This window comes from Pseudomonas hormoni, assembly GCF_018502625.1.
Taxonomy (GTDB): Bacteria; Pseudomonadota; Gammaproteobacteria; order Pseudomonadales; family Pseudomonadaceae; genus Aquipseudomonas; species Aquipseudomonas hormoni.
Genome location: NZ_CP075566.1, coordinates 1203688 through 1434373, shown reverse-complemented (window position 1 = coordinate 1434373; position 230686 = coordinate 1203688). Strand labels below are relative to the sequence as shown.

Genomic DNA, 230686 nt, shown 5'->3' with positions numbered 1-230686 from the left:
GCACAAAAAAGGGCGCCATTGGCGCCCTTTTCATTGCCCAGCCTTAGTGCTGCAGCGCTGGTTTTTGTGTCCCGTTGATCGGGATACGTTTGGCTTTCGCCTCTTCCGGAACGATGCGCAGCAGGTCGATGTTCAGCAGACCGTTGCGCAGGTCGGCGGCCTTGATCTCGATATGATCGGCCAGGCGGAACGACAGTTTGAACGCGCGCTGGGCGATGCCTTGATGCAGGAAGGTCACGCCTTCAGTCGCGTCACGTTTGCCGCCACTGATGGTCAGCACACCCTTCTCGACTTGCAGGTCCAGGTCTTCTTCCTGGAAACCGGCCGCCGCCACGACGATGCGGTATTGATCATCACCGTGTTTTTCCACGTTGTAAGGTGGGTAGGTGCTGCCTGGCTCGTTGCGCAGGGCGGTTTCGAACAGGTCGTTGAAACGGTCGAAGCCTACCGAGGAACGGAACAGTGGAGCCAGGGAAAATGCAGTAGTCATGATTCAATCTCCTGAAAACAATCAGCAAGTTTTTTGTCTCCGCGACCCGAATTCGGCATCGCGTAATCCCTAAATAGGGACCGCTGATTGCTTTTCAAGAGATTGATTTCAGATTTTTTTTCAGGCCGCTTCAGCTACCTGCAAACCCAGCAAACGCGAAACCTGATCCAGTTCGGTTTCACGACGCAGGACGGTGAACAGCGCCACCGCTTCGGGATAATTGCGCGTCAGCATGGCCAGCCACTGCTTCAGGCGACCGGGCGACTGGCGGGGTGTCATCTGTGCCTTGGCCTGCAACCAGAAGTCCTGAATCAGCGGCAGCAGTTCGGCCCAGCTCATTTCGACCACTTCTTCACCGGCACGGGCGGCAGCGATTTGCCGGGCCAGGTCCGGACGCGACACCAGCCCGCGACCGAGCATGATGTCCTCCACACCGCTGATTTCGCGGCAACGGCGCCAGTCTTCAACGCTCCAGATATCACCATTGGCGAACACCGGCACCTTGACCACGTCCTGCACCCGGGGAATCCACTCCCAATGCGCTGGTGGCTTGTAACCATCCATCTTGGTCCGTGCATGCACCACGATGTGTTCCGCGCCGCCTTCGGCCAGGGCCGTGGCGCAGACCAGCGAACCGTCAGGGCTGTCGAAGCCAAGACGCATTTTCGCGGTGACCGGAATGTGCGCTGGAACGGCGCGACGGACATGCTCGACGATCTGGTTCAGAAGCTCGGGCTCTTTGAGCAACACCGCCCCACCGCGCGACTTGTTGACGGTCTTGGCCGGGCAACCGAAGTTCAGGTCGATGACTTCGGACCCCAGCTCGCAGGCCAGCGCGGCGTTTTCCGCCAGGCACACCGGATCGGAACCCAACAGCTGCACGCGCAACGGCACGCCAGACGCGGTGCGCGCACCCGTCAGCAGTTCAGGACCGAACTTGTGGAAATAGGCAGGCGTGAGCAACTGATCGTTGATCCGGATGAACTCGGTCACGCACCAATCGATACCGCCCACACGGGTCAGCACGTCCCGCAGGATGTTGTCGACCAACCCCTCCATGGGTGCCAAAGCAATTTGCATGAAAAACACACTCGACGAAAAACGTGCGGCAGTTTACTGGATTCCCTGTCGAAAGACTTGTTCATACCTCTGTGGCGAGGGAGCTTGCTCCCGTTAGAGTGCGCAGCACTCTCCATTGCAGGGGACCGCTTCGCGGTCCAACGGGAGCAAGCTCCCTCGCCACAGGACCGTGTCAGCTCGCAACTTGCAACGCCGGGCCATAGCCTTCAATGAACTCTGCAGGCATGCGCTTGGGCCTGCCCGTGGACAATTCGATACAGACAAACGTGGTTTGCGCCCGCAGCAACGTGGTGTTGTCGCTGGGACGTTTCAGCTGGAAGTGCCGGGTCATTTTCAGACGCTGATCCCAATCGACGATCCAGGTCGCCAGCTGCAACTCATCGCCCTCGTAGGCCGCGGCCAGGTAATCGATCTCGTGCCGCACCACCGCCATCGCCCGATCCAGCCGCCGATACTCGACCAGATCCAGACCCAGTCGCTGAGAGTGACGCCAGGCGCAGCGCTCGAGCCAGGTCACGTACACCGCGTTATTCGCGTGACCCAGCCCGTCGATGTCCTCGGCGCCCACTTCCAGATCGATGATAAATGGCGTTGCCCGATCCCAGCCCATGCCCCACTCCCGGTCAGATTATGTCGACCGGGGCAGTGTAACGGATGCTCAGGCCGATTGGCGCGATTGCAGGCTGCGGCCGGCCAGCAGTGATAACACGCCATCAATCACCCGAGGGTCAGCCAATACCCGTTGATGACCACCCTCTTCCAGTCGCAACAGACGGCTGTCGAACCAGGCTTCATTGATCAGTTGGGATTCCTTGACCGGAACGAAGCAGTCGTCTTCGGCGTGAACGATCAGCCCAGGCATGTCGAGTTGATAGTGCGAGACATCCAGTGCAGCGGCGCGCATGCCGACGTCTTTTTCGACCTGGCGAATGAACGCCGAACGAGCTTTTGGCGGCAGTCGCACATAGCGAGCGAAACCACGCAGCACCCCGAGAATCCGCGCCGGCGCAGCAATCGTCACCAGGGTTTCAGTGCGCAACCCCAACTGGACGGCGAGCATGGCGCTGGCACCGCCCATCGAGTGACCGATGACCGCCTGCAGTGGCGGCAACTCGGCGGCGGCCTCGAGCATGGCCCGGGCGAACAGCACGACATTTGCTTCATTGCCCGGTGAGCGACCATGCGCAGGGCCGTCCAGCGCAACGACGGTGTAACCGGCATCCACCAGCGCGGTGATCAGACTGGCAAACTGCGTCGGCCGGCCCTCCCAACCGTGCATCAGCAACACCGCCGGGCCTTGTCCCCAGCGCAACGCCGACAGGCCGAAACGTAAAGTGATGCGCTCGGATTTCGCCAGCAGCGGCAATTCCCAGTCACGCGGCGGCAGATCCCGCGGCGTCATGAATGCCAGTCGCATTTTGCTCGCGACCAGTTTCGGTGCAAACCAGCCCAAGGTGCCATTAACGCCACGAACCCACTTTAACGTGCTCATCGCTCTCACTCCTCAGGCCATTGCCTTCAGGTCATAACACCGCCGACTTGGCGGCACGCAGCAATCGATCGGACAATTCTCCTGGCCCCAGCGCCCGCGCCAGAGCCAGACCACCGACCATCAAGGCCATGTCGGCCAGGGCTTTGTCGGTGTCTTCCGGGCTGGCCGCCAACTGCGCGACCATCATTTCCACATGCTCATTCAACGCCACACGAAACGCGTCCGGCAGACGCCCCAGCTCGCCGACAGACGCCGGGATCGGGCACGCCGACTCAGAGGAATCACGGTGTTTGCGTGACAGGTAAAACGCAGCCACCAACGCGCGACGCTCTTCGCCGGTCAATTCAGTGTCCATGTCAGCGATCAGGCCACGGCGATGACCGAGCAGTTGCTTGAACGCTTCCAGCATCATCGCGTCCTTGCTTTCGAAATGCGCATAGAAGCCGCCAACCGTCAGGCCGGCTGCGCCCATCACTTCACCCACGCTCGGTTCGGCCGGGCCGCGCTGAATCAGCGCTGCGCTGGCGGCCTTGAGGATGCGTTCGCGGGTTTGAGCTTTTTTATCGTTCATCGTTGCCTCCGAATATTACGACTAGAATATTATTCTCATAATAATTTTACGCAAGTCGTGAGTGTGACCGTTGGTCTGATGCGCAGTTTGAAAGAAATGAGGGGATTTGGCCAAACGCCAGACAAACAAAAGGGCCATTCAATAATTGAATGACCCTTATAAAATCCCGCAGAGCGGGTAATCGTGGCGTCCCCTAGGGGACTCGAACCCCTGTTACCGCCGTGAAAGGGCGGTGTCCTAGGCCACTAGACGAAGGGGACGCAAAACCTTCTATACAACTGATCAGTGCTGAGAGCTGATCGATTCAAGGCCGGTGTGGCCAGACCTTGAACTGTAAAATTGGTGGAGCTAGACGGGATCGAACCGTCGACCTCTTGCATGCCATGCAAGCGCTCTCCCAGCTGAGCTATAGCCCCGGATTTTTCGCCTCGCGGCGGAGCGACATCTTGCAACATCGCTTCTGTAAAACTGGCGTCCCCTAGGGGACTCGAACCCCTGTTACCGCCGTGAAAGGGCGGTGTCCTAGGCCACTAGACGAAGGGGACGCAAACCCTTCTATACAACTGATCAACGCTGAGTGTTGATCCCTTCAAGGCCGGTGTGGCCAGACCTTGAAGTGTAAATTGGTGGAGCTAGACGGGATCGAACCGTCGACCTCTTGCATGCCATGCAAGCGCTCTCCCAGCTGAGCTATAGCCCCTCATCGCTGAGGACGGGGCGAATCTTAATGGCGCTTCGGAAACGTGTCAAATTTATTTTTAACAATTTCCAAACTTTTTTGCCGACATAACAATCACTTACCGCCCTGCCCCCGTAAATCCGGTGGTTACTGGATCTGTAGGAGCCAGGCTTGCCGGCGAATTTGACGCCGCGGTGTATCGGTTACACCGCGTCATCGTTCTTCGCGGGCAAGCCACGCTCCCACAAGGCCGTGTCGTCAGGCGATATTCGCCAGCAGTTTTTCCCACTCCTTGTTTTCCTTCTTCGACACGCCACCGAGCAAGTCGATCGCCTGACGCAGACGGAAACGCGTCAGGTCCGGGCCGAGGATTTCCATCGCATCGAGCACCGACACCGAGCTCGCCTGGCCAGTGATTGCAGCGAACATCAGCGGCATGGCGTCACGCAGCTTCAGCTCCAGGGATTCGACCACCGCTTGAATCGTTGCGGTGATGCTGTCTTTTTCCCACTGACGCAGGCTTTCGAGCTTCCACAGGATCAACTGCATCAACTGACGAACCTGATCGCCCGACAGCTTCTTCGATTCAAACAGCTTGGCATCCGGGTTCACGCCACCGGCGAAGAAGAAACCGGCCAGCGGTGCGACCTGGCTGAAGGTTTCAACGCGGCCCTGCACGTGCGGCGCGATCTTCATCATGTATTCAGGGTTGAGTGCCCAGGTTTGCAGGCGCGACGCGAACTCTTCCACCGGCAAATCACGCAGCCACTGGCCGTTGAGCCACGACAGCTTCTCGATGTCGAAAATCGGCCCGCCGAGGGAGACGCGGCTCAGGTCGAAGTTGTCGACCATTTCCTGCAGCGAGAACTTTTCGCGCTCGTCCGGCATCGACCACCCCATGCGCCCGAGGTAGTTGAGCATCGCTTCCGGCATGAAACCCATGCGCTCGTAGAACGTCACCGAGGTCGGATTCTTGCGCTTGGACAGCTTGCTCTTGTCCGGGTTACGCAGCAGCGGCATGTAGCACAGCTCCGGTTGTTCCCAGCCGAAGTATTCGTACAGAAGAATCAGCTTCGGTGCCGAAGGCAGCCACTCTTCGCCGCGCAGAACGTGGGTGATGCCCATCAGGTGGTCATCGACCACGTTGGCCAGGAAGTACGTCGGCAGGCCGTCGGTCTTCATCAGCACTTGCATGTCCATGCGATCCCACGGGATCTCGACGTCGCCACGCAGCATGTCCGGCACCACGCACACGCCTTCGCTCGGCACTTTCATGCGGATCACGTGCGGCTCGCCGGCGGCCAGGCGGCGCGCGACTTCTTCCTTGGAGAGCAACAGTGCACGACCGTCGTAACGCGGGGTTTCGCCGCGGGCCATTTGCTCGGCGCGCATCTGGTCCAGTTCTTCGGCGGTGCAGAAGCACGGGAACGCGTGCCCCATCTCGACCAGTTGCTGGCAGTACTTCTGATAGATGTCACCGCGCTCGCTTTGACGGTACGGACCGTGCGGGCCGCCAACGTCCGGACCTTCGCTCCAGTCGATACCCAGCCAGCGCAGGGCGTCGAAAATCTGCTGTTCGGACTCGCGGGTCGAACGCAATTGATCGGTGTCTTCGATCCGCAGGATGAACTCACCGCCGTGCTGCTTGGCAAAGCAGTAGTTGAACAAAGCGATGTAAGCGGTACCTACGTGGGGGTCCCCGGTAGGCGATGGCGCGATGCGCGTGCGGACGGTGGTCATGGCAAGTCTCGAAATGAAGATAAAACAAAGGGCGAATGGTAACAGGCGTTGCCCGCCCGGCTCCAGTAAGCAGGGCATTTAAGCCAAGTTTGCGTCTACAAAGTGCTTGAGCCGCGATGAATGATGGATTATCAGCCGATGGCATTTACCCACTATCGACTGTATGCCAGATTCACCTGCTGATAACTTTCCTTACAATTTCTCGACTACAGTTTGCCCCATGCCTGCCCAACTCAAGCGTCGCCTGTTTATTTTCCTGTTGATCGTCCTGCTGATTGCCGGGGGCTTTTTTGCCCAGTGGTTCTTCAAGGGACGGTTTTATGAAAGCACCGACAACGCCTATGTCCAGGGCGAGATCACCCGTGTGTCGAGCCAGTTGGGCGCGCGCATCGATCAGGTGCTGGTGCAGGACAACCAGCACGTCGAGAAAGGCCAGTTGCTGATCAAGCTCGAAGGCGATGATTTCCACCTCGCCGTCGACCGCGCCAACGCCGCTCTCGCCACCCGCCAGGCCGAACGCCTGCAAGCCCAGAGCAAACTGACCCAGCAAGCCAGCCTGATTGCCTCCAGCGAAGCGCAAGTTGCGTCCAGCCAGGCCAGCCTCGGTCGCTCGCAAATCGATTTGTCTCGCGCGCAAACCTTGCGCAAACCGGGCTACGTTTCCGAAGAGCGGGTAACCACCCTCTCCGCCGACAACCACATCGCCCGCTCGCAGGTGACCAAAGCCCAGGCGGATGCTCAAAGTCAGCGCCAGCAAGTCAATTCCCTGAGCGCCGAAATCAAGCGCCTCGACGCCATGATCGCCAACGCCAAAACCGATCTGGCCCAGGCGGAACTGAACCTGACCCGCAGCGAAATCCACGCCCCCATCAGCGGCATGATTGGTCAGCGTGCCGCCCGCGAAGGCCAATACGTGCAGGCCGGCGCTTATCTGATGTCGATCGTCCCGGACCAGGACATCTGGATTCAGGCCAACTTCAAGGAAACCCAGATCGGCCGCATGCAGCCCGGCCAGAAAGCCGAACTGACTTTCGACGCCTACAGCGACACGCCGATTGAAGCGCGGGTCGACAGCCTGTTCGCTGCCTCAGGCGCGCAGTTCAGCCTGTTGCCGCCAGACAATGCCACCGGCAACTTCACCAAAGTCGTACAACGGATTCCGGTAAAACTGACCTTCGCCGCGGACAGCCCGCTGCACGGCAAGATTCGTCCGGGCATGTCGGTCACCGCCAAAGTGAACATCAAAGACACCCCTGACGATGGCCGGTGATCAACTGATCCGCCCCGCCGGCGAACCGACCCGGCGGGACTGGATCGCGGTGATGAGCGTGATGCTCGGCGCGTTCATGGCGGTGCTCGACATTCAGATCACCAACTCGTCGCTCAAGGATATTCAGGGCGCGCTGTCGGCGACCCTGGAAGAAGGCTCATGGATTTCCACGTCGTATCTGGTTGCGGAGATCATCATGATTCCGCTGACGGCGTGGCTGGTGCAGCTGCTCTCGGCGCGCCGTTTGGCGGTGTGGGTCTCACTCGGGTTTCTTGCCGCCTCCCTGCTCTGTTCCATGGCGTGGAGCCTGGAAAGCATGATCATTTTCCGCGCGCTGCAAGGCTTCACCGGCGGCGCACTGATCCCTCTGGCGTTCACCCTGACACTGATCAAACTTCCCGAACACCACCGCGCAAAAGGCATGGCGATGTTCGCCATGACCGCCACATTCGCGCCCTCCATTGGCCCGACGCTCGGCGGCTGGCTGACGGAAAACTGGGGCTGGGAATACATCTTCTACATCAACATTCCGCCGGGCCTGATCATGATCGCCGGCCTGATGTATGGCCTGGAGAAAAAAGAAGCGCACTGGGAACTGCTGAAAAGCACTGACTACACCGGGATTGTCACCCTCGGTATAGGCCTCGGTTGTTTGCAGGTGTTTCTGGAGGAAGGCCATCGCAAGGACTGGCTGGAATCGGACCTGATCGTAGCGCTCGGCAGCATCGCGCTGGTCAGCCTGATCACCTTTGTGATCGTGCAGTTTTCCAAGCCCAACCCGCTGATCAACCTCGGCATCCTCGGCAATCGAAACTTCGGCTTATCGAGCATTTCCAGCATCGGGATGGGCGTCGGGTTGTATGGCTCGATCTATCTGTTGCCGCTGTACCTGGCGCAGATCCAGAACTACAACGCCCTGCAGATCGGCGAAGTGATCATGTGGATGGGTGTGCCGCAGCTGTTCCTGATTCCGCTGGTGCCGAAACTGATGAAGGTCATTTCGCCGAAATGGCTGTGCACGCTGGGGTTCGGGCTATTCGGGATGGCGAGCTTTTCCTCGGGCGTGCTGAACCCGGACTTTGCCGGACCGCAGTTCAATCAGATCCAGATCATCCGCGCGCTGGGTCAGCCGTTGATCATGGTGACAATCTCGTTGATCGCCACCGCGTACATCCTGCCGCAGGATGCGGGGTCAGCGTCGAGCCTGTTCAACATCCTGCGCAATCTCGGCGGCGCGATCGGCATCGCCCTCCTCGCCACGTTGCTGGATGCGCGGACCAAGACCTACTTTGATTATTTGCGTGAATCCATCGTGCCGAGCAACCCGCAGGTCGCCGAGCGCATGGCGTCGCTGACGGACCGGTTTGGCAGTGAAACGGCGGCGCTGGGCAAGCTCAGTGAGATCGCCCATCAGCAGGCGTCGATCATGGCTTACAACGATGCGTTTCATTTTGTCGGGATTGCGCTGGGGATCAGCATGCTGGCGGTGTTGCTGACCAGGAAGTTGCCGGTGGGGTTGAAGGCTGGCGAGGCGCACTAGTTGAGTATTGTGGCGTCAAGACTGGCCTCATCGCGAGCAGGCTCGCTCCCATATTGGATCGCGTTCACTGGGTCAACTCGGTCAACTGTGGGAGCGAGCCTGCTCGCGATGGCGGCCTGACAGGCACCGCAAATCTCAAACAGCGATCAACCGCTCCCGCAACTTGGTAATCTCATCGCGCATCTGCGCCGCCGCTTCGAATTCAAGATCGCGAGCCAACGCGTACATCTTCTCTTCCAAGGCTTTGATACGCTTGGCGACTTCGCCCGGCGAACGCAATTCGGCTTCGTACTTGGCGCTTTCCTCGGCGGCCTTGGCCATGCCTTTGCGCTTCTTGCTGCGCGAGCCCGGCACGGTGGCGCCTTCCATGATGTCGGCAACGTCCTTGAACACACCCTTCGGCGTAATGCCGTTGGCCAGGTTGAAAGCAATCTGCTTGTCGCGACGACGCTCGGTTTCGCCGATCGCCCGTTCCATGGAGCCGGTGATCCGGTCTGCGTAGAGAATCGCCCGACCGTTGAGGTTACGCGCCGCGCGACCGATGGTCTGGATCAGCGAGCGCTCGGAACGCAGGAAGCCTTCCTTGTCCGCATCGAGGATCGCCACCAGCGAGACTTCCGGCATGTCCAGGCCTTCACGCAGCAGGTTGATCCCCACCAATACATCGAAGGTGCCGAGACGCAAATCGCGGATGATTTCCACGCGCTCCACGGTGTCGATGTCCGAGTGCAGATAACGCACCCGCACGCCGTGGTCGGCCAGGTAATCGGTCAAGTCTTCGGACATGCGCTTGGTCAGTGTGGTGACCAACACCCGCTCTTCAAGGGCGACGCGCTTGGTGATTTCCGAAAGCAAATCGTCGACTTGGGTCAGCGCCGGACGGATTTCGATTTGCGGGTCCACCAGGCCGGTCGGGCGCACCAGTTGCTCGACCACCCGGCCCGCATGTTCCGCCTCGTAGTTGCCCGGCGTGGCCGAGACAAAAATCGTCTGCGGGCTGATGCCTTCGAACTCGTCGAAGCGCATTGGCCGGTTGTCCAGCGCCGAAGGCAGACGGAAGCCGTATTCCACCAGCGTTTCTTTACGTGAGCGGTCGCCCTTATACATGGCGCCGACCTGCGGCACGCTGACGTGGGATTCGTCGATCACCAGCAAGGCGTCGGCCGGCAAGTAATCGAACAAGGTCGGCGGCGCTTCACCGGAGGCACGGCCCGAGAGGTAGCGCGAGTAGTTTTCGATGCCGTTGCAGTAGCCCAGCTCGAGAATCATCTCCAGGTCGAAACGGGTGCGTTGCTCAAGACGTTGCGCTTCCACCAGTTTGTTGTTGGAACGCAAGTATTCCAGGCGCTCCTGCAACTCGACCTTGATCCCTTCGATGGCACCGAGCAGGGTTTCTCGCGGCGTTACGTAGTGGCTTTTCGGGTAGAAGGTGAAGCGCGGCAGCTTGCGGATCACCTCGCCGGTCAGCGGATCGAAGGCCGACAGGCTCTCGACTTCGTCATCGAACAGCTCGATGCGGATCGCTTCGAAATCGGATTCTGCCGGGTGAATGTCGATCACATCACCGCGCACGCGGAAGGTTGCGCGGGCGAAATCCATGTCGTTGCGGGTGTATTGCAGGTCCGCCAGGCGACGCAGCAAGGCGCGCTGATCGAGCTTGTCGCCCCGATCCACGTGCAGCACCATTTTCAAATAGGTTTCCGGACTGCCCAGACCGTAGATGCACGACACCGTGGTGACAATGATCGCGTCTTTGCGCTCCAGCAACGCTTTGGTCGCCGAGAGTCGCATCTGTTCGATGTGATCGTTGATCGAGGCGTCTTTCTCGATGAAGGTGTCCGAGGACGGCACGTAGGCTTCGGGCTGGTAATAGTCGTAGTAGGAAACGAAGTACTCGACAGCATTGTTCGGAAAAAACGCCTTGAATTCACCGTACAACTGCGCGGCCAGGGTCTTGTTCGGCGCCAGCACCAGCGTCGGGCGCTGAACCTGGGCGATGACGTTGGCGATGCTGAACGTCTTGCCCGAGCCGGTCACACCGAGCAACGTCTGGTGCGCCAGCCCGGCTTCGATGCCCTCGACCATCAGGCGAATGGCTTCCGGCTGATCGCCGGCGGGCTCGAAGCGGGTGACTAGCTGGAATTCAGACATGAAATACCCTCTGGGTCGCGCCCGTCCGGGCAAACCGGACAGCAACGAAAAAGACCACAAACGACCGACGTCGCCCGAGGAAAAAACTGGATTGTGCTCAATGTGGAGTCGATTGCCCTCGCTTTCAAGGCAAACGTCCTACATCCCTTGAAGTCTTTGACGGGATCAATCGACTAACGGTCGAAAAATAATCGGAAAAACTTACGGTAAAAGCCGAATCGACTGTCGCCATCAATCGCAGATGGCCTCTATACTAGCTCCCCGTTTGTGCACCGCTCTAGTGCATTCGGCTGGAGCGCGACACGTCCCTCCACTCTCCATTCAGAGCCGCCGCAAAAATGAGCCTGTTCTCCGCTGTCGAAATGGCACCACGCGATCCAATCCTGGGCCTCAACGAAGCATTCAACGCCGATACCCGTACCAACAAGGTCAACCTGGGGGTCGGTGTTTACTGCAACGAGGAGGGGCGAATTCCACTCCTGCGCGCCGTTGTCGAAGCCGAGACGATTCGCGTCGCTCAACACGCTTCCCGTGGCTACTTGCCAATCGATGGCATCGCTGCCTACGACCAGGCCGTTCAGAAACTGCTTTTTGGCAATGACTCGCCGCTGATCGCTGCTGGCCGCGTCATCACCACTCAGGCCGTTGGCGGTACTGGCGCCCTGAAAATCGGTGCCGACTTCCTCAAGCAACTGCTGCCGAACGCTGTCGTGGCGATCAGCGACCCAAGCTGGGAAAACCACCGCGCGCTGTTCGAAACCGCCGGTTTCCCGGTGCAGAACTATCGTTACTACGACGCCGCGACCCACGACGTTAACCGTGTCGGCCTGCTGGAAGACCTGAACGCCCTGCCGTCCGGTTCCATCGTTGTGCTGCACGCGTGCTGCCACAACCCGACCGGCGTGGACCTCAGCCCTGCGGACTGGAAAAACGTCCTGGAAGTGGTGAAGGCCAAAGGTCACGTGCCGTTCCTCGACATGGCCTACCAGGGCTTTGGCGATGGCATCGACGAAGACGCCGCCGCCGTGCGTCTGTTCGCTGAATCGGGCCTGACCTTCTTCGTCTCCAGCTCGTTCTCCAAATCCTTCTCGCTGTACGGCGAGCGCGTTGGCGCCCTGTCGATCGTCAGCGAATCGAAAGAAGAAAGCGCGCGCGTGCTGTCGCAAGTCAAACGCGTGATCCGCACCAACTACTCCAACCCGCCGACCCACGGTGCAAGCATCGTCGCCGCTGTGTTGAACAGCCCGGTACTGCGCGCCCAGTGGGAAGAAGAACTCGCCGAAATGCGCCTGCGGATTCGCGGCATGCGCACCCAGATGGTTGACCTGCTGGCGAAACAGGCTCCGCAACGTGACTTCAGCTTCGTCGGTCGTCAGCGCGGCATGTTCTCTTACTCCGGCCTCACGGTTGAGCAAGTGACCCGCCTGCGCAACGAGTTCGGCATCTACGCCCTGGACACCGGCCGCATCTGCGTCGCCGCGCTGAACCAGAGCAACATAGATGTCGTGACCAAGGCCATCGTTGCGGTGATCTGAGTCTTCCGGCACTACGAAAAACGGGAAGCCAAATGGCTTCCCGTTTTTTATTGGTCGCAGATAATTCTCGACCTCATGGCCGAGCGCTCTAGACTGCACATCATATTACTGTGGGAGCCGGGCTTGCCCGCGATGGAGCCATCACATTCAATATCAATGTTGGCTGACAGACCGCTATCGCGGGCAAGCCCGGCTCCCACAAGGTTTTGTGTACACCCTGAATTCTGACGAGAGCCCACATGAAAAACGATGACCTGCGCGCTGAGCGCGATGACCTGGATGACCTGAATGACTTCATCCCCCGCGTCCCGGCCAAACGCAGCAATAACCTGGTGCTGCAAGTGGCTGCGGGTGTGTTTCTCGGCGGTCTGGCCTTGTGGCTGGTGCAACTGGGCGCGACGCTGCTTTACGCCAAACTGATGCTCGCCACCGTTACCTTCGGCGGTTAAGCCAGTTCGGTCGCACGCTGGCTGGCCGCGTCGTCATAGGCGACGTACAGCGATTCGGCGACCTGGCTTTTGATGGCCTTGGTGCTTTCCAGGCCCAGGACAAAACCTTCGGCCTTGCCGCCTGCGCGGTTCAATTCGTCAGCGGTGCTGGCCTGAGTGATGGCGTCGAACAGTTTTTCGGCGTGGGGGCCGACCCCTTTGGGCAGGCTGATCTGTGCGATGCTCATGCGAACACCTCGTTGCTTCGGAATGCGAGGGCTGGGTAATTCATGGCGCGTACCTTTTCGGCGAATGGCCGGCAGCGCGTGTAACCACTTCCGGGCGGCCATGGTAGACCTCTGGTGCTGTTCTGGTAACCGCCAATCGCCGATAAACCACCGTCCGTCCCGATGAAACCCTCAAGTTGTTAACAGGTGCTTGACTTCTCTTTTTGAATCAGTAACATACACGCCATTCCGCGATAGCTCAGTTGGTAGAGCAAGTGACTGTTAATCACTGGGTCCCTGGTTCGAGTCCAGGTCGTGGAGCCAGACAGAAATAACGAAAAGCCCCTGAATCGAAAGGTTCAGGGGCTTTTTTGTGGTCGGCAGAAAAGTTGCGTTGTACGTCGATCATGTAAAAAGGCGCCCCGGAAGGCACCTTTTTATTCACACGTGCTCACTGCTTTTCGCAGGCATCGCCCGTGGCTCTCCATGCCCATGGTCCGCCTCCACCACCGGGATCTCTTTCCCGTCGCAGTCATGCAATTTGCCTTCGCTGAAGTAATCCCCTTCGCGCAACGCGGCCAGATCCTGATAACGCAGGACACGTTCAGTGCCCGCCGCAAACACCGACTGTTGATCCGAGTTGCCGGCGGTGAGGTGGTTGAAGGTCAGGTTCAGCACGATGGCCATGATCGCCGAGGAGCTGATGCCCGAGTGGAAGATCGTCGCGAACCAGCTGGGGAAGTGGTCGTAGAAATTCGGCGCGGCGATGGGGATCATGCCGAAACCGATGGAAGTGGCGACGATGATCAGGTTGACGTTGTTGCGGTAGTCGACCTTGGACAATGTACGAATGCCGCTGGCCGCCACGGTGCCGAACAGCACGATACCGGCACCACCCAGCACGGAAGTCGGCACGGCGGCGATGACCCGGCCCATGAAGGGCAATAGACCCAGGATTACCAGGAACAAGCCGCCGGTGGCCACCACGAAACGGCTCTTGATCCCGGTCACCGCCACCAGACCGACGTTCTGGGCGAACGCGCTTTGCGTGAAAGAACCGAAGATCGGCGCGATCATGCTCGACAGCATGTCGGCGCGCAGGCCGTTGCCCAGGCGTTTGGAGTCAACCTTGGTGCCGATGATTTCGCCGACGGCGAGGATGTCCGCCGAGGTTTCCACCAGCGTCACCATGACCACGATGCACATCGACAGGATCGCAGCAAAGTGGAAGGTGGGCATGCCGAAATGGAACGGCGTCGGGAAGCCGAACATCGGGCCTTGGGTGACGGACGAGAAGTCTGCCATGCCGAGAAACACCGCGATGATCGTGCCGATGACCATCGCCAGCAGGATCGACAAACGGGAGATCGTTGCACTGCCGATTTTGCTCAACAACAGCACCAGCACCAGCGTCACCGCCGCCAGACCGATGTTCGCCATGCTGCCGAAATCCGCCGCATGGCTGTTGCCGCCCATGGCCCAACGCGCGGCCACCGGCATCAGCGTCAGGCCAATGGTCGTGATCACGATGCCCGTGACCAGCGGCGGGAAGAATTTGGTGATGCGCGAGAACACGGGGGTGATCAGCAATCCGATCAACGATGCGGCAATCACCGCGCCGAGAATCGACTGAAACCCGCCCTCCCCGCCACTGCTGACGATCGCCACCATGGTCGCGACGCCGGAGAACGACACGCCCTGCACCAGTGGTAACTGGCAGCCGAAAAACGGTAAACCGAGGGTCTGCAGCAATGTCGCCAAGCCCCCCGCAAACAATGAAGCAGCAATCAACAAACCGATGTCCGCCGGCGAGAGCCCGGCCGCCTGGCCGATAATCAACGGCACAGCGACGATACCGCCGTACATGGTCAGAACATGTTGCAGGCCGTAAGCCATATTCGCGCCGACCCCGAGGTTTTCGTCCTCAGGCCGTTGGTGTGAAACATGGGGCGTTTTCATGGTTGGGGGGTTCCCTGGTTTTTGTTATGCGCACACTGTATGCAAGACTCAGGACAAATGTCTATAGAGTTGTATACAACTCATCGGTCAGATTATGGACATGTGTCCATCCCCGCCCAGCACCTCACCCATAGCATCCTTCAATAAACCTTGAAATATATCCGTCCCAGCCCCCCCCCACATCTGCCGCTAGTCTTTTGAGTTCCTGGCGACCACCGGTAGGGTCGCTCTCTTTTTTATACATATAAAGTATGCATAATGAAGTCATTCGAAATTCAGTACCACAAGGCAAAAAACGCGGCGAACAAACTGAAGCATCAAGGCATCAGCCTCGCAGAGACTGAGGCCGTGTTCCATGACGAACGAGCGCTAACTCTCCAGGATGATCTTCATGATGAGCAACGATGGATCACCATGGGGCTGGACGCCAAAGCTCGCTTGCTGGTCGTCGCGTACACCTACCGCGATCCGAATTTCGTTCGAATCATTTCTGCGCGTCTCGCCACGAAAAACGAGCGTCGTCAATATTTGGAGGCTTGAGTGATGAAAGATGAATACGACTTCAGCAATGCCAGGCGTGGGGCGGTTGCCCCCGGCAAAGGCAAAACCCGCATTACCATCATGCTGGATGAAGCGGTCATAGAGGCCGCTCGCGCACTCGCGGAAAAAGAGGGGTATGGGTACCAGACGGTGATCAACAACACACTGCGACACGCGTTACTCAGTGGCAAAAAAGAATCTGCAGAGACCGGGCATCTCAAAAAAGGGATAACGCCCTCCGACCTGAAAAGCCTGGAAAAAAAGTTGCTGGACGCCGTCAGCGAAATCCATCGAATGATGGAGCCTGACGTTCGCCCCTAGGCCGGCTCGATCAACCGCCCAAGCACCTGTTTCAAATGGGCATGCTCAGGCACCCGGATCCCGAACTCGCTCTCCAGCAACTGGACCAGATCATCCAGCTCCGCGATCTGCCGCCGCTCGCTCTCGCTGCCGAGCCGGTGAATCGCAAAGCTGCCGTTGTTCAGCGTGCGCCGCCAACCTTCCCCCGTCCGCGCCACCATCAGCTGTTTGGCAAAAGATGATTCGGGGTGGGTTGAGACATACCAGTTGCCGACGGTGTAATCGATGTCTTCCTGGCGTTGCAGGTCAAAGATGTACATCGGTCGCCATTCACCGGCGACGTTGGCGCGCAGGGTGTAGCCGTCTTCGTGGCGTTCGATCCGATAGGGTTCGTGAGGGGTGAGTTGCTCGTCCGGAGTGTCGAGCAGCAGCGGCGCGGTGGGGACCATACCGCCGAAACCCACATCGGTGATGTAGCGCACGCCCTCCAGTGTGACCAGGCTCAAGCGGTGCGTACGTGCAGTCCATGCGCCCTCGGGCTGGCCCATGACCACGCGCCCGGAGATGCCGCAAGCGTCGAAACCCAACGCCTGAAGCAGGGCCAGGAACAGGTTGTTGAGTTCGTAGCAGTAACCACCGCGGCCATCGTGCAGGACTTTTTGCTCAATGGACGGCAAGTCGATGAGTACCGGCTCGCCAGACAACGTGGTGAGGTTCTCGAACGGGAACACTCCGGTGTGACGAAACTGCAACTGACGCAGGGTTTCCAGGGTTGGCGCCGGTGGCGCGTCGAAACCCAGACGTTGCAGGTACAACGCAGGATTGCTCAGACGTGGCTCGCTCATTGCTCGGTCCTTATGCACGGGGCCGCGGATATCTCCGCCGATGGGCGCCATGTATAAGGGATAAAGCGGTTCGACCGACAATTGATTTCGCCAATCGCCACTCACAAAAAATCAACGGCGCTTGCGCGAACCCAGTTGAATCCACGTCGGTGCATGGTCGCTGGCATGCGGCTCGTTGCGCACCCAGGCATCGACACCGGCCTCTTGCAGATAAGGACTCAGCGCCGGATTGAGCAACAGATGATCGATGCGTAACCCGGAGTTTTTCTGCCAGTGTTGTCGGAAATAGTCCCAGAAGGTGTAGAGCCGATCCTCTGGATACAGATGGCGCAGGGAATCGGTCCACCCCTGATCCAGCAACCGTTGATAACACTCGCGGCTTTCCGGTTGCAGCAACGCATCCTTGAGCCAGGACCGTGGGTTATAGATGTCCAGGTCAGTCGGCACCACGTTGTAGTCGCCGGCCAGCACTACCGGGTGTTCGCTGCTCTGGAGATCCTTGGCGTAGGCGATCAGCCGCTCGAACCAGGCCAGCTTGTAATCGAACTTCGGCCCTGGCTGTGGATTGCCGTTTGGAAGATACAGGCAGCCCACCAGGACACCGTGCACGGCGGCCTCCAGATACCGACTGTGGGTATCTCCGTCGTCACCCGGCAAACCGCGACGACTCTCCAGTGGTTGCGCATCCCGTGCCAGAATCGCCACCCCGTTCCACGATGACTGACCCTGCCAAATCGCGCCGTAGCCGGCAGCCTCAAGTTCTGCGGCAGGAAATGCACTGTCCACCGACTTGAGCTCCTGCAAACAGGCGATGTCCGGTTTTTCCCGCTCCAGCCAGGCCAGCAGGTTCGGCAGCCGGGCGCGCATGCCATTGACGTTGAACGTTGCGATTCGCAGATTCTTCATGGGCCAGCGCTCCGGACATGTGTGTTCAGTGTGTGACATCCAGGCATTCCGGTGGTTGCGTTGGCCATCTCAAGTACGGCGTAATAGACGGCCGACGCCCGCCCGATCTGCCGAGAAAACCGTTGTCATGGAAACCACGCTGAAAGGCCACGGAATCAGCCTGCGCCCGCTGCAATACAGCGATGCCGACGCATTGGTACACGCCGCCGCTGACGGCGAACTGTGGAACCTGACTGTCACCGTCGTGCCCTCCCCGACCACCGTCGACAGTTATCTGAAAAAAGCCCTCGACGGCCGGGATGCCGGCACCGTCCTGCCCTTCGTCATCGTGCTGAACGACACGGGCGAGGTCATCGGCTCGACGCGTTTCTGGAAAATCGACCGGCTCAACCGCAAGCTCGAAATCGGCAGCAGCTGGATCTCGGCCCGCTGGCAAAAAACCTTCGTCAACACCGAAGCCAAATACCTGATGCTGCGCTTTGCCTTCGACGTGCTGGACTGTGTGCGGGTGCAATTCACCACCGACGAAAACAACCAGAAATCACGCAACGCAATCCTCAGGCTAGGGGCGCAGCAGGAAGGTATCGTGCGCCACGAACGAATCATGCCGGACGGTCGCAAGCGCAACTCGGTGCGGTTCAGCATCATTGATGATGAATGGCCGCAAGTGCGGCAGAGCCTTGAACAAAAACTAGCGGTGAATACGTAGGGACGGCCCGTAACATGAAATCAACGGTCACTTCCCGGATCTGAAGCCGCCTCAACGATCCGAGCGCATCAATTCCCCGACGCTCCCGTCCATCGACAGCACCGCCGAACGGTTTCGCCCGGAATGCTTGGCCTGATACAACGCCGCATCCGCGCGCTCGATGAACACTTCGGTGCTGTCCAGGCGCGTCGGAACGAAGGCATAACAACCGAGGCTGACTGTCACGTAACCGCTGGGCGCACCGCTGTGGTTGATGTTGCAGTTCATGACGCTGCGGCGGATCTGCTCGGCAATGACCATCGCACCATGAATATCCGTATTCGGCAGTAACACGGCGAACTCTTCACCGCCGTACCGCACCGCCAGATCAGTGGTTCGATGGCAGCAACTTTTCACCACCCTCGCCACTTCGGCCAGGCAATGGTCACCCGCGACGTGGCCGTAAGCATCGTTGTAGCGTTTGAAGTAATCGATATCCAGCATGATCAGGCTCAGCGAACTCGACTGCCGGATGCCACGGCCAAACTCGAGGTCCAGCGCCTGCTCGAACAGTCGGCGATTGGCCAGGCCGGTGAGACTGTCATGGGTCGCGATCAGCTTCAGCGCCTCCTTGGCCTTGCGCAGATCCTTCTCGACCCGCTCACCAAGGCGCACCTGGCGCACGAACACCCAACCGAACAGCCCCACGCCCAGCACAACCAGCGCCACAATGACGCTGGATTTAAACGCCGTGTCATACCACCCCTTGAGAATCGAATCCCTGGACGAGGCCGCGGACACCACCAGCGGATAGGCGTCGAGTTGCCGGTAGCCATGCAAGCGAACGGTGCCATCGAGTACAGAACCGATCATGGCGTTGCCGGACATTGAGCCCGCCAGGTACTTGCTGAAAATCTCCCCGTTGGCCAGTGACTGGCCAATCTGTGATTCCACAAACGGCCGTCGCGCCAGCAGCGTTCCGTCGGTCAGCGCCAGGAAAATGGAGCCGTCGTCATCGATGCTGAAGCTTTTGAAAAACTGATCGAAGTAGGACATTTTGATGCCGGCCAGCAAAACGCCCTGGAAATGGCCGTCCTTGTCATTCACCCGCTTGGAAACCGGAATGATCCACTCGCCATTCACACGACTGCGAATCGCGGGTCCGATGTGTGCCAGGGACGATACGTTCTGCTGGTGAAACAGGAAATAATCGCGGTCCGCCACGCCGGGGCCACGGGGTAAATCCTCAAATGAGGTGACAACCCATTGCCCCTTTTGATCGAACAGGAAGATCCCGTGCAGCTGACTGAGTGTCTGCACCCGTCGGGCAAACGTTTTCTGTAGACGCGGGACCTGAGCCGGGGCGAACCCATCAACCTGAATCCAGTCCGCCAGACTGGTGAGTACCAGGTCGGCTTTCATAAACGTGTCTTCGGCCTGCTGCGCCATGGCGCGTGTGAGGTTCGATGACGCCGCTTCGGCCACCGCCAGATCGTGCCGGCGCGATTGTTCCAGTTGCAAATAAAGCAAACCACACAGGCACAGACACACCACCACAATAAACAGCACCGCCGCCTTGCGCAGGGGTAGCCGTTTCAAAGTGACGCCACTGGCGTGGCTCGGGTCGTCATGGGAGATAGGCAAAAGCTCGTCCTGCAAGGGTAAGGCATGGGCGAAGGCCCAAAACCCTTAATGTTTGCGAGCTTAATCTACGGGATGGTGCGGGGCAATTATCCTTTGGACAGGCGTCGCATTGCACTGCGCAAATGTGCTTGAGCACTCTCGGCATCTCCCAGGCGCATTTGTTCGTAGGCACGTTGCGCAATGGCGGGGGGCACCGGCTTGAGATCGCGCTGGGTCGCCATCGCCATCAATTGCACCTGAGCGGCGCGTTCCAGGTAATACAGATCGTCCCAGGCTTCGGCGATGGTCGGCCCTGCGACAATCACGCCGTGATTTTTCAAAAACAGGACGTCGGCATTGCCCATGACGCTGGCAATCCGGTCACCTTCGGACTCATCGAGGGCCAGGCCGTTGTAGTCTTCGTCCACCGCCGTACGCCCGTAGAATTTCAACGCTGTTTGCCCCAGCCACAATAACGGCGGGCCTTGCAGCAAGCACAGCGCCGTGGCGTGGGGCATGTGCGTGTGGAACGCCACTTTCACCCTCGGCAGCTGTTTGTGCAGGCGGGCGTGAATGTAGAACGCGGTCGCCTCGGGTTGGCCTTCCCCGGCCACGACGTTGCCGTGGAAGTCGCAGACCAGCAGGTTGTCTGCGGTGACTTCTGCAAACGCGCAGCCGTAGGGGTTCACGAAAAACAGATCATCGCGCCCCGGCACCATGGCGGAAAAGTGGTTGCAGATCCCCTCCTCCAGCCCATGCAGTGCCGCCAGTTGAAAGCACGCCGCCAGTTCTGTGCGCGCCGTGATGACAACCGGCGAATCCAGGTTCAGGTCGATGTAACGCGCGGAACGGGAACCGCCTGCAAGGATGTGTGCCATGGCAATGACTCCGGGGGTTACCAGCCAAGGGATTCGAACAAGGGCACGACTTGGTCCAGCGTGCTCAATATCGCATCGGGTTGATAGTCGGGCAGCAATTGACGACCAGTGCCGCGGTCGATCCACACGCAGCGAAAATGCATATCGCGCGCGGCGGTGTGATCCAGCGTCGGGCTCGCACAGATATGCATCACCTGATCACGAGTGACGCCAAGCTGCTCGTGAGCGTAGTCGAACAGCCGCGGATTCGGCTTGTAGGCGCCGGCCTGTTGGGCGGTGATGACCCGATCGATGTGCCCACCGAGTTGCGCCACGTTGCCGGCGATGATGTCGTCATCGGTGTTGGACACAATGCACAACTTGAAGCCCATCGCCTTGAGTCGGGCGAGCGTGCCGATCACCTCGGGAAACGGCGGCATCTTCGGGATAGCCGCCGCCAGCCGTTGACTGTCTTCGGCCGAGCTCGCCAACCCCAACTCCTCCAGCGCCATTTGCAACCCTAGGGTGCTCAACTGACGGAACGAACGATGCGGCGGTGTCTGCTCCAGCCGGTGTTCGTGCCGGTCGTACACCTCGATCAGGCGATCGACATCGACGGCGTGATCCCCCTTGTCCCGCAGGATCTGCGCGGCCACGGCTTTCAAACCTTCATCCCATTGAATCAGCGTTCCGTAGCAATCGAAGGTCAGCCACTCGGGACGTGGGGTATTTGTGAGTGTCATGTTCATGTCCTCTGAAAGGTGATCTTCAGGTTACGAGCGAACAGTGATAGTGTGAAATTAAATTAATATCGACTCGTCAGTGATAAATCGAATATCAAGGGAGCCACCATGCTCGATCTCGAACTGCTCAAGACCTTCGTCTGCGTGGTGGACGAAGGCAGCTTCACTCGCGCTGCCGAACGCGTACACCGCACCCAGTCCACCGTGAGCCAACAGGTTCGCAAACTGGAAGAACTGGTCGGCCATGCGCTGCTTCTTCGCGACCGCACCGGGCAGAACATCAGCGTCACCGAGCACGGCGAGATGCTGATTCACTACGCCCGGCGCCTGCTGGCCCTGTCTTCGGAGGCGGTGGAAGCCCTCGCCAGTGATCTCGACCTGGAGATCCTGCGCATCGGCGTACCGGAGGATTTTGATGCACGGCGTATGGCCGTGATCCTCGCGGGCTTCAATCGCAGCCGACCTGAAGCGCGACTGGAAACCGTCAGTGGCATGAGCACCGATCTAAAGCAGAAGCTCGCGACGGGCGCCATCGACATTGCACTGGTCAAGCGTGAACCGGACAGCGGCCCCTGCTGGGCGGCGTGGCCGGAAGCGCTGGTGTGGGTCAAAGGTGCGGGGGTCGACTCGGCCCAGGGCGTTTTGCCATTGGCGCTGTTTCCACAGGGCTGCATTTACCGGCAACGGGCGATCCGCTTGCTGGATGTGGCTCAGCGGCCGTGGCGGGTTGCGTTTGGCAGCCACAGCCTGACGGGGATTCAGGCGGCGGTGGCGTCCGGACTGGGTTTGTCGGTGCTGCCCGTTTCGGCGGTGTTGCCAGAACATACTGTGTGCACTGATCTGCCGGACCTGCCGCCGACAGAGTTGGCGTTGATCAGCCGGGAAGGCGCGCTGACTGGATTGCAGCGAGGGCTGGTGGAGTTTTTGCGGGAGGAGCTGGGCCAGGCTTGAATGGGTGAGCCACGAACGCCCATTCATCTGCGGTAATCCGACTCAGGGCGTAGTTTTCAAATGCCCGTGGACCCTCCCGCTTTTCGGATCGACAAACCAGTATTCGTTATTGGCCGTCTTCACCTGACCGCATTCGGTTGGATAACCCTTCGCTTCAATACATAGAACCCCGTCCTTCAGCGTCCATTTTTCCTTCTCCGGCTTGTATGGCGCCATCTCGAACATCTCTACTCCGTTCGGCGCAAAACTCATCGAAAACGGGTGACTGCCTTCTCGGGTGGTCCCGTAAAACTTCCTTCCTACCAAAGCGCTAGTGATTTGCGCATCGTCAAGCGTAACCGCCGATGCAGGCACCGGCGGTGGCTCGTAGTTACTACGGGGAGTGGTTGCGCAGCCTGCCAGGCAGACCAACAGGAGGGACGCGCCGAACTTTAATGAAGTCATGCCACACCTTCCTTGTAAGCACCGGAAGCATTTCCGGTAAATCAAAGAGTAGGCGAAGCTGTTTTGGCGACCCGGGGCAAGCGCCGAACGGTTGACGGCCGTCCCTGACGAAGACGCATTGATCCGTCTGGATTCGCCCCAGTTACTGCCTTGGCCCCACCGAGGCCGTCGCCGCATGTAGATTCAACACCGGCATTTGCGCAGGTCGATTCAACGCCCGCAACACAGGTTCATCGTAGCCGTACACATCCGGTTTGAATGCCACGCGCCCGTCGCTGCCCAGATCGACTGTCCAATAGGCCAACAACACCGGCACTTTCACCGGCAGCCGAATGTTTTCGGTCTTGCCATTGGCCAACTGTTTCTGAATACCGGCGCTGTTCCATTTAACCGGGTCGTTGAACAACAACTCCACCAGTTGCAGCGGGTTCTCTACCCGGATGCAGCCCGAACTGGTTGCGCGGACAGTCTTGGCAAACAACTCGCGATGCGGCGTGTCGTGAAGATAAATCGCGTAATCGTTGGGGAAGCGGATCACCACCTGGCCCAGCGAACTCTCGGGCCCGGCGTCCTGGCGCAAGCTGATGCCACGCGGGTTGGTCCAGTCGACGCCCGCAGGATCCAGCTCGTTGCCTTCGCGGTCAATCACGCGAATACGGTTGGCGGCCAGGTAGCCGGGATTGCTCTGAATCTTCGGCAGCACGTCTTCCTTGAGGATCGTCGGCGGCACCGTCCAGGTCGGATTAAACGTGATGTAGGTAATCTGTGCCTGAAAGATCGGTGTATTGCGCGCCGTTTTACCGACCTGCACCCGGGAGCGCCAGATCGGCTGACCATCGCGGTACATCGCCACTTTGTAGCCGGCAATATCAACAATAACGAACGTACCTTGAAGCTTATAAAGCAGCCAACGCGCCCGCTCCATGTTCACTCGCACCTGGTCAATGCGTGCGTCAACGGGCACATTCAACGCCGCCAGCGTGGTCGCCCCCGCCATGCCATCCGCACCGAGGTATTGCTCGTTCTGATACTTTTTCACCGCTGCGGTGACGGCGCCGTCGTACTTCGTACCGTGGACCAATCGCGGATCGAGAAAACCTGCCGCGACCATCCTCGCGCGCAACTGCGCGACAGCCGGTTCGTCCATGCCGGGCTTGAGCGAATGGTCTACAACCACCTTCGGCCAGCCGCCCCGATCGCGAATACCGCGCAATTGCGCCAGCGCCTGACGCAACCCTCCGTACACCGCTTCTTGCGGCGGAGCCAGGGCAAAGGCCTTCGCTACATCGTGTTGGTCGAGCGCAGCGAAGAACGCATTGACGTCGTCGCGCGGATCGACGCCATTCGCGTCAAAATTCCAATGAATGTCGAGCCGGGAAGGATCGACCTTGCCCCGCCGCAACTGCAGCAGCGCCGTAATAAAGGTATGCGTCGTCGCCAGATCAAAGGCCGCCCGTTGCTCGGGCGTCACCGGCGTGGTCTGCATCGTCGCCTGGGATCGGATCATCTCATCAATATGAAAATCCGTCGGGTTCAAGCCATCGGCGTCAGTCGCGCTCAAGCTGGCGATCAATTGTGTGACGTCGCTGTCATTCGTCCACGCCGCGCGATAAGCGCGGTGCGTATAAAAATCCATGACCAGACGGCTGACATCCACCCGCCGATGAAGAGGCGAGGTCAGCAACGGCGGAAACGCCGTTTTCAGCGGCTCAAGCGAAGCCTGAATCGCCTGACCGACGTTGTCTTCCGCTGCGGCTTCGATAACGGAGCTAGGCGCAATTGTCGACTCAATCGGCGAAGTTTCCGCAAACGCCGTGCCGCTGATCAGAAAGCCCATAAAAAATACGCGGCTTATGACGAATAACCTTGTTAAAAGCACCATGGATAATCCTTAATCTCCCGCATTCAACGCCTGGCTTTCAATGCACTGCTAGACTCGAACTTAACATGATGAGACATCTATATGGCGCCACTACGTATTGGCTATCTGCTGCCGGCCCTGCTATTGACTGCAATGTCCGTACCGTTAGCCTACGCCGATTCACTCGCGGCCGCCCTCATCAAAGCGGCCCCGAAAGCCAACGCCAACGTCATTAACCTCGCCGTTCGCGCCTCGCAATGCAGCATCGCTCAAGGTGCTGCTCCTGTCCAAAGACTTGCGGTGATTGATTATTCCCTGCCTTCGACCGAACAGCGCCTGTGGGTGTTCGATTTAAAGAAACGCAAGTTGCTGTTTCATGAACTGGTCGCCCATGGTCGCAACAGCGGCGAAAACATGGCCGTGAATTTCTCCAATCAGAATGAAAGCTTTGCCACCAGCCTAGGCTTGTATCGCACGCAACAGAGCTATGTCGGGCAGAACGGTTATTCGCTGCGCATGGAAGGCCTGGAGCCGGGCTTCAACGACAATGCGTTCGACCGGGCAATCGTGATTCATGGCGCGCCTTACGTCAGCCCGGTGCTGGCGCGGGCCAATGGCCGAATCGGCAGAAGCCTGGGCTGCCCGGCTGTACGGCCGGCGATTGCGCACAAGCTGATTGATTCGATGAAAGGCGGGCAGTTATTGTTTTCGTACTACCCGGATCAGCGCTGGTTGAAGAAATCTTCGTATATCAATTGTGGTAGCGGGACCGTGGCGACGGCATCGAAATCCACAACCAACCGTTGACGCCCACTTTCCATGTGACAACGCGTGACCTGATGCCCGCGACTATCTAAACTCCCGAACACGCCAAAAACACTTTCGGCACGCTTGGGAAAACGCACATGGACCTCCAACATCGCAACAACGTCAAAGTGATGGGCGAGGGTCCGGTAACGCTGGTCTTCTCCCACGGCTTTGGCTGCGATCAGACCATGTGGCGTTATCTCGTCAATGACTTCACGGGTCGTTTCAAGGTCGTGCTGTATGACCTGGTCGGTGCGGGCCAGTCGGATCTTGGCGCGTACGACCGGGACAAATACAACTCGCTGAACGGTTACGCCCAGGACTTGGGTGAAATCGTCGATCAGTTCGCCAGCGGCCCGGTGATTCTTGTGGGCCACTCCGTCAGTGCCATGATCGGTGCACTTGCGGATCGCCAGTCTCCCGGAAAAATCGCCGCCCACGTGATGATTGGTCCGTCGCCCTGCTACATCGATTCCGACGACTACGTGGGTGGTTTCAAACTCGAAGACATCCATTCGTTGCTCGACACCCTCGACAGCAACTACCTCGGTTGGTCCAGCACGATGGCCCCGGTCATCATGGGCGCGCCCGGTCAACCGGCGCTGGGCGAAGAGCTCACCAACAGTTTCTGCCGCACCGAACCCGAGATCGCCAAGCAATTTGCGCGCGTAACGTTCCTGTCGGACAACCGCCAGGACGTTGCCGGCCTGACCACGCCAACGCTGATCCTGCAATCCACTGACGACCTCATCGCCCCGATGGCCGTGGGTGAATACCTGCACGCCGTACTTCCCAACAGCACGCTGTGCGTGGTCGACAACGTCGGCCACTGTCCGCACATGAGCGCGCCCGGCGCCTGCTCCGACGCCATGGCCAGCTTCCTGTCGCCGTGGGTAGGCGCGCATGTCGACTGATCAGTTAGACCCGCAGACATTGTTCGAAGAAGCACCCTGCGGATTGGTGGTGACGAAAGAGGATGGCACGATCCTGCGCAGCAATCAGACGTTCAGCCACGGGATCGGCTTCACTCAGTCAGAGCTGTGCGGCAAGCGTTTTCAAGACCTGTTGACCATGGGCGGACGGATTTTCCATCAAACCCACTGGGCGCCGCTGATGCGAATGCAAGGCTCGGTCGCCGAAGTAAAACTTGACCTGGTCCATCAAGACAAACGCATCGTCACCATGCTGCTCAACGGCGTCCGGCGCGAACACGCCAGCGGCGCAGTCAATGAACTGGCGCTGTTCGGCACCACCGACCGCGACAAGTACGAACGTGAACTGCTCAACGCACGAAAAATCGCCGAAGGCCTGCTGCACGAAAAAACCGCTGCCGAAAACGCTCTTCAGCGAGCCCAGACCGAACTGAACCTGGCTTACGAAAAGGCCCAGCGTCGTGCGTCCTTCGCCGAGCAAATGGTCGCCATCGTCAGCCACGACCTGAAAAACCCGCTGACCGCGATCAAAATGGCCTCCGACATCCTCGCCCGAGGCGACCGCACCGCCAAGGAAACCAAGTTACTCGGCCACATCGGTCAGTCGGCAGACCGCGCCGAGCGCATGATTGCTGACCTGCTGGACTTTGCGCTGGTCAGGGTCGGGAGTGGCATTGCTATTGCCCCTTCCGCGCAGGACTTGCATGCATTCGTTAGTCGCAGCGTCGACGAACTGCGCGTCGCGTTTCCTGACGCGATTCTGCTGCACGCGTCTTTTGGTTCCGGCCCTGCTGTTTTTGATGCTGATCGCGTGCAGCAAATCATTGGAAACCTGGTGGCCAACAGCGTGGCCTACGGGGATTTGAAACAAGCGATCACGATTACTTCCCGACTGGAAGAAGATAAAGCCGTTGTGTCGGTGCAAAACCACGGACCGGTTATTCCTGAGGCGTTGATGGCAGTGCTGTTTCAACCGATGACCCGAGGTGCCGAGACTGACAGTGATGTGCGGAGCGTGGGGCTTGGGTTGTTTATTGTTCGGGAAATCGCCCAGGCGCATGGCGGCGATGTTTCGGTGAGTTCGAGTCTGGAGAGTGGGACGGTGTTTAGTGTTTATTTTCCGCTGGGCACCGCTTAAGGCGTTTCGCCGAGAAATCAATCAAATCCATCATGGAAGCCGGATAACAATGAAAACTGTAAAACACACATTGATGCTTGGCGGGCTGCTTGCCTTCTCGTTTACCGCTCAGGCAGAGCCTTCGCATCTGGACAACGTCATCCAGCAAGGCCAATTGCGCGTATGCACCACGGGTGATTACAAGCCCTACACATTCAAAGCCGAGGATGGCGAATACTCGGGAATCGACATCGCCATGGCCCGCTCGCTGGCTGACAGCCTGGGCGTCAAGGTCGAGTGGGTGCAGACCACCTGGAAAACCCTGATGCCCGACATGCTGGCGGGCAAATGCGACATCGGCATGGGCGGGATCTCGGTCACGCTTGAGCGGCAGAAAAAGGCCTTCTTCAGCACCACGCTGGATGTCGACGGTAAAGTCCCGTTGGTGCGCTGCGAGGATCAGGCGCTGTACCAGACTGTCGAGCAGATCAACCAGCCTTCGGTTCGGTTGGTCGAACCGGCTGGTGGGACCAATGAAGCCTTTGTTCACGCCTTCCTGCCCAAGGCGCAGTTGAGCCTTCATGACAACGTGACCATCTTTCAGGAGCTGCTGGACAAGAAGGCAGACGTGATGATTACGGATGCGTCGGAAGCGTTGTATCAGCAGAAACTCAAGCCCGGATTGTGCGCGGTGAATCCGGGTCAGTTCATGCAGTATGGGGAGAAGGCGTATTTGCTGCCGCGTGATGATATGACGTGGAAGTTGTATGTGGATCAGTGGTTGCATCTGGCTAAGGTGACGGGGAAATACCAGAAGGTCTTGGGTGAGTGGATAGCTACGCCCGAGACCAAATAGCCCTATTCGCTGACGACGTCTGCGTTCGGCTGCGCAGTAGTCGCCCCCTCGGAGAACACGCAACGGCAGAAATACCGCGCCGTTACGTCACACCCTAGTCGTCGTGCAACAACCCCGAACTGTACTCGCCGAAGCTGCTACCGAGCGCACTGCCGTGGAAATTCAATTGACTGGACTTGTTGGTGGGGCCAGGGCCAAAACCGGCAGACGGTTGGATGTCTTCTGAGTAATTGCTGTGGGTGCTCGCGCCCGAACAGGCGCTCAAGAGCAACGCACCACCGATCAGCAAGACTTTGGCGAGATTTGAGATCATTTTTCGGTTTCCCTGTGGGCTGGAGGCGTGGTGATGCGAGTTTTAGTCTTCATCGTAGGCTGTGAGCACACGGGGGATTATGAAACTTTGCAGGACGACAGCTTTTGTTCAGCTGCTGCGGTTTCTTGATGCGAAAAAAACGCGCCCCCTTGAGAAACCATCAAAAGAGCAAAGTCCTACACGACACTCGGAACGGTCCGTACATCTGGCCATTGCTGCGTTTTTGTCATGAAGCTTATAGTCCAACCAGCGCCGAAATGGCGTTGCGGGTTTGGCGACTCGTTGCAATTGGAGTGATAGATCCCTTGAATTAACGGAGCTTCACTTATGAACGAATATATGGCCTTAACCAGCAACGCCGACGACCTTCCCTCGCTGTATGTAAACACCACCCAACCGCTGCACTCACTGCTTAGCACCGCACGCTACCGAATTGGCGCGGTAACGCAGATCCTGGAAAACCTCGCGATGCGCGGCGATATCACCACGGACTCGGTGATTCTCAGCGACTTCGCAATGCTTTGCTGCATACCCTTGCGCGATGGCTGTGATGTTCTAGATGTCGTTGCGCGACGTATGGATGCTGAACACTCCTGACGTCACAAAGGGGCGCCCTCCACGGACGCCCCTCGAATTCATGGGTCACCCGAGCACGCGCTCAGAAACAAAGCACCGACGATCAGCACGACTTTGATGATATTCAAGATCAACTTGCAGTTCTCTGCGGGTACATGAGGGGAAACGAACGAAGTCTCGGCCAAACATAATGGCTTGTGAAATTTCATACGCTGCCGGAAACTCACCTCGCAACATTGGCCACTGGCCTGCAGCATGCAAAAAACGCGATACCAAGCGCACTGAAAGAAAATCTGGTCGATACCTCGACCGAGCGCCACCGAAAAAAGGACAGAACATGAGCAACACGGATGAATTGCAAACCGACAATGCCAGCCCAAAATGGAAAGAGCGTTTCGCTTTTTTCAATCAGAACGGCAGCCCCAAAAGCCCCAACTTCAGTTCGGCGCTCAAGCAACTACCGACCCGAAAGCGCATGCTGATCAATATAAACTTCATCGCTATTTTCTTCGGGCCGATTTATCTTTTCGTGCTCGGTCTGTGGAAAAAGAACCTGGCACTCATAGCGATCATCGTTGGCATCACCTTCGGCCTGACGTTCACCTTTGCAATCCTCGGCTATGAAATGCCCAAAGCCTTAGGCAGCGGCCTGAACGTCGTCTTTGCGCTTATGTATGGGTTGAGCGCCAACTATGCCTACTACCTGAAACAGGTAAAAGGTTCGCAAGGCTGGAACCCTTTCGAAGGGTTGAAGATCGTCTAAACGAACTCTCGGGATCGAAATGCACCCTGCAGAGTTCAGTTGTTCCCTTACTTTACATCAGCTTTTCAACTGCTCTGGACTAGCACCCCGTTATTGAAATGACGGGGTTTGGTTTCTCTTTACCATGCAATCTCGTCGCCCCATCGTCGAATTCCTCTCATGCCGTTGTTCAGATGCCCTGAACAACGGCAAGAAGACTCGCCTAAGCCCCGCAACCCCAATCCTGATAAACTCCCCACCTCCCAGGCTCACCCATCCCAGAACCGCCAATGCCCCCAATCACCGCCACACCCGCCCCACTCTCCCGCCGCTTCTCCGTCGCCCCGATGATGGACTGGACAGACCGCCACTGCCGTTTCTTCCTGCGCCTGCTCTCCAAGCACGCCCTCCTCTACACCGAAATGGTCACCACCGGCGCACTCCTGAACGGCGATCACGACCGTTTCCTCCGCCACAACGAAGCCGAACACCCACTCGCCCTGCAACTCGGCGGCAGCGTCCCTCTGGACCTGGCCGCTTGCGCACGCATGGCGCAGGAGCACGGTTACGACGAGGTGAATCTGAATGTCGGCTGCCCGAGTGATCGGGTGCAGAACAATATGATCGGCGCGGTGCTGATGGGGCATCCGCAGTTGGTGGCTGATTGTGTGAAGGCGATGCGCGATGCGGTGTCGATTCCGGTGACGGTGAAGCATCGGATCGGGATCAACGGGCGGGACAGTTACGAGGAGTTGTGTGATTTCGTCGGCACGGTTCGCGATGCCGGTTGCACGAGTTTTACCGTGCATGCGCGGATCGCGATTCTGGAGGGGTTGTCGCCGAAGGAGAACCGCGACATTCCACCTTTGCGCTATGACGTGGCGGCGCAGTTGAAGAAGGATTTTCCGGAGCTGGAGATCATTCTCAACGGCGGGATCAAGACGCTGGAGGCCTGTCACGAGCATTTGCAGACGTTCGACGGCGTGATGCTCGGCCGTGAGGCGTATCACAATCCTTATGTAATGGCCGAGGTGGATCAGCAACTGTTCGGCAGCACGGCACCGGTTATTTCTCGAGCCGAGGCGCTGGCGCAATTGCGGCCTTATATAGCGGCACATATTGAAGCGGGTGGTTCCATGCACCACATCACCCGGCATGTGCTGGGGCTGGGCACCGGGTTTCCGGGGGCACGCAAGTTTCGGCAGTTGTTGTCGGTTGATATTCATAAGGCTAAAGAGCCTTTGGTGTTGCTGGATCAGGCGGCAGAGTTGCTTGAAGGACGCTAACGGTCACCCGGGTTGAACCTGCGCCCGGATTTGGCATCGTATTTACGGACACCGTGCCCCGCCATTCAAACAGCCGTTTTCAGGTTGTTGCCGCTGGGGCCTTCGATACGTACATGCGCCCTTGAGTGGCTGTCAGCGCTCGGGTAATGTCATTAGACCCATAGGACAGAGCACGCCCATGACTTCCAAGCTGGAACAACTCAAACAGATGACCACCGTGGTTGCCGACACCGGCGACTTCGAAGCAATCGCTCGCGTAAAACCGGTGGACGCTACCACCAACCCTTCCCTGCTGCTCAAAGCGGCGGCCATTCCCGGTTATGCCGAGCTGCTGAACGCTTGCGTCAGCGACTGCAAGGGTGATGTGGGCCTGGCCAGTGACCGTTTTGGCGTTGCGGTGGGGCAAGAAATTCTGAAGGTGATTCCGGGCCGTATTTCCACTGAAGTGGATGCGCGCCTCTCGTTCGACACTGACGCCGTATTGAAGCGTGCGCACCGTCTGATCGAGCTGTACGACAAGGCGGGCATTGGCCGAGACCGCGTGCTGATCAAGATCGCTTCCACCTGGGAAGGTATCCGCGCTGCCGAGATTCTGGAAAAAGAAGGCATCCAGACCAACCTGACGTTGCTGTTCTCGTTCGCGCAAGCGGCGGCGTGTGCCGATGCGGGTGTATTCCTGATTTCGCCGTTCGTGGGCCGTATCTACGACTGGCACAAGAAGGCCAACGGCAACGACTACACCGGCGCGGATGATCCGGGCGTGCAGTCGGTGACGCGCATTTACAATTACTACAAGGCCAATGACTACAAGACCGTGGTCATGGGCGCGAGCTTCCGTAATCTGAATCAGATCGAGCAGTTGGCCGGTTGCGACCGTTTGACCATCAGCCCTGACTTGATCGATAAGCTGGCGGCGGACACAGGCAAACTTGAGCGTAAACTTGCTCCGGGTCATGCCGGTGAGGCGCGCTTGAGCCTGAACGAAGCGCAGTTCCGTTGGTTGTCGAACGAAGACGCGATGGCGACCGAGAAACTGGCTGAGGGGATTCGTCAGTTTGCTCGGGATCAGGAGAAGCTTGAGGCGCTGTTGCAGGCCAAGCTGTGATCTAGTTTCGACGCAATGCAAAAAGGGCGAACCCATTGGGTTCGCCCTTTTTTGTGCGGCTTTGAGGCAGATGAAGAACTGTGGCGAGGGAGCTTGCTCCCGCTCGGCTGCGCAGCAGTCGTAAAACGACTAACCGGGATCTGACTGACACAACGAGGTGAATGGATTTAGGGCCGCTTCGCAGCCCAGCGGGAGCAAGCTCCCTCGCCACAGGGATCAGTGACGCTCGAGGGCGTTCACCAGATCATGGAACGCTTCACGATTCGAATCGTTCAGCCCCATCAGGATTTTGTGCGCTTCGAGCACCTTGATCCGCACCACTTCCTCGGACTGATCCTGGTCTGGCAGGTCGGTCAGGCATTCAGGGCACGGGATCGGGCGATCAACAATGTTGAACACCTGCTCGAAGCCCATGGACTGCAGCAGACGGGTGATGTCTTCGTGGGTGGTGACGACGGTCGGCAGCAGGCCGACCTTTTGCCGCGACAGGATCGACAGTTTGGCCAGCAGGCCAAGGGTGGTGCTGTCGATGCTGCGGGTTTCGGTCAGGTCGATCACGATCGCGTTGAAGTTCAACGCCGTGAAGATCCGCTCAATAGTCGCATCCAACGCCGAACACAGGGTCAGGCGAACTTCACCGACGAACTTCAGGACGAAGGTGCCGTCCTGCTCGGCGAACTGGATTCTACCGGTACTCATCAAAGATTCCTGCTCAACACCAACAGGGCGATATCATCCGGCATCTCCCCTAGCGTGGCCAATCCAAAAACCTGCCGCAACCCATCCAGGGTGCCGCCCGCTGCCTTGACCCGTTGGGGCAAAGCCGCTTCTTTTTCTTTGAGTGTAGGTTCTGGCAAAAGGTCCAGAATGCCATCAGACATCAGCGTCAGGCTGAACGTCGGCGGCAATTCAAGCACGTGGTCTTCGTAGGTGGCTTCATTGAAGAGGCCCACCGGCAGGCCACGCCCTTCCAGATAACGGACACTGTCTGGCGTGTACAACACAGGCAACGGCAAATGACCGCCGATGCTATAGGTCAACAAACCTGTCTCCTCGTCGATGACTCCACCGACCATTGTGACGTGTTTACCCAGCTTACAACTGATCAGGCCCCGGTTGATATGGCCAAGGACCTCTGAAGGCTTGAATTCCGGCAATGTACCGCTGCGCTTGGACTCGAACAGCAAGCGCGTGGTCATGAATTTCAGCAGTACGGTCACGAACGCTGAAGAGGCGCCATGACCGGAAACGTCCGCCAGGTAAAAGGCTACCCGACGCTCGTCGACCCGAAAGTAGTCAACGAAATCACCCGACAGGTACAGCGACGGGATGATCTGGTGAGCAAACTGGAATTCGTCGATGGTCCAGGGGCTGACCGGCAGCATGTTCATCTGCACCTGGCGACCGGCGTTCTGGTCTTCCTGGAGCAGGTTCAGGCTGGCTTCGAGCTCGCGATTGGCCTTTTCCAGCTTCTCGCGGTAGCGCTGGTTTTCCAGCAGCAGGCGCGCGCGATCCAGGGCCCGGCGCACAGAGTGCTCGAGCACGGCCAGATCTTCGAGAGGCTTGATCAGGTAATCCGCTGCGCCCAGGCGCAAGGCCTCGACCGCGTCGTTCATCACGCCGGCACCCGACACCACAATCACTGGGGTTTGCGGTGACCGCTCGGTGACCTGGCGGATAAGTTCGAGTCCGCCCATCTGCGGCATGCGCAGATCGCAGATGACCAAGTCGGGCTTGTCTTGCTCGAATACCTGAAGACCCTGCTGGCCATTGCTGGCCTGCAAGACGCTGAAACCACTGTCTTCCAAATAGGCGGCGAGGCTCGCGCGCACTACTTCGTCATCATCGATTATCAGCAGCGTGGCACTGGTTTTTGGCATGTGGGCAAACGGCGCCAGAATTAGGTTGGCGTAGCAGGCTGGGCAATTGACCCCGCGCACACTACTGGATTCGCTTTCTAGCCTCTCTGTTGCACCGCTTTCGGGCATTCACCTTACTTGCAGGCACACCAGAGGTGCCCTTCTAAGGCGCAGACGGTACTCCCATCCGCGGGGCGTTTCAAGCTCACGCCGATGGTCGCTTGACGTCTTTACTTGTCAAATCACCGGGAGTTATAAGAACAGGCAAAACCGTAACCCAATGGAAGGACCAAGCCCATGAGTCAAACCGATCGGGACTACAGCGAAAAGCGTGATTTCATCCGCATGCGGGTTGATGCCGATGTTGCGCTGATTCATGAAGGAGACGAGGTTGCAGCCGTCTGTATCGACCTTTCCAGCAGTGGCATGCAGGTTGAGGCGCCTCGTTTGTTCAAGGTCGGTGACCGCCTGAGCGTGCGGATCGATTCCGATCACGCGGCACTCAAAGGCCTGGAGGCCGACACCGAAGTGGTGTGGGTCAAAGAACAGGACGGCGGCAGTCAGAAACTCGGCCTTACAATCTTGAAGATGAAATAACCCGGATCCAAAACCAAAGAAGGCGGCCAACTGGCCGCCTTCTTCGTTTTACCGGTCGAGATCAGAAATCGTCTTCGACCTGACCGTCCTTGACTTTGAATTCGCGGTTCTGCAAGTACGCATTGCGGATAAAGGTGTACTTGTCGCCACTGATGAGCTTCTCGGCCGACAGCAGGCTGGCGCGGGTGTCGACGATGTTCAGGCCGAAGATCGAGTTACGCACCGGCACATCGTGAATGTACGGGTATGGGCCGGTGTAGCCATCGACGTATTTCGCCGGAGCGTCACGCAGAGTGCTTGGGCCCAGCAACGGCAGCATCACGTACGGACCGCTTCCTACACCCCAGTAGCCCAACGTCTGACCGAAGTCTTCGTCGCTACGATTCAGGCCCATTTTGGTGCCCACGTCGAAAAAGCCCAGCACGCCGAAAGTGGTGTTGAAGATCAGGCGCGCGGTATCGACCCCGGCAGCGGCCGGTTTGGCCTGCAAGATGTTGTTGGCAAGGTTGGTGACATCACCGACGTTGCGGAACATGTTGTGGATGCCGTCTTCGAGAAACTGCGGGGTGACGAACTGGTAGCCCTGCGCCAAAGGCTTCAGCGCATAGGTGTCGACCACATCGTTGAATTTGTAGATCGGACGGTTGATGCTTTCCCAAGGGTCGTCTTCCGAGGCTGCCTGGGCAGCGAACGGAGCCAGTAACACACTGGCGCACACACAAAGCTGAGCTAGATGATTGCTCCAGCGCATAGAAAACTCCTTGGTTTGTACTGACGCGGGCGTCTTGGCCCGGGCATTAAGCTGGTTAGTATAAGGTGGAAAAGCCGCTTTAGGCAGTATCGTGCGTGATAGCCTACGGATGATTCGCCCTGACTGTGAGCGATTCACATCAATGTCATCCAACTGTCACCGGCAACGCATAGCCTTGTCGCTATTTCAGGGACGTTGACATGCCGCACGCCGAAGCCTTGCCCCTCGCCGCACCCAGCCTGACAGCCGTCCTGTTCGGTCTCAGCGGTTGCCTGGTGGATTTCGGCGCTCGCACGCGCCAGCACGATGCCCATTCTGCCGAGCACGCCGAGGTTACGCCGGGGGCTCTGGACAGTTTGCACAGTTTGCAACGTCAGCAAATTCCCTGCGCCTGGCTCGACGAATTCGCCCCTGCCATTAGCCACTCCCTGGCCGCCGCTCTGCCGGAATGGATCAAACCTTCGCAACACCCCGCAACAATCAATCCCTGGCCCGCGCCGAATGCATGCTGGCAAGCCTTGATGGCGCTGAATGTCGAGCGCCTGGATGGCTGTGTGCTGGTCAGCGGTGAACCGCGATTGCTGCAGTCGGGCCTGAATGCCGGGCTGTGGACGATTGGCCTGGCCTCCTGCGGCTCGCTCTGCGGGCTGGCGCCCAGTGAATGGCAAGCCTTGAGCCAAAAGGAACGCGAACACCTGCGCGGCAAGGCAACGGTCCAGTTGTTCAGTCTGGGCGTGCATTCGGTGATCGATCACCTCGGTGAGCTCGACACCTGTCTGGCCGACATCAGCCTGCGTCGCCTCAAGGGTGAAAAGCCCTGACCGGGATCATGCAGGTTACGCGCGAGTGGATTAATCTAAAGGTCAGCCATAGACCTTTGGCGCGCTGCCGCGGTCTATGCCAGTGCCTATCGATAAAAGGAAGAACGCCATGCCTGCCCGCGAACTGCAAGAACAGCTCAATACTCTGCGCGAGCAATTGGAACAGAATCCACCGCTGACGGAAGCCGAGCGCGAAGACCTGCACGCGCTGATGCAACAGATCGAACTCGAAATCGAGCTCGAAACCAAAACCCAGGACTCCAGCCTCTCCGACAATGTGAATCTGGCCGTAGAGCGCTTCGAAATTGAGCACCCTACCCTCGCCGGCACACTGCGCAACATCGTGCAGGCCCTGGGCAATATGGGGATCTGAAGATCACCGGATACAAAAAAAAAGCCCCGCTACCGATAGCGGGGCTTTTTCATATCTACAATTTGCAACGCAATCCCTGTGGGAGCGAGCCTGCTCGCGATGGCTGAGTGTCAGTCAACATCAATGTTGAATGTGCTGGACTCATCGCGAGCAGGCTCGCTCCCACATTGGTTCTTTACTGACGAACCAGGCGGTAGTTCGGCAGTTGCACTTCTTCAGTGCTGCGATACGGGTTGATGTCCAACCCACCCCGACGCACATAGCGCGCATACACCGTCAGCTTCTCCGGCTTCAGCAACCGCTGCAGGTCGAGGAAAATCCGCTCCACACACTGTTCATGGAAGTCCGAGTGCTGGCGAAAACTCACGATGTATTCCAGCAAACTCGCATGATCCAGCGCCGCGCCACGGTATTCCACCGCCACGCTGCCCCAGTCCGGCTGGCTGGTGACCGGGCAATTGGACTTGAGCAAATGACTGTGCACGCTCTCCTCGACAATGCGCGACTCGTCGCAACGCAGCAGCTCCGGACGCGGATGCTCGTAGTTGCTGACGCTGATCTCCAGATCATCGATGCACACGCCCGGCAGCGCCACGACGCCTTCGGCTTCAACGTCTTTCAGGCTGCGAATCCGCACGCCAACCGGTTTTCCCGCCGCCGCGGACAGGTCTTTCACCAGCGTCGCTTCAAGGCTCGCGGTGTCGGCAAACGGCGTCTGGTTCAGTGAGTTCAGGTACAGCTTGAACGACTTGGATTCGATGATGTTCGGCGAATCCGCCGGGATGCTGAACTCGCCAATCGCCACCACGGGTTTGCCGGACGGCAACAGCCACGACAGCTCGAAGCAGTTCCAGAAGTCCACGCCTTTGTATGGCAGGGTTTCTGCCGTCAGGCCCAGCTCGGCCCATTTTGCGGTGCGCGGGATCGGGAACAGCAAGGACGGCGTGTAAGTGGCGATGTATTCGCTGGATTTGCCCAGCGGCGAGTGTTCGGCTGCGGGATGCATGGCGGAAACCTGACTGAAGAATCAGCGGATTCTACCAGCCTTTGCGCCCGCCTTTGAGTGCTTACTGACTGACAGTCAACTTGCCGACCATGCCAGCCTGATAGTGGCCAGGGATATTGCAGGCAAATTCCAGGCTGGTGGCCTTGGTGAAGGTCCAGGTCAATTCGGCGGTTTTGCCCGGTTCGACGAGGACGCTATTGGGGTCGTCGTGTTTCATCATTCCGTGATCCATGCCAGCCATCGAACCGTGGTCCATTTCCTTCATGCCTGTAGGCGTCAGCATGCCCCTCTGCTGCATCTTCAACATTTCCTGCTGATGTTTTGCATGCATCGCCGCGTCGCCAAGGTTGAATTCGTGCAGCAACTGACCTTTATTCACCAGCACAAAGCGAATGGTCTCACCGGCCTTGATATCGATGGTCTTGGGGGTGAACGACATGTCGCCCATCACCACTTCGACGCTGCGATCCGCCTTGGCGGCCGGGGCTGGTTGACCGAAATCGAAGGTGTGTGCCGGCGATGCCCAGGCCGGCGAACTCAGCGCCAGCAAACACGCGGCCAGCAGCAGAGGTTTGCGCAAAAACATAGTCGTACTCCAACAAGATAAGGTTCAGCCTGTGGAAAACTTTAAACTGCCGCCACTGCCCACAACCTGACGGCCAGATTACAACTTTGTCAGGTTGGCCTGTACTGACGCTGCCCACGGTATAAAGCGTTCGTTCCATTTGCCTCGAGTCGCCCATGAAACTGCTGATCGTCGAAGACCAACCGAAAACCGGCCACTACCTGCGCCAGGGCTTGGCCGAGGCCGGGTTCAACACCGATCTGGTGGCCGACGGCAGCACCGGTCAACAATTGGCGCTGAGTGGTGAATATGCGTTGCTGATCCTCGATGTGATGCTGCCGGGGCGCGATGGCTGGCAAATCCTGCAAGCCGTGCGCAGCGCCGGCCTCGATACACCGGTACTTTTTCTGACAGCGCGAGATGCGGTGGAGGACAGGGTCCACGGCCTCGAACTCGGCGCCGACGATTACCTGGTCAAGCCGTTCGCCTTCTCCGAACTGCTGGCCCGGGTCCGCAGCCTGTTGCGCCGTGGCAGCGCCTCGCCACAGGAAACCAGCCTGCAACTGGCCGATTTGCGCCTGGATTTGATCCGCCGCCGCGTCGAACGCAGCGGTCAACGCATCGACCTGACCGCCAAGGAATTTGCCCTGCTGGAAATGCTCCTGCGCCGTCAGGGCGAAGTGCTGCCCAAGTCGCTGATCGCCTCTCAGGTCTGGGACATGAATTTCGACAGCGACACCAATGTCATCGAAGTCGCCATCCGCCGTTTGCGCCTGAAAATCGACGACGAGTTCCCGAACAAATTGATCCACACCGTGCGCGGCATGGGGTATGTCCTTGAAGAGCGGCCTGCCTGATGCGCCGACTATCCTTGAGCAGCCGCCTGGCGCTGCTGTTTGCCGCCTGCACCGCCGTGGTTTCGTTGTTTGCCGGGGTGCTGTTCAGCCGCGCCAGCGAGGCGCATTTTGTTGAACTGGACCAACAGTTGCTGGACGGCAAGTTGATTGGTTTGCGTCGGGCGCTTCACGATCTTCAGTCCAGTGAAAGCGAAGTCAGACTGGCGGATGAATTGAATCGTCAGGCTGATTTGTCCCTACGCATTTCTGGCAGCGACGGCAAGCGTTGGTACGACAGCGCCGCGAGCCTGCCCAATAAACTTCCGCACAAACCGGGCTTATCAACCATCAATGACAACGACACCGACTACCGCGTCCTGAATGCGCCATTGTTTGTGGACAAGCCTGACTCACCGCAATTGACCCTGCTGCTGGACATCACCCATCACCAGCATTTTCTGCAACGCATGCAACACTTGATCTGGCTCACTGTGGGGTTGTCCGCCCTGGCCACGGCGCTGCTCGGTGCCTGGGCGGCGCGCAGCGGGTTGCGCCCATTGCGACGCATGAGTGCGGTCGCCCGCGGTGTTTCCGCGCAATCGCTCAACGCTCGCCTGCCCGAAGACGACATGCCGCCAGAACTCGCGGAAATGGCCCACCACTTCAACGCCATGCTCGGACGCCTCGACGACTCTTTTCAGCGGCTCTCGGCGTTTTCCGCCGACATCGCCCATGAACTGCGCACACCGTTGTCGAACCTGCTGACCCACACCCAGGTCACCCTCACCCGCCCGCGGCCCATCGAGGATTATCGCGAAGCGCTGCACAGCAACCTCGAAGAACTGCAATGGATGGCGCAACTGGTCAACGACATGTTGTACCTGGCCAAGGCTGACCATGGTTTGTTGATGCCCAAGAGAGAACCGCTGGAACTGGCGGACGAAGTGGACGTGTTGCTGGAGTTTTTTGCACCACTGGCCGAGGACGCAGAGGTAACGCTGAGCCGAGAAGGCAGCGCTTGCATGGAGGGTGATCGCAGCATGTTGCGCAGGGCGCTCTCGAATCTGCTGGATAACGCAATGCGTTTTACGCCGTCGGGCGGGCAAGTCCGGGTGCGAATCACTGACGCCCCCGATCACTTGAGCCTGAGCATCGAGAACACGGGCGAAGCCATTTCCGAAGCACTGCTTCCACGACTGTTTGATCGCTTCTATCGGGCCGATCCGGCACGCCGGGAAGGCATCAGTGAGCATGCGGGTCTGGGACTTGCCATTACGCGCTCCATTGTTCGCGCCCATGGTGGTGACATTACTTGTCATTCGAACCCGCAGTGGACTTCGTTCACCATTCGATTCGTCAAGTGCGTTAAATAATTACCAAATTGCACTCACACACTCGATTACAAACAACTTTAAAACCCAGCCACTCAACCAATCTTCAGCGATATATAGTTATTTGACCGGCTAACAACAGCCAACTTATAAACTGATTCAAGAAGAACATCATGGAAGATATGACACTCGCCGCACCCACCATTAATAATTCGAGCACTGGTTTTTTCAATTGCACTTTGAATAACCGCGGGGTGTTTTCGGACACCCTTCCCCGCATCGTAACCCTTCCCGGTAGCGGGGTGATGCTGACAGCCTCGCAACGTAATGCCTCGGCGCCGCACTCGCAAATGTTTAATATCAGCCTGGACCCGCAAATTCGCAGTGGAACACATGCGATTCCGGGACCAATGATCCGAAGTCTGGTATTGCAGGAAAGAAACGATGACATCGTCGGAGGAGATCCCTGGAAGGGATTTATGGCGATTAGCGGCACAATGAGGCTGGAGCTCGATCAGTCGCGCAAGTTGTTCAAAGCTACTTGCACGTTCACTCTTAAAAACAAGACCGGCACTTTGATGAATGGTACCGCGGAAATGAATGTAGCTTATCGCGAATGGGCAGTTGCACTCTGACAGGCTGATTATTGCGGCACCAGTACTGACGCCTTCGCGGGCAAGCCCGCGATGGCGGTCTTAAGGCTTACGAATACCTCAACGCGTGAGCCGGCTCAATCTTCGCCGCACGCCACGCCGGGTAAACCGTGGCAAGGAAACTCAACACAAACCCCGCCGAGCAAATCAACAACACATCCCCACCCTGCAATTCCGAAGGCAGGTTGCTGACGAAATACACATCGGAACTGAAGATGTGCTGCCCGCTCACCCGCTCTACCCAGCCCACCAGCTCACTGACGTTCAGCGCGGCAATCACCCCGAGCACGCCGCCGATCAAGGTGCCGACCACCCCTATCACCGTGCCCTGGACCATGAAGATCGCCATGATCTGCCGTGGCGTAGCCCCGATGGTGCGCAGGATCGCGATGTCCGCGCCCTTGTCGTTCACCACCATGATCAGGGTGGCGATGATGTTGAACGCCGCCACCGCAACGATCATCAACAACAACAGGCCGATCATGGTTTTTTCCATTTTCATCGCACTGAACAGGCTGCCCTGAGTGTGGGTCCAGTCGTCAGCCTTGTAAGCCGTGCCCAGGCCGCCAGCAATGTCGCTGGAAACCTTCGGCGCCGCGTACAGATCCTTCACCGCCAGGCGTACGCTCTGCACCTGATTCGGTTCCCAATGCTGCATCTGCGCGGCATCGGCAACGTGGATCAGCGCCATCGAACCATCCAGCTCGGCACCTACCTTGAACACGCCAACCACGTTCAGTCGCTGCATGCGCGGGGTAATCCCGCCCGGTGCATTGCTGACTTCCGGGACGATCAGGGTGATCTTGTCGCCGACATTCAAGCGGAAACGTCGCGCCGTGATCTCGCCGATCACCACGCCGAACTCGCCCGGTTTCAAGGCATCGAGACGACCCTGAACGATGTGCTGGGCAACGATCGAGACCTTGCCTTCCAGTGCCGGATCGACACCGCTGACCTGAATCGGCTGCATCGTGCCTTTATAGGAGAGCATGCCTTCCATCTCGGTGAACGGCACGGCGGCGGTCACTTCGGGATTTTTCATCGCGGCCGCAGCCACCGGTTGCCAATCATCAATCGGATTGACGCCGACGATAGTCGCGTGGGGCACCATGCCGAGGATGCGCGAGCTCATTTCGCGCTGGAAGCCGTTCATGACCGACAACACCACGATCATCGCCAGCACACCAAGGGCGAGGCCGATCATCGAAGTCATCGAGATGAACGAAACAAAGCGATTGCGGCGCTTGGCGCGGGTATAGCGCGTGCCGATAAAGATCGATAACGGTCTGAACATTCGCTGGGGCACCGTATAAAAATAAAAGACCCGATGTCTTTTCAGACATCGGGTTTCGGCCAATCAGATAGGCGTCAGGCAACCTTCCTGCAAATGCAGGACGCGATCCATCTGGCGAGCCAGGTTCATGTCGTGGGTCACCACCAGGAACGCCGTGCGCATCGAGGTGCTGAGTTCCAGCATCAAATCCTGAATGCCCTGAGCGGTGTGGGAGTCGAGGTTGCCGGTCGGCTCGTCGAGCATCACCAGGCCTGGCTTGTTCACCAGGGCGCGGGCGATGGCCACTCGCTGACGTTCGCCTCCGGACAATTCCGCCGGTTTGTGCTCCAGGCGATGGCCCAGCCCTACCCGCTCCAGCAACGCCGTCGCACGCTGACGCGCTTCCGGGATCGCGGTCTTGCCGATCAGCAGCGGCATGCAGACGTTTTCCAGTGCGGTGAATTCCGGCAGCAAATGGTGGAACTGGTACACGAACCCGAGGGAACGGTTACGCAGCAGGCCACGATTCTTCTCGCTCAGTGCCGAAAGCTCTTCGCCGTCGAGCCAGACGCTGCCCTTGGTCGGCGTATCGAGGCCGCCCAGCAGGTTGAGCAAAGTACTTTTGCCCGACCCCGACGTGCCGACAATCGCCACGCGCTCACCCGGATGCAGCTCCAGTTGCAGACCGGCCAGAACTTCTACCGATTCCGGGCCTTCCTCGTAGGATTTGCCCAGGTTGCGGCAGCTCAAGATTGCTTTATCACTCATGCCCGACTCACTCATAACGTAGCGCCTCCGCAGGCTGGGTGCGCGCGGCACGCCAGGCTGGATACAGGGTGGCGAGGAAACTCAGGACCAACGCGGCGGCGCAGACCATCAACACATCCTGGCTCTGCACTTGCGACGGCAGGTAATCGATGAAGTACACGTCGGCGTTGAGGAATTTGTGCCCGATCAGGCCTTCGAGCACCGAGATCGCGGCGCTGACGTTCAGCGCGGCGAAGATCCCGACCACGGCGCCGATCAGTGTGCCAACCACGCCAATGACGGTGCCCTGCACCATGAAGATCGCCATGATCGAACCTGGCGTGGCGCCGAGGGTACGCAGAATCGCGATGTCGCCTTTCTTGTCGTTCACCACCATCACCAGCGTGGAAATGATGTTGAACGCAGCGACGGCAACGATCAGCAGCAACAGCAGACCGATCATGGCTTTTTCCATGCGGATCGCCTGATACAGATTGCCGTGGGTGCGGGTCCAGTCGCGGGCGTAGAAATGGTCTTCGCCGAGCTGCTGGGCGATGTTCCACGCAGTGCGTGGCGCCTGGAACAGGTCGTCGAACTTCAGGCGGATGCCCTGCACCTGATCCGGCTTCCAGCGGTGCAGCTTCGCCAGGTCCTGCAGGTTGGTAACACCCAGGTAACCGTCGATCTCGCCGGCGCCGACATGGAAGATGCCGACCACAGTAAAGCGTTTCATGCGCGGGAACATGCCGGCCGGGGTCACGGTGACTTCCGGCGCGACGAAGGTCAGCTTGTCGCCGATGGCCGCGCCGAGCTTGGCAGCCGCCTTGTCGCCGATGACGATGCCGAAACTGCCCGGCGCGAGGTCATCGAGTTTTCCCTGCAGCATGAACTTGTCAATGATCGACACTTGGCGTTCCAGCGCCGGGTCGATGGCATTGAGCAGCACTTTGGAGACCTTGCCGTTGTTGGTCAGCAAACCCTGCATCTGAGTGAACGGCGCCACGGCCGTCACCTGCGGGTTCTGCTTGACCTTGGCGGCGAGGTCTTGCCAGTCGCTGATCGGTTCGCCGGACTCGATGGTCGCGTGGGGCACCATGCCCAGCACGCGGGTGCGCATCTCATGATCGAAGCCGTTCATGACCGACAGCACCACGATCATCACGATCACGCCGAGGGCAAGACCGATCATCGAAGTCAGGGAAATGAACGACACAAAATGATTGCGACGCTTTGCACGGGTATAACGCGTGCCAATAAATACGAAGAGAGGTCTGAACATGTCGGGGCTTGTTCGGAGGGAAAAGGAACGTCCTTGTGGCGGGGGTCGATAACCAGCTTTACACTCAGACCACCGCCGCTACCATGGGTTCGCCATGTCGACATTAGATGAAGAAGATCGCCGCGAATACTACCGTATCGAGGACACGATCGCACTGGAAATTCGGCCCCTGTCCGCTCCCGAAGCCGCAGGCCAGGAAGTGTTGCAGGATGCTTCCCCACTCTTCAACCTGCTCAGCGAACTGCACCTGAGCGAGTTCGAATCGCAACACCTGTTGCGCCAGATCAGCGAACGCGACCGCAACCTCGCGGCGTTCCTGAAATCCCAGAACAAACGCATGGATCTGCTCAGCCAGGTGGTCGCCATCACCGTGCTTGGACAGATCGGCGAGCCGCAGCCCGTGATCATCTCCGAGGGTGGCGTCGACTTCCAGCACCCCACACCGATTGCCGCGGGTACGCACCTGTCGGTGAAACTGGTGCTGATGCCGCAAGCCCTCGGCCTGCTGCTGCGGGCGCGCGTTACCCATTGCGATCGCAAGGGCGACGGCTACGACGTCGGCACCGAATTCGAACGTCCGACCGATGCCCAGCGCCAACTGCTGGCCCGCTACATTTTGCAGAAGCAGGCCCAGGAACGACGTCTGGCCCGCGAAAACGAATCCGGCATTTAATTTAAGGAAGAACCGTGACCCTCATCTACGGCCATCGCGGCGCCAAGGGCGAAGCACCGGAAAACACCCTGACCAGCTTTCAGGAATGCCTCAAGCACGGCGTACGCCGCTGCGAACTGGACCTGCATCTGTCCATGGACAACGAGTTGATGGTCATTCACGACCCGACGCTCAAGCGCACCACCGACCGGCGCGGCAAGGTCGTCGAGCACTCGGCGGCAGAGCTGGTGACCTACGACGCACGCACGGGCGGCCCGGGCTGGATCAAGCCGTGCCCGATTCCCACGCTGGAAGAATTGTTCGAGAAATGCGACTTCGAGCACTGGCAGCTGGAAGTCAAAAGCGCTTCACGCACCCGCGCCGCAACCACGGTGCTGGCGATTCGCGAAATGGCTCAGCGTTTCGGCATGCTCGACAAGGTCACCATCACCTCGAGTTCACGAGAAGTGTTGAAAGCGGCTTTGGACCTGGTGCCGGATGTGTCCCGCGGACTGGTGGCCGAATACGCCTGGCTCGACCCGTTGAAGGTCGCGCAAAGCTATGGCTGTGAGATTCTGGCGCTGAACTGGACCCTGTGTACGCCGGAACGCCTGCAGAAGGCGCAGCGTCAGGGGCTGCATGTGTCGGTGTGGACAGTCAACGAGCCCGCGCTAATGCGCAGACTCGCCGACTTCGGCGTTGACAGCCTGATTACAGACTTTCCCGGTTTGGCCACTGCCACGCTCGAGAATTGCTGAAATCGGTCTCCCCGGCCGGCTCAGGCCACCGGCCGGAGCCGCTCAAAAAAGCCGGTTGAGACCATCGTACGCCGCTACCCGATAGGCTTCGGCCATGGTCGGGTAGTTGAACGTGGTGTTGACGAAGTACTTCAGCGTGTTCAGTTCGCCCGGCTGGTTCATGATCGCCTGACCGATGTGGACGATCTCCGACGCCTGATAACCGAAGCAGTGAACGCCCAGCACTTCCAGCGTCTCGCGGTGGAACAGAATCTTCAGCATGCCCTGAGGCTCGCCGGCGATCTGCGCACGCGCCATGCTCTTGAAGAATGCCTTGCCGACTTCGTACGGCACCTTGGCCTGCGTCAGCTCCTGCTCGTTCTTGCCGATCGAGCTGATCTCCGGAATGGTGTAGATGCCGGTCGGCACGTCATTCACGAAGCGCCAGCTGCCGTTGTCGACGATGCTGCCAGCGGCAGAACGACCCTGATCGTGCGCGGCACTGGCCAGGCTCGGCCAGCCGATCACGTCACCGGCACCGTAGATGTTGGGTACGCAGGTGCGGTAGGCCTCGTCGACTTCGATCTGGCCACGGCTGTTGACCTTGACGCCGATGTTTTCCAGACCCAGTTGATCGGTGTTACCGGTCCGGCCGTTGCACCAGAGCAAGGCGTCGGCCTTGATCTTCTTGCCGGACTTGAGGTGCAGGATCACGCCGTTGTCCACGCCTTCGACGCGGTCGTAGTCTTCGTTGTGGCGAACCGTGATGTTGTTGTTGCTGAAGTGGTAGCTCAGCGCCTGGGAAATTTCCGAGTCGAGGAAGCTCAGCAACTGACCACGGTTGTCCACCAGCTCAACCAGCACGCCCAGACCGCTGAAGATCGACGCGTATTCGCAACCGATTACGCCAGCGCCGTAAACGATGAGTTTGCGCGGGGTGTGACCGAGGCTGAGGATGGTGTCGCTATCGTAGATACGCGGGTGATGGAAATCGATGTCCGCCGGGCGATAAGGACGCGAGCCGGTGGCGATGATGATGTGCTTGGCCACCAGTTTTTCGACCACGCCGTTGGCGCAGACCACTTCGATGGTTTGCTCGTCGGCGAAGCTGCCGGTGCCGAAGAACACGTCGACGCGGTTACGGGCGTAGTAGCCGGTGCGCGAAGCGACTTGTTTGGAAATGACTTTCTCGGCGCTTTTCAGCACGTCCGGGAACGAGAACCAGCGCGGCTCACCAATGGCCCGGAACATCGGGTTGGTGTTGAACTGCATGATCTGCCGGACGGAGTGACGCAGTGCCTTGGACGGGATGGTGCCCAGGTGGGTGCAGTTGCCGCCGACCTGGCGACGGCTATCAACCATCGCCACCTTGCGCCCTGCTTTGGCGGCGTTCATTGCCGCGCCTTCTCCCGCCGGGCCGGAACCCAGCACCACCACGTCGTAGTTGTAGACAGCCATGCGTACTCCTCAGAACAGGCCGCGGCGCCCTCGGCACCTGCGGCTAAATCACGCCGATCTGCGGCGTGAAGGAACAATTTGGGGCCAGTGCAGAACCCGGACACAGTCTATAGAAGCGTCAACGCCGCGCACATTAACCCTTGGTCGCGTCGTAGGCTACTTTTGCCTGCACTACAACGCCAGTCTTCAATGCGCAAATCGCCGTAATCATTCGGTTTTTCCGCTACTGAGGCGTTCAAAAGCCTGATTGGTTCGTGTGACGAAACCTGTATCGGCACGAATCACAAAGAATGCACCGATGTTGTGAGTTTCGGCATAGTCCCAACCCCGTTCAGGACCGAGAATCAGCAACAGCGTCGATAAGCCATCGGCCATCAACGCTGAAGGATGAATCACCGTGACTGACGCCAGGGCGTGTGAGACTGGCGCACCGGTGCGGGCATCGAAGGTGTGGGAAAAGCGCCGACCGTCCTGTTTGAAATAGTTGCGGTAGTCCCCGGAAGTGGACACGCCGTAGCCGTCCACATTGATGACGCGCTGAGCCACTTGCTGATCGTCGCGGGGTTCCTCCAACGCAATCTTCCAGGGTGAACCGTCGAGTTTCTTTCCCGCCGCCTTGAGTTCGCCGGTGGCTTCGGCGAGGTAGTTGTGGATGCCCATGGCTTCGAGTTTTGCGGCAATCGTGTCGACGGCGTAGCCGGCGGCGATGCTGTTGAAGTCGACTTCGACCGCTGCGTCTTTGCATAACTGGTGGCCGTCGATATGCAGATGCTGGCGGCCGACCCGCTGCCGCACCTCGGTCAGCGCCGCATCACTTGGGACTTTTTCCTCGCGCCCTTGTGGGCCGAATCCCCAGAGATTCATCAGCGGTTCTACGGTCAGGTCGTAGGAGCCTTCGCTTTGTTGCGACAGCTGCTCGCCAACGCGGATCAATTCAAGAATCGACGCGGGCATGGTCTGACAACGATCGGCGGGCAATTCGTTAAAGCGCGAGATATCAGAATCGCTGCGGTAGGTAGACATTTGCTTGTCGACCTCGGCGAGGATCTTCTCCACCTCGCTGCGCACCTGTGCGGGCACGGGCAGATTGGCATGGCGCACGTATTTGATTGAATAAGTGCTGCCCATAGTCCGACCGCCGAAGCTCTCCATGGAATCGCCATTGCCGCATGCAGCCAAAACACCAGCCAGCATCACAACTACCTTCCAACGTCCAGTGAACAAATCTTCATCTCCCAGCAAAAGCACGCCGGCCATTATGGGACACGCGCGAAACGATTTCTTACAAGATTTAAAAGTGAGTATCCAGACATGTCCTCCACGACCGGCAAAGGCAAAGGCAAAGGCAAAGCGATTTTTCGCGTTGTCAGCGGCAATTTTCTCGAGATGTTCGACTTTATGGTCTACGGCTTTTACGCCACGGCCATCGCCAAAACCTTCTTCCCTGCCGACAGCGCATTCGCTTCCTTGATGCTGTCGCTGGCCACCTTCGGTGCCGGCTTCCTCATGCGCCCACTGGGGGCGATTTTCCTCGGCGCCTACATCGACCGCCATGGCCGCCGCAAAGGCCTGATCATTACCCTCGCGATGATGGCTGCGGGCACGGTATTGATTGCCTGCGTACCGGGTTACGCCACGCTGGGCGTAGCCGCGCCGTTGATCGTGCTGTTCGGTCGACTGCTCCAAGGTTTCTCTGCCGGCGTGGAACTGGGCGGCGTGTCGGTGTATCTCGCGGAGATTTCCACACCGGGCCGCAAAGGCTTCTTCGTCAGTTGGCAGTCCGCCAGTCAGCAAGCGGCGGTGGTTTTCGCCGGCCTGTTGGGGGTTGTCTTGAACCACTGGCTCAGCCCGGAAGAAATGGGCGACTGGGGCTGGCGCGTGCCATTCCTGATCGGCTGCATGATTGTGCCGGTGATCTTCGTGATTCGTCGTTCGCTGGAAGAAACCCCTGAGTTCCAGGCACGAAAACACCGCCCTACCCTGCGGGAAATCGTCCACTCGATCGGTCAGAACTTTGGCATTGTCATCGCCGGTATGGCGTTGGTGGTGATGACGACCGTATCGTTTTACCTGATCACCGCCTACACCCCGACCTTTGGCAAAGCCGAACTGCATTTGTCGGATCTGGATGCGTTGCTGGTGACGGTGTGTATCGGTCTGTCGAACTTCTTCTGGTTGCCAGTGATGGGCGCTGTGTCTGACAAGATCGGACGCAAACCCCTGCTGTTGGCGGCGACTATTCTGGCAATCCTCACCGCCTATCCTGCCCTGTCGTGGCTGGTGGCGAACCCGAGCTTCAGCCATTTGCTGATTGTCGAATTGTGGCTGTCGTTCCTGTATGGCTCGTACAACGGCGCCATGGTCGTGGCGCTGACCGAGATCATGCCGGTGGAAGTTCGTACGACGGGTTTCTCTTTAGCCTACAGCCTGGCGACGGCGACCTTTGGCGGGTTTACACCGGCGGCCTGTACGTACCTGATTCATGTGCTGGACAACAAGGCTGCACCGGGGATCTGGCTCAGTGGAGCGGCGGTGCTGGGGTTGATTGCGACACTGGTATTGTTCAAAGGCAATCGGCATGAACTGCGGACCGCGCAAGCCGCTGTGGCAGGCGGCGCCTGATAGATCGCCATCGCTAGCAGGCTAGCTCCCACAGGGAACTTGTGAACGCCACAGATCCAGTGTGGGAGCTAGCCTGCTAGCGATGAGGCCGGTGCTGACAACAAAGATCCAACAGACACACAAACAAAAACGCCCCGACCAAAGTCGGGGCGTTTTCATTTCCAGCTAACGCTTAGCGCGGGAACGCTGGCGGGTTTACACCGGCCATGTCTTCCATCACGCGAACCACCTGGCAGCTGTAACCGAATTCGTTGTCGTACCAAACGTACAGAACAACGCGGTTGTCTTGGGTGATGGTTGCTTCAGCGTCCACAACGCCTGCGTGGCGCGAGCCAACGAAGTCGGTGGAAACCACTTCCTGCGAATTGACGAAGTCGATTTGCTTGTGCAGATCGGAGTGCAGCGCCATGTAGCGCAGGTACTCGTTCATCTCTTCACGGGTGGCGGCTTTCTCAAGGTTCAGGTTGAGAATGGCCATCGACACGTTCGGCGTCGGAACACGGATCGCGTTACCGGTCAGCTTGCCGGCCAGCTCAGGCAGGGCCTTGGCAGCAGCCGTGGCAGCACCGGTCTCGGTGATGACCATGTTCAGCGCGGCGCTACGGCCACGGCGATCGCCCTTGTGGAAGTTGTCGATCAGGTTCTGGTCGTTGGTGTACGAGTGAACGGTTTCGACGTGACCGTTGATGATGCCGAACTTGTCATTCACAGCCTTGAGCACCGGCACGATGGCGTTGGTGGTGCAGGAAGCGGCGGACACGATCTTGTCTTCAGCGGTGATTTCACTGTGGTTGATGCCGTGAACGATGTTCTTCAGCTTGCCTTTGCCAGGCGCGGTCAGAACAACACGGTCGATACCCGGGCACGCCAGGTGCTGACCCAGGCCATCGGCGTCACGCCATACACCGGTGTTGTCCACCAGCAGTGCGTCTTTGATGCCGTACTGGGTGTAATCCACTTCGGTCGGGTTCTTCGCGTAGATCACCTGGATCAGGTTACCGTTGGCGGTGATGGTGTTGTTTTCTTCGTCGATGACGATGGTGCCGTTGAACGGACCGTGTACCGAATCGCGACGCAACAGGCTGGCGCGCTTGACCAGGTCGTTCTCGGCACCTTTACGCACCACGATGGCACGCAGGCGCAGGCCGTCGCCGCCACCGGTTTTTTCGATCAGGATGCGCGCCAGCAGACGGCCGATACGACCGAAGCCGTATAGGACAACGTCGGTGCCTTTGCGAGCGGAGGCGTTTTGCTGGCCAACCACGTCCGCCAGTTCTTCACGGACGAACTGCTCGGCAGTGCGGCCATTGCCTTCGACGCGGAATTTGAACGCCAACTTGCCCAGGTCTACCGACGCCGCGCCGAGCTTGAGCTCGCTCATGGCTTTAAGCAGAGGGAATGTTTCGTGGACGGAGAGTTCGCTATCGTCGGAAGAACGATGGCGAGCAAAGCGGTGAGCTTTGAGAATCGCGATGACAGACTGGTTGATCAGGCTGCGGCCATAGATCGAGCTCACCACGTTGTTGTTGCGGTAGAGCTGACCGATAAGCGGAATCATCGCTTCTGCGAGTGCTTCACGGTCGATCCATTCACCAAGACACTGGTCGGGCTTCTGAGTCACGGGAACCTTCCACATGTAGGGGCAGAAAAAAGGGGCTACATTATGCCGCCGAGTGACTCCCGTAGCAATGCGCGCCTGTCGTGCGATCCGTAACAAATTCCCGTTCAAAAAAATCACGCGCTGCCGGAGCCCTGTAAAACCGCGGCTTTCAGCGAAGTCAATTTTTTGGAGACACCACTGTCTTATCCGTAACTCTCCGTAACACTCGATCGTTTTGCCACTACATAATCGGTAATTTTCAGCAAAAAACCGGCGTTTTTTGTCTTTACCACTACATTTCGCCAAACCTGCGTAATAGACACAGTCAGCAACTGACAGGCGGCACCCGGGGCCGCTACAATTACCGACTTTGTCGCAACGCTTGGAGCTCAACCTTCCGTGCCCGTTCTGCGTCTACCGCTTCTCCCTGCCGCGGCAGGTAAACAGCACTGGGGCAACCTGCCCGGTGCCGCCCTGAGCCTGGCCATCGCCGAGGCTGCCAGCGCTGCCAAGCGCTTTACCCTGCTGCTGACCGCCGACAGCCAAAGTGCCGAACGGCTGGAACAGGAGCTGAGTTTCTTCGCCCCGGATTTGCCGGTGCTGCATTTCCCGGACTGGGAAACCCTGCCCTACGATCTGTTCTCGCCGCACCAGGACATCATTTCCCAGCGCATCGCCGCCCTTTACAGGCTGCCGGAGCTGAGCCATGGCGTGCTGGTGGTGCCGATCACCACGGCCCTGCATCGCCTGGCGCCGACCAAATTCCTGCTCGGCAGCAGCCTTGTGCTGGACGTCGGCCAGAAGCTAGATGTCGAGCAGATGCGCACCCGGCTCGAGGCCAGTGGCTATCGCTACGTCGACACCGTGTACGAGCACGGCGAATTCACCGTCCGCGGCTCGCTGATCGATCTGTTCCCGATGGGCAGCAAACTGCCCTTTCGGATCGACCTGTTCGACGACGAAATCGAGACGCTGCGTACCTTCGATCCGGAAAACCAGCGCTCCATCGACAAGGTGGACACCGTTCGCTTGTTGCCGGCTCGCGAGTTTCCGCTGCAAAAAGACGCGGTCACCCGTTTCAAGGCACGCTTCCGCGAGCGCTTCGATGTCGACTTCCGTCGCTGCCCGATCTTCCAGGATCTGAGCAGCGGGATTACACCGGCGGGTATCGAGTACTACCTGCCGCTGTTCTTCGACGAAACCTCGACGCTGTTCGATTACCTGCCCCAGGACACGCAAGTGTTTTCCCTGCCGGGCATTGAACAGGCGGCGGAAAACTTCTGGAACGATGTGCGCAATCGTTATGAAGAGCGCCGCGTCGACCCCTCTCGTCCTTTATTACCGCCGGCCGAGTTGTTCCTGCCGGTGGAAGATTGCTTTGCCCGCCTGAAGAGCTGGCCGCGTGTGGTGGCCAGTCAACAGGATGTTGAAACCGGTGTCGGCCGCGAGCGCTTCCCGGCGCGGGAGCTGCCGAACCTGGCCATCGAGGCCAAGGCAACGCAGCCACTGGCGGCGCTGGCGGGCTTCCTCGACGAGTTCCCCGGTCGCGTGCTTTTTACCGCCGAATCCGCGGGCCGTCGCGAAGTGCTGCTGGAACTGCTGGAACGCCTGAAACTGCGACCGAAAACCGTCGATAGCTGGCCAGACTTCGTCGCGAGCAAGGAACGCCTGGCGATTACCATTGCGCCGCTCGACGAAGGCCTGGTACTCGACAATCCAGCGCTGGCGCTGGTCGCTGAAAGTCCATTGTTCGGTCAGCGCGTCATGCAGCGCCGTCGCCGCGAAAAACGCGCCGACGCCAACAACGATGCGGTCATCAAAAACCTTACCGAGCTGCGTGAAGGCGCGCCGGTGGTACACATCGATCACGGCGTCGGCCGCTACCTCGGATTGGCGACGCTGGAAATCGACGATCAGGCCGCTGAGTTCCTGACCCTGCAATACGCCGAAGGCGCCAAGCTATACGTGCCGGTCGCCAACCTGCATCTGATCGCCCGGTATACCGGCAGCGACGATGCCCTGGCTCCGCTGCACCGTCTCGGCTCGGAAACCTGGCAGAAAGCCAAACGCAAAGCCGCCGAACAGGTGCGCGACGTGGCGGCCGAATTGCTCGACATCTATGCCCGCCGTGCCGCTCGCGAAGGTTATGCCTTCGAAGACCCGAAAGCCGATTACGCAACCTTCAGCGCCGGTTTCCCCTTCGAAGAAACCCCGGACCAGCAAACCACCATCGATGCGGTGCGCGCCGACATGCTCGCGCCGAAGCCGATGGACCGCCTGGTCTGCGGCGACGTCGGTTTCGGCAAGACCGAAGTGGCGATGCGCGCAGCGTTTATTGCCGTGCACGGCGGTCGCCAGGTGGCGATCCTGGTGCCGACCACCCTGCTCGCCCAGCAGCACTACAACAGTTTCCGCGACCGCTTCGCCGACTGGCCGGTGAGCGTGGAAGTGATGAGCCGCTTCAAGTCGACCAAGGAAGTGAACGCCGCCGTGGCGGACCTCGCCGAAGGCAAGATCGACATCGTCATCGGCACGCACAAACTGCTGCAAGACGACGTGAAGATCAAAAACCTCGGGCTGGTGATCATCGACGAAGAGCACCGTTTCGGTGTCCGTCAGAAAGAACAGCTCAAGGCGCTGCGCAGTGAAGTCGACATCCTCACCCTGACGGCCACGCCGATTCCGCGCACGCTGAACATGGCGGTGTCGGGCATGCGCGACCTGTCGATCATCGCCACGCCGCCGGCCCGTCGCCTGTCGGTGCGGACCTTCGTCATGGAGCAAAACAAGAGCACGGTCAAAGAGGCCCTGCTGCGTGAGTTGCTGCGTGGCGGTCAGGTCTACTACCTGCACAACGATGTGAAGACCATCGAGAAATGCGCCGCCGACCTCGCCGAACTGGTGCCGGAAGCGCGGATCGGTATTGGTCACGGGCAGATGCGCGAGCGCGAACTCGAACAGGTGATGAGCGACTTCTACCACAAGCGCTTCAACGTGCTGATCGCTTCGACCATCATCGAGACCGGTATCGATGTGCCGAGCGCCAACACCATCATCATCGAGCGTGCCGACAAATTCGGCCTGGCGCAGCTGCACCAGTTGCGCGGCCGCGTCGGTCGCAGTCACCACCAGGCTTACGCGTATCTGCTGACACCGCCGCGCCAGCAAATCACTCCGGATGCAGAAAAGCGCCTGGAAGCAATCGCCAATACCCAGGACCTCGGCGCGGGCTTCGTGCTCGCCACCAACGACCTGGAAATCCGTGGCGCCGGCGAACTGCTGGGCGACGGTCAGAGCGGGCAGATCCAGGCCGTCGGTTTCACCCTGTACATGGAGATGCTCGAACGCGCGGTGAAGTCGATCCGCAAGGGCGAACAGCCGAATCTCGATCAGCCGCTGGGCGGTGGTCCGGAAGTCAATTTGCGTGTACCGGCGCTGATTCCCGAAGACTACTTGCCGGACGTGCATGCTCGACTGATCCTGTACAAACGCATTGCCTCGGCCACCGACGAGGAAGGCTTGAAGGACCTGCAAGTCGAGATGATCGATCGTTTCGGCCTGCTGCCGGAGCCGACCAAGAACCTGATGCGCATCACGGCGCTGAAGTTGCAGGCCGAAGTGCTGGGCATCAAGAAAGTCGACGGCGGCCCGCAAGGCGGTCGAATCGAATTCGCGGCACAGACACCGGTCGATCCGCTGACACTGATCAAACTGATTCAGGGCCAGCCTAAACGCTACAAATTCGAAGGCGCCACGATGTTTAAATTCATGGTCCCGATGGAGCGCCCGGAAGAGCGCTTTAATACTGTAGAGGCACTGCTTGAATGCCTCATTCCGAAAACTGCTTGAAGGACGCCGCATGCGCCTGTTTCGCTCACTGACCTTGCTGATGACCCTGGCCGCCCCCACGGCGTTTGCCGATGACCTGTATCAGATTGAAATGATTCTGGTCCGGCAGAACGCTGTGCCTGCCATTGTCAGCAAAGCCGCGCCGGAAGACTGGGCTGCCGGTGCCCAACCCATCAGCAAGGACAGCCTGCGCACGCCGAGCCTGAATGGCGAAGTGGAAAAACTCACCGCCAGCAACGAATACACGGTGTTGCTGCACAAAGCCTGGCAACAGAACCTCGGGGAAGAAGCCAGTAAAATCGCAATCAGCGATGGCAAGGAACAGTTCGGCCAGTTCCCGATCGAGGGCACGCTGGATCTGAAACTGGGCCGTTTCACCGATGTTGACGCCGACTTCTGGGTCAACCAGATCGACGCCAACGGCATGGTCACCGCCAGCGAACGCCTCAAACAGGAAAGCCACACCAAGAACGGCCAGCTGAACTTCCTCGACAACGGCCACCTCGGCCTGCTGATCAAGATCACCTCGCTCACCGCCCCTGCGCCTCGGCCAGTCCCCGATGAAATTCCGGACTGATTGAAGTCCCTATGCCTGCGACCCTGAGCAAACCCCTGGCACCTTCATGGGTCAGCCGATTCAAGGAACAAAGTCTGGAGCGTGGCCGCCGCTACGCGCTGGAAAACCGCGTCAGGATCGTCGAGGTCGGCGACGCGACCATTACCGCCGCGTGCGAAGGTTCTGGCGGTAACGTTTACCGTCAGACCATTCGCCTGCGCGAGTCGGCCAAATCCACCTTGCTGATGGTCGACGCTACGTGCACCTGCCCGGTTCGCAGCAACTGCAAACATTGCGCAGCGGTGCTGTTGAAAGTGCAGGAAACCCTCGCCTACCCCGCTGCCGCGCAAGACGCCGAACTGCTGGAAAAACTTCAGGCGGTACTGGAAAACCGCAGCCCTAAAGCGCCGCCGCAAGTGCTGGTGGACAATGTGCAACCGGTGCCGCGCCTGTGGCTGGCGAGCATCGAGTTCAGCGCCTTCGAACCGCGCAACGGCAAGATGCAGCGCTACATTCAGCATCGTGCAGCGCTGTCCTTCAGCTATCTGGATGAATACGTCAGCGGACAAAAAAACGCCGACATCCTGATTCGCCAGGAGACGCAGACACTACGGATAAAACGTCACCCGGAAGTCGAACAGGCCTACAGGGAACAACTGCGAATCCTCGGCTTCAAAGTCGCCACCCGTCAAAGTAAAGCCCTGCCGGAAAGTGCCGGTGAACTCTACGAGATGGTCAACGACAGCGCCTGGCTGACCTTCACCCTCAATGAGCTGCCGAAGCTGCGCACTCAAGGCTGGGAGTTGCAGATCGACGAGGATTTCGGCTTCGACCTGACCGCCGTGGACGACTGGTACGCCACCGTCGAACAGGCGCCGGAACGTGATTGGTTCGATCTGGAACTGGGGATCATCGTCAACGGCGAGCGGCTGAGCTTGCTGCCCATCCTCCTGAACCTGATGCGCTCCCACACCGAAATCCTCAACCCGGAACGCCTCGCCCGACGTCGCGACGACGAGTTGATCTTGGTGAACATCCCCAATCGCCCGAACTCCGAGTATGGGCCGCTGCAAGTCGCCCTGCCCTTTGGCCGATTGAAACCGGTACTGGCGACCCTCGGCGAGTTCTACCTGCAAGAACCCGGCGAGACCACGCTGCGCCTGAGCAAGGCCGACGCCACGCGCCTGAATCCGCTGGAAGACCTGCCGCTGCTCTGGGAAGGTGGCGAGCAGATCCGCACGTTTGCCCAGCGCCTGCGGGACATCAAGGATTACACCGCGACTGCACCGGAAGGCTTGAACGCAACGCTGCGCCCGTATCAGCTGGAAGGCTTGAGCTGGATGCAATCGCTGCGGCAACTGGAAGTCGGCGGGATTCTCGCGGACGATATGGGACTGGGTAAAACCCTACAGACCCTGGCGCACGTTCTCAGCGAGAAAAACGCTGGTCGCCTCGATCGACCTTGCATGGTGGTGATGCCCACCAGCCTGATCCCGAACTGGCTCGACGAAGCAGCTCACTTCACGCCGCAACTCAAAGTGCTGGCGCTGTACGGCGCCAGTCGCAAGAAGCATTTCGACACGCTGGGCGATTACGACCTGATCCTGACCACCTATGCGCTGCTGCCCAAAGACGTCGAACGCCTCGCCGCTCAGCCGTTGCACGTCCTGGTGCTGGACGAAGCGCAGTACATAAAAAACCCCAACAGCAAGGCTGCCCAGGCTGCGCGCGAGCTGAATGCGCGCCAGCGCCTGTGCCTGAGTGGCACACCGCTGGAAAACCACCTGGGCGAACTGTGGTCGCTGTTTCACTTCCTGCTGCCCGGCTGGCTCGGCGATGTGAAGAGCTTCAACCGTGATTACCGCGTGCCGATTGAAAAGCGCGCCAGTGAAGTCAGACTTCAGCACCTCAATGGTCGGATCAAACCCTTTCTGTTGCGCAGGACCAAAGAGCAGGTGGCGACGGAGTTGCCGCCGAAGACTGAGATCATCCACTGGGTCGAGCTCAACGAAGCCCAACGCGATGTGTACGAAACCATGCGCCTGGCCATGGACAAGAAGGTGCGTGACGAAATCACCCGCAAGGGCGTGGCGCGCAGCCAGATCATCATTCTTGAGGCGCTGTTGAAGCTGCGTCAGGTGTGCTGCGATTTGCGCCTGGTCAACGACGCTGCGCTGCCGGCTCGCGGAAGCACCTCGGGCAAGCTCGATAGCCTCATGGAAATGCTGGAGGAATTGTTCGAGGAAGGTCGACGGATTCTGCTGTTTTCCCAGTTCACTTCGATGCTTGCGCTGATCGAGGTTGAACTGAAAAAACGCGGTGTTGAATATGCGCTGCTGACGGGACAGACCCGTGATCGCCGTGCGCCGGTGAAGGAATTCCAGAGTGGTAAGCGTCAGATCTTTCTGATCAGTTTGAAGGCAGGTGGTGTGGGCCTGAACCTGACCGAGGCGGACACGGTGATTCACTACGACCCGTGGTGGAACCCGGCGACAGAAAACCAGGCAACTGACCGTGCGTACCGCATTGGCCAGGAGAAACCGGTGTTCGTCTACAAGATGATTGCCCGAGGCACGGTGGAAGAGAAGATTCAGCACCTGCAGAAGGAAAAATCCGATCTGGCGGCGGGCGTGCTGGATGGGCGCAAGGCCGGGGACTGGAAGTTGCAGAGTGATGATATTGAGGCGTTGTTTGCGCCGTTGCCGGAGAAACTCGAAAAGCGCTGAGATCTTTGGCGTTTATCAGATTGCCTTCGCGGGCAAGCCTCGCTCCTACAGGTTTTGTGTTGATCGCGGTATTTGCGACCGATACGAAACCTGTAGGAGCGAGGCTTGCCCGCGAAGGGGTCGACTCGGAATACAGCCTGACTCAGCCCTTTAGCACCCGCGCCAACGTTGACTTGACCTTCCCCATCCCGTCATGCAACGCCTGCTCGATCTCGGCCATGGTGATCACCGCCGTCGACTTGCCCGCCGCCGGGTTCACCACCAACGCCAGGCAGGCGTAATCCAGTTCCAGCTCGCGCGCCAATGCTGCTTCCGGCATGCCGGTCATGCCGACGATGTCGCAGCCGTCACGCTCCAGGCGCGCAATCTCCGCCACCGTTTCCAGACGCGGCCCTTGGGTGCAGGCATACACACCATGACTGCTGTAGCCGACGCCTTCAGCCGCTAGTGCCGCGATCAATTGCTGACGCAGCGGCTCGCTGTAGGGATAGCTGAAGTCGATGTGAGTGACCTGCTCCAGGTCATCGGCAAAATAGGTGTGTTCACGGCCGCTGGTGTAGTCGATCAGCTGATGCGGCACGCAGAAGTGTCCGGTGCCCATGGCGGCATGAATCCCGCCTACCGCATTGACCGCCAGGATCGCCTCGGCACCGGCCTGCTTCAATGCCCAGAGGTTGGCGCGGTAGTTCACCTGATGCGGCGGAAAACGGTGCGGGTGCCCGTGACGTGCGAGGAACAACACTTCCTTGCCGGCGTATTCACCGATCTGCACGTCGGCCGAAGGCGCCCCATAAGGAGTGTCCACCGCCAACGACTGACGAATGCTCAGGCCTTCGAGTTGAGTCAGGCCGGTACCACCAATAATCGCGTAAACCGTCATAACGTGAAGTCCTTATTCAATCAGTTGAGCGTCTTTGAGCGCGCCAATGGCCGTCAGCCAGCGCGGATCCTGGCGGTATTCAGTGCTGGCGTACGACTGGCCGCGCATCCGCGCAATGCGCTCGGACGGCTTGACCTTCAGACGCTGGGCGGCGCTCAGCGCCAGTTCTGCGGCGGCGCGATCGTTGCACACCAGGCCCATGTCGCAACCGGCAGACAAGGCGGCTTCGATTCGGCTAGCGGCATCACCCACCACATGGGCGCCGGCCATCGACAGATCGTCACTGAAGATAACGCCATCGAATTGCAATTCGCCGCGCAGGATGTCCTGCAACCAGCGACGGGAGAAGCCGGCGGGCTGGGAATCGACTTGCGGGTAAATGACGTGGGCCGGCATGACGGCGGCCAATTGCTTGCTCAACCGGGCGAACGGCACCAGATCGTTGGCGCGGATCTCGTCGAGGCTGCGTTCGTCATTCGGAATCGCGACGTGGGAGTCCGCCTCGGCCCAGCCGTGGCCGGGGAAATGCTTGCCGGTGGCAGCCATTCCCGCGCTGTTCATCCCACGGATAAATGCGCCCGCCAGCAGCGCCGCGCGTTCCGGATCACCTTCGAACGAACGGGTGCCGACCACGGCGCTGCGCTGGTAATCCAGATCCAGCACCGGGGCAAAGCTCAGGTCGAGGCCGACGGCCAATACTTCGGTGGCCATGATCCAGCCGCACTGTTCGGCAAGGTATTCGGCGTTTGGATTGTCGGCAATGGCGCGCATGGCCGGCAGTCGCACAAAGCCCTGGCGCAGGCGTTGGACGCGACCGCCCTCCTGATCCACTGCCAGCAGCAGATCGGGGCGAATGGCGCGAATCGAGGCGTTCAGTTCACGCACCTGACGCGGGTGCTCGATGTTGCGGGCAAAAATGATCAGGCCGCCCACTTCGGGCTGGCGCAACAATTGGCGATCCTCGGCCGTCAGCCAGGTACCGGCGACGTCCACCATCAACGAGCCTTGCAGGCCAGCAGTCATAGAGATTCCTTGATAACGATGAACCCGGCTCGCACGCATTCGCCGCCTTGGGTTGTGCCCGGCAGGTCGGCGATAAAAATGGGGAGCGGGTTCAGAACGAGAGTCGGCATGGGCGGCTAGCTTAGCGGATGTCAGCTGCCGCGCCCACCCGTGTGCGGTTAAACCTTGGCGGCAACCTGTGTCGATTTGCTGCGCGGACGCAATTGCGCGGTGGCCATGGCCGTGTCGGTCACGCCGGTTTCGGCACGCATGCCGGCCGCCAGGAACGGCACCATCAGGCGCATCACTTGCTCGATGGAGGTGTTGACGCCGAAATCGGTTTCGGCGATCGCGCGCAAGGCCTTGATACCGGACATGCTGAAAGCCGCCGCACCCAGCATGAAGTGCACACGCCAGAACAGTTCGATCGGCGGAATGCGCGGCGCGGCTTCGTTGACCAGCATCATGTAGCGGCGGAATACCTTGCCGTACATGTCTTCGAGATACCGACGCAAGTGACCCTGGCTCTGGCTGAATGCCAGTCCCAGCAATCGCATGAAGATGGAGAGATCGTTGCCGCTGCGTGGCTGCACCACCAGGGCTTGCTCGACGAGGATTTCCAGCAGTTCTTCAAGTGTCGGCTTGTTCTCGGGCTTGGCCTGGCGCCGCTCTAGCTCTTTATCGAGGCTCAGGCAAAACGGTCCGAGAAAACGCGAGAAGACGGCTTGAATCAGCGCCTTCTTCGAGCCGAAGTGGTAGTTCACAGCCGCCAGATTGACCCCGGCCTTGCTGGTAATCAAACGCAACGAGGTTTCAGCAAAACCTTTTTCCGCGAACAACTGTTCCGCAGCATCGAGAATGCGTTCAACGGTTTCCGACTGGGCCATGGCTACTCCGCATGACAAACACTTGTTTGAAACATACGTTTCAGCCCAGGCCTTGTCAAGCCTGGTTGGTTCGTTTCAGGAATGGTCAGTCAGCTATTTAACCATACATCTGCGCCGTGTTAATCAGCACGCTGATTGACCGTCCGGCGGCCGGCAAAAAAAGGGGCATTGCCAAGATGCTTTCACTGTATATAATCCCAGTCACTGTATAAAAAGACAGAGCGATCAATATGCTAAAGCTGACGCCACGCCAAGCCGAGATTCTGGCCTTCATCAAACGCTGCCTGGAAGACAACGGCTACCCGCCGACACGCGCAGAAATCGCTCAGGAACTGGGTTTCAAGTCGCCCAACGCGGCAGAAGAACATCTCAAGGCACTGGCCCGCAAAGGCGCGATCGAGATGACGCCAGGCGCCTCCCGCGGCATCCGCATCCCCGGCTTCGAAGCCAAGGCAGACGAGTCCACCCTGCCAATCATTGGCCGAGTCGCTGCCGGTGCGCCGATCCTTGCCCAGCAGCACATCGAGGAATCCTGCAACATCAATCCTGCGTTCTTCCATCCTCGTGCTGACTATTTACTGCGCGTTCATGGCATGAGCATGAAGGACGTGGGCATCTTCGACGGCGACCTGCTAGCCGTCCATACCACCCGCGAAGCCCGCAACGGCCAGATCGTGGTGGCGCGTATCGGCGACGAAGTGACAGTCAAACGCTTCAAGCGTGACGGCAGCAAAGTCTGGCTGATTGCCGAAAACCCTGAATTCGCCCCTATCGAAGTGAACCTGAAAGATCAGGAACTGGTGATCGAAGGCTTGAGTGTCGGCGTCATTCGCCGCTAAAGGAGGCTTTATGCAGTTCCCACACACATCACAGCAAGCCCAACTGCCGTTGTTCGAGGCTTTCATGGTGCAGCCGATGGCACCGAATCTGAAAGACGTGGTCGAGTCGCCCTGGAGCGCCGAACCTGAAGTTTTCAGTGAGCTGTCACTGCGTGGTGCGGCCGGGAACTGCCTGAGTCTTCTGGCACCGATCCTCAGGGAGTTGAGCGAGGATCAGGATGCGCGCTGGCTGACACTGATCGCCCCGCCCGCCAGCCTGACACAAACCTGGCTGCGAGAAGCCGGCCTGAATCGTGAACGTATTCTGCTGCTGCAACCGCGCGGCACCCAGAGCGCACAACAGCTGACCTGCGAAGCCTTGCGCCTGGGCCGCAGCCACACTGTCGTCAGCTGGCTCAACCCACTGAGCACAACCTCACGGCAACAGTTGATCAGCGCCGCCCGGATCGGGGACGCACAAAGCCTGAATATTCGACTGGGCTGAACGAAGAATGCGCTGAGCAACGCGGGGCTTCTCCAAGGACAGAGAAGCCGATCAATAGCGGTATCAGTTAAATGCGACGAACGGGGATCAATGAAGGACCCGAGCACTCTCATCGGTATTGAAATCGCCTTCAACCAGGCGACCGGCCATCTGAACACCCACGCTCAACATCGCCTTGGCGACTTCCACGTGCTGGCCTTGCAGGAACGCCTTGGCATCCTCGGAGAAATCCAAAGTAACCAGAGAACCCTCGTCCTCAGCCCTGCGCAGCTCGATTCGGCCGTCTGGTAACTCGACAATTTCTAGAAAGGACGTTGGCATAAAGGTCTGTTCTCCACGAAAGGCGGGGATTATATAGGCATCGGCCAGGCTTCGCTCGGGATCTTGACCAGATGCCACTACGAAGAGAAATTTCTGACAGCACGCTCATCCCTGAACAGACAGTCTCTCGAAACCGTCCGTCGAACACTCAATCCTTCAGCACTCGTTCAAGCCTTCGCGAAACCGGATCGCCAGACCTTTGAGGTTCTGACGCCAACTCTCCAGTTCTTCCCGGCTCAACTCTTCGGGCGCGTCTTCTTCATCCAGGTTAACGGCCAGGATCAACGGCTGTGTCACGTCGCCCTTGGGCTTGTGCGGAGCGCGGGGTGGCTGAAACAGTGCCGCATGCGCCGACAGTAGCTTGGCCAGCCAGGTTTCGGGGTTCTGCGCCAGCTCGACCATCTCGGCCATTTCAGGAATGGCGATAGCCTCAAGCACTTCCCGGGTCAGCAGCATTTCCGCACGAGGCGCATTGGCCTGTGGCAAGCGATAGAACCCAGCGATTTCATGGCACAGGCCCAGCAACGCACCGTACAAGTGAAACAATGCCGATTCGCGCCCGGCCTGAATCAGCGCCAGGGAATTCATCGCCCGCCCCTCTTCGGCCTTCGCGAGCGCCTCTAGCGACAGGCCGGCGAAATAAATCTTCTGGTTGGTACGGGTATAGAGTTCGTGGGCCATGACGGCAGCCTCCACAACGAAATAATTGCTTCACGCAGGTCAGACAGTGTCGTGGATCACCCGAGCTCACCGCAAGCCCAAAACAAAAAGGCCGCATGAAAACCCGAGGGTTGTCATGCGGCCTTTTAGTGTCGGAGCCCTTTAAGCTTTGGCTGCCGGACGCTTGTCTTCAACTGTCCACTTGCCGCCGTCGTAGTACGCCTTCCACCCGGTCGGCTTACCGTCGACTTCGGTCTGAACGTACTGCTCTTTGGTTTTGCGGCTGTAACGGATTACCGCCGGGAGGCCGTCCGGGTCTTTCTTCGGCGCTTCACAGAGGAAATGATACTTCGGATCGATCTCATCCTTGTGCGGCACGATTTCCATGACGAGCGGAGCGCGCGTCTCGCGGTTTTTCGGGAACTGGCTGGCTGCCAGGAACAGGCCGGAAGCACCATCGCGCAGGATGTAGGTGTCGTTGACCTTTTCGCATTTCAGCTCAGGCATCTTCACCGGATCCATCTTCGGCGGCGCCGCGTCACCGCTTTTCAGCAGTTTGCGGGTGTTCTTGCACGTTGCGTTGGTGCAACCGAAGAACTTGCCGAAACGGCCGGTCTTGAGTTGCATCTCGCTGCCACACTTGTCGCATTCCAGGCTCGGACCTTCATAGCCCTTGATGCGATAGGTGCCTTCTTCGATTTCGTAGCCGTCGCAATCCGGATTGTTGCCGCAGATGTGCAGCTTGCGCTTCTCGTCGAGCAGGTAAGCGTCCATCGCGGTGCTGCAGATCGGGCAACGATGCTTGCCGCGCAGAACCAGCGACTCCGATTCACCCTCGTCGTCCGCCGCGATTTCATCACCCGGCACCAGGTTGACGGTAGCCTTGCAGCGTTCTTTCGGCGGCAGGCTGTAACCCGAGCAGCCGAGGAATACGCCGGTCGACGCGGTACGGATCTGCATCGGGCGGCCGCACGTGGTGCATGGAATGTCCGTCATGACCGGCTGATTGGCACGCATGCCACTTTCCGGGCTTTCGGCTACTTCGAGCTTCTTCTTGAAGTCGCCGTAGAACTCGTCCAACACGTTTTTCCAGTCGCGTTCGCCTTGGGCCACGTCATCGAGGTTCTCTTCCATGCCGGCGGTGAAGCCATAGTCCATGAGATTGGAGAAGCTCTCGGACAGCCGCTCGGTGACGATGTCACCCATCTTTTCCGAATAGAAGCGACGGTTGTGCAGCGCGACGTAGCCGCGGTCCTGGATGGTCGAAATGATCGCCGCGTAGGTCGAAGGACGACCGATACCGCGTTTTTCCATTTCTTTCACCAGGCTAGCTTCCGAGTAACGCGCCGGTGGCTTGGTGAAGTGCTGGGTCGGATCAAGCTTGATCAGCTTCATCGCGTCGCCCTGGGCCATGTCCGGCAGCACGTCGTCATCGCCAGGCTTGGCGATTTGCGGCATGACGCGGGTGTAACCGTCGAACTTCAGGATGCGGCCCTTGGCGCGCAGCTCGAAATCGCCGGCACCGACGGTGACCGTGGTCGACAGGTATTGGGCCGGCAGCATCTGGCAGGCGAGGAACTGGCGCCAGATCAGCTCGTAGAGCCGCTCTGCATCACGCTCCATGCCCGACAGCTTGCTTGGCTCGGTGTTGGCGTCGGACGGACGAATCGCTTCGTGAGCCTCTTGTGCGCCTTCCTTGCTGCTGTAGACGTTCGGGGTTTCCGGCAGGTACTTCTTGCCGAACTCGCCTTCAATATAAGTACGCGCCATCGTCACGGCATCGGCCGAGAGGTTGGTGGAGTCGGTACGCATATACGTGATGTAGCCGGCTTCGTACAAACGCTGGGCCATCATCATGGTTTTCTTCACACCGAAGCCCAGGCGGTTGCTCGCAGCCTGTTGCAGGGTGGATGTGATGAACGGCGCCGACGGTTTGCTGCTGGTCGGCTTGTCTTCGCGCTTGACGATGCTGTAGCTGGAAGCCTTGAGCTTCTCCAGCGCGGCCATGGCCTGGGCTTCGTTCAGCGGCTTGAAGGCTTCGCCCTTCTCGCGAGCGACGTCGAAGCGCACGGTGGCACCCTTCGCGGTGCCGAGGTCGGCGTGGACTTCCCAGTACTCTTCCGGGTTGAACGCACGGATTTCGCGTTCACGCTCGACCACCAGCTTCACGGCAACCGATTGCACACGACCGGCGGACAGGCCACGGGCGATCTTGGCCCACAGCAGCGGCGAAACCATGTAACCCACCACGCGGTCGAGGAAACGACGCGCCTGCTGGGCGTTGACACGGTCGATGTCCAGCTCGCCCGGCTTGGAGAAGGCTTCCTGAATCGCCTTTTTGGTGATTTCGTTGAACACCACGCGCTTGTAGCGGCTGTCGTCACCACCGATGGCTTCGCGCAGGTGCCAGGCAATGGCTTCCCCCTCGCGATCCAAGTCGGTTGCGAGATAGATGGTGTCAGCATCCTTGGCGAGCCGGCGCAGCTCTTCGATGACCTTTTCCTTGCCCGGGAGGATCTCGTACTTGGCTTTCCAGCCATGATCGGGATCGACACCCATGCGCGAGACCAGCTGCTTGCGCGCTTTCTCTTTCGGCGTGAGCACCGGACCTTCACCCGCGGCGGCCTTGCCGCGCTTGGCGGCTGGCTCTTTGCTGGCGCTAGCCGAACCGCTGGTGGGCAGGTCTCGGATATGGCCGATACTCGACTTCACCACGTATTGGTTACCCAGATACTTGTTGATGGTCTTGGCCTTAGCCGGGGATTCCACAATGACCAGCGATTTGCCCATGGATCAGAAAATTCCTGAATTCTAGAAGTGAAAGGCGGTTGGCGCCTGACGCGGCACCGCTATATATAGTGGCTACAAGGTGAGGTCAAGCGCAGGGTTTTGCGCGCACTCAGCTTATGGCTTCGAAAAAAGGCTCGGTTCGGACTGCACCAAAGCAAAGCGTGGCACCTGTTCGCCGTCAACCTCGACCGACTCCAGGAACATGCTCAAGGGACGCACCCAAAAGCCGTAATCGCCATACAGGGCTTGGTAGAAGACCACTTCTTCTTCGGTTTCCGAATGCCGCGCAATACTGAAAACGCGGTACTGCGGACCTTTGTAATGTTGGTAGAGCCCAGGTTGTATCGGCATGGTTTGGCCCTCACTCAAATCTTTTCAAAATAAAAACAAAAATAAATCCGGAAAAACAAAAACCGGGGCACTTGGCCCCGGCTTCCATCAACGAAACGCTTAGACGCGTTCGAAGACGGTGGAGATGCCTTGGCCGAGACCAATGCACATGGTGGCTACCCCGAAGGTGCCGCCATTTTGCTTCATCACGTTCAGCAGGGTGCCGGAAATACGCGCACCGGAGCAACCAAACGGGTGACCCAGGGCGATCGCGCCGCCGTGCAGGTTAACCTTCTCGTTCATCTTGTCGAGCACTTTCAGATCTTTCAGCACTGGCAAGGCCTGCGCGGCGAAAGCTTCGTTGAGCTCGAAGAAGTCGATATCGTTGATGCCAAGACCCGCGCGCTTCAGTGCTTTTTGTGTCGCCGGTACTGGACCATAGCCCATGATCGCCGGGTCCACACCTGCCACTGCCATCGAGCGAATCACCGCCAGAGGCTGAATACCCAGGTCCTGCGCACGCTGCGCCGACATCACGATCATGCACGAAGCACCATCAGTGATCTGCGACGACGTACCGGCTGTCACGGTGCCGCCCTTCGGGTTGAACGCTGGCTTCAATGCCGCCAGGCTTTCCAGGGTGGTTTCCGGACGAATGGTTTCGTCGTAGTCGAACAGTTTCAGGAAACCGTTCTCGTCGTAGCCCTGCATCGGGATGATTTCGTCCTTGAACTTGCCTTCCACGGTCGCCTTGTGGGCGAGTTGGTGGGAGCGCACGCCAAAGGCGTCCTGTTGTTCGCGAGTGATGCCGTGCATTTTGCCCAGCATTTCAGCGGTCAGGCCCATCATGCCCGAGGCTTTCGCCGCGTACAGGGACATGTGCGGGTTCGGATCGACACCGTGCATCATGCTCACGTGACCCATGTGCTCGACGCCGCCCACCACGAACACGTCACCGTTGCCGGTCATGATTGCTTGCGCGGCAGTGTGCAGTGCGCTCATCGACGAGCCGCACAGACGGCTGACGGTCTGACCGGCAGCGGTGTGCGGGATCTGAGTCATCAGCGACGCCATGCGGGCGATGTTCCAGCCCTGCTCCAGGGTCTGGTTCACACAGCCCCAGATCACGTCTTCGACTTCGTTTGGGTCGACCTTGACGTTGCGTTCCAGCAATTTGCTGATCAAGTGCGCCGACATGTCTTCGGCGCGGGTGTTGCGGTGCATGCCGCCCTTGGAGCGGCCCATCGGAGTACGACCGAAGTCGACAATCACGACGTCTCTAGGATTCAAGCTCATATATTCACTCTCACTCTAGTTGGGGGCGCTTAACCGAAGAAGCTCTGGCCGTTTTTGGCCATTTCGCGCAGCTTCGCGGTCGGGTGGTACAGCGCGCCCAAATCAGCGTACTGGTCAGCCAGGGCAACGAACTCTGCCACACCGATCGAATCGATGTAACGCAGCGCACCGCCACGGAATGGAGGGAAACCAATGCCGTAGACCAGACCCATGTCGGCTTCGGCAGCGGTTTCGACGATGCCGTCTTCCAGGCAACGCACGGTTTCCAGGCACAGCGGGATCATCATCCAGTTGATGATGTCTTCGTCAGTGACTTCGCGCTGTTCGAAAACGATTGGCTTGAGCACTTCCAGCACCGACGGATCGGCGACTTTCTTCTGCTTGCCCTTCTTGTCGGTCTCGTAGGCGTAGAAGCCCTTGCCATTCTTCTGGCCCAGGCGCTTGGCCTCGTAAAGCACGTCGACAGCCGAACGACGGTCGTCTTTCATGCGGTCCGGGAAGCCTTCAGCCATCACGTCACGACCGTGGTGGCCAGTGTCGATGCCGACCACGTCCATCAGGTACGCCGGGCCCATTGGCCAGCCGAATTTTTCCATGACTTTGTCGATACGGACGAAGTCCACACCGGCGCTGACCAGCTTGGCGAAACCGCCGAAGTACGGGAACAGCACGCGGTTGACCAGGAAGCCCGGGCAGTCGTTGACGACGATCGGGTTCTTGCCCATTTTCTTGGCGTAGGCCACGGTGGTGGCAACGGCCAGCTCGCTGGACTTCTCGCCACGAATCACTTCCACCAGCGGCATCATGTGCACCGGGTTGAAGAAGTGCATGCCGACGAAGTTTTCCGGACGCTTGAGGGCCTTGGCCAGCAAGGTGATGGAAATGGTCGAGGTGTTGGACGCGAGGATGGTGTCCTCTTTGACCTTGTCTTCGACTTCGGCCAGAACGGCTTGCTTGACCTTCGGGTTCTCGACGACCGCTTCGACCACCAGATCCACGTGACCGAAGTCGCCGTAGGACAGGGTTGGACGAATGCCGTTGAGCACTTCAGCCATTTTCGCCGCCGTCATGCGACCTTTATCAACGCGGCTCACCAGCAGCTTGGCGGCTTCAGCCAGGCCTTGCTCGATGCCGTGCTCGTTGATGTCCTTCATCAGGATCGGCGTACCTTTGGAAGCCGACTGATAAGCGATACCGCCACCCATGATGCCGGCGCCCAATACGGCAGCCTGCTTCACGTCCTTGGCGATTTCGTCGTAGGCCTTGGCCTTTTTCTTCAGTTCCTGATCGTTCAGGAACAGACCGATCAAGCTCTGCGCGGCAGAGGTCTTGGCCAGTTTGACGAAACCGGCGGCTTCGACTTCCAGCGCTTTGTCGCGACCGAAGTTCGCGGCTTTCTGGATGGTCTTGATCGCTTCGACCGGTGCCGGGTAGTTCGGACCCGCTTGACCAGCCACGAAACCTTTGGCGGTTTCGAACGACATCATCTGTTCGATGGCGTTGAGCTTGAGTTTTTCCAGCTTTGGCTGACGCTTGGCTTTGTAATCGAATTCGCCGGAGATGGCGCCTTTGATCAGGTTCAGTGCCGCTTCTGCCAGCTTCTCGGGAGCAACCACTGCATCGACAGCGCCGACTTTCAGCGCGTCTTCAGCACGGTTTTCCTTACCCGCGGCAATCCACTCGATGGCGTTGTCGGCACCGATGAGGCGCGGCAGGCGCACGGTACCGCCGAAGCCCGGGTAGATGCCCAGTTTGACTTCCGGCAGGCCGATTTTCGCGGTAGCGGACATGACGCGGTAGTCCGCCGCCAGGCACATTTCCAGACCGCCACCCAGAGCGATGCCGTTGATCGCGGCGACAGTCGGGACGTTGAGGTCTTCGAAATCGCTGAAAATCCTGTTGGCTTCGAGGTTGCCTGCAACAAGCTCTGCATCCGGCAGCTTGAAGTTCTCGACGAATTCGGTGATGTCGGCGCCGACGATGAACACGTCCTTGCCGCTGCTGACGATCACACCCTTGATCGAAGCATCTGCCTTGATGGTGTCTACGGCCTGACGCAGTTCGTTCAGGGTTAGACGGTTGAACTTGTTGACGGACTCACCCTTGAGGTCGAATTTCAATTCGACGATGCCACTTTCAAGAGCCTTAACCGTGATGGCTTTACCTTCGTAAATCATCAACTGATCTCCACGATATGGAAGCTGAACAGTACACGTCGGACGCAGGCGAATGGCTCGGCAGGGACGTTTATCGTCGATGCTACGCCAATCCACCCGGCACACCCGCCAACGCGATAGTCGGGATTCTGTAGGAGCGGTCTGCAATGCAAACGCCCGATTCATACGCCCGTTTGATTTGGGTACGCCACCTTCACGGAATTTCCGGCAATTGTCAATCGCCCAAAATACGGGTTGAAACGCGACTTTCCGGTCATTTCCGTACCACGAGTACCTGCAACACACGGATGCATGTGGGGCCATTCATAGAATCAATAGTTAGAAAAGTCGCCCTAATTCGCGGCAGCCTTTGTTTAACGGGCTACGCTGGGCGGAAGAATGAGGAAAAAAATTTGAACGCGTCGGCGAATGCCCGGCGTAAGATCGGCCCACAGCGAATTACCGGCCTGCCTGGCCAACTCCAGCCCGATGATGAATGTCGGGCTTTTTATTGCCTGATGATGTGACACGTGGGATAGGTTTCAGGCCAATGCTTTGAGGGTGGCATCGATTTGTTGCAAAACCGTCGCTTCGCCCTTCTCGCCCCAATACAACGTGATCATCTGCTTGTCCGCTTCGACCTTGTAGACGTTGGCTGGCAATTTTTCGAAATGATTGAGCAGCGTTTGATCCTCGCAGACCTCCTGCCACTGATTCACCCACACACCCGGCGACTTCTGCCAATAACTCCAGCACGCCGGCTGATTGCCGCGACGCGGTCGATGGTACTGCGCGCAGGGGCTCGGTGGCTCCTGGCTGAGCCAGTGCGGCCACTCCTGAGGCGCCAGTTGCATGGCCAGCCCGATGCGCCGTGCCTCCATGCGCAGGGCCATGCGCCCGCTCTGACCACGGGACGGTCGCAGCCATGCCAGCGGGCTCAGCACCACCAACAGGATTGACACCACTATCCAGACCGTCATATCTGTACTCCCGATTCTTGATGAGCGCTTTGAGTCACTTTGAAAACAATGCGCTTGAAACCAGCCATACTTACCAATATTGCATCCTCAGGAGGAGCACCTCATGCCCTACAACCACATTCTGGTCGCTGTAGACCTGACCGAAGAGTGCGACCCTGTCATCCACCGTGCTCGCGAACTGTCAGTGAGCAATGGCGCGAAGTTGTCCCTGGTGCACATTGTCGAGCCCATGGCCATGGCCTTCGGCGGCGACGTGCCGATGGACCTGTCACAACTGCAACAACAGCAGTTCGATCAGGCCAAGGAGCGACTGGAGCGATTGATCGTGAAATATCCGGAACTCTCCAAGGAATACAGCCACCTGACCTACGGCCAGCCGCGCCAGGAGATTCATCACCTGGCCAAGGAACAAACCTGTGACCTGATCGTGGTAGGTAGTCATGGCCGGCACGGTCTGGCGCTATTGCTGGGCTCCACTGCCAACGACGTGCTGCACGGTGCGCCTTGCGATGTGCTTGCAGTGCGCCTTCAAAACAAAAGCTGACAATACCGCCCCAATGTGGGAGCGAGCCTGCTCGCGATGAGGCCTTGTCAGTCGATATCAATGTGACTGTAAGGCCGCCATCGCGAGCAGGCTCGCTCCCACATTGGACTGCAACAACCTTCAGCTCTCCATACGAAAAGCCCGGCGCTCATCACTGAGCGCCGGGCTTTTTTAGTGCAGGATCAATCAGGCATCCAGCTCGGCCCAACGCTCGACCATCACGTCGAGTTCAGCCTGCAACTGCTCCAACTGAGCGATCACCGCAGCCGTCTCGGCAGCAGGACGCTGATAGAAGCCGGCATCGGCCATCTGGGCCTCCACGACTGCGATCTGCTGTTCCATGGCTTCGATCTGCCCCGGCAACATTTCCAGCTCACGCTGCAATTTGTAGCTGAGTTTTTTCTTCGCCACTGGCGCTTCAACTGGCGCCGTAACGGGTGCAGCCTCAGCCGTAACGACGGCAGAGTTCAAGTCGGCCTTGCCGGACTTGCTCTCGGTCACGCCCAGCAGGCGCGGCGAGCCGCCCTGACGCAGCCAGTCCTGGTAACCACCGACGTATTCGCGAACCTTGCCTTCACCTTCGAAGACCAGGGTGCTGGTGACCACGTTGTCGAGGAATGCCCGGTCGTGGCTGACCATCAGCACGGTGCCGTTGAAGGTCAGCAAGACCTCTTCCAGCAGCTCGAGTGTTTCCACGTCGAGGTCGTTGGTTGGTTCGTCGAGGACCAGCAGGTTGGCTGGTTTGCTGAACAGTTTCGCCAGCAACAGACGCGCACGTTCACCACCCGACAGCGCCTTGACCGGCGTGCGGGCTCGCTGCGGGCTGAACAGGAAGTCGCCGAGGTAGCTCAGCACGTGACGGCTCTGACCATCGATGTCGATGAAGTCGCGACCTTCGGCCACGTTGTCGATCACGGTCTTTTCCAGGTCCAGCTGATGGCGCAACTGGTCGAAGTAAGCCACGTCGATGCGCGTGCCCTCTTCCACTTTGCCGCTGGTCGGCTGCAGGCCGCTGAGCATCAGTTTCAGCAGCGTGGTCTTGCCGGTACCGTTGGCGCCGAGCAGACCGATACGGTCGCCGCGCGTCAGGACCATCGAGAAATCCTTGATCAGGAACGGGCCGCCCGGGTGAGCAAAACTCACGTTCTCGAGGACCATCACCTGCTTGCCGGACTTGTCAGCGGTGTCCAGCTGAATGTTGGCCTTGCCGGTGCGCTCACGACGCTCGCTGCGCTCGACGCGCAACGCTTTCAGTGCACGGACGCGGCCTTCGTTACGGGTGCGACGGGCCTTGATGCCCTGACGAATCCAGACTTCTTCCTGGGCCAGTTTTTTGTCGAACAGCGCGTTGGCGGTTTCTTCAGCGGCCAGCGAGGCTTCTTTGTGCACAAGGAAACTGGCGTAGTCGCCGTTCCAGTCGATCAGGCCGCCGCGATCCAGTTCGAGGATGCGGGTCGCGAGGTTCTGCAGGAAGGAACGGTCGTGCGTGATGAACAGCACGGCGCCCTGGAAGTCCTTCAGCGCTTCTTCGAGCCAGGCAATGGCACCGATGTCCAGGTGGTTGGTCGGTTCGTCGAGCAGCAGCAGATCCGGTTCGGAAACCAGCGCCTGCGCCAGCAGGACGCGGCGACGCCAGCCGCCGGACAATTCGGCGAGGGTCTTGTCGGCCGGCAACTGCAGACGGCTCAACGTGCTGTCGACCAGTTGCTGCAAACGCCAGCCGTCACGGGCTTCGAGGTCGTGCTGGACGTGCATCAGTTTGTCCAGATCGGCGTCGGTGACGATGTTCTGGCTCAGGTGGTGATACTGCGCGAGCAGCTCGCCGACACCGTCCAGGCCTTCAGCCACCACGTCGAACACGGTCCGCTCGTCGGCTACCGGCAATTCTTGCGGCAATTCGCCAATCTTGAGGCCGGGTGCACGCCAAACGGAGCCTTCGTCGGGCTTCTGGTCGCCCTTGACGAGCTTCATCATGCTGGACTTGCCAGTGCCGTTGCGGCCGATGATGCACACCCGCTCACCACGGGCGATCTGCCAGGACACCTTGTCCAACAACGGCATAGCGCCGAAAGCAAGGGACACATCGCTGAATTTGAGCAGGGTCATGAGCTTCTCCAAAAACCGGGCGCGCATTCTACCTGACTTGAGGCTTCAGAAGGCCGGCAATTTCACCTTCACGGCACTCTGCATGACAAATGTTGCGAACTGATGCTGACAGGCCCGCAAAGCTTTCGCCCGCTGCTGGCAAAAGGCTAAGCTACAGATTATTCAGTGCGGCTCAAGCCTGCACTTGTCATGATTTCTCTGCCCGGACGTCTCATGCGCAGTCGCCTTTTCAGTCTTTTATCCTGTTTTCTTCTTTCTGCCACTGCCGTTCAAACCGCCCAGGCGGTGGACTTGTCCACCCAGCGACAATATTACGATGAAGCCAAGCGCGCCTTGGCCAAGGGCGATACCGGTCCTTATTTTCGTTACAGCCAGGCACTCAGCGACTACCCGCTGGAGCCGTACCTGGCCTACGACGAACTGACCGCGCGCCTGAAAACCGCGAGCAACGCCGAGATCGAAAAATTTCTCGCCGAGCACGGTGACCTGCCGCAAGCCAACTGGATGAAATTGCGCTGGTTGCGCTGGCTGGCCGAGCGTGGCGACTGGGCGACCTTCGTCAAGTACTACGACCCCAAGCTGAATTTCACCGAACTGGACTGCCTGAACGCGCAGTACCAGATCGGGCACAACCAGAAATCCGAAGGCTACGCCAACGCGAACAAACTCTGGCTGACCGGTAAATCCCTGCCCGCCGCGTGCGACGGCTTGTTTGGCGCCTGGGCGGCGGAAGGCCAACTGACCGAACAGAAACGCTGGGAGCGCGCGAAGCTCGCCGCCCAGTCGCGCAACTATCCGCTGGCCAACAGCCTGGTCAACGGCCTGACCACCCTCGCCCCGCGCGGTCGCTTGCTGGTGGATGTGGCGCAGAAACCTGAACTGCTCAATCAGCCGTCGCGCTTCACCCCGGCCGATGAGCCGATGTCTGACATCGTCAGCCTCGGTTTGCGCCGCCTGGCCAAGCAAGACCCGGACAAGGCGATGGAGTTGCTCGACGGTTATGCCAGCAGCATGCACTTCTCCCGTGACGAAAAAGTCGCGATCGCCCGGGAAATCGGCCTTACCCTCGCTCGCCGCTTTGATAGCCGGGCGCTCGACGTGATGACCAAGTACGACCCGGAACTGCGCGACAACACTGTGTCGGAGTGGCGCTTGCGCCTGCTGTTGCGCCTGGCCCGCTGGGACGATGCCTATCAGCTGACCCGCCGCCTGCCGCAGGACCTGGCGACCACCAACCGCTGGCGCTACTGGCAGGCCCGCAGCCTGGAACTGGCGCAGCCACAGAACCCGGAAGCACAGACGCTTTACAAAGGCCTCGCCCGTGAGCGTGATTTCTACGGCTTCCTCGCCGCCGACCGCTCGCAGCTGCCCTATTCGCTCAACAACAAACCGCTGGTGCTTAGCCAGGCTTTGATCAACAAGGTGCGCAATACGCCGGGCGTACGTCGCGCCCTGGAATTCCACGCACGCGGGCAGATCGTTGATGGTCGTCGCGAGTGGTATCACGTCAGCCGCCACTTCAACCGCGATGAAATGGTTGCTCAGGCGAAACTCGCCTACGACCTGAAATGGTACTTCCCGGCGATCCGCACGATCAGCCAGGCACAGTACTGGGACGATCTCGACATCCGCTTCCCGATGGCCCACCGCGAAACCCTGGTCCGCGAAGCCAAGGTCCGTGGCCTGCACTCGAGCTGGGTGTTCGCCATCACCCGTCAGGAAAGCGCCTTCATGGACGACGCCCGCTCTGGCGTCGGCGCCAGCGGCCTGATGCAACTGATGCCCGGCACCGCCAAGGAAACCGCGCGCAAGTTCAGCATTCCACTGGCCTCGCCGCAGCAGGTGTTCGATCCGGACAAAAACATCCAGCTCGGTGCCGCTTACCTGAGCCAGGTCCACAGTCAGTTCAATGGCAACCGAGTCCTCGCGTCGGCCGCCTATAACGCCGGACCGGGTCGCGTGCGTCAGTGGCTGCGCGGCGCGGATCATCTGAGCTTCGACGTCTGGGTGGAAAGCATCCCGTTCGACGAAACCCGCCAGTACGTGCAGAACGTATTGTCGTACTCGGTGATCTACGGCCAGAAGCTCAACTCGCCACAGCCGTTGGTGGACTGGCATGAGCGGTATTTTGATGATCAATGAGTGTAAATTGAGGCACTGACAAAAATGCCCGCATTGAGAAATGCGGGCATTTTTTTATGGTGATCTACTGGGTCGGTTACTTGAACGGTACCGGGTCGGTTACGGGGTCTGCCGAAACATCACGCCCATCATTGAACTGCAACGCCGCCAGCCGCGCGTATAGCGCATTGCTCGCAATCAACTCTTGATGCGTTCCCACCGCCACCAGTTTTCCCTGATCCATCACTGCAATCCGGTCGGCGTTTTTCACTGTGGCCAGGCGGTGGGCGATGACCAGGGTGGTGCGGTTTTTCATCAGGCTGGGCAGGGCTTGCTGGATCAGGTGTTCGCTTTGGGCATCGAGGGCGCTGGTGGCTTCGTCGAGCAGCAGGATGGGTGCGTCCACCAGCAGCGCGCGGGCGATGGCCAGGCGTTGGCGCTGGCCGCCGGACAAACCGAGGCCTGCGTCCCCCAGATGAGTCTGATAACCGTGGGGCATCGCCTCGATAAAGTCGTGGGCGTATGCGATTTTCGCCGCTTCCTGAACCTGTTCCAGCGTCGCCGTCGGGTTGCCGTAGCGGATGTTCTCTTCGATGCTGCCGAAGAACAGCGCCGGGGATTGGGACACCAGGGCGAAGCAGCGGCGCAAGTCCAATGGATCGAGCTGAGTCAGCGGCACACCGTCGAGCAGAATGCGGCCTTCGGCCGGGTCGTAAAAACGCAGCAACAAGTCATACACCGTCGACTTGCCCGCCCCGGAAGGTCCGACCAGTGCCAGGGTTTCGCCGGCCTTGATGGTCAGATTCAAGCCATCGATGGCATAGCTTTCAGGACGCGACGGGTAGGAAAAACGCACGTCTTGCAGCACCAGATTCCCCGTCACCCGCTCCGGCAATGTCACCAGCCCCGTCGTCGGTGGCTGAATGATGTTTTCGGAGCGCAGCAACTCGGCAATTCGCTCGGCGGCCCCGGCGGCGCGCTGCAACTCGCCGATCACTTCGCTCAGCGTGCCGAACGCGCTGCCGACGATCAGGCTGTAGAACACAAACGCCGCCAGTTCACCTGCGGAAATCCGCCCGGCCATCACATCCATGCCGCCGACCCACAGCATCACGCCGACCGCGCCCAGCACCAGCACGATCACCAGGGTAATCAGCCAGGCACGCTGGAAAATCCGTTTACGGGCGGTATTGAACGCCTCCTCGACGGTCACGGCAAAACGCTGTTCGTCCTGGACCTGATGGTTGTAGGCCTGCACGGTTTTGATCTGGCCGAGGGTTTCCGACACGTAGCTGCCGATATCGGCAATCCGGTCCTGGCTCAGGCGTGACAGGCTGCGGACCCGTCGGCCGAAAATCAGGATCGGCGCAATCACCAGCGGCAAAGCCACAACGACGATGCTGGTGAGTTTCGGGTTGGTGATAAACAGCAACACAATCCCGCCGATCACCATCAGCAGATTGCGCAGAAACAGCGACAGCGAAGAACCGATCACCGATTGCAGCAACGTGGTGTCGGCGGTCAGCCGCGACTGGATCTCGGAACTGCGGTTGTCTTCGTAAAACCCCGGATGCAGGTAAACCAGGTGGTTGAACACCTGACGGCGGATGTCGGCGACCACCCGCTCGCCGATCCACGACACCAGGTAAAAACGCGCAAAGGTGCCGAGCGCCAGCCCAACCACCAATAGCATGAACAGGCCAATGGTCTGGTTGAGCAAATGCGGTGACTGGGTCATGAAGCCCTGATCCACCAACAGCCGAATTCCCTGCCCCATGGACAAGGTGATGCCCGCCGTGACAATCAGTGCGAGCAACGCACCCAAGGCCTGCCAGCGATAGGGCACTAGGAAACGACTGGCCAGGCGAATCGCGCGGCGGTGACGGGCAGAGAGCATCGGGGGTTTCCAGTTCACAAGTTAAGGGGCCGGCTATACCGCTCAATGGGGGGGAACTCTGTAAATCACAATGAGTCAGGTTAATTATGACCGCAAAGTCCAGCACCTAGTCGCTATTGGTCTAAAGTCCGGGTGGCAACGTTGCGGTATTTCTGGTGGACTGGTATTGCCGCTCCGAGAAGATCGCAGGGAGTTGTCACAGCCCGGTCACCTGGCGGTTCTACAGTAAGCACACAACCTGATGAGGAGACAGGCCATGTCCTTGCAACACAGCAGCGATGACAAGATTCCAGTGATCCGCACACAGCCAGATCAATCTTTGGGTTGCTCAATCATTGACGAAAAAGGCCAGGAAGTACCGATCACTGAAGACATGATCCAGGACGCCTGCCGCGAACTGGAGAAGCGATTGGTCAAGCCTGCCAAACAAGATTGATATAGCCACCGTCTTCTTGACCCGGCCCTGATGGCCGGGTTTTTTGTGGGTGCTGATCCAGAATTGTGGTGCGGCCATTCGCGGGCAAGCCTCGCTCCTACAGATCAGCGCGATGTCGAAAATGGCGCAAACCCCGTAGGAGCGAGGCTTGCCCGCGAAAGCAGCCAACGCGGTCTTCAGACAGCCGACGCCCCCAACGCCGCCACGATCTTCCGCAACTCAGGCGAATTCCCCTCGATCCGCACCTGCAACCCATCAATTTCCCGCCGCGATGGATAGTTCTTACGCAGCACATCAAACGCCGCACGCTGTTCGCTGACACTGCCTACAAGGCTGCGACGAAAATCCGCGTCGTCCCGGCGCGGGTCGTACACGCCCCGGCACAACATCGCCAACGCCCAGGCCGGATCGCTGTCAGCGTGCAAGGTCACTTGCGACAACCAGGGCGCCGGCAGCAAATCACTCAGGCTGACCCGCGCCGGTTGCCCGAGAAAATTGCAATACGCCTGATGGATTTGCTCCGTCCCGCGTTGTCTGCCATCGAGGCTGTAACCGGCAATGTGCGGGGTCGCCAACACGCAGAGTTCGGCCAGTGCCACGTCGACTTCGGGCTCGCCTTCCCAGACGTCCAGCACCGCTTGCAGGTCTTCGCGTTGCAGTAGCACCTCGCACAGGGCGGCGTTGTCCACCACCGGGCCGCGGCTGGCGTTGATCAGCCAAGCGCCGGGTTTGAGCTGGTTCAAACGTTTTTTGTCGAACAGATGCCAGGTCGTGCCGGCGCCGTGTTTCTTCAGCGGTGTGTGCAGACTGATGACGTCGCACTGCTCAACGATCTGCTCGAGGCTGACGAAATCCCCTCCTTCGGCGGCTTGCCGTGGCGGGTCGCAGACCAGCACGTTCCAGCCCAGCCCTTGCAGAACCTTGACCAGTCGACCGCCCACTTCACCCGCCCCCACCACGCCGTAAGTGCGCCGGGTGAGGTCGGCGCCTTCAATTTCGGCGAGGGTCAGCAAACTGCCCAGCACATAATCGACCACGCCACGGGCATTGCAGCCGGGAGCGCTGGACCAGGTAATGCCGGCCTGCTGGAAGTAATCGAGGTCCAGGTGATCGGTGCCGATGGTGCAGGTGCCGACAAATCGCACCTTGCTGCCTTCGAGCAGCGAACGATTGACGTTGGTCACCGAGCGCACCAGCAACACATCGGCCTGCTCGACGGCCGCGCGGTCGATGGAACGTCCCGGCAACCGGCGGATTTCGCCGAAACCTTCGAAGAAGGCATCGAGCAGCGGAATATTTTCGTCGGCAACAATCAGCATGGGCAGGCTCCTTTGGCGGATCGGCAGTGTAGGCGGAGAAGGATGTGATGGGCCAGCGGGCATTAATGATCACCACTACCACTGTGGCGAGAGCTTGCTCCCGCTCGACTGCGGAGCAGTCGTAAATTCTGCCAATGCGATGCGCCTGACAAATTGCCGGGGGCCGCTTCGCGAATCAGCGGGAGCAAGCTCCCTCGCCACAGGGGGTGTCGCATGTCCGAAAGATGATTACAAAACGCTAACACAGGACTTTTCCTGACCGCTGCGTCAACGCGTAGAATGCCCCGCCTCGCGCCTCAAAATCTCTGGACGTTTCGCCCTTGAATTCCGTAACTGACCGCCCCGCTGCCATTTCCCTCAACCGCCCGGCCCGGGTTCGCCTGGAGCTGAAAAACCTGCTCGACCTGGCGCTGCCGATCATGATTGCGCAGCTTGCCACCACCGCGATGGGCTTCGTCGATGCGGTGATGGCCGGACGCGTCGGTCCGCGGGATCTGGCGGCGGTGGCACTGGGTAACTCGATCTGGGTCCCGGTGTTTCTGCTGATGACCGGCACCCTGCTGGCCACCACGCCAAAAGTCGCCCAGCGCTTTGGTGCCGGCACGCACAGTGAGATCGGCCCGATTGTCCGTCAGGCGCTGTGGCTGGCGTTGGTGGTGGGATTGATGGCGACCGGCATGCTGTTCAGCGCCGAGCCGATTTTGCACATCATGAAAGTCGACCCCGAGCTGATCGGCCCGTGCATGCAATACCTGCACGGGATCGCCAGCGGTTTGCCCGCCGTCGCGCTCTACCATGTGCTGCGCTGTTTCAGTGATGGCCTGGGGCGCACACGCCCGGCCATGGTGCTGGGGCTGTGCGGTCTGGCGCTGAACATTCCGCTGAACTACGTCTTCATTTATGGCCACTTCGGTGTGCCGGCCATGGGCGGTGTCGGTTGCGGCTGGGCCACCGCGATTGTGATGTGGGTGATGGCGCTGGGCATGGCCGGCTGGGAACGCTGGGCGCCGGCGTATCAGTCGAGCCAGTTGTTCAGCCGTTTCGACTGGCCGCAATGGTCGGTGATCAAACGCCTGCTGGGCATTGGCCTGCCGATCGGCATCGCGGTGTTCGCCGAGTCGAGCATCTTTGCCGTGATCGCCCTGTTGATCGGCAGCCTCGGCGCCACCGTGGTGGCCGGGCATCAGATCGCGCTGAATTTCAGTTCGCTGGTGTTCATGATCCCCTACTCCCTCGGCATGGCCGTGACGGTGCGCGTCGGCCAGGCGCTCGGCCGTCAGGAACCCCGTGAAGCGCGCTTCGCCGCCGGTGTCGGCATGGGCACGGCGCTGGCTTATGCGTGTATTTCGGCGAGCATGATGCTGTTGCTGCGCGAGCACATCGCCACGATTTACACGGCTGATCCGACGGTGATTCGCGTGGCTGCGATGCTGATCGTGTATTCGGCGCTGTTCCAGTTTTCCGATGCGATCCAGGTCACGGCGGCGGGCGCGTTGCGCGGCTATCAGGACACGCGGGTGACGATGATCCTGACGCTCTTCGCCTATTGGGGCATTGGTTTGCCGGTGGGTTACGCGCTGGGCCTGACCGACTGGTTCGGCGCACCGAGCGGCCCGAGTGGGCTGTGGCAGGGTTTGATCGTCGGCCTGAGCTGCGCCGCGCTGATGCTGTCGATCCGCCTGACGCGTAGTGCGCGCAAGCGGATTCGCAACGGGCTGAGTTGACCCTGTGGGAGCCAGCCTGCTGGCGATTGCGGTGATTCAGTCAACAATGATGTTGAGTTTGAATCAGCCATCGCCAGCAGGCTGGCTCCCACAGTAGTTTTTTGTGGGTCAATCGGACTTCTTGCGGATCCAGTACAGGTAGGTGCCTGCCTCTTCGTGCTGCGCGACCAGTTCGTGGTCAAGGAACACGCAGAACTTGGGAATGTCGCGACGGGTCGACGGATCGGTGGCAATCACCTTGAGCAGGCCGCCGGGCGCCAGGTCACGAATGTGCTGGTGCAGCATCATCACCGGTTCCGGGCAGTTGAGGCCGGTGGCGTCGAGGGTGCCGTCTACCGGCGTATCAAGCATTTCACTCATGATTCACTCCTGAAACTGGCCGGCATTGTCGCGTATTGCCGGGTATGTGGCGAGGGAGCTTGCTCCCGCTGGGCTGCGCAGCAGCCCTAAAATCAGACGCCGAAATCTACTGATAGACCGCATAGCCAGAATTGGGGCCGCTTCGCGACCCAGCGGGAGCAAGCTCCCTCGCCACACAGGCCCTATACATAATTCGCGTATCAGCGGGACTTGGGTTTCTTCACGTCGAGCCGACGCAAGTGGCACGTCACTTCTTCCCGGTCGTGATACAGCTGCTTGCAGCCAATCTCGACCCGGATCCCGCGCTCCTTGAAACCGTCGGCAATCCGCTCCAGCAAGCGTTTCACTTCAGCGTAACGCTGTTTCATCGGCAGTTTGAGGTTGACCACCGCTTCGCGGCAATGGCCCTCGCCGATCCACTCTTCCAGCATCGCGGCGTTGCGTGCCGGTTTCTCGACGATGTCACAAACCATCCAGTCCACTGGCTGTCGGGGCTTATAGGTGAAGCCGTCGGCCATCAAATGTTGCACCAGACCGGTGTCCATCAGGCTTTCCGCCATCGGTCCGTTGTCGATGGCGGTGACCAGCATGCCGCGATTGACCAGTTGCCAGGTCCAGCCACCCGGCGCTGCGCCGAGGTCGACGCCGGTCATGTCACTGTGCAGGCGCTCGTCCCACTGGTCGCGCGGGATGAAGTGGTGCCACGCCTCTTCCAGCTTCAGGGTCGAGCGGCTCGGTGCCTCGCGGGGAAACTTCAGGCGTGGAATGCCCATCGGCCACATCGCCGAGTTGTTCGACTCGGCCAGGCCCATGAACACTTCGCGACCGCTTTTGAACGTCAGCAACAGGCGCGGCTTGTTCGCGTCTTCTACCAGCTTGCCCGCCGCCATCAGCGCCTTGCGCAGGTGCACTTCGAACTTCTTGCAGAAGTTCGACAGTTCCTTGCCATCGTTGGTGTCGACCATTTCCAGCCACAGGCTGCCGCACAGCGGGAAGTCCGCCATGTGCGCGAGGATCACGCTGATGCGGTCGGTTTCCGGCAGGTCGATGAAAATCCCCCGCGCCCACTGGCGCGGAAAGATCAGATCGGTAAAACGCTGGCCGCGCATCAGGCGCTCGGCACCGTCTTCTTCGGTGCAGATGAATTCGGCGCAGGCGCTGGCGGTTTTGGCCTTGGCATAACCGGCCACGTTCAGCCGTGCGGCGTGTTCGGAAATCTCGGAACAGACTTCGCCTTCGAAGCCCGGCCGGCAATGCATAAAGAGGGTGTTCATTCTTACTCCTGGGCAGTTGGCGAAGAATTCAGCCACTGCGCGATGCCCAGACTTGCGTTGAAGCAAAGCCTGTCACGAAAACCGGCGCATGATAGCCGAGTTCGGAACCTCGGACTTGGCCATAGAGTCCAGTTATTAGCTTTAGCGAATGAACAGGGCTAGGTTAAAGGCTCTGTCTGTCCCGTCAGTCCGTAGCCGTGCGGACCCAAAGGAGTCATTTCAATGCCGTCCCTCGATAGCCTGAAAACCCTTAAAACCCTGCAAGTCGACGACAAGACCTACCATTATTTCAGTCTGCCCGACGCCGCCAAAAGCCTCGGTGATCTCGACAAGCTCCCGATGTCGTTGAAAGTGTTGCTGGAAAACCTGCTGCGCTGGGAAGACGAAAAAACCGTCACCGGCGCCGACCTCAGAGCGATTGCCGCCTGGCTCAAGGAACGTCGCTCCGATCGCGAAATCCAGTACCGTCCCGCCCGGGTATTGATGCAAGACTTTACCGGAGTGCCCGCCGTGGTCGACCTGGCAGCCATGCGCGCCGCCATGGCCAAGGCCGGCGGCGATCCGCAGCGCATCAACCCGCTGTCGCCGGTGGATCTGGTGATCGATCACTCGGTGATGGTCGACAAGTTCGGCAGCGCAAGCGCCTTCGGACAGAACGTCGACATCGAAATGCAGCGCAACGGCGAGCGTTATGCCTTTCTGCGCTGGGGCCAGAGCGCCTTCGACAACTTCAGCGTCGTGCCGCCGGGCACCGGGATTTGCCACCAGGTCAACCTCGAATACCTCGGCCGCACTGTCTGGACCAAGGATGAGGACGGTCGCACCTACGCGTTCCCCGACACCCTGGTCGGCACCGATTCCCACACCACCATGATCAACGGCCTCGGCGTGCTCGGCTGGGGCGTCGGCGGGATCGAAGCGGAAGCAGCCATGCTTGGCCAACCGGTGTCGATGCTGATTCCAGAGGTGATCGGCTTCAAACTCACCGGAAAGTTAAAAGAAGGCATCACCGCCACCGACCTGGTGCTGACCGTCACGCAGATGCTGCGCAAGAAAGGCGTGGTCGGCAAGTTCGTCGAGTTCTATGGCGACGGTCTCGCCGACCTGCCGCTGGCCGACCGAGCGACCATCGCCAACATGGCCCCGGAATATGGCGCGACTTGCGGGTTCTTCCCGGTGGATGAAGTGACGCTGGAATACCTGCGCCTGTCCGGTCGGCCGCTTGAAACCGTGAAACTGGTCGAGGCTTACAGCAAGGCCCAGGGGCTGTGGCGTCTGCCGGCTCAGGAACCGGTGTTCACCGACAGCCTGGCGCTGGACATGGGCAGCGTCGAAGCAAGCCTTGCCGGGCCGAAACGCCCCCAGGATCGGGTGTCGCTGCCGAATGTCGCGCAAGCGTTCAGTGACTTCATCGAACTGCAATTCAAACCCACCAGCAAGGAAGTCGGTCGTCTCGAAAGTGAAGGCGGCGGTGGCGTTGCGGTGGGCAATGCCGATCTGGCCGGTGAAGCAGACTACGAATACGACGGCCAGACTTATCGATTGAAAAACGGCGCGGTGGTGATCGCCGCAATCACCTCGTGCACCAACACCTCCAACCCGAGCGTGATGATGGCCGCAGGGCTGGTGGCGAAGAAAGCCGTGGAGAAAGGCCTCAAGCGCAAACCGTGGGTCAAGAGCTCGCTGGCCCCAGGCTCGAAAGTGGTCACCGACTACTACAAGGCCGCCGGCCTGACCCAATACCTTGATGAACTGGGTTTTGCATTGGTCGGTTACGGCTGCACCACCTGCATCGGCAACTCCGGGCCCTTGCCGGAGCCGATCGAAAAAGCCATTCAGGCCGCCGACCTGACCGTCGCCTCTGTGCTCTCGGGCAATCGCAACTTCGAAGGTCGCGTACATCCGCTGGTGAAAACCAACTGGCTGGCCTCCCCACCCCTGGTCGTTGCTTACGCGCTGGCCGGCACGGTACGCATCGACATCAGCAGTGAGCCTTTGGGCACCGACAAGGATGGCAACCTGGTGTATCTGCGGGACATCTGGCCAAGCACCAAAGAAATCGCTGACGCGGTGAATCAGGTCAACACCGCGATGTTCCACAAGGAATACGCCGAAGTGTTTGCCGGCGATGCGCAATGGCAGGCGATTGAAGTGCCGCAAGCGGCGACGTATGTCTGGCAGGACGATTCGACTTACATCCAGCATCCGCCGTTTTTCGACGACATCGGCGGCCCGCCGCCCGTGGTCAAGGACGTCGCAGGCGCCCGGGTCCTCGCGCTGCTCGGCGACTCGGTGACCACCGACCACATCTCCCCGGCCGGCAACATCAAGTCCGACAGCCCGGCGGGCAACTACCTGCGCGAGAAAGGCGTGGAACCTCGGGACTTCAACTCCTACGGTTCCCGTCGCGGCAACCATCAAGTGATGATGCGCGGCACCTTCGCCAACATCCGCATACGCAACGAAATGCTCGGTGGCGAGGAAGGCGGCAATACGATTTACATTCCCACCGGGGAACGAATGGCGATCTACGATGCGGCCATGCGTTACCAAGCCTCGGGCACGCCGCTGGTGGTGATCGCCGGGCAGGAATATGGCACCGGCTCGAGCCGCGACTGGGCCGCCAAGGGCACCAATCTGTTGGGTGTGAAAGCGGTCATCGCCGAAAGCTTCGAGCGGATTCACCGTTCCAATCTGGTGGGCATGGGCGTGTTGCCACTGCAGTTCAAACTGGATCAGAACCGCAAGAGCCTGAATCTCACGGGCAAGGAAACGCTGGATATTCTGGGTTTGACGGGCGTGGAGTTGACGCCGCGGATGAACCTGACGCTCATCATCACCCGCGAGGACGGCAGCCGCGAGAAAGTCGAGGTGTTGTGCCGGATCGATACACTTAATGAAGTGGAGTACTTCAAGTCGGGAGGGATTTTGCATTACGTGTTGCGGCAGTTGATTGCGTCGTGACTGCCTGCTGATAAAAGACACCGCCTTCGGGCGGTGTTTTTGTTTGGGCCCTGCTTATAATCGCGCCCCTCAAACATTGCACAACCTTGTGGCGAGGGAGCTTGCTCCCGCTGGGCTGCGAAGCGGCCCCAAATCCGGTGGCCACATTGTTTCAGGCAGACCGCATCGGCTGGTTCTACGACTGCTTCGCCCGGGCGCGGATCGGCCGACGGGAGCAAGCTCCCTCGCCACAAAAGCTCTTCAGCCCTAAAGGACTCAATATGCTCGCCCTGCCATGGATTCATCTGGCCCTCCTCTCCTTCGGCTACGGCCTGGCCCTGACCTATGGCCACCTCGGCTGGCTCGCCGGAATTTCCGTCGCATTGCTATTGACCGCCGGTTTCGCCGCACGCCAACAGCACCTGCGCATCGGCCGCTACCTCGGCCACGCGCTGTTCATTTTCATGGCCCTCGCACTGGCCATGCACTGGCTCCCCGGTTTCTACAACGGCCTCGGCATCAATCCCCAACGCTTCACCGACGATGCCGTGCCGTTTTCCATGTACCTGAATCTGGACAAACCGCTGATTGGCTTCTGGCTGTTGCTGGTCTGTCCGTGGATTGTCGGCCGGCGTTCGCTGCGGCTTTCCGTTTTTGCTACCGCGATGGGGCTGACACTGAGCACCGTGCTGGCGCTGGGCGGCGCGTTGTTGTTGGGCGTGATCGGTTGGGCACCGAAGTGGCCGGATCACGCGTGGCTGTGGGTGCTGAACAATCTGCTGCTGGTAACGCTGGTGGAGGAAGCGCTGTTTCGCGGCTACATCCAGGGCGGTCTGAGCCGGTACTTCAAACATTTGCCTTATGGCGAAAACCTCGCGCTACTGCTCGCCTCGCTGTTGTTTGGCCTGGTGCATCTGAGTGCCGGCTGGCAATGGGTGTTGCTGGCGAGCCTGGCAGGTGTCGGCTATGGTCTGGCCTACCGTTTCGGCGGGCTGGGGGCAGCCATCGCCACGCATTTCGGCTTGAACCTGCTGCATTTCGGCCTGTTCACCTATCCGATGCTGGCCGGCTGACGCAACGGTCGTTTTGCGACACATCGCTGATTATTGAAAAATAATTTCAATAAATTCCTGACAGCGCCGACAACCTCTCAAAGCCTTGCGGATTGAAAAAGCCATGCGTAACAACCAGCCCATTACACAACGCGAACGGACCTTCCCGGCTCAGCAACGGTTGATTTCTACCACCGATGCCAAGGGCGTGATCACTTACTGCAACGACGCGTTCGTCGAAATCAGTGGGTATTCCCGTGAGGAATTGATCCGTGCACCGCACAACCTGGTCCGTCACCCCGACGTACCGGCCGCGGTGTTCGCGCACATGTGGGGCACACTGAAACAAGGCTTGCCATGGATGGGCATTGTCAAGAATCGCTGCAAGACCGGTGACCACTACTGGGTCAACGCCTACGTCACACCGGTTTTCGAAGGCAATCAGGTCGTCGGTTACGAGTCGGTGCGGGTCAAGCCCACCGCCGAACAGATCCAGCGTGCCGAAGCGCTCTACCAACGCATCAACCAGGGCAAGTCAGCGATTCCTTCCTCCGATAAATGGCTGCCGGTGCTTCAGGACTGGCTGCCGTTCATTCTGGTCAGCCAGCTGAGCTTCATGATCGGTGCCACGCTCAACTCTCAGTGGGGCTTTGCCCTGGCCGCGGGCCTTTCGGTGCCGTTGGGCCTGCTGGGGTTGAGCTGGCAACAGCGCGGTCTCAAGCGCTTGCTGCGCTTGGCCGAGCAAACCACGTCCGACCCGTTGATCGCGCAGATGTACACCGACAGCCGTGGCGCTCAGGCGCGTCTGGAGATGTCGATCCTCAGTCAGGAAGCCCGCCTGAAAACCTGCCTGACCCGTCTGCAGGACACCGCCGAGCATTTGAGCGATCAGGCGAAACAGTCCGACACCCTGGCTCACAGCAGCTCCACCGGCCTGGAACGTCAGCGCGTCGAAACCGAACAAGTGGCAACCGCCGTCAACCAGATGGCCGCCACCACGCAGGAAGTGGCCAGCCACGTGCAGCGCACGGCGGACGCGACTCAGGAAGCCAACCGCCTGACCGGGCGCGGTCGCGACATCGCCGGGGAAACCCGCGAAGCCATTCAGCGCCTGTCGGTGGTGGTCGGTGAAACCGGGCAGACCGTCACGCAACTGGCCAAGGACAGCGACGAAATCGGCGGCGTGGTCGACGTGATCAAAGGCATCGCCGACCAGACCAACCTGCTGGCGTTGAATGCCGCGATCGAAGCGGCACGTGCCGGTGAGATGGGTCGTGGTTTTGCGGTGGTGGCAGACGAAGTCCGTCAACTGGCGCAACGCACCAGCGAATCCACCGGGCAGATTCACGCCCTGATCGCCAAGCTGCAACAGACCGCCAGCACCGCGGTGCAAACCATGGAAGCCGGGCATCGCCAGGCGGAAGAAGGTGTGGCGCGGGTACTGGAAGCGGACCAGGCGCTGGTCGGGATCAGCGAAGCGGTGGCGCACATAACCGACATGACCACCCAGATTGCGGCCGCGACCGAAGAGCAAAGCTCGGTGGCTGAAGAAATCAGCCGCAACATCAGCAACATCTCGCAACTGGCTGACCAGACGTCGGAACAGGCGCAGCACTCGGCGTTGTTGAGTGAAGAGCTGACGAAGACTGCGAATACTCAGTATTCGTTGGTGGAGCGGTTTAACCGCTGAGAATCCCCTATATACATGACAGAGCTTTGAGCTCTGCCATGTATAAATGGGGTTAGTGATTACTACAATTCGACATCACTAACTTACTCACCCCACCTTTTCTTGACATAGCTCGAGAATGACTCCCTCTCTCCACCCTTGCTGATTTGTTCCTTGCAGAACTCATAATAGGTAGCCAAACACCCCATTCTCTGTGCCTTGAATTCTTTATTAGTCTCGTTCGCGACTGGCGCCAACCTCAGATCATGCCCACCTAACAAACACTGACGGTTGACAATATCGAAAAACGGAACACGATCTGCGTTTTTAAACATATCGTACATGGCCATCATAAAGCCTGAACGCCCTCCTCCTCCAGCACAATGAATATGCATCCAGTTCTCTGTAGATTGCGCCTTTATTAGTTCATCAAACTGAGCCATGGCTTGCAGATCAGGAGGAAGATGATCGACCACTGGAAGCCGCATATAAGATATATTTTGCGCACGCAACCACTCCTCTTCCGATTGAGGGGCTGCCTGTAACTCTCCTATCTGCAGAGACGGAGGCAAACCGTTCTTGGCAGACTTTGGTTCGTACAACATAATCTGCCCACCCTCTGACAACCCCGTTATAGACTCGCGCTCTTTAATGGTTAGTTCTTCCACCGTCAAACCAATATTGCCCCAGCCATTTTTTACATACCAAGTAACGGCATGCCCATCTACGAAACAATGGGACTCCCGGCGTAAATCAATAACAGTTAAATCTTCAGGATTGTCGACAGCTGCTTGTATAGCGGCCAACCCTTGCTGAGAAAACTGGCCGCTTGCAGATGCGCGCAACTCAGCCAAACCTTCAATGTTTACAGAAGTATTTTTTAATGAAGTTAAATCGGTAGGACTGCGAAAATATTTGGGTAAGCCGACCTCTTTCTTCGCATGAACCACCAATTTAGGCTCAGCATCTACATTCTGCGGCATAATAAACCCAGTCGATCTCGGATCCTGTGGAATCATGATGGTCTCGGGAGCTTGCAGACATAGCATCCTGATAAATGCTGCGCCTCCATCTTCTACTGGATAGTAAGGATCACCGGCCAGAACCCCATCAATATGGCCCTCTTTGACTCTAATAATCCCTGCAAAATCTGGAGAGTGCCCCTTGGTAACCGAAAGACTATCGATAACAAAAGGGGCACGGGGGACAACATATAATTTATCGGCCATCTTGATCAGCACAGCGAAATCATTGAAGGTCCTTTCGTTTCTGAAAGCACTTTCTACGGGCAGGTTATTTTTTCGATAGAGTAACTGCCCCTTAGCATCCAGATAAACCTCTGCTCGCTGCATCTCATTGGGAGTCAAAAAATACCTTACAGAGTTCGTAATGACTCCTTTTCGTATAAACGCATGATCCGCATCAAGCGCGGGATCCCTCGCATATTCGTTCAACCACGCAAGTGCCGGTTTGCCTGAAGCCTGCCACTCCTCATATAGTTTCTGAGGCACATGGAATGGCAGAACGCTATTTACGTCTATGACTCCCTTTATTTGACTGAGCACGTCTTTTTCGAACGCCTTCTCAATGCGAGGCATTGCAGACTGAACAATTCCAGCCCTGAGGGAACTATTAATCGCATTGGATTCGATCGTGCTCGAATGCTCATAATTCCTGATGATTGGATGAGCAACATTCTGAGTTTCAAGATATGCCGAAAATTTATCAATCAAGCCAAGCCCGGTTTTATAGTGCCCCGTTTTACTGGTCAACCCTACAACTTGCCCTTCTACTAACTTAATTTCGCCAGCATAACGCACGGGCTTGCCACCTGAAATAGTTGTGTGATGAAGCTCACTCCTTCGATGCTCAAATATGAATATCTGACCTTCTGTAGACTGTACAATGGTTGCCCATCCCGGCCCCGCCTCATTCGTATAATACATTTCAGTGCTAGCCGGATTATTGTTCGAATCGTAGAAAACACCGCCTCTGATGCTAACACTAGATGCAGCCAAATCCGCGCCTGTCAAAAACTGTATTTCTCGGGCGCCAATAATATTTCGCTCAAGATTTCGACGCTGATCTTCACTCATATGATTATAAGCCGGATCGGCAGAAGAACGATTATAGCTATCTAACCATACAGTGATACTGGGGTGGACATCCTGAGCAAAAAAGCCCTTTAGATGACTCGGCGCAACGCCCGGCGGTCGTAACTCCAACACACCTGTATTACTCTCCAAGCGTTCAGAAGGACGATATAAAGAGGCTGTATTTTCAGAGTCTCCGCCTCGAACATACCGTATCAAACCAACAGCTTCCCTCCACAACTCGGCACTTGCATGTTTTTTATTTTCTCCTCTTTCCAGACTTCCATCCTGTTCAGCCAATGCCACGGAGAGATTTTGTCTAGCTATTGAAATCCCGTCTTCTTTCGCAAACACCCGCAGAGCCTGACCAAACAACTCACTTATCTTTTCTTCAATCCCTATTCTTTCCATGCCCTCTGCTGCATCTAAACTTTCATAAAGCTTTGTCAACTCTTGATTCCGCGCTTCAACCTCGGAAAAAAAATCTGGATCGTTAGTGCGCTACGCTATAAGATCCTTCCGATCATAAGGAGTAGTTGCACCTCCTTTAGCAGTTAGCTCACCTGAGGTTCCAACCGATTTAACAGCCTCAGACAAAAGGGATTTATCGTCATTACATACAGGTCTTGAAGCCTCCACTGATACTTGCCCAAGAACATTCTCAGAGTTAGCCGTAGCTCCTAGCTGCCATTGAACTTCAAAAAACCCGCCACTCCTTGCTCCGCGATTGCCGTCAAGTCCAGGCTGCGCAGTCGAACAACCACTAGCTAAAACAGTGCCGAGCATATAAACCTCTCTACAAAAAATCCGAGCTTACAAGCTGATTTTTATAGGAGATATCAAATACCGCTCGTCACGTAGCACCCGTTCAAAATTTAAATTTCATTCAACTAAAATCTCATATAGCTAACCGTTTTTCTTGCTGCCGCATCCATATGCTGCTCATGGGTAAACCCCGAAGCCTTCAACGGCTTCAAATCGTGATCCCCCGCCGTTAGCCAAAACACCTCGATACTCGGCGACAACGCATAACTCTCAACCGCCTCGCGATTGCCTAGCGCATCCCGCTCACCCTGAACAATCAACGTCGGCGTTTTGAGAGCAGCCAAATGCTCCACCCGCGGCTTCTCCGGTTTACCCACCGCATAAAACGGATACCCGAGGCACACCAACGCATCCGCCCCCAATTCATCCGCCAGCAAGCTCGCCATCCGCCCACCCATGGACTTGCCGCCAATGGCCAAACGCCCAGTGACATGGCGTCGCACCACCGCATACACCTCACGCCAGCATTCCAGCAGTTTCGGCGCCGGATTCGGTGGACGTTTACCGCCATCGACACGCCGTTGCGCCATGTACGGAAACTCGAAGCGCAACACGTTGACGCCCAGCGCAGCAAGGCGCGCAGCCATGTCGCTCATCCAGGCGCTGTCCATCGGCGCACCGGCGCCATGGGCGAGAATCAGTGTCGCCGATGCTGGTCCTGAGGCGGCATTCCACAACCATCCATGATCCCGCACACACTGCGCCCATTGATCCCCGTCAATACTGGCCTTGTGCTCTTTGTCCATGCTTGCCTCGCTTTTAGTCTGCCTATAACTCCAGGCGAAGGACGCGTTGCTCGCGCTCACTTCGGCTGAACCGTGGATGGGGAACCATGAACACTTCTATCAGTACCGCCTACAACTACAAGGTGGTCCGCCAATTCGCCATTATGACGGTGGTGTGGGGCATCGTCGGCATGGGGCTCGGGGTTTTTCTCGCGGCTCAATTGGTCTGGCCTGAACTCAACTTCGATTTGCCGTGGACCAGTTTCGGGCGGTTGCGCCCACTGCACACCAACGCGGTGATCTTTGCCTTCGGCGGTTGCGCCCTGTTCGCCAGTTCGTTCTATTCGGTGCAACGCACCTGCCAAACACAGCTGTTTGCGCCGAAAATCGCCGCGTTCTGCTTCTGGGGCTGGCAACTGGTGATTCTGCTCGCGGCCATCAGCCTGCCGCTGGGTTACACCAGCTCCAAGGAATATGCCGAACTGGAATGGCCGATCGATATCCTGATCACCATCGTCTGGGTTGCCTACGCCGTGGTGTTCTTCGGCACGATCATGCAACGCAAGACCAAGCACATCTATGTCGGCAACTGGTTCTTCGGTGCGTTCATCATCACCGTGGCGATTCTGCACATCGTCAACAACCTTGAGCTGCCGGTGAGTTTCACCAAGTCCTACTCGGTGTACGCCGGTGCGACCGATGCCATGGTGCAGTGGTGGTATGGACACAACGCCGTAGGCTTTTTCCTCACCGCCGGTTTCCTCGGGATGATGTATTACTTCGTGCCGAAACAGGCCGAGCGTCCGGTGTATTCCTATCGCTTGTCCATCGTGCACTTCTGGGCGCTGATCACCCTGTACATCTGGGCCGGTCCGCACCACTTGCACTACACCGCACTGCCGGACTGGGCGCAGTCGCTGGGCATGGTGATGTCGCTGATCCTGCTGGCGCCAAGCTGGGGCGGGATGATCAACGGGATGATGACGCTCTCGGGCGCCTGGCATAAGTTGCGCAGCGACCCGATCCTGCGCTTCCTCGTGGTGTCGCTGGCCTTCTACGGCATGTCGACCTTCGAAGGGCCGATGATGGCGATCAAGACCGTCAACGCCCTCTCCCACTACACCGACTGGACCATCGGCCACGTACACGCCGGCGCACTCGGCTGGGTGGCGATGATTTCCATCGGCGCGCTGTACCACATGATCCCGAAAGTCTTTGGTCGAGCGCAGATGCACAGCATCGGCCTGATCAACGCGCACTTCTGGCTCGCGACCATCGGCACCGTGTTGTACATCGCGTCGATGTGGGTCAACGGCATCGCACAGGGCCTGATGTGGCGCGCAGTCAACGAAGACGGCACGCTGACCTACTCCTTCGTCGAAACCCTGGTGGCCAGCCACCCAGGCTTCGTCGTGCGACTGGTGGGCGGTGCGATCTTCCTCAGCGGCATGTTCCTGATGGCTTACAACACCTGGCGCACCGTGCGGGCCTCGCAGCCTGCCGAAGTCGCCGCTGCCGCGCAGATCGCCTGAGGAGTCCGCCATGAAACACGAAACAATCGAGAAAAACGTCGGCCTGCTGTTGCTGCTGATGGTCCTGGCCGTGAGCATCGGTGGCCTGACCCAGATCGTCCCGCTGTTCTTCCAGGACGTGACCAACAAACCGGTGGAAGGCATGAAGCCCTACACCGCGCTGCAACTGGAAGGTCGCGACATCTACATCCGCGAAGGCTGCGTCGGCTGCCACTCGCAGATGATCCGGCCGTTCCGCGCCGAGACCGAACGCTACGGTCACTACTCGGTGGCTGGTGAGAGCGTCTGGGATCACCCGTTCCTCTGGGGCTCCAAGCGTACCGGACCGGATCTGGCGCGAGTGGGCGGTCGCTACTCCGAAGACTGGCACCGCGCGCACTTGTACAACCCGCGCAACGTGGTGCCGGAATCGAAGATGCCTGCCTACCCGTGGCTGGTGGCCAATCAACTCGACAGCAGCCACACCGAAACCAAGATCAAGGCCATGCGCACCCTCGGCGTGCCGTACACCGATGACGACATCACCGGCAGCGTCGAATCGCTCAAGGGCAAGACCGAAATGGACGCCTTGGTCGCCTACCTGCAAGTGCTCGGCACTGCCATCAAGAGCAAGAGGTGAGCCATGCCCATGTCTTTTATAGCGAGCGAAATGAGCAGTGGAATGATCCGCGGCCTGGGCACGGTCGTGGTGTTCGTGGCCTTCGTCGGCCTGACGCTGTGGGTGTTCAACAGCAAGCGCAATCCGGAATTCGCCGAAGCGCGCTTGCTGCCGTTCGCCGATGAACCCCTGGCCGACGACGCCACCCAAGAACCTGAAACAAGGAGTACCCGGTCATGACCACCTTCTGGAGTACGTGGATCTGCGTACTGACCATCGGCAGCCTGATCGGCCTGACCTGGCTGCTGATCGGCACCCGCAAGGGCGAAACCAAGGGCAGCGTCGACCAGACCATGGGCCACAGCTTCGACGGCATTGAGGAGTACGACAACCCGCTGCCGCAGTGGTGGTTCATGCTGTTCGCCGGCACGCTGGTGTTTGCCGTGGGTTACCTGATTCTCTATCCGGGCCTGGGCAACTGGAAAGGCATCCTGCCGGGATACGAGGACGGCTGGACCGGCGTGCACGAATGGGAAAGGGAGATGAACAAGGCCGACGCGAAGTTCGGACCGATCTTCGCCAAATTCGCCGCCATGCCATTGGAAGAAGTGGCCAAGGACCCGCAAGCGCTGAAAATGGGCGGCCGCCTGTTCGCGTCGAACTGCTCGGTGTGCCACGGCTCGGATGCCAAGGGCGCTTTCGGCTTCCCGAACCTGGCCGACAGCAACTGGCGCTGGGGCGGCGACGCCGAGATGATCAAGACCACGATCATGGGCGGGCGCATGGCAGCGATGCCGGCCTGGGGTGAAATCCTCGGTGACGCCGGTGTGAAAAACGTTGCGGCGTATGTACGTCATGAACTGGCGGGCTTGCCATTGCCGGCGGACAACACCGCCGACCTGCAGGCCGGACAGCAAGCGTTCAGCACTACTTGCGTAGCCTGTCATGGGGCAAACGGCCAGGGCACTGAAGCCATGGGCGCGCCGAATCTGACGCAACCGGCCGGGTTTATCTACGGTACAAGCCTGGCGCAACTGCAACAAACGATTCGCCATGGCCGCCAGGGCCATATGCCGGCGCAGAACGAACTGCTCGGCAACGATAAGGTGCAACTGCTGGCCGCTTATGTGTACAGCCTGTCCCACAGTGTGAATACAGAGCGTTTGCAGGCTGAAGGCAAAAGCGAATAATTCTTGACCGCTCTACTGCCGCATTCTCCCCGGATGCGGCAGTTCCCTGCCCCTTTGCGACCCATTGTCGCACCCTCCGTTAGTCCTCCTTTCGATTCCCCGGATTCGGGTCTAAGCTTGATCCGATACAGACTGGCATGAGCCGGTTCCAGGTCGACCCAACCCGATGTGTTCGACGAAGCTGATCGATGACAGGCCGCAAAGGCTGGTAGATACCGGCTGTCGTGCCAATTGCCATCGGTCACCCGATCGTTGCGTTTGAACACACCCCGTTACAACTGACCTGACCCCCTCACCATTTTCGTTCGCTGCGACATTTTGTCCGAGGGCGATTTTGTCCTTACGCGGCGCATGGAAAGGCCGCAGAATCAGCTTTTGAAAGCATTGACCCAGGTCATGGCGCGTTGCAATGACCCCCTGCTTTCTCCATACTTGCGGCCGATTTTTACTCCTAATAAAACACCCAAACCGTGGAACCTTAGAATGAGCACAGCAATCAGTCCGACTGCTTATAACTATAAGGTAGTCCGCCAGTTCGCCATCATGACGGTGGTCTGGGGGATCCTTGGCATGGGGCTCGGTGTCTTCATCGCCTCACAGCTCGTATGGCCGGAATTGAACTTCGGTCTGCCGTGGACGACTTTTGGACGCTTACGCCCGTTGCACACAAACCTGGTGATTTTCGCCTTCGGTGGTTGTGCACTGTTTGCCACTTCTTATTACGTCGTGCAGCGAACCTGCCAAACGCGACTGATTTCCGACAGTCTCGCGGCCTTCCACTTCTGGGGTTGGCAAGCGGTGATCATCGGCGCGATCGTTACCTTGCCGCTGGGTTACACCACCACCAAGGAATACGCGGAACTGGAATGGCCCCTGGCTATTCTGCTGGCCATTGTCTGGGTCACCTACGGCCTGGTGTTCTTCGGCACCATCGTCAAGCGCAAGACCAAGCACATCTATGTGGGTAACTGGTTCTACGGCGCGTTTATCGTCGTGACCGCGATGCTGCACATCGTCAACCACATGTCGCTGCCGGTCAGCCTGTTCAAGTCCTACTCCGCCTACTCGGGTGCGACGGACGCGATGATCCAGTGGTGGTACGGCCACAACGCGGTCGGTTTCTTCCTGACCACCGGCTTCCTGGGGATGATGTACTACTTCGTTCCGAAGCAGGCCGAGCGTCCGATCTACTCCTATCGTCTGTCGATCGTGCACTTCTGGGCGCTGATCACCCTGTATATCTGGGCCGGTCCGCACCACTTGCACTACACCGCACTGCCGGACTGGGCTCAGTCCCTGGGCATGGCGATGTCGATCATCCTGCTGGCTCCGAGCTGGGGCGGCATGATCAACGGCATGATGACCCTGTCGGGCGCCTGGCATAAGCTGCGCACCGACCCGATCCTGCGCTTCCTCGTGGTGTCGCTGGCGTTCTACGGCATGTCGACCTTCGAAGGCCCGATGATGGCCATCAAGACCGTCAACTCGCTCTCGCACTACACCGACTGGACTATCGGCCACGTACACGCCGGTGCCCTGGGTTGGGTTGCGATGATCTCGATCGGCGCGATCTACCACATGATCCCGAAACTGTTCGGTCGCGCGCAGATGCACAGCATCGGCCTGATCAACACGCACTTCTGGCTCGCGACCATCGGTACCGTTCTGTACATCGCTTCGATGTGGGTCAACGGCATCACCCAGGGTCTGATGTGGCGTGCAATCAACGACGACGGCACCCTCACCTACTCGTTCGTCGAAGCACTGCAAGCCAGCCACCCTGGTTTCATCGTTCGCGCCCTGGGCGGTGCGTTCTTCGCCAGCGGCATGCTGTTCATGGCCTACAACGTATGGCGTACCGTACGTGCCTCGAACCCGGCTGAAGCCAAAGCTGCTGAACAGATCGCTGTAGTTGGAGCTCACTGATGAAGCATGAAGCAGTCGAGAAGAACATTGGCCTGCTGGCCTTCTTCATGGTTATCGCCGTCAGCGTCGGCGGCCTGACCCAGATCGTTCCGCTGTTTTTCCAGGACGTCACCAACAAGCCGGTCGAAGGCATGAAGCCGCGTACCGCCCTTGAACTGGAAGGCCGCGACATCTACATCGCAAACGGTTGTGTCGGCTGCCACTCGCAGATGATCCGCCCGTTCCGTGCTGAAACCGAACGTTACGGCCACTATTCAGTCGCCGGTGAAAGCGTCTGGGACCACCCGTTCCTGTGGGGTTCCAAGCGTACCGGTCCGGACCTGGCCCGTGTCGGCGGTCGTTACTCCGATGACTGGCAGCGTGCGCATTTGTACAACCCGCGCAACGTAGTGCCCGAGTCGAAAATGCCGGCCTACCCGTTCCTCGTGGAAAACAAGCTCGACGGCAAAGACACCGCCAAGAAAATGGAAGTCTTGCGCACGCTCGGCGTCCCTTACACCGACGAAGACATCGCCGGTGCCAAGGATGCTGTGAAGGGCAAAACCGAAATGGACGCGCTGGTGGCCTATCTGCAAGGCCTGGGCACCATCATCAAAAGCAAACGGTGATTTAGATGGATATCGGGATGATTCGTGGCCTGGGCACCGTTGTCGTGATGGTGGCCTTCATCGGTCTGGCGTTGTGGGTGTTCAGCCCCAAGCGCAAGTCGGAGTTTGAAGACGCGACCTTGCTGCCTTTCGCGGATGATCCCGAAGCCATCAAGCACGTCGAGCAAGCTTCTAGGAGTAACAAAGAATGACTACGTTCTGGAGTCTGTACGTCACAGTCCTCAGTCTCGGCACCATCTTCGCCCTGACCTGGCTGCTGCTGTCCACCCGTAAGGGCCAGCGCAGCGAAGCCACCGAAGAGACGGTTGGCCACTCCTTCGACGGGATCGAGGAGTACGACAACCCGCTGCCGAAATGGTGGTTCATGCTGTTCGTGGGCACCATCATCTTCGCCCTGGGCTACCTGGTTCTGTACCCGGGCCTGGGCAACTGGAAAGGCCTGCTGCCAGGTTACAACTACCTGGATAACGAGAAGCAGACCGCGTTCGCCAACGGCCAGACCGGCTGGACCGGCGTTCACGAATGGGAAAAGGAAATGGCCAAGTCGGACGCGAAGTTCGGTCCGATCTTCGCCAAGTTCGCTTCCATGCCGATTGAAGAAGTCGCCAAGGACCCGCAAGCCCTGAAGATGGGTGGCCGCCTGTTCGCCTCCAACTGCTCGGTCTGCCACGGTTCCGACGCCAAGGGCGCTTACGGCTTCCCTAACCTGACCGACGCCGACTGGCGCTGGGGCGGCGAAGCGGAAACCATCAAGACCACCATCATGGGTGGCCGTCATGCGGTCATGCCGGCGTGGGCCGAAGTGATCGGCGAACAAGGCGTGGCGGACGTTGCTGCATTCGTCCTGACCAACCTCGATGGCCGCAAGCTGCCGGAAGGCACCAAGGCTGACCCGGCTGCCGGTCAGAAACTGTTCGCTGCCAACTGCGTGGCGTGCCACGGTCCGGCCGGCAAAGGTACGCCAGCGATGGGCGCACCTGACCTGACCCACCCGGCGGCGTTCATCTACGGTTCGAGCTTCGCTCAACTGCAGCAGACCATCCGTTACGGCCGTCAGGGCCAGATGCCTGCGCAAGAGCTGCTGCAAGGTAACGACAAGGTTCACCTGCTGGCCGCTTACGTCTACAGCCTGTCTCACGGTGAGAAAGCTCCGGCGGAAGACGCCCAGTAAGGCAATAGCCTGATGCAACAAAAAACGGCCCCGTCATTTGACGGGGCCGTTTTCGTTCAAGCCTGTAGCGCTCGCGCTATCGGACCACGACGACGTCGACTACCTTGCGACTTGGCCAGTTGTTGCCGTTGACCTGATGCACCGTCAACGTCTTGCGGTCCGGTGCGAAACTGGCGATCAGGTAGGTCTGGTGGGATGAACTGCCACTCAAGAAAACCGGGACCTCACCAAAATACTGTCGCGTGTTCCATCGAGTGTATTTTCCTGGCCTGCTATGCATATGTCCGGCAAAAACCGCCGTGACCTCGTAGCGCTCAATCATTTTCTTGAAACGTTCAATCTGTTCGGCGCTGCCCTTCCACTCATCCGGCTTGTGCATGTTGAGCAAGATTATCTTGCCCTGAGCACGTGCTTGCCGTAGATCGCGCTCAAGCCAATCCAGCGCATCATTAATTTCATAATTCTCGGTGTTAAAAAACCCCGACGAAAAATTTACCGAATAAGTTGGCTCATTATTCAACTGAACCAGGTGGACGTCGCCAAACGATCTGGAATAAGCAAGGCTTCCATAATAAATCTTGGCTCCTCCCTCACTTCGCGCAGCGAAATCAAAACTACTTACTTTCCCCCAGTACTTTTCCTTCAGCTCTGTAATACTGCCGGCAGCACAGTTATTCTCGGGCGCCCAGCAATCATCAATATTGTTTTCATAATCATGATTACCCAGGCCGTAGTCATAATCGTCCTTCAGGTACTGGTTCAGAATCGATTTGACGGTAGACCGCTCGCCGCGGTGACCGAAAGCCGTCATATCACCATTGATCATGACCGGGATACGTGAGGCACCGCCGTTCAGCTTTCTGAAGTTAGCAATATCGGAATACTGCGTCTCTATCAATTCTTTCGATCGTTTTTCTTTATCAGGGTCTGAAATGCCACGATCGGTCAAGTCAGTCCATGGATATTGGGGATCGGAGGCAAACACCAAATGTTTTGGCATTTGAACTTCGGATGCTCCATAAGCCACGGGCAAGGACAGTGTCATAGTAAGACAAAGCAACAAATTGATCTTTTTATATAATTCCATCGAAATCCATTTCCGTTCATATTAATTGTTAACAAGCGCCCACTGAACAAAACATAGCGACTCGCTACACAAACTACAAACTCACTCTTGTTACTGGAAATGGACTTCTATGAAAACTTCAAATTACATTAGATTATTGCTACTACTGATACTCACTCATGCCCCTGTAATGCAGTCGGCGGCCAGTGAAATCATTCCACAACACCTTGTGTTTGCTTCCAACCCAAAGTTTCCCTCAAGTGAAAAGAGCGAGAACGGCGAAGTTGAATCGACTTCAGAAAAGGAAAAGCGCTCTCGGTGGTTGATCGACGCGCAGTACACCAGCATCGCTGATTTCCGCGAACAATCAGGTGGCGCATCAGCCATACCCGTGATGATCAACGGCAACATGACGGCTTCGGGACAATCCGGTGAGCGCTCCTACATCAACGCGGTTTTGCAGAACAAGCTGAACAACTTCTATGACTATGGCCTGGGCAATCACGACTACGACATCACAATCACCGGTTGCGCAGATTGCGCCGCCGCAAGCATTGATGACCTCAAGAATCGTTACTGGGGAAAAGCCGCCTACATGGACTTCGCCGCCCGCGCTTCCGGACAGACGAAAACCTGGTATGGAAGCCTGGCCTACTCCCAGGATTACGGTGATGTTCATCTCGTTCAACTGCACAACGACCCGACCTACTCCGCGAATATTTCCACGGGTTCGATTTTCAGAACGACCGCCTATGAAATCACACCATCCCTGGACTGGCTGGAGCGCGACCTGCGCCATGCACGGGCGCAAGGAAAAATCATCTTGCTGAACTTGAGCCAGCCGTTTCACTGGCAGGTCGCTGAAACAGAGATCTTCAGATTTACAAAAATGATAGAGGACTATGGCGTCACGGCTGTATTTTCCGCTAATGCATACAAGCAAAGCGGAAAGTACGAGTCGAGCAATTACATTTACGGCGACATCCCCTTGTTCATGAGTGGTTCGGCGGCTCAACAAACCTGGTTGCACGCCGCCTTCTCTGAGGATAGAAAGCAAATGACCGTAAACGTTATCGCGGACAACGACTGGCGTAATCCGGTTGCGAGCCACACGATCCCCGTGAGGTAACGTAGAAATCGGCGCTAGGGCTCAAGCCGCTGGCGTCGAAACGGGCTGCACATTGCAGAAAAATGCCTGCAACGACGAACGGCACATCGACATTCAACACATCGGTTGTCGGAGACCGGCCAAGGTAGTAACGTTGCTACATCTTTGTTCAAGCGGGTCAATCGTGATGACCATCACCACAATTTCCAGTCGCGAATTCAATCAGGACACAAGTGGTGCCAAAAAAGCCACGGTCCAGGGCCCTGTTTTCATCACGGATCGGGGCAAACCTGCCCATGTGCTGCTAAGCATTGAGGACTACCAGAAATTGACGGGCGTCAGCGCCAACATCGTCGAGTTGCTGGTAATGCCAGAAGCGGCCGACATCGAATTTGAAACCGAGCGCGCCGTCATCGTTCATCGACCTGTGGATCTGTCTTGATGTTCTTGCTTGATACCAACGTAATTTCCGAGCTTCGCAAACCCAAGGCCGACGCGAATGTCGTCGCCTGGGCCAAAAGCGTCGTTGCGCTCCGCATGTTTATTTCGGCCATCACCTTGAAGGAGCTGGAGACCGGGGTCCTGAGGATGGAACGTCGCGATCCCGTGCAGGGGAAGATATTGCGTACCTGGTTGAAGCGGCACGTCATGCCAGCCTTCGATGCCCGAATCCTGCCGGTCGATGCCGCCGTAGCATTGCGCTGCGCCAGTTTGCATGTTCCGGACCAGGCCAACGAAAGCGACGCGCTGATTGCAGCGACCGCACTGGTTCACGGGCTGACCGTGGTCACGCGCAACGTCGGTGACTTTCAATCCAGCGGCGTTGCGCTGATCAATCCATGGGCCGATTGAGCCCCGGCACGCACAAAACCGTCCATAATTTCACCAGTCAATTGATTCAAGTCATTACACCGTCGATTGATTTCCACCAACGTGACCAAAGGTCGCACCCTTGAGTTAGAGCTACAGGCGTATCATTGCGCCACTGCAACACCTATTTTTGACCGCGGTCGGCATGTACTGACCGGGGCATTTTTCCACTGCCGTGGGATGCAACCGATGAGCAACCAGATTCCGGTACACGACGTTACCCCGCCTGCCAAAAACGCGAACAACAGCGTCGACCTCTACGCCTCTCGAGAAAAGATCTACACCCGCGCCTTCACCGGCCTGTTCCGCAACCTGCGGATGATGGGCGGGGCCTTTTTGTTTCTGCTGTATTTCGGCACGGTGTGGCTGAACTGGGGCGGTCATCAAGCCGTCTGGTGGAACCTGCCGGAGCGCAAATTCTTCATCTTTGGCGCCACCTTCTGGCCCCAGGACTTCATCCTGCTCTCGGGCATTCTGATCGTCAGCGCCTTCGGCCTGTTTTTCATTACCGTGTACGCCGGTCGCGTCTGGTGCGGCTATACCTGCCCGCAGAGCGTGTGGACGTGGATTTTCATGTGGTGCGAAAAGGTCACCGAAGGCGACCGCAACCAGCGCATCAAGCTCGACAAGGCGCCGATGAACGCCAACAAATTCCTGCGCAAATTCAGCAAGCACGCGATGTGGCTGTTGATCGGCTTCGTCACCGGCATGACGTTCGTCGGCTACTTCTCACCGATCCGCGAACTGACCCTCGACTTCTTCACCGGCGAGGCCGATGGCTGGTCGTATTTCTGGGTCGGATTCTTCACCCTTGCCACCTACGGCAACGCCGGCTGGTTGCGCGAGCAGGTGTGCATTTACATGTGCCCGTATGCGCGCTTCCAGAGTGTGATGTTCGACAAGGACACATTGATCGTTTCCTACGATCCGCGTCGCGGTGAAAGCCGCGGCCCGCGCAAGAAAGGAATCGACTACAAGGCTCAGGGCCTGGGCGATTGCATCGACTGCACCATGTGCGTCCAGGTCTGCCCCACCGGCATCGACATCCGCGACGGCCTGCAAATCGAGTGCATCGGTTGCGCTGCGTGCATCGACGCCTGCGACAGCATCATGGACAAGATGGATTACCCGCGCGGCCTGATCAGCTACACAACCGAGCACAACCTGTCCGGGCAAAAAACCCATAAACTGCGCCCGCGGCTGATCGGCTACGCGGCGGTGTTGCTGGCAATGATGGCGTTGCTGGCGGGGGCGTTCTTCATGCGTTCGCTGGTCGGTTTCGACGTCAGCAAGGACCGCGTGCTGTACCGCGAGAACGCCGAAGGACGGATCGAAAACGTCTACAGCCTGAAGATCATGAACAAGGATCAGCGCGACCACACCTACGTGCTGGAAGCCGCCGGTTTGCCGGACCTGAAGCTGCAAGGCAAACGCGAGATCAAGGTCGCCGCCGGCGAGATTTTCAGCCAGCCGGTCGAACTGTCCATCGCCCCGGAAAAACTGCCATCGAGCACCAACGAGGTGAAATTCATCCTCAAGGATGCCGATGACGAGAGCATCCACGTTGAAGCCAAGAGCCGGTTCATCGGCCCACAAATTCGTTGAGAGTAGTGATCATGCCCGCAGCAAACGCCGCAAGTCCCTGGTACAAGCACCTTTGGCCGTGGATCATCATCGCCATCCTCGCCTGCTCGGTGACGCTGACCCTGTCCATGGTGACGATCGCGGTGAACAACCCGGACAATCTGGTCAACGACAACTACTACGAGGCCGGCAAAGGCATCAACCGTTCGCTCGACCGCGAGTTGCTGGCGCAGACCCTGCTTTTGCGCGCCAGCGTGCACCTGGATGATGTGACCGGCGAAGTCGACCTGCGCCTGAGCGGCAACAGCCAACCGAAAACCCTGGAGCTGAACCTGATCTCGCCGACGCAGCCCGAGAAGGATCGCAAGATCACCCTCGCCCGCAGTGAAACCGAACAGGGCCGCTACATCGGCCAGTTGAGCGACAAGGTCGATGGCCGTCGCTTTGTCGAATTGCTGGGCACTCAGGACGACCACATCTGGCGCATGTTCGAAGAAGAACTGGTCAGCCATGACAAGGATCTGCTGCTGGGTGACGAACCGCTGCAGGGTGCGGAAGACCTGAAAAAGTAATAACTTGCGAATGCGATCAAATGTGGCGAGGGAGCTTGCTCCCGCTGGGGCGAGAAGCGCCCCCAACACCTGCAAACCGGTCCTTTCAGTCTTGGCGGGTTCGCCGACTTGCGACTGCTACGCAGCCGAGCGGGAGCAAGCTCCCTCGCCACAATGGTTTTCATGGCAACACACATGACCACGCCACTTCCCTGCTACCACTGCGCCCTGCCCGTCCCGGCCGGCAGCCGCTTCACCGCTGCCGTCCTCGGTGAAAACCGTGAGTTCTGCTGCCCGGGATGCCAGGCTGTGGCCGAAGCGATTGTCGCGGGTGGGCTGGAAAGCTATTACCAGCATCGCAGTGAAGCCTCGGCCAACCCCGAAGCGTTGCCGGTGCAGTTGGTGGATGAGCTGGCACTTTACGACCGCGCCGATGTGCAAAAGCCTTTCGTACGCCACGACGGCGAGCTCGCCGAAACCACCCTGTTGATGGAAGGCATCAGCTGCGCGGCGTGCGGCTGGCTGATCGAGAAGCACCTGCGTGGTTTGCCGGCGGTAGCGGAAGCGCGGCTGAACCTGTCCAACCATCGCCTGCATGTGCGCTGGGCCGATGCGCAATTGCCGCTGAGCCAGGTGCTCAGCGAACTGCGGCACATCGGTTACGCCGCTCACCCCTATCAGGCCGACCGCGCCAGCGAACAACTGGCCAGCGAAAACCGCCTGGCCCTGCGCCAACTCGGCGTCGCCGGGCTGCTGTGGTTCCAGGCGATGATGGCGACCATGGCAACCTGGCCGGAATTCAACATTGACCTCAGCCCCGAGCTGCACACCATCCTGCGCTGGGTCGCGCTGTTCCTCACCACACCGATCGTGTTCTACAGCTGCGCGCCGTTCTTCAAAGGCGCGATGCGCGATCTGCGCACCCGTCACCTGACCATGGACGTTTCGGTTTCGCTGGCGATTGGCAGTGCCTACATCGCCGGGATCTGGACTTCGATCACCGGGGTGGGCGAGCTGTATTTCGATGCTGTCGGCATGTTTGCGCTGTTCCTGCTCGCCGGGCGTTATCTGGAACGTCGCGCCCGGGAACGCACCGCCGCCGCCACAGCACAGCTTGTAAACCTATTGCCCGCCTCGTGCCTGCGTCTGAGTACTGACGGCCAGAGCGAGCGCATTCTGCTCAGCGAACTGCGCGTCGGTGATCAAGTGCTGGTGCATCCCGGCGCGATCCTCCCGGCCGACGGCAAGATCCTCGACGGCCAGTCGAGCATCGACGAGTCTCTATTGACCGGCGAGTACCTGCCGCAACCGCGAACGCACGGTGATGCTGTCACCGCTGGCACACTGAACGTCGAAGGCGCGCTGACCGTGGAAATCCTGGCGCTGGGCCAGGACACCCGACTGTCCGCCATCGTCCGCCTGCTGGACCGCGCTCAGGCCGAGAAGCCCCGACTGGCAGAGATCGCCGACCGCGCCGCGCAATGGTTCCTGCTGCTGACGCTCATCGCATCCGCCTGCATTGGCCTGCTTTGGTGGGAGCTGGACTCATCACGCGCCTTCTGGATTGTCCTGGCGATGCTCGTCGCAACCTGCCCGTGCGCCTTGTCCCTCGCCACGCCGACTGCCCTCACTGCCGCCACCGGCACGCTGCACAAGCTGGGTCTTTTGTTGACACGCGGCCATGTGCTGGAAGGCCTGAACCAGATCGACACGGTGATATTCGACAAGACCGGCACCCTCACCGAAGGGCGCCTGGCGCTGCGTTCGATCCGCCCCCTCGGCGCACTCGACAGCGATCAGTGCCTGAGCCTCGCCGCCGCCCTCGAAAACCGTTCCGAGCACCCGATCGCCCGTGCATTTGGCCGCGCGCCGCTGGCCGCCGAGGAAGTCCACAGCACACCGGGGCTGGGGCTTGAAGGTGTGGTCGGCGAGCAGCGCCTGCGCATCGGTCAACCGGGCTTTGTCTGTGAACTCAGTGACGCCGCCATACCGTTGATGCCCGATGAGGCCGGTCAGTGGCTGCTGCTTGGCGACCGTCAGGGGCCGCTGGCGTGGTTCGTCCTCGACGACCGTTTACGTGCCGACGCACCGGCGCTGCTCGCAGCCTGCAAGGCTCGCGGCTGGCGCACGTTGCTGCTGTCGGGTGACACCTCGCCGATGGTCGCCAGCGTCGCCGCCGAATTGGGCATCGACGAGGCCCGCGGCGGTTTGCGTCCGGACGACAAATTGCAGGTCCTGCAACAGCTGCACAAGGAAGGTCGCAAGGTGTTGATGCTCGGTGACGGGGTCAACGATGTACCAGTGCTGGCGGCCGCCGACATCAGCGTCGCCATGGGGTCGGCCACCGATCTGGCGAAAACCAGTGCCGACGCCGTGCTGCTGTCGAACCGCCTCGACGCGCTGGTGCAAGCCTTCAGCCTCGCCCGGCGCACCCGTCGGGTAATCATCGAGAACCTGCTGTGGGCCGGGCTGTACAATGGCCTCATGTTGCCGTTCGCCGCCCTCGGCTGGATCACGCCGGTGTGGGCCGCGGTCGGCATGTCGATCAGTTCGTTGACCGTGGTGCTGAACGCCCTGCGCCTGACTCGCCTGCCGAGCGCGCCGGCTGCCAGCGCCACGCCAGAAACCCGCCCGCTGTCGGCCTGAGCCGCGTGGGCATGGAGCCTTCCCATGCCAGCTCTCTACGTGATGATCCCGGCCGCGCTGCTGATCGTGGCCATCGCGGTCTACATCTTCTTCTGGGCGGTCGACAGCGGTCAGTACGACGACCTCGACGGCCCCGCCCACAGCATCCTGTTCGACGACCAGGACCCGAATCACACCGCGGCGGTCGATGAGGCCAGCGGCCATCCGGCCAAACCGGACGACAAGGCGCCCCCGCATGTTTGAGTTGGCGCCACTGCTGGTGTCTGCGGTGATCCTCGGCCTGCTCGGCGGCGGTCATTGCCTGGGCATGTGCGGCGGCTTGATGGGCGCGTTGACCCTGGCGATTCCCAAAGACCAACGCAGCCGGCGCTTTCGATTGCTGCTGGCCTACAACCTCGGGCGAATTCTCAGCTACGCCACTGCCGGCCTGCTGATCGGCCTGGCGGGTTGGGCGGTGGCGAACAGTCCGGCGGCGATGTTCATGCGCATACTCGCTGGATTGCTGCTGATTGCCATGGGGCTTTATCTCGCCGGTTGGTGGAGCGGCCTCACCCGCATCGAAAGCCTTGGTCGCGGACTGTGGCGGCATATCCAGCCCGTGGCCAACAAGCTGCTGCCAGTGTCGAGCGTTCCCCGCGCATTGTTGCTCGGCGCGCTCTGGGGCTGGCTGCCGTGCGGGCTGGTTTACAGCACGCTGCTGTGGTCAGCGAGCCAGGGTAATGCGCTCGATAGTGCGTTGTTGATGCTCGCGTTCGGCCTTGGAACCTGGCCGGTGTTGCTCGCCACCGGGCTCGCGGCGGAGCGTGTCACGGCGCTGTTGCGCAAACGCAGCGTGCGGATGGCCGGAGGACTGCTGGTCATGCTGTTTGGCATCTGGACCTTGCCGGGGCCGCATCAGCATTGGCTCATGGGGCACTGACCTGTGGCGAGGGAGCTTGCTCCCGCTGGACTGCGCAGCTGTCCCATCTTTAGGGCCGCTTCGCGCCCCAGCGGGAGCGAGCTCCCTCGCCACAAAAACCCGTCACAGCCACCCATTGCCGTTGATGCAAATCAAGATGCCCCAACGCCGCACCCCATAGACTTGCCCACACTGCCAGCCTATCCGGGGGAATGCCCGCATGATGCTCGACGCCATTCGTTGGGACACCGATCTGATCCGCCGTTATGACCTGGCGGGACCGCGCTACACCTCCTACCCGACCGCCGTGCAGTTCGACGGTCATGTCGGCACCTTCGACCTGTTCCATGCGCTGCGCGAAAGCCGCAAGGCCCTGCGCCCGTTGTCGCTGTATGTGCACGTGCCGTTCTGCGCGAACATTTGCTACTACTGCGCCTGCAACAAAGTCATCACCAAGGATCGCGGCCGTGCCCTGCCCTACCTGCAGCGCCTGGAGCAGGAAATCCAGCTGATTGCCTGCCACCTCGACCCGGCGCAAAAGGTCGAGCAACTGCACTTCGGCGGTGGCACGCCAACCTTTCTCAGCCATGACGAATTGCGCCAGCTAATGGCCCAGTTGCGCAAAAGCTTCAACTTGCTGGACGACGACACCGGCGACTACGGCATCGAGATCGACCCGCGCGAGGCCGACTGGTCGACCATGGGCCTGCTCCGTGAACTGGGATTCAATCGGGTCAGCATCGGTTTGCAAGACCTCGACCCGGCCGTACAACGGGCGGTGAATCGCCTGCAAAGCCTGGAAGAAACCCGGGCGGTAATCGACGCCGCAAGGACGCTGCAATTCCGTTCGATCAACATTGACCTGATCTATGGTTTGCCAAGGCAGACACCCGACAACTTCGCCCGCACGGTCGACGAAGTGATCAACCTGCAACCGGACCGGTTGTCGGTGTTCAACTACGCGCACTTGCCGGAGCGCTTCATGCCGCAACGGCGAATCAACAGCGACGAGCTGCCGATGCCGGCGCAGAAACTGGAGATGCTCCAGCGCACCATCGAACAACTGACCGCCGCCGGCTATCGCTACATCGGCATGGACCACTTCGCCCTGCCCGACGATGAACTGGCGATTGCCCAGGAAGAATCGACCCTGCAACGCAATTTCCAGGGCTACACCACCCACGGTCATTGCGATTTGATCGGGCTGGGCGTCTCGGCCATCAGCCAGATCGGCGACCTGTACTGCCAGAACAGCAGCGACCTGAATCAGTACCAGAACGCCCTGGCTTCCACGCAACTGGCGACCAACCGCGGCCTGCTGTGCAACGCCGATGACCGCGTCCGGCGGGCGGTGATTCAGCAACTGATTTGCAGTTTCAACGTGGAATTCGCCGAGATCGAGCAGGCCTTCAACATCGATTTTCGCGGCTACTTCGGCGAGTTGTGGCCACAGTTGCAAGGCATGGCCGAAGACGGGCTGATCGAACTGAACAATGAACGGATCAACGTACTGCCCGCCGGACGATTGCTGGTACGTTCGGTGTGCATGGTGTTCGATGCCTACCTGGAACAACAGAACCGCCAGCGGTTTTCGCGAGTGATCTAACGTTTCATCGCCCCTTCACCGCGATGTGACAAAACGGCACAGCGCTGGCCTGATCGTCTCCCCGTGAGTTACCCTTACGTCTTATGTGTGTTTTCCCACAAGGATTTAAGAAATGTCCGAGCCAGTAAAGCTGCGCGCTCATAGCCAGGCCCATTGCAAGGATTGCAGCCTGGCTCCCCTCTGCCTGCCACTTTCTCTGAATCTGGAAGACATGGATGCGCTGGACGAGATCGTTAAACGTGGCCGCCCGTTGAAAAAGGGCGAATTCCTGTTCCGCCAGGGCGACGTTTTCGATGCCGTTTATGCAGTACGCTCTGGCGCCCTGAAAACGTTCAGCCTCAGCGATGGCGGTGAAGAACAGCTCACCGGTTTCCATTTGCCGAGTGAACTGGTCGGCCTGTCGGGCATGGACACGGAAAAGCACCCGGTCTCGGCGCAGGCACTGGAAACCACCTCGGTCTGTGAAATTCCGTTCGAACGCCTCGACGAACTGGCGCTGCAACTGCCGCAATTGCGCCGTCAGCTGATGCGCGTGATGAGCCGCGAAATCCGCGACGATCAACAGATGATGTTGCTGCTGTCGAAAAAAACCGCCGACGAGCGCATTGCCACGTTCCTGGTCAACCTGTCGGCGCGCTTCCGCGCTCGCGGCTTCTCGGCCAATCAGTTCCGCCTGAGCATGTCGCGCAACGAAATCGGTAACTACCTGGGCCTGGCGGTGGAAACCGTGTCGCGGGTGTTCACACGCTTCCAGCAGAACGAACTGATCGCCGCCGAAGGCAAGGAAATCCATATCCTTGACCCGATCCAGCTCTGCGCCCTGGCCGGTGGCTCGATCGAAGGCTGAATCCGACGTTCGCGGCTGAGCGAAACGGTTCAGCCGCCGGTATACTGCGACGTTTGCAGCCTGCCAGGACAACTCGACGATGGTCTTCGACTCCTTCGACATCAAATCCCTGATCCGCCCTGTGATCGACTTCCCGAAACCGGGCGTCATCTTTCGCGACATCACCCCGCTGTTCCAGTCGCCCACCGCCCTGCGCCTGGTGATGGACAGCTTTGCCCACCGTTACGTCGAGGCTGACTTCACGCACATCGGTGCCATGGATGCCCGTGGTTTCCTGATCGGTTCGGTGCTGGCCTATCAGTTGAACAAGCCGCTGGTGCTGTTCCGCAAGCAAGGCAAACTGCCGGCCGACGTGCTGGCCGAGGGTTATGCGACGGAGTACGGCGAAGCCTTCCTTGAAGTGCACGCCGACAGTCTTTGCGAAGGCGATTCGGTGGTGATGTTCGATGATTTGATCGCCACCGGCGGCACGCTGATTGCGGCGGCGAATCTGATTCGACGCATGGGGGCGCGGGTGCATGAAGCGGCGGCGATTATTGATTTGCCGGAGTTGGGTGGGTCGCAACGGCTGGAGGATATGGGGATTCCTACTTTCTGTCTGACGCAGTTTGCGTTGAGCGATCAGTAAGCGGCGCCTTCACCGACGCCATCGCGGGCAAGCCCGCTCCCACAGGTTCTGTGGCGTTTACAGATTTTGTGAACAAAGCTGAACACTGTGGGAGCGGGCTTGCCCGCGATGAGGCCAGCCGCCACACCACCCACTACAACCCCATCTGCTTGCTGATGATCTCGTTCATCACTTCCCGCGTCCCGCCACCAATCGACAAGATGCGATTGTCGCGGTACAGCCGCTCCACCAGACTTTCACGCATATACCCCAAGCCCCCCAGAATCTGCACCGCATCCGTGGTAATCCGATCCGCCGTGTCCGTCGCAAAATTCTTGGCCATGGAAATCTCCTTGATCACACTCTGCCCGGCAGCCATTTTCGCCGCCTGCCGGTAGGTGAATTCCCGTGACACTTCCAGCGCCGTTGCCATTTCCGCAAGGCGATGCTTGAGCACCTGAAATTTGCCGATGGGTTTGCCGAACGCCTCGCGCTGACGCGCCCACTTCAGGCTTTCCTCCAGCGCCAGTTGCGCGGTCATGTTGGCCATCAGCGCCAAGGCCAGGCGTTCACTCTGGAAGTTGCCCATGATGCAGGCGAAGCCCATGTTTTCGGCGCCGATCAGATTGCCTTCAGGTACTCGGCAATCATCGAAGAACAACTCGGCCGTGTCCGACGCCCACCAGCCCATTTTCTTCAATTGGCGGCCGACGGTGAAACCCGGCGTGCCCTTCTCGATCAGCAACAGGCTGATGCCACCAAATCCGGGCGCGCCGGTACGCACCGCGACGGTGTAGTAATCCGCGCGCACGCCACTGGTGATAAAAGTTTTGCTGCCGCTGACCCGGTAGAAGTCGCCGTCGCGCACGGCGCGGGTTTGCAGGTTGGCCACATCGGAGCCGCCACTGGGCTCGGTCACGGCCAGTGCGCTGATCTTCTCGCCGGCGAGTACGGGCGGCACGACGCGATCCCGGACCTCGGGCCTGGCCCATTTGAGGATCGGCGGCAGGCCGATGTCCAGCGAGCCGAGCCCCGCTACCAACCCGCCGGAGCCGCAGCGCATCAACTCTTCGCTGGCGGCGATCTTGGCGAACAGATCACCTTCGTGGCTGCCGCCCAGGGCTTCGGGGTAACCGATCCCCAGAATCCCTGCCGCACCGGCCTTGAGGTAAAGCTCGCGGGGAAAGCTTTCAGCTTCTTCCCACTGGTCGATGTCCGGAAGAATCTCGCGCTCGACGAAACGTCTGACGCTGTCACGGACCAATTGGTGGCTGGGGTCGAAGTATTCCTGAAAGGCAGGCATCGGCGAACTCCACTGAAGGGTTCAGCGAAGTTAACCGAGCGTTTGCTTGGTTTTCAACAGGATTGTGTGAACGAGGTAAACCGAGGTGTTCCCTTCGCGGGCAAGCCTCGCTCCTACAGGGATCATATATTCCCGTAGGAGCGAGGCTTGCCCGCGAAGGCGTCCGCCCAGCCACTACACATTACAAAGCTATCGGCTTACGCCCCGCAAACGAATGCGCCAACGTCCCGCCATCCACCAATTCCAACTCACCACCCAACGGCACGCCGTGGGCAATGCGCGAGGCGATCAGACCTTTGTTGCTCAGCAACTGCGCGATGTAATGCGCCGTGGCTTCACCTTCAACCGTCGGGTTGGTGGCCAGGATGACTTCAGTAAACGTGCCCGCCTCTTCTATCCGCGCCAGCAACTGCGGAATCCCGATGGCTTCCGGCCCTAGCCCATCAAGCGGAGACAGATGGCCCTTGAGCACGAAATAACGCCCCCGGAAACCGGTCTGCTCCACCGCGTAGACATCCATCGGTCCTTCCACCACACACAGCAAGGTGTCGTCGCGACGGGTATCGGCACATTGCGGGCACAGGTCGTCTTCGGTCAGCGTGCGGCACAACCGGCAGTGGCCCACCCCTTCCATGGCCTGGCTCAACGCCGACGCCAGGCGCGAGCCACCGCTGCGATCACGTTCGAGCAGCTGCAAGGCCATGCGCTGGGCAGTTTTCTGACCCACACCTGGCAAAATTCGCAGGGCATCGATCAGTTGGCGAATCAAAGGGCTGAAGCTCATGGGGAAACGTCCGACAAAACAACGAGACGCGGTTTATACCCGCGCCTCGTATGAGCGTCAATTATTCAGTCCTGAGCGACCCGCACCACCAGTTTGCCGAAGTTGCGTCCTTCCAGCAGACCGATGAACGCCTCGGGTGCGTTCTCCAGACCATCAACAACGTCTTCACGGAATTTCACCTTGCCGTCTCGCACCCACGGCGCCATGGCGCTGACAAACTCCGGCTGGCGATCACCGTAGTCATCAAACACGATGAAACCCTGGATGCGCACACGTTTGGTCAGCAAGGTTCGCTGCAATTGCGGCAGGCGATCCGGGCCGGTCGGGGCTTCGTGGGCGTTGTACGACGCGATCAAACCGCAAAGCGGAATGCGAGCCTTGGGGTTGAGCAACGGCACCACCGCGTCGAATACCTTGCCGCCGACGTTCTCGTAATAGATGTCGACGCCCTTTGGACAGGCCTGCGCCAGTTCATCGGCGAAATTCGAGCTCTTGTGATCGATGCAGGCATCGAAGCCCAACTCATCCACCACATAACGGCACTTGTCCGCGCCGCCCGCAACACCGACCACACGCAGGCCCTTGATCTTCGCCACCTGGCCGACCACCGAACCCACAGCGCCGGACGCCGCAGCGACCACCAGGGTTTCGCCGGATTGGGGTTGGCCGATGTCCATCAACCCCATGTAAGCGGTCATCCCGGGCATGCCGAGCACGCCCAGCGCCATCGACGGGCTCGGCAGCCCGGACGGCACGGGAATGATGTTGCGACCGTCGCTGATGCTGTGGCTCTGCCACCCGGTAGCGCCGACGACCAGATCACCTTCATGAAACTTGGGATTCATCGAACGCTCGACCCGGCTGACAGCCCCGCCGGTCATCACCTCGTCGATTTCTACCGGCGCCGCGTAGGACGGTGCATCACTCATGCGCCCGCGCATGTAAGGGTCCAGTGACAGAAAAAGGGTCTTGAGCAGTACCTGACCATCGGCCAGGTCCGGCAGCGCTTCCCTTTCCAGGCGGAAATTCTCTGGCGTCGGCGCGCCAACCGGGCGGGACGCCAGGACGATACGTTGGTTGAGGGTCAATGCTTCAGGCATGTGAGCGTCTCCTTTGATCGATGAATTCAGAGGTATAGGGGAGCAGACCTTTGTGGCGGTTTCGCGTTCGATGTTTCTGCTTTTCATTGTGGCGAGGGAGCTTGCTCCCGCTAGGTCGCGGGGCGGCCTCAAAAAGGGACTGCTACGCAGCCCAACGGGAGCAAGCTCCCTCGCCACAGGTTTTAACTAGCCACAAACAAAAATGCCAGGCGCGATGCCTGGCATTTTTTTGTAGCTCATCCGACGCGCCTTGGCGAATCAGAATGGCAGTTTCATGCCCGGAGGCAATTGCATGCCAGCGGTCATGCCGGACATTTTGTCCTGGCTGTTGGCTTCGATCTTGCGCACGGCATCGTTGACGGCGGCGGCCAATACCGCTTCCAGCATTTCCCTGTCGTCTTCGCTCAGGCCTTCAAACATGGTTGGGTCGATGGTCACGCGCTTGACGTCGTGACGACCGGTCATCACCACGCTGACCACGCCGCCGCCCGCTACACCGGTGACTTCGGCGTTGGCCAGTTCTTCCTGCATCTTGGCCATTTTTTCCTGCATCTGCTGCGCCTGCTTCATCAGGCCGGCCATGCCACCTTTCATCATGGGAATCACCTCAAAGTACTTGGATAAAAACAGCGCCCGGCCCTTGCGGCCGGACGCCTTCAGTTATTAACCCTGACTGGCCAGGGCTTCGACAGGTTCAATAGTATCGTTACGGACCACCGCACCGAACTGCTGCATCATTTGCTGGATGAACGGATCACCGTGGATCGATTCCTCGGCCTCCCGCTGACGGTTTGCTCGACGCCGGAACGCGGCCTGGGCCGGGGTTTCCTGCTCGGGCTTGATCAGCTCCATGCTCAGGGTCAGCGTGCGCCCGTGAAACTGGTTCAACGCATCGTTGAGACGACGCTGCTGGGTCGCGTTGAACAAGGCGCTGTGGGCCGGGTCCAGGTGCATCAGCCAATGGTCGCCGTCCACCGAGATCAGCGTGCAGTTGGCGGCGATGCTGCCGGTCATGCCGGAAATCGGCAGTTTCGGGAACAGCTCCAGCCATTGCAGGGCCAGACCCGTGGCGGGCATGGCGGCCGGTTCAGGCTCGGGCTCCGGCGCTGGCTCGGCGGTATGTTCGCTGGCCAGTTCGTCGAGGTAGCTGTAAGCCGAATCCATGTCCGGCTCGATGTAATCTTCGTCCAGCGGCGGCTCGTCGTCGGGGTCAATGCCGGGTGTAGCGGCGTCGACGTCGGCGACGGACGGTTCCGGGATTGGCGCAGCGGCCCACTCCGTCGCGTCCGGCACAACGCTGTCAGGCGTCGGCAACGGCATCGGGGGCAATTCGGGTTGTTCGCTGGCTGTTTCCAGCACCGGCTCGACGGCTGGCTGCTGAACGACTTCGGGCTCTACCGGGTCGTTCCATGGCAGATCGACGACGGCTTCAACCGCGACTGGCTCGGGCGCGACAACCGGTTCAGGCACGACAACGGGAGCGACCCGCTCAGGCTCTGGTGCGGGAACTGGAGCAGGAACTGGCGCAACAACCGCAGCGACCGGTGCAACTGCCGCAGCGACTACCGGCGCAACAACCGGCGCGGCAGCCACTGAGTTTGCGGAATCAACTGTGGCCTGGCTGATCCCCACTGGCTTTAGCGGTTGCCTCGGTGCGTCTTCGGTGTCTGCGGGCCGGAACGCCAGCATTCGCAGCAGGACCATTTCAAAACCACCGCGCGGGTCTGGCGCCAGCGGCAAATCGCGGCGGCCGATCAGGCCCATCTGGTAGTAGAACTGCACGTCTTCGGCCGGCAAGGCCTGGGCCAGCGCCAACACCCGATCACGGTCGCCGTGACCATTGTCGACACCTTCAGGCAAGGCCTGGGCGATGGCGACACGGTGCAGCACGTTAAGAATTTCCGAGAGCACGCCGTTCCAGTCCGGGCCTTGTTCGGCCAGATGACGGACGGCTTCGAGCAACGCCTTGGCGTCGCCTTCGATCAGCGCATGCAGAACATCGTAAACCTGACCGTGATCGAGCGTCCCGAGCATTGCCCGCACGTCGGAGGCCATGACTTTGCCCTCACCGAAGGCAATCGCCTGGTCGGTCAGGCTCATGGCGTCGCGCATCGAACCGTCGGCGGCGCGGCCCAATAGCCACAGCGCGTCGTCTTCGAACGGCACGTTCTCGACACTCAGCACGTGGGTCAAATGCTCGACCACGCGTTCCGGGGTCATGTTTTTCAGGGAGAACTGCAGGCACCGCGACAAAATAGTTGCAGGAAGTTTCTGCGGATCAGTCGTCGCCAGAATGAATTTGACGTAGGGCGGTGGCTCTTCGAGGGTTTTCAGCAGCGCATTGAAGGAATGGCTGGAGAGCATGTGCACTTCGTCGATCAGGTAGACCTTGAAGCGCCCGCGGCTCGGGGCGTACTGCACGTTGTCGAGCAGCTCGCGGGTGTCCTCGACCTTGGTCCGGCTCGCGGCGTCGATCTCGATCAGGTCGACGAAGCGACCTTCATCGATCTCGCGGCACACCGAGCACTCGCCACAGGGCGTCGAAGTGATACCTGTTTCACAGTTCAGGCATTTGGCGATGATCCGCGCGATGGTGGTCTTGCCGACCCCGCGCGTCCCGGTAAACAGGTAGGCGTGGTGCAGCCGCTGGCTGTCCAAGGCATTGATCAGAGCCTTGAGCACATGGGTCTGGCCGACCATTTCGCGGAACGAGCGCGGACGCCATTTACGTGCAAGAACCTGATAACTCATCGAAAACCGTCGCAACGAAGGAACAGAAGCGGCTAATGCTAGCGGAGCAAGGCCAAAATTGCATCCGGCGCGCTCGTCTAATCTGGCTAAGATGCTCTTTGGGGGTATTTATCGGAGTGTTTATGCGGCTGGCCTTGGGGGCACTGCTGTTGATCAGCCTGAACAGCGCTGCCACCGAAGCGCCGTTGCGTTTCGTGATGCCCGACAGCTGGGCGATGCCGATGGTGCAACTGGAACGCGGCCGGCCAACACAGGGCATCCTGCATGATGTGATGGTCAGCCTCGCCACCCAGGTCGGCGTTCCGGCCGAATTTCACGTGCTGCCCCGGGCGCGGGTGCAAGGCGCGATGGAACACGGCGAGGTCGATGTTCGCTGCTATGCCGCGCAGTCGTGGCTGCCCAATCCCGGGGACTACCTCTGGAGCATTCCGCTATGGACTCAGCCCGACGTGCTGATCAGCCGGAAACAACCGGAGATCGCGGTGACTCCGGCAAACTTGCCGCGACAAACCATCGGTACGGTGCTCGGTTACAGCTACCCGGCCCTGCAACCACTGTTCGACGCCGGCCGCCTGATTCGCGAAGACGCGCGCAACCAGGATCAAGTGCTGGAAAAGCTTCTGGCCGGACGTTATCGCTATGCCGTGAGCAACCAGTGGACGCTGGACTGGTTCAATCAACGCTTGCTGCCTGACGGGCAACTGCAAGGCGTGGCGGTGTTGCAGGAGCAGAGTGTCGGTTGCTACGTGCGCAATGATCCGAAAGTGCCAGCGCAACGAATTCTGCGCACCCTGCTGAGGATGAAAATGTCCGGGGAGATCGATGACATTATCCGGCTTTATGTCGGCAAACCGTAAACCTGTGGGAGCGGGCTTGCTCGCGAAGGCGTCAGTACAGTCAACATTGATGTTGAATGTTAAGACGCCTTCGCGAGCAAGCCCGCTCCACACATTTGATCTTCATATGCCCGACAAACGAGGTCAGGCTGTTTGATCGAGCCCCCGCCATTGCAGCGGCGCCACAAACCCTTCGACCCAGCCCGGCACCTCCGCCGCCGGCATCGGTCGAGCGATGAAATAGCCCTGGGCAACGTCGCACCCCAGCTGCAACAACAGCTCACCGTGCTCGATGCTTTCCAGCCCCTCGGCGATCACCTGTCGGCCAAACGCCCGGGCCAGGCCAATGACCGCCGTGGTCAGGGCCAGGTCATCGTGATCATGCAGAATGTCGCGGATAAACGACTTGTCGATCTTGATGGTCTGGGTGCGCAAGCGCTTGAGGTAGCTCAGCGATGAATACCCTGTGCCAAAGTCGCCCAATGAAAACTGCACCCCAAGTGCCTGGCAGGCCTGCAGACAGGCGCTGACATGCTGGATATTTTCGATGGCCACGGACTCGACGATTTCCAGGTCGAGCATCTGCGGCGCGACCCGAGCATGCCGGGCGAGCACCTGCCTGAGGCGGTCAACGAAATCCACCCGCTGAAAATGCCGGGCGGCAATGTTGACGCTGATCGGCCAGCCCTGCCCCGCTTGCTGCCAACGGTCCAACTGTAACAACACCTGATCCATCACCCATTCACCGATATCGATGATCAGATCCGTTTCTTCCACCAACGGCAGAAACTCTCGGGCCGACACCGTGCCGTCTCGCGGGTGCTCCCAGCGCAACAGCGCCTCGAAGCCGACGACAACACCATGACGCATATTGACCTTGGGCTGGAAATACAGGCGCAACTCACCGGCGGCCAGCGCCTGGCGTACCCGTTCGACGGTCTGGTGAGTGGCCTTGACCTCTTGATCCCGGAACACATCGAACAAATGAAAACGATTGCGCCCGCTCTGTTTGGCCACGTACATGGCCTGATCGGCGTGACGCAACAAGGTTTCGGCATCTTCGTTGTCGTGGGGAAACAGGGTGACGCCGATGCTGGCATACACATTCAGGACTTTGCCCTGCAGCGCGTACGGGGCGGAAATCGCCCCCAGCACACGGTTCAGTGCTGCACGCAACTCCGGCACATCATGCACATAACGCAACACCAGCACGAACTCGTCACCGGCCAGCCGCGCCACCACATCCTCACCACGTACGATGTCGCGCAAACGCCTGGCCACTTCCACCAGCAGCAAATCGCCACTGGCATGCCCGTAGCCGTCGTTGACCGCTTTAAAGCCGTCGAGGTCGAGCATGCACACTGCCAGCGGAATGTTTTCCTGACGGGAGAAAGCTAGCGCCTGATCCAGCAAATCCGAGAGAAACGCGCGGTTGGGCAACCCGGTCAACACGTCATGGCCGACCCGCCATTGCAAGGAATGCAGCAGTTGGCGCTTTTCGCTGATGTCGAAACGAATTGCCAGGTAACGGTGGATCCGCCCGGTGGCGTCATCCAGCACTGGCACCAGGGTGCTTTCGACCCAATACAGACGGCCATCCTTGGCGCGATTGCAGATTTCGCCCTTCCAGACATTGCCCAACGCAATGGTGCGCCACATCCCGGCAAAGAAATCAGCGGAGTGCAGGCCGGAGTTGAGCAGGCGATGGTTCTGTCCGAGCAGTTCATCGCGGCTATAGCCGGACACAGCGCAAAACTGATCGTTGACGTAGGTAATCCGGCCGGTCAGATCGGTCTCGGAAAAAATGGCGGCGGCATCAACGGCCCTGCGGTATTTCTCATCCATGAGTAAAGCTCAATGTCGCTAGCGGTGGTACCGCTCGACCAGCGCACAATGCCCGGAAGAGATGTTTTGAATCGTACTGCGCAGAGCCACGTGATCACTCCATTTACAGCGATTGATGGCCCATTGGCAGCCGAAGATCAACTAGGCTCAAAGACCCTGATAAAGGGCAGCAACAACGATTTCGGTAACATTTTGCACGGCCTCAGGATCGCTTTAGCGCTCCGCATACCGCCCGCAGAAGCGCAATGCTGGCTCTTCCATATCTGCCGAACTTCCGAAAACAGATCACCGAATACCCCTTTGGATCGGCGATTCTACGAAATGCATCACATTTTGCAAAGCAAGGTGATGGATCATGCGGTTGTCTAATGTAAAAATCTATCGTTAAGTTCTTGATTCTAAATGGGAATTGAGCGATGCAAATTTCAAGTTTGGGTCCAGCCATCCGGCGTTACCGCAAGGTCGCGGGGCTTACTCAGGCTGAACTCGGCGAAAAAACCGGTTTTGACCCCAAAACCATCAGCCGCTTCGAAACCGGCACCTACACCCCCAGCGTGGAAGCCCTGTTCCTGTTTGCCGACGTGTTGGGCGTGAAGCTGAAAGCCTTTTTCGCAGATTTGGGCGACGAAGATGAACAGCGGGCGTACCTGTTCGCAGTCATACATAAAGCCACCCCGAAGGATCTGGGAAAGCTGATTGCAGCGGTTGACCAGGCCTTGTCCAAGCCTTAGTGGCAGAAATGAAAAAAGGAGGCCGACTTGTCGTGGTTCGACAGGTCGGCCTCCTTTTTTTGCGCCGTTTTCAAAAACGGAAACGACGAAAATCCGCCTTGAACAAGATCCATGGCAGAACAATAAAACGGTATTTTTGATGGATAACGCGAGAGAAGGCTCGCGGGGCGTTATGGAGGCAACCCCACCAGCCACACCCCGGCACACAATGTTCCCGCTGTGGCTGCTTCCTTCCGGATCTGACCAGGTTCACGGGTAATCGTTGCGGGGGGACCGATGGGATCACCATAACGACGCTCACCTGACGGCGAGCCGCGCCATTGTACCTGTCTGAGACGAAGTTACAACCGTTCGGGCGGATTAAAAAATATGAACGGCTTCAAGGACATGCAGTACGCCTGAAAATCTTATTGCGCCAACACCTCATCCGCCCTGCCGCCCTCCTGCTGGATCACCAGGTGAATGAAGTGCAACTTGGCGATCACCGCCGGCGGCAGGACGAACGGGTAGAAATCCGGCTGACCCATGCTGCGCGACAGTTCGTTGAGCATGCCGGCCAGTTCGATCCAGGCATTGACGAAGGACAGGAACGCCGCGCCGCCCGGATGCTGCGGATCGTAGAGCGTTGTGGACGGAAATGGCTGGAAGTCGAAATCCATTTCCCTCGCGCTCATGCCGAATCCGAGGGCAGTGTCTACCGCATCCATCATGTGCAGGTAGTGCGCCCAGGTTTCCGCCCAGTCTTCCCACGGATGCATGGTGGCGTAGGCGCTGACGAAGTGTTGCTGCCAGTCGAGCGGCGCGCCTTGCTGGTAATGGCGATCCAGGGCATCGGCATAACTCGCGCGCTCGTCACCAAACAGGTTGCGAAACGGCTCCAGCCACGGGCTGTTGGCAATCAGCCGATCCCAATAATAGTGCCCGACCTCATGGCGAAAGTGCCCGAGCAAGGTGCGATACGGTTCGCGCATTTGCACCCGGACCTGCTCGCGGTGGGCGTCGTCGGCTTCCTTGATATCGAGGGTGATCAGGCCGTTGGCATGGCCGGTGGTCGGTGGTTTGCCTTCGAGGTCGACACCAATGAAATCGAAGGCCAGGCCGGTCTCTTCGTCCACGGTCTTGGGGATGACCTGCAAACCCAGGCTGACTAACTGCGCGACCAGGCGACGCTTGGCAGTCTCGACCTTGCGCCAGCGTTCGTGATTCTCAGGAATCGATAAATCAGGAATGGTGCGATTCAGGCTACAGGCGAGACACAACGCATCATGGTCGTTGGCGGGCAACAGCCAGTTGCACGCGGCAGGGGAATCGAGATTGGCGCAGCGGCGGAACACACCGGCGTCGGGATCGGCGCCCAGAACCCAGGTGTCCGCCTGCAAGCCGGGTTGCAGCGACGACAAACGACTGTGTTCAGGCTGATAACCCAACGCCGCCGAACAGGCCAGGCACTGGCTATTACGAAAGAACAGCGACTGCCCACAGCGGCAATGCCAGACCTTGCTGTTGCGCGAACGCTCGCCGATGAAGGGCGCGGCAATGCGCGAGCTGAGCTGTTCGAAGAAGCGGTGCATGGCGATCTCCCTGGGGCTTGCCAAGACTAGATCATTGTCGCGCGAAGATCGTTCCGTATTCTTTGTGACGAGGGAGCTTGCTCCCGCTGGGGCGCGAAGCGGCCCCAAAAAATGGGACTGCTACGCAGTCCAGCGGGAGCAAGCTCCCTCGCCACAGGTTTTGTGTCAGATCGAGACGCCTTGTTTTTTCAGGAAATCGACAAACGCTTCTTCATCGAGAACCTTCAACCCCAGCTCATTAGCCTTGGCCAACTTCGAACCGGCACCCGGCCCGGCCACTACGCAATGGGTCTTGGCCGACACCGATCCGGCCACCTTGGCGCCGAGGCTTTCGAGTTTGTCCTTGGCGACGTCGCGGCTCATCAATTCCAGCGAGCCGGTCAGCACCCAGGTCTGTCCGGCCAGCGGCAGTCCTTCGACGACCTTCTTCTCGCTCTGCCAGTGCATGCCGAAATCGCGCAGCTGCTTTTCAGCGGCCTCAGCGATCAGGCGATTGTCCGCAACCGCAAAAAACTCGCGGACCGAATTGGCCTGTTTCTCCGGCAGCGCCTGACGCATGTCCAGCCAGTCAGCGCCGAACACGCCTTCCAGCGAACCGAACTTGTCCGCCAGTTTCTGCGCCCCGCCCGGCCCGACCGAAGGAATGTGCAACTTGTCGAGGAAACCGCCCAGCGTGGTGCTCGCCGCAAACTCGGCGCCCAGGTCGCCCTGATCCTGAATCTGCAGACCATGCTTGAGCAGATCCGCGATCACCTGTTGGTTATGCGCATCTTCAAAGAAGCTGTGAATCTCGTGAGCCACTTCCAGACCGACATCCGGCAAGTACGTGAGCACCTGCGGTAATGCTTGCTGAACCCGCTCCAGCGAACCGAGAGAGCGCGCCAGGACCTTGGCCGTCTCCTCACCGACATCGGGAATGCCCAGGGCGTAGATAAACCGGGCAAGGCTCGGTTTTTTACTGTCTTCGATGGCGCTGAGCAGCTTCTTGCTCGACAGCTCGGCAAACCCCTCCAGATCGACAATGTCGTCAAACTTCAACGCATAAAGATCGGCCGGAGAACTCACCAGGCCTTCATCGACCAGTTGCTCGACGCTTTTATCGCCTAGCCCCTCAATGTCCATCGCGCGACGCGAGACAAAGTGAATGATTGCCTGCTTGAGTTGCGCACCGCAGGCGAGTCGCCCGACGCAGCGATACACCGCGCCTTCACTGACGGTCTCGCGCCCCTTGCTGCGCTTGACCAGCTGCGTGCGTTCGACATGGGAACCACAAACCGGGCACTTCTGCGGAATCTGCACCGGACGCGCATCATCCGGACGGCGCTCCATGACCACTTGCACCACTTGCGGAATCACATCGCCCGCACGGCGGATGATCACAGTGTCGCCGATCATCAGGCCCAGACGCGCGACTTCGTCCATGTTGTGCAACGTCGCATTGGCCACGGTGACGCCCGCCACCTTGACCGGCTTCAAGCGCGCCACGGGGGTTACCGCACCGGTACGACCGACCTGGAATTCCACATCGAGCAACTCGGTGAGTTCTTCCATGGCCGGAAACTTGTGGGCAATCGCCCAACGCGGCTCGCGAGCGCGGAAACCCAGTTCACGCTGGGAGGCGATGCTGTTGACCTTGAACACCACGCCGTCGATTTCATAGGCCAGCCCGTTGCGGCGCTCGCCGATATCGCGGTAGTAATCCAGGCACTCATCGATACCGTGCGCCAGTTTCAGCTCGCGACTGATGGGCATGCCCCACGCCTGAAGCTGCTTCAGATTGCCGATGTGCGTGTCGGCAATGTCCGCCGAAACCTGGCCGATGCCGTAGCAGCAGAACTCCAGCGGGCGGTTGGCAGTGATCTTCGAATCCAGCTGGCGCAAACTGCCCGCCGCCGCGTTGCGCGGGTTGGCGAAGGTCTTGCCGCCGACTTCCAGCTGCGTGGCGTTGAGCCGTTCGAAACCCGCTTTGGACATGAACACTTCGCCGCGCACTTCGAGGGTCGCCGGCCAGCCGCTGCCTTGCAGTTTGAGCGGGATGTTGCGCACCGTGCGCACGTTGACGCTGATGTCTTCGCCAGTGGTGCCATCGCCGCGAGTCGCGCCACGCACCAGCACACCATCCTGATAAAGCAGGCTGACGGCCAGGCCATCGAGCTTCGGTTCGCAGCTGTATTCCACCGCCGCCCCGCCGCCGAACAAGTCGCCGGCCGGCAGGTCCAGACCTTCCGTCACACGGCGATCGAACTCGCGCATGTCGGTTTCTTCGAAGGCGTTGCCGAGGCTGAGCATCGGCACTTCGTGACGCACCTGAGTGAATGCCGACAGCGCCGCGCTGCCGACGCGCTGGGTCGGCGAGTCGCTGGTGATGAGGTCGGGGTTGGCCGCTTCAAGGGTCTTGAGCTCATGGAACAACCGGTCATATTCAGCGTCCGGAATACTCGGCTCGTCCATCACGTGGTAGCGATAGTTGTGCTGATCCAGCTCAGCGCGCAGCTCTAGAATGCGGGTTTTGGCGGCGGTCATGGGTGTTCTCTCATAAAGCAAAAGAGCAGCCGAGGCTGCTCAATCTTTTAAATACGGTAGCTTAAAGCTATGGACACTGTGGCGAGGGAGCTTGCTCCCGTTCGGCGGCGAAGCCGTCGTAAAACTGGTAAATGCGGTGTTGCTGCCTGAATGGGGACCGCTTCGCAGCCCAGCGGGAGCAAGCTCCCTCGCCACAGCAAGCTCCCTTGCCACAAGAGCCCGCCCCGTCATTCGATTTAGCGCTTCTGGGTCAGTGCACGACGTTCGAATTCTACGATGCGCTGACGGTAATGCTCGATCGTCTGCGCAGTCAGTACGCTGCGCTGGTCATCCTTCAGTTCGCCATTCAGCTCCTGGGACAACTTGCGTGCTGCAGCCACCATCACATCAAAAGCCTGCTTCGGATGACGCGGGCCCGGCAGACCGAGGAAGAAACTCACGGCCGGGGTGCTGAAGTGGTCGATGTCGTCCAGATCGAAGATGCCCGGCTTGACCGCATTGGCCATGGAGAACAGGACTTCGCCATTGCCGGCCATGCTTTCGTGGCGGTGGAAGATGTCCATTTCGCCGAAACGCAGACCGCTTTCCAGAATGTTCTGCAACAGCGCAGGGCCTTTGAAACCGGCAGCGTCGCGGCAGATCACGCTGATCACAAGCACTTCTTCGGCTTGCGGTTGTTCCTTGTCGCTGACCGAAGGCGAGGCCTTGGTGTCATCCGGGAAATCGTCGTCACGGCTGCTGAAGCTCGGGCCGCCGTCCAGATCCAGGCTGAGGTTCATGTCGCCTTGCGACGGTTCGCCATGGCCACGCTTGCCGCGCTTGGAACCCGACTCACGCGGTTCACGGGCAGGCATGCTCACCGACGGCAAGTCGTGCTCGTCCAGTTGCGGTTCTTTGTGGGTATCCAGGACGCGGGGCGGGCCCAACAGCTCGGCGCTGGTGTCCTCGTCCGGCAAATTGGACAGACTCCGGTCAAGACGGAATTTCAGTTTTCCCTTGCCGCCGCGCATGCGACGCCAGCCATCGAAAAGAATACCGGCAATGACAATAATGCCGATGACGATCAGCCACTCGCGCAGACCGATTTCCATTTAATCCCGTGCCTCTATAAAAAATGCTGAAAAATAAGGGGTTTACAACTCGCAAACCGCTTTAAAACGTGGCGCCAACTCTATGTTCTGACAGGCGTTTTGCCCACGTATACGAAAAATTGACATTAAACTAGCACGACCAAAGGCAACTTTACACCGTCTGTCACAATGGCTTGCGCGAATATGTCGATTGGCCAGCAAGTAGAGGGAGGTAAAAAAGTCGTACAGACTAAAAATACCCGCCTTACAAGCGCTGGCTCAGGCCTCCACCATCGCCATCGCCTCCTCGACATCCACTGCCACCAGACGCGAGCATCCCGGTTCGTGCATCGTCACCCCCATCAATTGTTCGGCCATTTCCATGGCGATCTTGTTGTGGGTGATATAGATGAACTGCACCGTCTGCGACATCTCTTTCACCAGCCGTGCGTAGCGTCCAACGTTAGCGTCATCCAGTGGCGCATCAACTTCATCGAGCATGCAGAACGGCGCCGGATTCAACTTGAAGATCGCAAAAACCAGGGCCAATGCGGTCAGGGCTTTTTCGCCGCCGGAGAGCAAATGGATGGTGCTGTTCTTCTTTCCGGGCGGCTGCGCCATGATCGTCACCCCTGTATCGAGTAGATCTTCGCCCGTCAGTTCCAAATACGCGCGACCTCCACCGAAAACTTTTGGGAAAAGCGCCTGTAAACCGCCATTGATCTGATCAAAGGTGTCTTTGAAACGATTCCGGGTTTCCTTGTCGATCTTGCGAATCACGTTCTCGAGCGTGTCCAGCGCTTCCACCAGATCGTCGTTCTGCGCATCCAGATAACGTTTACGCTCTGATTGTTGCTGATATTCGTCGATGGCCGCGAGGTTGATCGCACCGAGGCGCTGAATGCGTGCGGCAATGCGCTCGAGTTCTTCTTCCGCGTCCTTCTCGCTGGCTTCGGTCGTCAGCGTGGCGAGCACACCGTGCAGGTCGTAGCCGTCTTCCAGCAACTGATCTTCCAGGGTCTTGCGGCGCACGGTCAGGGCTTGCCATTCCATGCGTTGCGTTTCCATCTGGCCACGAATCAACTGCGATTGCTGCTCGGCCTGGTTGCGACGCTTCTCGGCGTCACGCAGTTCACGGTCGGCGTCTTCGAGGGCGATCTGCGCGGTCTTGAGTTCTTCGTCGACGGTCATGCGCTTGTCGAGCAACTCTTCGAGCTTCAGGCGCAGCTCTTCCAGCGGTGCCTCGCCCTCCTCCAGATTGAGGCTCAGTTGTTCGCGTTTTTCAGTCAGGCGCTCGGACTGCATTTCCAGCCGTTCCAGCGCCTGACGCGTCGAGTCGTGTTGCGCCTTGAGCGAGCCCAGACGCACCGCCAGTTGATGCGCATGATCCTTGTGTTGCCGGGCTTCCTGACGTACACGATCCAGCCGCTCGCGCAGGCTGTCGCGCTGGGCCAGCAGCAACTCACGCTGCTCGGTGTCCAGCGCCATGGCATCGAGGGCTTCCTGCAACTGCAGGCGTGCTTCGCCGATGTTTTCGTGCTCCAGGGCGCGCTGCTCGGCCAGCTCGGTAAGCTCTTCATCGAGCCGGGTACGGCGCAACGTCAGTTGCTCGACCTTGGCTTTGCCGGCGGATAACTGGGCCTTCAATTCGCCTTGCTGACGCGCTTCGTCTTGCAGCAAACGACGTAAATGTTCGCGACCGTTTTCCTGCTGACGCTGCTGCGCCCTGAGATTTTGCAGTTGGGTTTCGAGGGTTTCGACCGTGGCCTCGCGCTCTTCACGTTCGATGCTCAGGCTCTGGATTTCCTGACCGCGAGCCAGCACGCCGCTTTCCGCTTCGCTGGCCCGACGCACCCGCAGAAAGTGCCGACCGACCCAGTAACCGTCGCGACTGATCAGGCTCTGGCCGGCGCTCAACTGACCGCGCAGGGCCAAGGCCTGCTCGAGACTTTCCACCGGCTTGACCTGCCCCAGCCACGGCGACAGATCGATCTGCGCTTCAACCTTGTCGAGCAGGCTGCCGGGCACGCGCACGCCATCGCTCGCGGGGCTGAGCAAGCGCAAATCGCCCTGGGCAAAACCGGCCAGATCGAAATCGCCGAAGTCATCCACCAGCACCGCTTGCAGATCGGCGCCAAGCACGGTTTCCACCGCCAGCTCCCAACCCGCTTCAACTTTCAAACCTTCGGCCAGACGCGGACGGTCTGCCAGATGTTGTTCACGCAGCCATTCAGCGGTGCCGGTGCCCGGATCGAGCGCGGCTTGCTGCAAGGCTTCGAGGGACGCGAGACGACCGTTGAGGCGCTGCAAATCGCCCTGGGCTTGCTGCTGCGCGGCCAGCGCGTGCTGCAACTCCTGACGCAGTTGTTCAAGCTTTTCGACCTGAGCTTGTTCACTGGTCTGCAAATCCTCAAGCGTCGCTTCGGATTCAGCGAGCTGCTCGCTGAGTTCCATGATCGCAGCATCTTCCGGGTCCGCCGAGAGCAACGCGCGCTCTTCGCCGAGGCGCTTCTGGCGATCGGCCAGACGCTCCATGCTGGTTTCCAGCTGCTGGATGCGCGACTGCAGGACTTCGGACTGGCGACGTGGCTCGGCGGCGGTCAGGTTGAATGTGTCCCACTGCTCCTGCCAGCCGTGCATGGTGGTTTCGGATTCTTCCAGCGCGGCGGCGGCTTCTTCGGCAGCAGCGCTGGTGACTTCCTGCTCCGGCGTGAGCATGTCCAGCTCTTCGCCGAGGGTCAGCAGCAACGTGCGGTCGTGGCCCAAATGCGATTCGGTTTCCAGACGCGCGCGCTCGGCTTCTTTCAGATCGTCCTGCAGCTGACGCAGGCGTTGCTGACCGTGCTGGATGCTCTGCTCGACCCGGGCGATGTCGCCGCCGACCGAATAGAAACGCCCCTGCACCAGATTGAAGCGTTCGGACAGGTCATGGTGCCCGTCACGCAAGCGTTCGATGCTCGCGTCGGCGTTGCGTTGCTCGGCCACCAGCGCTTCGAACGTGACTTCCTGGGTGCCGATGATCGCTTCGCGCTGACCGACCTGCTCGTTCAACGCCTGCCAGCGCAAGGCTGACAGTTGAGCCTTGAGCTGACGCTCCTCGCCCTTGTATTCCTGATACTTCTTGGCGGCCTCGGCCTGGCGGTGCAGGCGTTCGAGCTGACGCGTAAGCTCTTCGCGCAGGTCCGTCAGGCGCTCCAGGTTTTCGTGGGTGCGACGAATGCGGTTTTCGGTCTCGCGCCGGCGCTCCTTGTACTTGGAGATGCCCGCCGCTTCTTCAATAAAGTTGCGCAAGTCTTCAGGCTTGGACTCGATCAGCTTGGAGATCATCCCCTGCTCGATGATCGAGTAGCTGCGCGGGCCCAGGCCGGTTCCGAGGAAGATGTCGGTGATATCGCGGCGCCGGCACTTGGTGCCGTTGAGGTAATAGGTGGTCTGGCTGTCGCGGGTGACTTTGCGGCGAATGGAGATTTCCGCATAGGCGGCGTATTCGCCAAGCAGCGTGCCGTCGGAGTTATCGAACACCAGTTCGATGCTCGCCTGGCTCACCGGTTTGCGGCTGGTCGAACCGTTGAAGATGACGTCGGTCATCGACTCGCCACGCAGGTTCTTCGCCGAGCTCTCGCCCATCACCCAGCGTACGGCGTCGATGATGTTCGACTTGCCGCAACCATTGGGCCCGACCACTGCCGCCATGTTACTGGGGAAGTTCACCGTGGTCGGATCGACGAAGGATTTGAACCCCGCCAGTTTGATGCACTTGAGCCGCACGCTTAAGCGTCCGTCAGGGCAGAGATCACCAAATCGCAACTGCGCTGGCAATACGCGTTCAGCACGGTGCGGATCTGCGCATAGTCACGGGCGATCACGGCCGCAAGCAAGCGTTCGAACAGTTCCAGATACTCGCTCATCGAGGCCTTGCGCTGCTCCAGGGCGAGGAAATACGCACGGCTCATGGCCGGTTGCAGATTCTCGACGGTTTCCTGCAAATACGGGTTGTTGGCAAACCCGTACGTGGCGCGCATCACATTGAAACTGTCGTCGACGAAGGCATGGATGTCCTGGCGCTCGTAGCTCGCGGTCAGGCGCTGCTGGATCTGCACGAACGGCGCCAGGTCGGCCTGGACTTTCCAACCAGTGGCCACGGCATTGGCGAGCAGGATGTACATCTCGCCCATCAGCGTGCACAGGCTCTGCACCTTGTGCGCGGTGAGTTCGGTCACATGCGCGCCGCGTCGCGGCAGGATCGCAATCAGGTGGCGGCGCTCGAGGATCAGCAAGGCTTCGCGGACCGAGCCGCGGCTGACATTGAGGGCCAGCGTGACCTTCTGTTCCTGGATGCGCTCCCCGGGCTTCATTTCGCCACGAATGATACGTTCGGCGAGGTGGTGAGCGATTTGCTCGGCGAGGCTGTCCGGCGCCTTGAACGTCATGGTTGTCCCTTCAAACTCTTCGATCTGCACAAGCGGCGCAGTGTAGCGCACATGGAGGGTCATGGCGGAGTGCCCACTCGGCGGTTTTTGGCACGAATCCCGCAAAAAGCAGGCAATCCCGTGAGGGTCAATAATGAAGGAACAGGTTGTTGATCGACAAAATGCTATTTCCTGACCTTTAAGTCAGAAAATCATTGACCCGAAAGTCAGACCTGATAAATTCGGTCCAAGTCGGTTAACAACAATAATGAGTCTGCGAGGCCTTCCGTGATCCAGTTTTTACTAAACCAGGAACTCCGTAGCGAGCACGCCCTGGACCCGAACCTGACCGTGCTCAATTATCTGCGCGACCATGTGGGCAAACCCGGCACCAAAGAAGGCTGCGCCAGCGGCGACTGTGGCGCGTGCACCGTGGTGGTCGGCGAGTTGCAAACGGATGACGATGGCCGCGAACACATTCGCTATCGCAGCCTCAACTCGTGCCTGACGTTCGTTTCGTCGCTGCACGGCAAACAATTGATCAGCGTCGAAGACCTCAAGCATCAAGGCGAACTGCACAGCGTGCAGAAAGCCATGGTCGAGTGCCACGGCTCGCAGTGCGGTTTCTGCACCCCTGGTTTTGTGATGTCGCTGTTCGCGCTGCAAAAGAACAGCGATCAGCCGGACTCGCATAAAGCGCACGAAGCGCTGGCCGGCAACCTCTGCCGCTGCACCGGCTATCGGCCGATCCTGGAAGCTGCCGAGCAGTCCTGCTGCGGTAAACAGCCGGACCAGTTCGATGCTCGCGAAGCCGATACCATCGCCCGCCTGAAAGCCATCGCCCCCACCGACATCGGCGAACTCAACAGTGGCGACAAGCGCTGCCTGGTGCCGCTGACCGTCGCCGATCTGGCCGACCTGTATGATGCTTATCCACAAGCCCGGCTGCTGGCTGGCGGTACGGACCTGGCGCTGGAAGTCACCCAGTTCCACCGCACCCTGCCGGTGATGATCTACGTCGGCAACGTCGCCGAGATGAAGCGCATCGAACGCTTTGATGATCGCCTGGAAATCGGCGCCGCCACCGCCCTCTCCGATTGCTATGAAGCCTTGAAAGCCGAGTACCCGGACTTTGGCGAACTGCTGCAGCGCTTCGCTTCCCTGCAGATTCGCAACCAGGGCACCCTCGGCGGCAACATCGGCAACGCCTCGCCGATCGGTGACTCGCCACCGCTGCTGATCGCCCTCGGTGCGCAAATCGTCCTGTGTAAAGGCGAGACCCGCCGCACCCTGGCGCTGGAAGACTACTTCATCGATTACCGCGTGACCGCGCGCCAGGAAAGCGAGTTCATCGAGAAGATCATCGTGCCCCGTGCCAGCGCCGAACAGCTATTCCGTGCCTACAAGGTTTCCAAGCGTCTGGACGATGACATTTCCGCCGTCTGCGCCGCCTTCAATCTGCGCCTTGAAAAAGGTGTGATTGCCGATGCCCGCGTGGCGTTTGGCGGCATGGCTGCCATCCCGAAACGCGCCGCCCACTGCGAGGCCGTGTTGCTCGGTTCACCGTTCAACAATGCCACCGTCGAACGCGCCTGCGCCGCACTGGCCGAAGATTTCACGCCGCTCTCGGACTTCCGCGCCAGTAAGGAATATCGCCTGCTCAGCGCGCAAAACCTGCTGCGCAAATACTTCATCGAACTGCAAACGCCGCACATCGAGACTCGGGTGACCGCTTATGTCTAACCATCACGCCGTAGAGAAGACCCAGGCCGAACTGGCTGAACTGTTCGCCAAGGACCTGACCACCGGTGTCGGCCGCAGCGTCAAGCACGACAGCGCCGCCAAGCATGTGTCCGGTGAAGCGCAGTACATCGACGATCGACTGGAATTTCCAAACCAGCTGCACGTTTACGCCCGGTTGTCGGACCGCGCCCACGCGAAAATCATCAGCATCGACACCAAGCCATGCTATGCCTTCGAAGGCGTGCGCATCGCCATCACCCACGAAGACGTGCCGGGTTTGAAAGACATCGGGCCGTTGCTGCCGGGTGATCCATTGTTGGCGATTGATGATGTGCAATTCGTCGGTCAGCCGGTGCTCGCCGTCGCCGCAAAAGACCTGGAAACCGCGCGCAAAGCCGCGATGGCCGCGATCATCGAATATGAAGATCTGGAGCCAGTGCTGGACGTGGTCGAAGCCTTGCGCAAACGCCACTTTGTGCTCGACAGCCACACGCATCAGCGTGGTGATTCGGCCGGCGCCCTGGCCACCGCAGAACATCGTATTCAAGGCACGCTGCACATCGGCGGCCAGGAACACTTCTACCTCGAAACCCAGATCTCTTCGGTGATGCCGACTGAAGATGGCGGGATGATCGTCTACTGCTCGACCCAGAACCCGACTGAAGTGCAGAAACTGGTGGCCGAGGTTCTGGACGTTTCCATGAACAAAATCGTCGTCGACATGCGCCGCATGGGCGGTGGTTTCGGTGGCAAGGAAACCCAGGCCGCGAGCCCGGCGTGCCTGTGCGCAGTGATCGCGCACCTCACCGGCCAACCAACCAAGATGCGCCTGCCGCGTGTCGAAGACATGCTGATGACCGGCAAGCGTCACCCCTTCTACGTCGAATACGACGTTGGCTTCGACAGCACCGGCCGCCTGCACGGCATCGCGCTGGAACTGGCTGGCAACTGCGGTTGCTCGCCGGACTTGTCGGCGTCGATTGTCGACCGCGCGATGTTCCATGCCGACAACTCGTACTACCTGGGCGATGCGACCATCAACGGTCACCGCTGCAAGACCAACACCGCGTCGAACACCGCTTACCGGGGTTTCGGCGGTCCGCAAGGGATGGTCGCGATCGAAGAAGTGATGGACGCGATTGCCCGCCACCTGGCCCTCGATCCACTGGCGGTGCGCAAGGCCAACTACTACGGCAAGACCGAGCGCAACGTCACCCATTACTACCAGACCGTCGAGCACAACATGCTCGAGGAAATGACCGCCGAACTGGAAGAAAGCAGCCAGTACGCCGAGCGCCGCGAAGCGATTCGTCGCTACAACGCCAACAGCCCGATCCTGAAAAAAGGCCTGGCGCTGACGCCGGTAAAATTCGGTATTTCCTTCACCGCCAGCTTCCTCAACCAGGCCGGCGCGCTGGTCCACGTCTACACCGACGGCAGCATCCACCTGAACCATGGCGGCACGGAGATGGGCCAGGGCCTGAACACCAAAGTCGCGCAGGTCGTGGCCGAAGTGTTCCAGGTGGAAATGAACCGCGTGCAGATCACCGCGACCAACACCGACAAAGTGCCGAACACCTCGCCGACCGCCGCGTCCAGCGGTGCCGACCTGAACGGTAAAGCCGCACAGAACGCGGCTGAAATCATCAAGAAACGCCTCGTGGAATTCGCTGCGCGCCAGTACAAGGTCAGCGAAGAAGACGTGGAATTCCACAACGGTCACGTGCGGATCCGCGATCACATCCTGACCTTTGAAGCGCTGATCCAGCAGGCGTATTTCGCTCAGGTGTCGCTGTCGAGCACCGGGTTCTACAAGACCCCGAAAATCTTCTACGACCGCAGTCAGGCGCGGGGTCGGCCGTTCTACTACTACGCGTTTGGTGCGGCGTGCTGCGAAGTGATCATCGACACCCTGACCGGCGAGTACAAGATGCTGCGCACCGACATCCTCCACGACGTCGGCGCATCACTAAACCCGGCGATCGATATCGGGCAGGTCGAGGGTGGTTTCATCCAGGGCATGGGCTGGCTGACCATGGAGGAGCTGGTCTGGAATGCGAAAGGCAAACTGATGACCAACGGCCCGGCGAGCTACAAGATCCCGGCCGTGGCGGACATGCCGCTGGACCTGCGGGTGAAGCTGGTGGAGAACCGCAAGAACCCGGAAGACACGGTGTTCCACTCCAAGGCCGTGGGCGAGCCGCCGTTCATGCTCGGCATCGCGTCGTGGTGTGCGATCAAGGATGCGGTGGCAAGTCTGGGCGACTACAAGCATCAACCGAAAATCGATGCACCGGCGACCCCGGAGCGGGTGTTGTGGGGGTGTGAGCAGATGCGGCAGTTGAAGGCGGCGAAGGCTGTGGAAGCCGAGATCGAGTTGGCTTCGCTCTAAGACCGAGGTGCGGCCATCGCTGGCAAGCCAGCTCCCACAGTGTTTTGTGGTGCCCACAGAATTTGGATTCAACACAATTCCTGTGGGAGCTGGCTTGCCAGCGATGAGGCCCGAACAGACAACAAAGATGTCGAGGTGAATATGTACAACTGGATCGACGCCCTCGCCGACCTGCAATCCCAGGGTGAACCCTGCGTGTTGGTGACCATCATCGAAGGGCTCGGCTCGACGCCGCGCAATGCCGGCTCGAAGATGGTCATCAGTGCCACCCAGACCTTCGACACCATCGGTGGCGGGCATCTGGAGTACAAGGCCATGCAGATTGGCCGCGACATGCTGGCCAGCGGCAAGCAGGACACGCACCTGGAGCGCTTCAGCCTCGGCGCCAGCCTTGGCCAGTGCTGCGGCGGCGCGACCGTGTTGCTGTTCGAACCGATGGGCCAGGTCCAGGCGCAGATCGCCGTGTTCGGCGCCGGCCACGTTGGCCGCGCGTTGGTGCCATTGCTCGCCAGCCTGCCCTGCCGGGTGCGCTGGATCGATTCCCGGGAAGACGAGTTCCCGGAGCAGATTCCCCACGGCGTGCGCAAGATCGTCGCCGAAGAACCGGTGGATGAAATCGACGACCTGCCCGCCGGCAGCTACTGCATCGTCATGACCCACAACCACCAGCTCGACCTCGAACTCACCGCCGCGATCCTCAAGCGCAACGACTTCGCCTACTTCGGCCTGATCGGCTCGAAGACCAAACGGGTGAAGTTCGAACATCGCCTGCGTGATCGTGGCTTCGACAGCGCGGCGCTGCAGCGCATGCGTTGCCCGATGGGCCTGGGCGAAGTCAAAGGCAAGCTGCCTGTGGAAATCGCCATCTCCATCACCGGCGAAATCATCGCCACCTATAACGCGAATTTCGGCCAGCAGACCGCCAGCGCCGGATCGTCGATTGCCAAACTGCTGCCTGCTTCACGCCGCAGCCAAGCCTCCAACTGAGAACGCCCATGCCTCTGACTCGCAAAGCCTACCGCGCCGCCATCCTGCACAGCATCGCCGACCCCGCCGAAGTGGGCATCGAAGCCTCATACGAGTATTTCGAAGACGGCTTGCTGGTGGTCGATAACGGCCAGATCAGTGCCCTCGGTCACGCCAGCGAATTGCTGCCGACCCTGCCGGCCGATATCGAGATCACCCATTATCAGGACGCGCTGATCACCCCCGGTTTCATCGACACCCACATTCACCTGCCGCAAACCGGCATGGTCGGCGCCTACGGCGAGCAGTTGCTGGACTGGCTCAACACTTATACGTTCCCGTGTGAAAGCCAGTTTGCCGACAAGTCTCACGCCGACGAAGTCGCGGACATTTTCATCAAGGAACTGCTACGCAACGGCACCACCACCGCGCTGGTGTTCGGCAGCGTGCACCCGCAATCGGTGAACTCGTTCTTCGAGGCCGCCGAACAGCTGGACCTGCGGATGATCGCCGGCAAGGTGATGATGGACCGCAACGCGCCGGACTACCTGACCGACACCGCCGAATCCAGCTACGTCGAAAGCAAGGCGTTGATCGAGCGCTGGCACGGCAAGGGTCGCTTGCACTACGCCGTCACTCCGCGCTTTGCGCCGACCAGCACCCCGGAACAACTGACCCTCGCCGGCCAGTTGCTGAGCGAATATCCGGACCTGTACATGCAGACCCACATCAGCGAAAACCTCAAGGAAGTCGAATGGGTCAAGGCGCTGTTTCCGGAGCGCAAGGGTTACCTCGATGTCTACGATCATTACCAGTTACTGGGCGAGCGCTCGGTGTTCGCCCACGGCGTGCACCTGTGCGACGACGAATGCGCGCGACTGGCCGAGACCGGTTCGGCGATTGCGTTCTGCCCGACCTCGAACTTCTTCCTCGGCAGTGGCCTGTTCAATTTGCCGATGGCCGAGAAGCACAAGCTGAATGTCGGTCTGGGCACGGACGTTGGCGGTGGCACCAGTTTCTCGCTGCTGCAAACGTTGAACGAGGCCTACAAAGTCATGCAGCTGCAAGGTGCGCGACTGAGCCCGTTCAAATCGCTGTACCTGGCGACCCTCGGCGGTGCGCGTGCGTTGCGTCTGGAAGACAAGATCGGCACGTTGCTGCCGGGCACTGATGCGGACTTCCTGGTGCTGGATTACAACGCTACGCCGCTGTTGAGCTATCGCTTGAAGCAGGCGAACAACATTGCCGAGACGTTGTTTGTGTTGATGACGCTGGGGGATGACCGAACTGTTCTGCAGACGTATGCGGCGGGGAATCAGGTGCATCAGCGTTAAGGTTTTTCGGGCATAAAAAATCCCCCGCAGCTTTTCAGCCCGGGGGATTTTTATTGCCTGGAAGATTGCTATCGCTGGCAGGCCAGCTCCCACAGGGCATGAGGTGAAACACACATCCTTTGAACGCCACAAATCACTGTGGGAGCTGGCCTGCCAGCGATTGGGGCACCTCGGTCCGTCAGATTTTCGCTGGCGAACGCCCGGGCTTCTTGGTCTGCAACAAATGCGAGAACACCGCATGCAAATCATCCGAAGCACTTTCCTCGTCGAGGTTGAGTTTGCTGTCGATGTGATCCATGTGATGCATCATCAGGTTCACTGCCAACTCACCGTTACGCGCTTCAATGGCGTCGATCAGTTGGGTGTGCTCGTCGTAGGAACAGTGCGAACGGTTGCCGCTTTCATACTGGGCGATGATCAATGAAGTCTGCGAAACCAGGCTGCGCTGGAAGCTGATCAGCGGTGCATTCTTCGCCGCTTCGGCCAGCTTCAGGTGAAATTCGCCCGACAGACGGATACCGGCACCGCGATCGCCACGGGAAAAGCTGTCGCGTTCGTCGTTGACCATCTGGCGCAATTCGGCGATCTGCTCGGCGGTGGCGTGTTGCACCGCCAGTTCAGTGATCGCCCGCTCGACCAGACGCCGGGCGAGGAATACCTGACGCGCCTCTTCTACACTCGGGCTGGCAACCACGGCGCCACGGTTCGGCCGCAGCAGCACGACGCCTTCATGGGCCAGGCGCGACAGCGCGCGGCGAATGATGGTGCGACTGACCCCGAAAATTTCCCCCAGCGCTTCTTCGCTCAACTTGGTGCCGGGCGCCAGGCGCTGTTCGAGGATGGCCTCGAAGATATGCGCGTAGACAATATCGTCCTGGGTACCGCTGCGGCCGGCTTTGCCTGCTCGCGGTTGTTTCTTGAGGGGTTGCAACTGTTCGTTCATGGGCACTCGAGTCGGGAGAACTGCGGCGAATTGACCGTGACTGTAATACGGCACAGTGGGTCGCTGGCAAGTATCGCGTAAAAAACACCGCGATTGTACACAATGGATGGTGGCAACACGACTGTACGGCTGTTTGGCGCCTTTGCTGTATTGCAACGATTGCTTACGTTTGAGTTTAGGCTTGAATCCATAAATTTGAGATCCGTACAAACTCTGTGGCGAGGGAGCTTGCTCCCTCTGGGCTGCGAAGCGGCCCCAAAACCAACCTGGGCGCGGCTTCAAACAAATCGTGTTTGTAGTGTTTACGACGGCTTCGCCGCCGAGCGGGAGCAAGCTCCCTCGCCACAAAAGCCATGCTGAATTTATCGTTATTCATAAGGAACACCGTTGTCATGAACGACGCCACGCACACGCAGCTCCGCCCATTGGCGGACACGTCCCCTTCCGCCATCGTCGCCGGTTTCATCGCGATGATGACCGGCTACACCAGCTCCCTGGTGCTGATGTTCCAGGCCGGGCAAGCGGCCGGATTGACCAGCGGGCAGATTTCGTCGTGGATCTGGGCGATTTCCATCGGCATGGCGGTGTGTTCGATCGGCCTGTCGTTGCGTTATCGCACGCCGATCACCATTGCCTGGTCGACACCCGGCGCGGCGTTGCTGATCACCAGCCTGGGCGGCGTGAGCTACGGCGAAGCCATTGGCGCCTACATGACCTGTGCGGTGCTGGTGACTGTTTGTGGTTTGACCGGCAGCTTCGAACGGCTGGTGAAGAAGATTCCGGCGTCATTGGCCGCGGCGTTGCTGGCGGGGATTCTATTCAAAATCGGCAGCGAAATTTTCGTCGCTGCCCAGCATCGCACTGCGCTGGTACTGGGAATGTTCTTCACGTACCTGGTGATCAAGCGCCTGTCACCCCGCTACGCCGTACTCGCTGCATTGCTCATCGGCACGGCGTTGTCAGGGTTCATGGGGCTGCTGGATTTCAGCGCGTTTCACCTGGAAGTGGCGACGCCGGTCTGGACCACGCCGCACTTCTCCCTGGCCGCGACCATCAGCATCGGCATCCCGCTGTTCGTAGTGGCGATGACCTCGCAGAACATGCCGGGCATCGCCGTGCTGCGTGCCGACGGTTACACGGTGCCGGCCTCGCCGCTGATCACCACGACGGGCATCGCCTCGCTGCTACTGGCGCCGTTCGGTTCCCACGGGATCAACCTGGCGGCCATCAGCGCGGCGATCTGCACCGGCCCGCATGCCCACGAAGATCGCAACAAGCGTTACACGGCGGCGGTGTGGTGCGGGATTTTCTACGGGATCGCCGGGGTCTTCGGCGCGACGCTGGCGGCGTTGTTTGCTGCATTGCCGAAAGAACTGGTGCTGTCGATTGCGGCGCTGGCGCTGTTCGGTTCGATCATCAATGGCTTGAGCATTGCCATGACCGAAGTGAAGGAGCGTGAAGCGGCGCTGATCACCTTTATGGTCACGGCATCGGGGCTGACGCTGTTTTCCATCGGTTCGGCGTTCTGGGGGATTGTGGCGGGGGTGGTGACGTTGCTGATCCTGAACTGGCGTAAAGCCTGAGGGCCTCTTCGCGGGCAAGCCTCGCTCCTACGGAATTGGAGTCGTTCGCATAATACATCCGTAGGAGCGAGGCTTGCCCGCGAAGGCATTCCTGAGATCGCTATCGCAGCCGAGCCATGCGCCAACAAAAAGCGGACATAAAAAAACGGCGACCCTTGGGTCGCCGCTTCTTTTATGACATCAAGCTACCGGATTGATCGGCTTTTCCGGGTACCAGACGTCGATCAGCGGGCTGACGGTGGCTTCGGTCAGTTCGCTGCGGCCTTTGAGCCAGGCTTCAACAGCAGCACGCTGCTCTTCGGACACCGAGCCACGCTTCTGCAGGCAAACCAGACCGAAGTCGTCGCCGCCAACATAGCCCAGACCGTTGGCCTCCATGGCTTCTTTCAGGAACGCATCGAGGAAAGCATCAATGGCTTCATCAGCCAAATCTTCTTTGAAATCCAGGTTCAGTTCGAAACCCAGCTCTTGAAATTCATCGACGCACAGTTTTTTGCGCAGACGCTGGGAACGGTTAGTCGCCATTGGAACAATCCTCATAAGTAATAACGGGCGGCACTTTAGCAGTTTAAGCCGCCAATTGCCCGATTCTCTGGGCGTAACCCGTTACCGCCGGTAAAAAAATAGCGGATTAGGTGACCGGGGCACGGCACAAGCCGCTACACCTTGGGGCATAATGCCGACACTTTCATGACCACTGAGGGAATTTATCTCCATGCCCTCGTCTTTTTTCCCCTCGGCTGTAGGGTTTTATTTCACATGATCAAATCTTTGCGTCCACTGCTGCTGGCCAGTCTTCTTCTCCCCCTGGCCCTCCCCGTTTCCGCCGCCACCATCAACACCGCGCTGTCGCCCAACGTCGAAAAGGCTCTGAAGGCCAGCAAGTTGCAGGACAACGCTCTGTCGCTGGTGATGATCCCGCTCAACGGCCCTGGCACGCCGACCATTTTCAATGCTGACGTTTCGGTCAACCCGGCCTCGACCATGAAACTCGTCACCACGTACGCCGCCCTGGAAATGCTCGGCCCGAACCATCAGTGGAAAACCGAGTTCTACACCGACGGCACGCTCAGCGGCGGCATTCTCAACGGCAACCTCTACCTCAAGGGTGGCGGCGACCCGAAACTGAACATGGAAAAACTCTGGCTGCTGATGCGCGACCTGCGCGCCAACGGCGTGACCCAAGTCACCGGTGACCTGGTGCTGGACCGTGGTTTCTTCGTGCAACCGCAATTGCCCGAGTTCAACGATGACGGCAATGACGAGAACAAACCGTTCCTGGTCAAACCCGACTCGCTGCTGGTCAACCTCAAGGCCTTGCGCTTCGTGGCGCGCAACGATAACGGTCGGGTGCTGATTTCGGTCGAACCGCCGATTTCCAGCATCCGCATCGAAAACCAGGTCAAGGCCGTCAACTCCAAGCAATGCACCGGTGGCGTGCGTTACAACCCGGTGACCCAGGCCGATGGCACCGTGAACGTGACCGTCGGCGGTCAGCTGGGCGATGGCTGCAGTTCCCAGACTTACCTGTCATTGCTCGACCACGCGACCTATACCGCGGGCGCGGTCCGGGCGATCTGGAAAGAACTGGGTGGCAGCATTCAGGGCAAGGATGTTCTGGCACCGACGCCAAAAGACGCCAAGGTCCTTGCTCGCGCCTTCTCGCCGGACCTGGCGGAAATCATTCGCGACATCAACAAATACAGTAACAACACCATGGCTCAGCAGTTGTTCCTGAGCCTGGGCCAGAAATTCCGCACCGACGCCGACAGCGACGACGCCAAAGCCGCCCAGCGCGTGGTGCGTCAGTGGCTGGCGAAGAAAGGCATCACCGCGCCGCACCTGGTGATGGAGAACGGTTCCGGCCTGTCCCGTGCAGAACGGGTCAGTGCGCGTGAAATGGCCGCGATGCTGCAAGCCGCGTGGCGCAGCCCGTACGCCGCCGAGTTCATCAGCTCGATGCCGATTGCCGGCACCGACGGCACCATGCGTAAACGCCTGAAGACTACAGCGATGCGCGGTGAAGCCCACGTCAAGACCGGCACCCTGAACACCGTGCGCGCGATCTCCGGTTTCAGCCGTGACGTCAATGGCAATACCTGGGCGGTGGTGGCGATCCTCAACGACAAGGCACCGTTTGGTGCGTCGTCGGTGCTGGATCAGGTGCTGCTGGATTTGTATCGCCAGCCGAAACTGCCTGATACGGCTTCGGTGTTGTAAGACACCACAAAATCCAATGTGGGAGCTAGCCTGCTAGCGATAGCGGTATGTCAGTCGACACATGTATTGACTGACACACCGCTATCGCTAGCAGGCTAGCTCCCACAGGGGGTTGTGTGCAGCCAGCAGTTAATTCATCTCCCCCTGAACCCGATCCCGTCCCGCCTGCTTCGCCGCATAAACCCCCGAGTCCGCCCGCAGCAGCAACGCATCCGCGCCCTCATCGACGCGCCAACTGGCGATCCCGAAACTCGCGGTGACGATCCCGACGTCGTCGATCGGCGAGCTGCGCAAGCCTTGCCACAACTCCAGCGCCAACCCATACGCCTGCTCGCCGTCGATATCCGGGCAGAGCACCATGAACTCCTCACCGCCCAGGCGACAGAACACGTCAGTACGCCGCAGCCGATGGCCGATCCGCTCGCACACCGCCTGTAATACCCGATCACCCACCGCATGACCGTACTGGTCATTGATGCGTTTGAAGTGGTCGATGTCGAGCATGATCACCGACAACTCGCCACCACCGCGCTCGACCCGGGCCATTTCGGTGGTCAGGCGCTCCTGGAAGTAGCGGCGGTTGTGGATCCCGGTCAGCGAGTCAGTAATCGACAGCGCCCGCAGCTCTTCTTCCACCCGTTTCAGGTCGGAGATATCCGAGACGTAGCCATGCCAGAGCACCCCGCCACCGGGCAATTCTTCCGGGGTCGCTTCACCCCGGACCCAGCGCAGGCCACGTACCGGCAGCACCACGCGGTATTCCTCGCGCCACGGGCTGAGCGTGTCCGCCGACGCGCGGATGGAGGCGCGAACCCGGGTGGTGTCCTGCGGATGAATCCGGGTGAAAATCGCTTCAGCGTTGAGCAGCATCACATCCGGTTCGAGCTCATAGATTTCGCGGATGCCATCGCTGGCGTAGATCACACTGAAGCGCCCGTCGAATTCCATCTTGAACTGGTAAATCCCGCCGGGCACATGGGCGCTGAGTTTCTTCAATAACAGATCCCGTGCGGCGAGCGCCTCATACACTCGCTTGCGCTCGGTGACGTCGATGCAGATTGCCAGGTGCCCGACCCACAGCCCTTGCTCGTCGAGCACCGGGGTCGCCAGCATGTTCACCGTCAAATGGCTGCCGTCGCCGCGAACCAGGGTCCACTCCCGCGCTTCGTGACCGCCCTCCTCGCCGCCCTCGACCAGCATCGCCTGGCAGGTCGGAATCGGCTTGCCGTAGCGCGCGCTCAATTCCGCCGAGCGCGCCAACAGTTCCCGGGGCAGGTGCAGGTTTTCCAGGGTCATGTGGCCCACCACGTCCAGGCTGGAGTAGCCGAGCATCTGCTCCGCTCCGGCGTTGAACGTGTTGATGACGCCGCGCAGGTCGGTGGCGATGATCGCCACCTGAGTCGCGGCATTCAGCACGCCGCGCAGCTGACCATGGGTGCCGCGAAGTTCCTGCTCACGGGCGCGCAGCTCCTGGGTCCGCTGCTCGACCATTCTCAACGCCCGCTGACGCTGACTGACCAGCACATAAAGCAGCGCGCTGAGCATCAGGCTGAGCAAGCCACCCAGCACCACCACGCTGGTGACCGAAGAATGGTTGGCTTGCAGGAAGACCTCGCTGGGCTGGATATCGACTTGATAGTCGTGATCGGCAAGCCGCAGCAGCCGGGTTGCGGACAACTCGCTGACGGCAGGCCCGTTAGGGGATTCATAGAGCACTTCGTGCTGATCGTCGGTGGACAAGTCGAGGATACGCACCGACAGGTAATCGCGGACCGCCTCCGGCAACCCGTCGGCCAGCAACTGACGCATGCTGATCACCGCCATCACGTAACCGTAGGGTTTGGTTGCCGGACTGTTGCGGGACACGACCGGCGCAACCAGCAGCACGCCCCGGGCATAGGCCGGCTCGATACTGACCAGGGCCATCGGCTGCGACACCGCCATCCGGGCATTCTGGTCGGCCCGTTCGAGGGTGGAACGGCGCAGGGGTTGCGCCAGCAAGTCGTAACCCAACGGCGAGCCGAGCCGGCTTTGCGTCTGGCTATACAGCACCACCACGTATTCATTCCGATCGGCCGCCAGTTGCAGTTGGCCTTCGGCATTGAGCTCACGAACGCTGAAATCGGATAAACCTTCCTCGCGCACCTGGCGCTCAAATTCCGTGCGCTCGGCACCGCTGACCCGCCGGGCAAACGAATACGCCTGGGTTCGATGCAGCAGAGGTTGGGTGTAACCGTTGAATTCCTCGCGGTCGACCGTATCGGAATTGGTGAAGAACCGGCGCAGGCCGTCGAGGCGCTGCTCCTGATCTTCAAAACGCTCTTCGATACGGCTGTAACGTTCACTGGCCATCAGCTGGAAACGTTGCCGCAATTGCTGGTGAAACAGATTCAGGGTCGACCAGGCCAACAGCCCCGTGAGCACGCCGCCGACGACCAATACCAGCAGCGCGACCAGCCAGGCCGAAACATCTTCACTGATAAAACCCAGGATCTTGGGGCGCACGGCGTGCAACGACATAGAGGCAACTCAAAACGCCAGGTGCCGGAAAAGCCCATTGGCCATGCGTTGAGTTATAGCTATTAGCCATCAATTTGACCAGCACTGAAAGAAGCCAAGAGCCTTTAAAAATCAAGGCTCTGTGGATCCAATGCCAAAAAGTGTCAACGCGCCATGATTTTCCAGGCCCGGTGGATCTTCCCATTGCGGGCAAAATCCGGATCAATGGTCTGGGCCGTGATCTCCTCGACCGCGTAACGCTCAGTGAGATTTTCCTCAAGGGTGAACTTGCGGAAGTTGTTGGAGAAGTACAACACCCCCCCCGGCGCCAGTCGCGCCATGGCCAGGTCGATCAATTGCACCTGGTCACGCTGGACGTCGAAGATGCCTTCCATGCGCTTGGAGTTGGAGAACGTTGGCGGGTCGATGAAGATCAGGTCGTACTCGTCGCGGCAGGCGTCCAGCCAGACCATCACATCGCCTTGCTCCAGACGGTTCTTGTCGGAGAAACCGTTCAGCGACAGGTTGCGACGCGCCCAGTCGAGGTAGGTTTTCGACAGGTCGACACTGGTGGTGCTGCGCGCGCCGCCCTTGGCTGCGTGGACGCTGGCCGTCGCGGTGTAGCAATACAGATTGAGGAAGCGCTTGCCGGCCGCCTCTTTCTGGATGCGCATGCGCATTGGCCGGTGATCGAGGAACAGCCCGGTGTCGAGGTAGTCGGTGAGGTTCACCAGCAGCTTCACGCCGCCTTCGTTGACCTCGACGAACTTGCCTTGCGCCGCCTGACGCTCGTACTGCTTGGTGCCGCTCTGACGCTCGCGACGCTTGACCACCACGCGGTTCTTGTCGATGTTCAAGGCCTGCGGAATGGCTGCCAGCGCATCGAACATGCGCGCCGAGGCTTTTTCCGGGTCGATGGATTTCGGTGCGGCGTATTCCTGGACGTGGACCCAATCGTGATACAGGTCGATGGCCATGGAATATTCCGGCATGTCGGCATCGTAAATGCGGTAGCAGTCGATGCCTTCCCGCTTGACCCACTTGCCCAGCGCCTTGAGGTTCTTTTGCAGACGGTTGGCAAACATCTGCCCGCCTTCGCTCAAGCGCGGTTGCTCGATCACCGGAGCGGGTGCCGCGGCCGGTTTGATCGGGTTACCGTTTTTGTTGTACTGGCGTTCCTGCGGCTCGTTCGGTGCCTGATCGTATTCCGCCTGTTCGCGCTCGACCTGACGCTGTTCCGGGGTGCGGCGCTCGCCGGTGACGAACTGATCCGGCGTGACCTTGATCAGCAGCAGCTTGCACGGCAATGCGCCGTTCCAGAACGAATACTGTTTGTGGCTGCGGATGCCCATGCGCTTGCCCAGGTCCGGCGCGCCGGTGAACACCGCCGCTTCCCAATTCAGGCAGGCCTGACGCAGACGTTCGCCGAGGTTCTGGTAGAGGTAGAGCAGGCTCGCCTCGTCGCCCAGCCGCTCGCCGTACGGCGGGTTGCAGATTACCAGGCCTTTCTGATTCTGGTCCGGACGCGGCTCGAAGGTGCCGACTTCGCCCTGATAGATCTTGATCCACTCGCTCAGGCCGGCACGTTCGACGTTGTTGCGGCCCGGTTGAATCAGGCGCGGGTCGGCTTCGTAACCGCGAATCCACAGCGGTGGCTTGGCCAGACCGGCCGCGGCGCGTTCGGTGGCTTCTTCGTGCAGCTTTTTCCACAGCGCCGGCACGTGACCGAGCCAGGCGGTGAAACCCCACTGCTCGCGACGCAGGTTCGGCGCCATGTCGGCGGCGATCATCGCCGCTTCGACGAGGAACGTACCGACACCGCACATCGGGTCAGCCAGTGCGCCGCCGTCGGCCGCAATGCGCGGCCAGCCGGAACGGATCAGGATCGCGGCCGCGAGGTTTTCCTTCAGCGGCGCCGCGCCCTGCTGCAAGCGATAGCCGCGCTGGTGCAGGCTGTGGCCGGAGAGGTCGAGGGAGAGGATGGCTTCGCCACGGTCCAGACGCAGGTGAATGCGCAGGTCCGGGTTGAGTTTGTCGATGGACGGACGGTCGCCCTGCGGGGTGCGCAGTTTGTCGACGATGGCGTCTTTGACTTTCAAGGCGCCGAAGTGGGTATTGTCGATGCCCGAGCCGTGACCGCTGAACTCGACGGCCAGGGTACCGTCGTTGAGCATGTGGTCTTGCCACTCGATATCAAGCACGCCGTGGTACAGGTCTTCGGCATCTTTCATCGGGAAACGCTTGAGCACCAACAGCACCCGGTTCGCCAGACGCGACCACAGGCACAGGCGATAAGCGGTTTCCATGGTCGCCATGCCGCGCACGGCAGAGGTGTGTTCACGCGCTTCTTCAAGGCCAAGCCCGACGGCTTCCTCGATGAGCAGGCCTTCAAGGCCTTTGGGGCAAGTGAGGAAGAGTTCGAAACGATCGGACATGGTAATTCCAGAGCCTTTGGCTAAGTGAACCGGCAACGCATTGCCGGCCCGGTTTTCAATCAGGCGCTTTTCTAAGAGAGCGCCCGCGTGGCACGAAGGTGTGCCGTCCCACCCGTGCTGCTCAGGTTAGAAGAGCTTAGATGCACGGGCAGATAAAAAAGTGATGCAATAAAATGTCATAAGTCGACCCTTCGTCGAAAAATGCTCGACGCAACACGAGCCATTCTCACTAAAGGATTAACCCCATCATTCTGCGGGGGCCCGATCATACAGGGCTTTGGCCAATAAATACGGGTCAAACATCGTGTTACTTATGGCCATAGCATCTTTATGGTTACGTCCTTATGACAAAACGATCATTCCCTCGATGTGACGCATTGGTTAGAACTCAATACAGGTTGGCGCCACAACGGACGTCAACACCTTGGCTCGCCACGCCGGCAGCGAGCCCCCCAACGGCAGACATTTCTGCCAGACCTCGATTGAGGTCAACGCGATAAATACAGTCAACAAGTGAGGGCAACACCCTATGAGAAGACTTAAGCGTGATCCGTTGGAAAGAGCATTTTTGCGCGGATATCAATATGGCGTTGGTGGCAAATCCCGTGAGCTTTGCCCATTTACTCTACCGTCGGTACGCCAAGCCTGGATTAACGGCTGGCGAGAAGGACGCGGCGACAACTGGGACGGTATGACCGGCACTGCGGGAATCCATAGACTCAACGAACTTCACGCCGTCGGCTAACACAGGGCACACACTCCGACACGACAACCTGATTACGTAACGACTTACCACGCACGCCCCATCCGGGCGGCGGGCTCCGGCCCAGGGGCTCCTTCGAGGAGCCCTTTTTTATGCCTGCAAATTACCTGGAATCTGAAAACTGCTTTTGTGGCGAGGGAGCTTGCTCCCGCGGGCCGGTCCGCGTTCGGGCGGAGCGGCCCCCAAACCAGTCAACCCGGAGTGTCAGGTAAAACGCGGTTGCGGGGTTTACGACTGCTTCGCAGCCGAGCGGGAGCAAGCTCCCTCGCCACAAAAGCCTGCTACCTACAGGGTTCAGCGCAGTGCGGCGATAGCATCGACGGATTCACGAATCAACGCCGGGCCTTTGTAGATGAAGCCGGAATAGAGCTGCACCAGGCTCGCCCCGGCGGCGATTTTCTCAGCCGCGTGCCTGCCTTCGGTGATGCCGCCTACGGCGATGATCGGCAAGCGGCCGGCCAATTCCGAGGCCAGCACTTTCACGGTGTGGGTGCTCTTGTCGCGAACCGGCGCGCCGGACAAACCGCCCGCCTCGTCGCCGTGTTCCATGCCTTCGACACCGACGCGGCTCAGGGTGGTGTTGGTGGCAATCACCGCATCCATCCCGGTTTCGATCAGCGCTTGCGCGACCTGAGCGGTTTCTTCGTCGGTCATGTCCGGCGCGATCTTGATCGCCAGCGGCACATGCTTGCCGTGGCGCAGTGCCAGTTCCGCCCGGCGCGTGGCCAGGTCAGCCAGCAACTGCTTGAGCGAATCACCGAATTGCAGGCTGCGCAGGCCCGGCGTGTTCGGCGAGCTGACGTTGACCGTCACGTAGCTGGCGTGGGCGTAGACCTTGTCCAGGCAGATCAGGTAGTCGTCGACCGCACGCTCGACCGGCGTATCGAAGTTCTTGCCGATGTTGATGCCCAGCACGCCCTTGTATTTGGCCGCTGCCACCCGGGCCAGCAGGTGATCGACGCCGAGGTTGTTGAAGCCCATGCGGTTGATGATCGCCTCGGCTTCCGGCAGGCGGAAAATCCGTGGTTTCGGATTGCCCGGCTGCGGACGCGGGGTGATGGTGCCGATTTCGACAAAACCGAAACCCAACTGGGCAAAACCGTCGATGGCCGCGCCGTTCTTGTCCAGACCCGCCGCCAGACCTACCGGATTCGGGAAGTCCAGCCCCATGACCGTCACCGGCATCTTCGCCGGTGCCTTGCACAGCAAGCCGTTGAGGCCCAAACGCCCGCCCGCGCCGATCAGGTCCAGGGACAGATCGTGGGAGGTTTCCGGGGAAAGTTTGAACAACAGCTGACGGGCCAGGGTGTACATGGGCGGGTTTGACTCTGGGCAATGAAAAGTGGCGGCGATTATAGCCGGGTGGAGGGTCAGCGGCGAGAACCAAGGGATTTATTCCCCTGGTCGGTGATGGTGTCTGTCGGAGCGTTTTTTGATAGTTGCAGGCGCAGGGCGGATGAATGATCGAAGTGACTGCACTGACGCAGTGCCCCATGGAAGAAAATAAAATGCCGGATCCCCTTACAGGATTAACGCGTTCCCAGTCTTATCGAAACGACGCCCCTACAGCCCCTCCAGCCCCACAACACACAATTGTTGATATGGGAGATTCTGAAGCAGTCGCCGAGGCCCTGAGCAATAGCGCCACCACCCAACACGCCAGTGATCTGCATCCAGAAACCGTCATTACCGTGAGTGAGAATGTAGTTCAGGAACTCGACCATGTGATGATCGAGATGCCCAGCGATGAACACTCAAGGAGCCTTTGCCAGGTTATTCAGTCCATTCTTCTGGGTGATTTCGAAGCTGCGTCAGCCGCTGCAACGCCTGGGTCTCTGGCAGAACGACTTATCAAGGTGTGCATGGCAACGAATTCACTCGGAAGCTCAGTGGAAGCCACGATACAACGCACCCACATGATCGTTGACCTGTGCGGCGAATTCCTGACCAAGTTGGGACGCAACGAATTCGAAGGCGATCTCGGACGATGGGCCAGCAACCTGACGATTTCCGGCGTGCGTACAGGCTTGGTAACCGCCATTCTCACAACGTGCAGGCAGCTGATTGGATTTGCTCTGGAAAAAAACTTGCTCGCCAATGCCGCCGCCCCCCAGACACGCAATGTGATGAGCGCAATCGCCCTGGCAGTCGGCCCCGTGTTGAACATCCTTGGAGCGGCAAGGGACGAGTGGAACCACACGGCAAACCTGGAAACGCGCCTGGCCCGCCTTGGCACATTCACACTATCAATAGCGGCTGTGGTATTGGTAGCGACAGCGCCACAGGCCTTGCCGGCATTTGCCGCCTATGGCGCGCAAACGGCTTTCTACAGCTTCGCCACTGATCTGGTTAACCTGTTCTTGCCGACAACTGACAACGCAAAAGCCAACCTTGGCGGCACAGATGCCAGCGGAGTGCTGAACGGTGCACTCCAGTATCTGGCCTTTACAGGCATGAACTACACCGCGCCCCATTCCGGTCCCGGCTATGTCATGTCACAAGGCAAGGAGCCCCCACCGACCGAGCCTCAGACGTTCGCCTTTGAGCTATCAGTGTGGTCGGATCAAAATATTGGCACGGCATCCGATCCAAATCCAACCGTCCAGGGCCGGGCCAACGAAATTGTCGAATCCCTCGTTCCGATAGTGGGACATGATTTTCTACGCGGTGCCTACAACGCCGGAGCCGATGTTGCCAGCCAAGTGATTGGCGGCGAACTGATGCACGCTCTTCAAGGTGAAAACACGGACAAAGGCTTTCGCCTCAACATGTCTGCACGGGTACCCACCGCCGAACAAGTCGCCAACCAACTCTTGTCCACCAATGCCATTCGAACCTCAGTGAGCGAAACAATCATCGCCGTCGTCATCTCCGCCACCCGGTTCTTTTCGACCCTGCCAATTTCGAAAGCCAATGTCGACCATATCGTCAACACGCTGGTCGCCGCAGTGGTTTTCGCGGGACGTTTTGGCGCCGTGTACGTCAATGAGCGAACGAAACCTGCATAAGTTCATGCAACCTTGTGCGCCAAGCTGTTTGTAGCTTGGCGCAACCCAGCCTCACCACTCACTCTTCTCCCAACTATCGTCACCCATCGGCTGGAACACATCGCGCATAAAACTTGAGATGAATATCTCGATGCTGAAAGCCCGGGCATTGGCGCCCTTGATTTCCTTGTAGAGCAGCGATTTTTCCAGTTGCTCGTCTTTCAAGCGAAGCAACAGCTTATGCGTGACGGCCATAATCGCCTTGGGATTTGGATACGCGGGCGTGCCATCGGGATTCAATTGTGACTTGAGGAAAAGAAAGATGGCCTGTTCGCCCTGCCCTTCCATCGCCAAAAGCTTTCTATACAACTCATCGAATTCGGGATCCGGGCCGGGCCGCTTGCTGCCGTTGACATCGAGTGCATTGCCGGACGCCCGCACCACGCGTGACTCAAGGGTCTCGACCGCAGACCTCTGATCAAGGCGGTTAACGCTCATCATCGGTTCAATCTTCATGCCGCACCTCCATTTGCCGGAACAGGCGCCGCGCCGAAACCCGAACACAGCTCACTCAATATTTTCATCGAGGCCTGATCGAGGCATCGAACCGACTCGGGCAGATTTCCCAGCCGGGCCAACAACCCCGGTTCCAATCGTTGGCAGACCGATTCGATATCAAATTCGAGCAATTGGTCAGCCAAACGGAACACGTAGCGTTCCTCGGGTTGATAGTCGAGCACCAGCACGCCGGGCCAGAGTTTCTGCAATCTCCGCCGTAGCGCGTGACCTTGAGGTTTGCAGCGCGAAGGCAGCAACACCAGCAAGGGCGCCTCGGTGTCGGACTGCTCCGCCAACCAGCGCTCGAGCATTTCATCCAGCCACTCATTGCGAGTCAGCAAATCCTGCAGCAACTGGCGCGCGGCGTGCGCCAGATCCTTGCGCAACTGCAACCCGAGTGCCTGGGACTCGAGCAAACCGTTCGCCAGGTTTTCGGCAGCGCGCAGGATGCCGTTTGCATAGCCCTCCTGAAACGCCTGAGCACGAATGGCCTCGGCTTCAGATTGGGCCTGCTCGACACATTCACGGGCCCGGCGTTGCGCCTGTTGTTGTAGCGAGTGCCGCTGGCGCGCCGCGACGAGGTCTGCGCGAGCTACGTGTGCATCACTCGATGCCGGCACGTCAGCCAGGGTTCGGATAGAGTCGAGCATGCTGCACCGCCAGTAAGAAAAGCGCCGGATCGGCGTCTGTCACCGGCCACTGGGTGTGCAGGCCGACAACGTGTGGAGAGAATTGCAAAGACAGCCGTTCAAACAGCGGCGGCGGCAGGAACCCGGAAAAGCTCGACAGTGAATTGAAGCCGGCAGCTTCAACCTGTTGCAGCGGTACCGATGACGGCTCAAGCGGCACGCCGACGCGAGGCCCCGGTCTGCAACTGGCGAATTGTCGTAGCGGCATCGGCAACTGCTGCAATGCGCCGCCTCGCGCCAGCTGTGGAAACAGTCGCCAGGCGCCCATGAGGCTCGCGATGTAAGGCAATTGTTGCCACTGCCGGATCCACTGTTGTGCGACGGCAGTCAGCGGCATAGGGGGCCATGGTCCCTGCCGGTCAAGCCCTTCCAGAAGCATCCGATTGAGCACGCGCCGCGCATCGGGGCTGTCAAATCCCGCCGGCAGGCTCAACCGCTGAGGGTGCACATAATCCAGCGGTTCGACGAGAATCCGCCGCAGGCGTTCAGCGCACGATGTCACGCGGCGCCCCTTTCAACAGTCGATAACCTAACCCTGCGCAACCCGCCAACAGCACTGCGGCCAACGACGCCAGCAACCACACCGAGCGCGAATCGCTTTGCGTTGCCGACACCGACGGCGCGACGTGCTGCGTGGGCGAGCGCTGCGACAGCACCACCGAGATATTTTCGTACTCGACGGCAGCAAAACTGTTCTTCAGAAAACGCTTGATGTCGGTGATCAGCAGCTGCGGCTCAATGTCTCGTTCATGGACAGCCACGGCCGCCAGGTGAATGGGCGCGGCCTTGCGTCCGCCTTCACCGGCATCCAGGTCGTAACTGACATGCACCCGCGCCGACACCACGCCCTCGAGCAGGCTCAGGGACTGTTCGATTCGCTGTTCCAGCGCCGAGTAAAGTCGAGCCTTTTCAGCCCTGGGGGAAGCGACCAGCGAATCGCTGGGAAACATGTCCGCCACTTCCAGTCGTGGCCTGGACGGCAACGAATAGAGATTAAGCAAGTCGACAGCGGCGGAGAAATCGACCGGGTTGATTTTCACCGCGTACCCGGTTTTGCCGGCGTCGACTTTCGTCGCCGCGATGTTGTTGCGTTGCAGTACCGAAAGCACTTCGTTGGCCTGCTGCTGGTCCAGCCCCTCCAACAGACTCGGCTGCCGACAACCGAGCAACGCCAGACACAGGAACATCAGCAACGCACCCGCCTTCATGACGCGCGCAACAACGTTTCGGCAGTGCTCACGGCCTTACGGACCAACACGTTGAGCAAATTGATGTCGACGTTGTATTGCCCCATCTGCTCCTGCAACTGCGCCAATACTTCGGGGCTGGTGATATCGGGACGCTGCATCAGTTGATTGATCGACGACACTTCCTGGCCGCTGTTGACCGCTGAACCGGCGAACGCTTCGATCAATCGACTTTCAAGAGAAACGATCGGGCCTTCCTGCGGGCTGCGCAGCTCAGTGACGGCCGTGGTCTCAATGAACGAACGGGATATGCTTTGAATAGACATGCAGTGCACTCATGAAAATGGCCATCGCCAGACAACGATGGCCAGTCAAAAGGATAGAAATCAGCGAGCGGCCTGGATGATCGCCATGTCGATGTCCTTGAAGCCCTTGATCGTGTTGGTCTGGGCGTTACGGAATACCGTGTAGGACGAGAACGCGGTTTGATAAGCCGCCAGTTTTCCGGGGTCCGAAGCATCATTCTTGAGATCATCCAGTGCCTTATCCAAAGCAGTCTTGAGACCTGCTGCACCTTTTTCGAACGCTTCGGCCTGACGCCCGAGAAAATCATCGTGAAAGTCGATTGGGATACCAATTTCAGCCATGGGTCACCTTCTATTGTCTTGTTGGGAAATGCCAAGACGACGACGTCATCTTGATGTAGCCCTGAGGGCCGGTTTGAAACGACTTGCCCTTGAGCGAGTCATCCTTGAGCGCGACAGCGAAGTTCACGTAGCGATCACCCCACTGCCGATAGAAACCGTCGACGTATTGGCGAGCCGCCGCCAACTCGGAATCCTGTAAATCGCCTTCGATGGCGAACGTGACACTGTCGTCGTGCCCGACCCGGTTAAACGCCAATGAAAGGCGACGCAACCCTTGTTCGGCGAGGTCTGCCAGCAGGTTGTCATCCTGTACTTGCACCGCCACTTCCCGTGCATAGGGTGCAGCCTTGAGCAAGACATCAAGCAGTTGCGTCTGCAGCTGCGGCGTGAGCAGATTGCGCTGGGCACTGAGCAGCAGTCGCGGCACCGCGGGGTCCTTGAGATCCAGGAAATGCCAGGCCAGTTGCGGGTCGTGGTCGACCAGCAGTTTCTCCAGTCGACGACGCTCCTGATCGATCACCAGCACCTTGCCGGACACCCCGCTGTTGCGCATCAACACCTGCCGGCTCCAACCGGCGTCTCGCTCGGAAGCGACAAACACATAAACCGTTTTGTCCCGCCCCTGCACCACGGCGACCTCGGCACTGGCGCCCCCGATCAGGCTGCGCACATCGGTTTCGGGCGCCGGCTCGGGCACAGGCCAGAGGCTTATCGAAGTGACCAGCAGCGCGAGGGCTAACCCTGCGCAACCCCATTTGACGACGGTTGGCTGTGGCCAATGGCGAAAAGACGCTTCGGCCAACGGTAGGGGCTGCTTGTTCAAGAGTTCAGGCGCCCAGGATTGGTCTTCACCACGCAAGGCAATCTGCAAGCCACCGATCTGCTCCAGGCGCTGGAATTCGCACTGCCGGGTTTCTCCGTGCTCGTTGAGCAGCCGCAAGGTCGCACCGTCCTGCCCGCCGTCTGCCAGCAGCACCTCGAAATTGCAGCCGCCCGTGTCCAGTGGAACGAAGATGGCATCCTCGGGAACGCTGACTGAATGAGCTTCTCGGCCCAGCAGATCGAGCGGCGCGACAATGAACAACGTCCGCGGCTCACCGAGCGGGAATTCGCACCCCTGAAGCGGGCCGTTGAGGATCCGCAGGACACAGGGCTGTAGAGGGGGGACTGACAGGTCTGTCACCGATCACGCTCCAGGCAGTGAATGAAAACCCATGCTAGGAGCGCTGCCCGAGAAGTTCCTGATCGAATTCTGCCGATCTGACCCGAGCGGGATCAGAATCCCCCCGAATGGCCCAAGGCTAACGCCGCGAGATTTTTGGGTGTGTGTCCCAAGGCTGCGTGGGCGGATGTGGCGTCAGGGTTTGATAGCGTTGCCAGACCTTGTGTGCATAACGCAGACGGGCCGCCTGCCGACCCGGAGCGTTGCCGGCGTTATAGGCACCCACAGCCGTCCAGTTATAGCCATAAAGTGATACAAAGCCGGCCAGCACCGAGGCACCGACCTCAACTGACAGACAAGGCTCATCCAACAGCCGCTGCTCGGTAATGCCCTGCGCGCTTAGACGGGGCAGATGACTGCTGTTGATTTGCATCAGCCCGATATCACGCGTGCCATTCCTGTTGTAATTCATCGCATCCGACATCTGCCCTGACTCCACATCGGCAATGGCCTGAAGCAGCTCGGGCTCGATGGCATGTTGCTGCCCCGCCGAGACCCAACAATAGGCATGCGCCGGAACCGCACCCACAGACATCAGCATCAGAAGGCCGCCAGTCACCCACCGGCTCATGCCAACCGCCTGCCGCTGTCGAGCGGCGCCGCGTGCCGGGTGCCCTGCTTTGCGCGGTGCATCATCACGGCTTCCCGGGGATCACCGGCAAGCGCGAGACGTACCCGCAAACTCTGCGCCCGCTTGCAGTTCGCGTCGTGACTCAGGCACTTGTCGAGGCTCTGAAGCGCCAGATCATTGCGCTGCCAATACCAGTGATGCCAGGCGTGAAAGTAGTGAACATCAGCCTGATCGGCGCTCGACAAGCAACGCTGAAAAAGCACCTGCGCAGCCTCCTCGCAACCACGAAGGCTGGTCAGCAGGGCAAGCCGCGCGATGGTTTGCGTACTCCCCGGGTCCAGCGGCAACGCCCTGGAAATCGCCAAATGAGCCTCATCCATTGCACGCCCCGGCTCACATAACCCGAGCATCGCCTGGCCCAGCCAGACATCGGCCACGCCACACCAGACAGGGGCATAACGGTCATCCAGTTGCAGGCTGTATCGAAACTGCACCAGCGCATCACGCAGGCTTTGTGGCGTGTGCCGCTCTACACTGCACAAACCGTTGAGATAGGCGACCAGGGCCGGATAGGAAGCACAGCCCGTTTCAGCAGGACGCAGCCCCGGAAGGCGCTGGGCAACCAGACAGGTCAATTCCCCGAGCCCCTCCCCCAAGTCCACCCCGCCCAGCCTTTGTCCATGAAGCAGCACATGATCGCTGCTACGGATCAACTCGATCGACCATTGCGACGGGTCATCCCGGAGCGTGCAGCGACCACTGAGGTAAAAGTCAGGCTTCAAACGCTCGACCAGATACCGCGCGTCGGTCAACTGACCATAAGCAGCCATTAAACCCGAGGGGACGACACGCAGCGCCTCGCCGAATGCCGTCGTCAACTGGCGGATCATCGCGTCCTGCAGATCCAGTGCGGCTGACTCGTGCAGATTACGAAAAGGCAAAACGGCCAGCAACGGCGCCTCGGTTCTCGTCTGACTCGGCACGTCGAGCTCGACGACCGGACAGGTAAACCGGTAACCCTGGCCGTACACCGTTGCAATGAAATCCTTGTTGTCCTTGAGCAGCTTGCGCAAGGCGTAAATGCAGCGAGTCAATGATTCCTCGGTGGCATCGGCATCGGGCCACACCGTGTCGAGCAAATGATCCTTGCTGATCACCGTGCCGGCCGAACCGAGCAGCAGGCGCAGTACATTCAACTCTTTGGGGGGGACGTGGACTCCATGTCCGTCTCGCATCAGCGTTCCATCGCTTTGCAATAGCCAGCGGTCGAAAACGAACGACCTGAAGGGTGGTTGATCAGTGGCACTGTCCATATTCTGGAGCTTCTCTATAGAAAGGTACTGAAGCGCAATTCAGCCTTTGGTTAACCAGGCTCAAGATAACTAGCGGCACGACTATAGGAAGTTGAGCGGGAGTATTCCGTAGGATCAAAACCTCTTTAGCGCGAAGAAATTACGACACACACTGTAGGAATTTTCTTCAAATCTGTTTTTCACAGCCTTTATCAATTAATTGACTTCCGGCAAGTACGATCATGAGCTTTTATTGTAAGCAGATAGCTAAACGGGGAGTTATCTTTTCCCTCCCCTATTCCAAAAACATACGATCATGACTATATCAAGTATTTCTTCTTCAACATTTGCAAGACCAATTACGAGCGAAAGCTCGCCTGTCAACATCGATATTGAACGTGAACCAAAAACACAACATAACGAAAAAACCTATCAAAATGTATTCGCCATGATTAGCGAGCGCTATAAAGACTTCCGCCCGGATACAGAGCGCGGCTTTCAACAACATCCCGGAGTCACCGCTGACATCGAACCCATTTCAAAACAAGACCTTATTTCCATACTGAAACATATCAAGACTGATAACAACCTATTGGAAATTTGCAAAAAAAACTCAGCCAAGGCTCCTTTTTTCAATAAATTCTACCTAATGTCCAATGCGGATCAAGGCTGGAATCTTCGCCTTCACTCTTTTAATGTTAGAGGTAGCGGCCTCGGAGAGGAAGACAGCCCTCACTATCATCGCTGGACATTGGCATCAAAGGTGCTGGCGGGTGGATACATCAATGTAAATTACCAAGAAGGCCCTAAAACGGACTCAACCTTACCAAAGGACTCCTATTCAAAATATGAACTTAGCTCATCTAAATCCCAAGTAAGCAGTGAAGCACGCAAAGCAAAGTACATTTCAGAAGCAGAGATGAAACCTACAGAAAAAACCTTGTACGCACAAGGTGACCTCAATCACTTCCCTATAGCAAAACCTCACAGCGTAGAAACACACGCAGCCGTCATGGGAACTACGCTAACGCTGGCCCATACAAGCAAGGCCGCCTCTGACAGTTCAATTTCATTCAAAAAAACCGATAATATTGAAGCACTTCCAGAGATAAAAATTGAAAGTAACGAAGCATTCATGACCATGCTCCAGGACCAGATAACTCATCTACAGGTACTCGTCATGAGTGACAACCTGAACACTTTATTAACCTCAAAATTCGAACAAGGTTCTTCACTGACAGCTGGAGAGGAAAAGCATCTATCTGACTACAAGGAACCAAACTATGTAGAAACCTCATTCCTTCCAGCGCTTGCTATTTATCAAATGGAAGTACTAAACGGTATTGAACACAACGAATTCTCCGGCGACACCGAAAAACTGATCAGCACCGAACTTTCCGCAATGGACAAAGACTCGCTAGACACGCTGATACGCGGCAACCAAAACGATCTCTTTGACAAACAACTAACTATTGAAATCAACGATAACGAGTTAGCAAAACAACTGAATCAACGTTCCACGCAAACAGCCGCAATACATTAATAAATTTACCCATAAAATTGACCGCCCTTGCCGGCGGTCATCTTTAATTACATTAACGAAATAAAATCAATTTCATCAAAACTCGTGTACGGAGCTTTGCTCTTTTAACAATTCGCCCATCAGACTCGTCGCAGCGCCGTGCCCTATCAGATGCCCCGCATCCTGTGCCTGATTACCCAGCGCTTGCCTGAGATTTTGCCCCATATACAAGAATGTACCCTCAGCAACTTCTACCGCACTGTGATACCCAAGACCGATAAGAAAAGCAGCCGCGCCTGCGGCTCGCGCAAGCTGCTGGTCTTGCCTTTCCAGATAGATGTTTCTCAATGGGTCCCAGTGAGTCGAGTCCGTTTTATTTAATGTACCCAGAAACTGCATCTCGCGAGAATCTCCCCGTAACATGTCCCATACTTGCAATATCTCAGCCGGAGAGCCTGACATATGCGCAACCAGAGGCTCAGTCGTATTGAGTACACGATTCTTGCTGATATGAGCGACCTCCCATTTGGCGCCAGGAATCCTTTGACTGGATTCAATACCAAGTTGCTCGTCCGCCCTTTCACCCGTGTTGTGTATTCCAGTTCGCGGGCTAAGCCCCGCGGGTGGGCGATAACGCTCTACTTTTTTAAGTGGACCGACGCTAGAGGATCCAGCCGTTTGTTGGATCTCTTGTATGACACTATCCGTAGGCGCGAAGAGCCCCCGTTTTTCTATCAACCTATGCAGATCTTCTATGAGAGCATTCGACTGCTGTTGCGGGCACTCTTCAACAACAATCTTCGCTAAGGAATCAACATAAAGGGCGCCAATATCCCCCATAAGAGCTATCACAACCGCACGGTCCAATCCTGAGACGCTATTGGTCACGTGGGGAAATCGGAGGTCGTCACTTACCCTCTCAAGGGTCTCAACAAGCACTCCTGCACTTTTCCCCGACAGCAGACCTTCAGGACCAAGCAATCGTGCACACAATGTTTTCCGGCTATCTGGACTTAGTTCGCAAATCAGATGGCGCAATGTATAGGCAGCCTCACCAAGTTCATTCTTAAGTACATGACCTGGATTATAGAGAAGATTTCTAGCCGCTATTGTTTGCGATAAAGCCAGCTTGTCGGTCATCGAACAACTCATTGAGCGGAGTGCTGGGTCGATAAGAAACGTAGGCAGCGATGGATCCGTTGCCATGGGCTTTTCTGTCACAGTGCGCACTGACGGTATAGCGCTACTTGCCTGTACTCTTACTAACTCCGTTGATAGCAACGTCACCGCGGGGTTTTGGCTAGAGTCAACCTCGGATAAAGATCTTTGGTTTAGAATCGTTCCATCGAAAACTTTCATCATGCAGTCCTTTTATTACCCATTGAATCCATATGGCTCATAGAAAAATACCTGCGTCAATGCTTGCCAGCAGTCACACATCAATACAGTCTGTTCGTCTACCGAAGCAATTGATCTGCAACCCTTGACCGAACGGTGTGGGCAACTGGAGTTTTTTGATATCCTGCCGACCCACAATTTCAGGTTTCCCCATAGTGCAAAACGGCAAACGATGATGGCATAGTCATCAGGAGCACCAGCCTCCAGACTATAAATAGATACTTGAATGGATCCAGTCGCACTGCCAGCTTCATTGTCGTATGAAATCACGACACGCACTGTAGCGCACTATTTTAGAAGGTTATTACATACAAAATACAAAAACTCTAAACCTGCGCCTGTGTATCTTTAAGCGCAACTAAGGCATTGACCTTTGGGGAGCAGCAAGCATCACTTTCATGAATGGACGTTGACTTCTAAAAACACTTTCTAGAGGACCATAATTGCATTTAGCCTCGACCATCAGAATAAACTATCAACACGTTATTTCAACAACTCACCTTATCAACAACACTCTCAACCAACCAACAAACGTCACCTACCGTTCTCCACTTTCGCACTCCAGGCTCAGGTAGTTCTATACCGAACGACTCATTGAGTACCATGACGATCTCGACCAAACCAATGGAGTCCACATACAAATCTTCTACCAACCGCAAACCAAATTCAACATCCTGACTATCCACCGAAAGATAACTCGACACAATCCTGATCACCCGGCGCTCAGTTTCAAGTTTCGCACTCAAAATATCCGACATCACTTCCCCCGAGACAACAAAAATCAGGCGTAAATCTGAATTAAAAGATCCAGATTTACGCCCACCCTTGCGAAGCCAAAAACCACTTACTTTCGGCTCATAACACACGCATCAAAAATTCAACATCGCCTTAAGCATGTCCGCATACTGACTAAGGTGCGCAGACAATGTCTTATTGAAGTTATCATGATAAGAATTGGCGTTAGAGTATTTCTGCGTGAAGGATTGCAGCATGTTTTTCATGCGTTCTTCCTGGGCGTTGAAGCCGGTTTGCCAGGCCTGGAATTTGGCGGTGTCCCAAGTGACCTTGCCACCACCCGCTGGCAAGCTGGCAAGCATGGTCGATAGTGGACTGATATCCATCACGACGCTGAACGTACCGTCACCATTATCTATAAGACAACTTTCAGGCAGGCCGAGTGCTTCGCGCCACTTGTCTGCCTCTTCCCGGCTCGCGCCTTCTTTTCCAGGAGCAGGGAACAAAACGGCTGCCGACTCAGGAGGTGAGTATTTTGCGATAAGCGTATTAAGTGCTGCTTTCAGCGCGCCAACGTCCAACTCGACTTTTTTACCGTCATCAACACCGGTAATCCATTCCTTCATCTCCGCGGTGATTGCGTCGTTGAATTCCTTAAAGAACTCTGCATAAGCATCGAGGATATGTTCATACCCTTTCAGATAGCCGTTCTTGATCAAGTCGATCAGTTCAAGCAGTTTGTCGAAAAAATCATTCGATGAACTGATGATCTGATTGAACTCATCCGCGATCACCTGGGGCAGTGGCTGCCTTGCCAGGTCGAGCAGGATAAATTTCTGCTCATCATCGAGGCGCTGACGCTGTTCCATGGGCAGGGTTTCCCGGCAATGCGTCATCACCGCGCCACACTGGCGCAGCTGCTGTGCCCACATTTGCCAGCGAATACGTTTGGCTTGAACCTGCTCGCCAAACTCGGCAATCAGGACTTCCGCCGCTCCGCCCGCCAGCAATGCGTCAACCATTTTTTCGGCCGCCGGTTGGCACTTGAGCATATTTCCAAGATTGCGATTCAATACATTTACCGAGCGGTCCAGCAATTGCCCGAGGGAAAAAGCGGTTTGAGCCTCGAAGGGCATTTCTGGTGGTAAAGGTGCATCGGTGACAACCTTAAAATCGACCGACGGTTTAACCATTGGCGGTGTGAAATCCGAAATTCTCATTGTGTTCTCCTACTCACACTATTTTGCCAATGACTTCAATCCGCGATTGAAATAGCTGCATCACCATATCCATGAGTTTTTGCAAGAGCGCCGCATCAGCCGAGTCTTTTTGCCCAACTTCATCACTCAAGCTCTTCTGTGTGTTTTGCGCACTTTGTTGCAATGTCTCTTTCTCCCGCGCCGCATACTCGGCCATGCGAACCATGCTGGAGACCACCTGACTCATGCTCATCGACATCGCGTTGAGCGCTCGACCGATATCGAGTTTCTTTTCAATGCCTTTGCTGCTCATCTGGCTGAGCCAGTCCGACGTCTGGCCGACCTTTTGTGCCTTGAGGATTTCACCGTCGAACCATGCCTGCTCCTTGGGTGTCAGGGTCGAACCCTGGGGTTTGAAATCCACTGATTTCATCCGGCCGAAATCATCAAACACCGTTATCTTGTAGGTCGTTTGCGGGTTCCAGTCATCGCGGCTGCGATCATGTTTCAGATCACGTTCGATGTTGCCGGCGTCCAGTGAATTGCGCTTATGCAGGTTGATATCCGCATGTTTGAGCCCTTGCCCTTGAAAGGTCTTGACCATGGCAAACCCGGCGATTGCACCGGAGACCACGGCAGCCGTAATGGCGCTGTACATTGCTGCCTGGCCGGACTCGATGATGGCAGCGCCCTGGGACTTGGCGGCATCAGCGGCCATCACACTGAAATGCCCGCGCAGTTGGGCATTGGCGACCCGCGCGATGTTCAACGCAATGATCGCGGCGACGAGCACGTTAGCGTGTTTTTCCCAAGCCCCCGGATCGAAGATCAGATCGTTACGCACTTCATCGCTGACCAACCGCTTGGCATCGGTGAGGTCATGCCAGTCGGATACGGTGGGTTGATACGCGTCAATGTCGCTTTCGAGTTTCGCTACCGAAGGACTTTGGATCGGAGGGGTGTTGAGAACCTGATCCTTACCGACCATGCCCCTCAACTCTGTGTTTTCAGGCGATTGAAACACTTTCTCGGCTATCGCCGTCGCTTGCGTATGGATGAACGAACGGAAAGCCAAAACACCGTTTGTGATCATGCGAATTCTCTTTTATCAGTGAGTTCAGACGTGTCGAACCATTTGCAGGCTGACGGAATGGCTGCGTTGCAGATCGGCAAATACATGTTCGATATGCCGGGTGCGGTCTTGCATCGCCTTGCCGTAGTCTTCGACCAGACGTGTGAGGTAGGAGGTAATTTCTTCGCTGATGGCCATGCGCACCTTCACGTCCGCCAGGTGTTCGGCCGCCTGGGCCTGATGCACACCGCTTCGGACTCCCAGCACGCCCTGCGCGGCCACGCCGCCGAATTCGGTGAGGGCTTGAGCGATTTCGAGATTGGCGGCGTAACGGGCCAGGGATACGGGATCAGCGCCTCTGGTGATGAAGCTGCGCAACTGGGTCAGCAGTTGGGTCAATGTGTTGCCGACCGAGGAAGCCACCTGTTTCATGGCCTGCACCGCTGCAGGTGCAGCCTGCGCCACCACTGATGCCAGTTTCGACGCGACCGCGCCGATCATCGGCCCAATCACCGCAGCACCGACTATGACCGCCAAAGCGATGGCTGCAATAGTGGCGGCGATGCCCGCGATGATGCCGGCGATTTGCGCGATGTCCTTCGCCGTTTCGGGATCGACACCCACCGCTACCAGCACCTTGGTGTAGAGATCGGTAAAGAAACTGATGGCTTCCTGTATGAGCGACATCAGCGGCTTCATCAGTTCTCCCATGAACGACACGCCCGTGAGTTCCTTGACCACCTCGTCGGCAATCATGACCGCAGCCCCGATCACACCCACCGCAATGAGCACCGGGTTGACCGCCAGAATGCCGGCCGCAATGGTCGCGATCGACACTAGCGCGCCAACGATCTTGCCGATACAGCCCATCGTTCTCTGCAACTCCTCGGCTTTTCGGACCTCTTCCAGGTACTTTTCCGATTCGAGTTGCATCTTTTCCTGCAGCTTGGCCTGCAATTCCAGAAACAGCTCCTGATTGAGCTCCTCCTTGTTCTGCGCCGCCTCGCCCAGCAACTCGATGATCTTCAAGCGGTTCAGCAGGGCCAATGCACTGCTGCTCAGCGCCTTTTCATCCGACTGTTTAACCTGAGGTCCGCCGACACCTGCCTCCAGGACTTTGCCGGTCACGACCGCGAGGACTTTAGCGGCGGCATTGGCGGTTTCGATCAGTTTGAGATGGGCATCAGTGGCTTTTTGAAAGGTCTGGGTATGAGCCGCCAACTCGCCTTTGAGCTGGTCACGACGCGCCAACTCACTCGCATATTCGGGTGATTCAGAGTCCAGCTTCGCCAGACGCGCCTCGCTTTCGTCCAGCAACCCCTGGAAATGCTGGACTTTCTCGCGCAGCTTCTCCAGGTTTTGCTGACTACCGCCAACAGCCCCCTCCGCGGCCTCCAGAGCCGACACGGCCGCGGCATATTCAGTCGCCAGTTTTTCATGCCCCTGTTGCTTGGCCCCGGCCATGCTCTGCAACATCGCCAACCGGTTTTTCAGCTTGTTGACGTCGACCTCGCCGATCAGCTCGCTGATCATCGCCATCAGCAGCGTGAACAGATCACCTTCCGACTCTTTACCGTTGTTGCGTACCAGTGGCAGATGCAATTGCGGCCGTCCGGGGGTGGCCGTGGATTTACCGTGCTCACCGTCGTAATTCACCGACATCAAACCGGCCAGCGCCTCCTGGCCAGCCTTCTGATAGTCCACCGTTCTGGCCGCCTGGCTGGCGGCTTTGCCGTAGATCTCAAAGGCTTCGGTACGGCTGAGCCCGCCCGTATACCCCGGATTAAATGTATTTCTGATTTCACTCATGTTCAGTCCTCCGAACAGTCCTTTTCAATGTGAGCCAGGGTGTCGAGATACACCTGGGCCTGTGTGCGCAGGTCCTCTTCCGTGGCCTGCTTGATTACGTACTCGAAACACAATCGGGCCTTGCCGATCCTGCCCAGGGCGAGCTGACACTGACCGCTGTAGAACATCGGTCGGTAGTCGTTCTTGCCTTGGGCGAAGGCGATGGCGTACAGGTCGATCGCTTTCTGATGGTTTTGCTTGAGCTGGTACACCGCCGCCAATCCCATCCAGTACTGGCTGTTGTAGAAGTCGTAGATGCACAGGAAGTGAAAAAACTTCTCGGCATCGTCCAGCCGGCCTTGCTCATAAAACTGGTAAGCGAAGGCGTACAGGCCGTCCATGTGCTCGTCGCTGATGCCCTGCACATCCTTTAACGGCGCCCCCGCGAGCACGGCATCCACGATGTCCAGAGCGATTTGCTCGTCTTGTTGGTTGTTGCGACTCATCAGCCACACTCCTGAAAAAACGTCAGCGCCGCTGACGAATGCATTGAGCCAAAGCGCTGGCAGGCACGCTGCCAAATTGCGCTCATGCCAACGATGGGATGGATAAAGAAAGGGGGGATCAGGCCTGCTCGACCTGCTCGAGCCAGATCAACAGGCGCAGGACTTCTTCGACTTCCTGCACCTGGAGGAAGCTGTAGCGCTGGTGGGTCTTGAAGATCCGCCGGGCCAGCGCGATGTCGTTGATCACCGGCACGCCGACCTCTTTGGCATACGCCCGAACGGCCAGGGCGCGCTGGTTGGTCTCCATCAGGGAGATGAACGGCAGCACGGTGATTTCCGGACGGAAATACACGCCGATGGCGATGTGGGTGGGGTTGGCGATGATCATCCGCGAGCTGCGCACATCGGACTTGACCTGCTCCGACAGCAGCTCCCGATGGAGGTCACGCCGGCGGCCCTTGATTTCGGGATTGCCGTCCTGCTCCTTGTGTTCACGCTTGACCGAGTCCTTGTCCATCATTTGGTCTTTCATGAACAGCCAGTATTCACTCAGCGCATCGAGCACCACGATCAACAGCACGCAGGCCAGAAACGCCAACACCAGCACCAGCAGCAAGTGCCCCCAGATCGCGAACAGCCCCGGTGCCTGGGCAAATAATTGTGCAAACAAAAGTTGCCGCTGCGTGACCCAGACAATCCACAGCGCCATGGCAAAACTGCCCAGGTACAACAGCGCTTTGACCGTGTCCTTGACCGTGCGCAGGCTGAACAGTTTTTTGAAGCCATTGATCGGGTTCAACGCCCCGAGGTTCAGCTTCAAGGCTTCGCTGGCCAGGGCAAACCCGCTTTGCAGCAACGCCGGCAACGCGCTGGTCAAGACGCACACCAGCAACAGCGGCAACAGAGCCTTGAGCCCGACCACCACCAACATCGCCGAGTACTTTTGCAGGTCGGCGTCGAAATCACTGGCGATGATGCGCCGATAAACCTCCATGACTTCCAGCAGCGAACTGTTGAACACCATGTAGGTGATGCCGCACAAGGTCAGGCAGGTGACCACCAGATCCTTGGCCTTGAACGTCTGCCCCTTGCGTGACGCATCCCGCAGTTTCTTGGGGGTGGGCTTTTCAGTCTTCGACGCGCTGGACGACATCGTCACCCTCCTCGTCGACAACCAGATAGTGCTCCAGTGCCTGGGATTTGGTGCCCATGCGCAGAACTTCATCGGGCAGGTGCACGCCGAAATACAGCATCAGCACCACCAGCGCCACCAGGCTCTTGACCGTCAGCGATACCGAGAACGCGTTCATTTGCGGCGCGTACCGCGAGAGCAGGCCAAGCAGTGCCTCGCTGACCAGCAGCGTCGCCACCACCGGCGCGCTGATCACCAGGGTCTTGCTCACCAGTGCATCCAGCAAGCTGAACACCGCTGGCAGGTGCACCTCGCAGCCGTTGGCCGGTGCGCAAATCCGATAACTGTGGCCGACGGTTTCGAGCATCAACAGCATGCCGCCGCCTTCGAGATAAACCGCAGCGGCGAACAACTGGAGAAAGTTCGCCAGCTCCGACGTATCGACGCCGTTGGCCGGGTCCACCGTACTGCTGAGCATCGCCCCGCGCTGGTTGTCGATCAGGTTGCCCATGGCGTGCAACACCCAGAACGGCCAGCACAGCAGGCAGCCCAGCAGAACGCCAATGCCGGCCTCGCGCAGCAACAAGCCAAAGAACGCCAAGCCGTCGAGGGGCGGCAACGGCACGCCGACATAGCTCCAGAACCCCAACGCCACCAGCACGATGACGGCCTGGCGCGGCACCCCGGTCAGCACCCCGCTGTTGAGAAACGGCAGCATGAAGAAAATCGGCGCCAGGCGTGCGAACCCCAGGATCGCGGCGGCGAACAGCGCGTACAGATCGAAAAACAGCGTCACCGACATCGGCCTAACCCAATGCCAGACGGATGACTTCACGGCTGAAATCGAGCAGGGTTTCACCGTACCAACCCGAGAGTAGAAACAGGCACGCCGCGACCGCCAGCAGCTTGAATCCGAACGGCAGTGTCTGCTCCTGCAACTGGGTCACCGTCTGAATCAACCCCACCACCAGGCCGACCACCGTGGCGACAATGATCGGCCAGGCCACCATCAACAGAATCAGGTACAGGGTTTTATTGCCGGCATAAACCAGATCGTTCATGTCGACGCCCCTATGCCAGTAACGTCAGGTATTGCTTGACCAGACCGGTCGACAGCAGCGCCCAGCCATCCAGCGCGACAAACAACACCAGTTTGATCGGCACCGAAATAATCACCGGGCTCATCATCATCATGCCCAGCGCCAGCAGGATGCTGGAGATCACCAGATCGACGATCACGAACGGCAAGTACAGATAAAAGCCGATCTTGAACGCGCTTTTGATTTCACTCAGTGCATAGGCCGGCAACAGCGAAAACAAGGAGGGCGTGAGTTGTTCATCGGCGGGCAGGCTGTCCTCGGAATCACTCTGAACCGCTTGTGCACGTTCGAAGAACAGGGCCAGTTCGGGGTCGGTGTACTTGCGCAGGTAATCCTTGTAGCCACCCAGACCGTTCTCGGCAAAGTCCACCACCGACTCGATATCGGTGAAGGCCACCGCTTCTTCCTTGTAATAGCCATAACCCTGCTTCATGACCGGCGTCATCACGAAAATCGCCAGCATCAAGGCGATCGCGTTGAGCGCCATGTTCGACGGTACCTGCTGCAATCCCAGGGCGTTGCGCACGATGACAAACACAATGGAAAACTTGATGTAACAGGTTCCGGCGGCCACCAGAAAAGGCAGCAGTGATGCGAACGCCAGCAGCGCAATCAGCGAGACATCATTCATCGGCAGTGTTCCGATAAACCTCGAGCAACTCGACGCCCAACTAATCGTCCAGCTGCACCAGCTCCCCACGGGCCACGCGCTTGCCATTGGCCCGAACTTCGATGTGCCGGGCAGCATCGGCTGCCAGCGGAATGAGTTGGCCATCGATGATCTGTGACAGCGTCCCCAGGTCGATCTCATGGGTGGCGAGCAGGAACTCCAGACGCACCGGCAGAGCACCGAGCTCGACACCCGCTTCAGCGTCTGCGGCTACCTGTTGATTTGAATCGGTAACTGTCGATTGCATGTGTAATCCCTCTTCAGTGAACGTGAACACGCCGATGCATTGAGTGGCCAACAGACACTGGTTCGTTTGGTGGGTGATGCGCAGGACGTCGCCCTGCCCCAACCGCACGTAACGCAGGTGGCTGAAGCCCAGCAGCAGTTGCAGGCGAAGCGGCAAATCAGCCAGCCATGACTCCGGTCCAAGCGAGTTATTGGAAGCCTGTGTCGGTGGTAACTGCGTCAACCACACTCGCCCATGAGGCGTATCGAGCCAGGGCAAATCGTGCGTCGGCAGTTCGGTCGGGGCGATCAATTGGAGGTCGACCAACGCTTGATATGACAGCTCGCCCACCCTCGGCAGAGGTCGCGGCACCGCCCGGAACAACTCGACGATACTCGTCACCGGGCACTCGACCGTCAGCAACGAGGGCAACTGCGGTAGGGAGCGATGCAGCCAGTCGCGAGCCAGGATCAGCCCCCGCCAGTCGCCTTCATTGCTGCGAGCGAAAAATTGCAAGTAGCCGGGCAGCCGATCCGGCCGGCCCATGCCAGCACCATGACCGGCGTGGCGCCAGCGTTGCACCGCTTGCCTGCGGGCGTGCGCCGAAGCGTCGACGCGGCGCAACGTCAGCGCTCTCATGCTGGAAGTTCCTGCTGTTCGGCCTGCTCTTCATCCGGCTGCTGCTGCGAACCCTGATGTTGCTGCTCGCCACCCGTATCGGTCAGCCGCCAGCCGGGATCCCGGGCCAGTTCAAAAGGTGCCTTGAGTTGTTCGAAGACCAGGGTGTTGCTCGGACTGAGCTGCAGGTTCTGAACGGGGTCGTCCGGCACTCGAGTGATCGTCACTTGCCCGCTGGCGGCGCCTTTGTTGAAGGGCACCTGCAACAGGCCGCGGCTGGAACCGGGCAGCGTTTCGATCATCATGTCGAGGGCTGGTTTGGGTATTGGTGTCGCAGGCAAAGGGATGGAGACCGGTGCGGCCGACAGTGCATGGCGCACGCTGTGAAGGTTCATCAACGCTTCGGGCAGTGGCGCGTCGGCGGCGAGGGTTGTCGGGGTACTGATGTTGGCTGCTTGCTCTTTGGACAGAGGCTCAGGCGTGGTTGAAGGCGCTTCGATGGACACTCGCGGTGAACCTTGGGGATCGATCGGCGCCGGTACGGTCGCCTTCGCGAGCAGGCTCGCTCCCACATTGGAATACGTTTCCATGTGGGAGCGACGGTGCGACGATTCGACCTGCTCGCGAAGGCGTGTGTCCAGGCCACGACGATCCAAACCCTGATCACCCACATTGGAATGCGTTTCCTTGGGGGTGCGACGGTGCGACGATTCGACCTGCTCGCGAATGCTTTCGACCAAACCACGACGATCCAAATTCTGAACGCCCAAAGGGACCAACGCCTCGGATCGATGACGAACACTCAACGTCGCGAGCAAATCCAGCACACCTTGCGGCAGCTCATCTTCTTGCGCCGGTACAAGTGTGTCGCGCAGCTCATCCGCAGCCCCCTCGGTAGCAGGTTCCAGCGTTTGAGCCGATCCCGGTGAAACCGCAGGAATATTTTTCATCGCCGTACTCCGGTCATCTCTTCTATCTCCCGTTCTTCCCGGCGCACCTGCTCAAGCCGTTGCGCGCGCAACAGTTGCTGCACCGACCGTTGGTATTTGTCGTGTTTGCGTTGCAGACAACGCAGTTGCTCGCGTTGCGCTTGCAACGACTGTTCAAGCTGCCTGCACTCCCCGTCCACGCGGTCGCGCTCAAGGCGTACCAGATCAATCTGCCGCCGGATGACCGCCTGGGTTCGCAGCAGCGCCAACAATTGCCCGTGATCCAGAACGCAATCGGTGGCGCGATGGCTGGCCAGCAGGTTTTGTAGCGATGCCTCTTGCCCCTCGAAACCGGCGAGTTCGCCCCGCAGCGGCTGCAACTGTCGTTGTGTGCGCAGCACGGCCTGTTCACCGCGTTGCTGACGGAACTGGCTGAACGCCAACAGGCGTCGCCGGTCAGGCAATGAGTTCATTCAGGCTCCGCAGGGTTTCGTCAGGCCCGCTACATTCGCCCGTCGGCTGACGCAGCCAGTGAGTCAAGGCTTCGCGGCGCTGCAGAGCCTGATCGTTGGCGACATCGGCGCCATGGGTGTATTCGCCCATGTCGAGGAAAATCTGCAACTGTTCCAGGCGCGTCAGCGTTTCCCGGGTCGACGCGGCCAGTTGCTGCACCTGCGCGCTGGTGACTTGCGTCGCCACCCGACTGACGCTGCGCAAGACATCGATCGCCGGGTAATGACCTTTGGCCGCCAGGGCACGACTGAGGTAAATGTGGCCGTCGAGAATGGAGCGAATTTCCTCGGCGATCGGGTCCGGCTCGTCGTCACTTTCCAGCAGGACCGTGTACCAGGCGGTAATGCTGCCGGAAGCCGTCACACCGGGCCGCTCCAGCAAACGTGGTAAGGCATCGAACACCGACGCCGGATAGCCGCGTCGGGCCGGCGCTTCACCCGCGGCCAGGGCCAGGTCGCGGCGAGCGCGGGCGTAACGGGTCAACGAGTCCAGCAACAGCACCACTCGCTGGCCCTGGTCGCGGAAATACTCGGCGATGGCGGTGGCCTGCAACGCCGAGTTGCAGCGGTCCACCGAGGAAAAATCCGAGGTGGCATACACCACCACGCAACGTGACCGCTTCGCGGATTGACGCAGATGCTCAATGAACTCGGTCACTTCACGCCCGCGTTCGCCGATCAGGCCAATGACGAAAACGTCTGCGTCGGTGTGGCTGATCAGCATATTGATCAATGTCGTTTTGCCGGACCCGGCCGCGGCAAAAATGCCGATGCGCTGACCGACACCGCAGGTCAACAAGCCATCGATAACGCGAATCCCGGTGCTCAGCGGCTCTGCTACCGGCCGTCGCTGGTGGTACGACGGGGGATCGGCGTCCACCGGATAATCCTGCTGCTCAAAGGCTGTCGACGGGGCCAGTCGCTCAACGATATTGCCCTGGGGATCGACCACGCTGCCCAGCAAGGCATCGCTGCAGCTCAGCCGTAATGTCGAGCCCGTCGGGACAATCATCGACTCTCTGGACAGACCTTTGGCGTCGCCGAGCAAACTGAGCAGGACGGCGCCAGGTTTGAAGCCGATGACCTGCGCCCTGGCCGCCACATGCGGCGAACGCCAATGACGACGCACTTCGCAGACTTCGCCGACCACCACATTGTCCAGCGCCGCTTCGATCAATGGACCGCTCAAGCGCAAGGGATGGGCGGCCTGCCGTTCCAGCCGGATACTCATCGGCGCAACAGTTCGCACAGCGTTTCAATCGACTGCACAAAAGCATCCAGGGCTTGGGCGAAATGCTCGGCGTCACCCAGGGCATGATCATTGGCCATCAAGCGCAGTTCGAGCTGCCCCTGGACTTCGCACAGGTGCAGTTGGCCGGTGCGAGAAAAAGCATTGCCTTCCAGCAAGAACTGCATCAATTCGAAGGCGCAATGGTTCATGACGTTTGGGGTCGCCTGCGCGACTGCGGCCCAGATCCACACATCGCCTTCCACCACGGCCACGCTGACGTCGGGCAGGTTTTTCATCTGCATCTCAATGGTGCTGTGGCCGTCGAAGTGTCCTATCTGGCTATCCACACAGCCGCTGTGTCGCAGGGCTTCACGCAACAGGTCGGCAATATCGATCGGTATCATTTACAGGGTTTCCTCAGAGGGTCTTGATGACATTGACCGAGATGGTCTCGGAGATTTCGCCGAACGACATCACGTCCAGCTCCCGGAACCGCCCCTCGATCAGTTTCTTGATATAGCGCCGCACATCGACCGAACACAGCAGCACCATGTCCTTGTGCGCAATGTGCAGGCTGTCCAGGCCGACACTCAGGCGGTCCATCAGCTCTTCCGACTCGGCCGGCTCCAGGTTGATGAAACTGCCGCCCGAGGTTTGCCGGATGCCACGGCGTACCACCTCTTCGAATTCCGGCGATAACAGCAGGACGCGCAAGTCGTTGCCGTGGGCGAATTTGTTGCTGATGTAGCGCGCCATAGCCCCGCGAACGTGTTCGACCAGCGCCAGCACGTCCTTTTCCCGCGACGCCCAGTGGGCCAGCGACTCCATAATCAGCTTCATGTTGCGCACGGAAATGCGCTCACCGATCAGGCGTTGCAGGACCTCGGCGATCTTCTGCACCGTGACGTGGCGATACACTTCCTTGAGCAGATCGGGATAGCGGGTTTCCATTTCGTCGAGCAGTTGCTTGGTCTCCTGCACGCCGAAAAACTCCTGGATGTTGCGCGCCAGCAACGTGACCAGGCAGCGATAGCACTCCTCGTCCGCGGGGCGCAGTTGATAGCCCAGCTGTTGCACTCGCTCCTTGTCGACGGCGTTGACCCAGACACCGCCCAGACGATTGCTGTCGTTGCCGCGCACCAAGGCAAAACCCAGGGGCTCAAGGTCTGGCGAATAGTCGAGCAGACGCCAGTGATCGAAATGGATATCGAACTGCTCGGCACGCACTTCATTGATCAGCACCGCCACTTGATGAGCCGGCAACGCCTCGCTGGCGCGTAACTGCGGTTCGGGTATCCGCAAGCCGTAGTCGACGAAAAACTGGCTGCGAAAGCGCGCCGCCCAACGGGCTTTGTTCAACGCGTCCAGTTGCGACGTGGGCACCAGCAGCATCAGGGCGATGGTCTCGGTGGCGATGTTATCGACGTCATCGAGCAATCCCGACCCGGTTTGCAGCGCGTCTTGCCCGGTGTCTGCAACACGGCTTTCACCGTCGCCGGCCACCCTGGAGGCCTTTCGATGCCGGATAAACACCACCAGCGCCAGCACCGCGGCAATCGGCAGAAAAGTCATCAACGGGAAACCGGGGAGCAAACCGACACCCACCGCCAGCAGCGCAGTGACGCCTATCACGAACGGATTGCCGAGCATCTGGGCGAGCATATTGCGTCCCAGGTTGCTGTCGTCGCCGTTGACCCGAGTCACGATGAAGCCGGCGCCGATGGCGATCAGCAACGCCGGTATCTGTGCGACCAAACCATCGCCGATGGTCAGCAAGGTGTAAGTCGACAAGGCCGTGGACATGTCCATGCCCATTTGCCCGACACCGATGGCCATGCCGCCGATGAAGTTAACGAAGATAATGATGATGCCGGCGATCGCATCGCCCTTGATGAACTTCATCGCGCCGTCGAAGGAGCCATACAACTGGCTTTCACGCTCCAGCACGCTGCGTTTTTCCTTGGCTTCCTCGGCGGTGATGGCGCCGGCCTTGAGGTCGCCGTCGATGCTCATTTGCTTGCCCGGCATGCCGTCCAGAGAGAAGCGCGCCGCGACCTCGGCGACCCGCTCCGAGCCTTTGGTGATCACGATGAACTGGACAATGGTGACAATCGAAAAAATCACGAAACCCACAACGAGGCTTTCGCCGATCACGAACTCACCGAAGGACGCGATGATCTCGCCCGCATCGGCCTGGCTCAGGATCAAGCGGCTGGTGCTGATCGACAACGCCAGGCGAAACAGGGTGGTCAGCAGCAGCAACGCCGGGAACGTGGAAAAACTGAGGATGCGTTCGATGTAGAACGAGCCCATGAACACCAGCAGCGAAATGACGATGTTCAGGCCGATGAGAAAATCCACCAGCGCCGTCGGCAGCGGAATGATCAGCATGGCGATGATCATCACCATGAGTGTCAGGATCAGCAGCTCCGGGCGAGCGCCGACGTTGCGCAAAAACACATTGAGCATGGCAGGTCAGCTCCGGGAAAAAATCATGAGCAACCGCCGAGACGTCGCTGTTCGATACATTCGTGGGTGTAGGCAACGTCGGCCAGCAGCGAAAACTGTTGCGCCAGGCGCAGCGGCGCCTCTTCATCGGCAAACAGTTGCAACGGCAATTGCAGGCTGAACCGGCGCACCGTCTGCAGCAGCGTCGAGCGCTCACGGTGCAGGCTCAACAGCACGCGCTCACCGAGCACCCCGAGCAACAACTGGTCGAGCTCATCGGGCCAGGTCAACAGGCCGAACAGGAACACCAGCCAGTCGGACTCATCGGGGTTGTGCTGGCAGATCAGTTCATCGCCCAGCAAGCCGCCGATGAACAGACCATCGGCTGAACGCAGGCGCTTGAGGTCATTCAGCCGGGCCAGCAGTTGGCCAAACTCTGTGCGCGAGCAACTCGGGTCCTGGGCGCTGATATCGGTGAGCAGCGCCGCTTCAATGAAGGCCAGCACATGTGTGCGTTGCGGTGGACCGTACAGCGCAATCCAGTCCTGATAACAACTGACCGGCCCTTCATCGGACTCGAGAAAATCCCGGTACGTTTCGCGCAACAGCGCGGCGCGCACAGCCATGCTCGCCCCGAACATTCTGGCCTTGAGCGCGGCGTTGATGCCGGCGTTCATGCGCTTGGGGGACGCCTGGGCGACCACCGTCTGTAACAGCGTTTCGAGCCGCTGACGGGTGCTTTTCTCGAGCTTTTTACGGCGCAGCAGTTCTCGCAGCACCAACGCCAGATCGCTGTCATCGGCAAACAGCTTTCGCGCCATTTGCAGCAACCAGCTGACGGGTTTGTCGGCGAGCCGCGCCAGGCTGAGAATCTGCCGCACCTTGGGCACGGTATCGTCGTCCAGGACCCTTTCGAAATTGTCGGTCAGGGTGTCGGACTTCAGTTCGAAATGCCGTCGGCCACGAAACTGCGCCAATGCCGCCGACATTTCATCGCTGATTTGCACGAAACGTTGCATGATGGCAGCCGTACCGCTTTCGTCGAGATCAGTGTCCGCCGTCGCCTGTGGTTGCGGATGCTCTGCGGCCTTCTCGGCATTCAGCCGCGCCTGGGCCGCTCGCCCGCCGGTGGAAATTGCCGGCAGGATCATTTTATTGCCGCCCGGAAATAGGAGCGGCGCAAGCGTTCGTGCTGTTCCGGGGTCAGCAACTGTGGAGCCGGTTCAACAGCGTTCGGCTCCAGCGTGTCGCGAATTTCCTTGGGTTGAATCAGGAACACCCGCACGGTATTGGCCGAGCGGTTCTGCCGATAACTGAACAGCCGACCGATCCACGGAATCGACCCCAGCACCGGTATCCGGCCGATCTGTTCGCTGTGGTCATCGCGGGTGAAACCGCCCACCAACAGGCTCTTGCCCGGCGGCACCCGTGCCACCGTACTGATCCGGGTGCGGCCGACCGTCGGCAGAGCGCTCGGTCGTTCGCCCTGGCCAGGGTTCTCGATTTCGTTACCGTCTTCGATATTCAGCGACATTTCAATTTCGTCCGCCTGGGCGAAACGCGGCAATACGCTCACCAGCGTGCCGTAGGTCACGTGCTGCAGATCAACACTGCGCTCGCCCACCAGCGGCGCATAAAACGTTCGGTTATTGTCGAAAATCGCCGGCACATTTTCCTGGGTCAGGATCACCGGTCGCGACACCACATTCGCCCGGCTCGTGCGCTCCAGCGCCATGACCTGGGTGACGAACGACGCACCATCGAGCGTGGTCGCCGAGCCGGCGTTGAGCGATGCGCTGAATTTTCCGCCCGAATTCACGACGCCTTGCCAATTGACGCCCAACTGATTGAGCTCATCCTTGTGCAGATCAATGATCCACAACGACAACTCCACGTGGCGCTTGGGCGTGTCCAGCGCGCTGACCAGGTTCTCGATAAAGCGCACCTGCTCCGGCAACCCCTTGACCAGCAGGCTGTTGGTGTCGGGATAGGCCACGACCCGAATGTTCCCGGCGGCCGTGTCGCGGGCGAGGATTCGCGGCGCGGACGGGTCCTGATCCGAAGGGGCGCTCGCCAGGCCTTCCAGCGGAAACGCCGGCATCAAGCCCGGCGGGCGCTGTGCCGGGGCTTGCGCCACCGCGGGCTCGACGCCGTTGCGTTCACCGCGCAGCAAGGTCTCAATCACGGTTGCCAACCCGGGAATCGTCACCTTGTCATCACGCAACTCGTATTTGCGGTCGCTCACAAAGGTGTTTCGCACCTGGATAACGCCGATCTGCTGCTTGCCCAGCAACAGTTCCGAGCGCTGGTTATCCATCAGCCCGGCCGCTTGCGTGACCAGATCGACATACATCGGCGGACCGGACACATGGAACGTACGCAGACCATCGTGGCGCAACGGATAACGGCGATCGTGTAACCCGGAGCGTTCCAGGAATGTTTGAAGCTTCGCCACGGTCAGGGTCTGCAGCGACACCATCGAGCTTTTGAGTTCCGGGGCGTCATACAGATAAATCGCCTGACCATCGCTGTACCAGATCAGGCCCATTTGCGCGCTGACTCGCTCAAAGGTGCGTTGTGGCGCGAGCAGATCGAACGTACCGGAAATCCGCTTTGCCGCAGCGGCCTTGCTGACGATAACCGGCTTGCCCAGCGGTCCGGACAGCTCGCTGAAAAAAGTGCGCACGCTTTGTTCGCGGGCCTCGAAATTGTAGACAGCAGCCTGTGCGGCACAGGGTGCGAGCAGCAACACCGTGGTCAGGCAGACGGGCAATAGGGATAAGGAGAACGATCGGCGGTTCATCGGCTCACTTGCCTGGAAGGTAGGTAATGTCGGCGAGGCTGCTGGGCGTGAAACCCACCAGTTCGCGGATTTCCTTGGAGAAATGCGAAGAAGAGGCAAAGCCGAACTCCAGCGCGACATCCGTCAGCGAGCAGTCCCGCAGACTCATGTTCAACAGCGCCTGAGCCGTGCGCCAGCCACGCAATGCAGGCTTGGCTGCACTGCCCAGCGCCTGTCGGCACAATCGACGAAAGTGCGACACGGAAACCCCGTAGCGTTGCGCCAGGTCGGACAGTTTTTCACTGCGGGTGCCCTGCTCCAGCAGGAATCGCACAAGCCCGTAACTCTCGGTATGCCGCAGCACGTCGGCGAAGGCGTGGTAGGCCGGACTTCCGCTCATGGCCTGCTCGATGTACCAGCGCTCCAGCGCGGGTTCCGACCGAAGGGTCTCGTACGTGACCGGCAACAGCGCCCACGGGGCATGGCTAGGCCGTTGCCCCATCAGCGCGTCACTCAGGTCAAAAAAGACCTGCAGTTTCACCAGCCGTGCTTCGAACAGCGGCAGCACCTGCACACAGCCGCCGCGCATTTGCAGGGTCTCGCTGACCGCGATCAGCCCTTCCCAGCCGCCGGGTAACCGGTGGCGCTGCGCCGAGCCCAGAAGTTCGGTCGATTCGCTGACACGCAGATGCAGCACGCGCTCGCCGGAACGAGCATCCGGGAATGTGGTGGCACGAAGTGATTCGGTTTGCACGCCAACCTCCTTTGCAGCCTGACGATGAAGGGTCGGCAGGATGAAAGACAGGGCGCGGGAAGTCCTGATGGAAAACTGATGAAACCCGGGCTGGCATATGCCTTGCACCCTCAGAGGTATCAGCACTCATGCCAACGGCGGGATGAGTGCCAGGACAATGGCGTCGTCACCCGGCCTTGCTCATGCGAGGACCCGGGACGACGCTTTTTTTTGCAAGGTGAAGACGCGATGAACGAACCATCAGCCGGCCCGCTGGCCTGGGTCAACGGCAGCGATGCCCCGGAAAAGACCGACATCAACCTCGGCTTCATGGCCCTGAGCGACTGCGCTTCGGTGGTGGTCGCCGCCACCCAGGGTTTTGCCCAGCCTTACGGGCTGACCTTGAACCTCAAGCGCCAGTCTTCCTGGGCCAACCTGCGGGACAAACTGGTCAGCGGCGAGCTCGATGCCGCCCACAGCCTGTACGGTCTGATTTACGCCGTGCACCTGGGCTTCGGCGGCGTCGCAGCCACCGACATGGCGGTGTTGATGGGCCTGAACCAGAACGGTCAGAGCATCAACCTTTCCCATGGCTTGCAGGCGCTCGGCGTGACCGGTCCTGAAGCACTGGACCGCCACGTGCACCAAACTCGCCCAAAACTCACCTTTGCCCAGACATTTCCGACCGGCACCCACGCCATGTGGCTGTATTACTGGCTGGCGAGCCAGGGCATTCATCCGCTGCACGACGTCAACAGCGTGGTGGTGCCGCCACCGCAAATGGTCGCGCACCTGCAAGCGGGGCGGATCGACGGGTTCTGCGTCGGTGAGCCCTGGTCCGCCAGCGCCGTGAAACAGAATCTAGGCTTCACGATGGCGACGACCCAGACGATCTGGCCCGACCATCCGGAAAAAGTCCTCGGTTGCACCCGCGCGTTTGTCGAGCAATACCCCAACACCGCCCGGGCGCTGGTGATGGCGATTCTGGAAGCCAGCCGCTTCATCGACGAAAGTGCCGAGAATCGCCGCAGCACTGCCCAGCTGTTAAGCGCTGCGGATTACCTGGATGCACCGCTCGATTGCATCGAACCGCGCCTGCTCGGCGATTACGCCGACGGTCTCGGTAATCGCTGGCAAGACCCGCACGCATTGCGCTTCCATGGCGGTGGCGAGGTCAATCTGCCTTACCTGTCCGATGGCATGTGGTTCATGACCCAGTTCCGCCGTTGGGGCTTGTTGCGCGACGACCCGGACTACCTCGCGGTGGCCCGTCAGGTCCAGCAACTAGACTTGTATCGAGAGGCTGCGACAGCCGTCGGTGTCGCCTCGTCGGGCCAGGAAATACGCAGCAGCCAGTTGATCGACGGCAAAATCTGGGACGGCTGCGACCCGGCCGGTTATGCCCGCAGTTTCAAGCTGCACGCCATGAGCGACAGCTCGCCCCTACTCGCCAGCCGCTGACAGGAGACTGCGAACATGTTGCGTATCCTGCTGATCAACGACACCGCGAAGAAAGTCGGCCGGCTGAAAGCGGCCCTGACCGAAGCCGGATTCGAAGTGATCGACGAATCCGGCCTGACCATCGACCTGCCCGCGCGCGTCGAAACGGTGCGTCCGGACGTCATCCTGATCGATACCGAGTCACCGAGCCGCGATGTGATGGAGCAAGTGGTGCTGGTGTCCCGCGACCAGCCGCGGCCGATCGTGATGTTTACCGACGAACATGACCCCGACGTGATGCGCCAGGCGATCAAGTCCGGGGTCAGCGCCTACATCGTCGAAGGCATTCACGCACAACGCTTGCAGCCGATTCTCGACGTGGCCATGGCGCGCTTCGAAAGCGACCAGGCCCTGCGCGCCCAACTGCACGCCCGCGACCAGCAACTGGCCGAGCGCAAGCGCATCGAGCTGGCCAAAGGGTTGCTGATGAAGATGAAAGACTGCAACGAGGAAGAGGCCTACACCCTCATGCGCCGTCAGGCCATGAGCCGCCAGCAGAAGCTGACTCAGGTGGCGGAGCAGATTATTGCCATGAGTGAGTTGCTGGGCTGACTCCATCCCCTCTGTGGCGAGGGAGCTTGCTCCCGCTGGGCTGCGAAGCGGCCCCCAAAAATCCAGCAGGCTTGCCTGTTTTGTCAGTGCTGCGCACTCAAGCGGGAGCAAGCTCCCTCGCCACAACAATCTCCTTACCGACTGTTGGCACAGATCTCGCTAGGTAACCGCTACAGGTAACCAACGGCGGTTGCCCCACCTACGACAAAGACGTCGCTCACCTCATTTGCCCAAGGCGAATCCGGTGGCGGCGTTTTTTTGTTTTGGCCCCACAGCCCGGGGCCGGTGGTGCGGCCGTTGCGGCGCCCCACCTGCAAGCTCATGACTCCTTCTCGAGACGACTCACAGCTGAGGTGCGCGATGAATTCAAGCTTCTGGAAATCCGGCCATACCCCGACACTGTTCGCGGCCTTCCTCTATTTCGACCTGAGTTTCATGGTCTGGTACCTGCTCGGCCCATTGGCGGTGCAAATCGCCGCCGACCTGCACCTGACCACACAACAACGCGGCATGGTGGTGGCCACGCCGATTCTGGCCGGTGCCGTATTGCGCTTCATCATGGGCATGCTGGCGGACCGCCTGTCGCCGAAAACCGCCGGTCTGATCGGCCAGGTGATCGTCATCTGTGCCCTGTTCGGTGCCTGGAAACTCGGCATCCACAGTTACGAACAGGCGCTGTTGCTGGGCCTGTTCCTCGGCATGGCAGGCGCGTCCTTCGCCGTGGCGCTGCCGCTGGCGTCGCAGTGGTATCCGCCGCAGCATCAAGGCAAAGCCATGGGCATCGCCGGTGCCGGTAACTCGGGCACCGTGCTCGCGGCGCTGATCGCTCCGGTGCTGGCCGCCGCGTTTGGCTGGAGCAACGTGTTCGGCTTCGCCCTGATCCCGCTGATCCTGACCATCATTGTCTTCGCCTGGCTGGCCAAAAATGCCCCTGAACGGCCGAAAGCCAAGTCGATGTCCGACTACTTCAAAGCCTTGGGCGACCGCGACAGCTGGTGGTTCATGTTTTTCTACAGCGTGACCTTCGGCGGCTTCATCGGCCTGGCCAGCGCCCTGCCCGGCTACTTCAACGACCAATATGGCCTGAGCCCGGTCACCGCCGGTTACTACACCGCGGCCTGCGTGTTCGGCGGCAGTCTGATGCGTCCTTTGGGCGGTGCCTTGGCCGACCGATTTGGCGGGATTCGCACCTTGCTGGCGATGTACACAGTGGCGGCGATCTGCATCGCGGCGGTGGGTTTCAACTTGCCGAGTTCCTACGCGGCACTGGCACTTTTCGTCTGCACGATGCTCGGTCTGGGTGCGGGTAACGGCGCGGTTTTCCAATTGGTCCCACAACGTTTTCGTCGTGAGATCGGCGTGATGACCGGTTTGATCGGCATGGCCGGTGGCATCGGTGGTTTCGCCCTCGCGGCGGGCATGGGCGCGATCAAGCAAAGCACCGGCAGCTATCAACTGGCCCTGTGGCTGTTCGCCAGTCTTGGCGTCCTCGCCTGGTTCGGTCTGCACGGCGTGAAACGTCGCTGGAGAACCACCTGGGGCTCGGCAGCCGTCACCGCCGCGCGGGTGTGAGGGCTGAATGAGCCTGCAACTGAGTTTCGCCGAAGCCAGCGCCATGGGACCGCGCGAGGAGAATCAGGACGCCTTGCGCCTGGTCACCCCCGCGCCGGCGCTGGCGGCGAGCAAGGGTTACCTGTTCGCCATCGCCGACGGCGTCAGCCAGTGTGCCGATGGCGGGCTCGCCGCCCGCTCGACCCTGCAGGCGCTGGCTCTGGACTACTACGCCACCCCGGAAACCTGGGGCGTCGCCCAGGCACTGGATCGTCTGCTGCTGGCACAGAATCGCTGGTTGCAGGCCAACGGCGGTGGGCAACCGCTGCTCACCACCGTCAGTGCCTTGGTCATGCGCGGCAGGCGATTTACCCTGGCACATGTCGGTGACTGCCGGGTTTATCGCTGGCACGCCGATCACTTGCAACGGATCAGCGAAGACCACGTCTGGGACCAACCGGGCATGCAGCATGTGCTCAAACGGGCACTGGGCCTCGATCAGCATCTGGTGCTGGATTTTCTCGATGGTGAGTTGCGCCTCGATGAAAGTTTCGTGCTGCTCAGCGATGGCATCTGGGCCGTGCTGGGTGACACCGCCATTGCGGCGATCCTGCGCGATCAACCGGATTTGCACAGCGCCGCACAAACCCTGGTGAGTGCGGCGCATCTGGCGGGCAGCCAGGACAATGCCAGCGCGTTATTGGTGCGGGTCGACGCCCTCGGTGAAACGAACATCGGCGACGCGCTGATTCATCTGCAGCAATGGCCACTGCCGCCGGCGCTGAAACCGGGGCAGTCCTTTGAGGGCTGGCAGGTAGAAACGATACTCGCCCAGAGTCAGCAATCACTGCTTTACCGGGTGCGCGATGCTCAGCAACAACCCTGGTTGCTGAAAACCTTGCCCGGTGCACTGCGCGACGATCACCTGGCCGGGCAAGCGTTGCTGTCGGAAGAATGGTTTCTCAAGCGTGTGGCCGGTCGGCATTTCCCTGAAGTCCATGCCGCCAGTCAGCGTCAGCATTTGTACTACGTGATGCGTGAATATTCCGGCTCCACCCTGGCGCACTTGAGTGAGCGAACCGCAACGCTGCCACTGGCTCAATGGCAGGATCTGGCAGAACGCTTGCTGCGGGCGGTCGGCATGCTGCATCGACGGCAGATTCTCCATCGCGACATCAAACCGGAAAACCTGCTGCTGGGGGACGACGGCGAGCTGCGCCTGCTGGACTTCGGCCTCGCCTACTGCCCCGGTCTGTCTGAAGATCAGGTCTCGACCTTGCCCGGAACACCCAGCTATATCGCGCCGGAAGCCTTTCGCGGCGACCCGCCGTCGGCGCAACAGGATTTGTATGCAGTCGGCGTGACCTTGTATTTCCTGCTCACCGGGCATTATCCCTACGGCGAGATCGAAGCGTTCCAGCGGCCGCGGTTTGGTGCACCGGTCAGTGCCAGTCGCTACCGGCCCGACCTGCCCGAATGGATCGCGCAGAGTCTGGAGCGCGCAGTGGCGGTGAATCCGGACGAGCGATATGAAACGGCGGAAGAATGGTTGCTGGTACTGGAACAGGGCGAGCGGCGCAGTTTGAGTGTGCGACCCAGACCGTTGCTGGAGCGCGAGCCGATGAAGGTCTGGCGGACGTTGGCGCTGGGGGCTTTGCTGGTGAATCTGGTGCTGTTGTTTCTAGTTCTCCATTCATCCTGATTCGAACAGATCCTATGTGGCGAGGGAGCTTGCTCCCGCTGGGCTGCGAAGCAGACCCAACCATCTGCGATCGCTGCGCGATCGAGCGGGAGCAAGCTCCCTCGCCACAGGTTTCGCATGCTCCAGTACCGGGCAAGCTGCCTCTATTCAGTGCAAAAAAATTGAATCCTTTCCTCAACTCCCTCCCGCAGCCCCGTAAATCCTTTCCTTGAATGACTTGGCACAACCACTGCATTACCTCTCTCAACTTATATAAAGCCCAGCCTTCAACGACGAAGGATGCGCTTCCCGACATAACGGGACCAGGACAAAGGCGTCCTCGCTAGGCAACTAGCGGGACGCCTTTTTTGTTTGCGCGAAATGTGTGCCGAGCCCCCGGAGAACCTGATGAAAAAACTCAAACTGGTGATGATCGGCAATGGCATGGCCGGGGTTCGGACCCTGGAAGAGTTGCTCAAGCTGAGCAACGAGCTGTACGACATCACCGTCTTCGGCGCCGAACCGCATACCAACTACAACCGCATTCTGCTGTCGCCCGTACTGGCCGGCGAACAAACCTTCGACGAGATCGTGCTCAACGACCTGGACTGGTACCTGGACAACAACATCAAGTTGCTGCTCAACCGTAAAGTGGTGGAGATCGACCGGATCAAACGCCGGGTCATCGCCGAAGACGGCACCGAAGCCGAGTACGACCGCCTGCTGATCGCCACCGGCTCGACCCCGTTTATCCTGCCGATCCCCGGCAACACCTTGCACGGCGTGATCGGCTACCGCGACATCGCTGATACTCAGACCATGATCAACACCGCCAAAACCCACGAGCACGCCGTGGTCATCGGCGGCGGCCTGCTCGGTCTGGAAGCGGCCAACGGCCTGATGCTGCGCGGCATGCACGTCACCGTGGTGCACAACGGTGAGTGGCTGCTGGAGCGACAACTGGACAACGTCAGCGGCCAAATGCTGCAAACCGCGCTTGAAGCCCGCGGCCTGCACTTTCGCCTTCGCGAACAAACCCGGGCCCTGCACGATGCCGGCAATGGCCGGGTCGGCTCGGTCGAGTTCCACAATGGCGACATCATTCCCGCCGACCTGGTGGTGATGGCCGCCGGCATTCGCCCCGCGACCGAACTCGCGGAAAAGTCCGGCCTCCCCTGCAACCGCGGGATTCTGGTCAACGACACAATGCAAACCTACGATCCACGGGTCTACGCCATCGGCGAATGCGCCAGCCACCGTGGCATCGCCTATGGCCTGGTCGCGCCACTGTTCGAACAGGCCAGGGTCTGCGCCAACCATCTCGCCCGACTGGGGTTCGCCACCTACAAGGGTTCGGTGACCTCGACCAAACTGAAAGTCACCGGCATCGACCTGTTTTCCGCCGGCGACTTCATGGGCGGCGAAGGCACCGAAACCATCACCCTCTCCGACCCCATCAGCGGGATTTATAAAAAACTGGTGATCAAGGGTGACGTGCTGGTAGGCGCCTGTCTGTATGGCGATACGGCAGATGGCGGTTGGTATTTCCGGCAGATTCGTGAGAACCAGGACATCGGTGAGCGCCGCGATCACCTGATGTTTGGTGAAACCCTGAAGGAAGCCAGCTGATGAACCGCCAGCTCACCGCCTCCACGTGCTGCTACTGCGGGGTCGGCTGCGGCGTGCTGATCGAGCATGACGGCGAGCGCATCCTCGGCGTCAGCGGCGATCCGGCCCACCCGGCCAACTTCGGCAAACTGTGCAGCAAGGGTTCGACCCTGCACCTGACCGGCGACCTCGCGGCCCGAGCGCTGTATCCGGAACTGCGCCTCGGCAAAGGCCTGGCCCGCAGCCGCACCGATTGGGACACAGCCCTCGATCACGCCGCCAGCTTCTTCGCCAAAACCATCGCCGAACACGGCCCGGACAGCGTGGCGTTTTACATCTCCGGGCAACTGCTGACAGAGGATTACTACAGTTTCAACAAACTGGCGCGAGCGCTGGTCGGTACCAACAACATCGACAGCAATTCACGGTTGTGCATGTCATCGGCGGTGGTCGGCTACAAACGTAGCCTGGGCGCCGACGCCCCGCCATGCAGCTACGAAGACCTGGAATCGAGCGACTGCGTGATGATCGTCGGCAGCAACATGGCCTACGCCCACCCGGTACTGTTTCGTCGCCTGGAAGAAGCCAAATCCCGCCGGCCACAGATGAAAGTCATCGTCATCGACCCACGTCGCACCGACACCTGCGACTTGGCTGACCTGCATCTGGCGATTCTTCCGGGTACCGATGTCGCGTTGTTCCATGGGATTTTGTACCTGTTGCTGTGGGAAGACTGGATCGACCGCGACTTCATCAAGGCCCACACCGAAGGGCTGGCCGAACTGAAAGACCTGGTTCGCGACTACACGCCGCCGATGGTTTCGCAGTTGTGCGGGATCAGCGTTGAACAATTGCAACAATGTGCCGAGTGGGTGGGCACCTCGCCGAGCTTCCTGTCGTTGTGGTGCATGGGCTTGAACCAGTCCACCGCCGGCAGTGCGAAAAACAGTGCGCTGATCAACCTTCACCTCGCCACCGGGCAGATTGGCCGTCCGGGTGCAGGACCTTTCTCCCTGACCGGTCAGCCGAATGCCATGGGCGGGCGCGAAACCGGCAGTCTGTCGAACTTGCTGCCGGGCCATCGCGAAGCGGCCAATGCCGAACACCGAGCAGAAGTGGCAGCCTACTGGGGCGTTGACCAGTTGCCTGAAAGCACCGGGCTCACCGCTATCGAGCTGTTTGAGCAGGTTCGTCGCGGGACCATCAAAGCCCTGTGGATTGCCTGCACCAACCCCGCGCAATCAATGCCGGACCAGACTGCCGTGCGCGCGGCGCTGGAAGCCTGCCCGTTCGTGGTGTTACAGGAGGCCTTTCGCACCACCGAAACCGCCGCGTTCGCTGACCTGCTGCTGCCCGCCGCCAGTTGGGGCGAAAAGGACGGCACGGTGACCAACTCCGAACGGCGGATTTCCCACGTCCGCCGTGCGATTGTCGCCCCCGGTGAAGCACGCTCAGACTGGGCGATCACGGTGGATTTCGCACAGTGCCTGGAAAAACATCTGCGTCCCGGGCACGACAGCCTGTTTGCGTTCGAAACCCCGGCGCAGATCTTCGATGAGTACAAGCAGTTGACTCGCGGCCGAGATCTGGACCTGTCCGGCATCAGCCATGAGCTGATCGACCACCTCGGTCCACAACAATGGCCATTTCCTGCAAACGCCAGTAAAGGTACGGCCCGACTGTACGTGGACGGGATTTTCCCAACCGCCAGTGGACGCGCCCGATTCATCGCCGATCCGTATCGCGCCGCCAGGGAACAGCGCGATGGGCAATTCCCGCTGACCCTGATCACCGGCCGCCTGCGCGATCAATGGCATGGCATGAGCCGCACCGGCACTGCCGCGCAGTTGTTCGGCCATGTCAGCGAAGCCGTGTTGAGCCTGCACCCGGATGAACTGCACCACCATGGACTGCAACCGGGCGAGCTGGTCAGCCTGAAAAGCCGTCGCGGCGCGGTCATTGTTGCCGTCGGCAGCGACGACAGTGTGCGTCCCGGTCAGGCCTTCCTGCCCATGCACTGGGGCGATCGTTTCCTGAAGGGGGGTATCAATTCGATTACCCAACCGGCGTTTGATCCGTTGTCGAAACAGCCGGAACTCAAACACACCGGAGTAAGACTTGACCCGGTAAACCTGCCCTGGAACCTTTTCACCTTGGTCGAGGGCGATATCCAACAGCATTTTGAGACGCTACGACCCCTCTGCGAGGCGTTTTCCTACGTCAGCCTCAGCCTCGCAGGCCGCGAACGCCCTGCGCTGCTCATACGCGCTTCCAGCGCCGCAGCGCCAGATCCGCAATTGCTGCGTGATATCGACCAATGCCTGAGGCTCAACGACGGTCCGGTATTGGCCTACGACGACCCTCGACGCTCCATCGGTAAACGGGTGCGGATCGAGAACGGCCGAATTACCGCGATTCGTCTCGCCGGCGAAACCCTCGCCCAGCACTGGCTGCAGGACCTCTGGCTCGAAGGTCGCGTCGACCAGCAACTGCGACGCTGGCTGCTCGCACCGCTGAGCGCGCCGCCAGGTAACGCCAGCGCGCCGGCCGCCGGCATCAGAACCCTGTGCAACTGCAAAAACGTCAGCCAGAACGCAGTCTGTGCCGGCATCCGCCGAGGCCTGGACCTGCAAGGCTTGAAACAAGAATTGGGTTGCGGCACGCAATGCGGCTCCTGCGTTCCGGAAATCAAGCGTTTGTTGGCCGCCACTGCGCAGCCGATCGCCGTCATCTCGTGAGGAAAACACTATGAACGCAAAAGTCTGGCTGGTGGGTGCAGGTCCTGGCGACCCGGAATTGCTGACGCTCAAGGCTGTTCGAGCGTTGAACGAAGCCGATGTGGTGTTGATCGACGATCTGGTGAACGAAGCAGTGCTTGAGCATTGCCCACAGGCGCGAATCATTGCCGTGGGCAAACGCGGTGGCTGTCGCTCCACGCCTCAGGCGTTCATTCATCGATTGATGCTGCGTTATGCCCGTCAGGGCAAATGCGTGGTGCGGCTCAAGGGCGGCGATCCGTGCATTTTTGGTCGCGGCGGTGAAGAGGCGCAGTGGCTGCGCGAGCGCGGGGTCGATGTCGAGCTGGTCAATGGCATCACCGCCGGGTTGGCCGGTGCGACGCAATGCGATATCCCGTTGACCCTCAGGGGTGTTGCGCGGGGCGTGACGCTGGTGACGGCCCACACGCAAGATGGCAGCAGCCTGAATTGGCAGGCCTTGGCCCAAGGCGGCACGACACTGGTTATCTACATGGGCGTGGCGAAGCTGAGTGAAATTCGCGAGCAGTTGCTGGTTGGAGGGATGGCGGCGGATACGCCGGTGGCGATGATTGAAAACGCTTCCCTGCCAGACCAACGAGAATGTCGGAGCGATCTGACTGCGATGGAAGAAGATGCCTACGCCTTTGAGCTGAAGAGCCCGGCCATTCTGGTGATTGGCGCGGTAGCGGCCTGTGCCGCACAAAACCTGTCTGCGCCTGCAGCCACTCAGTCAGCCTGACCCCCCTCAAATTGCAAACAAAGAAAAGCCCGGCCTAAGCCGGGCTTTTCTCAGAGCTGCGGGCTAATTACTTAGCTTGAGCTTCAACCTGCGCTTCTACGCGACGGTTAACAGCGCGACCAGCTTCAGTTTTGTTGTCAGCAACTGGGCGGGATTCGCCGTAGCCAACAGACTGAACGCGGGACGATTCAACACCGTACTGGTTGGTCAGAACTTGCTTAACGGCGTTTGCACGACGCTCGGACAGTTTCTGGTTGTAAGCGTCAGGACCGACGGAGTCAGTGTGACCTTCAACAGTAGTGGTGGTGGATGGGTACTGCTTCATGAAGTCAGCCAGGTTCTTGATGTCGCCGTAGCTGTTGGTTTTAACAACAGATTTGTCGAAATCGAACTTAACGTCCAGCTCTACACGAACAACTTCAGCAACTGCTGGGCAGCCATCAGCGTCAACAGTTACGTTGGCTGGGGTGTCCGGGCACTTGTCAACGTTGTCGCAAACGCCGTCGTTGTCGCTGTCGGAGCAGACTTCAGCCGGTGCTGGAACTGGAGCAGCAGCTGGCTTGGAGCCGCCACCGAAGTTCACACCGATACCGACGCTAGGAGCCCACTCGGTGTCGCCCTGGTCGATGTTGTACTGAGCTTCAACGCCAGCACGGGCGTAGAAGTTGTCTGTGAAGTACAGCTTGGCACCGGCGCCCAGGTTGGCGAAGGTGGAACCGTCACGACCACCACGACCGGTCTGGCCGATGCTCTGGTCGGAGAAACCAGCGGATACGTACGGACGTACCATGTCGCCTGGGTTGTTGAAGTGGTACAGAGCGTCCAGGGCAGTGTCGGAGCCCTTGATGTTCTTGCCATCTTCGCCACGAACGTTGTGAACTTCGTCGTAGCCCAGACGCAGTTCAACGTCGTCGGTCAGGAAGTAACCAACCGAACCACCGAACAGGTTGCCGTCGTTTTTGAAATCGCGCTGGCTGTCGTAGTACTCTTTCTTCATGAAGCCTTCGATTTCAACTGCGCCTTGGCCTTGTGCCAGTGCGCCGAACGAAGTGGCCGCAATAAGAGAACCAATGGCCAAGCCCAAGGTGTTTTTCAGTTTCATCCGTTAAATCCCCATCTGGTGATTGTGAAGCAGTCCCGCAAACCGGGGGACAACTCGGCGGCAAGTCTATCAGAACTTGCCTACACGTAAGAGATATTTGCGCCGAACTAAGTTTCAGCAATGCCTGCAAATTTCTCACGCAATTTGTCTAGAGCGCGTTTGTAACGCATTTTTGTTGCACTCAAACCCATGTGCATGATGTCTGCGATCTCCTGAAATTCCAGCTCTGCGACAAATCGTAGCACCAGAATTTCACGGTCAATCGGGTTCACATACACCAGCCAGCGATCAAGTCCACCCTTCTCCTCGGGTTTCGGCGCCTTTTCTTCAGACGCTTCCTCGAGGGGGTCCAGACTCAAAGCATCCATCAAGCGACGCTTTCGCCGTTCTTTCCGATACTGCGTGATGCACTCGTTGTACGTGATGCTATATAGCCATGTCTTGAACTTCGATTTGCCCTCGAAGTTCTTCAGGCCATACAACACCTTCAACATCACTTCCTGACAGACATCGTCTGCATCGCGATCGTTCCCAAGATACCGTGCACAGACGTTAAATAATGTTCGCTGGTAACGCCGCATCAATTCTTCATAGGCGCGCGTTACGTGAAACAGCTCGGTATGCGAGCGCGCGACCAACTCCTCATCAGAGAGCTCGCGGGGGTCGTAGCGCGTGGAGAGCGATTGAGCTTTATTCAAAACAAGTCGGGCCGACAGTCAGGTCAATGTCCGCCGCAGCCCTTCAGGGCATTTTGCGGCGGCATACATTAGCAGGGTTTGCCGGGTTAGCGGCTACTCACATGCTGCTCCAGGAGAATCCGATTGGAGAGAGAGACTAGCTCACCCTCATCGGTCAGCAATGTGGTTTTAACCGTGCCGATCTCTTCGATCTGACCTTCGACCTCACCAACACGCACTTGTTGCCCAACCTGATACAACTCACGCACATAGATTCCCGCAAGAATCTGGCCGGCAATTTCCCGGCTTCCCAAACCCATTGCCAGCGCAACCGCCAGACCAACGGTAATCAATACAATCACGATCACATGGTTCAGCAGGTCAGTCTTGACCTCCAACTGGCTGATCGCGACCGAAATACTGATGATAATTACCAGGCCCTGGGCAATTCGCCCCAGCCCTGCGGCGTAATCGAGCCCTACGCCTTCTGCCGCTCCACGCACCAGCCCATTGGCCAGTTGTGCCAGCAAAACACCCACCAGCAGCACCAGCGCGGCGCCGAAAACTTTCGGCAAATACAGCGCAAGCATGTCCAGCGTAGCTGAAACTCGCTCAAGTCCAAGGGATTCTGCGGCCGAAACCAGAAAAATCAGCAGAACGAACCAATAGACAATTTTGCCAATCAGCGTCGAAATCGGCACTTGAAGGCCGGCCCGGGACAGCAATTTTGTCAGACCGGTGCCGCCCATCAAGCGATCGAGACCGAGCTTGGCGAGCAACTTGGACAGCAAAGTATCCAAAAGTTTCGCAACGACAAAACCCAACAGCAACACGACCAGTGCGCCGAACAGGTTCGGAATGAAATTCGCAACCTTGGTCCATAACGCAGTCATTGCAGTGACGAGGCTCTGAGTCCAGAGATCAAGTTCCATATTCAATCAGCCTTATCAGCAGTGCGAACGGTAGGTTTACGGTGACGGGAAACCGGCGAAACGTGCGCCGATCCGTTATTCAGGGCGATCATCAGCGCGGGCAGCCAGCGGCCCAGCAGACTGAACAGATCACCGGCGCCGACCTGGCGATTGGCGGTTTTCAGGACACGGCCGAGACAGGCATCGTCGTCACGGGTGGACGGCGAAGCGTTCAGCATGTCGCGCAAAGACTGTTCAAACGGATCGTGCATACGCACCTCTCGTGATGTCTGTGAAAGACGCGGTCAGATTTGCACGGGTCACATGGTTCATCGTCAGACCCAGCGCAAACGTCGGAATAACCACCACTGCCCCAATGCCACCGAAACCATCATCAGGCAGGCAATCGGGAAGCCATAAGGGCTGGCAGAGAACGGAATTCCCCCCACGTTGATACCCAAAAGACCGGCCAGAAAACTCATCGGCAAAAAGATCCCGGTGATGATCCCGAAGCGGTACATCGTGCGGTTCATGCGCACGCTCAAACGTCGGTCTTCAGCCTCCAGGACCAGCCCCACGCGCTCCCGGGTCAACTCCAGCTCCTCGAGATAGCGTGTCAGGCTGTTGTTCAATTCGTTCCAGTAATCGCCGTCATCTTCAACAAACCAGGGTAGTTTTATCCGCGTCAGCTGTCCGAAAATATCCCGCTGCGGCGCCAGGAAACGTTTCAGCGCAGCCGCCCTTCGACGGATCTGCAAAATGGAGTCATGTTCGGGTGTATACCGTTCGTCGGTATCCAGCTTCTCTTCTTCCTCATCGACCACTTCCGAGAGGCAACCGACCAGATCCTGCACCTTGTTGGTGAGGTACTGAGCCATATAAAGGATGAGTTCGGAGGCGGTTTTCGGTCCTTTGCCTTCGCCGAGCTGCACCAGCAATTCATCGGTGGCGCGCAACGGACGCAGACGCAGGGAAATCACCCGCTGTGCCGCGGCGAAAATCCGCACCGAGACCATGTCTTCCGGTTCGGCACCGGGATTCAGATTGACCCCGCGCAAAAATAGCAGCAGTTCGCTGTCGGAAAGCTGTAAGAGACGCGGACGGGTGTTTTCTTCCAGCAACAGATCACAGCTGAATTCACTCAGACCGCTGGATTTGCGCAGCCAGGTCTGGGTTTGCGGATGACTGCGATCCCAGTGCAGCCACAGGCTTTCATGCGCCTGCAGCTGCAAGTCATCGAGTTCAGTCCGGGCTATCGAACGCGCACCGCCTTTACCATCCAGCACCAGGGCATGCACCAGGCCCCACTGCGCGTTTTCTTCCTCGAACATCCTCACCCCATTCTGGAAACAAAAAGTCTTCGCTCACGCTTTATTCAGGCATTGCAAGCGGGCTTGGCGAGATGATCACGCCGTTGTTGTCCGCATAGATGTACTCGCCTGGACGGAACGTCACGCCGGCAAAGGTCACCACCACGTTGAGATCGCCGAGCCCGCGTCGGTCGGATTTCCTCGGGTGGCTGGCAAGGGCCTGAACGCCCAGATCGGTCTGCGCGATGATATCCACGTCGCGGATGCAACCGTAGATCACCAGCCCTTCCCAACCGTTGTTCGCGGCTTTCTCGGCCAGCATGTCACCCAGCAACGCATGACGCAGGGAACCGCCACCGTCGACCACCAGCACCTTGCCATTCCCTTTGAGCTCGACCTGCTCCTTGACCCGCGAGTTGTCTTCGAAGCACTTGATGGTCACGATTTCGCCACCGAAGGAATCACGGCCGCCGAAATTGCTGAACATCGGTTCCAGCACCTGCACCAGCTCCGGATAGGCGTCGCACAGGTCAGGCGTGATGTAATGGTTCATCGAGAAACTCCTGTAAAGAGGAAGACAATCGAGGATGTCGCAAAGTGACCGGAAAAGCGTAATGCGTCATATCTTAGCCGCAAGCCGATCAGAGCGAAATGCCCTTGATAGAGCATCAGGCTCAGACTGCCGACGCCAAATCCGGCTTGTCTCCCGACAACGACGTGTGCTGATCGGCCAACCAGCGCGCCACCAACGGCCAGACCTCAGTCTGCGCCGCTTTGCTGACAAGCATTTCCACGTGACCGAAGTTGTCGCCAAAGCCCTGTTCGCGACCGAGGTTGATGAACTGCTTGTGCTCGGAGCCCACCTGGTCAAACAACTTGCGACAGGCCCACGCAGGATCCTGATGGTCGCCCGCCGCACTCACCGCCAATACCGGCAACCGGACTTCGGCCAATCCGGCCCACCAATCCTTGTCGGCATCGCCAAAGCGCCCGAACAGACCGTACCAGCGCATGCTTTCCAGGGCCAGGCCAATCGGCTCGTCCTCCGGGCCGCGCTTGAGCCGTGAACCGGACAGTTGGGCGAAACGCTTGAGAATGAAGCGCCCGCTCCACTCAACCGGCGGAATCTTCAACGGCCAGTAGGTGCGGCTGACTTGCGTGCCGAAGAACGCCGCAGAGGCCACCACCGGTTCGCCGATGTACTCGCCCCCCAGCGCCGCCGCCAGGGTAATTCCGCCCAGTGAATGGCCGATCCAGTGCGGGACCTGGCCGCTCTGCTCACGCACGAACGCGCCGATGGCCGGCAGATCGTAACGAGCGTAGTCGGCGACGCGGTTCTTGCGGTAGTTCTGGTTGCGCTGGGACAGGCCATGGCCGCGCATTTCCGGAATCCATACATCGAATCCCAGGCGTGTCAGGTAAGCACCGAGCCCCAGGCCTTTTGGAGAAAACCAGAAACGCCGGTTGGAAAAACTGCCGTGCAACAGAATCACCGGCACGCCCCCGTGCGTGGGCTTATCCGCCATGCCCAAACGGGTCACGGCCAACTCCACAGTGCCATCAGGACTGTTGCCGGGTTTCAAACGATAAACGTCTTCGCTCAGATCGCCGCGCCGCTCGGCGCTGATCAGGGCGACAGGAAATAGGTTGCTGCTGCTTTGCATAATGCTCTTGCACAAAAAAGGGCGGCATCCAGAGGAGCCCGCCCTACTTGATTAACTGAAGATGACCGCACGACTGTTCACCTGTGGCGAGCGAGCTTGCTCGCGCCGGGCTGCGCAGCAGCCCCAAAATCCGACAGCCGGGGCCGGTTATTGTGAGTGCTGCGCACTCAAGCGGGAGCAAGCTCCCTCGCCACAGATTCCCCAATCAAACCATCAAACTGCCGCTTGACCTTCCGCCAGGAAGAACCAGGTTTCCAGTACGGAATCGGGGTTCAACGAAACGCTTTCGATGCCCTGCTCCATCAGCCATTTGGCCAGATCAGGGTGGTCCGAAGGGCCCTGACCGCAAATGCCGATGTACTTGCCGGCCTTGTTGCACGCGGAAATGGCGTTCGCCAGCAGCTTCTTGACCGCCGGGTTACGCTCGTCGAACAGGTGAGCGATGATCCCGGAGTCACGGTCCAGGCCCAGCGTCAGCTGAGTCAGGTCGTTGGAGCCGATGGAGAAACCGTCGAAAAACTCAAGGAATTCTTCCGCCAGAATCGCGTTGGACGGCAGTTCGCACATCATGATCACGCGCAGGCCGTTTTCGCCGCGGGCCAGACCGTTTTCAGCCAGCAGGTCGACGACCTGGCTCGCTTCGCCCAGGGTACGGACGAACGGCACCATGATTTCGACGTTGGTCAGGCCCATCTCGTTGCGCACACGCTTGAGGGCGCGGCACTCGAGTTCGAAGCAGTCACGGAACGACTCGCTGATATAACGCGAAGCGCCACGGAAGCCCAGCATCGGGTTTTCTTCTTCCGGCTCGTAGAGCTTGCCGCCGATCAGGTTCGCGTATTCGTTGGACTTGAAGTCCGACAGACGCACGATGACCTTTTTCGGCGTGAACGCTGCCGCCAGGGTGCTGATGCCTTCCACCAGTTTGTCGACATAGAAGTCGACAGGATCGTTGTAACCGGCGATGCGCTTGTCGACGCTGTCCTTGATTTCCTGCGGCAGACCGTCGTAGTTCAGCAGCGCTTTCGGGTGCACACCGATCATGCGGTTGATGATGAACTCCAGACGGGCCAGGCCCACACCGGCGTTCGGCAGTTGCGCGAAGTCAAACGCGCGGTCCGGGTTGCCGACGTTCATCATGATCTTGAACGGCAGGTCCGGCATGGCATCGACGGAGTTTTTCTTGATGTCGAAGCCCAGTTCGCCTTCGAAGATGTAGCCGGTGTCGCCTTCAGCGCAGGAAACGGTGACGCCCTGGCCGTCTTTCAACAGCTGGGTGGCGTTGCCGCAACCGACCACGGCCGGGATGCCCAGCTCGCGAGCGATGATCGCCGCGTGGCAAGTACGGCCGCCACGGTTGGTGACGATGGCGCTGGCGCGCTTCATGACCGGTTCCCAGTCCGGGTCGGTCATGTCGGAGACCAGCACGTCGCCCGGCTGGACTTTGTCCATCTCGGACACGTCCTTGATGATCCGCACCTTGCCGGCGCCGATACGCTGGCCAATGGCGCGACCTTCAACGAGCACGGTGCCGGTTTCTTTCAACAGGTAACGTTCCATGACGTTGGCCTGGGTGCGGCTCTTCACGGTTTCAGGACGGGCCTGAACGATGTAGAGCTTGCCGTCGTCGCCGTCTTTGGCCCATTCGATGTCCATCGGGCACTTGTAGTGCTTCTCGATGATCATCGCCTGTTTGGCCAGCTCGCTGACTTCGGCGTCGCTGAGGCAGAAACGCGCACGATCGGCCTTGTCGACGTCGATGGTCTTGACCGACTTGCCCGCCGTGGCGACTTCGCCGTAGATCATCTTGATGGCTTTGCTGCCCAGGTTACGGCGCAGGATGGCCGGACGGCCGGCTTCGAGGGTTTGTTTGTGGACGTAGAATTCGTCCGGGTTCACCGCGCCTTGTACGACGGTCTCACCCAGGCCGTAGGCGCCGGTGATGAACACCACGTCACGGAAACCCGATTCGGTATCGAGGGTGAACATCACGCCGGCGGTGCCGGTTTCGGAGCGGACCATGCGCTGCACGCCAGCCGACAGGGCCACCAGCTTGTGATCGAAGCCCTGATGTACGCGATAGGAAATGGCGCGGTCGTTGAACAGTGAAGCGAACACCTCTTTGGCGGCGCGAATGACGTTTTCGACACCACGGATGTTCAGGAAAGTTTCCTGCTGACCGGCGAAGGAAGCGTCCGGCAGGTCTTCGGCGGTAGCGGAAGAGCGCACGGCCACGGCCATGTCAGGGTTGCCGGCCGACAGCGTGGCGAACGCAGTGCGGATCTCGGCGTTGAGCTTCTCGGGGAATTCGGCGTCCATGATCCATTGACGGATCTGGGCGCCGGTCTTGGCCAGGGCGTTGACATCATCGACGTCCAGGGCGTCGAGGGCGGCGTGGATCTGATCGTTCAGGCCGCTCAGTTCCAGAAAATCACGATAAGCCTGAGCTGTCGTGGCGAAGCCACCGGGTACCGATACACCGGCACCTGCAAGGTTACTGATCATCTCGCCCAGGGATGCGTTCTTGCCCCCTACGTGCTCTACATCATGGACGCCGAGCTTATCGAGGGAAACTACGTACTCTACCAAGGTGATCTCTCCACTAACTGTGTTGGAAAAGCTCAGAAGCCGGCGCTCCGAGGGAGCATTTGCCGGCTGTATGGCCTGGACCTGGAAAATAAGTGAGAATGCGGACCAATGGCGGTCGGCAAATCGTGCCTATCATATCCAAGAATGATCATTAGCTTAAGGCCCAAGGTGCAAATGAAACGATCTGCTTTCTTTATCTCCGATGGCACCGGCATCACAGCCGAAACCCTGGGTCAAAGCCTCCTGGCGCAGTTCGAAAACATTACCTTCAGCAAATTCACGCGGCCGTACATCGACAACGTGGATAAAGCGCGGGCCATGGTACAACAAATCAACAAAGCCGCCGAAACCGACGGCTTCCGGCCGATTATCTTCGACACCATCGTCAATCAGGACATTCGTGAGATCCTCGCAACGTCCAATGGTTTCATGATCGACATTTTCTCGACCTTCCTGGCACCGCTTGAACAGGAACTGACCGAGCATTCTTCCTACACCGTCGGCAAATCTCACTCGATCGGCGGCAACTCCAATTACATGGAACGCATCGAGGCAGTGAACTTCGCCCTCGACAACGACGACGGTGCGCGCACGCATTATTACGACAAGGCCGACCTGATCCTGGTGGGGGTGTCGCGTTGTGGTAAGACGCCGACGTGCCTGTACATGGCGATGCAATTCGGCATCCGCGCGGCAAACTACCCGCTGACCGAAGACGACATGGAACGCCTGACCCTGCCGAACGCCCTGCGTGCCCACCAGCACAAGCTGTTCGGCCTGACCATCGACCCGGACCGCCTCACCGCGATCCGCAACGAGCGCAAGCCCAACAGCCGCTATTCGAGCTACGCGCAGTGCGAGTTTGAAGTGCGCGAGGTGGAGAACCTGTTCCGCCGCGAGAACATTGCGCACATCAATTCCACGCATTTTTCGGTGGAAGAAATCTCGGCGAAAATTCTCGTTGAGAAAGGGGTTGAGCGGCGGTTCAAGTAATTCTCTATTGCCTGTTCTGGCCTCATCGCTAGCAGGCTAGCGATTGAACGATAACGCGGTCCTCTAGATAACAAACAAATCCACAAACCGATTAACAGGCGTCGCTTCAAGCGCCGCCTGATCCTTGCACAACGCAAAAATCTCCTCGCTACGCTGACCAGTGAATCGTGTCAGCAGGTTCGCCTTGAACTTGTCCTCCAGCAGCGGAATACCGTCCGCACGACGCCGACGATGACCGATCGGATACTCCACCACCACCTTCCCGGTGCTTGAACCGTCCTTGAAAAACACCTGTATCGCATTGGCAATCGAGCGTTTGTCCGCCTCCAGGTATTCACGGGTGTATTGCGGGTCTTCGACGATAACCATTTTCTCGCGCAGCACATCGATGATCGGGTGCGCCGCATGGAAGTCATCTTCGTACTGCTCGGCCACCAGATTGCCGAAGGCCAACGGGACGGCGGTCATGTATTGAATGCAGTGATCGCGGTCTGCGGCATTGGCCAGCGGGCCGACCTTGGAAATGATACGGATCGCCGATTCGTGGGTGGTGATGACGATTCTGTCGATCTCATGCAGGCGATTCCTGACCTGCGGGTGCAAGGTGACGGCGGCTTCACAGGCCGTTTGCGCGTGGAATTCGGCCGGAAAACTGATTTTGAACAGCACGTTTTCCATCACGTAGCTGCCATAGGAGCGGGTGAAACTGAACGCACGCTTGTCTTCGGGCTTGAGCGCCAGGTCGTTGTTGGTGTGGCTGAACAACACGTCGTAGAAGCCCCACTGCCTGGCGGTCAGGACGCCGGGAATGCCCATCTCGCCCCGCATCGCGATGTCCGCCAGACGCACGCCTCGACTGGTCGCATCACCCGCCGCCCAGGATTTGCGTGAACCGGCATTCGGCGCATGCCGATAGGTGCGCAACGCTTGCCCGTCGGCAAAGGCATGGGACAACGCGGACAGCAACTGCTCGCGATTGGCGCCCATCAGTTTGGCGGTAACGGCGGTCGAGGCGACTTTCACCAGGATGACGTGATCAAGGCCTACACGATTGAAGGAGTTTTCCAGCGCGATGACGCCCTGAATCTCGTGGGCCATGATCATCGCTTCAAGTACGGCGCGAACGGTCAGCGGCGCGTCGCCATTGGCCAGGCGCTTTTGCGACAGGTGGTCGGCCACCGCGAGAATGCCGCCGAGGTTATCGGACGGATGGCCCCATTCGGCAGCAAGCCAGGTGTCGTTGTAGTCGAGCCAGCGCACGGTGCAGCCGATGTCCCACGCCGCTTTGACCGGATCGAGACGGTAGCGGGTGCCGGGGACGCGGGCGCCGAACGGGACGACAGTGCCTTCAACAATCGGGCCCAGATGTTTGGTGCATTCAGGAAAGCGCAGGGCCAGGAGGCCGCAGCCGAGGGTGTCGATCAGGCAGTTGCGGGCGGTGTCCAGGGCTTCCCTGGACTCGATCTTGAAATTGAGGACGTAATCGGCAATGTCCTGCAGGACCGTGTCGTAGTCGGGGCGGTTGTTCTGGTCGACGTTGGTGCTCATGTTCGATTCACTCTTGAAGTGGTTCGTTGATGGGACCTCGGTTCAGGTTAGATCTCAGTCAGTCGGTGCTTTCTTATTGTGGAATACGATCACCTGTAGGAGCTGAGCTTGCTCGCGAAAGCGGTGTATCAGTCAACATCAATACTGAATGCAAATCCGTCTTCGCGAGCAAGCTCTGCTCCTACAGGGGGTTGCGTTGGATCAGAAAGAATCCCCCGGCACACGAACGAAGCCTTCCATCAACACCCGCGCACTGCGGCTCATGATGGCTTTGTTGACGGTCCACTCGCCGTTCACCTGACTCGCTTCGGCGCCGACGCGCAAGGTGCCCGACGGATGGCCGAAACGCACCGCATTGCGCTCGATTCCGCCCGCCGCGATATTCACCAGGGTGCCGGAAATGGCAGCGGCAGTACCGATAGCGACCGCTGCGGTGCCCATCATCGCGTGGTGCAATTTGCCCATGGACAACGCGCGCACCAATAGATCGACATCACCTGCCGCAATCGCTTTACCGCTTGACGCGACGTAATCCGCAGGCTTGGCAACGAAGGCCACTTTCGGTGTGTGCTGACGCTTGGCCGCCTCGTCCAGTGACTTGATCAGCCCCATGCGCAGCGCACCGTAAGCACGAATGGTCTCGAACATCGCCAGCGCTTTTGGATCACCGTTGATAGCGCCCTGCAGCTCGGTACCGGTGTAACCGATGTCTTCCGCATTGACGAAAATAGTCGGAATACCCGCATTGATCATCGTCGCCTTGAAAGTCCCGACGCCGGGCACTTCGAGGTCATCCACCAGATTCCCGGTAGGAAACATCGAACCACCACCGCCCTCTTCTTCCGCCGCCGGATCCATGAACTCAACCTGCACTTCGGCCGCTGGAAAGGTCACGCCGTCGAGTTCGAAATCACCGGTTTCCTGCACCTCGCCATTGGTGATCGGCACGTGGGCGATGATGGTCTTGCCGATGTTGGCCTGCCACACGCGCACCACCGCCACACCGTTGTGCGGGATGCGGCTGGCGTCTACCAGACCATTGCTGATGGCGAACGAACCGACCGCCGCCGACAGGTTGCCGCAGTTGCCGCTCCAGTCCACGAATGGCTTGTCGATGGAGACCTGACCGAACAGGTAATCGACGTCGTGATCGGCCTTGATGCTTTTCGACAGAATCACGGTTTTGCTGGTGCTGGAGGTCGCGCCGCCCATGCCGTCGATTTGCTTGTCGTACGGGTCGGGGCTGCCGATCACCCGTAGCAACAAGGCGTCGCGCGCCGGGCCGGGAATCTGTGCCGCTTCGGGCAGGTCTTTCAGGCTGAAGAACACGCCTTTGCTGGTGCCGCCACGCATGTAGGTGGCGGGAATTTTGATCTGGGGTGCGTGAGCCATGGGTGCTCCTTCAAGACAGACACGGGATTTGAAGTCCCGTGTCCGCACAGCGTGATTTAGACGGCGACCGCCGATTCTTCGAGGAAGTCCTGCGCGAAGCGTTGCAGCACGCCGCCGGCCTCGTAGATCGACACTTCTTCAGCGGTGTCGAGGCGGCAGGTCACCGGCACTTCGACGCGCTCACCGTTCTTGCGATTGATCACCAGCGTCAACTCGGCGCGCGGCGTGCGTTCGCCGATCACGTCGTAGGTTTCACTGCCGTCGATGGCCAGGGTGTGGCGGTCGGTGCCCGGTTTGAACTCCAGCGGCAACACGCCCATGCCCACCAGGTTGGTGCGGTGGATGCGCTCGAAACCTTCGGCGGCAATCGCTTCCACACCCGCCAGACGCACGCCCTTCGCCGCCCAGTCGCGGGACGAACCCTGACCGTAGTCGGCGCCGGCTATGATGATCAGCGGCTGCTTGCGCTCCATGTAGGTTTCGATGGCTTCCCACATGCGCATGACCTTGCCTTCCGGCTCGACACGGGCCAGCGAACCCTGCTTGACCTTGCCGTTTTCCAGCACCATTTCGTTGAACAGTTTCGGGTTGGCGAAGGTCGCGCGCTGCGCAGTCAGGTGGTCACCACGGTGAGTCGCGTAAGAGTTGAAGTCCTCTTCCGGCAGACCCATTTTCGCCAGGTATTCGCCGGCGGCGCTGTCGAGCATGATCGCGTTCGACGGCGACAGGTGATCGGTGGTGATGTTGTCCGGCAGCACCGCCAGCGGACGCATGCCCTTGAGCGGACGCGCACCGGCCAGAGCGCCTTCCCAGTAAGGCGGACGGCGAATGTAGGTGCTCATCTCGCGCCAGTCATACAGCGGCGTGACCTTCGGCCCGGTGTCTTCATGGATGGCGAACATCGGGATGTAGACCTGACGGAACTGCTCCGGTTTGACCGAGGCCTTGACCACCGCGTCGATCTCTTCGTCGCTCGGCCAAATGTCCTTCAGACGGATTTCCTTGCCGTTCGCATCCAGGCCCAGCACATCTTTTTCGATGTCGAAACGGATGGTACCGGCGATGGCATACGCGACCACCAACGGCGGCGAAGCGAGGAACGCGTTTTTGGCGTAAGGGTGAATCCGGCCGTCGAAGTTACGGTTGCCGGAGAGCACGGCGGTGGCGTACAGGTCGCGGTCGATGATCTCTTGCTGGATCACCGGGTCCAGCGCACCGGACATGCCGTTGCAGGTGGTGCAAGCGAAGGCCACGACGCCAAATCCGAGTTGCTCCAGCTCAGTCGTCAAACCGGCTTCATCGAGGTACAACGCCACGGTTTTCGAACCCGGCGCCAGGGACGATTTGACCCACGGCTTGCGGGTCAACCCGAGCTTGTTGGCGTTGCGCGCCAGCAGGCCGGCGGCAATCACGTTGCGCGGGTTGCTGGTGTTGGTGCAGCTGGTGATGGCGGCGATGATCACCGCGCCGTCCGGCATCTGGCCCGGGACGTCATCCCACTGACCGGAGATGCCTTGCGCAGCCAGATCCGAGGTTGCCACGCGAGCGTGCGGGTTGCTCGGGCCGGCCATGTTGCGTACCACCGAGGACAGGTTGAAGGTCAAGCCGCGCTCGTATTGCGCGCCCTTCAGGCTGTCAGCCCACAGGCCTGTGGTCTTGGCGTAGTGCTCGACCAACTGCACCTGCTCGTCTTCACGACCGGTGAGCTTGAGGTAGTCGATGGTCTGCTGGTCGATGTAGAACATCGCCGCGGTGGCGCCGTATTCCGGGGCCATGTTGGAAATGGTTGCGCGGTCGCCGAGGGTCAGCGCGGAGGCGCCTTCGCCGAAGAATTCCAGCCACGCGCCGACGACTTTTTGCTTGCGCAGGAACTCGGTCAGCGCCAGCACCATGTCGGTGGCGGTGATACCCGGTTGCAGCTTGCCGGTCAGTTCGACGCCGACGCTTTCCGGCAGACGCATCCACGATGCGCGGCCGAGCATCACGCTCTCGGCTTCCAGACCACCGACACCGATGGCGATCACGCCCAGGGCATCGACGTGCGGGGTGTGACTGTCGGTGCCGACGCAGGTATCAGGGAACGCCACGCCATCGCGCACCTGAATCACCGGAGACATTTTCTCCAGGTTGATCTGGTGCATGATCCCGTTGCCGGGCGGAATCACGTCAACGTTCTTGAACGCTTTTTTGGTCCAGTTGATGAAGTGGAAACGATCTTCGTTGCGACGGTCTTCGATGGCGCGGTTCTTCTCGAACGCGTCCGGATCGAAACCACCGCGCTCGACGGCCAGGGAGTGGTCGACGATCAGTTGCGTCGGCACCACCGGGTTCACTTGCGCCGGGTCGCCACCTTGCAGGGCGATGGCGTCACGCAGGCCGGCGAGGTCGACCAGCGCGGTCTGGCCGAGAATGTCGTGGCACACCACGCGGGCCGGGAACCATGGGAAGTCGAGGTCGCGTTTGCGCTCGATAAATTGCTTCAGGGATTCGGTGAGCGTGGCCGGGTCGCAGCGACGCACCAGGTTTTCCGCCAGCACGCGGGAGGTGTACGGCAGGGTGTCGTAGGCGCCGGGCTGGATGGCTTCGACAGCCGCACGGACGTCGAAGTAATCCAGATGGCTGCCGGGCAGCGGTTTACGGAATTCAGTGTTCATCGTCAGGACTCGGTCACGGTAGTTTCAAAAGGTGGGGCCTGGCACTGGATCGAAAATCATCACAACCCCTGTGGGAGCGGGCTTGCCCGCGATTGCGGTGGGTCAGGCGACGTTTATGTCGAATGTGACTCCGTCATCGCGGGCAAGCCCGCTCCCACAGGGATTTGCGTAATGTTCAAATTCCTGCGCAAAGCCCGCACCATTCAGCGTTGTTCGATTGGCACGAACTTGCGCTGTTCGACGCCGGTGTATTCGGCGCTCGGGCGGATGATGCGGTTGTTGGCACGCTGTTCGAACACATGCGCCGCCCAGCCGGTCAGGCGCGAGCAGACAAAGATCGGCGTGAACAACTTGGTCGGGATACCCATGAAGTGGTACGTCGACGCATGGTAAAAGTCAGCGTTCGGGAACAGTTTTTTCTGCTCCCACATGGTCTTGTCGATGGCTTCGGAGACCGGGAACAACACCGTGTCGCCCACTTCGTCAGCGAGTTTTTTCGACCAGCCCTTGATCACCTCGTTACGCGGATCGTTGTCCTTATAGATCGCGTGGCCGAAGCCCATGATCTTGTCCTTGCGCTCGAGCATGCCGAGGGTGCCTTTGATCGCCTCTTCCGGCGACGAAAAGCGCTCGATCATTTCCATCGCCGCTTCGTTGGCGCCGCCGTGCAGCGGACCGCGCAGGGAACCGATGGCCGCCGTGATGCAGGAGAACAGGTCGGACAGGGTCGATGCACACACCCGAGCGGTGAAGGTCGAAGCGTTGAACTCGTGTTCCGCGTAGAGGATCAGCGACACGTTCATCACTTTGACGTGCAACTCGCTCGGCTTCTTGTCGTGCAGCAGGTGCAGGAAGTGGCCGCCGATGGATTGTTCGTCGCTCACGCAGCTGATGCGTTTGCCGTCGTGGCTGAAGCGATACCAGTAGCACATGATCGCCGGGAACGCGGCCAACAGGCGGTCGGTTTTATCGTGCTGCTCGGAGAAGTCTTCTTCCGGTTCGATATTGCCCAGGAACGAGCAACCGGTACGCATCACGTCCATCGGGTGGGCGTCGGCGGGGATGCGTTCCAGCACTTCCTTGAGCGCTTGCGGGAGGTCGCGCAGCTTGCCCAGTTTGTTGACGTAGGCGTCGAGTTGCGCCTGGGTCGGCAGTTCGCCGTACAGCAGCAGGTAAGCCACTTCTTCGAACTGGGCGTCAGCCGCCAGTTCGCGAACGTCGTAACCGCGATAGGTCAGGCCGGCACCGGATTGGCCCACGGTGGACAGTGCGGTTTGCCCGGCAACCTGGCCACGGAGCCCGGCGCCACTGAGTACTTTTGCTTCGGCCATTGCTGTCTCCAGTTTTCTTGAATTTGTTAGGGAAACTTGTAGGAGCGAAGCTTGCTCGCGAAGACGGACTGACATTCAACATCTATGTCGTCTGAGACACCGCTTTCGCGAGCAAGCTTCGCTCCTACAGGGGCTTTCATTATTTCTTCGCGGCAAACAACGCATCGAGCTTCTGCTCGAAGGCGTGGTAGTCGATGCGATCGTAAAGCTCCATGCGGGTCTGCATGGTGTCGATCACGTTCTGTTGCGTGCCGTCGCGGCGGATCGCGGTGTAGACGTTTTCCGCGGCCTTGTTCATCGCACGGAAAGCCGACAGCGGGTACAGCACCAGCGACACATCGGCACCGGCGAGTTGCTCTGTGGTGTACAGCGGCGTCGCGCCGAATTCGGTGATGTTGGCCAGGATCGGCGCTTTCACGCGGCTGGCGAACAGCTTGTACATCTCCAGTTCGGTGATCGCTTCCGGGAAGATCATGTCGGCGCCGGCCTCGATGCACGCCGCAGCGCGATCCAGTGCGGACTCCAGACCTTCCACCGCCAGCGCATCAGTGCGGGCCATGATCACGAAGCTGTCATCGGTACGCGCATCGACTGCCGCCTTGATGCGGTCGACCATTTCCTGCAGCGACACGATTTCTTTGTTAGGACGGTGACCGCAGCGCTTGGCGCCGACCTGGTCTTCGATGTGAATCGCCGCCGCGCCGAATTTGATCATCGACTTGACGGTGCGCGCGACGTTGAACGCCGAAGAACCGAAACCGGTGTCCACGTCCACCAGCAGCGGCAGGTCGCAGACGTCGGTGATGCGACGCACGTCGGTCAGCACGTCGTCGAGACCGGTGATGCCCAGGTCCGGTACGCCGAGGGAGCCGGCAGCCACCCCGCCACCTGACAGGTAAATCGCCTTGAAACCGGCGCGTTTGGCCAGCAGCGCGTGGTTGGCGTTGATTGCGCCGACCACTTGCAGCGGATGTTCGCTGGCGACCGCATCGCGGAAACGCTGGCCTGGAGTGCTCTTGTTGGAACTCATGACTCACCTCGTTCAGTGGCTGTCTTAGTGGCGCCGTCCTGGTAATGACGGGCGATATTGCGTTTGGAGGCGCCGATGTGACGGCGCATCAACAACTCGGCCAGTTCGCCGTCACGGTCGGCGATGGCGTCGAGAATCCGGTGGTGCTCGGCAAAAGCCTGGCGCGGACGATTGGGTGTGGTGGAAAACTGGATGCGGTACATGCGCACCAGTTGATAAAGCTCGCCGCAGAGCATCTGCGTCAGGGTGCGATTGCCGCTGCCCTGGATGATTCGGTAATGGAAGTCGAAATCGCCTTCCTGCTGGTAATAGCCGACACCGGCCTGAAACGCCGCATCGCGCTCGTGGGTTTCGAGGACGTGACGCAGTTCGTCGATTTCTTCGACGGTCATGCGTTCGGCGGCCAAGCGACAGGCCATGCCTTCGAGGGATTCGCGGATTTCGTAGAGCTCCAGCAGCTCGGCGTGGCTCAGGGAAACCACCCGGGCCCCTACGTGCGGCACACGAACCAGCAGGCGCTGGCCTTCCAGGCGGTGGATCGCTTCACGCAGCGGGCCGCGGCTGATGCCATAGGTGCGCGCCAGTTCCGGCTCGGAGATCTTGCTGCCCGGGGCGATCTCGCCCTTGACGATGGCCGCCTGAATGCGTCGGAAGACGTTCTCGGAAAGTGTTTCCGAATCGTCCTGAGCAATGACCGGGGGATCGAGTTGATCCAGCATATTGTCGACACCTTGAAAGCTGATGCGGCAAAAACTAGCGAATACAGGCCTCTTAGTCAAAGGATAAATGGGTATTGTCGACAATCGTCTAATAACCGGATTGTTTTTAGCGTAGACCGAGTGCATATCCGTGGCTGCGTTTGGCGGCGGGCGGGATTTTTGATGGTGTACATATCCATTCCTGCGGTAACGGTTGCTATTGGTTCCGCCCTTACGGCGGGTCACTTTGGAAAACCCGCCGTAAGGGCGGAACCATTAGCCGCCCTCACACAAATAATGGATATACACCCCCGCGACCTCCGCGCCCGCCCGCATGCGAACACCAAACCCAAAAGGCCAGCGCTGGCGCCATAAAACCACCGTGCTAGAATGCCGCCCGCATTTGTTTGTGACATCTGCACTGCTTGTCATAAATTGCTGATAGGCATACGAGGGAGCTTGCGCAGCGATGCCAGGGCCTTGAATCGAAACACGGACCGCTGCGCACCAGGATTTATGAGACTCAAGCCCTTCCCCACCTTCCTTTATCTGCTTTGCCTGCCCGGTGTCGCCGCGGCGGGGGAAAAGACCGTGTACGGCCTCAACGAGTACGCCTCGCTGGACGGCATCAATCTGGAAGTCGCGGCCAAACTCGACACTGGGGCGAAAACCGCCTCCCTGAGCGCCCGCGACATCAAACGCTTCAAACGCAATGGCGAATCCTGGGTGCGCTTCTATCTGGCGATCGACGCGGCGCACTCGCACCCGATCGAACGGCCACTGGCCCGCGTCAGCAAGATCAAGCGCCGCGCCGGCGACTACGATCCGGACGAAGGCAAGAAATACACCGCCCGTCCGGTGATCGAGCTGGATATCTGCATGGGTTCGGCTTTACGCAGCATCGAAGTGAACTTGACCGACCGAAGCGCCTTCCAATATCCGCTCCTGATCGGCTCCGAAGCGCTCAAGCGCTTTGATGCGCTGGTCGACCCCAGTCTTAAATACGCTGCTGGCAAACCCGCCTGCGCCACCGACGCTCATACCGCAGAGTAATTCCAATGCGCTCTCTTACCCTCCATCTGAAAATGCTGATCGCCATCCTGGTGGTGCTGGGCATTTCAGTTACGGCCTATCAGATCTTCGTGCTTGGCATTCCGGTGACCGAAGATGCCACCGACGACTTGTGGAACATCGACGCCAAAGTCGAGTTCGTCCCGAGTGCCAAGGACCCGGTCAAGATCCAGATGTTCGTGCCGCCCCTGAGCCGCGATTACGTCAGCCTCAACGAAAGCTTCATCTCCAATAATTACGGCGTGGCCGTGAACCGTGTCGACGGTAACCGCAAGGTCACCTGGTCGGCGCGCCGGGCCAAGGGCAACCAGACGCTTTATTACCGTCTGGTGCTGACCAAGCGCTACACCGGTGAAAAATCCAAGATCAAAGGCCCGACCTTCCGCGACAGCATTGCCGTCGAAGGCGCGGAAAAAGTCGCCGCCGAAGCCCTGCTCGCGCCGATTCGCCAGCACTCGGCCGACGTCGAAACCTTCATCGGCGAGGCGATCAAGCGGGTCAACAACGTCAATGACGACAACGTGAAACTGTTGCTGGGCGGCGACCCGTCCAGCGGGCACAAGGCCAAAATCGTCGAACTGGTGCTGTCCATCGCCCACGTGCCGGTGGAAAAGGTCCACACCATCCGCCTGGTGGCCGACCAACCGCAAACACCGGAACTCTGGCTGCGCAGCTTCAACGGTACCGACTGGCTGTACTTCAACCCGGAAACCGGCGAGCAAGGCTTGCCGACCGACCGCCTGCTGTGGTGGACCGGCGATGAAAACCTGATCACCGTCGATGGCGGCAAGAAAGCCACCGTCACCTTCAGCATGAACAACAGCGAAATGAACGCCATTCGCCTAGCCAAGCTGACCGACGAAAACACCGACGCCAACTTCCTCGAATACTCGTTGTACGGCTTGCCGCTGCAGACCCAGCAGACCTTCATGATCATGGTGATGATCCCGATCGGCGTGCTGGTGATCCTGATCCTGCGCAACCTGATCGGCTTGCAGACCCTCGGCACCTTTACCCCGGTGCTGATCGCCCTCGCCTTCCGCGAAACCCAGCTCGGCTTCGGCATCGTGCTGTTTACCATCATCACCGCGCTGGGGCTGTCGCTGCGCTCGTACCTTGAACACCTGAAACTGCAAATGTTGCCAAGGCTGTCGGTGGTGCTGACGTTTGTAGTGGTGCTGATCGCGGCGATCAGTCTGTTCAGCCATAAGCTTGGCCTGGAGCGCGGGTTGTCCGTGGCGCTGTTCCCGATGGTGATCCTGACCATGACCATCGAACGTCTGTCGATTACCTGGGAAGAACGCGGTTCCGGCCACGCCATGAAAGTGGCGATCGGTACGCTATTCGCTGCTTCCCTGGCGCACCTGATCATGAGCGTCCCGGAGCTGGTTTACTTCGTGTTCACCTTCCCGGCGGTCCTGCTGATCCTGGTGGGCTTCATGCTGGCGATGGGTCGTTATCGCGGCTACCGCCTGACCGAACTGATCCGTTTCAAGGCGTTCCTGAAGAAGGCTGACGCCTGATGTTCGGCTTCTGGAAGACCTGGAAGGCCCTGGAAGCCCGGGGCATCATGGGGATCAATCGCCGCAACGCGGACTACGTGCTCAAGTACAACAAGCGCAGCCTGTACCCGATCGTCGATGACAAAATCATCACCAAGGAACGCGCCATCGCCGCCGGCATTCACGTGCCGGAACTGTATGGCGTGATTTCCACCGAGAAAGAGATCGACAACCTCGACGAGATCATCGGCGGGCGCAACGACTTCGTGATCAAGCCAGCCCAGGGCGCCGGCGGTGACGGCATCATTGTGGTAGCCGACCGTTTCGAGGGGCGCTATCGCACGGTGTCCGGCAAGATCATCAGTCATGAGGAGATCGAGCACCACGTCTCGAGCATCCTCACCGGCCTCTATTCGCTGGGCGGACACCGGGATCGTGCGCTGATTGAATATCGCGTGACACCCGATCAGATTTTCAAAAGCATCAGTTACGAAGGCGTGCCGGATATCCGCATCATCGTGCTGATGGGCTACCCGGTGATGGCGATGTTGCGCCTGCCGACGCGCCAGTCCGGCGGCAAGGCCAACCTGCACCAGGGCGCCATCGGCGTCGGTGTCGACCTCGCCACCGGCCTGACCCTGCGTGGTACCTGGCTGAACAACATCATCACCAAACACCCGGACACCACCAACGCGGTGGACGGCGTGCAACTGCCCTACTGGGACGGCTTCATGAAACTCGCCGCCGGCTGTTACGAGCTGTGCGGGCTGGGTTACATCGGTGTCGACATGGTGCTGGACCAGGAGAAAGGGCCGCTGATTCTGGAGCTGAACGCCCGGCCGGGGTTGAACATCCAGATTGCCAATGATTGCGGCCTGACGTTGCGCACCCATGCGGTCGAGGCGCGGCTGGAAGAGCTGAAGGCTCGCGGGATTATCGAGACGGTGCAGGAACGGGTCGAGTTTGTTCAGGAGATGTTCGGGCATATTCCTGCCATCGAAGGCTGATCCCTGTGGCGAGGGAGCTTGCTCCCGCTCGGCTGCGAAGCAGTCGTAAAACAGGCTACCTTATTTCCCTGACATAACGGGTTGCCTGTTTTGGGGCTGCTTCGCAACCCAGCGGGAGCAAGCTCCCTCGCCACAGGTTTCGTGCGACCGCTGCTAATCGGTCACTTCGCGACATCCCCTCTAGGAGCAATTCCCCGAGGGGACTACAATCGCCACCCCGCCTCGATGGCTGATCTGCCCCGCCCATGTTGACCTGTTCCGTACACCCGCTGCCCTATCACGCCAACCCTGCCGAGTACTTTGCGGCGATTCGTCATGCCCCCGGTGCCGTGCTGCTCGACAGCGGCCGGCCAATGGCTGATCGCGGGCGTTATGACCTGCTCAGTGCCTGGCCACTCGAGCAACTGACGGTGCTGCCTGACGAAAGTGGTAGCGATTTCCTTCAGCGTCTGCGCGTCAATCTGACAAAGCTCGGCGAAGCGGCTGTTCCGCTGGACCTGCCCTTCGCTGGCGGCTTGATGGGCTATCTGAGCTATGACTTCGGTCGGCATCTGGAAAGCCTGCCGAGTCAGGCGCGGGACGATCTTCAATTGCCCGATGCGCGTTTCGGACTGTACGACTGGGCGCTGATCAGCGATCACCAACGGATGACCAGTCAGTTGGTGTTCCACCCGTCACTGATCGACAGCGAACGTCAGCGTCTGATCACGCTGTTCACTCAACCCGCGGTCGCAGCGGTCGAGGCGTTTCAACTGAAATCGCCGATACAGGCCGACCTGAGCGCTGATCAATATCGCCGAGCGTTGGAACGCATTCAGCAGTACATTCAGGCGGGCGACTGCTATCAGGTCAACTTCGCCCAGCGTTTTCGCGCCGAGTGCGAAGGTGATCCGTGGGCCGCGTACTGCGCGTTACGGGCGGCATGTCCGACGCCCTTCTCCGGTTTCCAGAGCCTGCCCGACGGTGGCGCGGTGCTGAGCCTGTCGCCTGAACGCTTCGTCAAAGTCAGCGAACGCCACGTTGAAACCCGCCCGATCAAAGGCACCCGCCCCCGCGGCCTGACCGCCGCCGAAGATGCGGCGAACGCCGCCGAATTGTTGGCCAGCCCCAAGGACCGCGCGGAAAACCTGATGATCGTCGACCTGTTGCGCAACGATCTGGGTCGGACTTGCCGCATCGGCTCGGTGCGGGTGCCGGAGTTGTTCAGCCTGGAAAGTTACCCGAACGTGCATCACCTGGTGAGCAGCGTAACCGGCGAACTGGCGGATGACCGTGACGCGTTGGACCTGATCGCCGGTAGCTTCCCGGGCGGCTCGATTACCGGAGCCCCGAAGATTCGCGCCATGCAGATCATTGATGAGCTGGAGCCGACCCGACGCGGGTTGTATTGCGGCTCGTTGCTGTATCTGGACGTGCGCGGCGAGATGGATAGCTCCATCGCGATTCGCAGCTTGCTGGTGAAGGATGGGCAGGTGTGTTGCTGGGGCGGCGGCGGGATCGTTGCGGATTCGGAGTGGCAGGCCGAGTATCAGGAATCGATCACCAAGGTGAAGGTGTTGCTCGATACCCTGCAAAACCTGTAGCTTTTGTGGCGAGGGAGCTTGCTCCCGCTGGGGTGCGAAGCGCCCCCAAAACCAGACGCCGCATACCTTCAGGTAGAACGCATGCGCCGGCTTTACGACTGCTGCGCAGTCGAGCGGGAGCAAGCTCCCTCGCCACAAGGTGGTAATTACACGCTCAAAGCGCGGTTGGAAGCCTTGATGAACTCCTGCTTCAAATCCTCAAACGTGTGCACCGCCGGGAACTGCGGAAACTCGCGAATCACGTTATCCGGCGCATGGAACAGAATCCCCGCATCCGCCTCGCCCAGCATCGTGGTGTCGTTGTACGAATCCCCAGCCGCAATCACCCGATAGTAGAGGCTCTTGAACGCCAAAACCGACTGACGCTTAGGATCTTTCTGACGCAACTGATAGCTCGTTACCCGCCCGGCATCGTCGGTAATCAGACGATGGCAGAGCAAGGTCGGGAAGCCCAGTTGGCGCATCAACGGCTGCGAAAACTCGTAGAACGTATCCGACAGAATCACCACCTGAAAGCGCTCGCGCAGCCAGTTGACGAACTCGACAGCACCGTCCAGTGGCTTCAGCGTGGCGATCACTTCCTGGATGTCGGTGAGTTTCAAGCCATGCTCATCAAGGATCCGCAGGCGCTGCTTCATCAGCACGTCGTAGTCGGGAATGTCCCGGGTGGTGGCCCTGAGGGATTCGATCCCGGTTTTTTCGGCGAACGCGATCCAGATTTCCGGGACCAGCACACCTTCCAGATCCAGACAGGCAATTTCCACAAGACACTCCCATTTGTATTGATTATTGAGTCGAGCGAGCAAAAGGACTGCCGAACTCTAGCGACTCGGGCCGGCCTGCGCAACGCAGAGGGCGCGCCAGTCTCTGCAGGATTTTGTTACCATCAGACCCATATAGAGCGCCCAGCGCCACCGACCTGTAGGAAGCCGCCCTGATGAGCCCATCGTTCGATGTCGTGGAACTCGCCACGACCTATGCCAACAAATCCGCCCAGGACATCCTGAAACTCGCGTTTGCCGAGTTCGGCGATGACCTGTGGATATCTTTCAGCGGCGCCGAGGATGTGGTGCTGGTGGACATGGCCTGGAAGCTGAACAAGAACGTCAAAGTGTTCAGCCTCGACACAGGCCGCCTGCATCCCGAGACTTACCGTTTCATCGATCAGGTGCGCGAGCACTACAAGATCGAGATCGAACTGGTGTCGCCGGACTACACGAAACTTGAACCGTTCGTGAAGGAAAAAGGCCTGTTCAGCTTCTACAAGGACGGCCATGGCGAGTGCTGCGGCATCCGCAAGATCGAGCCGCTGCGTCGCAAACTCTCTAGCGTGACGGCTTGGGCTACCGGCCAGCGTCGGGACCAGAGCCCTGGCACCCGCAGCGCCGTCGCGGTGCTGGAAATCGACACTGCTTTCTCCACTCCGGAACGCACCCTGTACAAATTCAACCCACTGGCGCAAATGACCAGCGAAGAGATCTGGGGTTACATCCGCATGCTTGAGCTGCCGTACAACAGCCTGCATGAGCGCGGCTTCATCAGCATCGGCTGCGAACCGTGCACCCGTCCGGTGCTGCCGAACCAGCACGAGCGTGAAGGCCGCTGGTGGTGGGAAGAGGCGACGCAGAAAGAATGCGGGTTGCATGCCGGTAACATCATCAGCAAGTCCAAGGCGTAACCTCTGCCTGTGCAACTCCCTGTAGGAGCCGAGCTTGCTCGCGATAGCGTTCGAACAGTCAAAATAGATGTTGAATGTCAGTACGCTATCGCGAGCAAGCTCGGCTCCTACAGGGCGTGACTGGCTTTATAAATGTGTACACACGAATGTCACCATCGGTGCCATTTATGTGTGCATTTTTTGTTTCAGCGCCCCAAATGGTTACATCCGCCCTTCCTGCATTCCTCCGTAGACCTTCCTCGCGAATCCCGCTGGAAAATAAATACCTGTTCACCCGGCCAATTTATATCGCCTTAATTTCAATCACTTATCCAATATCAATAACAAAACGAAATTAGCAGCGAAAATCATAGACCTCTGGCTGGCATGGATCTGGCTTAAGTGCATGCATGTTTTGTATACAATCACATCAAAACATACACACACTTTGGATCCGCAAGCCTGAAGCGCCCTATCCCGTACAGGCTGCAGATGCCCCGTAACCAATGATGCTTGTTGCCCGCGACGAAGATTTGTCGAGCCCACGCTCATGCACAGTCATCGCGACGCCAAGCTCGGAGCCTGCCGGAATGCGTACTAGCCTCCCTAATAACAACATCGCGCTGGATCTGCCCTCCTTTCCACCCACTGCTAACGATCAAACCTTTCCAGAACCCGTGGTGCTCAGCCCGCGCCTGCACAACAAAGACCTGGCGCCGACGAAAGCCGAAGGCCGGCGCTGGGGCCGCTACAGCATTTTCGCCCTGTGGACCAACGACGTTCACAATATCGCCAACTACTCCTTCGCCATCGGCTTGTATGCGTTGGGTCTGGGCGGCTGGCAGATTCTGCTGTCGCTCGGGATCGGTGCAGCGCTGGTGTACTGCTTCATGAACTTGTCCGGCTACATGGGCCAGAAAACCGGGGTGCCGTTTCCGGTCATCAGCCGGATCAGTTTCGGTATCCACGGGGCGCAAATTCCTGCATTGATCCGCGCCGTTATCGCCATCGCCTGGTTCGGTATTCAGACGTACCTCGCCTCGATTGTGTTTCGCGTGCTGCTGACGGCGGTACATCCGGGTTTCGCCGATTACGACCACAATTCGATCCTCGGTTTATCGAGCCTGGGCTGGGTGTGTTTCGTCGCCATCTGGCTGGTGCAACTGGCGATCCTCGCCTACGGCATGGAAATGGTGCGGCGCTACGAGGCCTTTGCCGGACCGGTGATTCTGTTGACCGTCGCGGCCCTCGCCGCCTGGATGTACTTTCAGGCCAACACGACCATCGCCTGGTCAATCCGCGAGCCGCTGACCGGCGGCGAGATGTGGCGCAACATCTTCGCCGGTGGTGCGTTGTGGCTGGCGATCTACGGCACGCTGATCCTCAACTTCTGCGACTTCGCCCGCTCTTCGCCGTGCCGCAAGACGATCAAGGTCGGAAATTTCTGGGGCCTGCCGGTGAACATTCTGGTGTTCGCCGGCATCACCGTCCTGCTGTGCGGTGCGCAATTTCAGATCAACGGCCGGATCATCGAAAGTCCGACGGAAATCATCGCGTCGATACCCAACACCTTCTTTCTGGTACTTGGGTGCCTGGCGTTCCTGATCGTCACCGTGGCGGTGAACATCATGGCCAACTTCGTCGCCCCGGCCTTCGTGCTCAGCAACCTGGCGCCGAAATACCTGACCTTCCGCCGCGCCGGGCTGATCAGCGCGACCATTGCGGTGCTGATCCTGCCGTGGAACCTCTACAACAGCCCGTTGGTGATCGTGTATTTCCTGTCCGGCCTCGGCGCCCTGCTCGGCCCGTTGTATGGCGTGATCATGGTCGACTACTGGCTTGTGCGAAAAGGTCAGGTCAACGTGCCGCAGTTGTACAGCGAGGATCCCGATGGCGCTTATTACTACAGCCGTGGCGTCAACTTACGTGCGGTGGCGGCGTTCATTCCTGCAGCGCTGATCGCCATCGTCCTGGCGCTGGTGCCGGGTTTCCACCTCGTATCGCCCTTCTCCTGGCTGATTGGCGCCGGCATTGCCGGGATGCTTTACCTGATCATCGCCAAGCGGCAGCCCCACTACGCGGACGTCAGCGGTGAAGCCATCGCGGTCGACAACGTCAGCCATTAACCCCATGACGGCCCGGCACCGTCGGGCCGCAGAACCACCCGCTATAAGGACTTCCCATGCGAATTCTCGTGGTCAACGTCAACACCACTGAATCCATCACCCAGGCCATTGCGCGTTCGGCTCAAGCCGTGGCCGCGCCAGGCACCGAAATCATCGGCCTGACGCCGCATTTCGGCGCCGACTCCATCGAAGGCAATTTCGAAAGCTACCTGGCCGCCATCGCCGTGATGGACCGGGTGATGTCCTACGACCAGCCTTTCGATGCAGTGATCCAGGCCGGTTATGGCGAGCACGGTCGCGAAGGGTTGCAGGAGTTGCTCAACGTGCCGGTGGTGGACATCACCGATGCGGCGGCGAGCACGGCGATGTTCCTCGGTCATGCCTATTCGGTGGTCACTACGCTGGACCGGACGGTGCCGCTGATCGAAGACCGCCTGAAATTGTCCGGGCTCTGGGACCGCTGTGCGTCGGTGCGGGCCAGTGGCCTGGCGGTGCTGGAGCTGGAATCCGATCCGCAGCGGGCGCTGGAAGCGATTGTTCGTCAGGCTGAACGGGCTGTGCTTGAGGACAAGGCCGAGGTGATTTGCCTCGGCTGCGGCGGAATGGCCGGGCTGGATGAACAGATTCGCCGGCGCACCGGGGTTCCGGTGGTGGATGGTGTGACGGCGGCGGTGACCATTGCCGAATCGCTGGTGCGGTTGGGGTTGTCGACGTCGAAGGTGCGCACTTATGCGACGCCGAGACCGAAGAACATAGTCGGTTGGCCGGGGCGGTTTGGCAGGTAGACCGCGTTATCGTTCATCGCGAGCAGGCTCGCTCCCACAGGGATCTATGTCGTTCACAAATCCCTTGTGGGAGCGAGCCTGCTCGCGATGGCAGCACCTCGGTCCAAAGCCAGACTCAAACCGCACTAAACCGCCGCCCCAACCCCTGCTCCGCAAACTGCTCAATAATGAAATCCACAAACGCCCGGGTCTTCCCCGGCAACAATTTGTGTTCAGCGTAGTAAATGGAAATGTTGCCATCGTCGACGTACCAATCGGGCAACACCCGTTGCAACGTCCCCGCCTCCAGATACCCCGCAGCAAACGGCATGCTCACCAGCGCAATACCCAACCCCTGAGTCGCGGTCGCACAGGCCGCTTCCGAATCGCTCATGGTCATCCGCGCCTTGAGCGTCAGAGGACTGTGTTGCTGAGTGCGACTGGTCAACTGCCAGGAACGCACGCGACCCGTCTGCGGCGACCGAATGAGGATGCCATCGTGATGTTTGAGATCATCGGGTTCAACGATCGCCTCACGCCCCGCCAGATAGTCGGCTGAAGCCACCAACACCCGATGGGCCGGCGTCAGCTTGCGCGCCACGACGCCTTGCGGCAGTTCGAATCCCCCACCTATCGCGGCATCGAATCCCTGAGCGATCAGATCGACCTGTCGGTTATCGAAATGCCAATTCGGGTTGATTGCCGGAAACCGCCGCAGAAACTCACCCAGCAACGGCACGACATACAATCGTCCGAACACCGTGCCCATGCTGACTTTCAGCGTACCGGCCGGGCGTCCTTCGGCGCTGGCGAGGTTAGCCACCGCATTCTGGATCGTGAGCAGGCTGGAGCTGACTTCGCCGAGAAACAGCTGACCGGCCTCGGTCAACGTCAGGCTGCGGGTGCTGCGCTGAAACAGCCGCACACCGAGGTGCGCTTCAAGTTTTGCCACACTCTTGCCCACCGCTGCGGGTGTCAGGCTCAGTCGCCGTGCGGCTTCGGCAAAGCTGCCGACTTCGGCACTGCGCACGAAGCATTCGATACTGCTGAAGGTTTCCATAGGCGCCACTATAAACTTCTGGTTTACACAGACTATCGCAATTACCGGCTACTCAGCGTGTAATCGGGAATCGATACTAGGCTCCATCAACCGAGACATCTCGCCTCGGGACTTTGGAGATCGACATGACTACTCAGAACCTCAGCGGCAAAGTGGCTTTGATTCAAGGCGGGTCTCGCGGCATCGGCGCAGCCATCGTCAAACGCCTGGCCGCTGAAGGCGCGACCGTTGCCTTCACTTACGTCAGCTCCACGGCCAAGGCCGAAGAACTGCAAAACAGCATCACCGGTCTCGGCGGCAAAGCGTTGGCCATCAAGGCTGACAGTGCCGACGCCGAGGCCATTCGCAACGCCGTGAGCGCCACCGTCAAGGCCTTCGGTCGCCTGGACATCCTGGTCAACAACGCTGGCGTGCTGGCCGTTGCCCCGCTGGAAGATTTCAAACTCGAAGACTTCGACCAGACACTGGCGATCAACGTACGCAGCGTGTTCATCGCCACCCAGGCTGCCGCGAAACACATGACCGAAGGCGGTCGCATCATCAACATCGGCAGCACCAACGCCGACCGCATGCCCTTCGCCGGTGGCGGCCCGTACGCGATGAGCAAAGCGGCGCTGGTCGGTCTGACCAAGGGTCTGTCCCGGGACCTCGGCCCGCGCGGGATCACCATCAACAACGTGCAACCGGGACCGGTCGATACGGATATGAACCCGGCCAGCGGCGACTTCGCCGAAAGCCTGATCCCGCTGATGGCGGTGGGTCGTTACGGTAAAGCGGAAGAGATCGCCAGTTTCGTTGCCTACCTTGTGGGGCCGGAAGCGGGCTATATCACTGGGGCGAGCCTGACCATCGATGGTGGTTTTGGCGCCTGATACGGCCCAGTCATACGCAAAGCAAATGTAGGAGCGAGGCTTGCCCGCGAAGGCGTTCTGTCAGTCAACATCAGTGTCGATTGACAGAACGCCTTCGCGGGCAAGCCTCGCTCCTACATTATTTGCGCGTTACGCCCACTCGAGCGCGGGCAAACCGCAAGCACCTGGCGTGAACGCTTTCAACGTACGAAGAATGCCATCAGCGTGTGCGTATTTTTCGTCAGCCATCGCCGCATCGGGAATCGCAATCGCCGTCATCCCCGCCGCTTTCGCCGCCGTGACACCGAACGGCGAATCTTCGAACACCAGGCAATCCTCGGGCGCCACGCCCAGGCGTCGTGCTGCCGTGAGGAAAATATCCGGCGCCGGTTTGGCTGCGCCGACCTCCGGGTCATCGGCCGTCACGATGAAGTCGAACAGCGCAAACCAGTCGCGGTGCAACGTGGTTTTCTGGCCGAACGACTGACGCGAAGAACTGGTGCCCACCGCAATCGGGATGTTGTTGGCCTTCAAGTGCCGAACCAGTTCCTCTGCACCGGGCATCGCCAACGCGGTAGGAAAACGCTCGCGCATCAGCGGCTCGCGGATCACCAGAAATTCCTCGGCGGTGATCGGCAGTTCCAGCGCCTCGACCACATAACGCGCCAGATCGCCCGCGCCGCGGCCGATAATGTTCTGTTTGACGCTCCAGTCGAAGGTCCGGCCGTAGCGCCCGGCAATGATGGACGTGACCTCGGTGTAAATGCCCTCGGTGTCCAGCAGCAAGCCGTCCATATCGAAAATCACGGCTTTGATCGGGCCGAACTCTTTCAGCGGTGCATTCATCGCATCTGATCCGTTTTTAACGACATCCCGACCGATTCAGGTACGGCTGAATCGCGGATTGGATTAAAGGTTTCAGCAGCATAACGAGCGCGGCCGACATAGAGCAACGGGCAATCTCCCGACGCTGATAGAACCTGTTCCGAAGCGCTGCCCATGATTTAGCGATTCGCCCTACACCAAACGCCTCCTTTCCCGACTTCTTTCCCTGTTGATCCCCCGCAAAGTCACGCGACCAAAATCGACCCGCGCGAGGGACTGCGAATGTTCAACCCCGACAAGGTCCTGGCCTTGAACAACGCCATCGGCCTGCTCGTGGTCGCCGCCATGAACCCCGGGCAACCGGACGTCGAAGCGCTGCTCGGGGATTTTCGTCTCTGCCTCAACGACTACGAAGCCTGGGCGGAAAATTTCTGGACCGGTTGGGCGCTGGACGTCGAACAGGTGTTCAAGGTCGGCAACGACGTTCGCTTGAGCGCACCAAAGGATTCCACCACGCCTGTCAGTTCGACACTCGCCACGTGCCCGGCCAGCGGCCCTTTGACCCTGGTGCACCTGTTTGAAGCCGCGCGCTTCGTGCCGATCGGCGATACGCCGGTGATGCTCGAACCCCTGTTGGCCGAAGACAACGGCGTACCGACGTTTGGCGAGCCGATTCACAAAGTCATCGGGCCCGGCGGCATTCTCGAAATCCCTGAATGCTGGCGTGGCCAGCGTTACCGCATCACGTTCTTTCCCGACGTTTCCACCGAACACGTCAAAGCGCTTTACGCCTCTTATCAAAGCGTGATCGACGAACTTGAAGGCTGGTTACGCAGCGAGTGGACGACCGAGTTCGAGCCATTGTGGGCGGGGTTTTCCGAGGCAGGGTTCACTGAGCGTTATGGCTTGCTGCAACGGGCCGATTGGCGTGGCTTCGAGAAGTCGTTGCACGGTTTGTGGGATGACGTGAAACAGGTCTTTGCCCTGATGGCAGACCTGCAAGCCAACAGCGAAAAACTCCTTGAGTACCTGACCGCCTTTGAGCTCGAGACGCTACTGGGCGCATCGGCCGAAGCCATCGCCAACGTGTTGCTGGTGTTAAGCGATGAGCCGTTGATGTTCATTCACCTCGCGGCTTTCACCAGTTGGTTGCGCATGCTGCCGCCGCAGTACGTCGCCGAGGTGGTGGCGGAAATTCGCACAGAGATACTGATCGGTTTCCTGCTGGTGCGCCTCACGAGTCCTGCAGGCCTGAACGTCGGCATGAGCGCCAAAGTACTGGGCAAGCTCAAGTCCGAGCGAGCCCGACAATGGCTGGCGGCGGCGAGTTTGCGACTGGCCGGGCTCACGGCGGGTGCCGACCTTACCCGTCACGCGGGCGCGCTTAAACCTTTGATGGTCAATGCTCGTAACGCGCCGCTCACACCTGCGCCGGCCGTTCCACTGCAGATCACTGACAGTCAATCAGCGGTTGTGCAGGTCAACAATCCGCTCGCCATTGCTCGCAACAAGTCCCAAACCAGGACCCGCCTGACCCGGCAGGAACATCGCGATGATGCCTCCGTCCCGGCGAAAAACCCGAACGGCGACAGTGTCGATTCAGCGGACAACACCGCGACCAACGGCTGCCCGGTGTCGATGGTCACCGGTGAGGAACTGCTGACCCTGATCGATGGCTCGCTGGATGGTCTGTTGCCGTTCGAGTTCACCCGCGTATATCGCACCAGTGCCGTCGAAATCGACGGCGGGCTCGGATTTGGCTGGAGTCATTCCCTGGCGCATCGGCTGGAAATCGACGGCAACAACGTCAGCTGGATCGACCATGAAAACCGTCGCATCACTTTCCCGCTGCCGAACAGCGAACGACCGGCCATCCACAACAGCCTGTCGCGGGCGGCTATTTATCTGGGGGACGAGCCGGAAGAACTGGTCATCGCACTGGCCGGCGAAGCGGCGCGCTTTTACCACTTCCGGACAGGACGACTGACGGCCGTCAGCGACGCCTATGGCAACCGGTTGACGGTGCAGCGCGACAGGTCCGACAGAATCATGCGCCTCGACAACGGCGCAGGGCGTTCACTGCGATTGCGCTATGAGCGCCGACACCTCGTCGCCGTCGAGTATCAGAGCTTTCACCCAGCCGCCACGCTGGAAGACGCCTGGCGTACCGAGCAGACACTGGTTGCCTACCGCTACGACGCCTGCCATCGCTTGATCGAAGCCACCAATGCCCTCGGTGAAAGCGAACGCTACGACTACGACGTCCAGCAGGTTATTTTGCAGCGGCAACTGGCCGGTGGCGCGAGTTTCTTCTGGGAATGGGAAAGGTCCGGCAAGGCTGTGCGATGCGTCCGACATTGGGCGTCGTTTTCGCAAATGGATACGCGGTATGCCTGGGATGACAATGGTGGTGTGCGGGTAAAAAACGTCGACGGCAGCGAAGCGTTTTACCGGCACGATCATCAGGCGCGGCTCGTGCAACGGGTTGAACCGGACGGGGCGGAACACTTCAACGCCTATGACGACCAGGGCCGGTTGATCGCCGAAAGGAATCCGCTGGGGGCGATTACCCAATATCGCCATGACGAAATCGGGCGACTGATTGCCCTGATTCCACCTGAAGGCGAGCCGACCTCCTACGAATACCGCAATGGTTTCCTGCATGCGCAGTACCGCGGCAAAGCCGTGTGGAAGTACCAGCGCAATGCCCAAGGTGACGTCACCGAAGCGACTAATCCTGACGGGCATGTCACCCACTATCACTACGACGAAAAAGGTCGCCTGCTGTCGGCCCGTTATCCGGACAACAGTCGGCATCTCTTCCTTCGCAATGCCCTGGGGCAGTTGATCGAAGAGACCTTGCCGGATGGCAGTCAGCGGCGTTTTTCCTACAACGTGCTTGGCCGGCAGACGACTCGTCAGGACGAACACGGTGCCGTCACCCGGTACGAATGGGACGCCGCAGGACGATTGATCCAGACGACGTTTCCCACAGGCGCCAGTCGCGCCTTCAGCTACAACGCCTACGGCAAGATCGTTGCCGAACGTAATGAGCTGGGCCGCATCACCCGTTTTGAATATGCCGATGATCTGCACCTGATCAGCCGCAGGATCAATCCGGACGGTACGCAACTGCTTTATCGCTACGACAACGCACAGCTACTGCTGACCGGGATTGAAAACGAATCCGGCGAGAAATATCAGCTGGACTACACACCCAATGGATTGATCCGACAGGAAACCGGGTTCGACGGCCGCCGCACCGCGTATGCCTACGACCTGAACGGTCATCTGCTGGAGAAAACCGAGTTCGGTGATGACGACTCGAAACTGATTACCGCTTATCAACGGGATTCGACTGGACGGTTGCTGGTCAAGACGCTGCCGGACGGCGTCAACGTCGAGTACCGCCATGACAGCCTTGGGCGGCTGGTCAGCGTCGATGACGGCAACGATCACCCGCTGGAGTTCGAGTACGACCAACAGGACCGGCTAGTCACCGAACACCAAGGGTGGGGCACGTTGCGTTATGGCTACGATGCCTGTGGACAACTCAATCATCTGCGTCTGCCGGACAACAGCAGGCTCGATTACCACCATGCCAAGGGCGGCGCACTGACGGCCATTGACCTCAATGGCGCCCGCCTCACGTCGCACACCTTCGTCGCCGATCGCGAGCAAACCCGACGTCAGGGCCTGTTGCTCAGCGAATATCAGTTCGACGACCAAGGGCGTCTGAAGGCCCACGCCGTAAGCCAACAGCAGCAATCGCTGTATCGCCGCGATTATGCCTACAGCGCCAATGGCAATCTCGACAGCATCGCCGACACTCGCCACGGCCAGCGCAGCTACCACTACGACACGCTCGACCGCCTGATACGCGTCCGCCACTCCCGCGATCACCAACCGGAAAGCTTCGCCCACGATCCGGCCGGAAATCTGCTGATGCAGGACCGCCCTGGCGTAGCGAAGGTGCTGGGTAATCGCCTGCTGATGCAAGGCGACCGGCATTACGATTACAACGCCTTCGGTAACCTCATTCGCGAACGCCGGGGCACAGCGCAAAAACTTGTCACCGAATATCGTTACGACTGCCAGCATCGGCTGATCGGTGTCACGACGCCGGATGGGCGTTACGCGAGCTACCGCTACGACGCCTTCGGCCGCCGCATCGCCAAAACCATCGACGGCAAAACCACCGAGTTTTTCTGGCAGGGCGACAACCTCGTCGCCGAAAGCGGCCGCGAGCATTACCGCAGTTACGTCTATGAACCGGGCACATTTCGCCCATTGGCCATGCTCGACGGCAAAGGTCCTCGCAAGGCATGCCCGTTCTACTACCAACTCGACCACCTCGGTACACCGCAAGAACTGACGGATTACAGCGGCGAAATCGTCTGGGCCGCGCGATACACCGCCTACGGCCGCCTCACCCGCCTGAACCGAGACACCCACCAGATTCTCGACCAACCGTTGCGGTTTCAGGGTCAGTATTTCGATTCGGAAACCGGGCTGCACTACAACCGGCATCGGTACTACCAGCCGGAGCTTGGACGGTATTTGACGCCGGATCCGAGCAAGTTGGCTGGGGGGTTGAATCAGTACCAGTACACGCGGAGTCCGACGGGGTGGGTTGATCCGTTGGGGTTGAGTGAGTGTCCGGGGGCGGGGAAATGCGGGGCGGCGGGTGAGGATCCAACCAACAAGGCAACCGTAAAAGGTGCTGAACCCACATTGCCTAAGCCGAAGGGAGAAGACGATTACTTATACCGCGGAGATGACCGAGAGCCTGATGATGTGTTCGAAAATGGCTTTAAAAGTAAAGGAAAAAGCAATGATCTGTTGCTCCACTCTATCGACAGTGACCACCCACCGAGCAATTTTATTAGCACATCAACATCGAGAGATATGGGAAAAACTTTTGCCACCGGCTTCAATACGAAAATAGGTTATCTCTACACACTCCAAAAAATCCCCGGATACGACTTGGAGAAAGAGCTTGGTGCGATGTATCAATTCGATAGGGAAAAGGAAATAGCCATACCAAACCGGATTAAAAACGAGGATGTCCTCGGAGCAACGTTGATCATTGATGACGGTAGAGAGTTCGGCTATTCCATACCCAACCCAAACAGGAAAATCAGGAAATGACATCTGAAGTTGAATTGACAATCAGAATTGATGGAACAAAGGAAACAGCTCAACTGATCTGCGACAGCAAAGCCGTATCCATAACTTTTGTGCTGGGAAACGGTGTCCACAAAACATATGCAGATACTGACTTTTACAGGTGCCTTGGCAGGATTCGAGAAGACAATCCCCACATTCAATTTCTTTGTAAAGGATCAAAGGTCAACGTTCACCCCTCCAGCATGTCTTCACAGATGTCTCGCGGCCTAAAAGCGTACGAATTAACGCTGGGTAAAAAAGCATCACTCGACGACATCGTTTACATTTTTGACTATGACGAAGACAACTTGACGAACGATCCGGAAGCCCAACGAAATTTCTTCAGAAAATGGATCGAATCAGAAAAACAATAACGTGGTTAACCCACGTTATCTTCTTGAGGTATGGCTCAAAGTAACAGTGGCTACAGGTATCAACTCGGCTCGTCAGAGCCATCCTTCCCCGCAATATCAGGATCATCTGGCAGCGCTTCAACATCGGTATCCGCGCGCTTTACATCACCGTCAGGCACCTGTTCCACACCCGCCTCATCATCCGGCGGCCGCTGATCGCGACTCAGCGAATCGGTCGGCGAAGGCAGTGGGTATTCAGGGGTGTCGTCGATGTCAGTGTCTTTGGGATCAGCGTTCATAAAGCACCTCTCAAGGGGCCTGAAAAACAGGTCCTGACATTTCGATGCCAGCGTGACGAATGCAGTTCGATCAAGGGGACGATCGGTCACCCCGATCGCAGCGGCTGATCATTGCTCGTCTTCGTCGTCATCCTCGTCTTCAAACTCTGTCTGGCCCACGTCACCCGCGTCATCGGCATCGTTAAGCGGCACCGTCGCATCATCCATCAGCGACCCCGGATCTTCATTACCCGGGTCATTGATAAACGGCAGTCCGCTTGGACCTTTTTCTTCATTGCCTTCGGTTTCAGGCGTCATGGCATACCTCTCGATATTCAGGTGTGTATGAAGTTCGAGGCAACGTGGGGGCCAATCGTTCCAGAGTACTTCTCGCGAAAACGAAAAACCCGGCGCCAGGCCGGGTTTCTAGTCATTCGCTATCGGGTCAGCGATGTTTATTCCTGTGTTTATTCTTGTGTTTGTTTTTGTGCCCGTTTCCGGAATGGGAACTGCCGCTGTCGGTGCCCAGGTTGTTGCCCACCGCGCCACCGGCTGCACCGCCCAGGCCTGCGCCGATGGTTGAACCGGTCGAGCCACCGAGGCTGTTACCAATCACCGAGCCACCTGCCGAGCCCAAACCACCACCGACGGCCGCTGCGGTGCGGCTGCCTTTAGGCGCGCCAACCGCACTGCCCGCCGCGCCACCCACACCGGCGCCAATCGCTGCACCTGTGCTGCCGCCCATTTGCTGGCCGACCACGTTACCCAACGCACCGCCAATACCACCGCCAACAGCCGCGGTGCCGTCACCGGCAGCCATCGCACCTTGAGCGACCAAAAGTCCCAGAACCAACGTGGACAATGTCAAACGCATGATATGAACCTCTAATTCCGCAACGGGGGAAAAGAACGCGCTACGGATCGGCGGAGTCTAGCACCTGCCCCCACTGAATCCGCTCAGCGATGACGTTTTGACCGCTAAAGATGCGCTAGCTGCGAAGGAGAAACAGCCAGATACAAAAAGCCCGGCATCAAGCCGGGCTTTTGAACTGATCTCTCAGAATCAATGACGCTTGTGACCCTTGGCCAGGTTGCTGCCAACGCCACCGCCCAATGCACCGCCCAAACCAGCGCCGATGGTGGAGCCGGTCTTGCCACCCAGGCTATTGCCGATTACCGAGCCGCCCGCGGCACCCACACCGCCGCCGATTGCGGCTTTGGTGCGGCTGCCTTTGCGTGCTGCCACGGCACTGCCAGCTGCGCCCGCTACACCGGCACCAATCGCTGCGCCGGTGCTGCCGCCCATGCTTTGGCCGACGACGTTACCCAGCGCGCCACCCAGACCGCCACCCAGCGCGGCCGTGCCGTCGCCAGCAGCCATTGCACCTTGAGCAACCAACAAACCCAGAACCAGGGCGGGCAGTGTTAAACGCATGACAAGAACCTCAAAAATAGGGGGAAATCAAAAAGGGTCGAGATTGAATGCTTTAGCGGCGAGAAAGTCCAGACGCACGGACCCAACCTCGCCATTGGCGACGGTTGGACAACGTTTATGGAAAAGGTTTTATGACAGGCAAAAAAAAGCCCGCTGGGGAGACGGGCTAGGTGTTGCTTTCTAACGGATGAGTTGAGACTACGTAAGACCTTGTGAAAACTTTGTGAAAAAGCCGGGTAAAAACAGGCGTCAGCAAAAAATCATTCAGGCATAAAAAACCCCGCTCGATGACGGGGTCTATTCATGGCAGCTACTTCCTGACCGGTGCCGCTACCTTGGGTAAAAATTTCGCCTTCGGTCCCTGGCGCACCATCGTTTTCATCTTGCCGAGCTTGACCTCATCATCACCAAAGCCCGACACATAATCTGTCTGGCCACACTGCACGCAATTGTTGATCGGAAATTCAGCTTCGTCGTCTTCGATATACGGATCAGCCATCTTTTCACCCCTCTCAAATGCGGGATCGACACCGGCAAGCCCTATTTGCCTGAAACATATCGACCACCAAGCTTTTGAGACTAGTCGGTCACTACCGGACTTGTAATTCATATTTCCGATGCCCGACGAATGGGCTACACCACTTCCTACAAAACCAACACATCAATTCGTACCGGACTCACCTCAGTTTAACGGCCGTCCCGGTGACGAAAACCACTACCATCCCGCCCTTCCCGGCCGGCATGCTGATCTCATAATCAAGCCCCACCACAGCGTCAGCCTGAAGCGCTCGCGCCCGCTCCTTGATCTCATCGGTCGCCTGAATCCGCGCTTCCTTCAACGCACGCTCCAATGTCTGAGAGCGCCCACCGAAAAAGTCCCGCATCCCGGCGAACATGTCCCGAATAACGTTAACGCCCTGCACTGACTCGGCGCTGACGATGTCCAGGTAGGCGGTGATTTGGCGGCCTTCGATGGCGTGGGTTGTGGTGGTGATCATGGGTTTTCCTTTTTCAGGGCCTTGGCACTCAAGGCAACCGGGATAAATGTTGAGCCAGCGCATCAAACGCCGGCAACGTAACAGGATCGTTGGCCGCGTTGCTGGCAACGGGATGGGAAGCGTATCGAACAATGACCATCTGGGCCGCAGGGTTGACATAGATGCGCTGCCCATGAACGCCTCGCGCCATGAACGCCTCACCCGCCTTGTTCGTCACCCACCACATCGACCGGTAGCTCCAGCCTTTCAACAAATCGTAACCGGCCTTGGCAAATGCTTGCTTGTCGCCGCCACGACGGATGTCATCGACCACCGCTTTGGGCACGATCTGTTGGCCATTGAATCGACCGTCATTGCGTAGCATCTCGCCAAACCGCGCCAGGTCCCGCAAACCGGTATTCAAGCCACCGCCGGCAAACGGAGTGCCGATGGAGTCCACCGTAAAATAGGCATCCTGCTCGACACCCAGCCGACTCCAGATACGCTCCGACAATAACTGCGCGACATTTCGACCGGTCACTCGAGCGATCACCCAACCCAGAACGTCGGTGTTGACCGTCTTGTAGGCGAACGCGCTGCCGTGTTCGCCTTGCAGTTGAACCGTCTGCAAAAACTCGTAGTAACTTCGCGGGCCGGTGTAGTCCTTCGGCTTGGGGAGCGGGCTGCCAGCTTTTGCATGAGCCCAGACTTCAGCGTTCGGGTCGGCGTAGTCTTCGCTGTACCTGAGCGCGGTGGTCATATCGAGGACCTGACGCACCGTGGCACTGCCAAAGGCAGATGCAGCCAGTTCGGGGACGTAATCGGCGACAGATCTGTTCGCATCGATTTGCCCTTCGGCGACCAACATCGCGCCCAGCGTGCCGACCACGGACTTGGTCACCGACATCGCCGCGTGCTGGCCTTCAGGTTTCAGCACGCCGAAGTACCGCTCGTACACCACCTTGCCACGGTGCATCACCACAATCCCGTCGGTGTAAGTCGCGGCCAGGGATTGATCCCAGGTCATCGACGTCTTCGCGCCGAGCGGCGTGAACGTGAGGGTGTCGATGTCTTTGCGCAGCGCGGACGCTAACGGCACCGGAGCAGCCAAACCCCGTGAAACGTTGATCGTTGGCATGAGCTGGCGGAAGTTCGAGACGCTCCAGCGCATCGCCGGGAACTGGAAGTAGCTGACATCTTCGAAGCGCACAGTGCGATCGGCGGGCGGTGGCGAGCCGACCATCCAGCCGAGTGTTGCGGGGTCGCTGGCGTTTGCGTCCGGGAAGGTTGCAGGGGTAGATGCAACGGCCAGTGAACAAGCAGCGAACATCGACACGGCTGCGATCGGCATGACTAGCCAACGGGATGCAGCGACAGGATGAGCCATGATTCCGATTCCGTTCGAGGGGGCCTGGCAACTTTCAACGGGCGAAATCGCAGATCCCAGGCTTCCCGTTATTGATACAAAAAGAGATCTTCAGCAGAGTCCACCTCGCCCCACTCGCCATTGTAGGCTACGGCTTGTATCGGGACCCGCCCCGCATCGATGACTTGCTGAAGGGTGTTGGTCATATGCACTTTGTCACATTGTTCCGGGGTTAACGCCGAGCGCAGCCGCACGACTTCTGCCCAAGCCTCAGGCGTGAAGCGCAAAAGCCCCATGTATTGGCCTTGAACATCATCGACTGATTGCGGCTTGTTGCCGATTTCAGCCAAGGTGTTATCGGAGGTCAGTCGGAACGTTTCGGCATCCAGTAATGGATCGCCAAAACGCTCGGTCCAAAGTGCCAGCCAGTTCGGGTCATAGGTGACGGCCAGGGAAGCCTTGCATGTCATCAACGACTGAACCGCTACGGGGCTGTAGAAGATGTCGGAATAACTGACAATGCACGGTTCGTCCTGCAACCAGGCTTGCGCACAGGCCAACGACGACACCATGTTGGTTTGCGCCCAACGTGAATTATGGAATTCGATCATCCCCCGGCCTGCCAACAACTCGCGTTTGTAGCCGGTAACAATGGCGATCTCGTCAACGCCTGCATCGCGCAGCGCGGCAAGTTGCCACTCCAGCAGTGTCTTTCCGCGCAATTCGACCATGCATTTCGGACGTTCATCCGTGAGGCTCTTCATGCGGCTGCCACGCCCGGCAGCCAGAATAATGGCTTTCACAACTGTTCTACCTCATGAAATTTCGAATGGACTCGTCGCGACGAGTTGGGCTCCCAGTACCACTTGTTCCGTCAGAAACAACGTCCTTATTCGCAGAACAATTGCTTCAATCGATGAACGTCGTGTGCTGCAAAAACGTCCTCTCGCTCCGGGTGCCACATCCAGCCTTCCCACGGCAGGCTGAAGTGTCGGATGGCTTCGATTTCACCGTCTTCACTGCGCGCCAGGACCTCGAACTCTGGCGGACAACCGGCAAGCGCCAAGCCGTGGTAACTGTTCACCTCGGCAACAATCTTTCCCGACAATTGATGCCGGGTTCGAACATGACCCGTTACCGGTTTTAGCTCGCCCCCGGACCAGTGCGCGATCATCTGCATTCCCCGGCAAATTCCAAGTACAGGCAGGCGATAGGAGCTTGCATGGTCGAGTAATCGGCTTTCGGTCAGGTCGCGTGCCGGACATTCGCCGATGTCATTTCCGCCCGAAAGCACAATGGCGTGGGGCAATGCCGTGTTCAGCCAGTCATGCAAGGCATCCCGCTCCCCGTCGACTGTTTGCAGACATAACCCGTTGGGCACCGGCACCGGCAAAAAACCGGCAGCCAGTACAAAAGCGATCAGACGCTGGTCGAGCGCATCACGTGTTTCGCCGCGTTCTGGGAACGCATCCACACGCTGGCTGATGGCAACGACCTTCATGCCAGCATCTCCACCCAGCGGCCGGGACAGTCCAGGTGCAGGCGTTGGGCCGCCGACCAGCGGCGATAGAGCACTTCACCGGCACCGATGACGGCGGGCAAGCCGAGTTCACCAGCGCGAATCGCCATGTGTGAATTGGCACCGCCCCATGCCGTTATCAACCCGGCAATCGGGTAAGCAAACAACCAGTCAAATCCCGGGTCCGCGTTGGGAATGCAGACAATCGCCCCGGCGAGCTTTTCCCGGTCATCGCTGCCCACCACGGGGGCTGTCACCTGTTTCTGGGTGATGAAGTTGGGGGCTGTTTCCGGCCACTCGAAAGACCAGACATCCTCAGGTCGGGTAATCACCGGCGGCAGCGACAACTTGAGGGTCTTTTCGTAGCGGGCCTTGCCCTGCTCAATGCTGTGCAACAGCACATCTTTCGGGTCGGCTGCCGCAACGTGCAGTTCCTGGAAGGCACCGATGTCGCAATAGGCCATGTCCTCGCGGCTGATGCCGTGCTGGGCGCCCACTTCGGCAATCAATGCCAGGGCATCCGAGAGATTGCGGGTGAAGTGGAACTTGGCCAGCTCACGCAGCTCGATCCCGGCTTGCATGAAATCCAGCAACCCGACGGGATCCGGTTGCAGGCCGTGCTCTTCCAATTGCTTCACGATTTCGCGCATCTGAGGAAGGGTCAGCGAAAAAGGTTGCACCGGTTCCGGGGCCGATGGACGTTGCGTCCAGTCGAAGTAGAGTTCCGGCGCTTCATCGTAACGGGGTGAAAGGATGTCGTAGGTGCCCGGGCGCAGGTGGCCGTATCGCGCGAGGAAGGTCGCCTTGTCCAGGGTCGCTCGGTCACGCGCCAACTGGCCGCTCACGGTAGAGACGCCCGCCATGAAGCAATCGTAGTCAGCTTGCGAAAAAACGCCCACCGTCACCAGGGATTTAAGCATCTGCACCGCGACAAATCCGGCACGTGCCAGACCGGCGAATGGCAGGGTGCCGTAGCGTTTGGCATCCTCCAGCAGCCAGTAAATCCGCTCCAGAGGATCGGCGTTGGAGGCCAGCAACTCTTCGCGTCGCGCATTGAGCGTGTCGAGCTTGGCGGCGTCGGCGCGCCATAAGCCGTCCTTGGGATGAACGATGCGGTTGGTCAGCTTGCGCAAACTGGTGCTGATCGCCTCCAGCTCGTGCTCCAGGAACCCGGCACTGGCCAAACGCTCCAGCCGCTGCGACAAATCCAGTGTGTAGCACGAGAACACGATCTCGAACTCCACTTTATCGTGCAGCGTCGGTTCGGCCAGTAACCGATCGATGTAGTGATCGACCAGTCGCCCTGCCAACCCCTCATCAAGATCTGCCGGGATGAACGAGTTGAACGACAAGCGTACATCGATGTACGGCAGCCCGAAGAAATGCGGCATCAGCGGGAAGCTACGCAAGTTGCGATAGCCGTAATTGTGGCGCTGGTAGGCCCAGATTGAATCAGTCACCAGATCCCGGTACAGCGAAAGCGCCAGCGGTTTGGGACGGATACCGATAATCTCGGCCGGATTCCAGTCCGGCATCACGCCATAGACAGTACGTTGGCCGATCAGGAATGGGTGCGGCTGCATGCCCCGCGCCACCTTGCGCTGAATACTGTCCAGACGAGCAGCCTGGTCTGTTTCGGATTCCGCAGGTGTCGGCAGGATCAGTGGTCGGGCCTGCAAGAGCCAGAGCACCTCGCCCGCGGCTTCGCGCGTGACAGCGAACTCGCAATCGACCGGGACGCCATCGAACAATTCCAGCAACTCTTCGAGCAAGGCAATCATGGGAACGAGGCTGGGCGGGGGCGGCACTTCGCTACGTGCCGCTTGCTGCCAC

At 59.2% G+C, this 230686-nt stretch carries 201 protein-coding genes, 5 tRNA genes, 1 other RNA gene and 1 pseudogene (1 of these 208 cut by a window edge); 86 read left to right on the top strand and 122 right to left on the bottom strand.

Features of this window, described 5'->3' with window-relative positions:
* Positions 1 to 43 precede the first annotated feature (43 nt).
* The 10 genes from KJF94_RS06630 to gltX form a co-directional block, all read right to left on the bottom strand.
* Complete coding sequence (locus KJF94_RS06630; RefSeq protein WP_214382072.1) at positions 44 to 490, bottom strand: Hsp20 family protein; 447 nt, start codon at positions 488 to 490, stop codon at positions 44 to 46.
* Positions 491 to 610: 120 nt separating this feature from the next.
* Complete coding sequence (locus KJF94_RS06625; protein ID WP_214382070.1) at positions 611 to 1570, bottom strand: tRNA dihydrouridine synthase; 960 nt, start codon at positions 1568 to 1570, stop codon at positions 611 to 613.
* A gap of 172 nt (positions 1571 to 1742) precedes the next feature.
* Complete coding sequence (locus tag KJF94_RS06620) at positions 1743 to 2180, bottom strand: acyl-CoA thioesterase (protein ID WP_214382068.1); 438 nt, start codon at positions 2178 to 2180, stop codon at positions 1743 to 1745.
* 48 nt (positions 2181 to 2228) lie between these two features.
* Positions 2229 to 3062, bottom strand: a complete 834-nt coding sequence (locus KJF94_RS06615) for an alpha/beta fold hydrolase (RefSeq protein WP_214382066.1) — start codon at positions 3060 to 3062, stop codon at positions 2229 to 2231.
* 31 nt (positions 3063 to 3093) lie between these two features.
* Positions 3094 to 3633: a TetR/AcrR family transcriptional regulator gene (locus KJF94_RS06610; RefSeq protein ID WP_214382064.1), complete on the bottom strand. Its 540-nt coding sequence runs from the start codon at positions 3631 to 3633 to the stop codon at positions 3094 to 3096.
* A 184-nt stretch (positions 3634 to 3817) separates the two neighbouring features.
* Positions 3818 to 3893, bottom strand: a tRNA-Glu gene (locus tag KJF94_RS06605).
* Positions 3894 to 3973: 80 nt separating this feature from the next.
* Positions 3974 to 4049 (bottom strand) — tRNA-Ala (locus KJF94_RS06600).
* Positions 4050 to 4102: 53 nt separating this feature from the next.
* Positions 4103 to 4178, bottom strand: a tRNA-Glu gene (locus tag KJF94_RS06595).
* A gap of 79 nt (positions 4179 to 4257) precedes the next feature.
* Positions 4258 to 4333 (bottom strand) — tRNA-Ala (locus tag KJF94_RS06590).
* Between the two features lie 237 nt (positions 4334 to 4570).
* Positions 4571 to 6052: a glutamate--tRNA ligase gene (gltX, locus tag KJF94_RS06585; RefSeq protein WP_084318017.1), complete on the bottom strand. Its 1482-nt coding sequence runs from the start codon at positions 6050 to 6052 to the stop codon at positions 4571 to 4573.
* 220 nt (positions 6053 to 6272) lie between these two features.
* Between gltX and KJF94_RS06580 the strand changes: the two genes are divergently transcribed.
* A complete protein-coding gene (locus KJF94_RS06580; RefSeq protein WP_214382062.1) occupies positions 6273 to 7322 on the top strand; it encodes an HlyD family secretion protein in 1050 nt (349 codons plus the stop codon).
* Positions 7312 to 8862, top strand: coding sequence for an MDR family MFS transporter (locus KJF94_RS06575; protein WP_489676602.1), 1551 nt, complete (start codon positions 7312 to 7314; stop codon positions 8860 to 8862). The genes KJF94_RS06580 and KJF94_RS06575 overlap by 11 nt, the downstream gene beginning before the upstream one ends.
* Before the next feature lie 135 nt (positions 8863 to 8997).
* Here the strand turns inward: KJF94_RS06575 and uvrB are convergent, their stop codons facing one another.
* Complete coding sequence (uvrB, locus tag KJF94_RS06570; protein ID WP_017339647.1) at positions 8998 to 11013, bottom strand: excinuclease ABC subunit UvrB; 2016 nt, start codon at positions 11011 to 11013, stop codon at positions 8998 to 9000.
* Positions 11014 to 11351: 338 nt separating this feature from the next.
* On the opposite strand from uvrB, the gene KJF94_RS06565 reads away from it, so the two are divergent.
* A complete protein-coding gene (locus tag KJF94_RS06565; RefSeq protein ID WP_214382061.1) occupies positions 11352 to 12548 on the top strand; it encodes an amino acid aminotransferase in 1197 nt (398 codons plus the stop codon).
* 239 nt (positions 12549 to 12787) lie between these two features.
* Positions 12788 to 12997, top strand: a complete 210-nt coding sequence (locus KJF94_RS06560; protein ID WP_084318022.1) for a hypothetical protein — start codon at positions 12788 to 12790, stop codon at positions 12995 to 12997.
* Here KJF94_RS06560 and KJF94_RS06555 read toward each other — a convergent pair.
* Positions 12994 to 13224 (bottom strand): hypothetical protein, encoded by a 231-nt coding sequence (locus KJF94_RS06555; protein WP_008007186.1) that lies wholly within the window; start codon positions 13222 to 13224, stop codon positions 12994 to 12996. The two genes, KJF94_RS06560 and KJF94_RS06555, sit on opposite strands and share 4 nt — an antisense overlap.
* 227 nt (positions 13225 to 13451) lie before the next feature.
* Between KJF94_RS06555 and KJF94_RS06550 the strand changes: the two genes are divergently transcribed.
* Positions 13452 to 13527, top strand: a tRNA-Asn gene (locus KJF94_RS06550).
* 117 nt (positions 13528 to 13644) lie between these two features.
* On the opposite strand, the gene KJF94_RS06545 is transcribed toward KJF94_RS06550, so the two are convergent.
* Positions 13645 to 15162: a nucleobase:cation symporter-2 family protein gene (locus tag KJF94_RS06545; protein ID WP_214382059.1), complete on the bottom strand. Its 1518-nt coding sequence runs from the start codon at positions 15160 to 15162 to the stop codon at positions 13645 to 13647.
* A 258-nt stretch (positions 15163 to 15420) separates the two neighbouring features.
* Between KJF94_RS06545 and KJF94_RS06540 the strand changes: the two genes are divergently transcribed.
* Together KJF94_RS06540 and KJF94_RS06535 are read left to right on the top strand one after the other, a co-directional pair.
* Positions 15421 to 15702, top strand: a complete 282-nt coding sequence (locus tag KJF94_RS06540; protein WP_214382057.1) for a BrnT family toxin — start codon at positions 15421 to 15423, stop codon at positions 15700 to 15702.
* 3 nt (positions 15703 to 15705) lie between these two features.
* Entirely contained in the window at positions 15706 to 16023 is a 318-nt protein-coding gene (locus tag KJF94_RS06535) for a BrnA antitoxin family protein (RefSeq protein WP_214382055.1), read from the top strand.
* Here the strand turns inward: KJF94_RS06535 and KJF94_RS06530 are convergent.
* Together KJF94_RS06530 and KJF94_RS06525 are read right to left on the bottom strand one after the other, a co-directional pair.
* Positions 16020 to 16847, bottom strand: a complete 828-nt coding sequence (locus KJF94_RS06530) for an arylamine N-acetyltransferase family protein (protein ID WP_214382053.1) — start codon at positions 16845 to 16847, stop codon at positions 16020 to 16022. The genes KJF94_RS06535 and KJF94_RS06530 overlap by 4 nt on opposite strands.
* Before the next feature lie 111 nt (positions 16848 to 16958).
* Entirely contained in the window at positions 16959 to 17753 is a 795-nt protein-coding gene (locus KJF94_RS06525; protein WP_214382051.1) for an exodeoxyribonuclease III, read from the bottom strand.
* A 127-nt stretch (positions 17754 to 17880) separates the two neighbouring features.
* On the opposite strand from KJF94_RS06525, the gene KJF94_RS06520 reads away from it, so the two are divergent.
* Positions 17881 to 18462: a GNAT family N-acetyltransferase gene (locus KJF94_RS06520; protein ID WP_214382050.1), complete on the top strand. Its 582-nt coding sequence runs from the start codon at positions 17881 to 17883 to the stop codon at positions 18460 to 18462.
* A gap of 51 nt (positions 18463 to 18513) precedes the next feature.
* Here KJF94_RS06520 and KJF94_RS06515 read toward each other — a convergent pair whose 3' ends face one another.
* The 3 genes from KJF94_RS06515 to KJF94_RS06505 all read right to left on the bottom strand — a co-directional run bounded on the left by KJF94_RS06515 (position 18514) and on the right by KJF94_RS06505 (position 21664).
* Entirely contained in the window at positions 18514 to 20085 is a 1572-nt protein-coding gene (locus KJF94_RS06515; RefSeq protein ID WP_214382048.1) for a sensor domain-containing diguanylate cyclase, read from the bottom strand.
* Between the two features lie 86 nt (positions 20086 to 20171).
* Entirely contained in the window at positions 20172 to 20942 is a 771-nt protein-coding gene (locus tag KJF94_RS06510; RefSeq protein ID WP_214382046.1) for an aldolase, read from the bottom strand.
* Between the two features lie 17 nt (positions 20943 to 20959).
* Positions 20960 to 21664, bottom strand: coding sequence for a haloacid dehalogenase type II (locus KJF94_RS06505; protein ID WP_214382044.1), 705 nt, complete (start codon positions 21662 to 21664; stop codon positions 20960 to 20962).
* Positions 21665 to 21772: 108 nt separating this feature from the next.
* Between KJF94_RS06505 and KJF94_RS06500 the strand changes: the two genes are divergently transcribed.
* The gene (locus tag KJF94_RS06500) at positions 21773 to 22615 is read left to right on the top strand and encodes a LysR substrate-binding domain-containing protein (RefSeq protein ID WP_214382042.1); all 843 of its coding nucleotides are present in this window, start codon (positions 21773 to 21775) and stop codon (positions 22613 to 22615) included.
* Positions 22616 to 22657: 42 nt separating this feature from the next.
* On the opposite strand, the gene KJF94_RS06495 is transcribed toward KJF94_RS06500, so the two are convergent.
* Both KJF94_RS06495 and KJF94_RS06490 read right to left on the bottom strand, forming a co-directional pair.
* Positions 22658 to 23059: a hypothetical protein gene (locus KJF94_RS06495; RefSeq protein WP_214382040.1), complete on the bottom strand. Its 402-nt coding sequence runs from the start codon at positions 23057 to 23059 to the stop codon at positions 22658 to 22660.
* Between the two features lie 142 nt (positions 23060 to 23201).
* Positions 23202 to 24941: a L,D-transpeptidase family protein gene (locus KJF94_RS06490; protein WP_214382038.1), complete on the bottom strand. Its 1740-nt coding sequence runs from the start codon at positions 24939 to 24941 to the stop codon at positions 23202 to 23204.
* Positions 24942 to 25022: 81 nt separating this feature from the next.
* On the opposite strand from KJF94_RS06490, the gene KJF94_RS06485 reads away from it, so the two are divergent.
* The 4 genes from KJF94_RS06485 (at position 25023) to KJF94_RS06470 (ending at position 28632) form a co-directional block, all read left to right on the top strand.
* Positions 25023 to 25727 carry a murein L,D-transpeptidase catalytic domain family protein gene (locus KJF94_RS06485; protein ID WP_214382036.1) on the top strand — a complete coding sequence of 235 codons (705 nt, stop codon included), beginning with the start codon at positions 25023 to 25025 and terminating at the stop codon, positions 25725 to 25727.
* 98 nt (positions 25728 to 25825) lie between these two features.
* Positions 25826 to 26641 carry an alpha/beta fold hydrolase gene (locus KJF94_RS06480; RefSeq protein ID WP_214382034.1) on the top strand — a complete coding sequence of 272 codons (816 nt, stop codon included), beginning with the start codon at positions 25826 to 25828 and terminating at the stop codon, positions 26639 to 26641.
* Positions 26631 to 27797 (top strand): PAS domain-containing sensor histidine kinase, encoded by a 1167-nt coding sequence (locus tag KJF94_RS06475; RefSeq protein WP_214382032.1) that lies wholly within the window; start codon positions 26631 to 26633, stop codon positions 27795 to 27797. Before KJF94_RS06480 ends, KJF94_RS06475 begins: the two co-directional genes overlap by 11 nt.
* A gap of 49 nt (positions 27798 to 27846) precedes the next feature.
* Positions 27847 to 28632 carry a transporter substrate-binding domain-containing protein gene (locus tag KJF94_RS06470; protein WP_214382030.1) on the top strand — a complete coding sequence of 262 codons (786 nt, stop codon included), beginning with the start codon at positions 27847 to 27849 and terminating at the stop codon, positions 28630 to 28632.
* A gap of 94 nt (positions 28633 to 28726) precedes the next feature.
* Here the strand turns inward: KJF94_RS06470 and KJF94_RS06465 are convergent, their stop codons facing one another.
* Positions 28727 to 28945, bottom strand: coding sequence for a hypothetical protein (locus KJF94_RS06465; RefSeq protein ID WP_214382028.1), 219 nt, complete (start codon positions 28943 to 28945; stop codon positions 28727 to 28729).
* Positions 28946 to 29272: 327 nt separating this feature from the next.
* Between KJF94_RS06465 and KJF94_RS06460 the strand changes: the two genes are divergently transcribed.
* From KJF94_RS06460 to tal, 4 genes are all read left to right on the top strand, one after another.
* Positions 29273 to 29542: a short-chain dehydrogenase gene (locus tag KJF94_RS06460; protein ID WP_214382027.1), complete on the top strand. Its 270-nt coding sequence runs from the start codon at positions 29273 to 29275 to the stop codon at positions 29540 to 29542.
* A 316-nt stretch (positions 29543 to 29858) separates the two neighbouring features.
* A complete protein-coding gene (locus KJF94_RS06455; RefSeq protein ID WP_214384746.1) occupies positions 29859 to 30284 on the top strand; it encodes a DUF2628 domain-containing protein in 426 nt (141 codons plus the stop codon).
* 269 nt (positions 30285 to 30553) lie between these two features.
* The gene (gene dusA, locus KJF94_RS06450; protein WP_214382026.1) at positions 30554 to 31549 is read left to right on the top strand and encodes a tRNA dihydrouridine(20/20a) synthase DusA; all 996 of its coding nucleotides are present in this window, start codon (positions 30554 to 30556) and stop codon (positions 31547 to 31549) included.
* Between the two features lie 178 nt (positions 31550 to 31727).
* Positions 31728 to 32654: a transaldolase gene (gene tal / locus KJF94_RS06445; protein WP_214382025.1), complete on the top strand. Its 927-nt coding sequence runs from the start codon at positions 31728 to 31730 to the stop codon at positions 32652 to 32654.
* A gap of 216 nt (positions 32655 to 32870) precedes the next feature.
* On the opposite strand, the gene rssC is transcribed toward tal, so the two are convergent.
* Entirely contained in the window at positions 32871 to 33353 is a 483-nt protein-coding gene (gene rssC / locus KJF94_RS06440; protein WP_007935262.1) for an anti-sigma factor antagonist RssC, read from the bottom strand.
* Positions 33353 to 34534 (bottom strand): two-component system response regulator RssB, encoded by a 1182-nt coding sequence (rssB, locus tag KJF94_RS06435; protein ID WP_214382024.1) that lies wholly within the window; start codon positions 34532 to 34534, stop codon positions 33353 to 33355. The genes rssC and rssB overlap by 1 nt, the downstream gene beginning before the upstream one ends.
* 276 nt (positions 34535 to 34810) lie before the next feature.
* On the opposite strand from rssB, the gene KJF94_RS06430 reads away from it, so the two are divergent.
* Positions 34811 to 35110, top strand: a complete 300-nt coding sequence (locus KJF94_RS06430; protein ID WP_214382023.1) for a PilZ domain-containing protein — start codon at positions 34811 to 34813, stop codon at positions 35108 to 35110.
* 61 nt (positions 35111 to 35171) lie between these two features.
* Here KJF94_RS06430 and KJF94_RS06425 read toward each other — a convergent pair whose 3' ends face one another.
* Positions 35172 to 35861, bottom strand: coding sequence for an MlaA family lipoprotein (locus KJF94_RS06425; RefSeq protein ID WP_214382022.1), 690 nt, complete (start codon positions 35859 to 35861; stop codon positions 35172 to 35174).
* Between the two features lie 200 nt (positions 35862 to 36061).
* Here KJF94_RS06425 and pcrP point away from each other — a divergent pair, with 200 nt between their 5' ends.
* Together pcrP and KJF94_RS06415 are read left to right on the top strand one after the other, a co-directional pair.
* The gene (pcrP, locus tag KJF94_RS06420) at positions 36062 to 36682 is read left to right on the top strand and encodes an HAD superfamily inactivated hydrolase PcrP (RefSeq protein ID WP_214382020.1); all 621 of its coding nucleotides are present in this window, start codon (positions 36062 to 36064) and stop codon (positions 36680 to 36682) included.
* Between the two features lie 109 nt (positions 36683 to 36791).
* Positions 36792 to 37055 (top strand): DUF4404 family protein, encoded by a 264-nt coding sequence (locus tag KJF94_RS06415; protein WP_084323769.1) that lies wholly within the window; start codon positions 36792 to 36794, stop codon positions 37053 to 37055.
* A 175-nt stretch (positions 37056 to 37230) separates the two neighbouring features.
* On the opposite strand, the gene queF is transcribed toward KJF94_RS06415, so the two are convergent.
* Together queF and copI are read right to left on the bottom strand one after the other, a co-directional pair.
* Positions 37231 to 38061, bottom strand: a complete 831-nt coding sequence (gene queF / locus KJF94_RS06410; RefSeq protein ID WP_214382018.1) for an NADPH-dependent 7-cyano-7-deazaguanine reductase QueF — start codon at positions 38059 to 38061, stop codon at positions 37231 to 37233.
* 61 nt (positions 38062 to 38122) lie between these two features.
* Complete coding sequence (gene copI / locus KJF94_RS06405; RefSeq protein ID WP_214382016.1) at positions 38123 to 38647, bottom strand: copper-resistant cuproprotein CopI; 525 nt, start codon at positions 38645 to 38647, stop codon at positions 38123 to 38125.
* A 155-nt stretch (positions 38648 to 38802) separates the two neighbouring features.
* Here copI and KJF94_RS06400 point away from each other — a divergent pair, with 155 nt between their 5' ends.
* From KJF94_RS06400 to KJF94_RS06390, 3 genes are all read left to right on the top strand, one after another.
* Entirely contained in the window at positions 38803 to 39483 is a 681-nt protein-coding gene (locus KJF94_RS06400; protein ID WP_214382014.1) for a heavy metal response regulator transcription factor, read from the top strand.
* Entirely contained in the window at positions 39483 to 40835 is a 1353-nt protein-coding gene (locus KJF94_RS06395; RefSeq protein WP_214382012.1) for a heavy metal sensor histidine kinase, read from the top strand. The genes KJF94_RS06400 and KJF94_RS06395 overlap by 1 nt, the downstream gene beginning before the upstream one ends.
* A gap of 131 nt (positions 40836 to 40966) precedes the next feature.
* Complete coding sequence (locus KJF94_RS06390) at positions 40967 to 41428, top strand: hypothetical protein (RefSeq protein WP_214382010.1); 462 nt, start codon at positions 40967 to 40969, stop codon at positions 41426 to 41428.
* 67 nt (positions 41429 to 41495) lie between these two features.
* Here KJF94_RS06390 and KJF94_RS06385 read toward each other — a convergent pair whose 3' ends face one another.
* The 3 genes from KJF94_RS06385 to KJF94_RS06375 all read right to left on the bottom strand — a co-directional run bounded on the left by KJF94_RS06385 (position 41496) and on the right by KJF94_RS06375 (position 44745).
* Positions 41496 to 42740 (bottom strand): lipoprotein-releasing ABC transporter permease subunit, encoded by a 1245-nt coding sequence (locus KJF94_RS06385; protein WP_214382008.1) that lies wholly within the window; start codon positions 42738 to 42740, stop codon positions 41496 to 41498.
* A gap of 63 nt (positions 42741 to 42803) precedes the next feature.
* The gene (lolD, locus tag KJF94_RS06380; RefSeq protein WP_167362922.1) at positions 42804 to 43487 is read right to left on the bottom strand and encodes a lipoprotein-releasing ABC transporter ATP-binding protein LolD; all 684 of its coding nucleotides are present in this window, start codon (positions 43485 to 43487) and stop codon (positions 42804 to 42806) included.
* Between the two features lie 7 nt (positions 43488 to 43494).
* Complete coding sequence (locus tag KJF94_RS06375) at positions 43495 to 44745, bottom strand: lipoprotein-releasing ABC transporter permease subunit (protein ID WP_214382006.1); 1251 nt, start codon at positions 44743 to 44745, stop codon at positions 43495 to 43497.
* Between the two features lie 94 nt (positions 44746 to 44839).
* Here KJF94_RS06375 and KJF94_RS06370 point away from each other — a divergent pair, with 94 nt between their 5' ends.
* Both KJF94_RS06370 and KJF94_RS06365 read left to right on the top strand, forming a co-directional pair.
* Positions 44840 to 45418: a PilZ domain-containing protein gene (locus KJF94_RS06370; RefSeq protein ID WP_214382004.1), complete on the top strand. Its 579-nt coding sequence runs from the start codon at positions 44840 to 44842 to the stop codon at positions 45416 to 45418.
* 14 nt (positions 45419 to 45432) lie between these two features.
* The gene (locus KJF94_RS06365; protein WP_214382002.1) at positions 45433 to 46155 is read left to right on the top strand and encodes a glycerophosphodiester phosphodiesterase; all 723 of its coding nucleotides are present in this window, start codon (positions 45433 to 45435) and stop codon (positions 46153 to 46155) included.
* Positions 46156 to 46197: 42 nt separating this feature from the next.
* On the opposite strand, the gene sthA is transcribed toward KJF94_RS06365, so the two are convergent.
* On the bottom strand, positions 46198 to 47592 hold the full coding sequence (gene sthA, locus KJF94_RS06360) for a Si-specific NAD(P)(+) transhydrogenase (protein ID WP_007984277.1): 1395 nt from the start codon (positions 47590 to 47592) through the stop codon (positions 46198 to 46200).
* A 207-nt stretch (positions 47593 to 47799) separates the two neighbouring features.
* Positions 47800 to 48786 carry an FAD:protein FMN transferase gene (locus tag KJF94_RS06355; protein ID WP_250548226.1) on the bottom strand — a complete coding sequence of 329 codons (987 nt, stop codon included), beginning with the start codon at positions 48784 to 48786 and terminating at the stop codon, positions 47800 to 47802.
* A gap of 117 nt (positions 48787 to 48903) precedes the next feature.
* Between KJF94_RS06355 and KJF94_RS06350 the strand changes: the two genes are divergently transcribed.
* Positions 48904 to 50214 carry an MFS transporter gene (locus tag KJF94_RS06350; RefSeq protein ID WP_214381998.1) on the top strand — a complete coding sequence of 437 codons (1311 nt, stop codon included), beginning with the start codon at positions 48904 to 48906 and terminating at the stop codon, positions 50212 to 50214.
* A 172-nt stretch (positions 50215 to 50386) separates the two neighbouring features.
* Here KJF94_RS06350 and KJF94_RS06345 read toward each other — a convergent pair whose 3' ends face one another.
* Positions 50387 to 51850: a glyceraldehyde-3-phosphate dehydrogenase gene (locus KJF94_RS06345; protein ID WP_214381996.1), complete on the bottom strand. Its 1464-nt coding sequence runs from the start codon at positions 51848 to 51850 to the stop codon at positions 50387 to 50389.
* 363 nt (positions 51851 to 52213) lie between these two features.
* On the opposite strand from KJF94_RS06345, the gene mfd reads away from it, so the two are divergent.
* The 3 genes from mfd to KJF94_RS06330 are packed head-to-tail and all read left to right on the top strand — an operon-like array spanning position 52214 to position 58945.
* On the top strand, positions 52214 to 55663 hold the full coding sequence (gene mfd, locus KJF94_RS06340; RefSeq protein ID WP_214381994.1) for a transcription-repair coupling factor: 3450 nt from the start codon (positions 52214 to 52216) through the stop codon (positions 55661 to 55663).
* A 10-nt stretch (positions 55664 to 55673) separates the two neighbouring features.
* Entirely contained in the window at positions 55674 to 56240 is a 567-nt protein-coding gene (locus KJF94_RS06335; protein ID WP_214381992.1) for a CsiV family protein, read from the top strand.
* Between the two features lie 11 nt (positions 56241 to 56251).
* Positions 56252 to 58945 carry a DEAD/DEAH box helicase gene (locus KJF94_RS06330; protein WP_214381990.1) on the top strand — a complete coding sequence of 898 codons (2694 nt, stop codon included), beginning with the start codon at positions 56252 to 56254 and terminating at the stop codon, positions 58943 to 58945.
* A 142-nt stretch (positions 58946 to 59087) separates the two neighbouring features.
* On the opposite strand, the gene KJF94_RS06325 is transcribed toward KJF94_RS06330, so the two are convergent.
* From KJF94_RS06325 to KJF94_RS06315, 3 genes are all read right to left on the bottom strand, one after another.
* Complete coding sequence (locus KJF94_RS06325) at positions 59088 to 59825, bottom strand: S-methyl-5'-thioinosine phosphorylase (RefSeq protein WP_214381989.1); 738 nt, start codon at positions 59823 to 59825, stop codon at positions 59088 to 59090.
* A gap of 12 nt (positions 59826 to 59837) precedes the next feature.
* A complete protein-coding gene (gene nagZ, locus KJF94_RS06320) occupies positions 59838 to 60836 on the bottom strand; it encodes a beta-N-acetylhexosaminidase (RefSeq protein ID WP_214384744.1) in 999 nt (332 codons plus the stop codon).
* A 170-nt stretch (positions 60837 to 61006) separates the two neighbouring features.
* Complete coding sequence (locus KJF94_RS06315) at positions 61007 to 61714, bottom strand: TetR/AcrR family transcriptional regulator (RefSeq protein ID WP_008028474.1); 708 nt, start codon at positions 61712 to 61714, stop codon at positions 61007 to 61009.
* Between the two features lie 230 nt (positions 61715 to 61944).
* On the opposite strand from KJF94_RS06315, the gene lexA reads away from it, so the two are divergent.
* Both lexA and sulA read left to right on the top strand, forming a co-directional pair.
* Entirely contained in the window at positions 61945 to 62553 is a 609-nt protein-coding gene (gene lexA / locus KJF94_RS06310; protein ID WP_007944149.1) for a transcriptional repressor LexA, read from the top strand.
* 10 nt (positions 62554 to 62563) lie between these two features.
* Positions 62564 to 63037, top strand: coding sequence for an SOS-induced cell division inhibitor SulA (gene sulA, locus KJF94_RS06305; RefSeq protein WP_214381988.1), 474 nt, complete (start codon positions 62564 to 62566; stop codon positions 63035 to 63037).
* 87 nt (positions 63038 to 63124) lie between these two features.
* Here sulA and KJF94_RS06300 read toward each other — a convergent pair whose 3' ends face one another.
* The 7 genes from KJF94_RS06300 to KJF94_RS06270 all read right to left on the bottom strand — a co-directional run bounded on the left by KJF94_RS06300 (position 63125) and on the right by KJF94_RS06270 (position 71570).
* A complete protein-coding gene (locus KJF94_RS06300; protein ID WP_214381987.1) occupies positions 63125 to 63358 on the bottom strand; it encodes a hypothetical protein in 234 nt (77 codons plus the stop codon).
* 156 nt (positions 63359 to 63514) lie between these two features.
* Entirely contained in the window at positions 63515 to 64039 is a 525-nt protein-coding gene (locus tag KJF94_RS06295) for a DUF6586 family protein (RefSeq protein ID WP_214381986.1), read from the bottom strand.
* Positions 64040 to 64180: 141 nt separating this feature from the next.
* Entirely contained in the window at positions 64181 to 66808 is a 2628-nt protein-coding gene (gene topA / locus KJF94_RS06290; protein WP_214381985.1) for a type I DNA topoisomerase, read from the bottom strand.
* A gap of 114 nt (positions 66809 to 66922) precedes the next feature.
* Positions 66923 to 67159, bottom strand: coding sequence for a DUF1653 domain-containing protein (locus tag KJF94_RS06285; RefSeq protein ID WP_214381984.1), 237 nt, complete (start codon positions 67157 to 67159; stop codon positions 66923 to 66925).
* Positions 67160 to 67258: 99 nt separating this feature from the next.
* Complete coding sequence (gene fadA / locus KJF94_RS06280; RefSeq protein ID WP_008028488.1) at positions 67259 to 68434, bottom strand: acetyl-CoA C-acyltransferase FadA; 1176 nt, start codon at positions 68432 to 68434, stop codon at positions 67259 to 67261.
* A gap of 29 nt (positions 68435 to 68463) precedes the next feature.
* Positions 68464 to 70611 (bottom strand): fatty acid oxidation complex subunit alpha FadB, encoded by a 2148-nt coding sequence (gene fadB, locus KJF94_RS06275; protein ID WP_214381982.1) that lies wholly within the window; start codon positions 70609 to 70611, stop codon positions 68464 to 68466.
* 521 nt (positions 70612 to 71132) lie between these two features.
* On the bottom strand, positions 71133 to 71570 hold the full coding sequence (locus KJF94_RS06270) for a hypothetical protein (protein ID WP_017337555.1): 438 nt from the start codon (positions 71568 to 71570) through the stop codon (positions 71133 to 71135).
* A 103-nt stretch (positions 71571 to 71673) separates the two neighbouring features.
* Here KJF94_RS06270 and KJF94_RS06265 point away from each other — a divergent pair, with 103 nt between their 5' ends.
* Positions 71674 to 72114: a universal stress protein gene (locus KJF94_RS06265; RefSeq protein ID WP_214381980.1), complete on the top strand. Its 441-nt coding sequence runs from the start codon at positions 71674 to 71676 to the stop codon at positions 72112 to 72114.
* Between the two features lie 186 nt (positions 72115 to 72300).
* On the opposite strand, the gene KJF94_RS06260 is transcribed toward KJF94_RS06265, so the two are convergent.
* Positions 72301 to 74220, bottom strand: a complete 1920-nt coding sequence (locus KJF94_RS06260; protein ID WP_214381978.1) for an ATP-binding cassette domain-containing protein — start codon at positions 74218 to 74220, stop codon at positions 72301 to 72303.
* Positions 74221 to 74433: 213 nt separating this feature from the next.
* Between KJF94_RS06260 and KJF94_RS06255 the strand changes: the two genes are divergently transcribed.
* Entirely contained in the window at positions 74434 to 76362 is a 1929-nt protein-coding gene (locus KJF94_RS06255) for a transglycosylase SLT domain-containing protein (protein ID WP_214381976.1), read from the top strand.
* 76 nt (positions 76363 to 76438) lie between these two features.
* On the opposite strand, the gene KJF94_RS06250 is transcribed toward KJF94_RS06255, so the two are convergent.
* The gene (locus KJF94_RS06250) at positions 76439 to 78238 is read right to left on the bottom strand and encodes an ABC transporter transmembrane domain-containing protein (protein ID WP_214381974.1); all 1800 of its coding nucleotides are present in this window, start codon (positions 78236 to 78238) and stop codon (positions 76439 to 76441) included.
* 256 nt (positions 78239 to 78494) lie between these two features.
* On the opposite strand from KJF94_RS06250, the gene KJF94_RS06245 reads away from it, so the two are divergent.
* On the top strand, positions 78495 to 78674 hold the full coding sequence (locus KJF94_RS06245) for a PA1571 family protein (protein WP_214381972.1): 180 nt from the start codon (positions 78495 to 78497) through the stop codon (positions 78672 to 78674).
* A gap of 176 nt (positions 78675 to 78850) precedes the next feature.
* On the opposite strand, the gene pdxB is transcribed toward KJF94_RS06245, so the two are convergent.
* Complete coding sequence (pdxB, locus tag KJF94_RS06240) at positions 78851 to 79993, bottom strand: 4-phosphoerythronate dehydrogenase PdxB (RefSeq protein ID WP_214381970.1); 1143 nt, start codon at positions 79991 to 79993, stop codon at positions 78851 to 78853.
* A 320-nt stretch (positions 79994 to 80313) separates the two neighbouring features.
* Here pdxB and KJF94_RS06235 point away from each other — a divergent pair, with 320 nt between their 5' ends.
* Entirely contained in the window at positions 80314 to 81717 is a 1404-nt protein-coding gene (locus KJF94_RS06235; RefSeq protein ID WP_214381968.1) for an MATE family efflux transporter, read from the top strand.
* Positions 81718 to 81825: 108 nt separating this feature from the next.
* Here KJF94_RS06235 and tusA read toward each other — a convergent pair whose 3' ends face one another.
* Both tusA and rlmM read right to left on the bottom strand, forming a co-directional pair.
* Positions 81826 to 82077 (bottom strand): sulfurtransferase TusA, encoded by a 252-nt coding sequence (gene tusA, locus KJF94_RS06230; RefSeq protein WP_214381966.1) that lies wholly within the window; start codon positions 82075 to 82077, stop codon positions 81826 to 81828.
* Positions 82078 to 82277: 200 nt separating this feature from the next.
* Positions 82278 to 83351, bottom strand: a complete 1074-nt coding sequence (gene rlmM, locus KJF94_RS06225; RefSeq protein ID WP_214381964.1) for a 23S rRNA (cytidine(2498)-2'-O)-methyltransferase RlmM — start codon at positions 83349 to 83351, stop codon at positions 82278 to 82280.
* Positions 83352 to 83573: 222 nt separating this feature from the next.
* Here rlmM and acnA point away from each other — a divergent pair, with 222 nt between their 5' ends.
* The 3 genes from acnA (at position 83574) to KJF94_RS06210 (ending at position 89036) form a co-directional block, all read left to right on the top strand.
* Positions 83574 to 86315, top strand: coding sequence for an aconitate hydratase AcnA (gene acnA / locus KJF94_RS06220; RefSeq protein ID WP_214381962.1), 2742 nt, complete (start codon positions 83574 to 83576; stop codon positions 86313 to 86315).
* 260 nt (positions 86316 to 86575) lie between these two features.
* Positions 86576 to 87367: a CPBP family intramembrane glutamic endopeptidase gene (locus tag KJF94_RS06215; protein WP_214381960.1), complete on the top strand. Its 792-nt coding sequence runs from the start codon at positions 86576 to 86578 to the stop codon at positions 87365 to 87367.
* 103 nt (positions 87368 to 87470) lie between these two features.
* Positions 87471 to 89036: a methyl-accepting chemotaxis protein gene (locus tag KJF94_RS06210; RefSeq protein ID WP_214381958.1), complete on the top strand. Its 1566-nt coding sequence runs from the start codon at positions 87471 to 87473 to the stop codon at positions 89034 to 89036.
* An 83-nt stretch (positions 89037 to 89119) separates the two neighbouring features.
* Here KJF94_RS06210 and KJF94_RS06205 read toward each other — a convergent pair whose 3' ends face one another.
* Complete coding sequence (locus KJF94_RS06205) at positions 89120 to 91558, bottom strand: phosphatase domain-containing protein (RefSeq protein WP_214381956.1); 2439 nt, start codon at positions 91556 to 91558, stop codon at positions 89120 to 89122.
* 440 nt (positions 91559 to 91998) lie between these two features.
* Positions 91999 to 92679 carry an alpha/beta family hydrolase gene (locus tag KJF94_RS06200; protein ID WP_214381954.1) on the bottom strand — a complete coding sequence of 227 codons (681 nt, stop codon included), beginning with the start codon at positions 92677 to 92679 and terminating at the stop codon, positions 91999 to 92001.
* Positions 92680 to 92765: 86 nt separating this feature from the next.
* Here KJF94_RS06200 and ccoN (KJF94_RS06195) point away from each other — a divergent pair, with 86 nt between their 5' ends.
* The 8 genes from ccoN (KJF94_RS06195) to ccoP (KJF94_RS06160) all read left to right on the top strand — a co-directional run bounded on the left by ccoN (KJF94_RS06195) (position 92766) and on the right by ccoP (KJF94_RS06160) (position 99683).
* A complete protein-coding gene (ccoN, locus tag KJF94_RS06195; RefSeq protein ID WP_214381952.1) occupies positions 92766 to 94190 on the top strand; it encodes a cytochrome-c oxidase, cbb3-type subunit I in 1425 nt (474 codons plus the stop codon).
* A 10-nt stretch (positions 94191 to 94200) separates the two neighbouring features.
* On the top strand, positions 94201 to 94809 hold the full coding sequence (ccoO, locus tag KJF94_RS06190) for a cytochrome-c oxidase, cbb3-type subunit II (protein ID WP_214381950.1): 609 nt from the start codon (positions 94201 to 94203) through the stop codon (positions 94807 to 94809).
* An 18-nt stretch (positions 94810 to 94827) separates the two neighbouring features.
* On the top strand, positions 94828 to 95028 hold the full coding sequence (locus KJF94_RS06185; RefSeq protein ID WP_284681150.1) for a cbb3-type cytochrome oxidase subunit 3: 201 nt from the start codon (positions 94828 to 94830) through the stop codon (positions 95026 to 95028).
* Positions 95025 to 95978: a cytochrome-c oxidase, cbb3-type subunit III gene (gene ccoP, locus KJF94_RS06180; RefSeq protein WP_214381946.1), complete on the top strand. Its 954-nt coding sequence runs from the start codon at positions 95025 to 95027 to the stop codon at positions 95976 to 95978. The genes KJF94_RS06185 and ccoP (KJF94_RS06180) overlap by 4 nt, the downstream gene beginning before the upstream one ends.
* 483 nt (positions 95979 to 96461) lie before the next feature.
* Positions 96462 to 97904 (top strand): cytochrome-c oxidase, cbb3-type subunit I, encoded by a 1443-nt coding sequence (ccoN, locus tag KJF94_RS06175; RefSeq protein ID WP_214381944.1) that lies wholly within the window; start codon positions 96462 to 96464, stop codon positions 97902 to 97904.
* Positions 97904 to 98512 carry a cytochrome-c oxidase, cbb3-type subunit II gene (ccoO, locus tag KJF94_RS06170; protein ID WP_010456412.1) on the top strand — a complete coding sequence of 203 codons (609 nt, stop codon included), beginning with the start codon at positions 97904 to 97906 and terminating at the stop codon, positions 98510 to 98512. Before ccoN (KJF94_RS06175) ends, ccoO (KJF94_RS06170) begins: the two co-directional genes overlap by 1 nt.
* Positions 98513 to 98517: 5 nt before the next feature.
* Positions 98518 to 98703 carry a CcoQ/FixQ family Cbb3-type cytochrome c oxidase assembly chaperone gene (locus KJF94_RS06165; protein ID WP_003175465.1) on the top strand — a complete coding sequence of 62 codons (186 nt, stop codon included), beginning with the start codon at positions 98518 to 98520 and terminating at the stop codon, positions 98701 to 98703.
* Positions 98700 to 99683 (top strand): cytochrome-c oxidase, cbb3-type subunit III, encoded by a 984-nt coding sequence (gene ccoP, locus KJF94_RS06160; protein WP_214381942.1) that lies wholly within the window; start codon positions 98700 to 98702, stop codon positions 99681 to 99683. Before KJF94_RS06165 ends, ccoP (KJF94_RS06160) begins: the two co-directional genes overlap by 4 nt.
* Before the next feature lie 76 nt (positions 99684 to 99759).
* Here ccoP (KJF94_RS06160) and KJF94_RS06155 read toward each other — a convergent pair whose 3' ends face one another.
* Entirely contained in the window at positions 99760 to 100770 is a 1011-nt protein-coding gene (locus tag KJF94_RS06155) for a metallophosphoesterase family protein (RefSeq protein WP_214381940.1), read from the bottom strand.
* A gap of 109 nt (positions 100771 to 100879) precedes the next feature.
* Here KJF94_RS06155 and KJF94_RS06150 point away from each other — a divergent pair, with 109 nt between their 5' ends.
* From KJF94_RS06150 to KJF94_RS06100, 11 genes are all read left to right on the top strand, one after another.
* Entirely contained in the window at positions 100880 to 101878 is a 999-nt protein-coding gene (locus tag KJF94_RS06150) for a metallophosphoesterase family protein (RefSeq protein ID WP_214381938.1), read from the top strand.
* A 166-nt stretch (positions 101879 to 102044) separates the two neighbouring features.
* Positions 102045 to 102299 (top strand): type II toxin-antitoxin system Phd/YefM family antitoxin, encoded by a 255-nt coding sequence (locus KJF94_RS06145; protein WP_214381936.1) that lies wholly within the window; start codon positions 102045 to 102047, stop codon positions 102297 to 102299.
* Positions 102299 to 102709 (top strand): type II toxin-antitoxin system VapC family toxin, encoded by a 411-nt coding sequence (locus KJF94_RS06140; RefSeq protein WP_214381934.1) that lies wholly within the window; start codon positions 102299 to 102301, stop codon positions 102707 to 102709. Before KJF94_RS06145 ends, KJF94_RS06140 begins: the two co-directional genes overlap by 1 nt.
* Positions 102710 to 102916: 207 nt before the next feature.
* Positions 102917 to 104332, top strand: a complete 1416-nt coding sequence (gene ccoG, locus KJF94_RS06135; protein WP_214381932.1) for a cytochrome c oxidase accessory protein CcoG — start codon at positions 102917 to 102919, stop codon at positions 104330 to 104332.
* Between the two features lie 11 nt (positions 104333 to 104343).
* The gene (locus KJF94_RS06130; protein ID WP_214381930.1) at positions 104344 to 104883 is read left to right on the top strand and encodes a FixH family protein; all 540 of its coding nucleotides are present in this window, start codon (positions 104344 to 104346) and stop codon (positions 104881 to 104883) included.
* A 174-nt stretch (positions 104884 to 105057) separates the two neighbouring features.
* On the top strand, positions 105058 to 107508 hold the full coding sequence (locus tag KJF94_RS06125; protein ID WP_214381928.1) for a heavy metal translocating P-type ATPase: 2451 nt from the start codon (positions 105058 to 105060) through the stop codon (positions 107506 to 107508).
* A gap of 24 nt (positions 107509 to 107532) precedes the next feature.
* On the top strand, positions 107533 to 107751 hold the full coding sequence (ccoS, locus tag KJF94_RS06120; RefSeq protein WP_008028543.1) for a cbb3-type cytochrome oxidase assembly protein CcoS: 219 nt from the start codon (positions 107533 to 107535) through the stop codon (positions 107749 to 107751).
* Positions 107744 to 108427: a sulfite exporter TauE/SafE family protein gene (locus KJF94_RS06115; RefSeq protein WP_214381926.1), complete on the top strand. Its 684-nt coding sequence runs from the start codon at positions 107744 to 107746 to the stop codon at positions 108425 to 108427. Before ccoS ends, KJF94_RS06115 begins: the two co-directional genes overlap by 8 nt.
* Positions 108428 to 108629: 202 nt before the next feature.
* Positions 108630 to 110012: an oxygen-independent coproporphyrinogen III oxidase gene (hemN, locus tag KJF94_RS06110; RefSeq protein ID WP_214384742.1), complete on the top strand. Its 1383-nt coding sequence runs from the start codon at positions 108630 to 108632 to the stop codon at positions 110010 to 110012.
* 112 nt (positions 110013 to 110124) lie between these two features.
* A complete protein-coding gene (fnr, locus tag KJF94_RS06105) occupies positions 110125 to 110859 on the top strand; it encodes a fumarate/nitrate reduction transcriptional regulator Fnr (RefSeq protein WP_214381923.1) in 735 nt (244 codons plus the stop codon).
* 79 nt (positions 110860 to 110938) lie between these two features.
* Positions 110939 to 111487: an adenine phosphoribosyltransferase gene (locus KJF94_RS06100; RefSeq protein ID WP_214381922.1), complete on the top strand. Its 549-nt coding sequence runs from the start codon at positions 110939 to 110941 to the stop codon at positions 111485 to 111487.
* Positions 111488 to 111620: 133 nt separating this feature from the next.
* Here the strand turns inward: KJF94_RS06100 and KJF94_RS06095 are convergent, their stop codons facing one another.
* The 5 genes from KJF94_RS06095 to dnaX all read right to left on the bottom strand — a co-directional run bounded on the left by KJF94_RS06095 (position 111621) and on the right by dnaX (position 117404).
* Entirely contained in the window at positions 111621 to 112769 is a 1149-nt protein-coding gene (locus tag KJF94_RS06095; protein WP_214381920.1) for an acyl-CoA dehydrogenase family protein, read from the bottom strand.
* 181 nt (positions 112770 to 112950) lie between these two features.
* Complete coding sequence (gene recR / locus KJF94_RS06090) at positions 112951 to 113553, bottom strand: recombination mediator RecR (RefSeq protein WP_214381918.1); 603 nt, start codon at positions 113551 to 113553, stop codon at positions 112951 to 112953.
* Positions 113554 to 113618: 65 nt separating this feature from the next.
* The gene (locus KJF94_RS06085; protein WP_214381916.1) at positions 113619 to 114653 is read right to left on the bottom strand and encodes an NADP-dependent oxidoreductase; all 1035 of its coding nucleotides are present in this window, start codon (positions 114651 to 114653) and stop codon (positions 113619 to 113621) included.
* 258 nt (positions 114654 to 114911) lie between these two features.
* On the bottom strand, positions 114912 to 115250 hold the full coding sequence (locus KJF94_RS06080; RefSeq protein ID WP_214381914.1) for a YbaB/EbfC family nucleoid-associated protein: 339 nt from the start codon (positions 115248 to 115250) through the stop codon (positions 114912 to 114914).
* 66 nt (positions 115251 to 115316) lie between these two features.
* A complete protein-coding gene (gene dnaX, locus KJF94_RS06075) occupies positions 115317 to 117404 on the bottom strand; it encodes a DNA polymerase III subunit gamma/tau (protein ID WP_214381912.1) in 2088 nt (695 codons plus the stop codon).
* A gap of 122 nt (positions 117405 to 117526) precedes the next feature.
* On the opposite strand from dnaX, the gene KJF94_RS06070 reads away from it, so the two are divergent.
* Positions 117527 to 118261 (top strand): substrate-binding periplasmic protein, encoded by a 735-nt coding sequence (locus KJF94_RS06070; RefSeq protein ID WP_214381910.1) that lies wholly within the window; start codon positions 117527 to 117529, stop codon positions 118259 to 118261.
* 123 nt (positions 118262 to 118384) lie between these two features.
* Here KJF94_RS06070 and KJF94_RS06065 read toward each other — a convergent pair whose 3' ends face one another.
* On the bottom strand, positions 118385 to 120085 hold the full coding sequence (locus KJF94_RS06065; RefSeq protein WP_214381908.1) for a putative bifunctional diguanylate cyclase/phosphodiesterase: 1701 nt from the start codon (positions 120083 to 120085) through the stop codon (positions 118385 to 118387).
* Between the two features lie 416 nt (positions 120086 to 120501).
* Between KJF94_RS06065 and KJF94_RS06060 the strand changes: the two genes are divergently transcribed.
* On the top strand, positions 120502 to 120816 hold the full coding sequence (locus KJF94_RS06060; RefSeq protein WP_214381906.1) for a helix-turn-helix domain-containing protein: 315 nt from the start codon (positions 120502 to 120504) through the stop codon (positions 120814 to 120816).
* Positions 120817 to 120998: 182 nt separating this feature from the next.
* Here the strand turns inward: KJF94_RS06060 and ffs are convergent.
* From ffs to KJF94_RS06030, 6 genes are all read right to left on the bottom strand, one after another.
* Positions 120999 to 121095, bottom strand: an RNA gene (ffs, locus tag KJF94_RS06055) — signal recognition particle sRNA small type.
* Between the two features lie 128 nt (positions 121096 to 121223).
* Complete coding sequence (locus tag KJF94_RS06050) at positions 121224 to 122387, bottom strand: zinc-binding metallopeptidase family protein (RefSeq protein WP_214381904.1); 1164 nt, start codon at positions 122385 to 122387, stop codon at positions 121224 to 121226.
* Between the two features lie 165 nt (positions 122388 to 122552).
* Positions 122553 to 124910: an NAD-dependent DNA ligase LigA gene (gene ligA, locus KJF94_RS06045; RefSeq protein ID WP_214381902.1), complete on the bottom strand. Its 2358-nt coding sequence runs from the start codon at positions 124908 to 124910 to the stop codon at positions 122553 to 122555.
* Between the two features lie 236 nt (positions 124911 to 125146).
* A complete protein-coding gene (gene zipA / locus KJF94_RS06040) occupies positions 125147 to 126001 on the bottom strand; it encodes a cell division protein ZipA (protein WP_017337515.1) in 855 nt (284 codons plus the stop codon).
* Between the two features lie 258 nt (positions 126002 to 126259).
* Positions 126260 to 129748 (bottom strand): chromosome segregation protein SMC, encoded by a 3489-nt coding sequence (smc, locus tag KJF94_RS06035; protein ID WP_214381901.1) that lies wholly within the window; start codon positions 129746 to 129748, stop codon positions 126260 to 126262.
* 2 nt (positions 129749 to 129750) lie between these two features.
* Positions 129751 to 130410: a GntR family transcriptional regulator gene (locus tag KJF94_RS06030; RefSeq protein ID WP_214384740.1), complete on the bottom strand. Its 660-nt coding sequence runs from the start codon at positions 130408 to 130410 to the stop codon at positions 129751 to 129753.
* A gap of 267 nt (positions 130411 to 130677) precedes the next feature.
* On the opposite strand from KJF94_RS06030, the gene xdhA reads away from it, so the two are divergent.
* The 4 genes from xdhA (at position 130678) to guaD (ending at position 136824) form a co-directional block, all read left to right on the top strand.
* Complete coding sequence (xdhA, locus tag KJF94_RS06025) at positions 130678 to 132132, top strand: xanthine dehydrogenase small subunit (protein WP_214381900.1); 1455 nt, start codon at positions 130678 to 130680, stop codon at positions 132130 to 132132.
* A complete protein-coding gene (xdhB, locus tag KJF94_RS06020) occupies positions 132125 to 134524 on the top strand; it encodes a xanthine dehydrogenase molybdopterin binding subunit (RefSeq protein ID WP_214381899.1) in 2400 nt (799 codons plus the stop codon). The genes xdhA and xdhB overlap by 8 nt, the downstream gene beginning before the upstream one ends.
* Before the next feature lie 141 nt (positions 134525 to 134665).
* Positions 134666 to 135511, top strand: coding sequence for a xanthine dehydrogenase accessory protein XdhC (xdhC, locus tag KJF94_RS06015; protein WP_214381898.1), 846 nt, complete (start codon positions 134666 to 134668; stop codon positions 135509 to 135511).
* 8 nt (positions 135512 to 135519) lie between these two features.
* Positions 135520 to 136824, top strand: a complete 1305-nt coding sequence (gene guaD / locus KJF94_RS06010; RefSeq protein WP_214381897.1) for a guanine deaminase — start codon at positions 135520 to 135522, stop codon at positions 136822 to 136824.
* A 178-nt stretch (positions 136825 to 137002) separates the two neighbouring features.
* Here guaD and KJF94_RS06005 read toward each other — a convergent pair whose 3' ends face one another.
* Positions 137003 to 137767, bottom strand: coding sequence for a GntR family transcriptional regulator (locus KJF94_RS06005; RefSeq protein ID WP_008027375.1), 765 nt, complete (start codon positions 137765 to 137767; stop codon positions 137003 to 137005).
* Positions 137768 to 138159: 392 nt separating this feature from the next.
* Here KJF94_RS06005 and KJF94_RS06000 point away from each other — a divergent pair, with 392 nt between their 5' ends.
* The gene (locus KJF94_RS06000; RefSeq protein ID WP_214381896.1) at positions 138160 to 139350 is read left to right on the top strand and encodes a benzoate/H(+) symporter BenE family transporter; all 1191 of its coding nucleotides are present in this window, start codon (positions 138160 to 138162) and stop codon (positions 139348 to 139350) included.
* A 180-nt stretch (positions 139351 to 139530) separates the two neighbouring features.
* On the opposite strand, the gene KJF94_RS05995 is transcribed toward KJF94_RS06000, so the two are convergent.
* The gene (locus KJF94_RS05995) at positions 139531 to 139875 is read right to left on the bottom strand and encodes a YggL family protein (RefSeq protein ID WP_007896965.1); all 345 of its coding nucleotides are present in this window, start codon (positions 139873 to 139875) and stop codon (positions 139531 to 139533) included.
* Between the two features lie 234 nt (positions 139876 to 140109).
* Here KJF94_RS05995 and dacB point away from each other — a divergent pair, with 234 nt between their 5' ends.
* Positions 140110 to 141570, top strand: a complete 1461-nt coding sequence (gene dacB, locus KJF94_RS05990) for a D-alanyl-D-alanine carboxypeptidase/D-alanyl-D-alanine endopeptidase (protein ID WP_214381893.1) — start codon at positions 140110 to 140112, stop codon at positions 141568 to 141570.
* A gap of 129 nt (positions 141571 to 141699) precedes the next feature.
* Here dacB and KJF94_RS05985 read toward each other — a convergent pair whose 3' ends face one another.
* Together KJF94_RS05985 and rlmKL are read right to left on the bottom strand one after the other, a co-directional pair.
* Complete coding sequence (locus tag KJF94_RS05985; RefSeq protein WP_214381891.1) at positions 141700 to 144090, bottom strand: sensor domain-containing diguanylate cyclase; 2391 nt, start codon at positions 144088 to 144090, stop codon at positions 141700 to 141702.
* A 143-nt stretch (positions 144091 to 144233) separates the two neighbouring features.
* The gene (rlmKL, locus tag KJF94_RS05980) at positions 144234 to 146504 is read right to left on the bottom strand and encodes a bifunctional 23S rRNA (guanine(2069)-N(7))-methyltransferase RlmK/23S rRNA (guanine(2445)-N(2))-methyltransferase RlmL (protein WP_214381889.1); all 2271 of its coding nucleotides are present in this window, start codon (positions 146502 to 146504) and stop codon (positions 144234 to 144236) included.
* Between the two features lie 529 nt (positions 146505 to 147033).
* Between rlmKL and rmf the strand changes: the two genes are divergently transcribed.
* Entirely contained in the window at positions 147034 to 147249 is a 216-nt protein-coding gene (gene rmf / locus KJF94_RS05975; protein WP_003223300.1) for a ribosome modulation factor, read from the top strand.
* A 312-nt stretch (positions 147250 to 147561) separates the two neighbouring features.
* On the opposite strand, the gene KJF94_RS05970 is transcribed toward rmf, so the two are convergent.
* A complete protein-coding gene (locus KJF94_RS05970) occupies positions 147562 to 148581 on the bottom strand; it encodes a quinone-dependent dihydroorotate dehydrogenase (protein ID WP_214381887.1) in 1020 nt (339 codons plus the stop codon).
* A 146-nt stretch (positions 148582 to 148727) separates the two neighbouring features.
* Between KJF94_RS05970 and KJF94_RS05965 the strand changes: the two genes are divergently transcribed.
* The gene (locus KJF94_RS05965) at positions 148728 to 150275 is read left to right on the top strand and encodes a hypothetical protein (protein WP_214381885.1); all 1548 of its coding nucleotides are present in this window, start codon (positions 148728 to 148730) and stop codon (positions 150273 to 150275) included.
* Positions 150276 to 150326: 51 nt separating this feature from the next.
* Here the strand turns inward: KJF94_RS05965 and KJF94_RS05960 are convergent, their stop codons facing one another.
* The 9 genes from KJF94_RS05960 to KJF94_RS05920 form a co-directional block, all read right to left on the bottom strand.
* Positions 150327 to 150770 (bottom strand): hypothetical protein, encoded by a 444-nt coding sequence (locus KJF94_RS05960; RefSeq protein ID WP_214381883.1) that lies wholly within the window; start codon positions 150768 to 150770, stop codon positions 150327 to 150329.
* Positions 150767 to 151462: an oxygen-regulated invasion protein OrgB gene (locus KJF94_RS05955; RefSeq protein ID WP_214381881.1), complete on the bottom strand. Its 696-nt coding sequence runs from the start codon at positions 151460 to 151462 to the stop codon at positions 150767 to 150769. The genes KJF94_RS05960 and KJF94_RS05955 overlap by 4 nt, the downstream gene beginning before the upstream one ends.
* Positions 151434 to 152003, bottom strand: a complete 570-nt coding sequence (locus tag KJF94_RS05950) for a secretion system protein (RefSeq protein ID WP_214381879.1) — start codon at positions 152001 to 152003, stop codon at positions 151434 to 151436. Before KJF94_RS05950 ends, KJF94_RS05955 begins: the two co-directional genes overlap by 29 nt.
* A complete protein-coding gene (locus tag KJF94_RS05945; protein WP_214381877.1) occupies positions 151987 to 152709 on the bottom strand; it encodes an EscJ/YscJ/HrcJ family type III secretion inner membrane ring protein in 723 nt (240 codons plus the stop codon). Before KJF94_RS05945 ends, KJF94_RS05950 begins: the two co-directional genes overlap by 17 nt.
* The gene (sctI, locus tag KJF94_RS05940) at positions 152706 to 153014 is read right to left on the bottom strand and encodes a type III secretion system inner rod subunit SctI (protein ID WP_214381875.1); all 309 of its coding nucleotides are present in this window, start codon (positions 153012 to 153014) and stop codon (positions 152706 to 152708) included. The genes KJF94_RS05945 and sctI overlap by 4 nt, the downstream gene beginning before the upstream one ends.
* Before the next feature lie 60 nt (positions 153015 to 153074).
* Entirely contained in the window at positions 153075 to 153335 is a 261-nt protein-coding gene (sctF, locus tag KJF94_RS05935) for a type III secretion system needle filament subunit SctF (protein WP_214381873.1), read from the bottom strand.
* 10 nt (positions 153336 to 153345) lie between these two features.
* On the bottom strand, positions 153346 to 154518 hold the full coding sequence (locus tag KJF94_RS05930) for a PrgH/EprH family type III secretion apparatus protein (protein ID WP_214381871.1): 1173 nt from the start codon (positions 154516 to 154518) through the stop codon (positions 153346 to 153348).
* A gap of 118 nt (positions 154519 to 154636) precedes the next feature.
* The gene (locus KJF94_RS05925; protein ID WP_214381869.1) at positions 154637 to 155128 is read right to left on the bottom strand and encodes a transglycosylase SLT domain-containing protein; all 492 of its coding nucleotides are present in this window, start codon (positions 155126 to 155128) and stop codon (positions 154637 to 154639) included.
* Positions 155125 to 156363 carry a winged helix-turn-helix domain-containing protein gene (locus KJF94_RS05920; protein WP_250548225.1) on the bottom strand — a complete coding sequence of 413 codons (1239 nt, stop codon included), beginning with the start codon at positions 156361 to 156363 and terminating at the stop codon, positions 155125 to 155127. Before KJF94_RS05920 ends, KJF94_RS05925 begins: the two co-directional genes overlap by 4 nt.
* 373 nt (positions 156364 to 156736) lie before the next feature.
* Here KJF94_RS05920 and KJF94_RS05915 point away from each other — a divergent pair, with 373 nt between their 5' ends.
* Positions 156737 to 157963 (top strand): hypothetical protein, encoded by a 1227-nt coding sequence (locus tag KJF94_RS05915; RefSeq protein ID WP_214381865.1) that lies wholly within the window; start codon positions 156737 to 156739, stop codon positions 157961 to 157963.
* A gap of 75 nt (positions 157964 to 158038) precedes the next feature.
* Here KJF94_RS05915 and KJF94_RS05910 read toward each other — a convergent pair whose 3' ends face one another.
* The 19 genes from KJF94_RS05910 to KJF94_RS05820 form a co-directional block, all read right to left on the bottom strand.
* A complete protein-coding gene (locus KJF94_RS05910) occupies positions 158039 to 159082 on the bottom strand; it encodes a hypothetical protein (protein WP_214381863.1) in 1044 nt (347 codons plus the stop codon).
* Between the two features lie 746 nt (positions 159083 to 159828).
* On the bottom strand, positions 159829 to 160206 hold the full coding sequence (locus KJF94_RS05905; RefSeq protein ID WP_250548224.1) for a phosphopantetheine-binding protein: 378 nt from the start codon (positions 160204 to 160206) through the stop codon (positions 159829 to 159831).
* A gap of 3 nt (positions 160207 to 160209) precedes the next feature.
* Positions 160210 to 161295, bottom strand: a complete 1086-nt coding sequence (locus KJF94_RS05900; RefSeq protein ID WP_214381861.1) for an IpaD/SipD/SspD family type III secretion system needle tip protein — start codon at positions 161293 to 161295, stop codon at positions 160210 to 160212.
* A gap of 13 nt (positions 161296 to 161308) precedes the next feature.
* On the bottom strand, positions 161309 to 162367 hold the full coding sequence (locus KJF94_RS05895; protein WP_214381859.1) for an IpaC/SipC family type III secretion system effector: 1059 nt from the start codon (positions 162365 to 162367) through the stop codon (positions 161309 to 161311).
* 24 nt (positions 162368 to 162391) lie between these two features.
* Entirely contained in the window at positions 162392 to 164155 is a 1764-nt protein-coding gene (sctE, locus tag KJF94_RS05890) for a type III secretion system translocon subunit SseC family protein (RefSeq protein WP_214381857.1), read from the bottom strand.
* A 2-nt stretch (positions 164156 to 164157) separates the two neighbouring features.
* A complete protein-coding gene (sicA, locus tag KJF94_RS05885; RefSeq protein WP_214381855.1) occupies positions 164158 to 164640 on the bottom strand; it encodes a type III secretion system translocator chaperone SicA in 483 nt (160 codons plus the stop codon).
* A 118-nt stretch (positions 164641 to 164758) separates the two neighbouring features.
* Positions 164759 to 165793, bottom strand: a complete 1035-nt coding sequence (locus KJF94_RS05880) for an EscU/YscU/HrcU family type III secretion system export apparatus switch protein (protein WP_214381854.1) — start codon at positions 165791 to 165793, stop codon at positions 164759 to 164761.
* Complete coding sequence (sctT, locus tag KJF94_RS05875; RefSeq protein ID WP_214381853.1) at positions 165768 to 166574, bottom strand: type III secretion system export apparatus subunit SctT; 807 nt, start codon at positions 166572 to 166574, stop codon at positions 165768 to 165770. The genes KJF94_RS05880 and sctT overlap by 26 nt, the downstream gene beginning before the upstream one ends.
* A 4-nt stretch (positions 166575 to 166578) precedes the next feature.
* The gene (locus tag KJF94_RS05870; RefSeq protein WP_020795892.1) at positions 166579 to 166833 is read right to left on the bottom strand and encodes an EscS/YscS/HrcS family type III secretion system export apparatus protein; all 255 of its coding nucleotides are present in this window, start codon (positions 166831 to 166833) and stop codon (positions 166579 to 166581) included.
* Between the two features lie 10 nt (positions 166834 to 166843).
* Positions 166844 to 167503, bottom strand: coding sequence for an EscR/YscR/HrcR family type III secretion system export apparatus protein (locus KJF94_RS05865; protein ID WP_214381852.1), 660 nt, complete (start codon positions 167501 to 167503; stop codon positions 166844 to 166846).
* A gap of 40 nt (positions 167504 to 167543) precedes the next feature.
* The gene (locus tag KJF94_RS05860) at positions 167544 to 168407 is read right to left on the bottom strand and encodes a FliM/FliN family flagellar motor switch protein (RefSeq protein WP_214381851.1); all 864 of its coding nucleotides are present in this window, start codon (positions 168405 to 168407) and stop codon (positions 167544 to 167546) included.
* A complete protein-coding gene (locus KJF94_RS05855; protein WP_214381850.1) occupies positions 168404 to 169336 on the bottom strand; it encodes a SpaN/EivJ family type III secretion system needle length determinant in 933 nt (310 codons plus the stop codon). The genes KJF94_RS05860 and KJF94_RS05855 overlap by 4 nt, the downstream gene beginning before the upstream one ends.
* The gene (locus KJF94_RS05850) at positions 169333 to 169788 is read right to left on the bottom strand and encodes a type III secretion protein (protein ID WP_214381849.1); all 456 of its coding nucleotides are present in this window, start codon (positions 169786 to 169788) and stop codon (positions 169333 to 169335) included. Before KJF94_RS05850 ends, KJF94_RS05855 begins: the two co-directional genes overlap by 4 nt.
* The gene (sctN, locus tag KJF94_RS05845; protein ID WP_214381847.1) at positions 169772 to 171058 is read right to left on the bottom strand and encodes a type III secretion system ATPase SctN; all 1287 of its coding nucleotides are present in this window, start codon (positions 171056 to 171058) and stop codon (positions 169772 to 169774) included. The genes KJF94_RS05850 and sctN overlap by 17 nt, the downstream gene beginning before the upstream one ends.
* Positions 171055 to 171462, bottom strand: coding sequence for an InvB/SpaK family type III secretion system chaperone (locus KJF94_RS05840; protein WP_214381845.1), 408 nt, complete (start codon positions 171460 to 171462; stop codon positions 171055 to 171057). Before KJF94_RS05840 ends, sctN begins: the two co-directional genes overlap by 4 nt.
* A gap of 13 nt (positions 171463 to 171475) precedes the next feature.
* The gene (locus tag KJF94_RS05835) at positions 171476 to 173527 is read right to left on the bottom strand and encodes an EscV/YscV/HrcV family type III secretion system export apparatus protein (protein WP_214381843.1); all 2052 of its coding nucleotides are present in this window, start codon (positions 173525 to 173527) and stop codon (positions 171476 to 171478) included.
* 23 nt (positions 173528 to 173550) lie between these two features.
* On the bottom strand, positions 173551 to 174657 hold the full coding sequence (sctW, locus tag KJF94_RS05830) for a type III secretion system gatekeeper subunit SctW (protein ID WP_214381841.1): 1107 nt from the start codon (positions 174655 to 174657) through the stop codon (positions 173551 to 173553).
* Positions 174654 to 176309 carry a type III secretion system outer membrane ring subunit SctC gene (gene sctC, locus KJF94_RS05825; protein WP_214381839.1) on the bottom strand — a complete coding sequence of 552 codons (1656 nt, stop codon included), beginning with the start codon at positions 176307 to 176309 and terminating at the stop codon, positions 174654 to 174656. Before sctC ends, sctW begins: the two co-directional genes overlap by 4 nt.
* 4 nt (positions 176310 to 176313) lie before the next feature.
* Complete coding sequence (locus KJF94_RS05820; RefSeq protein ID WP_250548223.1) at positions 176314 to 177042, bottom strand: helix-turn-helix domain-containing protein; 729 nt, start codon at positions 177040 to 177042, stop codon at positions 176314 to 176316.
* A gap of 228 nt (positions 177043 to 177270) precedes the next feature.
* On the opposite strand from KJF94_RS05820, the gene KJF94_RS05815 reads away from it, so the two are divergent.
* The 7 genes and pseudogenes from KJF94_RS05815 to cobA all read left to right on the top strand — a co-directional run bounded on the left by KJF94_RS05815 (position 177271) and on the right by cobA (position 187411).
* Positions 177271 to 178482: a CmpA/NrtA family ABC transporter substrate-binding protein gene (locus KJF94_RS05815; protein ID WP_214381837.1), complete on the top strand. Its 1212-nt coding sequence runs from the start codon at positions 177271 to 177273 to the stop codon at positions 178480 to 178482.
* A 15-nt stretch (positions 178483 to 178497) separates the two neighbouring features.
* Positions 178498 to 179073, top strand: a complete 576-nt coding sequence (locus KJF94_RS05810) for an ANTAR domain-containing response regulator (RefSeq protein WP_214381835.1) — start codon at positions 178498 to 178500, stop codon at positions 179071 to 179073.
* 360 nt (positions 179074 to 179433) lie between these two features.
* Positions 179434 to 180645: a nitrate/nitrite transporter gene (locus KJF94_RS05805; protein ID WP_214381833.1), complete on the top strand. Its 1212-nt coding sequence runs from the start codon at positions 179434 to 179436 to the stop codon at positions 180643 to 180645.
* A gap of 7 nt (positions 180646 to 180652) precedes the next feature.
* Complete coding sequence (locus tag KJF94_RS05800; RefSeq protein WP_214381831.1) at positions 180653 to 182326, top strand: bifunctional protein-serine/threonine kinase/phosphatase; 1674 nt, start codon at positions 180653 to 180655, stop codon at positions 182324 to 182326.
* Positions 182327 to 182713: 387 nt separating this feature from the next.
* Positions 182714 to 183913: pseudogene (locus KJF94_RS05795) on the top strand (NAD(P)/FAD-dependent oxidoreductase); the annotation flags it as partial.
* Positions 183914 to 183933: 20 nt separating this feature from the next.
* Entirely contained in the window at positions 183934 to 186651 is a 2718-nt protein-coding gene (locus KJF94_RS05790) for a nitrate reductase (RefSeq protein ID WP_214381827.1), read from the top strand.
* Between the two features lie 10 nt (positions 186652 to 186661).
* On the top strand, positions 186662 to 187411 hold the full coding sequence (gene cobA, locus KJF94_RS05785) for a uroporphyrinogen-III C-methyltransferase (RefSeq protein ID WP_214381825.1): 750 nt from the start codon (positions 186662 to 186664) through the stop codon (positions 187409 to 187411).
* A 67-nt stretch (positions 187412 to 187478) separates the two neighbouring features.
* Here the strand turns inward: cobA and KJF94_RS05780 are convergent, their stop codons facing one another.
* The 8 genes from KJF94_RS05780 to ppsA all read right to left on the bottom strand — a co-directional run bounded on the left by KJF94_RS05780 (position 187479) and on the right by ppsA (position 195664).
* Positions 187479 to 188513 (bottom strand): OmpA family protein, encoded by a 1035-nt coding sequence (locus KJF94_RS05780; protein WP_214381823.1) that lies wholly within the window; start codon positions 188511 to 188513, stop codon positions 187479 to 187481.
* 107 nt (positions 188514 to 188620) lie between these two features.
* Positions 188621 to 189211: an RNA polymerase sigma factor SigX gene (gene sigX / locus KJF94_RS05775; protein ID WP_017337463.1), complete on the bottom strand. Its 591-nt coding sequence runs from the start codon at positions 189209 to 189211 to the stop codon at positions 188621 to 188623.
* Positions 189212 to 189297: 86 nt separating this feature from the next.
* A complete protein-coding gene (locus KJF94_RS05770) occupies positions 189298 to 190122 on the bottom strand; it encodes a mechanosensitive ion channel family protein (protein ID WP_008027407.1) in 825 nt (274 codons plus the stop codon).
* 2 nt (positions 190123 to 190124) lie between these two features.
* A complete protein-coding gene (locus tag KJF94_RS05765) occupies positions 190125 to 190373 on the bottom strand; it encodes a hypothetical protein (RefSeq protein ID WP_007944521.1) in 249 nt (82 codons plus the stop codon).
* 63 nt (positions 190374 to 190436) lie between these two features.
* Positions 190437 to 191432 (bottom strand): zinc transporter ZntB, encoded by a 996-nt coding sequence (locus KJF94_RS05760; protein ID WP_214381821.1) that lies wholly within the window; start codon positions 191430 to 191432, stop codon positions 190437 to 190439.
* A gap of 40 nt (positions 191433 to 191472) precedes the next feature.
* Positions 191473 to 191964: a ribonuclease E activity regulator RraA gene (rraA, locus tag KJF94_RS05755; protein WP_214381819.1), complete on the bottom strand. Its 492-nt coding sequence runs from the start codon at positions 191962 to 191964 to the stop codon at positions 191473 to 191475.
* Positions 191965 to 192085: 121 nt separating this feature from the next.
* Complete coding sequence (locus tag KJF94_RS05750) at positions 192086 to 193075, bottom strand: alpha/beta fold hydrolase (RefSeq protein ID WP_214381817.1); 990 nt, start codon at positions 193073 to 193075, stop codon at positions 192086 to 192088.
* A 213-nt stretch (positions 193076 to 193288) separates the two neighbouring features.
* Positions 193289 to 195664, bottom strand: coding sequence for a phosphoenolpyruvate synthase (gene ppsA, locus KJF94_RS05745; protein ID WP_214381815.1), 2376 nt, complete (start codon positions 195662 to 195664; stop codon positions 193289 to 193291).
* Between the two features lie 174 nt (positions 195665 to 195838).
* Between ppsA and ppsR the strand changes: the two genes are divergently transcribed.
* Positions 195839 to 196657 (top strand): posphoenolpyruvate synthetase regulatory kinase/phosphorylase PpsR, encoded by an 819-nt coding sequence (ppsR, locus tag KJF94_RS05740; RefSeq protein ID WP_008027418.1) that lies wholly within the window; start codon positions 195839 to 195841, stop codon positions 196655 to 196657.
* 63 nt (positions 196658 to 196720) lie between these two features.
* Here ppsR and prpD read toward each other — a convergent pair whose 3' ends face one another.
* From prpD to KJF94_RS05710, 6 genes are all read right to left on the bottom strand, one after another.
* A complete protein-coding gene (gene prpD, locus KJF94_RS05735) occupies positions 196721 to 198205 on the bottom strand; it encodes a 2-methylcitrate dehydratase (RefSeq protein WP_214381813.1) in 1485 nt (494 codons plus the stop codon).
* Positions 198206 to 198406: 201 nt separating this feature from the next.
* Positions 198407 to 199597, bottom strand: a complete 1191-nt coding sequence (gene prpF, locus KJF94_RS05730; protein ID WP_214381811.1) for a 2-methylaconitate cis-trans isomerase PrpF — start codon at positions 199595 to 199597, stop codon at positions 198407 to 198409.
* Positions 199598 to 199653: 56 nt separating this feature from the next.
* On the bottom strand, positions 199654 to 202251 hold the full coding sequence (gene acnD, locus KJF94_RS05725) for a Fe/S-dependent 2-methylisocitrate dehydratase AcnD (protein WP_214381810.1): 2598 nt from the start codon (positions 202249 to 202251) through the stop codon (positions 199654 to 199656).
* A 203-nt stretch (positions 202252 to 202454) separates the two neighbouring features.
* On the bottom strand, positions 202455 to 203582 hold the full coding sequence (gene prpC / locus KJF94_RS05720) for a bifunctional 2-methylcitrate synthase/citrate synthase (protein ID WP_214381809.1): 1128 nt from the start codon (positions 203580 to 203582) through the stop codon (positions 202455 to 202457).
* A gap of 139 nt (positions 203583 to 203721) precedes the next feature.
* A complete protein-coding gene (prpB, locus tag KJF94_RS05715; protein WP_214381808.1) occupies positions 203722 to 204612 on the bottom strand; it encodes a methylisocitrate lyase in 891 nt (296 codons plus the stop codon).
* Positions 204609 to 205328 carry a GntR family transcriptional regulator gene (locus KJF94_RS05710; RefSeq protein ID WP_174602652.1) on the bottom strand — a complete coding sequence of 240 codons (720 nt, stop codon included), beginning with the start codon at positions 205326 to 205328 and terminating at the stop codon, positions 204609 to 204611. Before KJF94_RS05710 ends, prpB begins: the two co-directional genes overlap by 4 nt.
* Positions 205329 to 205826: 498 nt before the next feature.
* On the opposite strand from KJF94_RS05710, the gene rloA reads away from it, so the two are divergent.
* The 4 genes from rloA (at position 205827) to pabB (ending at position 210473) form a co-directional block, all read left to right on the top strand.
* A complete protein-coding gene (gene rloA / locus KJF94_RS05705; protein ID WP_214381807.1) occupies positions 205827 to 206363 on the top strand; it encodes a retropepsin-like aspartic peptidase RloA in 537 nt (178 codons plus the stop codon).
* Positions 206364 to 206368: 5 nt separating this feature from the next.
* Positions 206369 to 207904 (top strand): osmotic stress tolerance membrane protein RloB, encoded by a 1536-nt coding sequence (rloB, locus tag KJF94_RS05700; protein WP_214381805.1) that lies wholly within the window; start codon positions 206369 to 206371, stop codon positions 207902 to 207904.
* Positions 207904 to 208890 (top strand): alpha-L-glutamate ligase-like protein, encoded by a 987-nt coding sequence (locus KJF94_RS05695; RefSeq protein WP_214381803.1) that lies wholly within the window; start codon positions 207904 to 207906, stop codon positions 208888 to 208890. Before rloB ends, KJF94_RS05695 begins: the two co-directional genes overlap by 1 nt.
* A gap of 245 nt (positions 208891 to 209135) precedes the next feature.
* Positions 209136 to 210473 (top strand): aminodeoxychorismate synthase component I, encoded by a 1338-nt coding sequence (pabB, locus tag KJF94_RS05690; RefSeq protein WP_214381801.1) that lies wholly within the window; start codon positions 209136 to 209138, stop codon positions 210471 to 210473.
* Between the two features lie 146 nt (positions 210474 to 210619).
* Here pabB and thrH read toward each other — a convergent pair whose 3' ends face one another.
* Positions 210620 to 211237: a bifunctional phosphoserine phosphatase/homoserine phosphotransferase ThrH gene (thrH, locus tag KJF94_RS05685; protein WP_214381799.1), complete on the bottom strand. Its 618-nt coding sequence runs from the start codon at positions 211235 to 211237 to the stop codon at positions 210620 to 210622.
* Between the two features lie 173 nt (positions 211238 to 211410).
* Here thrH and KJF94_RS05680 point away from each other — a divergent pair, with 173 nt between their 5' ends.
* The 3 genes from KJF94_RS05680 to KJF94_RS05670 all read left to right on the top strand — a co-directional run bounded on the left by KJF94_RS05680 (position 211411) and on the right by KJF94_RS05670 (position 215041).
* Positions 211411 to 212151, top strand: a complete 741-nt coding sequence (locus tag KJF94_RS05680; RefSeq protein WP_169370823.1) for a phosphoadenylyl-sulfate reductase — start codon at positions 211411 to 211413, stop codon at positions 212149 to 212151.
* A 569-nt stretch (positions 212152 to 212720) separates the two neighbouring features.
* Positions 212721 to 214256 carry an NCS1 family nucleobase:cation symporter-1 gene (locus tag KJF94_RS05675; RefSeq protein WP_214381797.1) on the top strand — a complete coding sequence of 512 codons (1536 nt, stop codon included), beginning with the start codon at positions 212721 to 212723 and terminating at the stop codon, positions 214254 to 214256.
* Positions 214257 to 214312: 56 nt separating this feature from the next.
* Positions 214313 to 215041 carry an aspartate/glutamate racemase family protein gene (locus tag KJF94_RS05670; protein WP_214381795.1) on the top strand — a complete coding sequence of 243 codons (729 nt, stop codon included), beginning with the start codon at positions 214313 to 214315 and terminating at the stop codon, positions 215039 to 215041.
* A gap of 115 nt (positions 215042 to 215156) precedes the next feature.
* On the opposite strand, the gene KJF94_RS05665 is transcribed toward KJF94_RS05670, so the two are convergent.
* Entirely contained in the window at positions 215157 to 216080 is a 924-nt protein-coding gene (locus KJF94_RS05665) for a LysR family transcriptional regulator (protein ID WP_214381793.1), read from the bottom strand.
* Between the two features lie 125 nt (positions 216081 to 216205).
* Here KJF94_RS05665 and KJF94_RS05660 point away from each other — a divergent pair, with 125 nt between their 5' ends.
* A complete protein-coding gene (locus KJF94_RS05660) occupies positions 216206 to 216952 on the top strand; it encodes a 3-oxoacyl-ACP reductase family protein (protein WP_214381791.1) in 747 nt (248 codons plus the stop codon).
* A gap of 129 nt (positions 216953 to 217081) precedes the next feature.
* On the opposite strand, the gene KJF94_RS05655 is transcribed toward KJF94_RS05660, so the two are convergent.
* Positions 217082 to 217777, bottom strand: a complete 696-nt coding sequence (locus tag KJF94_RS05655; RefSeq protein ID WP_017337442.1) for an HAD-IA family hydrolase — start codon at positions 217775 to 217777, stop codon at positions 217082 to 217084.
* Between the two features lie 261 nt (positions 217778 to 218038).
* On the opposite strand from KJF94_RS05655, the gene KJF94_RS05650 reads away from it, so the two are divergent.
* Positions 218039 to 222907 (top strand): RHS repeat-associated core domain-containing protein, encoded by a 4869-nt coding sequence (locus KJF94_RS05650; RefSeq protein ID WP_214381789.1) that lies wholly within the window; start codon positions 218039 to 218041, stop codon positions 222905 to 222907.
* Positions 222904 to 223299, top strand: a complete 396-nt coding sequence (locus KJF94_RS05645; RefSeq protein ID WP_214381787.1) for a hypothetical protein — start codon at positions 222904 to 222906, stop codon at positions 223297 to 223299. Before KJF94_RS05650 ends, KJF94_RS05645 begins: the two co-directional genes overlap by 4 nt.
* A gap of 59 nt (positions 223300 to 223358) precedes the next feature.
* Here the strand turns inward: KJF94_RS05645 and KJF94_RS05640 are convergent, their stop codons facing one another.
* The 10 genes from KJF94_RS05640 to KJF94_RS05595 all read right to left on the bottom strand — a co-directional run.
* Entirely contained in the window at positions 223359 to 223577 is a 219-nt protein-coding gene (locus tag KJF94_RS05640) for a hypothetical protein (protein WP_214381785.1), read from the bottom strand.
* A 108-nt stretch (positions 223578 to 223685) separates the two neighbouring features.
* Positions 223686 to 223874 (bottom strand): hypothetical protein, encoded by a 189-nt coding sequence (locus tag KJF94_RS05635; protein ID WP_214381783.1) that lies wholly within the window; start codon positions 223872 to 223874, stop codon positions 223686 to 223688.
* A gap of 127 nt (positions 223875 to 224001) precedes the next feature.
* Complete coding sequence (locus KJF94_RS05630; protein ID WP_017337436.1) at positions 224002 to 224430, bottom strand: glycine zipper domain-containing protein; 429 nt, start codon at positions 224428 to 224430, stop codon at positions 224002 to 224004.
* A 189-nt stretch (positions 224431 to 224619) separates the two neighbouring features.
* Positions 224620 to 224991, bottom strand: coding sequence for a hypothetical protein (locus tag KJF94_RS05625; RefSeq protein ID WP_017337435.1), 372 nt, complete (start codon positions 224989 to 224991; stop codon positions 224620 to 224622).
* A gap of 310 nt (positions 224992 to 225301) precedes the next feature.
* Positions 225302 to 225490, bottom strand: a complete 189-nt coding sequence (locus tag KJF94_RS05620) for a hypothetical protein (RefSeq protein WP_214381781.1) — start codon at positions 225488 to 225490, stop codon at positions 225302 to 225304.
* 178 nt (positions 225491 to 225668) lie between these two features.
* Positions 225669 to 225989 (bottom strand): YbjQ family protein, encoded by a 321-nt coding sequence (locus KJF94_RS05615; protein ID WP_008027329.1) that lies wholly within the window; start codon positions 225987 to 225989, stop codon positions 225669 to 225671.
* A 28-nt stretch (positions 225990 to 226017) separates the two neighbouring features.
* Entirely contained in the window at positions 226018 to 227298 is a 1281-nt protein-coding gene (locus tag KJF94_RS05610) for a serine hydrolase domain-containing protein (protein ID WP_250548294.1), read from the bottom strand.
* A 125-nt stretch (positions 227299 to 227423) separates the two neighbouring features.
* The gene (locus KJF94_RS05605) at positions 227424 to 228137 is read right to left on the bottom strand and encodes a phosphocholine cytidylyltransferase family protein (RefSeq protein WP_214381777.1); all 714 of its coding nucleotides are present in this window, start codon (positions 228135 to 228137) and stop codon (positions 227424 to 227426) included.
* A gap of 86 nt (positions 228138 to 228223) precedes the next feature.
* Positions 228224 to 228835 carry a gamma-glutamyl-gamma-aminobutyrate hydrolase family protein gene (locus KJF94_RS05600; RefSeq protein WP_214381775.1) on the bottom strand — a complete coding sequence of 204 codons (612 nt, stop codon included), beginning with the start codon at positions 228833 to 228835 and terminating at the stop codon, positions 228224 to 228226.
* Positions 228832 to 230686 carry the 3' portion of a PEP-utilizing enzyme gene (locus tag KJF94_RS05595; protein WP_214381773.1) on the bottom strand. 461 nt of this gene lie beyond the right edge of the window, so only the last 1855 of its 2316 coding nucleotides appear in the window; the start codon falls outside the window, past its right edge; it ends in the stop codon at positions 228832 to 228834. The genes KJF94_RS05600 and KJF94_RS05595 overlap by 4 nt, the downstream gene beginning before the upstream one ends.

Bases quoted from the DNA above. Each gene is read 5' to 3' on its own strand.
- KJF94_RS05955 (WP_214381881.1), bottom strand. From the start codon at position 151,462: ATGCTCGACTCTATCCGAACCCTGGCTGACGTGCCGGCATCGAGTGAT.
- prpC (WP_214381809.1), bottom strand. From the start codon at position 203,582: ATGGCCGAAGCAAAAGTACTCAGTGGCGCCGGGCTCCGTGGCCAGGTT.
- KJF94_RS05995 (WP_007896965.1), bottom strand. From the start codon at position 139,875: ATGGCGACTAACCGTTCCCAGCGTCTGCGCAAAAAACTGTGCGTCGAT.
- rloA (WP_214381807.1), top strand. From the start codon at position 205,827: ATGAGACTCAAGCCCTTCCCCACCTTCCTTTATCTGCTTTGCCTGCCC.
- KJF94_RS05970 (WP_214381887.1), bottom strand. From the start codon at position 148,581: ATGTACACCCTGGCCCGTCAGCTGTTGTTCAAACTTTCCCCGGAAACC.
- KJF94_RS05790 (WP_214381827.1), top strand. From the start codon at position 183,934: ATGAACCGCCAGCTCACCGCCTCCACGTGCTGCTACTGCGGGGTCGGC.
- gltX (WP_084318017.1), bottom strand. From the start codon at position 6,052: ATGACCACCGTCCGCACGCGCATCGCGCCATCGCCTACCGGGGACCCC.
- guaD (WP_214381897.1), top strand. From the start codon at position 135,520: ATGCCTCTGACTCGCAAAGCCTACCGCGCCGCCATCCTGCACAGCATC.
- fadA (WP_008028488.1), bottom strand. From the start codon at position 68,434: ATGAGCTTGAATCCTAGAGACGTCGTGATTGTCGACTTCGGTCGTACT.
- KJF94_RS05915 (WP_214381865.1), top strand. From the start codon at position 156,737: ATGACTATATCAAGTATTTCTTCTTCAACATTTGCAAGACCAATTACG.
- copI (WP_214382016.1), bottom strand. From the start codon at position 38,647: ATGTTTTTGCGCAAACCTCTGCTGCTGGCCGCGTGTTTGCTGGCGCTG.
- KJF94_RS06260 (WP_214381978.1), bottom strand. From the start codon at position 74,220: ATGACCCTGCTCAAATTCAGCGATGTGTCCCTTGCTTTCGGCGCTATG.
- KJF94_RS05965 (WP_214381885.1), top strand. From the start codon at position 148,728: ATGATCGAAGTGACTGCACTGACGCAGTGCCCCATGGAAGAAAATAAA.
- KJF94_RS06400 (WP_214382014.1), top strand. From the start codon at position 38,803: ATGAAACTGCTGATCGTCGAAGACCAACCGAAAACCGGCCACTACCTG.
- KJF94_RS06375 (WP_214382006.1), bottom strand. From the start codon at position 44,745: ATGTTCAGACCTCTCTTCGTATTTATTGGCACGCGTTATACCCGTGCA.
- KJF94_RS05680 (WP_169370823.1), top strand. From the start codon at position 211,411: ATGAGCCCATCGTTCGATGTCGTGGAACTCGCCACGACCTATGCCAAC.
- KJF94_RS06330 (WP_214381990.1), top strand. From the start codon at position 56,252: ATGCCTGCGACCCTGAGCAAACCCCTGGCACCTTCATGGGTCAGCCGA.
- KJF94_RS06245 (WP_214381972.1), top strand. From the start codon at position 78,495: ATGTCCTTGCAACACAGCAGCGATGACAAGATTCCAGTGATCCGCACA.
- pdxB (WP_214381970.1), bottom strand. From the start codon at position 79,993: ATGCTGATTGTTGCCGACGAAAATATTCCGCTGCTCGATGCCTTCTTC.
- KJF94_RS05800 (WP_214381831.1), top strand. From the start codon at position 180,653: ATGAGCCTGCAACTGAGTTTCGCCGAAGCCAGCGCCATGGGACCGCGC.
- KJF94_RS06325 (WP_214381989.1), bottom strand. From the start codon at position 59,825: ATGACGGTTTACGCGATTATTGGTGGTACCGGCCTGACTCAACTCGAA.
- KJF94_RS06065 (WP_214381908.1), bottom strand. From the start codon at position 120,085: ATGGATGAGAAATACCGCAGGGCCGTTGATGCCGCCGCCATTTTTTCC.
- rssC (WP_007935262.1), bottom strand. From the start codon at position 33,353: ATGAGTACCGGTAGAATCCAGTTCGCCGAGCAGGACGGCACCTTCGTC.
- sulA (WP_214381988.1), top strand. From the start codon at position 62,564: ATGCAGTTCCCACACACATCACAGCAAGCCCAACTGCCGTTGTTCGAG.
- KJF94_RS06125 (WP_214381928.1), top strand. From the start codon at position 105,058: ATGACCACGCCACTTCCCTGCTACCACTGCGCCCTGCCCGTCCCGGCC.
- KJF94_RS06345 (WP_214381996.1), bottom strand. From the start codon at position 51,850: ATGTGGAAGGTTCCCGTGACTCAGAAGCCCGACCAGTGTCTTGGTGAA.
- rmf (WP_003223300.1), top strand. From the start codon at position 147,034: ATGAGAAGACTTAAGCGTGATCCGTTGGAAAGAGCATTTTTGCGCGGA.
- sctC (WP_214381839.1), bottom strand. From the start codon at position 176,309: ATGAACCGCCGATCGTTCTCCTTATCCCTATTGCCCGTCTGCCTGACC.
- KJF94_RS05660 (WP_214381791.1), top strand. From the start codon at position 216,206: ATGACTACTCAGAACCTCAGCGGCAAAGTGGCTTTGATTCAAGGCGGG.
- KJF94_RS06505 (WP_214382044.1), bottom strand. From the start codon at position 21,664: ATGACACTCACAAATACCCCACGTCCCGAGTGGCTGACCTTCGATTGC.
- KJF94_RS05815 (WP_214381837.1), top strand. From the start codon at position 177,271: ATGAACGAACCATCAGCCGGCCCGCTGGCCTGGGTCAACGGCAGCGAT.
- KJF94_RS06480 (WP_214382034.1), top strand. From the start codon at position 25,826: ATGGACCTCCAACATCGCAACAACGTCAAAGTGATGGGCGAGGGTCCG.
- KJF94_RS05650 (WP_214381789.1), top strand. From the start codon at position 218,039: ATGTTCAACCCCGACAAGGTCCTGGCCTTGAACAACGCCATCGGCCTG.
- KJF94_RS05805 (WP_214381833.1), top strand. From the start codon at position 179,434: ATGAATTCAAGCTTCTGGAAATCCGGCCATACCCCGACACTGTTCGCG.
- sicA (WP_214381855.1), bottom strand. From the start codon at position 164,640: ATGAGTCGCAACAACCAACAAGACGAGCAAATCGCTCTGGACATCGTG.
- KJF94_RS06265 (WP_214381980.1), top strand. From the start codon at position 71,674: ATGCCCTACAACCACATTCTGGTCGCTGTAGACCTGACCGAAGAGTGC.
- KJF94_RS05925 (WP_214381869.1), bottom strand. From the start codon at position 155,128: ATGAGCCGGTGGGTGACTGGCGGCCTTCTGATGCTGATGTCTGTGGGT.
- tal (WP_214382025.1), top strand. From the start codon at position 31,728: ATGACTTCCAAGCTGGAACAACTCAAACAGATGACCACCGTGGTTGCC.
- fnr (WP_214381923.1), top strand. From the start codon at position 110,125: ATGTCCGAGCCAGTAAAGCTGCGCGCTCATAGCCAGGCCCATTGCAAG.
- KJF94_RS06350 (WP_214381998.1), top strand. From the start codon at position 48,904: ATGTCCTCCACGACCGGCAAAGGCAAAGGCAAAGGCAAAGCGATTTTT.
- KJF94_RS05665 (WP_214381793.1), bottom strand. From the start codon at position 216,080: ATGGAAACCTTCAGCAGTATCGAATGCTTCGTGCGCAGTGCCGAAGTC.
- KJF94_RS06625 (WP_214382070.1), bottom strand. From the start codon at position 1,570: ATGCAAATTGCTTTGGCACCCATGGAGGGGTTGGTCGACAACATCCTG.
- KJF94_RS06270 (WP_017337555.1), bottom strand. From the start codon at position 71,570: ATGACGGTCTGGATAGTGGTGTCAATCCTGTTGGTGGTGCTGAGCCCG.
- KJF94_RS05840 (WP_214381845.1), bottom strand. From the start codon at position 171,462: ATGATACCGATCGATATTGCCGACCTGTTGCGTGAAGCCCTGCGACAC.
- sctF (WP_214381873.1), bottom strand. From the start codon at position 153,335: ATGGCTGAAATTGGTATCCCAATCGACTTTCACGATGATTTTCTCGGG.
- rlmM (WP_214381964.1), bottom strand. From the start codon at position 83,351: ATGAACACCCTCTTTATGCATTGCCGGCCGGGCTTCGAAGGCGAAGTC.
- KJF94_RS05600 (WP_214381775.1), bottom strand. From the start codon at position 228,835: ATGAAGGTCGTTGCCATCAGCCAGCGTGTGGATGCGTTCCCAGAACGC.
- ppsR (WP_008027418.1), top strand. From the start codon at position 195,839: ATGAAACGATCTGCTTTCTTTATCTCCGATGGCACCGGCATCACAGCC.
- KJF94_RS06315 (WP_008028474.1), bottom strand. From the start codon at position 61,714: ATGGCCCAGTCGGAAACCGTTGAACGCATTCTCGATGCTGCGGAACAG.
- KJF94_RS06335 (WP_214381992.1), top strand. From the start codon at position 55,674: ATGCGCCTGTTTCGCTCACTGACCTTGCTGATGACCCTGGCCGCCCCC.
- KJF94_RS05920 (WP_250548225.1), bottom strand. From the start codon at position 156,363: ATGCGAGACGGACATGGAGTCCACGTCCCCCCCAAAGAGTTGAATGTA.
- KJF94_RS06050 (WP_214381904.1), bottom strand. From the start codon at position 122,387: ATGCACCGCTTCTTCGAACAGCTCAGCTCGCGCATTGCCGCGCCCTTC.
- KJF94_RS06510 (WP_214382046.1), bottom strand. From the start codon at position 20,942: ATGGCACACATCCTTGCAGGCGGTTCCCGTTCCGCGCGTTACATCGAC.
- KJF94_RS06415 (WP_084323769.1), top strand. From the start codon at position 36,792: ATGCCTGCCCGCGAACTGCAAGAACAGCTCAATACTCTGCGCGAGCAA.
- ccoO (WP_010456412.1), top strand. From the start codon at position 97,904: ATGAAGCATGAAGCAGTCGAGAAGAACATTGGCCTGCTGGCCTTCTTC.
- KJF94_RS06520 (WP_214382050.1), top strand. From the start codon at position 17,881: ATGGAAACCACGCTGAAAGGCCACGGAATCAGCCTGCGCCCGCTGCAA.
- ligA (WP_214381902.1), bottom strand. From the start codon at position 124,910: ATGACCGCCGCCAAAACCCGCATTCTAGAGCTGCGCGCTGAGCTGGAT.
- dacB (WP_214381893.1), top strand. From the start codon at position 140,110: ATGATCAAATCTTTGCGTCCACTGCTGCTGGCCAGTCTTCTTCTCCCC.
- KJF94_RS06060 (WP_214381906.1), top strand. From the start codon at position 120,502: ATGCAAATTTCAAGTTTGGGTCCAGCCATCCGGCGTTACCGCAAGGTC.
- zipA (WP_017337515.1), bottom strand. From the start codon at position 126,001: ATGGAAATCGGTCTGCGCGAGTGGCTGATCGTCATCGGCATTATTGTC.
- rraA (WP_214381819.1), bottom strand. From the start codon at position 191,964: ATGAACCATTACATCACGCCTGACCTGTGCGACGCCTATCCGGAGCTG.
- KJF94_RS06475 (WP_214382032.1), top strand. From the start codon at position 26,631: ATGTCGACTGATCAGTTAGACCCGCAGACATTGTTCGAAGAAGCACCC.
- KJF94_RS06495 (WP_214382040.1), bottom strand. From the start codon at position 23,059: ATGACTTCATTAAAGTTCGGCGCGTCCCTCCTGTTGGTCTGCCTGGCA.
- KJF94_RS06000 (WP_214381896.1), top strand. From the start codon at position 138,160: ATGAACGACGCCACGCACACGCAGCTCCGCCCATTGGCGGACACGTCC.
- KJF94_RS05770 (WP_008027407.1), bottom strand. From the start codon at position 190,122: ATGGAACTTGATCTCTGGACTCAGAGCCTCGTCACTGCAATGACTGCG.
- prpF (WP_214381811.1), bottom strand. From the start codon at position 199,597: ATGGCTCACGCACCCCAGATCAAAATTCCCGCCACCTACATGCGTGGC.
- KJF94_RS06575 (WP_489676602.1), top strand. From the start codon at position 7,312: ATGGCCGGTGATCAACTGATCCGCCCCGCCGGCGAACCGACCCGGCGG.
- KJF94_RS06115 (WP_214381926.1), top strand. From the start codon at position 107,744: ATGTTTGAGTTGGCGCCACTGCTGGTGTCTGCGGTGATCCTCGGCCTG.
- KJF94_RS05910 (WP_214381863.1), bottom strand. From the start codon at position 159,082: ATGACCGACAAGCTGGCTTTATCGCAAACAATAGCGGCTAGAAATCTT.
- KJF94_RS05670 (WP_214381795.1), top strand. From the start codon at position 214,313: ATGCGAATTCTCGTGGTCAACGTCAACACCACTGAATCCATCACCCAG.
- KJF94_RS05860 (WP_214381851.1), bottom strand. From the start codon at position 168,407: ATGAGAGCGCTGACGTTGCGCCGCGTCGACGCTTCGGCGCACGCCCGC.
- KJF94_RS05620 (WP_214381781.1), bottom strand. From the start codon at position 225,490: ATGGCTGATCCGTATATCGAAGACGACGAAGCTGAATTTCCGATCAAC.
- KJF94_RS05900 (WP_214381861.1), bottom strand. From the start codon at position 161,295: ATGAGAATTTCGGATTTCACACCGCCAATGGTTAAACCGTCGGTCGAT.
- KJF94_RS06470 (WP_214382030.1), top strand. From the start codon at position 27,847: ATGAAAACTGTAAAACACACATTGATGCTTGGCGGGCTGCTTGCCTTC.
- lexA (WP_007944149.1), top strand. From the start codon at position 61,945: ATGCTAAAGCTGACGCCACGCCAAGCCGAGATTCTGGCCTTCATCAAA.
- KJF94_RS06455 (WP_214384746.1), top strand. From the start codon at position 29,859: ATGAGCAACACGGATGAATTGCAAACCGACAATGCCAGCCCAAAATGG.
- KJF94_RS05850 (WP_214381849.1), bottom strand. From the start codon at position 169,788: ATGAACTCATTGCCTGACCGGCGACGCCTGTTGGCGTTCAGCCAGTTC.
- dnaX (WP_214381912.1), bottom strand. From the start codon at position 117,404: ATGAGTTATCAGGTTCTTGCACGTAAATGGCGTCCGCGCTCGTTCCGC.
- KJF94_RS05645 (WP_214381787.1), top strand. From the start codon at position 222,904: ATGACATCTGAAGTTGAATTGACAATCAGAATTGATGGAACAAAGGAA.
- KJF94_RS06005 (WP_008027375.1), bottom strand. From the start codon at position 137,767: ATGAACGAACAGTTGCAACCCCTCAAGAAACAACCGCGAGCAGGCAAA.
- KJF94_RS06485 (WP_214382036.1), top strand. From the start codon at position 25,023: ATGGCGCCACTACGTATTGGCTATCTGCTGCCGGCCCTGCTATTGACT.
- xdhC (WP_214381898.1), top strand. From the start codon at position 134,666: ATGTACAACTGGATCGACGCCCTCGCCGACCTGCAATCCCAGGGTGAA.
- KJF94_RS05855 (WP_214381850.1), bottom strand. From the start codon at position 169,336: ATGAAAAATATTCCTGCGGTTTCACCGGGATCGGCTCAAACGCTGGAA.
- KJF94_RS06255 (WP_214381976.1), top strand. From the start codon at position 74,434: ATGCGCAGTCGCCTTTTCAGTCTTTTATCCTGTTTTCTTCTTTCTGCC.
- KJF94_RS05615 (WP_008027329.1), bottom strand. From the start codon at position 225,989: ATGATCACCACCACAACCCACGCCATCGAAGGCCGCCAAATCACCGCC.
- KJF94_RS05945 (WP_214381877.1), bottom strand. From the start codon at position 152,709: ATGAAGGCGGGTGCGTTGCTGATGTTCCTGTGTCTGGCGTTGCTCGGT.
- ccoS (WP_008028543.1), top strand. From the start codon at position 107,533: ATGCCAGCTCTCTACGTGATGATCCCGGCCGCGCTGCTGATCGTGGCC.
- KJF94_RS06030 (WP_214384740.1), bottom strand. From the start codon at position 130,410: ATGACGTTCAAGGCGCCGGACAGCCTCGCCGAGCAAATCGCTCACCAC.
- sctW (WP_214381841.1), bottom strand. From the start codon at position 174,657: ATGATCCTGCCGGCAATTTCCACCGGCGGGCGAGCGGCCCAGGCGCGG.
- KJF94_RS06630 (WP_214382072.1), bottom strand. From the start codon at position 490: ATGACTACTGCATTTTCCCTGGCTCCACTGTTCCGTTCCTCGGTAGGC.
- rlmKL (WP_214381889.1), bottom strand. From the start codon at position 146,504: ATGTCCGATCGTTTCGAACTCTTCCTCACTTGCCCCAAAGGCCTTGAA.
- sctI (WP_214381875.1), bottom strand. From the start codon at position 153,014: ATGTCTATTCAAAGCATATCCCGTTCGTTCATTGAGACCACGGCCGTC.
- KJF94_RS06285 (WP_214381984.1), bottom strand. From the start codon at position 67,159: ATGCCGATACAACCTGGGCTCTACCAACATTACAAAGGTCCGCAGTAC.
- KJF94_RS06300 (WP_214381987.1), bottom strand. From the start codon at position 63,358: ATGCCAACGTCCTTTCTAGAAATTGTCGAGTTACCAGACGGCCGAATC.
- KJF94_RS06615 (WP_214382066.1), bottom strand. From the start codon at position 3,062: ATGAGCACGTTAAAGTGGGTTCGTGGCGTTAATGGCACCTTGGGCTGG.
- KJF94_RS06080 (WP_214381914.1), bottom strand. From the start codon at position 115,250: ATGATGAAAGGTGGCATGGCCGGCCTGATGAAGCAGGCGCAGCAGATG.
- sctE (WP_214381857.1), bottom strand. From the start codon at position 164,155: ATGAGTGAAATCAGAAATACATTTAATCCGGGGTATACGGGCGGGCTC.
- KJF94_RS05870 (WP_020795892.1), bottom strand. From the start codon at position 166,833: ATGAACGATCTGGTTTATGCCGGCAATAAAACCCTGTACCTGATTCTG.
- KJF94_RS06500 (WP_214382042.1), top strand. From the start codon at position 21,773: ATGCTCGATCTCGAACTGCTCAAGACCTTCGTCTGCGTGGTGGACGAA.
- KJF94_RS06370 (WP_214382004.1), top strand. From the start codon at position 44,840: ATGTCGACATTAGATGAAGAAGATCGCCGCGAATACTACCGTATCGAG.
- KJF94_RS06530 (WP_214382053.1), bottom strand. From the start codon at position 16,847: ATGAGCGAGCCACGTCTGAGCAATCCTGCGTTGTACCTGCAACGTCTG.
- KJF94_RS06525 (WP_214382051.1), bottom strand. From the start codon at position 17,753: ATGAAGAATCTGCGAATCGCAACGTTCAACGTCAATGGCATGCGCGCC.
- KJF94_RS06430 (WP_214382023.1), top strand. From the start codon at position 34,811: ATGAGTCAAACCGATCGGGACTACAGCGAAAAGCGTGATTTCATCCGC.
- cobA (WP_214381825.1), top strand. From the start codon at position 186,662: ATGAACGCAAAAGTCTGGCTGGTGGGTGCAGGTCCTGGCGACCCGGAA.
- KJF94_RS06580 (WP_214382062.1), top strand. From the start codon at position 6,273: ATGCCTGCCCAACTCAAGCGTCGCCTGTTTATTTTCCTGTTGATCGTC.
- KJF94_RS06200 (WP_214381954.1), bottom strand. From the start codon at position 92,679: ATGGACAAAGAGCACAAGGCCAGTATTGACGGGGATCAATGGGCGCAG.
- recR (WP_214381918.1), bottom strand. From the start codon at position 113,553: ATGAGCTTCAGCCCTTTGATTCGCCAACTGATCGATGCCCTGCGAATT.
- KJF94_RS06355 (WP_250548226.1), bottom strand. From the start codon at position 48,786: ATGCTGGCTGGTGTTTTGGCTGCATGCGGCAATGGCGATTCCATGGAG.
- KJF94_RS06535 (WP_214382055.1), top strand. From the start codon at position 15,706: ATGAAAGATGAATACGACTTCAGCAATGCCAGGCGTGGGGCGGTTGCC.
- KJF94_RS06390 (WP_214382010.1), top strand. From the start codon at position 40,967: ATGGAAGATATGACACTCGCCGCACCCACCATTAATAATTCGAGCACT.
- KJF94_RS05750 (WP_214381817.1), bottom strand. From the start codon at position 193,075: ATGCAAAGCAGCAGCAACCTATTTCCTGTCGCCCTGATCAGCGCCGAG.
- sctT (WP_214381853.1), bottom strand. From the start codon at position 166,574: ATGTCGGTGACGCTGTTTTTCGATCTGTACGCGCTGTTCGCCGCCGCG.
- xdhB (WP_214381899.1), top strand. From the start codon at position 132,125: ATGTCTAACCATCACGCCGTAGAGAAGACCCAGGCCGAACTGGCTGAA.
- KJF94_RS06085 (WP_214381916.1), bottom strand. From the start codon at position 114,653: ATGCCTGAAGCATTGACCCTCAACCAACGTATCGTCCTGGCGTCCCGC.
- KJF94_RS06610 (WP_214382064.1), bottom strand. From the start codon at position 3,633: ATGAACGATAAAAAAGCTCAAACCCGCGAACGCATCCTCAAGGCCGCC.
- prpD (WP_214381813.1), bottom strand. From the start codon at position 198,205: ATGAGCACCAACGTCGACCAGAACAACCGCCCCGACTACGACACGGTC.
- KJF94_RS05695 (WP_214381803.1), top strand. From the start codon at position 207,904: ATGTTCGGCTTCTGGAAGACCTGGAAGGCCCTGGAAGCCCGGGGCATC.
- ccoO (WP_214381950.1), top strand. From the start codon at position 94,201: ATGAAACACGAAACAATCGAGAAAAACGTCGGCCTGCTGTTGCTGCTG.
- acnA (WP_214381962.1), top strand. From the start codon at position 83,574: ATGCCGTCCCTCGATAGCCTGAAAACCCTTAAAACCCTGCAAGTCGAC.
- lolD (WP_167362922.1), bottom strand. From the start codon at position 43,487: ATGAGTGATAAAGCAATCTTGAGCTGCCGCAACCTGGGCAAATCCTAC.
- topA (WP_214381985.1), bottom strand. From the start codon at position 66,808: ATGGGCAAATCGCTGGTCATTGTGGAATCCCCGGCTAAGGCCAAGACC.
- KJF94_RS05865 (WP_214381852.1), bottom strand. From the start codon at position 167,503: ATGAATGATGTCTCGCTGATTGCGCTGCTGGCGTTCGCATCACTGCTG.
- KJF94_RS05625 (WP_017337435.1), bottom strand. From the start codon at position 224,991: ATGCGTTTAACACTGCCCGCCCTGGTTCTGGGTTTGTTGGTTGCTCAA.
- KJF94_RS06095 (WP_214381920.1), bottom strand. From the start codon at position 112,769: ATGCCTGCCTTTCAGGAATACTTCGACCCCAGCCACCAATTGGTCCGT.
- KJF94_RS06155 (WP_214381940.1), bottom strand. From the start codon at position 100,770: ATGGAATTATATAAAAAGATCAATTTGTTGCTTTGTCTTACTATGACA.
- rloB (WP_214381805.1), top strand. From the start codon at position 206,369: ATGCGCTCTCTTACCCTCCATCTGAAAATGCTGATCGCCATCCTGGTG.
- tusA (WP_214381966.1), bottom strand. From the start codon at position 82,077: ATGAGTGAAATGCTTGATACGCCGGTAGACGGCACCCTCGACGCCACC.
- KJF94_RS06490 (WP_214382038.1), bottom strand. From the start codon at position 24,941: ATGGTGCTTTTAACAAGGTTATTCGTCATAAGCCGCGTATTTTTTATG.
- KJF94_RS06210 (WP_214381958.1), top strand. From the start codon at position 87,471: ATGCGTAACAACCAGCCCATTACACAACGCGAACGGACCTTCCCGGCT.
- KJF94_RS06295 (WP_214381986.1), bottom strand. From the start codon at position 64,039: ATGGCCCACGAACTCTATACCCGTACCAACCAGAAGATTTATTTCGCC.
- fadB (WP_214381982.1), bottom strand. From the start codon at position 70,611: ATGATTTACGAAGGTAAAGCCATCACGGTTAAGGCTCTTGAAAGTGGC.
- hemN (WP_214384742.1), top strand. From the start codon at position 108,630: ATGCTCGACGCCATTCGTTGGGACACCGATCTGATCCGCCGTTATGAC.
- KJF94_RS05630 (WP_017337436.1), bottom strand. From the start codon at position 224,430: ATGCGTTTGACATTGTCCACGTTGGTTCTGGGACTTTTGGTCGCTCAA.
- ccoP (WP_214381942.1), top strand. From the start codon at position 98,700: ATGACTACGTTCTGGAGTCTGTACGTCACAGTCCTCAGTCTCGGCACC.
- KJF94_RS06425 (WP_214382022.1), bottom strand. From the start codon at position 35,861: ATGCGCTGGAGCAATCATCTAGCTCAGCTTTGTGTGTGCGCCAGTGTG.
- KJF94_RS05640 (WP_214381785.1), bottom strand. From the start codon at position 223,577: ATGAACGCTGATCCCAAAGACACTGACATCGACGACACCCCTGAATAC.
- pabB (WP_214381801.1), top strand. From the start codon at position 209,136: ATGTTGACCTGTTCCGTACACCCGCTGCCCTATCACGCCAACCCTGCC.
- KJF94_RS06165 (WP_003175465.1), top strand. From the start codon at position 98,518: ATGGATATCGGGATGATTCGTGGCCTGGGCACCGTTGTCGTGATGGTG.
- KJF94_RS06250 (WP_214381974.1), bottom strand. From the start codon at position 78,238: ATGCTCTCTGCCCGTCACCGCCGCGCGATTCGCCTGGCCAGTCGTTTC.
- KJF94_RS06465 (WP_214382028.1), bottom strand. From the start codon at position 28,945: ATGATCTCAAATCTCGCCAAAGTCTTGCTGATCGGTGGTGCGTTGCTC.
- ccoN (WP_214381952.1), top strand. From the start codon at position 92,766: ATGAACACTTCTATCAGTACCGCCTACAACTACAAGGTGGTCCGCCAA.
- ccoP (WP_214381946.1), top strand. From the start codon at position 95,025: ATGACCACCTTCTGGAGTACGTGGATCTGCGTACTGACCATCGGCAGC.
- sthA (WP_007984277.1), bottom strand. From the start codon at position 47,592: ATGGCTGTCTACAACTACGACGTGGTGGTGCTGGGTTCCGGCCCGGCG.
- KJF94_RS05610 (WP_250548294.1), bottom strand. From the start codon at position 227,298: ATGTTCGCTGCTTGTTCACTGGCCGTTGCATCTACCCCTGCAACCTTC.
- uvrB (WP_017339647.1), bottom strand. From the start codon at position 11,013: ATGTCTGAATTCCAGCTAGTCACCCGCTTCGAGCCCGCCGGCGATCAG.
- prpB (WP_214381808.1), bottom strand. From the start codon at position 204,612: ATGAGTTCCAACAAGAGCACTCCAGGCCAGCGTTTCCGCGATGCGGTC.
- KJF94_RS06540 (WP_214382057.1), top strand. From the start codon at position 15,421: ATGAAGTCATTCGAAATTCAGTACCACAAGGCAAAAAACGCGGCGAAC.
- KJF94_RS06215 (WP_214381960.1), top strand. From the start codon at position 86,576: ATGCTCGCCCTGCCATGGATTCATCTGGCCCTCCTCTCCTTCGGCTAC.
- rssB (WP_214382024.1), bottom strand. From the start codon at position 34,534: ATGCCAAAAACCAGTGCCACGCTGCTGATAATCGATGATGACGAAGTA.
- KJF94_RS05960 (WP_214381883.1), bottom strand. From the start codon at position 150,770: ATGAAGATTGAACCGATGATGAGCGTTAACCGCCTTGATCAGAGGTCT.
- KJF94_RS06130 (WP_214381930.1), top strand. From the start codon at position 104,344: ATGCCCGCAGCAAACGCCGCAAGTCCCTGGTACAAGCACCTTTGGCCG.
- KJF94_RS06100 (WP_214381922.1), top strand. From the start codon at position 110,939: ATGGTCTTCGACTCCTTCGACATCAAATCCCTGATCCGCCCTGTGATC.
- ccoN (WP_214381944.1), top strand. From the start codon at position 96,462: ATGAGCACAGCAATCAGTCCGACTGCTTATAACTATAAGGTAGTCCGC.
- KJF94_RS06555 (WP_008007186.1), bottom strand. From the start codon at position 13,224: ATGAGCATCGCACAGATCAGCCTGCCCAAAGGGGTCGGCCCCCACGCC.
- KJF94_RS06145 (WP_214381936.1), top strand. From the start codon at position 102,045: ATGACCATCACCACAATTTCCAGTCGCGAATTCAATCAGGACACAAGT.
- KJF94_RS06150 (WP_214381938.1), top strand. From the start codon at position 100,880: ATGAAAACTTCAAATTACATTAGATTATTGCTACTACTGATACTCACT.
- KJF94_RS06560 (WP_084318022.1), top strand. From the start codon at position 12,788: ATGAAAAACGATGACCTGCGCGCTGAGCGCGATGACCTGGATGACCTG.
- KJF94_RS05985 (WP_214381891.1), bottom strand. From the start codon at position 144,090: ATGTCGTTGCACGCCGTGCGCCCCAAGATCCTGGGTTTTATCAGTGAA.
- KJF94_RS05780 (WP_214381823.1), bottom strand. From the start codon at position 188,513: ATGAAACTGAAAAACACCTTGGGCTTGGCCATTGGTTCTCTTATTGCG.
- sctN (WP_214381847.1), bottom strand. From the start codon at position 171,058: ATGAGTATCCGGCTGGAACGGCAGGCCGCCCATCCCTTGCGCTTGAGC.
- KJF94_RS06460 (WP_214382027.1), top strand. From the start codon at position 29,273: ATGAACGAATATATGGCCTTAACCAGCAACGCCGACGACCTTCCCTCG.
- KJF94_RS06395 (WP_214382012.1), top strand. From the start codon at position 39,483: ATGCGCCGACTATCCTTGAGCAGCCGCCTGGCGCTGCTGTTTGCCGCC.
- KJF94_RS05675 (WP_214381797.1), top strand. From the start codon at position 212,721: ATGCGTACTAGCCTCCCTAATAACAACATCGCGCTGGATCTGCCCTCC.
- pcrP (WP_214382020.1), top strand. From the start codon at position 36,062: ATGCCGCACGCCGAAGCCTTGCCCCTCGCCGCACCCAGCCTGACAGCC.
- ccoG (WP_214381932.1), top strand. From the start codon at position 102,917: ATGAGCAACCAGATTCCGGTACACGACGTTACCCCGCCTGCCAAAAAC.
- KJF94_RS05880 (WP_214381854.1), bottom strand. From the start codon at position 165,793: ATGTCGTCCAGCGCGTCGAAGACTGAAAAGCCCACCCCCAAGAAACTG.
- KJF94_RS05635 (WP_214381783.1), bottom strand. From the start codon at position 223,874: ATGACGCCTGAAACCGAAGGCAATGAAGAAAAAGGTCCAAGCGGACTG.
- KJF94_RS05810 (WP_214381835.1), top strand. From the start codon at position 178,498: ATGTTGCGTATCCTGCTGATCAACGACACCGCGAAGAAAGTCGGCCGG.
- KJF94_RS05760 (WP_214381821.1), bottom strand. From the start codon at position 191,432: ATGTTCGAGGAAGAAAACGCGCAGTGGGGCCTGGTGCATGCCCTGGTG.
- KJF94_RS06385 (WP_214382008.1), bottom strand. From the start codon at position 42,740: ATGTTCAGACCGTTATCGATCTTTATCGGCACGCGCTATACCCGCGCC.
- KJF94_RS05655 (WP_017337442.1), bottom strand. From the start codon at position 217,777: ATGAATGCACCGCTGAAAGAGTTCGGCCCGATCAAAGCCGTGATTTTC.
- acnD (WP_214381810.1), bottom strand. From the start codon at position 202,251: ATGAACACTGAATTCCGTAAACCGCTGCCCGGCAGCCATCTGGATTAC.
- KJF94_RS05765 (WP_007944521.1), bottom strand. From the start codon at position 190,373: ATGCACGATCCGTTTGAACAGTCTTTGCGCGACATGCTGAACGCTTCG.
- KJF94_RS06620 (WP_214382068.1), bottom strand. From the start codon at position 2,180: ATGGGCTGGGATCGGGCAACGCCATTTATCATCGATCTGGAAGTGGGC.
- queF (WP_214382018.1), bottom strand. From the start codon at position 38,061: ATGCATCCCGCAGCCGAACACTCGCCGCTGGGCAAATCCAGCGAATAC.
- KJF94_RS05895 (WP_214381859.1), bottom strand. From the start codon at position 162,367: ATGATCACAAACGGTGTTTTGGCTTTCCGTTCGTTCATCCATACGCAA.
- KJF94_RS06070 (WP_214381910.1), top strand. From the start codon at position 117,527: ATGCGGCTGGCCTTGGGGGCACTGCTGTTGATCAGCCTGAACAGCGCT.
- dusA (WP_214382026.1), top strand. From the start codon at position 30,554: ATGCCCCCAATCACCGCCACACCCGCCCCACTCTCCCGCCGCTTCTCC.
- KJF94_RS06140 (WP_214381934.1), top strand. From the start codon at position 102,299: ATGTTCTTGCTTGATACCAACGTAATTTCCGAGCTTCGCAAACCCAAG.
- KJF94_RS06565 (WP_214382061.1), top strand. From the start codon at position 11,352: ATGAGCCTGTTCTCCGCTGTCGAAATGGCACCACGCGATCCAATCCTG.
- KJF94_RS05835 (WP_214381843.1), bottom strand. From the start codon at position 173,527: ATGCTCAATGTGTTTTTGCGCAACGTCGGCGCTCGCCCGGAGCTGCTG.
- KJF94_RS06545 (WP_214382059.1), bottom strand. From the start codon at position 15,162: ATGAAAACGCCCCATGTTTCACACCAACGGCCTGAGGACGAAAACCTC.